Genomic DNA, 230686 nt, shown 5'->3' with positions numbered 1-230686 from the left:
GTGACCGCTCCGCCCTCGAAGAAGCGGTAGGTCTTCCGGGCGAAGGTCTCCCGCCGCTGCCGGTCGGTCTCCCGGCGCCCCGGCAGTGCCACCACCGGCCGGCCGGCCAGCTCGGCCGGGCCGCGCAGCCCCGGGTTGGACAGCTGGGCCCGGACCTGGAGCTTGCTCGCCTTCGACCGGTGGTGGCCGCCGTGGTTGCCCTGGTCCATCAGGGCGGCCTCCTTCGGGTTCAGTTCCACGCAGGCCACCAGGTTGCGGTGGCCCGTCCGCGGGTCGTCGGTGACCACCGCGGCGGCCCGGCGCACCCAGGGGTGCTCCTCGACGGCGAGCGCGATCTCGTCCAGCTCGACCCGGTAGCCGCGCAGCTTGATCTGGTTGTCCACCCGGCCGGCGCACTGCAGGGTGCCGTCGGGGTTCCACCCGGCGAGGTCGCCGGTGCGGTAGAGCCGCTCGCCCGGCAGGTACGGGGAGGCGACGAAGCGCTCCGCCGTCAGATCCGGCCGGTTGAGGTAGCCGCGGGCCAGCTGGACGCCGCCGATGTACAGCTCTCCGATCGCGCCGACCTCCACCGGCGCCAGCTCCTCGTCCAGGACGAAGCAGCGGGTGCGGTCCACCGGCACACCGATCGGCACCGAACCGGCGCCGTCGCCGAGGGTCTCCGGGTCGATCCGGTGGGCGGTCGCGTTGATGGTGCACTCGGTCGGGCCGTACAGATTCACCAGCGCCGCGCCCGGCAGCGCCGCCGTCAGCGCCCGGGCCAGCCGGACCGAGAGCACCTCGCCGCCGGAGTAGAGCCCGCGCAGACCGGTGCAGTCGGTCAGCCGCTCGGTGTCGAGCAGGGCCTGGAGCAGGGTCGGTACGCACTGGAGGGTGGTCACGCCGTGCGCGAGGACGGTGTCGATCAGGGCCTCCGGGTCCCGGTGGACCCCGGGCGCGCCCATCACCACCCGCGCGCCGGTGGCGGGCGCGAGGATCTCCCACTGCGCCGCGTCGAAGCTCATCGGCGTCTTCTGCAGCACGGTGGCGTCCGGGCCCAGATGGCCGGCGTCGGCCAGCCAGCGCAGCTGCGACACGATGCTGTGGTGCTCGATCATCACACCCTTGGGGTGGCCGGTACTGCCGGAGGTGTGGATGACGTAGGCCAGCGACTCGGGGCCGGGCCCGGCCGGGGCGTGGGCCTGGTGCGGGATGGGGTGGGCGCCCGCGGCCGGCTGCGGCGGCGCGTCCGGGGCCGCCACCGGGGCCGCCACGTCGGCGGCGGTGACGATCCGGATGCCGGGCGGAACCAGCTCGGCCAGCCGGGACCGCAGGTGCTCCTGGGCGACGACCACCCTGGTCCCGCTGGACCCGATCATCCGGCGGAGCCGCTCCTCCGGGTACTCGGGGGAGAGCGGCAGGTAGGCGGCGCCCGCGTGCAGGATGCCCCAGGCGCCGGTCATCAGCGCCAGGGACGGCTCGGTGTACAGGCCGACGCAGTCGTCGGTGGCCACGTCCAGCCGGTGCAGGTGCGCGGCGAGCGCGTCGGCGGCGGCGGCGAGCTCGCGGAAGCTCAGCCGGGCGTCGGTGCCGGTGGCGGTACCGGTGCCGGTGCCGCGCTCCGCCGGGGCGGTGACCGCCGTGGCGTCGGGGCGGGCGGCCGCCTGGGCGCGGAGCAGGTCGGGCAGGCAGACGGAGCGGCGGGCGTCGAGGAGGGTGGCGAACAGGACGGACTGTGCGGTCATGACGGGGTTCCCTGGGCTCGGGCCGATGGGGCCGCCCGGTGCGCGGACCGGGCGTGACTCCCAAGGTCGGCCGCCCGCTGTCCCGAACACCCGGGGCGGTGGCCGCCTCCCGGCCCCGCTTCGGGCCCGGGCCGGGTCCCGCCCGCGTCCCGGGCCGGTCCGGGCGGTCCCGGGCGGTCCCGGGCGCGGTCCCGGTTCGGTCAGAACGGTTGCGGTTCGAGGTCCCGGTCGACCTGCTGCCACGCGCGGACGGCCCGGAGGTGGGGGTGGGTTTCCCCCAGAAGCCGGGCGATCGCGCTCTCCGCGCCCGCCCACAGCTCGGCGGCCTCGGGGTGCCGGCCCCGGTGGCGCAGGGTGACGGCCAGATTGGCCCGGCCGAGCACGGTGTCCGGGTGCTGGTCGCCGTAGCGCTCCGACAGCCCGCCGAGGGCGGCCCGCCCCTCCTCCTCCGCCCGCTCGTGGTCCCCGGCCACCGCGTACGAGTTGGCCAGGGTGAGCCGGGCGGTCAGGGCGGACGGGTGGTCCGGCCCGACGGTGTCGGCCAGTCCGCGTGTTGCGGCGTCCCCCAGTCGGACGGCCTGGTCGGACTCGCCGCACCGGCGCCGGTACAGCGCGAGGTTGGCGGCGCAGGCGAAGGTGAAGGGGTGCTGTCGCCCGAAGAGTGCCCGATGCTTCTCGTGGGTGTCGCCCGCGAGGTCCACGGCCTCCGTGTGCTCGCCGCAGGCGCCGAGGGCCGCGGCCAGGTTGAGCGCCGAGGCCAGCGCGCCGGGAGTGTCGGGGCCGTGGCGCTCCAGGCGGAGCCGGTACGTGGTCTCGCTGAGCTGCCGGGCCTCGGCGGTCCGGCCGCTCAGGCGCAGGCCGACGGCGAGCGAGTCGGCGACGTCCAGGCATTCCGGCGCGTCCTCGTCGAGGATCCCGCGCAACTCGGCGAGGGTCTCCCCCAGGACGTCCAGCGAGGACCGGTGGTGCCCGAGGTCGCGCAGGCCGCGGGCCCAGTTGGCCCGGCTGACGAGGGTCGCGGGGTGGCGCGTGCCGAGGGCCGTCGCCCGGCGCTCGAAGGTGTCCCGGTCGAGGTCGTGGGCGATCGCGAAGTCACCGGTCAGGCGGTGGTCGAGGGCCAGGTCGTTGGCCATCGCCAGGGTGAGGGCGTTGTTCGCGCCGAACTCCTCGCGGAGCTGTTCCAGGGTCTCCCGGTCGAGCTCCAGGGCGGCGTCGAAGCGGCCGGTGGCCCGCCGGTCGGCGGCGAGCGACCCGGCGGTCAGCAGGGTGTACGGGTGGTGCTCGCCGAAGCCGCGTCGTTGGCGTTCCAGCACGGCCTCGTCCAGGGCCAGGGCGTCGGCGTAGTCGCCCCGGGAGCGCAGGACGCCGGCCAGGTGGAAGCGGAGGAGCAGCGTCTGCCGGTCGTCCTCGCCCAGCTTGGCGGTCCAGTGCGCGTCCAGCGTCCGGCCGAGCTGGAGCGCCGCGTCGAGGTCCCCGCGAGTGCGGAGGTACCTGATCCGGTCGATGAGCAGCAGCCTGGTGCCGGGGTCGTCGCAGTCGTGGGCCCCGGACGGCATCAGGTGCGGCCAGATCGTCTCGTAGGCCGGCCAGTTGGCCGGATCCTCGGTGTCTCCGACCGCGGGTCGCGCGCCCGCGAGGACCAGGTGCGCCGCGTGCCGGGTGGTCCGCTGCTCCTCCTCGTCCAGGGTCGCCCGGACGGCCGCCCGGACCAGGCGGTGGATCTGCAGGCCGTGGCCGCCCGGTTCGACCTTGGCCAGGGCGAGCCGGCTGATGGCCTGGAGCACCGAACCCAGCAGCATCGGATCGCCGAGGTCGGCGTCGTACGGGACGAGCGCGCGGACCATCTCGTCGCCGTGGACGAGGCGCATCGCGATCGGTTCGGCGGCCAGGAACGCGCAGAGCTGGAGCAGTCGGGCCGCCGCCGGGGAGCGGTCGCGCAGCCGGGCGAGGGAGATGTTCCAGGTGGCGCCGGCCGGGGCCGGGTAGTCGACGGGGGTGTTCAGGGCCAGCATCCGGGCGGACGCGTCCCGCAGTTGGGCCACGTAGTCGTCGACGGGCGTGGCGGTCTCCGCCAGCCAGGCGGCGGCGACCTCGACGGCCAGCGGCAGGTCGGCCACCGCCTCGGCGACGCGCTCGGCATCGGCGGGGGAGACACCGGGTATCCGGGCCGTCAGGTGCTCGACGCTCTCGGCCCGCCCGAAGACGTCCACCTCGACCTCCTCGGCCCATGTCGGCCATTCCGCGTGGCGGGAGGTGATCAGGACGTGGCCGGGGCCGTCGGGCAGGTGCCGGGCGATCTCGGCGGCGGTGTCGACGTTGTCGAGGACCAGCAGCCAGCGCGAGGTCGGTTCACCGCGCCGCAGTGCGTCGCGGGCGGCCTCCGTGGCCGCGCCGAGCGACTCGCCGGTACGCAGGCCGAGGCGGTGTGCCAGTTCGGCGAGGGAGTCGGTGACCAGGTCGGACTGTTCGGCGTCGATCCACCACACCAGGTCGTAGTCGGCCAGGAAGCGGTGCGTGTACTCCACGGCGATCTGGGTCTTGCCGATGCCACCGAGCCCCACCAGTACCTGGACACTCGCGGGGGTCTTCCCGTCCCCGCCCCCGAAGCGCTCGCGCATTCGGTCGAGGATCGTCGAGCGTCCGATGAAGTGCCGGTTGCGGTGCGGGGCGTTCCACAGGATCGGCCGGCGCGCGGGGAAGCGCGGGGCGTCGTCGTCCGGCGCCGGCGGTGGGGCGTCACCCAGCCCGAGACCGGCCAGCAGGGCCCGAACGGCCTCCGGTTCGTCGCGGCCGACGAGGTCGACCGGTTCCCGCCGGTCGGTCGCCGCGCCGAGCCGGATGTCGCCCACCCGGACCGGGACGAGCAGCTGCCGTCCGCTTGGGTCGGACCCCGGCGGTTCCCACGACTCCCACGACTCCCGGAGCCACCGCGCCCTCTCGGAGGAATCGGACAGGACCGCGACGGTCCTGACGCCGCCCCCGGCTCCGGACCCGGCGGGAAGGGTGGGCCGGCCCTGTGCCGCGGCCGGGCGAGGGCCGTCGGGCCGGACCAGCAAGCCCGCCCGGGTGAGGACCGACCGGATCCACTCCGCCCAGGTCTGGTCCGCGTCGACGTAGGAGAGCGCGATGTCCTCGGGAACGGCCGGGCGGCGGTGGGTGAAGGCCGCCAGGTAGCGGAGCCGAAGCTCCTCGTCCACCGGCGGCAGGGCGCTGACCCGGCCGTCGGTGAGGACGGCGACGAGCCGCTCGAAGGAGGCCAGCATCGTGCTGTTGAGACCCGGTTCGTCGCCGAAGGACGCGAGAACCGACTCGAAGGCGTAGAACGGCCGGTACGGGAGCTCCACCGAGCCCCAGTAGCGGCTGAGCTCCTCCTGCGTCAGGCCGGCCGGCAGGCCGTCGAAGCGCTGCCGCGCGTGGGCCCGGCCGGCCTCGGCCTTCGCAGCCTCGCCCTGGTCGACGCGGGTGGGCACGGGCAGGACCCGGACGCCCTCGTCCCGGTCGCGCTGATGGACCGTCCGGGCCACCCGGGCGGCCTCGTCGACGGACCGGCGGCCGAGGGTGAAGCAGAGCACCAGGTCGTCCGGCAGCCGGACGGTGCAGAGGTCGGCGGTGTCGGACAGGCCGCTCGGGGCGTCGATCAGGATGTAGTCGTAGTGGTGGCGGAGGTCCTGGCCCACTGCCTCGACGACGTCCTCCGTCACGGCCCGGGCGAGGAGGGCGTCCGTCCCGTCGGCGAGGACGTCCCCGGCCGGGAGCAGGTCGAGCCGCCCGTCCCCGGGGAACCCCGGCCAGCGGAGCGGGCGGACGTGGTCGAGGACGCAGGCCGGGTGGGCCGTCCCGTCCTCGGGCGTGTCCAGTGAGCGGCGGAGCAGGCCGACGAGGTTCCGGCCGCCGGTGGCGGCGTTCTCGGCTTCGGTGTCCTCGGGTTCGAGGAACGGGTGGAAGTAGTGGTGCAGGCCCGGTGCGGCGAGGTTCCAGTCGACCGCGAGCACCCGGAGGCCGTTGGCGGCCAGGATCCAGGCGCAGTTCGCCGTGACCGTCGTGCGACCGGAGCCGCCCTTGTAGGAGTAGAAGGTGAGGACCCGGCCGTTGGCGCTCGGGCCGGTGTGGGCGGGAGCAGGTTCGAGGGGTGCGGGCGTTCGGGCGTCCCAGGCGTCGGCGAGCCGCCTGACCGTGCGGTCGCCCTCCTCGTTGATGGCGCCCAGCCGCTCCAGCGCCCGGTCGATGTCCTCGCCGAGCGGATCCCCGGTGCTCTCGGCGGGCGCGAGCGGAAGGTCCGTCCGGTGGCCGCCGGGCTGCCCGCCGTCCGTGTCCTGGAGCAGCGCGACCCGTTCGGTCAGCCGGCCCATCTGGTCGAGCACCTGGGAGAGCAGCCCCTCGACCTCGGTGCGCCGGGTCTCGGCCCGGAGCAGTTCGTCCATCGCCCGCCGTTCGCGGTCGTGGGCGTCGACCAGCTGCTGCTGGGTGGAGAGGAGACGGGCGAGTTCCTGGCGGTGCCCCAGCAGCCGGTTGCGTTCCTCGGTCAGCTCGCCGACGCGGTGCTGCAGCGTGGCCAGCATGATCAGGAGGACGGTGACGATCTTCTCGGTGTTCACCAGGGCCAGTTGGAGTTCGTCGCGCTGCTCCTTGGCCTGGCCGAGTTGGTTGTAGAGGGTCTCCAGATAGCCGTGCTGCTCCTCGACGCTCCCGCCGGGAAGGCCGCCGCCGGGAAGGCCGCCGGGGCGGACGTGGGGCGGAGCGGGGTTGCGGGCGGCCCGCAGGAGGTTCAGGGCCCGGCGGAGGTCGCGCGGGTCGCGGGTGGTGGCCGCCACGAGGGCGCGGACGAACTGTTCGGTGGGTACACGGCCGGAGAGGTTGCCGCTCACGGTGCCGGGTGCCCGCCCGACGGTCCGGGCGACGTCCGCCACCGTCCGCCCGGCGGTGGCCACGAGGTGGCGGAGGAAGTCGGCGAGTTCCTCCGCCTCCGGGCTCTCCGCCCGGACCGGGCCGAACGGGCGGCCGCCCTGGTTCGCCTGCGCCACTCGTCCCCCCCCGGACCCCGCCCGACCGACACCTCGTTGTTCGGCATTATCACCGAACAACCACCGGTTGTTCGGTCCGTTGCCAGGGGTGTCCCGGTGAACAACGGCGATGAACTCGCCTTCCTGTCAGCGTCGTTCCCGAAGACCTGGGCCGGGAGGGCTGTCCCGGCGGGAACGGAGGAACCGACATGACCGTGCTGACCCTCACTCCGCGTACGCTCGGCCCGCTGCAGCGGGTGCTGCTGGTGGCCCTGCTCGCCCCCGTCCTGGTGCTGGTCGTGGTGGCGACCGTGCCCGCGCTGCTGGTGCTGCCCTTCCTCCGGGACGGGGACCGGCGGGTCGTCAGTCTGCTGCGGGCCCACACGGCGGCCCTGTCCGCCCTGCTGACCGGGAGCCGGCCGGACCCCGCCGGACCCCCGGCGGGGCCGCTGCGGCGGGGCCGGGCGTGAGCCCGGGCCGGGACAGGGGCCGCGGCCGGAATCGGGGTTGTAGCCGGAACCGGAGCCGGGGGTCCGTCCGCCTCGGGGGAGGACGGGCGCCCCGGCCGCTGCCGTCAGCCGGCCCAGTGGGTGACGGTGAAACCGGAGCCCTCGCGCCGCACCTCGGCGGCGCCGGTCCCGGCGAAGTGCGCCGGGACGACCAACTCACGCTTGTCGGCGGCCCGTTCGAGGACGCTCCGGCGGGTGGTCGCGGCCTGGACCGGGTCCTCGCAGAAGCAACTGTTGCACTCGGGCCGGGCCAACTGGAGCGGGCTGTGCAGCAGGTCGCCGACGAACACCGCCCGCTCGCCGCGCGAATCGAGCCGCAGCACCGAGGAACCGGGGCTGTGGCCGGGCGCGGGCTCCAGGGTGAGGGCCTCGTCGAGCCGGACGCCGTCCGTCCAGAGCACCGCCCGGCCGGAGCGGACCACCGGCTCGATGCTGTCCGCGTAGAGCAGTCGCCGCTCCTCCTGGCGGGACGCCGGACCGGCGCGCCCGGGCCCGTCCGGGGCGAAGGAGGCGTGGTCGGCGGCCGGCAGGTAGTAGACGGCGTTGGGGAAGGCGGGCACCCATTCGCCGTCCCGCTCGACGGTGTTCCAGCCGACGTGGTCGGCGTGCAGATGGGTGTTGACCACCACGTCGACGTCCTCGGGCCGTACGCCGACGGCCGCGAGCCGGTCGAGGAAGTCGCTGTCCCGCTCGTGGAAGAGCCGGTTGTGCGGGCGCTGCCGGCGGTGTCCGACGCCGGTGTCGACCAGGACGGTGCGGCCCCCGTGGCGGATCACCCAGCTCTGGAGGGCGCCGAGATGGGTGTCCTCGGCGCGGTCCCAGTGGTCCGGTGCGAGCAGGTCCGCGTTCCGTTCCCAGTCCTCCGGGGTGGCCCCGGGCACGATGTCGGCGGCGGGCATGAACGCCCCCTCCCACTCCCTGACCCTCAGCACCTCGGCCTCGCCGAGCACGATCCCCGTCATGGTTCCTCCCCTGGTACGCGATGTCGCTTCCGTCGACGCTTCCGATCCTAGGAGCGGGTTACTGAGTGGTTCAATGCTTCATCAGCTCGATCAGATACGTGATCGGCTCACTGATGTGCCACTGCCTACAGCTGTTCGAAGTGGAACGAACGGATGAAGCAGTCCCGGGGCTGGCGGATCGCGAACAGGACGCAGTCGAGCACGGACCGGGCGCCCAATGGCTCCCCGGCCGTCCGGTCGGCGGTGTCCCACGCGGGGTCGAGCGGGTCGCCGTCCGTGAAGTCCGGCGGATAGAGGGAGATGACCCGGATGCCCTCGGGGCGGAGGCGATGGGAGAGGATGTCGGCGAAGCCGGCCTGGGCGGCCTTGGCCGCGTAGAAGGCGGGATGCGCCTCGGAGCGGTGGTTCCCGGCCTCGGCGGCCGAGGAGACCAGGTTGACCACGTCCGCGTCCCCGGCCGCGCGCAGCAGCGGCAGGAAGTGCTTGACCGTCAGCAGGGTGCCGGTGGCCCCGGAGGCGACCGTGTCGGTGATCGCGTCGTCCTCGGCGTCCCACAGGTCGGGCCCCGGCAGGTAGCGGGCGCCGTTGTTGACCAGCACGTCCACCCGGTCGGTGTGCTCGGCCACCCCCGCCGCGAAGGCCCGTACGGTGGCCGGGTCGGCCAGATCGCAGGCGAACGCCTCCGCCCGCGCGCCGCTGTCCGCCGCGATCTCCTCGGCCACCTCGGCGGCGGCGGCCCGGGTGCGGGCCGAGAGGAACACCCGCGCGCCCGACCGGCCCGCCGTCAGCGCCAACGCCCGCCCGAACCCGCGTCCGGCCCCCGTGACGACCACCGTCTTTCCGGCGAGATCCACGCCGCACCCCCTTCGATCCTGGTCATCACCTTGATGATCACTGCGAGCGTAGCCGCGTGGCCGGGGTCGGCCCGCCGGGTCCGTCGCTCCGCCGCCGTCATTGCGGCAGGCACCGGACCGGTGGCAGGCGGCAGCCGGGAGGTTGCAGGTTGCAGGCGGCAGGTTGCAGGCGGCAGGCGGCAGGCGGCAGGCGGCTCGGTGGTCGGTGGCCCGGTGCGGCCCGAACCCGGTGGCCTCGGCTTGATCCGGGGTCTCGGCGACCCGGGGGCCGGTGCCTCCGCCCGGCCCCGCCGTTCCGCCCGGCTGCCGCGCGACCGTCGACCGTGCCGCCGGGCCGGTCGGAGCCGGCCCGGCGGGGTGGCACGGACGCGGCCCTAGTCTGTGGGCATGGACGTGGTGAGCGACGCGATCGCGGCGGTGCGGATCGGACGGCCCTCCTCCAATCGGCTGCGGGTCGGCGGAGCCTGGTCGGCCCGGATCCCCGCCTACGAGGGCGCCGGCTTCCACGTCGTACTGGAGGGCGGCTGCTGGCTGTTGCCGGACGGGGGCGATCCGGTCCGGCTCGGGGCGGGTGACGCCGTGCTGCTGCCGCACGGGACGGGGCACGTGCTCGCGGCCGCGCCGTTGGACCGGGACGGGGTGGCGCGGGCGGTGCCGATCGAGCGGCTGCTCGCGGCGGCCCGGTCAGCGGCTCCGTCCGCCTCCGGACCGCCGCCGGTGCCCGGCGCCGATGGCGGGCCGATCGCCGAACTGCTCTGCGGGAAGTACCGCTTGGAGCACAGCCGGACCCACCCGCTGATGCTGGAGCTGCCGGACGTGGTGCACCTGCCGAACCGGGTCGGAGCGCACCCCCAACTCCGGGCGGCGGTGGATCTGTTGGGTGGTGAACTGGCCGCCGACGGGGAGGGCGGGGCGCTCGCCGTGCCGAGCCTGATCGATCTGCTGCTGGTGTACATGCTGCGGGCTTGGCTGGCCTCGCCCCGGCCCGCCACCGGGGCGGGGGCGGCGGCCGGCCCGGGGTCGGGGTCGGCGGGGTCGGGGGAGGGGCTCGGCGCGGGCGGCCGCTGGCCCGCCGCGCTCGGGGACCGGGTGGTGGCCGGCGCGCTGCGCGCCCTGCACGAGGATCCGGCGCGGGGGTGGAGCGTCGAGGAGCTGGCCGCGAGCGCGGGGGTCTCCCGGGCGACGCTGACCCGCCGGTTCACGGCCCTGGTCGGCCGGGCGCCGATGGCCTACCTGGCCTGGTGGCGGATGACCCGGGCGGCCGCGCTGCTCCAGCAGACCGCGGATCCGCTGGACGTGATCGCCCGGCGGGTCGGTTATGCGACGCCGTACGCGCTCTCGCACGCCTTCAGTCGGCAGTTCGGGACGACTCCGGGCCGCTACCGGGACCGCATGGCGGCCCATTTCTCTGACGGATGATCAAACTCTTGAACGTTTGAGTACGCTCGCCTTGTCCCTGTCAAGAGCGCCTCAGGTCGCCGCCCGAGCGCCGGTATGTGCAGCGACCGATCGTTTGCCCTCTAGGTACGTACCAGGTCAGGGCTATTGGTCGTGGGCGATTCGTCCTTTTCTGTCATGTCCTGTCAGGTCTTGGGTCGGAGGATCCTCCAAGTTTCAATCCCTGCTTGGTGTTCATGAAGATAACGAAAGAGCAGGGATTTGCCGGAGCCTGAATTTACTTATTGACGACAAGGGACGGCGCCGGGTTAACTCCTGCCACCTCGCCGCGGAGTTGCGGCCCCTGTCTCGGAGGCATCCCCCCATGAACGCAACGATGCGTCGCGTCCTCGTCGGCACCGCCGCGGTCTCGATGGCCCTCTCGCTGGCCGCCTGCGGCAAGGCCGGCGCGGACAAGAAGGACGGTGCGAAGTCCGGGGACTCCAAGTCCATCGGCCTGCTGCTGCCGGAGAACGCCTCCTCGACCCGTTACGAGTCCTTCGACCGCCCGTTCATCGAGGCCAAGGTCACCGCGCTCTGCCCGGACTGCAAGGTCCGCTACAGCAACGCCGAGGGCAGCGCGGCCAAGCAGAAGCAGCAGTTCGACACCCTGATCGCCGAGGGCGTCAAGGTGATCGTCCTCGACGCCTTCGACGCCAAGTCCACCCAGTCCTGGGTCACCGAGGCGGCCGCGAAGGGCGTCAAGGTCGTCGCCTACGACCGCCTCGCCACCGGCCCGGTCTCCGCCTACGTCTCGTTCGACAACGAGAAGGTCGGCGAACTCCAGGGCCAGGCCCTGCTGGACGCGCTCGGCAGCAAGGCCGCGGACGCCAACATCGTGATGATCAACGGCGACGAGGCCGACCCGAACGCCGCGTTCTTCAAGTCCGGTGCCCACAAGGTGCTGGACGGCAAGATCAAGAAGGTGGTGTACGAGCAGTCCGGCGAGTGGAAGCCCACCGTCGCGGGCCAGAAGACCGGCGCCGCCATCACCCAGCTGGGCAAGGACGGCTTCCAGGCCGTCTACTCCGCCAACGACGGCATGGCCGGCGCGATCATCACCCAGCTCAAGGCGGCCGGCATGAACGTTCCGGTCGGCGGCCAGGACGCCGGCCTCGACGCGATCCAGCGGATCGTCGCCGGTGACCAGGCGTACACCATCTACAAGGCGTACAAGCCGCTCGCCGACAGCGCCGCCGAGATCGCCGTCAGCCTGCTCCAGGGCAAGGACGTCAAGACCGTCGCCTCCGCGACCGTCGACAGCGAGACCGACAAGGGCATCCCGGCCAAGCTGCTGGACCCCAAGATCGTCACCAAGGCCAACATCACCGCCACCGTGATCGCCGACGGGCTCTACAAGGCAGCCGACATCTGCACCGCCGACTACGCCGCCGCCTGCGCCGCCGCCGGCCTGAAGTGACCCCCGGTCACTGAGGCCCGACGAGCCGGGCCCGACCGGGGCCCGGCCCGCGAGCCGGCCGCCGCCCGTCCGGCGCCCTCGCGCGGCGCCGGACGGGCTGCCCGCCCGCCGTCGACCCCCCGCTTCCTCCCTCCCCTCCCCACCACGAACACCCCCGCAGGAGATGGTTCACGTGACAGGCGCACCCGTACTGGCGCTGCGCGAGGTCTCCAAGCGCTTCGGCGCTGTCCAGGCACTCACCGACGTCGACCTCGACGTCCACGCCGGCGAGGTCGTCGCCCTGGTCGGCGACAACGGTGCCGGAAAGTCCACGCTGGTCAAGACGATCGCCGGGGTCCACCCCATCGACGAGGGCACCATCACCTGGGACGGCCGCCCGGTGCGGATCGGCCGCCCCCAGGACGCCCAGGCCCTCGGCATCGCGACCGTCTACCAGGACCTCGCGCTCTGCGACAACCTCGACGTCGTCGCGAACCTCTTCCTCGGCCGCGAGCTGCGCCGCCGCGGCACCCTGGACGAGGTCGCCATGGAGCGGCGGGCCAAGGAACTCCTGGACACCCTGTCGATCCGCATCCCGAGCGTGCGGATCCCGATCGCCGCGCTCTCCGGCGGCCAGCGCCAGGTGGTCGCCATCGCCCGCGCCCTGGTCGGCGACCCCCGGATCGTCATCCTCGACGAACCGACCGCCGCGCTCGGCGTCGAGCAGACCGCACAGGTCCTGGACCTCGTCGAGCGGCTGCGCCAGCGCGGCCTCGGCGTCATCCTGATCAGCCACAACATGGCGGACGTCCGCGCGGTCGCCGACAGCGTCGCCGTGCTGCGGCTCGGCCGCAACAACGGCGTCTTCCCGGTCGCCGGGACCACGCCCGAGGAGATCATCTCCGCCATCACCGGCGCCACCGACAACGCCGTCACCCGGCGCCAGGCACGTATCGCGGAGGAAGCGAAGTGAGCACCAGCCAGACCACCCCGGCCGCCGACACCCCGGCCCCGGCCGTCGACCCCCGGCTGCTGGTCCGCCAGGGCGGCGTCGCCGGCTACGCCGAGGAGTTCCGCCGCAAGATCCGCAGCGGCGAACTCGGCGCCCTGCCGGTCGTCCTGGGCCTGATCCTGATCGCGATCATCTTCCAGAGCGTCACCGGACACTTCCTCCAGGCCGACAACCTGACCAACATCACCAAGTGGATCGCCGGCTACGGCCTCATCTCGGTCGGTGTCGTCTTCGTCCTGCTGCTCGGGGAGATCGACCTCTCGCTCGGCTCGGTGGCCGGCGCCTGTGCCGCCGTCACCTCCGTCCTCGCGGTGCGCCAGGGCCTGAACGAGTGGCTGGCGATCCTGCTCGCCCTGCTCACCGCCGGCGCGATGGGTGCCCTGCACGGCTTCTTCTTCGCCCGGATCGGCGTCCCCGCGTTCGTCGTCACCCTGGCCGGCATGCTCGCCTGGAGCGGCCTCCAGGACTACGTGCTCGGCAAGCTCGGCACCGTCAACAACATCAACGACGGCGTCGTCGCCCACCTGGACAACTACTTCCTCGGTGACGGCGACATCCTCTTCGCCTGGCTGCTCGCCGTCCTCGCCGTCGGCGGCTACCTCGCCGCCCAGGTGCTCACCGCCCGCCGCCGGACCGCCGCCGGCCTTCCGGCCAGGGCGCTCGGCGAGATCGCGCTGCGCACCGGCGCCCTGGCCGTGGTCGCCCTGGTCAGCGCCTGGACGCTCAACCAGGACAGCGGTCTGCCGCTGCCCCTGGTGGTCCTGGTCGGCGTGGTCGCGCTGACCGACTTCGTGCTCCGCCGCACCTCCTACGGCCGCCAGATCTTCGCGGTCGGCGGCGGCATCGAGGCGGCCCGGCGGGCCGGTATCAACGTGGCCCGGGTGCGGATCTCGGTGTTCATGATCTCCGCGATGCTGGCCGGCCTCGGCGGCCTGTTCATCGCCTCCCAGCAGGGTTCGGCGGACAAGCTGCTCGGTAGCGGCAACGTGCTGATGAGCGCCATCGCCGCCGCCGTCATCGGCGGGACCAGCCTCTTCGGCGGCCGGGGCAGCACCTGGTCGGCGCTGCTCGGCATGCTGGTGATCCAGTCGATCACCACCGGGCTGGACATGGTGCACGCGGCCCAGGCCATCCAGTACATGATCACCGGTGCGGTGCTGCTGGCCGCGGTGGTGCTCGACTCGGTCTCCCGGCGCACCCAGAAGTCCGCCGGCCGGGGCTGAACCCGGCGGCGCGCCCCGAACGACCCGGTCCCCACCCCCACGGGGACCGGGTCTCCGTCGTGCTCGGGCCGGGTCTCCGTCGTGCTTCCGCCGCCCCGGTGCCGTGCCGGTACCGGGGCGGCGGCGCGCGTGGACGTGTCCCGGTCGGGACGTTGGTCCCTGCCGCCGGGCCCGTCCCGCCCCGCACCCTGGACTGCGGGCCGCCGACCCACGAAGTCCGGCGGCCCCGACTGTTCCGGGACCCCGTGAGTGAGGACGTACCGCCGCCCATGCCCGCCGAGACGATCGTGCACCGTCTGGTCGACGCCTTCTTCACCCACTGCCACGAGTGCGGCGAACCGCGTGACAGCAACTGCCACCCCCGCGCCCACTGGCGCCTCTACCTCGACCTCGACGCGGAGACGCTGGCCCGGATCCGCCACTGGGCGCTCGACCCGGACAGCCCCGTCGGCACCGAGACCGAGCGCACCGTGCTGCTGCACTGGCTGGACGCCCAGGAGACCTGACCGGCGTCCGCACCGGGCGGGCGGGCGACGATGGGCGGCGGGCGGTGCTGTGCATCGGGGCGCGGGAGCGCGTCGATATCATCGCTCCATGATCATCTCAGCCGCTCGCACCACGGTCTTCGACATCGACGGCACTCTCTGCTTCGACGGACGGACGATCGACGACCGGATCCTTGCCGCCGTCGAGGACTGCGAGCGGGCCGGCCACCGGCTGGTCTTCGCCTCCGCCCGGCCGGTCCGCGACCTCCTGCCGGTCCTCGACGGGGCCTTCCCGAACGCCACCCTGATCGGTGGCAACGGCAGCCTCGTCTCCGTCGACGGCCGGGTCCGCGCGCGGGCCGTCTTCGGCCCCGGTGAACTCCGCGAGCTGCTGGTCGCGTGCGACCGCTTTCGGGCGGGTTACCTGGCCGACGGTCCCTGGGACTACGCCTGGACCGGACCGGCCGATCACCCCGTCCGGGGCCGGGTCGACCAGGGCGGCCTCGCCCGCCGGGTCGACCTCGCCGAGCTTCCGGCGGTGGTGAAGTTCCTGGTGGTCGACGCGACCGACATGGTCGCCCTCGCCGAGACCGGCCGGGCGCTCGGGATGACCGTCAACCACCACCTGGACGAGGCGATCATCGACTTCGCCCCGGGCAGCACGAACAAGTGGGAGGCCCTGACCTCGCTGGGCGTCGACCACTACAACGCCTTCGGCAACGACATCAACGACCTCGACCTGCTCCGCAACGCGCACCACGGAGTCCGGGTCGGCACCCACCCCGGCCTGGACGGCGTCGCCCGGGTCACCGTCGCCGCCGACCCGGCCGCCGTCGCTGCCGAGATCTCCGCACTGGTCGCGGTGACGCCCGCCGCCTGAGCGAGCCCCTCCTACCGGTCGTCGCCGTTCCGGGCGAGTTCCAGGGCCTCGCGGAGGTGGCCGCCGGCCGCGGCGAGCAGGCGGGCGGCGGCCGGGGCGTCCACCCCGGCGAGGACGACCAGGACGGCGGCCTTCGCCTCGCCGCCGGTGGCCGCCAGCGCGCGCCGTGCCGTCTCCTCGTCCGCGCCGGTGATGTCGACCACGATCCGCCGCGCCCGCTCGCGGAGCTTGGCGTTGCCGGCCCGGACGTCGACCATCAGGTTCCCGTACGTCCGGCCGAGCCGGACCATCACCGCCGTGGAGAGCAGATTCAGCACCAGCTTCTGCGCCGTTCCCGCCTTGAGCCTGGTGGACCCGGCCAGCACCTCCGGCCCGGTCTCCACCACGATCCCCAGCTCGGCGGCCGCGACCAGGGGCGACCCGGCCGCGCCCGCCAACCCCACACCGAGGGCCCCGGCCCGGCGGGCCACGCGGACGGCCGCCACCGTGTACGGGGTGCGCCCCGAGGCGGAGACGCCGACCACCGTGTCCTCGGGCGTCAGCGCGAGCGCGGCCAGGTCGGCCGCCGCCAGTTCCGGACGGTCCTCCGCCCCCTCCACCGCGCGCACCAGCGCCGCCGGGCCGCCCGCGATCACACCGACCACCCGGCCGGGGTCGGTGCCGAAGGTCGGCGGGCACTCGCTCGCGTCCAGCACCCCCAGCCGCCCGGCCGTCCCGGCACCGGCGTAGACCAGCCGCCCGCCCCGCGCCATCCGGGCGACGACGGCGTCCACCACGACCGCGATCCGCGGCAGCTCCCGCGCCACCGCCCCGGCCACCGTGCCGTCCTCGGCGTTCAGCAGCCGCAGCAGCTCTGGCGTGCCCAGCCGGTCGATCCCGGCCCACTCCGGCCGCACCGCCTCGCTGACCGGCCGCTCGGTGTTCTCCATACGCCGCCCCTCCCCGCCCGCACCCGCTCCCAACCGGGCGCACCGCCGACGGGGGGACGGGACGGAGGACCGCGACGGGACAGGAGGACAGGCCGCCACGCTGCTGGAGCGCTTCGGTCGGCGCACGCCGACAGGGCGGGCACCCGGCCGCGCGGCACGTTGCCGTCGCTGTTCCAGCAGGTGCCGGCGCGGTGGCCTCCGCTGTCGGCCTGCGGACACCGGAGGCGAGGGCCGCCCCCGACCGGAGGGGCGGGGCCGACGTCCTGGGCCGTGTCCGCCGTGTCCACCGCAAGCGGCGCAGCGCGACCGTGCTTTGCCGGGGCGCTGTACTGCCGGACCGACGACTGCGCGACGAGGGCGGGGCGGGGCGGGGCGGCGAGCCTGTGTGCCGCCACTCCGGCATTCTCGCCGGGCCGGCCCGACCCGCCCTCGGTCGGCGCGGGGACCCGCAGGCGGGAGGTGCCGAGGCGATCCGGCTCGCCCGAGGGCCGTTCTTCCACGGTCGGGCCGCCGGGAGGTGGTGCGAGCCGGCGGCCCGCCGCCGGACGGAGTGTCAGCCGAAGAGCTTCAGGACCAGCGCGGCGATCCCGGTGCCGGCCAGTGCGAGGCCGCCGGCCGTCAGCAGGGCGCCGCGCTTGACGTTGGCGTCCTTGAACCCGCCGTAGGTGCTGAAGTAGAGCACCAGACCGTCCGCGCAGATCAGCGCGCCGGTGATGAGCAGGACGAACCCGACGCTGATGTAGTCCCAGTCGTCGTGGAAGACCTGCTGGAAGTGCCCCGGGTTGCGGGAGGAGAGCAGACTGCCGGCGATGGTCAGCGCGGCGGCTCCGGCGGTCGCCAGGCCGAACTGCTTGGCGATGCGTTCCAACATCAGTACTGCCCTGCCTCTACTGGGAATCGGGAAAGCCGCTGCCGGATGTTCCGGAGGTGTCCCGGCGACCACTGCTCCCGGACGGACACCCGCACGAAGGTCTCCCGGAGCCGGTCGACCTCGCGGAGCACCGCCCGTTCCTCGACCTGGATCCGGGACCGGAGCGGAGCGACGGACACACGGCCGAGTACGGCGGCCGCCGCCAGGAGCGCGACGGCCGCCACCGCGCCGAGGACCGGCCAGAGCGGTCCCGCCCCGGCCGCCGCCATGCCGAGGACGAGGGCCGCCGCGCTGCTGGCGCCGACGACGGCCCGCAGGGCCAGCAGGTACCGAAGTCTGGCCCGCTCCGATTCGAGGGCCGTGAACCGCTTCTCCGCCTTCACCAGGTCGTCGTCGAAGCCGCCGCGCCGTTCGCGGTGGTCGCCGCGCTCACCGGCGACCACGGTCGGCCCCGTTCTGCTCCGGCAGGAGCAGTTCCTGGACGGTGCGTCCGAGGTTGCGGCGCAGCGGGCCCAACTGCGGGTCGTCCAGCAGCGACCGCTGCGCGCCGAGACCCGGGAGCGGCTTGTACCGGATCAGCCGGGAGCTCATCGGGATCACGGCGATGCGCAGTCGGGTCTCCTTCTCCAGGTCGCGCATCAGCCTGCAGAACCGCGACTCCGCGCCGGGCCCGCCCGCTCCGCCGGGGATGTAGTAGTCGCGGGCCTCGTCCAGCCGGTCCCAGTAGAGATCCGCCTTCGAGACGACGACGGCGAGCCACTCCAGCCGCGTCGCGACTTCCTTGTCGATGATCCGGTAGACGAGCTCCCGGAAGTCGGCGCGCTCCTTCTCCAGGTGCCACTCGCGCAGGTCCTCGGCCGTGACGGCGCCGTACTCGTGCTCCAGGGCCTCCTGGACCTCCTGCTGGACACCGCGGTGCCAGATCCGGTTGTGGCCCCAGCACGTCACATAGATGATGCCGCGCGGCGAGGCGTCGCCCAGCACCGTCTCCCGCATGGCCTGCTCCCGCTCGTGCGATGCCTGGCCCGGTACCACCACTACGGACAGGCGCAGCTGCTTGGTGCCGCCGATCTGCAGCAGGCTCTGGTGCTTCTCCGGGCGGGGACTGATGGTGCTGTCGCTCGCGCCGCCCCGGTACGCCAGGGAGAGCGACCGGTACAGCACCGTCTTTCCGGCGCCGGGTTCACCGAGGACCGCGATCGGGTTCACCGAGGCCCCGAGGCCGGTGGGTGTCAGCCGGACGTCCTCGTCGTCCTCGTCGTCGCCGTTCTCCACGGCCTCGTACGCGTCCTGCCAGCGACGGCGCAGGTCGTCCCACACATCGGTCATCGTCCCCACCCGGGCGTCAGCGTCTACGGCCCCTCAGGCTAGCGGTCGGACGTCCGCCGGGCGTCGCGATTCCGTACCCGCCCGGACACGGAAGCGTTTCATGTCGGGGCGTTCGGTCGAACGGTCAATCGCCTTGTTTGTCAGAACAATTGATCATTCATCAGCTCGGGCTCACCGGTGCTGAACGGGTGTTCGTGGTGCACGGAACGCCGCCCCTCGCCCTTCGGGGAGGGAGGGGCGGCGTTCCGCGGTGTGGGGGGTGGGGGTCGGTGGGGCCGGGCCGTCAGGCCATCCAGAAGAAGACCGCCGTCATCCGCCGCTCCTCCAGGGTCAGGCCGTGGTAGGAAGTGGCGCTGTGGATCAGGTTGGCGTGGTAGACGAGCAGGCGGTTGTAGCGGTTGGGGACCCGGACGTCCTCGGTGAAGGCGTCGGCCGGGACGCGGCGGGTGCCGAGGGCCTCGACCAGGTTGTTGTGCGGGGCGGTGACCAGGTTGCCGCCGAGCCGGCCGCCGGGGAACTGCTGGCGGTAGAAGCCGGTGCCGGCGTCCTTCGGCGCACCGGGGCTGAGGTAGAGCACGGCCGCGAAGCGGCACAGCGCCCGGGAGTCGGTGTGCGGACGCGACTCCGACTCCGCGGTGCCCACCAGCTGGATGCAGTTGTGGTTCAGGGTGCCGCCGCCCGGGGTGCTCTGCACCCACAGCCGGGACGCCCCCGTGGCCTTGCGGACGAGTGCCTCGACCCGGGCCAGTTCCTCGGGTTCCAGGCCGGGCATGGTGCGCAGGCCGGGCCAGCTCTCCGGCCGGTAGGGGTAACCCTCGGTCCAGTCGTTGCGGTCGAGGCAGCGTCGGCGGACCGCGTCCGGGTCGGGCAGGACGTCGTCGAACACCCAGTAGTCGCGGCCGGGCGTGGGCTTGCGGTAGGGCAGTACCGGTAGCGTGGCGGTCCGTCCGGGGCCGGGGGGCAGTGGAGGCATGGGCCGACCATAGGAGCGAGGCCCCCCAACATTCTGCCGTGAGCAGGTCAACCTTTCGTCAAAGTGTCGGTGGGCCGTGAGCGGCGGACGGTGAGTGGTGGAGGGCGGTCGGCGGGGACGGTCGCGGGGCCGGGCCGGGGAGCCGGTCATCAACTGCCGTCGGCGAGTACGTAGAAGCCGGGGCCGGTTCGGCGCAGGCTGTGCACGGTGAAGGTGTTCCACAGTCCCATCGCCTGGCCGGATCCGAGCGCGTGCACCAGGCCGCCGCTCACCGTCGCCCGCCCGGCCGCCACCTGGTGGTAGTTGTCGGTGGTGTAGCACGGTGCCGGGCCGCCCGGGGTGGTGACCGTGACGGTGGTGGAGCGGGCGCCCGGCGTGCCGTCGGCGCCGACCGCGGCCACCGTGTAGCCGTAGGCGGTGCCGGCGTTCAGACCGCTGTCGGTCCAGCCGGTGCCGGTCGGGTCCGCGACCGGGGCGCCGTTCCGGAAGACCCGGTAGGAGACGGCCCCGGTGACGGGTTGCCAGCCGAGCGCGACGGTGTCGCCCGCGGTGGCGGTGGCGGTCAGACCGCTGGGCGCGGGCAGCCCGGGGACCGTCGGCCCGCCGCTGTCCAGGCCCCAGAAGATCACGGTGTGGTAGCCGGAGCAGATCGCGTCCAGGAAGTACGTGCCGGTGGCCCCGCAGTTGTCGGCTCCCGAGCCGGGGGCGACGGCCAGTCCGTGCCCCATGCCCGCGATCGAGTAGAGCGCGACGGCGGGCCGGCCCGCGGTGTCGTCGTAGCGGGTCTCGGTGGTGCCGCCGGGCAGGCTCCGGGTGCCGGAGGGGCTCTGGCCCATGCCCCACACCGCCGTCCACTGGTCGCGCAGTTCGGTGCCGTTGACCGGGCGGACGGTGGTGTCCGCCGAGCCCTGCCAGATCGCGACCCGGGGCCACGGCCCGGGGTGGCCGGGGTCGGCGCCCCGGACCCGTTCCGCCCACTGGGCGGGGCCGAGTCGCTGGTCGTCGTTCTGGCAGGACGAGGCCGCGGCCAGGGTGGCGGCGCAGTGCGCGGGCGGACCGGCGTCGACGGCCCCGCCGGCGAACACGTCCGGATAGTCGGCCAGCAGGTCGGCGGCCATACCGCCCCCGGCGGACAGACCGGTGACGAACACCCGGCTCCGGTCCGTGCCGAACAGGGTGCCGGCCCTGGTGGTCATCTGCAGTACGGAGGCCGCCTCGCCGACGCCGCGGGCGTTCTGCGCGGCGTCGAACCAGCGGAAGCAGGAGAGCGGGTTGTTGGCGGCGCCGGTCTGGGGGAAGACCACGGCGAAGCCGTAGCGGTCGGCGAGTTCGGGCCAGCCGGAGTGCCGGTAGTAGTCGGCGGCGGTCTGGGTGCAGCCGTGCAGGGCGATCACCAGGGGCGCCCCGCCGGGCAGCCCGGCCGGGGCGTAGGTGTACATCGCGAGGTTGCCTGGGTTGCTGCCGAATCCGGTGACCTGCTGGAACGTGCCGCTGGTGGCTCCGGTGGCTCCGGTGGCGGTGGGAGCGGCCGGCGCGGGCAGGCGTGTGGTCGCGGCCGTCGAGGTGGCGCTGGGGAGGAGCAGCGCAGCCGCGGTCAGTAGGGCGGCGAGGCCGGTACGGCCCGCACGGCCGACGCGGCGGGCGGGCGGTGGAGCGGTGGGGGACACGGCCATCGGGGGCTCCGGGGTGGGGGAGGAGTACGGGACCTTGCCGTGCAGGGTGCCGCGCCCGCCCCGGGGCCGCCATGTGACGGGCGGCCGTCCCCCGGGGCCCGGTCATGGGTGGTGCCGCCATGGCGGCACCACCGGCCCGGGCGCCCGGTCAGGAGCCGGGGCTCAGCGCCGCGGCCACGAGTCCGCACACGGCCACGAAGCCGCAGATCCCGAAGTTGACCAGTTTGTGGGAGAGGAAGACGGCGGCGAACTCGCGGATCGTCGCGCTCGGCCAGTAGTAGCGGGCGGTGGGGGAGCCGCAGACCTGGCCGTTGACCCCGGTGGTGCGGGCCGTCAGGGCGGCCCGGAAGGCGTGGAAGTTGTTGGTGACGACAACACAGCGGTAGTCGGGCTTCTCCCGCTCCATGATCTCCTTGCTGAAGAGCAGGTTCTCCTCGGTGGTCCGGGAACGGTCCTCGCGCTCCAGGCGCTCGGCGGGGAAGCCACGCTCGATCAGGTAGTCCGCCATCGCGTGCGACTCGGGCAGCTTCTCGTCCGGACCCTGGCCGCCCGAGGTGATCAGTACCGGTGGGTTGCCCCGCGCCGACTGCAGCTCGTAGAGCGCGCGGCCGAGGTCGAGCCGGCTGGCGAGCAGCGGCGGCACCCGGTCGCCGCCGATCAGCCCCGAGCCCAGCACCACCACGAAGTCCACCTCCTTGCGCGGCAGGTGGCGCTGGTAGAGGAAGGCGTAGCCGACGAAGCAGACGAAGAGGAAGGAGACGTAGCCGACCACCAGCAGCGCGGTGGCGGCGAGGACGCCGAGCCGAGGGGAGTCGGTGAGGACGGCCGCCCCGAGCAGACCGATCAGCCCGAGGATGCCGAGGCCGGCGAGCAGCGAGAGCAGGTTCGCCGGCCGCCGGCCCTCCTTGCGGACCATCGTCACGCCGTTGGAGAGCAGGAACCAGACCAGGGCCACCGTGCCGACCGTCGGCAGCAGGGCGATGACGGCCACCGTCAGCTCGGCCACCAGGGTCGGCGCCCGGCGCACCTCCGCGATCAACGCCAGGGTCAGCAGCGAGACCCCGATGCCGAGCAGCACGGCGTTGCTGAACTTGCGTCGGTCGCGCAGGACTCCGATTCCGCAGAGGAGGAAGAAGAAGGCCGCTGGGGCATAGGCGATCATCCCCGTATCGTAGGGTCCCGCCGAGCCGCCGGGACCGTGGCCTCCTGAGCTGTGGAAGGCGCCTCGGTGGCACGGGGATCGGTCGGCCCCGGGCTCTTGTCGACGAGGACCCGAGCGCCCGTCAGGTCGCCCCGCGCGGTGCCCGTGAGCCGCTCGCGCGTCGTGCCGGTCGGGCCGTCCGGGTCCGCCGGCCGCCCGACCCGGCGGACGCCCGGGACGAAGGCCGCCCCGCCACAGGCCAGCGCGACCAGGGCGGCCGTCACCAGCAGCGGCCCGGCGCTCCCCCAGGCGTCGGCGGCCAGTGGTGCGAGCGTGTACCCGAGCGGGGCTGCGGCGAGCGACAGCAGCCAGTCGTAGGAGGTGACCCGGGCCAGTACCTGCGGCGGGAACTCCTGCTGCACCACGGTCTGCCACACCGGGTTGAGGAAGCCGAGCCCCGTCATCGCCAGGGCGTACGAGGCGACCGTGACCGGTGCGGGCGCCGTCACCGCCAGGGCGACCAGTGGCAGCGAGTAGAGGGCGAGGCCGAGGGTGGCGACCAGCAGCGGGCGCCGGGGCCGGAACCGGCCGGCGAGCAGCGAGCCGGCCAGCACACCGAAGGCGGCGGCCTGGGTCATTGCGATCCACACGCCCTCCCCGCCCATCCGCCGGGCGGTGATCAGCGGCCCGAGGGTGAGCAGGACGGCGGCGGCGCCGTTCCACACGGCGTGGCCGATCAGGCTGGTCCAGTACCAGTCGCGCGAGCGCACCTCGCTCCAGCCCCGGAGCAGGTCGGTGCGCAGCGACCTGCGCTCGGCGGGGGTGCGGCGCACCTTCAGCCGCGTCAGCAGGGCCGCGCTGACCAGGAAGGAGGCGCCGTCGAGCAGGAACGCCCAGCCCGGCCCCGCGGTCAGCACGAGGACGCCGGCCAGGGCGGGGCCGCCGAGCCGGGCGCCGTTGACGGCCGAGGCCAGCAGGGCGTTGGCGCGCATCCGCTGCGGCCCGTCCACCGCGGCCGCGACCAGCGGACTGGCGGTGGGCATGGCGAACGCCGAGGCGATGCCGCCCACCGCCTCGGCGGCCGCGACGGCGGCCAGCCGGGGCTGGGCGCCGAGGAGTTCGAGGCCGACGGCGATCTGGGCGGCGGCCCGGACCAGATCGGTGACGAGGGCGACCAGCCGGGGGTCGACCCGGTCCCCGACAACGCCGCCCAGGGGGAGCAGCAGCAGACGCGGGACCATCGCACAGCCCAGGACCAGGGCCAGCGCGGAGGAGGAGCCGGTGGCCCGGGTGACGGCGATGGCGAGGGCGGCGGGGACGACGGCGTCCCCCAGGGTGGAGATCGTCCGGCCGAGGAAGAGCAGCCGGAAGGCGGGCAGGCGCAGCGGGTGCGGGTGGTGGGTCGAGGTCACGGGAGCACTGTATTTCGGTGTCGAAATTTCGTCAACGAAATATCAGGCACCGAAAAACCCCTGGTCCGGGGCGGCCTAGACTCGGGGGCATGACACCCGCGACGCACCGGACGGCGGCCGACCGGCCCCGCGACTGGACCGACGGCCACGTCGAACGCTGGCGGCCGGTGCTGCCGCACCTGGACCCGGACGTCGAGGGCGCCGTCACCCGGATGAGCAAACTCACCCGGCACCTGGTCCGGGTCCGCGAGCAGGGCGTGGCCGACTACGGACTGCAGAAGCACGAGTTCGACACCCTGCACGGGCTGGCCGGCCGCGGCGGCCGGGCCACCCCGTCCGAGCTGCGCGGCGACCTCGGCCTGGCGCCCGCCTCGGTGACCGGGCGTCTGGAAGCACTGGAGCGGCGCGGATTCATCGTCCGCACGCCCTCCAGCGACGACCGCCGCCGGGTCGACGTCGAACTGACCGAGGAGGGCCGGCTGGCCTGGGCGCGGGCGCTGGACGTGGTCGGCCGGGAGGAGCACCGACTGCTCGGCGTGCTCTCCCCGGCCGAGCGGCACCAGCTCGCGGACCTGCTGCGCCGGGTGCTGCTGGTCGCCGAGGGGCCGCCGCCGGAGCCCGGACCGCGCACCGGCCCGCAGCCCGGCGCCGACCCCCGGCTGGGCGTCGACCCCCGACTCGGCCCGGCGGCAGCGGCCTGGACCGACTCCGGCGCCGAACCCAGGACGGACCCCCCGACGGCCGAGTGGCACGGTTAGGGCCGGGCCCGAGCGGCCCGGGCGGGGCCGGGCGGGGCCCGGTGCCGGAGTGACGGCCGGGGCCCGGTCGGCCCGGGGCTCAGCTCCAGGGGCCGACCGTGAGCCGGATCCGGGCGTCGGGGCCGAGGATCGGGCCGGTGGTGGCCGGCAGGGGGATGTGGGCGAGCCAGGCGTCGGCCCGCGGGTCCTCGTCCGGCAGCGGTGGGCCGGTCGGGCGGAGGTCCCGGATCGGGCCGTCCACCTCGGAGTTCCAGTGCGCCCAGGCCGCCGGGCGCGGGGAGTCGGTGTCCACGTCGACGATCAGGGTGTCCGCGAAGTCGGCGGTCTGCTCCAGGTGGTCGCCGAAGCCGAAGAAGCCGTTGTGCTCCTTGAGTCCCAACACCCGCAGGTCGAGCGCGAACCGCACCGGTTCGCTCGTCCCGGGCGGCCCGCCGTGCTCGGCGTCCGCCGTCGCGCGCTCCGCGTCCGAACGGTGCGGGAGCAGCCTGCTGGAGAGGAAGGTGGTCGCCAGCTGGACGGCGCCGTCCCGGGCGGTCCGGGTCCGGAGGGTGGCCGGGGTGGGGTCGGAGAGCTGGATCGGGCACCAGTGCGGGGCGGTGCGTTCGTGCAGCAGCACCGGCAGTCCGCGGACCTGGAGCCGAACCTCGGCCTGCCAGGTGACGTCGGGGTCGTGGTCCGAGAGCTCCAGGTCGACCAGGTCGGCGCGGACCCGGAGGTCGCCGAACAGGAAGCGGCGCAGGTTCTGGTATCCCTCCTCGGAGTTGACCAGTCCGTACCGGCCGCTGTGACTGCGGTGCGTGAACGCCCGGTTGGCGCCGGTGACCTGGGCGTTCTCGATCTGCACCAGGCCGTCGCTGCGCGGGCCGACGGCGGAGGCGGAGGCGCCGTGGGCGACGTCGTAGTCGTCGGAGTCGGTGCCGATCATGCAGAAGATCCGGTCGAGCGGGAACCCGCCCGCGGCGTCCTCCGCCGTCCCGCTGCCGTCGTCGTGCGGCACGTCGACGGCTCGCCAGCCCTCCGGCGGACCGTCCGGATCCGGGTCCGGCGTCAGGTACCGGTACATCCGGTCGGGCCCGAAGACGTCGGCACCGTTGAAGTCGAAGGTGTCGCGCAGCGCTTCGGGGATGCCGAAGCCGACGGCGAAGGTGATGCCGCCGTGTGGCGTTCCGTAGGTGAACAGCTTCGACACGTAGTCGGTGGCGCGCTTCCCCTTCCGCTGCTCGGGGATGACCTTCTGGAGCAGGCAGCGGCAGATCAGGCCGCCCATCGAGTGGGCGACCAGGTGGACCTGCGGGGCGCCGCGCGCCTGCAGTTCCTCGATCAGCCGGAGGAGGTCCTCGGCGGCGCGCTCCAGGCTGAACGCCTGGGGTTCGCCGCCCCAGGTGCCTGAGCAGCGGTCGTAGAAGCGGTGGATCCAGACGCTTTCGCAGTCGACCTTGTCCGGGTGGTTCGCCAGATATGCGTCCTGGCCGCCCTCGACGAGGACGTGGTAGCCCTCGTCGGTGAGCAGGCGCAGTAACGGGCTTTCGAACTGGTAGAAGACGGGGGAGTCCTGGCGCCCGACGCGGATGTGCGTCGAGCCTTCGTTGAATCCGTAGAACGGATCCGTCACGGCCTTCTCGATCCCGGGGGTGCCACCGGCGTATCCCCGGACGTAGACGATCGGGAGCCTGGAGGACGGCGCGCTCATGGCCGGCCTGCCTCTCCGCGGCCGGCACCGGCCGGTACCGGCCGACCCGTTGACGTGGGAGTTTCCTCCTCCCAGTGTCTGCCGCCGGGGTCGCCCTGTCACCCCCCGGGTGCGGACCGTTGATGGGTCGTCACTGTTCGTGCCGGGTGGGGAAGGCCGGTGCGGCCGGTCGGCGGCGGATCGGTCGGCGGCGGACCGGTCGGTGGCGGCGGGGTCGGCGGCGGTCCGGTCGGTGCCGGGTCGGCCCGGTGCCGGTCGGGTCAGCGGCGGTCGGGCGGCAGCAGTGCGGCGAGTCCGTCGAGGATGCGGTCGAGGCCGAAGTCGAACCGGGCGTCCAGGTCCGGGCCGGTGAGGTCGTCGGCCATCGCGACGAGGTGGGGGAACTCCGCCGCGGGCAGCGAGCGGAAGCGCTCGGCGGCGGCGTCGGCGACCTCGCGCCGCCCGGCGCCGGCGGTCTCGGCGGCCGCCATCGGGGACTGCTCCTGGAGGACGAAGCCCTGGACGTACGCGCCGAGCAGGTAGGAGATCATCGCGCTGTCGGCGGGGGAGAAGCCGGCCTCCCGCAGCCGGTCGAGCTGTTCCTCCATCAGTCGCATCAGGTGGGGGCCCGGGGCGAGCCGCCCCGCCATCACCTTGGCCGCGTCCCGCCGGCCGAGCAGGTGGGCACGGTGGCGCCGACAGTAGCCGCGCAGCTGGGTGCGCCAGTCGCCGGTGCGCGGCGGGGCCTCGGCGTCGGCCATCAGCGCGTCGTTGAGCAGGTCGAGCAGTTCCTCCTTGTTGCGGACGTGCCAGTACAGCGAGGCGGCCTTGACCCCGACTTCGGCGGCGACCTTGCGCATCGACAGGCCGGCCAGGCCCTCGCGCTCCAGGACCCGCAGGGCGGCCCGGGCGAGGGCGTCGCGGGTGAGTCCGGGCTGGGTGGCGTCGTCCTCGGTGGCCGGCATGAGGTCCTCGCTGTTCGTCGGCGCTGTTCGTCGGCGCTGTTGGTGGGGGCTGTTGGCGGGGGCTGTTCGTCGGGCGGGACGGGCGGAGGGCCCGCTTTTCCATTTGCAATCTAACACCGTTAGGTGCACGCTTTCCCCGTCGAAACCGTCCCTAACGCCGTTAGGGATCTCAGGGCAATCGAGAGGAACGCCCGATGGGGGAGAGCGGGGCGCCGGACGTCCGGCGCCGCCAGCGGCTCGCGCTCGCGACGCTGTGCACCACCATGTTCATGTCCATGCTGGACAACGTCATCGTCAACAACGCCCTGCCGCGCGTCGGAGAGGACCTCGACGCGGGCATCACCGGTCTCCAGTGGGTCGCCGAGGGCTACAGCCTGGTCTTCGCCGCGCTGCTGCTCACCGGCGGCGCGCTCGGCGACCGGTTCGGCCGCACCGCCGTCTTCCGGCTCGGGCTGGCGCTGTTCACGCTGGGATCGGCCGCCGCGGCCCTGGCCGGAACGGTCGGGGCCCTGGTCGCCGCACGGATGCTCCAGGGCGTCGGCGCGGCCCTGCTCACCCCCGGCAGCCTCGCCATCCTGCGGCACGTGTTCACCGACGAACGGGAACGCACCCGCGCCATCGGCCGGTGGTCCGGCGTCTCCGCGCTCGGTCTCTCGGTCGGCCCGGTGGTCGGCGGCCCGATGGTCGAGGCGTTCGGCTGGGCGAGCGTCTTCTGGATCAACGTCCCGATCGGCGTCGCCGCACTCGTCCTGTCGGCCCGGGTGCTCCCGGTCGTCCCGGGCCGGGCCCGGCGGATCGACCTCGGCGGCCTCGTGCTCTCGGCGCTCGGCCTCGGCGCTGCCGTCCACACCCTGCTCGAAGGGCCGGACCGCGGCTGGACGGACGGCCGGGTGCTCACCACCGCGGCGCTCGCGGTGCTGCTGCTGACGGCGTTCCTGCTGCTCGAACTGCGGCTCGCCGAACCGATGCTCGACCTCCGGCTGTTCCGCGACGGCGTGCTCGGCGGCGCGCTGCTGGGCGGATTCGCGGTGAGCTTCGGCATGTTCGGCGCGCTGTTCTTCCTGCCGCTGCTGATGCAGGGCGTCCTGGACTGGTCCCCGACGGCCGCCGGCCTGGCCGGGCTGCCGATGACGGCCATGATCGTCGTCGCCGGTCCGCTCTCGGCTCGGCTGACCGGCCGGTACGGGCCGCGGATCCCGCTGGTACTGGGCATCGCCCTGTGCGCGTTCGGCCTCGCCGGCCTGTCCCTGTACGGAGAGAACGCCCGCTACCTGGACTACCTGTGGACGCTGTTCGTCCTCGGCCTGGGCCTGGGGACGACCTTCACCCCGGTCTCGATCGCGGTACTGCAACGGGTCGCCCCGGAGCGGATCGGCACCGCCTCGGCGACCGTCAACACCCTGCGCGAACTCGGCGGCGTGCTCGGCATCGCCGTCCTCGGCGCCGTCCTGACCCACCGCCTGACCGACTCCCTGTCCGGCCTCGGCCTCCCGTCGGACGCCCTGGCCGCCGCCACCACGCCGGGCGCGGGCACCGCTCCGCTGCCCGGACCGGTCAGGTCGGCGGTCGAGGCCGCCTTCACCGACGGCATCCAGCTCGCCCTGCGCTGCGGCTCCGCCGCCCTGGCCCTGGCCGCCGTCCTGGTCGCCCTGCTGCTGCGCCCTGCCGCGCCGCGCCCGCAGGGGCCGCCCGCCGACCGGTCCCGTCCGGAGGCACCGGTGGGCGCCCGCCGGGCGTGAGCGCCGACCCGGGGGCGGCAACCCTTCGGCGCCGACCCGTGAGGGTTCGGCTGTGCGTGCTCGGCCGTGAGCGCCGAAGGGAACCGGGCGCCGCCCGGTCAGCGGAAGAGCGCGATCGCGTGCACCTCCAGCGTCGCCTTCGCCGCGTCCCAGCCGTGGACCGTCCCGAGGCAGTACCCCGCGCGGGTCTGCGCACCGGCCTCGGAGTCGCTCAGCCCCGGGCGGGTGCAGGTGACCCGCACCCGCCCGCTCCGGGAGAGGTCGTCGGGACGTCCGTAGCGGGCCAGGAAGACGGTGCCGCCCTCGGCGGCGGCCGGCCCGGGACCGACCGCCTGGAACTTCCCCCGGAGCAGCACGTAGGCATCCGCCCGGGAGAGCGGGACTCCGGGGGGACGCGGACCGGATTCCTCGACCGCGTCCAGGGAGCGGGCCAGGGCCCGGTTCTTCCGGACGGTGCCGGTCAACAGATCGGCGTGGATGATGCCGTCCCGGTCGTCGAGCGCCTTGATGATGACGCCGATCACGTCGATCGGGGCGTCGCTCCGCACGTACCGGCTGATCCGTTCCTCCGCCGCCTCGGTGCCGATGCCGACCGTCGTGCCCGGCACCTCGCCGCCGAAGTGCAGGTTGCGGGTGATCCGCTGCTCGACCTCCTGGGTCAGGGCGGCGGTGTACCGGCCCATGCGGTAGATGTCCATGACGGCCTTGTCGTCCAGGTGGACGCAGGCTTTGGTGGTGACGTCCACGCCGGCGGGCGCCCGTTTGCGGCGCAGTTCCAGGCCGCCGACGGCGAGCAGCGCGACCAGGCTGCCGAAGGCCACCAGCCAGGTGGCGAGTTCGAACCCGAGGACGCCCCACGAGGATTCGTCGAAAATGGTCACGGGTCTCCGATCAGGAGGGCGGTGCGGGTGTCGGGGGCCGGGACGGGCCCCGGCCCGTCGCCGGGGTGTCGGCCCGGTACTGGGCCAGGAGGCGCCGGACGACCTCCGGCCGGTCGGGGAAGTAGAGGGCGTTGCCGATCGGGTGCTCCAGCCGGGGGTCCCGGTCGACCGCCGGGTCGATCGGGCGGCGCAGGGTGAGCGTCATGATCTTCTTCTGCGTGGCGGGCGCCAGCAGCCACGCCAGTACCCGGTCGTAGGTGGCCCGCTTCGTCGGGTCGAGCAGCAGCAGCGGGTAGTCGGACAGCACGATGCCGTCCTGCGGGTAGACCAGGTCCAGCGGTTCGCGCAGGCGCCGCTCCCCGCCGAGGGCGAGCAGGTCCGACTCGTAGGCGATCACCGCGTCGGCCTCGTCCTGGTGGTCGAGGTAGGCGTCGACCAGGGCGTGGGTGGACGCCGCGGCGAGGGTCCGGCCGCTCAGGAAGCCGCGGACCCGGTCCTCCGTGACGTCCTCCGGCCGGAGCGCCTCGCCGGTCCCGGCCGCGGCGGTCGCCACGGCGACGAGGGCGGCGAGGCCGCTGTGGGCCACGTTCGGGTCGGTCATGGCGTACCGCAGCTCCCCGCGTTCCGCCGCGGCGGCGATGTCGGCCCAGGACGGCTGCCGGGCGCCCGCGCCGGGCCACAGACGGTGCGCGGTGCTCCGCCTCACCCCGAGGACGAGCGGCGACATCATGGTGCGGGTGGAGAGCGGGGTGCCGGTCCCGCCCGCGGCCTTGACGTTCAGCCGCAGCCAGCGGTCGGAGGAGAGCCAGGCCAGGTGGTGCCGGTCCGGGGTGCCGGAGCCGAGGAGGTCGCTCGCGCTGACGGTGCCGCCGAGATCCAGCTCCAGGGTGATCCCGGTGGCGCGGCGCAGGTCGTCCAGGACCGGCCGGAGATCGGTCAGTTCGGCGCTGGCCAGCACGGACAGCGTGGTGCCGGTGGGTCCGCCCGGACCGCAGGCTGCCATCGGGGCGGTGGAGCAGACCAGCAGGACCAGGGCCGGCAGCACCCGGGCGAGCACCCGGGACACCGGGCCGGAGCCGGTGCGGGCGTGACCGGGGCGTCCCCGGCGCCGGGCGGGTCGGTTCACGGTGCCGCTCCCGGGGCGGGGGCACCGGGGTCGGACGGGCAGTCGCCGACCTTGCGCACCATCCGGTTCAGGATCTCCTGGGCCGGCATGACGGTCCTGGTGTCGTCGGTGCGGGTGTCCGGGGCCGGGATGCCGCGCTCGCCGAGGTAGGTCCTGAGTTCTCCGGAGTCCGCGTCGTCGCCGATGGTGCGGAAGCCGAGGGCCACGGCGCGCTCGCGCAGCCGGCGGTCGTGGGTGAGCAGTTCGCCCAGCCGGTCGGCCTCGGGCCGGAGCGAGATGAACTGCGGCTGCGTGATGAACCGCGAGGTCGGGTACAGCAGGACGCGCTCGGTGTCGATCCGGTGCCGGGTGTCGTGGAAGCGCGTCTGGTAGGCGAGGTACTGGTGTTCGTAGACGACCACCACGGGGGCGATCCCGCGGCCCTCGGGGCTGGCGTACGGCTCGAAGACGTCCACGCCGGGCATGCCCTGCGCCGAGAGCAGGGGCTTGATCCGGTCGGCGAGTTCCTCGGCGCCCGGGTCCTCGGGGACGCGGCCCCCGTTCACGGTGAACGCGACCTGGGCCAGGAAGGTCTCGGCCGAGTTCGACTGGCAGATGTGCGAGGTCTGGGCCACCACGACGTTCCCGTTGGTCGTGCCGTGGCGCTGGATCCGCAGATCGTTCCACGTCCGGTGGGCGGCCCCCTGACTCAGGAAGGCGGCGAGGTCGAGGCTGTAGTAGAGCGGTTCCTCGCCGCGTCCGACCGGGAGCTGCGGGGTGGCGATCCCGCTGTCCTCCAGCGTTCGGGCGTAGTCCCGGTAGGTGGCGAGCACCAGCGGGCTGACGAACGGGTTGTACGCCTTCGAATAGGCGTTCTCCCGCTTCAGCCGGGCCAGGATGTCGTTGGCCGGCGGGCGGCCCGAGGGGAAGAGGAAGGAGAGCCGGGAGTAGTCGCCGCCGACCAGCTCCTGCGAGCCGGAGGCGGTGACGTGGACCCGGATGCCGTGGCCCAGGAGAAGCCGCCGGACCTCCGGGTCCTCGAAGAACACCGCCTTGGAGCCGGTGCGGCCCTCCAGCAGGAGGACCTTGTCGAAGGGGAGCAGCAGATGACCGGAGAGCGCCAGCGAGGTGGTGCCGGCGAGGAACAGCGCCAGCAGCCCGGCCACGGCGGCGGTGAACCGCGGGCGTCTGTGCGCGATCGAGCGCTGCCGTTTGACGGTCAGCCTCGGCTCTTCAACTATTGGTCCCTCAGGCATGATTGACACTGTGTCAGGGATGGCGCCGGGCGGGCGGCCGAAGAACGGAGTTCACCGGACGGTTGCCCCGCGGTCCGTCGGCCGCCGCCGCCGGGGCTCAGCCGGTCCCCTCCACCGAGGACTGGGCGGTGCGGGCGAGTTCCTTCCGGGCCGCCCAGCGGCGGGCCGGATCGGCCGTCGGGGCCGGGACCGTCGGGCGGAAGGTCAGTTCGGCCACCAGGCCGCGGACGGCGACCACCCGGGCCAGCGAGGTGACCAGGTCGTCCTCGCCGACGAAGGCGGGGACGCTGGTGGCGCGCCCGTCGGTCAACCGGTAGCGGATCGAGACGGGCTGGACGTCGGCGCCGGACCGGACGGCGGCCTCGAAGAACGCCGGGCGGAACCGCCCGCTCTCCCGTCCGCACCAGGTGGACCCCTCCGGGAACACGATCACCGGGTGGCCGGCCCGCAGCCGGTCGGTCACCTCGGCGACGGCCGCCGGCAGGGCGCGCAGCCGGTCGCGGTCGAGGAACACCGCCCCGCCCCGGGCGACCAGCCACCCCAGCACCGGCCAGTCCCGGATCTCGGTCTTGGCGACCGACCGGCCCGGCCGGACGGCGGCGACCAGCGGGATGTCCAGCCAGGAGACGTGGTTGGCCACCAGCAGGACCCCGCCCCGGCCGGCCGGGGCCTCGGCCGGGGTCGGGGCGGGCACGATCCGGACCGCGACGCCCAGCGCGCCGAGCATCCCGCGGGCCCAGAACCGGGTCAGCAGGCCGCGCGGACCGCGCGGCAGCAGCCGCACCGGCGGAATCAGTGCCAGCCCCGCGACCAGCAGGACCAGGAAGCCCGCCATCCGCAGCACCCGGCGGGGGAGGGCGACGGTCGGCGCCGGGTCGGTCAGGCACGCCTCGGGGGTGCAGGAGGCCGTCGGCAGCCAGACGCTCATGAGGCCGGTCCCGCGTCCGCCGCGGCCGCCGTGCCCACGCCGCCGACACCGGACAGGAAGTGCCGCAGGTAGCGCGGGTCGGTGCGCTCCAGCGACAGCAGGACGTACAGGTCGGCGCAGTCGAAGTCCGGGTCGTACGCGGGCGCGCCGCAGACCCAGGCGCCCAGCCGGAGGTAGCCGCGGAGCAGGGCCGGCAGCGGCCCGCGGTCGGCCCGCGCGACGCCGGTGGCGTCCCAGGGGCGGTGCGGGGAGACCCGGTACCGCTCGGGCGCGAGGTGCTTGGCGGCGACGGTGTCCCAGACCCGGGCGGCGGTGGCGCCGCCGTCCTCCAGCGGGATCGAGCAGCAGCCGCCCACCCAGGTGTTGCCGGTGTCGGCGAGGTAGCGGGCGATACCGCCCCACATCAGGTTGATGACGGCCCCGTTGCCGCGGTGCTCGGCGGCGATGCAGGAGCGGCCGAGCTCGACCAGGCCCTCGCGCAGCGGTGCGAGGTTGCCGAGGTCGAACTCGCCGTCCGAGTAGAGCCGGCCGGCCCGGCGGGCGGCCTCGGGGCGCAGCAGCCGGTAGGTGCCGACGACGGCGCCGTCCTCGCCCTCGCGGACGAGCAGGTGGTCGCAGAAGTCGTCGAACGGGTCGACGTCCAGGCCCGGGACGGTGCTCCGGAGGGCGGCGCCGAGCTCGTCGGCGAAGACCTGGTGGCGCAGTCGCTGGGCGGCGCGGACGTCGGCCTCGTCGCGGGCCAGCGAGACGGTGTAGACGGCGGAGGCGGAGCCGGACGCGGCGGCGGGGCGCGCGACGGGCACCGGGGTGGCCCGGGTGGGGGTGACTGCGGTCGGAGTGTACGTGGGGACGGTGGTCATGGCGGACCCTCCAGGGCAGCACGGACGACGGCGGCCACGGCGTTCCGTGGCAGCGGCCCGGCTCGGACCCGTACAGTCGGATCCGCGAACCGGCACCCGTATGTCTCTCCAAGTCCGCTGGCATCCACGTTGCCGTTCGGGGGAGCGCAGATGTGCACCTGCTGAATGCGACCACCCGACGTGTGCGGGACATCTGTTGGGCACCGCGGCGCCGCCCTATCCTCCGCTGCATGGGGTGGAATCCGGGGGCGGGACTCTGGCGGACCTTCGCCAGTGACATGACAGACGTATTGGTGTGCCAGACGGCGGCGACGGGCGGACTCGCCGTCGTGTACGCGCTGGCGCGGGCGGTGGGGCTGGCGCCCTCGCCGTGGTGGTGCCTGGTGGTGGCGATGGCCGTCGCCCTGCACCTGGTCGGCGAGCGCTGCTGGGAGGACGACCGGCGGCCGAGGGCGGCGCTGGTGGCGCTGGCCGTGGCGCTGGCGGTCGCGATGGCGCCGTACCTGGTGCTGGGGGCGGCCGCCGGGTGGGCGGAGGCGCAGGCGGCGGACACCTACGCCTCCGGCGCGATGGCGGGCGGGCTGCTGCTCGCCGGGTACGTGGCGCGCGCCGTGCACGCGCTGCGCAGCGGCGCGTACCCGCCGCGTCCCGCCGCCGCGCCGGGAACGGGCGGGCGAGGTTGGACGAGCGGACCGGCCCCGGCGCGCCGCACCGGGGCCGGGCCTTGACGTCAGGGGGTCAGTACGCCTGCCACCCCTGCGGGTCGACTCCGCCCGGGACGACCTCGGCGGGGCCGTACGGCTCTCGGGTGAAGACGAAGGAGCCGATGTCCAGGTGGCTCACCGAGCCGTCGGCGGCGCGCACCACGCGCAGGGTCTCGCCCGTGTAGTAGTCGTTCAGCCCGGTCCAGGTGCCGTCCGTCTCGGCCCGGAAGCGGCCCGCGCGGCCGGCCCGGCCGAGTACCGACAGCTCCAGTCCGCGGTCCGCCGTGAGCCGCAGCGCGTGCGGCGCGGCGCCCCAGTACCAGGGGCCGGTGAGGGCCAGCAGCTCCTCGTCGAACTCGGCCAGCGGGCGCCAGGGCGCGGGGATCCGCGGCTCGTGCTCGGCGGTGAGCGCGATCAGCTCGGCGGCGACCGCGGCGGTGCGCACCCCGTTGGTGGAGTTGGCGAAGGCGATCGCGGCCAGGCCGTCCGCCTCGCTCACCCACAGTCCGGCGGTGAAGCCGGGCATCGAGCCGGAGTGCCCGTGCAGGATCCGGTCGCCGTGCCGCACCAGCTGGAGCCCCAGGCCGTAGGTGTCGCTCCAGTCGTCCGGGTCGGGCCCGACGGCGGGGCGGCGCATCTCGGCCACGGTGTCGGCGGAGAGCACCATCTCGTGGCCGGTGGTCAGGAACGCGGCCCACGTGGCGAGGTCGTCGACGGTGGACCAGAGCTGGCCCGCCGGGGCCATCCGGCCGGTGTCCGTGAGCGGCTCGGGCAGCATCACGTCGGCCCACGGGTGGACGGCGAAGCCGCCCGCGTGCGGGTGCTCGGGGAGCGGACCGGTGCGGTTCATGCCGAGCGGCCGCAGGACCTCGCGGCGGAGGACCTCGCCCCAGGGCTCGCCGCGCAGCCGCTCGACCAGTGCGCCGAGGAGCGCGTAGGTCGGGTTGGAGTAGTGGTGGACCCGCCCGGCCGGATGCCGCAGCGGCCGCTCGGCCTCCAGGAGGTCGTCGAGCCCGGGGCGCAGCCCGCCGTCGGTCCGCTCCCACCAGGGGCCCGGGGTCTCGGAGGCGAGGCCGGCCGAGTGGGAGAGCAACTGGGCGACGGTGGCGCGGTCGGCGGGCGTGCCGGGCAGGTGGCGCCCCAGCGGGTCGGCGAGATCGAGCAGGCCCTCGTCCCGCAGCCGCAGCACGAGCACGGCGACGAAGGTCTTGGTGATCGAGCCGATCCGGTACTGGACGTCGTTGGTCGGGGCGTGACCGTCGACCATGCTGCGGGCGCCGCTCCACACGAGCCGCCCGTCCCGGAGGACTCCGGCGACCATCGAGGGGGTGCGCCCCTCGGACTGGGCGACAGCCAGACGGTGCAGCAGCGCGCGGCGGGTGGTGGGGAGCAGGTCGTCGGACAGCTCGGTCATCTGGTCCTCTGTGGCAGGTCGGGAGGCGGCGAGTCGGTGCGGTACGGCCGGGCAAGGAGGTAAGGCGGCAAGGCGGCAAGGCGGTTCGGGAAGCTTCGGCGAGCGAGCCACCCCGCGCCCAACCTAGTTCGTGTCCGTCCGCCCCTTCCACCCATTTTCGTCCCGGCCCACCGCCCGTCCGGCAGCGGGTCGGCTCGTGGCCCGACTCCGGCCCGGCTCCGGGGCGTACGGGCGGGTGACCCGGGCGGCGTGGCGCCGCGCCCCGTCCGCGCCCGACTCCTAGGGTCCGTCTGACCGCCGACCACCCTACGGAGCGTCATGCCCTCCCACCCCGAGCCGACCCTGCCCGAGCCGCGCCGGCCCCAACCGCCCACCGGCGTCAAGGCCCGCCGGGTGCTCCGCAACCCCCGGATCTGGGTGGTCCCCGGCGTCCTGGTCGGGCTGCTCAGCCTGCTGATGTCGCTGCTCTACCTGGGCGGCATCCTCGACCCCCGCGGCGACCTGCACCACCTGCCGATCGCCCTGGTGAACACCGACCGCGGCGCCGCCGTCGCCGGGCAGCAGCAGAACCTCGGCGAACAGGTCGTCACCGGGATCGCCACCGCCCCCGGTCAGGGCGACGCCGTTGCCTGGCGGCAGCTGGACGAGGCGACGGCGAAGGAGCAGCTGGCGTCCGGCAAGATCTACGGGGCACTCCAGGTGCCGCCCGGGTTCACCGCCGACGTCGCCGCCCTCGGGGGCGCCAGCGAGAAGCCCGCGCGCCCCACTGTGCTCCAGTACACCAACCCGGGCGTCGGCAGTCTCGGTTCCTCACTGGCGGCCCAGATCGGTCAGCAGGCCGTCCACCAGGCGTCGCTGGCCCTCGGCGCGAAACTCGCCGTGCTGCCGCAGGCCCGGGACGCGGGCGACGCGGCCCGGCTGCTGATCGCCGATCCGATCGGCCTCAGCACCACGGTCGGCCACCCGATCGGCAACCGCAGCGGACTCGGGCTCTCCGCCTTCTACTACACCCTGCTGCTGGTGCTGGCGGGCTTCTTCGGCGCCAACATCATCGGCAACGGTGTCGACGTCGCGCTCGGCTACGCCGACAACGAGGTCGGCCCCTGGCGCGCCCGCCACCCGGTGGTGCCGATCAGCCGCACCAGCACCCTCGCCGTCAAGTGCGCGATGTCGGTGGGCCTGTCGCTGCTGACGTCCTCGCTGATCATGCTGGCGGCGGCGGTGATCCTCGACATGGACGCCGACCACCTGCCGCTGCTGTGGATCTTCTCGGTCTGCGCCAGCAGCGCGGTCGGCCTCGGCGTCCAGGCGATCAACGCGGCCTTCGGCGGCCTCGGCCTGCTGATCAGCATGTTCGTCTTCATCGTGCTGGGCCTGCCGTCCTCCGGCGCGACGATCCCGCTGGACGCCCTGCCGTCGTTCTACCGCTTCCTCTCGCTGTTCGAGCCGATGCGCCAGCTCACCGACGGCGTGCGGGCGATCCTGTTCTTCGACGCGCAGGCGGACGCGGGACTGACCCGGGCCTGGATCTGGATCGGCATCGGCACCGTCGCGGCCCTGCTCTTCGGCTTCGCGATGACCCGCTACTACGACCGCAAGGGACTGCACCGCACCGTCCCCGAGCTGGCCTGAGACCGGCCCCGGGTCCGGGTCCCGCGCCCGAACCCGGGGCCGGGACCCGGACGGGCGTCAGCCGGCCGGCAGCGGCGGCAGCTCGGGCCGCCGGAGCCAGGCGTCGAACAGGCCCTCCAGCGGCGTCCGCGCGTACCGGGCGGCGTGCGCGGTGAAGTCCGCCGTGGTGACCACCCCGTGCCGGTGGAACGCCGCCCAGTCCTTGAGCATCCGGAAGAACGCGGCGTCCCCGAGGGTCAGCCGCAGCGCGTGCACCACCAGACCGCCGCGCTGGTACAGCCGGTCGTCGAACATCAGCTTGCGGCCCGGATCGGCCAGCCGGAGGTCCTGCGGCAGCCCGGCCAGCAGCCGGTGCGCGTACAGGGCCCGCGCGGCCGCCGTCGGTCCGCCCGAACGCTCCGACCAGAGCCATTCGGCGTACTTGGCCAGCCCCTCGTTCAGCCAGATGTGGCTCCAGTCCCCGATCGACACGCTGTTGCCGAACCACTGGTGCGCCAGCTCGTGCGCGATCAGCCGCTCCCGCTCCCAGCCGCCGCCCAGGTGGTTGGTGCCGAAGGTCGCCACCCCCTGCGCCTCCACCGGCACGTCCAGCTCCTCGTCGGCGACGACCACCGTGTACTCGCCGAACGGGTACGGACCGAACACCTCGCCGAAGTACGCCATCATCCGCGGCTGCCGCCCGAAGTCCGCCGCGAACGCCCCGGCCAGCCGCTCCGGCACGTACCCGGTCTGCGGCACCTCCGGGTGCTCGGCCAGCTGCACCGGCCGGTACGGGCCGATCGAGACCGTCACCAGGTAGGTCGAGGTCGGCGCGGACTGCTCGTACACCCAGGTGGTGCTGGACGAGCGGGTGGTGCGGGTCAGCAGCCGGCCGCCCACCACCACGGTGTACGGGGACGGCGTGGTGACCGCTATCTGGTACGTCGCCTTGTCCGCCGGCCGGTCGTTGCACGGGAACCAGGACGGCGCCCCGACCGGCTGGCTGGCCACCAGCGCGCCGTCGGTCAGCTCCTCCCAGCCCAGGCCGCCCCACGGGCTGCGGACCGGCCGCGGATTGCCGGTGTAGTGCACCTCCACGGTGAAGGCCGCACCGGCCGACAGGGCCTTCGCCGGGCGCACCCGCAGCTTGCCCGCCCGGTGGGTGTAGCGGGCCGGTCGGCCGTCCACCAGCACCCGGCCGATCCGGAAGTCCGCCAGGTCCAGCGCGAACTCGGCCAGCGCCGTCGCCGCGACGGCGCTCAGCCGGGCCGTGCCACCCAGCCGGTTGGGGCCGGGCCGGTAGTCCAGCGCCAGCTCGTACCGGTGGACCCGGTAGCGGGGATCCCCACTGCCGGGGAAGTACGGGTCCGGCGGGGCGACGGGCTGCGGGGGCTGTGAGGGCTGCGGGGACTGCGCCGGGCTGTGGTTCACCGGGTCGTACGCTCCTGGAACAGGGGGTGGACGGGGGCGGGGGACGGACGGGGGACGGCGGCGGGCGCCGACCGGACGCCCGGGGGGCCGGACGGGGCGAACCCCGGCCGGCCCCCCGGGACGGCGGTCAGGACGTCGCCTGCCACACCTCGATCGGGTTGCCGAGCCACCTGGAGTCGGCGGGCACCGACTCGGCACGCATCACCAGCGAGGCCGGACCCAGCGTGCTGCGCGCGCCCACCGTACTGCCGGGCAGCACGATGCCGCCGGGCCCCAGGGTGGCGCCCTCGCGCAGGACGACAGTATCCATCCGCATGATCCGGTCGTGGAAGAGGTGGGTCTGCACCACGCAGCCCCGGTTGACCGTCACCCCGTCGCCGAGGGTGACCAGGTCCGCCTCCGGCAGCCAGTAGCTCTCGCACCACACGCCGCGCCCGACGTGCGCGCCGAGCGCCCGCAGCCACAGGTTCAGCACCGGGGTGCCCGGTACCGCGCCCACCAGCCACGGCACCGCCAGCACCTCGACGAAGGTGTCGGCCAGCTCGTTGCGCCACACGAAACCGCTCCACAGCGGGTGTTCCACCGCCCGGAACCGGCCGATCAGCAGCCACTTCGCCGCCACCGCGACCGCGCACGCCACCGTGCCCGACGCCAGCAGCACCGGCCCGGACAGCAGCGCCGCCGCGAGCGGCGACCACGCCACGGCCAGCCAGGACAGCGCGGCCAGCGTCAGCGCGCCCAGCGCGCCCGAGACCAGCACCGGCAGCAGCCGGCACACCTCGACCAGTCCGCGCGCCCACAGCAGCCGGGCCGGCGGCTCGTAGGTCAGGCTCTGGTCCGCCCGGTCGGCCGAACGCGGCAGCCGCACCGGCGGCATGCCCAGGTACGAGCCGCCCTTCTTCGCCTTCGCCGGCGTCGCCGACAGCACGCCGACCAGACCGCGCTTGGGCACCGAACGGCCCGGCGCGGTCATCCCCGAGTTGCCGAGGAACGCCCGGTCGCCGACCTTCGCCTCACCGAGCCGCACCCAGCCGCCGCCCAGCTCGTACGGCGCCATCAGGGTGTCGTCGGCCAGGAACGCGCCGTCGCCGACCGTGGTCAGGCTCGGCAGCGCCAGCACCGTGGAGATCTCCGCGTGCCGTCCGACCCGCATCCCCAGCGCCCGCAGCCACAGCGGCGTGACCAGGCCCGCGTACAGCGGGAACAGCACCTCCCGGGCCTGGTCCATCAGCTGGGTGACCGTCCACGCCTGCCAGCCGACCCGGCCGTGCAGCGGGTGCACACCCGGCGTCAGGCCGATCGACAGCAGCCGCACCGCGGCGACCAGCTGCACCGCGTACACCACGCCGAACGCCAGCACGGCCGGCAGCAGACCGAGCAGGGCGCCGCCGAGCGCGCCGCCCAGACCGTCCGCCGGGTCGACGAACGGGGCCAGCACCGCCAGCCCGGCCACCGCCGGGAGCAGCGGCAGCAGGCTCAGCGCGGAACCGCTCAGGCCGAACAGCGCGGACCAGCGGGCCCGGCGCACCGGGCGCTCCTTGGGCCAGGTGCGCTCGGCCCGGCCCAGCTTGACGGCGGGCGCGCCGCCCCAGCGCTGGCCGGTCGGGACATGACCGGTGACGCTGGAGCCGGCCACCACCTGCGCCCGCTTGCCGATCCGGGCACCCGGCAGCAGGGTCGACCGGGTACCGACCACGGCCCCCGAACCCACCTTGAGCTGGCCGACCTCCAGTCGGTCACCGTCGACCCAGTAGCCGTTGAGGTCCACCTCGGCCTCCACCGCGCAGCCCCGGCCCAGCTTGAGCATGCCGGTGACCGGCGGCAGCGCGTGCAGGTCGACCTCCTCGCCGACCTTGGCACCGAGCGCCCGCGCGTAGCGGACCAGCCAGGCGCCGGAGAGCGAGGTCGCGCCGCTCACCTCGGCCAGCCGCTCGGCCGTCCACAGCCGCAGGTGGACGTTGCCGCCGCGCGGGTAGCTGCCGGGCCGCAGACCGCGCAGCAGCAGCCGGGCGCCGCCCGCCCCGATCGCCAGCCGGCCCGCCGGGGTGAACATCACCGCCGCGAGCGGGACGACCGCCCACCACGAGGCGGTCGGCGCCCAGGCGAAGCCGTCCAGGTGCGAGAGCAGGTTGCCGAGCGCCAGCAGCGCCGCCGTCCAGCGCAGGCCGACCACGGTGAACAGCGGGACCAGCAGGAGCAGCTGGAGCAGCTTGGCGCGGGTCGGCACCGGGGCGACGGTCCGGGCCTCGTGGGTACCGACCGAGCCGCGCTCCAGGTGCCGGGCGAGCTTGCGCAGGGTCGGGTTCTGGTAGATGTCCAGGACCGCCGCGTTCGGGTAGCGGGTCCGCAGCAGGGTGGTCAGCCGGGCGGCGGCCAGGCTGCCGCCGCCGATCGCGAAGAAGTCCTCCCGGGAACCGCTCACCGGCACCCCGAGGATCTCCGTCCACTGCTCGGCCAGCCACGCCTCGGTGCCGTACAGCTGCTCGGTCGGCCCGGAGGTCTCCAGGTCGGGCAGCGGCCAGGGCAGCGCGTTGCGGTCCACCTTGCCGGAGGTGCGGGTGGGCAGGGTGTCGACCGGGGCCAGCAGCGGGACGAGCGCGGCCGGCAGCTCGGCGCGCAGCCGCCGCACCGCCTGCTCCCGGTCCCAGCCCTCGGTGATCACCAGGTAGCCGACCAGCAGCTGGTTGCCACCGCGCGCGGTGCGCACGGCCGCGGCCGCCCCGGCCACGCCCGGCAGCGCCTGGAGCGCCGCGTCGACCTCGCCGAGCTCGATCCGGCGGCCGCCGAGCTTGATCTGCTCGTCGGCGCGGCCCAGGAACAGCAGGCCCTGCGGGTCGGCCTGGACCAGGTCACCGCTGCGGTAGGCGCGCTCCCAGCCCATCGAGGGCAGCGGCGCGTACTTCTCGGCGTCCTTCTCCGGGTCCAGGTAGCGGGCCAGGCCGACGCCGCCGATCACCAGCTGGCCGGTCCCGCCGGGCGCGACCGGCTCGCCGGCCTCGTCGACCACGACCAGGTCCCAGCCGTCCAGCGGCAGGCCGATCCGCACCGGGCCCTCGCCCGTCAGCAGCGCCCCGCAGGCGACCACGGTGGCCTCGGTCGGGCCGTAGGTGTTCCACACCTCGCGGCCCTCGGTGACCACCCGCTGCACCAGCTCGGGCGGGCACGCCTCACCGCCGAAGATCAGCAGCCGGACCTCGTTCAGCGCCTCGGCCGGCCACAGCGCGGCCAGCGTCGGCACGGTGGAGACCACGGTGATCTCCTGCTCGGCCAGCCAGGGGCCGAGGTCGGCACCGCTGCGCACCTGGGAGCGGGGGACGGGCACCAGGCAGGCGCCGTGGCGCCAGGCCAGCCACATCTCCTCGCAGGAGGCGTCGAAGGCGACCGACAGGCCGGCCATCACCCGGTCGCCGGGGCCGATCGGCTCCTCCTGGAGGAAGAGCGCGGCCTCGGCGTCGACGAAGGCGGCGGCGTTGCGGTGGGTGACGGCGACGCCCTTGGGGCGGCCGGTCGAGCCCGAGGTGAAGATGATCCAGGCGTCGTCGTCGGTGGTGGGGCGGTGCCCGCCGGGGGTCCGGTCGGCCAGCGGCTCGCGGGCCGGGCCGGTGAGGGCGAGCGCGCGCTCGGCGCCGAGCACGGCCGCGACGGCGGCCTCCTCGAAGACCAGCTGGGCGCGCTCGTCCGGGTCCTCGGCGTCGACCGGGACGTAGGCGGCACCGGCGGCGAGCACGGCGAGCACGGAGACGTAGAGGTCGTTGGTGCCGGAGGGGACCCGGATGCCGACCCGGTCGCCGCGGCCGATGCCGGCGGCGGCGAGGCGGCGGCGCAGCTGCTCGACCTCGGCGGCCAGGGCGCGGTAGCCGAGCACGGTGCGGCCGTCGTCGAGGGCGGGCTCGGCGGGGTACTGCCGGGCGGTCGCGTCGAGGATGTCGATCAGGGTCCGCGGGGCGGGGGCCGGTCGGCCGGGGTAGCGGGCCTGCTTCTCGGTTTCCTCCGGCGTCGCCTCGGCCGCCGGTGCCGCGTCTGTGGCCGGTGCCGCGTCGGCGGCCCGCTGCTCACGGTCCTGCTGCTCGGCGGCCTGCGCCTGCGGCTCGGAGATCGTGGCGGGGGCGGGCGTGCTGGAGAGGGTCGGCACGGCGGTCGCGACGGGCGCGGCGGCGGTGTCCGGGTCGGTCGCGCCGCCGTCGGCGGTCGCGTCCGGGCCCGGTTCCCGGCTGGGTTCGGCTGTCATCAGTGCCGTGTGCTCCTAGGTCTCGCCCCGTCCCGATGGATCTTCCGGCCCTTGGGGGCGGTGGGAGCACTCGCCTGATCCGGGTGACCCCACTCCGGGGCCGGAGCGGACAACCCAACCGATGGTAGCCCGGTCCGGTGAACCGCACACTGGCCGACACTCCGCCCAACTGGCCCTTGAGTGGCTGAATCTGACGGAACGTCAGGTCGCAACTGAGGCTCCTTCGATCGCATGTGACGGACTGTCAGTCGTTCTGACGGTCCGTCAGGTCGATTTCGCGACCGTGACCCATGCCACATCCGGAGCCGCTCCCCGGGGGTGACGGGCCCGCCGCGAGGGGTGCGGCGGGCCCGTCGGAGCCCGGTCCGGGGAGCGGTGGAACCGCGCGGACGGGTCAGTGGAACCGGTCGAGGTGCTCCCCGAGGAATGCTTCCAGGGTACGGGGGGCGCGCCCGATCAGCCGGGTGGCGGCGTCGTCGGGGCTCTCCGGGCGCTCCACGGCGAGCCGCTGGATCTCGACCACGTGGGCGGCCAGCCAGTCCGGCATCCCGGACCGGGCGACCAGGTGGGCGTGCAGTTCGGCGGGCGAGAGGTTCACGGCCCGTACCGGCCGGCCACGCAGCGTGCCCAGCAGCTCGGCCAGCTCCGGGTGGCTGTACGCCCGGCCGCCGGTCAGCGGGATGTCGCCGCCGGCCGTGTCGGGGCGGGTCAGCACCGCGGCGGCGACATCCCCGATGTCACGGCAGTCGACGTAGTTGCACCGGACGCCGTCCAGCGCGCCGAAGATCGCCCCGGCCGCCGCGACCGCGGGGGCGAGCAGCAGCAGCTTCTGCATGAACGCGTACGGGCGGAGCACGGTCGTGGTGAGGTCGTAGGCCCGCAGCCGCTGCTCGATCAGGTGGTGGCCGCGGGAGACGGCGACCGGGGAGTCGGGCTCGGCGGCCGGTGCGGAGACCTTGACGACGTGCTCCACGCCGAGGAACACGGCCAGGTCCACGGTGCGCAGCTCGTGCTCGACCTGCTGCGGACTGTTCGCCATGGTCAGGAAGAGCTGCGTCGTGCCCTTGAGGGCGGCGCGCATCGAGGCGGGGTCGCCGGCGTCGGCGGCCGCCACCTCGACCAGTCCGCGGGTGTGCGGGTCGAGTCCGGCCAGCAGCCGGTCGGGGTCCCGGCTCAGGGCGCGGACCGGGACGTCCAGGGCGGTGAGGCTGCGCAGGGTGGCGCCGCCGGTGGCGCCGGACGCGCCCATGATGGTGATCATGCGGGTGTTGCTCCTTCGGTACGGGTGGAGGTGCCGGTGGACGTGCGGGAGGAGCCGCGGAACGGGTCAGCGGGCGCGCCGGCGACGCGGGAGCGAGACCCGCCAGCGCCAGGTGGTCATGGTCGCCGCGATCGCGGCGGACACCGGGAGGTCGATCCGCAGCCGGCCCGGCCAGGGGCTGTCGGCCAGTGCCGGTATCCGGGGCAGCAGCTCGGCGGCCGCCAGGCCGACGCCGAGGGCGAGGGCGGCGCAGCCGAGGCCGAAGGCGAAGGCGCGCACCGGGATCGGCCCGCGGGCGGCCCAGGAGTCGGCGGACCGGCGCCGGTGGCGGAGGCCGACCAGGGTGGCGACCAGGGCCGAGGTGCCGGCGATGGTGGTGAGGGCCGCGATCCTGAGCTCCGACTGGCCGGTCGCGATGCCGCCGGCGGTGGCCATGACGGCGGGGGCCGCGTACGCGATCAGGACCTCGCGCCAGAGCACGAAGCGCGGCCGGGCGGTGGTGTCGGTGGTGTCGGGGGCGGCCCCGGGCGTGCTGTCGGTGTCGACGGGTCGCTGCTGGGTTCTGCCGGGCATGGTCCGTCCAAGTGATTAGGAGGCTAATTATAGGTGTTCGGTCGGCCAACAATGGGGTGCCGAAAAGGGTTCGTGCGGGAGGCCGGCCGACCGGCCTCCGGCCGTCCGTCGGGCTCGGGTCGGTCGTGCGCCGGTCGCACGCGCGCCGTCGGCCGGTCGGCCGACGGTGGGGTCGGTCGGCCGTCAGTCGTCCGTCAGTGCGGACATTCCCTCGACCAGTCGGGCCAGTAGGTCGAGGAAGACCGTGCGCTCCTCGACGGAGAGTCCGGCGACCATCGCCTGCATCCGGTCGAAGTGCTCCGGTGCCATGTCGCGCAGTCGCTGGGCGCCCCGCGCGGTCAGTATCACCACGTTGCCCCGCCCGTCCTCGGCGGACGGGCGCCGGGTGACCAGGCCGTCCCGCTCCAGCCCGTCGACCAGGCCGGTCACGGTCGCGCGGGAGACCCCGAGCGCGGCCGCGAGCTGCGAGGGCGATTTCTCGCCGCCGTGGTCCTCCAGCTCGGCCAGGAGTCGGTAGCGCCCGGTGGACAGGCCGAAGCGGGCGAAGTGGGCCTCGCCGGCCTGGCCGAGCCTGGCTCCGGCGGCCATCAGTCGCGCCGCGACCAGGACCGCCTGCGGGTCGGCGCCGAGGCCGTACCGGGAGAGCTGTCGGCGGGCCTGGTCGAGCGAGGGTGCGCCGTTTCCGGCCGGGTGCTGCTGAGCCATGAAAGTAATATGGCGCCTAACCTGATCTCCCGTCAAGCGGCTCGCCCGACGACGGGAAACCCCGCCCCCGCTCCGGGGTGCGGAGCGGGGGCGGGGTTTCCGGGGCGGGTCGCCTTTCGGTCCCCGCGCACGCGGCTAGCGCAGTCGGGCGCCGGCCCGGTAGTGGGAGTGGTAGAGGTCGAGCGTGCTGACGGCCAGCGTCACGACGCCGACGGCGGCGGCGATCGTCTCCTTGTGGTGCGTCAGGAAGGCTTCGATGTTGTCGAACGCGCTGTGGTGGTACTCGGTTTCGAGGTGGACGTCGCCGTGCGGGGTGACGACCGTGTACTGGTGGGCCATGACTGCCTGCCTCCCGGTTGGTTCCGCTGCCGTGGTCGATCCCCGGCCAAGGGTGGCGAAAACCGGCCTCCGGTCGGGTGCAGCCGGATTCACCGGTTCCGGGTGGTCGGATCGGACCGGTCCGGCTACGCACGGGAACCCCGGTCGCGCCACCGCCGTTGGGTAATTGTCCCGCGTGGCCAGAATTCGTCTACATACGGTCACATTTATTTGTGGGCAATGGATGATCCCTGCATTTCTTGCTAGCGTTCGCCCGTCCATCTTTCGGAGTCGGGAAGACGGTCCCAGGAATGCGCAATGAATTATCCCGCCGCGGTTTCCTCGGCAGCACCGGAATGGCCGCCGCCGGAGCCTCGGCCGCCTCGCTCGGCCTGGTGGGCGGCGCCGCGGGCCCGGCCGCCGCCCAGCCCGTCGAACAGCCCGAGGGCCGGACGGTGTTCCCCTCGGACTCCCGCTACGAGACACTCGCCCAGGGCTTCAACCAGCGGTGGAGCAGCCGACCCGCCTACATCCGGCTGGTCGGCAACGAGGCCGACGCGGTGGCGGAGCTGCGGTCGGCGCTCGACCGCGGGCTCCGGCCGACGGTGCGCGGCGGCGGCCACTGCTACGAGGGTTTCGTCGACAACGACAAGGGCGTCGTCCTCGACCTCAGCACCCTGCGAGGGGTCGGGGCCGGGACCGACAAGTACGGCGGTGCCACGTATGCCGTCGAGGGCGGCGCCACCAACTGGGACGTGTACACCACGCTCTTCCGCGAGTACGGGGTGACGGTTCCGGCGGGGTCCTGCTATTCGGTCGGCGTCGGTGGCCACATCTGCGGCGGCGGGTACGGGCTGCTCTCCCGGCGGCACGGGCTGACCGTCGACCACCTGGTCCAGGTCGACGTGGTGACGGTCCGGGGTGATGCGGTCGAGGTGACCCGGGCGCACCGCGGCGACCCCCCGGGCTCGCCCGAGCACGAGTTGTTCTGGGCCCACACCGGGGGCGGCGGCGGGAACTTCGGCGTGGTGCTGCGCTACCACTTCGCCCACGCGCTGCCGGCGCCGCCGCCCCGGGTCTGGCTCAGCAGTGTCGCCTGGAAGTGGGCGGACCTGCTCAAGCACCCGGAGGACTTCCGCACCCTGCTGGACAACTTCGGCGCCTTCTTCGCCGAGCACAGCGGCCCCGCCGAGAAGGTGTACCGCGGACTCTTCTCCATCCTTCACCTCACCCACCACTCGAACGGGAACGTCGTCCTGCTCAGCCAGTGGGACGAGGAGGACCCGGCGCCGCTGGACGCGTTCCTCGCCCGGTTGGAGCGCGGGATGCGCGCCAGGTCGACCTCGCAGACCAACGGCGTCGGCGGCCTCTGTCTGCCCTGCCCGGACAAGCGCCGCCGGCTGCCCTGGCTCCAGGCGACCATGACGCTCAACGGCTCCGGCCCCAACCAGCGCGGCAAGTACAAGTCCGCCTACCACCGCCGGGCCTTCACGCCCGCCCAGATCGACGCGTGGTGGACCTGGCTCACCAAGGACGCCGGGAGCCTCGACCTCACCCGGACGCTGGTCCAGATCGACTCCTACGGCTGCCGGGTGAACGCGCGCGGCGCCGCCGAGACCGCCGTCCCGCAACGCGACTCGGTGATGAAGCTCCAGTACCAGACCTACTGGACCGACCCGGCCGACGACGCCGCGCACCTGGCCTACCTGAGCGGCCTCTACCGGGACACCTACCGGGCGACCGGCGGCGTCCCGGAGATCGACACCGACACCGACGGCGCCTATGTCAACTACCCCGACGTCGACCTGGGTACCACCGCCGACAGGCAGCCGGCCTACCAACGCCTCTACTACAAGGGGAACTACCGTCGGCTGCAGCAGGCCAAGGAGATCTGGGACCACGGGAACGTCTTCCACCACGCCCAGTCGGTGACCCTGCCGTCCTGACCGCACGGGCTCCGGGGCGCAGGGCCGCGGTGGCGCGCAGGGCGTCGACCTCGGTCGCGGTCGGCCGTGTCGGCTCCGACCGCGCCGGGCCCCCGGCCCCCCGGCCCGTCGGTCCGGTCGGTCCGGTCGGGGCCGGGAGCGCGCCGTTCGCGGGGACTCAGCTCCGCTGGAAGAACTCCAGCTCGGCCAGGGCGAGATGGCGGTCGCCGTCCAGGCCGGCGGGGTCGTCGAGGGTCAGGCGGACGGTGGTGGCGTCGCTGATGCCGGTGGCGAAGGTCTGCGGGCCGGGCTTGTCGGTCAGGGTCAGCCGCTCGACCGACTTCCGGCCGTTCGAGGCCGTCACCTCCAGGTCGATCCGCAGTGCCCGACCCTCGCGGGCGTAGTCCTCCGGTGAGGTCGAGGCGCCGTTGGTGACGATCACGGCCACCAGACGGAAGGGTTCGGCGAAGGTGAGGGTGATCGAGGCGCCAGGGCCCGGCGCGCCCCAGTAGCGGTTGCTGAGGCCGTCCGTGGCGTTGCCGGCCGGCTGGCCGGGAACCTCGGCACTCGCCTCCACGCGGACCGGGGTCACCGGCTTGCTCCGGCCCAGTTTGTCCCGGGTGTCCTCGATCAGGTTCCGGCCGGCCGGCAGCAGCAGGAAGCCGCCCGCGCACAGGGCCAGTACCACGGTCAGGATCACCAGGAAGCGCGTTGTCCGGCCCGATCCGGCCCGGGCGCGGCGGCGCAGCGGCCAGATCCTCCGCCACCAGGGGAGCGCCGGTGCGGCGGTACCGGGTGTGAGCGGGGTCGCGCAGCGGCGGCAGAAGCGGCGGTCGGGCGGGTTGGGCGTGCCGCAGGAGGGGCAGGGCGTCCCGGCGGCGTTGTCGTCCACCGGGACCGGCCGGACGACGGGGCGTGGGGCGACGGCCTTGGCCGGCCGCACGGGCTGCGGTGAGTCGGGGGGAGGAGGGACGGCGGCGCGCGGGGGCCCGGCGGTCGGCGCGGGGTCGGTCGGCCCGGGGTCGGCGGGCCGGGGGACGGGGGGAGGTGAGGGGTCGGCGGGCCGGGGTGAGGCGGTTCCGGCCGGACGGTCGGCAGCCGGAGCAGCCGGAGCAGCCGGAGCAGCCGGAGCAGCCGGGGCAGCCGGGGCAGCCGGGGTGTCCGACCAGCCCAGGTACGAGCCGCAGTTGCCGCAGAAACCGTCCGTCGGGCCGTTGGAAGCCCCGCACGCGGGACACTCGCGCGTCACTGTCGCCCCTCCTCGTTCGCGGGCGGTCCCGGCAGGACCTCGACCCGGCAGACCGTGTGGACCGGGCACAGGCTCCGGACCAGCGCCCGGACCCGGTCCGCGTCCACCTCCCGCGCCGCGTCCACCGAGTTCTCGGCGTCAGCCGTCCGGCCGTGCCGCGGCCATACCCGGACGAGCACCTCTTCGGCCGGGGCGGGCGGCAGCGCGCCTCCGGCCGTGCTCGACCAGGCGGCCCCGCCGTCCCCGGTGATCTCGGCGGACACGTCCAGTACCAGACGCAGGGCCTCGACCAGGCCGCGCCGGGTGCCGCTCCAGCGGTGCAGTTCCACCGCGCCGGCCACCGCCTCGCGGCGCAGCGCCAGCGGCCAGCGCGGGTCGTCGGTGCCGCCCACCCAGGTGGCCAGCCAGGCCAGGAAGTCGGCCGGGGCCAGTCGCGGATCGAAGTACGAGGGCAGGTTGTCGAGGGTGGTGAACACCGGGGCCAGTACCGTGTCCAGCCCCGCTGTGAACCGTTGCGCGAAGTCGTCGTCGGCGTACAGTGCGGGCAGCTGCTCGCCGATCGGGTACCGGCTGGGCAGGCTCGGGACGGCGGCCCGGCTCATCCGCGCACCTCCGGCTCCCGCGCGGTCACGACCACCTGGTGCTGGTAGGAGAAGGCCAGCGCGCCCGGCCCGACGTCGACCCGGTCGACCGGGGCGCCGCGCCGGCCGGTGACCGGGTCGGCGGCGAAGAGCCGGATCTCCTCCACCACCACCTCCCCGACGGCGCGTTGCAGCACGCCGAACACCTCCCCGTACTGAACGGGCCGCCCGAACGGCCGGCCCGTCCCGTCGGGCCCGCCGCGCAAGGGGTCGAGGTGCCGGTGGAGCGCGTCGAGCGCCGCGTCGCGCACCCGGTCGGCGGCCGCGGCCGGTGCCGAGAGCCGGGCGACGACGGTGACGCCCTGGTAGAACGGCGGCTCGACGAGGAGCCGGGTGCCGATCAGGCGCCGCTCGTCGAGGGCCGCGGTGATCCCGGCGAGGACCTGGTCGGACGGGATCAGCTGCTCGAAGCGCAGCCGGCCGCCCTCGTCGACCACCGCGTCCGGCACCACCAGGACCCGTACCGCGCCCGGGCCCGCGTCCCGGTCGGGCAGGCAGCGGACCCGGCGCACGGAGGGCGCCGCCTGCCGGGCGATGGTCTCGTAGTCCTGGGCGGTCACCGCGCGCTCCTGCATGCGGAGCGTCTCCGGTGCCCGCAGCTTGGCGTTGTCGATGGTCTCCCCGGCGACACCGCCGCGCGCCGCCTCCCGGTTGACGACCCGGGCGACGTACGGGACGGAGCTGCGCAGGACCGAGACCGCGCCGCGGGAGACGTTGCCCGCCGGGCCGCCGCCGGTGCGGTAGCGGGCCACCCGGATCCGGGCACCCTTGGCCGGTACGGCCCCGCACGGACGCAGGGTGCCGTCGGCCTCGCGCAGCACCGGCGGGAACGTGAACTCGCCGGTGGTGGCGTCCACCCGGACGTGCCGGTCGGCCGGTCCCGAGCGCCCGAAGTGCTCCACCACCTCCCAGCGCTGCCACCCGTCCGGCGAGGACACCTCCACCACCGGGGGTTCCCCGTCGAGCAGCACGGGCGGGCGGCCGAGCCGGAAGGACTGCCCCGCCACCCCCTCCGACACGCCGAGCGGCACGTCGGTCACCCGTTCGGCGTGCTCCACGGCCGTCGTGCCGCCGACGGTGAAGACGGAAGCCTCGCGCACCGTCGGCGACTCCGAGTAGAACGGCTGTCCCGGCTCCGCCTCGGTGACCCGGCAGCGCAGCCACCCCGCCCTGGTCCCGCTGACCAGCGACGCCGTGTGCCCGGCCGGAACGTACACGATGACCTCACCGGGCCGGTTCAGCCCGCCGGTGCTGTCGGAACCGGTCTCGCAGCGCTGCCACCGGCCGCCGTCCCACGCCTCCCAGACCAGCGGGGGCTGGCGCGGGTCGACGCCGACGCCCTCGACGCGGCTGTCCAGGCGGACCGCGACCACGCAGCGCGGCACCGCCGTCGGCAGGCCGAACAGCAGCGCGTCGCCGGGCTCGGGCGCGGCCTGGAAGCACGGGATGTCCCGGCCCTCGGCCAGTGCGCCCGTCCGGTCGGTCTGCTCACCGGTGCGGGGCGCGGTGACCAGGCGGGTCAGCTCGCTCGGCACGATGCGCAGGTCGTCAGTGGTGGCGAAGACGACGGCCGCCTCGGTCTCGCCGGCCGCCGTCGTCACCTCGGTGCCGGCGGGCAGCGTCACCGTGTCCGGTTGGGGGGCCGACAGCCAGAAGTCGACCTCGGCCACGGCGGCCGACGGCGGGTAGAGCCGGATGCCCAACAGGTCCAGGAAGGCCAGGTAGTTCTTGTCCGGAACCCGGTTCAGCCGGTAGAGCAGCTGGTCCACGAGGTAGGCGAACGTCTCGATCAGGGTGACGCCCGGGTCGGAGACGTTGTGGTCGGTCCACTCCGGGGCGCGTTGCTGCACGTACCGCTTCGCCTCGTCGACGAGCTGCTGGAACCGTCGGTCGTCCAGGTTGGGGGAGGGCAGGGCCATCAGTCCGCGACCGTTTCCTCGGTCCCCTCCTCGGAGGGGATCGTGTAGAAGGGAAAGACCAGGTTGCGCCGGTCGTTGGTGGTGCGCACCGTGTAGCGCACATCGATGTAGAGGGTGGCCGTCTCCACCGCGTCGAAGGCCACGACGACCTCGTCCACCGCGATCCGCGGCTCCCAGCGCTCCAGCGCCTCGCGCACCTGCTGGGCGATCCGCCCGGCGGTGACGCCGTCGCCGGGGGCGAAGACGTACTCGTGGATGCCGCAGCCGAAGTCGGGCCGCATCGGTCGCTCGCCGGGCGCGGTGCCCAGCACCAGGCGGATGGCCTCCTCCAGCTCCCGCTCCCGCTCGACCATGGCGATGCCGCCGGTCGGTCCGACCCGCAGCGGGAACGCCCAGCCGCGCCCGATGAACCGATCGCCCATCACAGCCCTCCGATCAGCACGTCGGACGCACCGGTCAGGACCGTCGCGCCGCACGCCGCCCGGTCGCGGGCCCGCGCGGCGGGCAGTCCGCCGATCAGCACCGCACCCCCGGTGATCGCCGCCGGATTCGGGACCAGCACGTTCCCCGGCCCCAGGGCCGCGTGCGGCGGTACCGGGCAGACGTGCAGGCTGCCCACCACGGCGGCGGGCCGTCCGCCGATCAGCACCGTCGCCACCCGCGCGGCGGTACCGGGCGGCGGGGTCGCGACCCGGCCACCGTGGTCGGTGGGGTCACCGGTACGGGCTGCGGCTGGCATCGGGGGCTCCTCGGGGAGAAGGGGGAGGGGAGGACGGTCGGGGGGGGAGAGGGTGGACGCACGCGGGGTCAGTTGATCCGGACGAGACGGGCCTTGAGCACGGCGAGCAGGCCGCCGTCGACGGAGACGTCCGCCGTCCCGGACACCTGGACCGACCGGCCGCCGATGCTGACCCCGGCCGTGCCGTCGATGTCCACCTGGCGGCCGGTCACCTTCACGGTGCCCTGCCGGGCGTCGAGCGTGATGCCGTCCCGGTCCAGCAGGACGGAGGTCAGCGGACGGTTCCGTCCCGCGTACACGGTGAGCTCGATCCGGTCCCGGCGGTCGTCCAGCCGGACCTCCAGCCGTTCGTCCCCGGTCACCAGCCGCAGCCCGGAGGGGCCCGGCGCCGGCGCGTCCAGCAGCTCCACGCGGTGACCCGAACGCGAGGCCACCGAACGGCGGTTGACCTTGCCGCTGGTGGCGTCGACCAGTGGCACCTCGTGCGGCGAGGGCCGGTCCACCCCGTTGTAGAGCCCGCCGATCACATACGGACTGTCCAGCAGGCCCTGCTCGAACCCGACCAGTACCTCGTCGTTGACCTCGGGACTCACCACCCCGCCACCGCCCTTGCCGCCCCACTGGACGGTGCGCACCCAGTCGGTGACGTACGTGTCGTCCAGCCAGGGGAACGTCAGCCGCACCGCGCCGCGTTCGGAGCCGTTCGGCTCGCGCACGTCCGTCACCACGCCGATCGCCAGACCGGGGATGCGCGGACCGCGCCCGGGAGCGTCGGCGCCCGCCGTCGGAGCGGGCAGGGAGCGGTCCGGTCCGGAGTCGACCCACACGGTGGTGCGGTAGCCGCCGTGCGGCTCCAGCACGTGCCGCACGGCCGTCGCCGTGTACCGGCCGGAGAACGCCGGCCCCACGTTGCCCAGCGCCACCGGTTTGCCCGCCCGCAGCAGCGGATTGCCCTCGGCCACCGCCTCCAGGTCGCCGAAGCCGGCGCTCACCCGGGCCGCCGCCGCGCGGGCGACCGCCGCCGTCTCCGCCTGGGTCCGGTAGGGGGTGTCGGTGACGGCCACGACCGACCTCCCGAACCGGGCGGCCGTCCCGGGAGCGAGCCCCGGCACCACGGTGTCGCTGACCACGGACGGCTGCTCGGCGACCAACGGCCGCTTCGTGACGACGTCCCAGCCGCGCACCTGCACCGTCGAGGCGCCGTCGGCGGCCGACAGCGCGGCCCGCAGCGCCAGCAGGTTGCGCCCGTACTCCAGGACCATCGGGTCGAGCACGGCCGACGTCGAGGGCGAGGGCGCCCCGGACGCCTTCGCGGGCCTGGTGAACTGCAGCAGCCCCTTGTCGTCGACACGCACCCGCGCACCGCTCTCGCCCGCGAGGAACTGGAGGAAGTCCCAGTCGGAGACGTTCGCCTGGGACAGCTGCCGGTACGTCACCGGCGCGGCCTCCACCCTTCCGACGGCCAGGCCGGCGCCCGCGGCGACCTTGCGGACGATGTCCGCGGCCGTCATGTTCCGGTACGCGACGACCTTGCGGCCGCGCTGGAGCCGGTGGGCCCTGGAGTAGGCGCGGACGACGGTGAACGAGCCGGTGCCGTCCCGGTCGATCTCCAGGGCCGTGACCTCCCCGTCGAACAGCCGCTCCCGCGCCTGCCCCTTCGCCGTCGTCACCGAGACGCGCAGCGGGGAGCCGATGGTGATGCCGGTGGCGCGCAGGAACTCGTGGTCGGGGTCGCGGTAGGTGAGCACGGCGGCGTCCGGCAGACTCACGTTCTCGTCGACCACGCAGCTGACCAGCTGCGCCGCCCAGATCTGCGGAAGCTCGCCGGGGGCCTCCACGATCGGGTCGGCCGCGAAGGACCTGCCCCCGGAATCGAACCCGCTCACCGTTCCCCCTCGCCGCTGCCGTTGCCGAACTGGTTGCCGCTGCCGCGTGCGCTGTCGAGACCGTCGTCGACACCGCTGTCCGGCCCGCTGTCGGGTCCGTGGTCGAAGGCGTGCCCGTCGCCGGTCGTGCGGACGCGGTCGTCGTCCCGCAGGGCCGGCACCACCAACTCGGTCCCCGGGGTGAGCGCCATCGGGTCGTCGATGCCGTTCGCGTCCGCGATGACCCGCCAGGCCGTCGCGTCGCCGTACTCGCGCCAGGCCAGCATCGCCAGGCTGTCGCCCGCCACCAGGATGTGCGTGCTGCGCGCGGTGCGAGCGCCCGACGTCGGGTTCTGGCCGGGCGGTTCGACGCTCGCCTCCTCGATGGACAGCGAGCAGGTCGCCCGCAACGGCGTGCCGTCCACGTCGAAGAGCGTGTACGAGACCGACAGGTTCGACAGCACCCCGTCGAACGAGGTGGTGCGCGCGCTGCCCCACTCGAAGCGCACCCAGGGGCTCGCCGGCTTCTTGCGGCCGAGACTGGCCGGGGTCGGCACGCACGCCTTCATCAGCTTCTCCACCGCCCGCTCCACCGAGTCGTCATGGGTGGCGGTGGCGTCCAGGAAGACCTCCAGGCTCAGGGTGCGCGGGCCGCTGCCCACGAACTCGGGCAACGCCGACTGCCCCGCCATCCGGGAGGGGGAGCGTCGCCACTCGGTGGTCTTGCCCAGCTGCAGGGTCGAGGGGTTGAACTGGAGGTCGAGCCGGGCGATCGTCCCGCCGGGCTTGGCCCCGACCGAGGCCGGGGGCTCTTTCAGGGTGAGCTGGGCCCTGGCGCGGCTGGTGCGTGCCGAGAAGGCCATGGCGTGGCTTCCTTCCGGAGCGGGAGTGCGGCGGTCGTCGGACGGGGTTCGCGGGACGGGGCGGTGGTGGACGGTCAGGCGGGGAGCAGGCCCGCGTGGGCGATCTCCAGGGTCTCCACCGCGGCCGCGGAGTTGGCGGGGTCGAAGGACGGGCCCTGCCAGCGGACCGGGACGATCCCGAAGACCTGCCAGCTGATGATCCGGCTCAGATCGGGCCGCAGGGCGACGATCTCGCCGTCCTTCGGTTCGACCCGCCGCAGCGTCTCGTCCAGCCAGCGGCCGATCTTCGCCGTGTCGGCGGTGACCGGCCGGGTGAGGGTGATGTTGGACCAGGTCACGCGACCCGGGAGCTGCCAGGTGAAGCCGTTGTTGCCGCCCTCGGCGTAGGTCTCCATCTCGACCTCGGCGCCCATGCCGGAGCAGGTGTGGAAGGCGCCCAGGTCGTTGCCGCCGATGGCCAGTCGGAAGAACACGCTGGTCGCGAAGATGTTGTCCGTCATCGGTCGGTCGTCCGTTTCTCGTTCGTGCGGGTGCTCAGCGGCGGCCGTCGAAGGTCCTGCCCGCGCGGTCCCGGCCGCGCCGCAGCTCGGCGCGCAGCAGGCGGGAGACCGGGTCGAGCAGGCGGCGGGCCAGGTCTTCCAGGTCGAGGTCGCCGCCCTGCGTTCCGGCGTCGCGCGGACTTCCGCCGGTTCGGTCGGAGGCGGTGACCCGCTGGTCCGCTGGGGTGCTGCGCGGGGCGGTGACCCGCTGGTCCGCGGGGGTGGTACCGGGGGCGGTGCTGCGCGGGGTGGCGGCGGTGGTGGCCGGGACGGTGCCCCGGACACCGCCGGCGCCGCGCTGCACGGGGAGCGGAGGCGGGGACGGGGTCGGAGGCGGTGCCGGGGGGTCTCCCGAGGCGCCGACGGGGTCCGGTGTCCTGGACCGCACCAGCGGCACCACGGGCAAGGGCCGCGCGGAGGATGTGGCCGGGGAAGGCTGGACCACCAACGGCGGCGCGTGCGGGGCGGTCACGGGCAGCGGGCCGGACGAGCGCCCGGGGCCGGAGGGACGGAGGGGTTCGGGGCCACGAAGGGTTTCGGCCGGGCGAAGGGGGCCGGACGCGGAGACCTCGTGCGGGCCGGTGGAGCCGGGTGCCCGCTGGACGTGCTGCGGCGCGGCGGTGGAGGGCGGGGCGGCCCAGCGTGCCGCGACCACGGGTCGGCCCACCGCGCGGGCGGAAGTGACGGGGGCCGTCGCGCTCCCCATGTCCCGGCCGCTGCCGAGGGTCAGGGGCCGGGCCGCGAGCAGCCGGACGCTGCGGTGCGGAGCGGCCGCCGCCCCGTCCGGTGCCCCGGACCGACCGGCGAGGACGAGTGGGACGGGCCCGTTCGTTCGGGTCCCCGCGGGCGGCGCGGGAACTCCGGCGCGACCGCCGTGCCGGGACGCGGTGGTCGGGGAAGCAGCGGTCTGTGGTGCGGCAGCCGGTGACGCGGCCGGGGATCCGGGGTGCTGTCCAACTCCTGGTACGGGCACGGGCACGGGCACGCGCTGGACGGTGGACGGGGCCGCCGGACGGTTGGCGGTCGGTGGCATCGCGGGCAGCGGGGCCCCCAACCCGGCGCGCGGACGTCGCCCGGTCCGCCCCTGGCCGCCCCCGGCAGCCGGAACCTCCGGCTGCCGCTGCACGACCGGCAGGGTCGGCGCCGAAGGCGCGGTCGCGGAAGGGGAACGGTCGGCCCCCGCCCGGACGGGCGCGCTGGTGGCCAAGGGTGCCGCGGTGGTCGGGAGTCCGGCCAGCGGCGGGCCGAGGGTCGGCCGACCGGCGGCGCGTTGTACGGGCGTGCCGGTTGTGGTCTCCGTCGAGCGCCGGACGATCGGCACGGGTGCTGCGGGGGCGGCGGGATCCGGCCCCGGGGGTGCTGCGGTGGCGGTGGGTTCGGCCGCCGGTGCGCCGAGGGTGGGGTGGTCGGTCGCGCGTTGTACGGGCGAGTCGGCCGCGCTGTCCGTCGGGCGTCGGACGATCGGCAGGGCTGGTGTGGGAGGGGTGGGATCCGCTCCCGGGGGTGCTGCGGTGGCGGTGGGTTCGGCCGCCGGTGTGCCGAGGGTGGGGTGGTCGGTCGCGCGTTGTACGGGCAAGTCGGCCACCGTCTCCGCCTGGTGCCGGGGCGTGGGAGCGACCGGCGCGGGGATGGCAGTCTCCTGCGCCAAGGACTTCGTGGTGGAGGGGAGTTCGGATGCCGGAGCGCCCGGGGCGGGACGGTCGGCCGTACGCTGAACGGGCGCCGCGTCCGCGCCCCGCGCGGGTGCGCCGGGCCGGTCGAGGACGGTCTCCGCCTGCCGCTGGACGACAGGCATGGCCGGTGCCGGAACGGGGCCGGGTCGGCGGTCGGTCGTGTCCGAGGAGGTGGCGGGTGTCGGGACTCCGGTCGCCGGGGTGCCCGGGCGGCTGCCGAGCGGAGGCGCGTGGTCGGCCGCCCGCTGTACGGGTGCGGCGGGGGAAGGTCCGCCGATGTGCACCGGGGGGACGGCGGGGAGTACGGCGGCCACTCGTCGCCTGGGCGTGGCGGGCACCCGGGCGACGGTCGGCGACGGGCCGACAGGGCGCGTCCGCACCACGGCCGGGGTCGCTCCGACGCGGTCCGCCGGAGCTTTCTCGCCCGGAGGCCCGGGACGCGCGTCGGCGACCGGTGCCTCCCGACCCGGTCGGCGGCCGGTGGTGGCGGGGACGGGCCCGGCTCCGGCGGTGCTCCGCTGCGAGGACCGGCCGGCGGGGGCCGCCCCGGGGACACCCTCGCCGGAGGTGCCGGGGACCACCGCGATGCGGCGGACCAGCGGGAGTCGTGCGGGCGTCGGCGTTCGGTCGGCCCCGGCCGGGGCCGCGGTCGGAGTTGCGGCGGTCGCTCCGGCCCGCTGGACGACGGGATCGGCGTCCGGGCGGAGCGCGTCCGCGCCGAGCACCGTCGCGGACCGCGCGGGCGGGCGGCCACGGGTGACGGGTGTACCGGCCGCCGCCCCGGCCTCCGAAGGGGCCTCCGGCCCCCCGCCGGACCGACCTGGCCGCTCGCCGGCCTCGCCGGCCCGCGAGTCGCCGGTGCCGGCCGCGGGCGCCGCCTGTGCGGACAGCGGAGCGCCCTTCGCCGAAGCACGCGCGCCCGACAGGCGCGCACCCGACGGACGCCCGCCCGACGGACGCCCGCCCGACGGACGCCCGCCCGACCCACCGGGCCGCGCCCGCCCGGTGTCCTGCGCACCCGGCGCGGGAGACGTCCCCGGTTGCGGAGCCCCCGCCCCCGCCCGTGGCGCGCCGTCCGGAGCGGCGTCCGCGTCGGACGGGCGCAGCGCCCTGAGCAGCAGCGGGCCGCCTCCGCTGTGGGTGGGGTGCGCGACGGCGGGGCGGGCGATGCCGCGGACGAGGCCGGTCGGGGCGGTCGGCAGCAGGGCGTGGGCGAGGCCCCTGTCGAAGGACGGATCGCGCCAGGCGGCGAGCCCGTCCCGGAAGGCGAGTCCGTCACTGACGCTCATGGGCGCCCGGGACACGGTCAGGGGGGTCGGCGCGGTGCGGCGCCACCCGCCGTCCCAGTCGGCGGGCACGCCCGGGCCCCGGCCGGCGGCGGCCTCCCGGCGCGCGTCCGTCGTGCCCGGCCCCGCACCCGTCGCGCCCGCACCCGCCGCTCCCGCACCCGGGGCGTCCGGCGCGACGCCGCGCCGGCGCACCCTGTCCCGCCATGCCATCTGCTCAACCTCCTTCGTTCATGCGGGAGTTGATCTGTGCTATCTCGGTGACCCACTGCCGGCGTTCGGCATGGGTCAGGTCGAGGATCTCGTCGCGTTGCCAGTGGAAGTGGTAGGCGATGTACGCGATCTCCTCCCTGAGCCGGGGGAGCGCGTACGTCACGATTCCCCCAGGCGCCCACCGGAGAGGTCGACCTCGAAGCCGCCCTCGCAGTGCGGGCAGGTGACCGCCGCGCGGGTGTGGCCCTCGCTGTTGACGCGCCGGTAGAAGTCCTGGAGGAACGCGACGTCGGTCGCGTACATCCGCTCCACGACCCCGGCGTGCACGTCGGTGACGGTGCCGAGCCGGGTGATGACCTGGCTGAGCAGCACCACGCTCAGGTAGGCCGGGTTCTCCTTGACCCGAAGGTCGATCTGGGGCCGCAGCTCGTCGCGCGCGGTGGCCAGGCGCATCGAGCCGTGCCGGTGCAGGGTTCCCGCCTCGTCCACGTACCCGCGCGGCAGTTCGAACTCGAACTCGGTGCGCAGCGCGTGCTCCTCGCGCCGCGCCGGAGCGCCGGCGGAGGGCCCCGTCGGCGCTGCCGGGGCCGGGGCGGGCTCCGTGGCCTGGAGGATCTCCTCCAGGCTGCCCGCCGTCACCGTACGTCGCCTCATCGGGGACCTCCGTGGATACCCCCGGCTTTGGCCGGGGGAGGAAACGGACCGCCTGCGGAGCAGGTCAGGGAGCGGCGTTTCGCCGTCGGGGCGGACCGCCGTGCGAGTGGTCGCAGGCAATTGTCAGTGCCTGTCGGTAGGTTGATCTCGTGCATCTCAGGTACTCGTATCGCTTGTATTCGACGATGAGTCAGCGACATTCGCCGGGCACGGCCCGTTGAAACAGGAACCCACCGGAACGCCGGCCGCACCGGGCGCAAGCCCCGTGTCGCAGGCGCGGCCGGAATCCCCGTGCTTCAGCGCGGGGAGGATGTCACTCGACGATGATCTCCTCGAACACGATGGTCACGGTCTCGGTGGCCGCGGCGGACTCGCCGGCCTTGAGGGAGGGGCCTTCCCATTTGGAGGCCCAGCCGTTCATCAGCTGGATGCGCCGGACGGTCTCGCCCGTGGAGTCCTTGATCTCGATGGTGAGGTTCTGCCGAGCGGTGTCGACGGCCCCGTTGTTCAGGGTCTCCGTGATCCACTTGGTGAACTCGCTGCTCTTGTCGAGTCCCCGGGTGATCGTGACCTCGCCGGCCTGGCGGGCGCCGGGCTGCTTGCGGATGATCTGCTTGCCGTCCTTGCTGACCTGCCGGACCACGACCACCTCCTCCTCGACGGTCAGGCCGCTGATCTCCTGGATCGACTCGACCAGGTAGCCACCGAGCTGGACGCCGAAGATATGGGTGGAAAGAGCATCGCCCTCTGCCATGACTGTCTGTCACCTTTCCTTGCTGCTCGTCCCGGCCGTTCCGGGACCGCCGGACCTGCGGGTCACTCGTCGATGAGACTGGTGCTGTCGGAGAACTGCGCCAGCCGGAACACCACGAACTCGGCCGGCTTGACCGGTGCCACGCCGATCTCGCAGATCACGCGGCCCTGGTCGATCGATTCCTGCGGGTTGTTGTCCCGGTCGCACTTGACGTAGAACGCCTCCGCGGCCGTCCGCCCGAACAGCGCGCCGCGCCGCCACTCCTCGGTGAGGAACGCGGTGGCGTTGCGCCGGATGCTCGACCAGAGCCGGTCGTCGTTCGGTTCGAAGACCACCCACTGGGTGCCCAGGAGGATGGACTCCTCCAGGTAGTTGAAGAGGCGGCGCACGTTCAGGTAGCGCCAGGCCGGGTCGGAGGAGAGGGTGCGGGCGCCCCAGATCCGGATGCCCCGGCCGGGGAAGGCCCGGACGCAGTTCACCCCGATCGGGTTGAGCAGGTCCTGCTCGCCCTTGCTCAGGCGCAGTTCCAGGTCGACCGCGCCGCGGATCACCTCGTTGGCGGGTGCCTTGTGCACCCCCCGCTCGGCGTCGCTGCGCGCCCACACGCCGGCGATGTGGCCACTCGGCGGGACGGTGGTGTTGCGCCCGGCGGCCGGGTCGAAGACCCGGATCCACGGGTAGTAGAGGGTGGCGTAGCGGGAGTCGTAGCCCGCCTCGTCGTTGCGCCAGGTCCGCACCTGCTGCGCGGAGAGACCGGGCGGGGCGTCGAGGACGGCGACCCGGTCGCCCATCTGCTCGCAGTGCGAGATCACGGCGAGCTGGACGGTGCGCACCCCCTCGGCGTCGATGTCCCCGCGCTGGTGGCAGCCCATCAGGTCGGGCACCGCGACCATGGTGATCTCGTCGATGGTCTCCAGGCCGCCGAGCCCGGTGCGGTCGGCCGCGTCGCCGACGAACTCGGCCGGGTCGAGCCGGGGCACCGCGCCCTGGCCGACGGCCGGGGCGGGTACGGCGGCGGGGGCGTCGGGCAGGGCCGCGGTCCGGTTCGCGGGCCGGCCCTGGGCGGTGCCGCGCTGCTCGGTGACCTCGATCAGCGCCGAGCCGCGGGCCTGGGTGACGAGGTAGCCCTTGACGTTGCGGCGGGCCGACACCTCGAAGGTCTCGGCCACCGCGCCGTCGCGGTGGACCAGCAGCCTGAACCGGTCCTCGGGCGGGCTCTCGCCGTCCGCGTCGGCGATCTCCACCGAGACGCCGGTGACCCCCGGCCGGGCGGCGAACAGGAACCCGTCGAGCGCGACGGGTTCCGCCGCGCGCTGCTCGGGGGCCGTGGCGGCGGGCGCGGAGGTGTCCCGGTCGGAGCCGCCGACCCGGACCACGTACGCGGCGCCGCCGCCGTTGGCGAAGTACCCGTGGACCGCGTGGGGCAGGTAGGCGCCCTCGGTGAACCCGCCGAAGCGCTGGGAGTACTGGTCCCAGCTGGTGACGAGCGTCGGCTCGTGGAACGGGCCGGTCGGGGCGAACCCGACGAACGCGGCGACGGCGGTGCCGACCCCTTCGATCGGGCGGGCACCGGACTGCACCTCCTCCACGTAGACGCCCGGGGTGAGGTACGTCGGCATGCTCGCTCCTTCGTGTCACCGGTGTTCGGTGGACGGTCTTCGGTGGATCTCCGGCCGGGTGGTTCGGCGGACGGCGGAGGGCGGGCGGTGGACGGCCGAACGCCGTCGACGGACCCGGTCGCGCGCCGTCGCGCCCCGTCCCCAGCCTTTCCGGCGGGCCGTCGTCGGGGGAGGGACCGGGGGACCTGCCCGGGGGCAAGGGCGCTGCCCTCCCCGGCCCTCCCTCCCCGGCCCCCGGCCTTCCCCCGACGACGGCCCGCCGCGACGGTCTACCGCGCCGGCCTGCCGGGACGGCCTACCGGGGCGGGCTCGCCGGCCGTCCCGGCTCAGACCCGCGTGACCTGGGCCACGTACGGTCCGAACTCGCCCTCCAGCACCAGCCGGCCGAGCTTGCGGTACTCCTGCGCGACCGCCGTCACCGTCTGGGCCATCGTCAGCGGTCCACCCGACTCGGCGGCGAGGTACGCGGCGGTCACGGCGCAGGCCCGGATGGAACCTCCGGCCAGGTCGAACCGGTCCGCGCAGAAGCGGAGGTCGAGGTCGTCACCCCTGGGCACCCGGCCGCCCAGGCAGCGGTCCCACAGGGCGAGGCGCTGGGCGGCGTCGGGCACCGGGAAGTCCGCGATCACGTCCAGGCGGCGGGTGAACGCCTCGTCCAGGTTGGCGCGCAGGTTGGTGGTCAGGACGGCGATGCCGTCGAAGGACTCCATCCGCTGGAGCAGGTACGCCGACTCCATGTTGGCGTGCCGGTCGTGGGCGTCCTTGACCTCCGAACGCTTGCCGAAGATCGCGTCCGCCTCGTCGAACAGCAGCACCGCGTTGACGGCGGACGCCTCGGTGAAGATCCGCTCCAGGTTCTTCTCGGTCTCACCGACGTACTTGTCGACCACCGTGGAGAGGTCCACCACGTACAGGTCCATGCCCAGGTCGGCCGCCACCACCTCGGCCGACATCGTCTTGCCGGTACCGGACGAACCGGCGAACAGCGCGATCACCCCGCGCCCCCGCCCGCCGCCGGGCCGCATGCCCCACTGCCCGAGCACCTGTTCGCGGTGGCGGGCGCGCACCGCGAGTTCCCGCAGACTGCGGTGGGTGGGGGCGGGGAGCACCAGGTCGTCCCAGCCCACCGCGGGTTCGACCCGCCGGGCGAGGCGGGCGAGCCCCGCGCCGTTCTGGGCCCGGACGGCCGTGCGGAGGTCGTCGGTGGAGACCGGGCGGCCGTCGAGCGCGGCCGAGCGCACCGCGGTGCCGGCGGCCCTCCGCAACTGCCCGGCGTCCAGGCGGTGCGCGGCGACGGACCGGGCGAGCGACTCGGCCCCGTCCTCGCCGACGGCCTCGCCGCCCCTCGCGCCGTGCCGCTCGCCGGCCCCCTCCAGCGCGTGCCGCCAGCGCGCGACCTGCCGCTCGGGGGCGGGAGCCGCCACCGTCAGGGTGACGGGAGTGTCGGCCGCCCAGGCGGGTTCCCAGCCGCCGGTCCCGTGGGTGAGGAAGGGGAGGCCGCGCAGGGCGTCGCACAGCGTGCGCAGGACCCCGGCCCGCTCGGCGGGCCGGTCGGGCAGCTCCTCCAGCGGCCCCAGCAGGACGCCCGCGCCCAGCAGCCGGGCCTCGCGCGCCACGGCCCGGGCGACGCCCGGCACGCCCCGGGGGTCACGGGCCAGCGCCGCCGGGTCCAGGGCCAGCGGCGGCATCCCGCCCGCCCGCAGCGCGGCGACGGCCAGTCCCTCGGCATCGCCGCCCCGGCTGCGCAGGTGGACATGGCCGGTGCCGGTCCCGGCCGCGGCGGCGGCCCGGCGCAGCTCGGCCGGGTCGACGGCCGGATCACCGGCCGGACGGCCGAGCACACCGGTCAGCAGCGGGTCGGGCGCGGTGTCGCCCAGCAGGTGCGCGGTGACCCGGTCCGGGACGGTCAGCGCCCGGGACAGGGGCGGCCGCTCGGGTTCGGTGATCTCCAGCAGACCGCCCGCGACGAGCGGCGCGGAGGGCGCCAGCCGGAACCGGGCCGCCGCCGCCCCGCGCTGCCCGCACAGTTCGAGGGCGAGCCCGACGGTGGGCCGGCGGCGCGTCAGGTCGTCGTTCAGGTAGCCGTAGAGCCGCTCGAAGCGGGTGTCGAGGTCCGGGGCCAGGGCCACCAGCAGCAGGTCCAGGTCCAGCGGCGCCAGGGCGAAGCGGGTGGCGAGCACGGCCAGCGGCGAGCCGGGCGGCGGCGCGTCCGGACCGGGCAGGGCGGGCGGAGCGGGCCGGTCCCCCTCGTCCAGGACCCGGGCGACCGCCTCGGGGGTGAGGAACTGGCCCCGGTACGGATCGTCCGGATCGGGATCGAGCGCGCGCCGGATCGCGACGGCCTCGCGCACCCGCTCCTCGACGACCCGCAGCCGCGTCCACAAATACGGGGCCGGGGCGGCCGTCGCGGCGGCGGGTTCCAGGGTCCGGGTCACGGCTGCCGCTCCCCGCGTCGGCGGCGGGCGGGGGCCGGCCCCCGCTCCCGGGGGCCGCCGAAGCCTTCCGGACCGGGCTCGGCCGTCTCCGTGTAGCGCAGGCGCCGGGCGGCCCCCGGCTCCTCCGGTGCGGTCCGGCCGGCGGCGCGGACCACGAGCCCCTCGGTGACCGGTGGCGCGACGGCGGTGGTGGCCCCGGCCAGCGGTGCCCTCACCCGCAGCCCCAGCGACGGCTTCAGCTCGCCGCCCAGCGCCGACCACACGTCGGAGGCGGCGGGCGCGTCGAGCCCGGTGCCGCCGCCGTCCAGGCCCACGATGAGGCCGAGTTCGGCCAGCGAACCGGTGAGCAGACGCGGTGGCAGCGCGTCGGTGGACACCAGGCACCGCAGCGCCTGGGAGAGCAGCCGGTGTTCGTCCTGCGGCCGGCTCGCCCACGCGGTGACGAGGTACGTCAGCTCGAACCAGCGGGCCGGGGCGCGGCGCGCGGCGAGGAAGCCGTCCGCGTCGTACACCTCGCCCGCGCCGCTGGCGCGCCGGGTGTGGTCCTCGCGGACGTCGTACAGGAACACGCACACCGTCGGGGCGCTGCGGCGGGCCGCCCAGTCGCGGGTCGGCGCGTCGAACACCACGTCGACGCCCGACGCCTCCAGACCGGACTCCGCGAGCAGCCGGCGCAGCCCCTCGTCGACCTCGTGGATCATCGGCGGATCATCTCGTTGGGCGGCTGGACCGTGCCGCTGACCACCAGGAAGTCGGTCCGCACCGGGGAGAAGCCGGGGCCGCTCGCGGTGATGACCCGGGGGCCGGTCGCGTCCTTGGCGAGGATCAGCAACTGGCCGGTGAACCGGCCGTCCGGACCGGGGACGGTCGGCGCCGCCGCGGCCGTGATGCCCGGCTGCCAGGTGAACCGCACCGGCGCGCCGGGCGGGAAGTCCTCGCCGCGGACCGAGGTGACGAAGCCGGGCTTGCCGATCGAGGGGACGGCGAGGATGCGCGGCTGGAGGATCCGCAGCTGCTGACGGGCCTCGTTGTCCCCGGGGTCGGCGTCCGTGCCGGTGGTGGTCAGGGAACCGGTCACCAGGCCGGTCACGGCCCGGTCGGGGCTGAGGACGACCTGGACGACGGTCCGGGCGCCCGGGGCGAGGTCGGGCAGCGCGCACACCCAGGCGCTGTCGCAGCCGGGCGGCGGCGCGTCGTGGGGCACGCCCCCGGGCAGGCCCACGCGGAGCCGCAGACCGGTGGCCAGCCCTTCGCGGCCGTTGCGGACGGTGTACGTGAGGACCACACGACCGCCCACGTAGCCGGGGTTCGGCTGCGCCGTGAGGCTCAGCCCGGGGCCGGCCGGCGGCGCGGGTGGTGCGGGCGGCAGCGGCCGGGGCGTGCCGACCGGCGACGGGGCCGGCGGAGCGGGCGCGGGCGCGGGGGCCGGCGGCGGTGCCGGGGCCGGCGGAGCGGGGGCGGGCACCGGGGTCGTCGGCGGATCTGCCGTCGGTGTCGGCGTCGGGGCCGGCGTCGGTGACGGGGTCGCGGTGGGGGTCGCCGTGGGGGTCGGGGTCGGCGCCGGGCGTACCGGCACCACGGTCCGGCCGGTGTTGTCACTGGGACGGGGGTCGAGGACGGCACCGGTGACCGACCAGTCCAGGGGCTGGTCGCCGGGCTCGACCCCGGTGACGGTGACCGTGACCGGCACGGTGCCGCCCGGGCGCACCACGCCGAGGGCGCAGACCAGCGCCGCCGCGTCACAGGTGGCGCCGGGCGCCGCGAGCCCGGTGACGGTCACCCCGAGCGGGGGCGAGACGGTCAGCCTCGTCCCGGGCGAGGCCGCCGGGCCGTGGTTGACGACGTCCACCCGGACGGTCCCGGAGTCACCCGCGGTGAGTGGCGCGGCCGTGCCGGGTGCCTGGACCGCGAGGTCCACGGACTGCTGGACGCCCGGCTCCTTCTGACGGCCCGGCAGACCGGCGGTGAGCGGGGTGCGGGCCCCGGAGACCGCGTCCACCAGGGACAGCTTCTCCGGGCTGTTGGCGGCCAGGGCGGCCCGGGAGCTGATCACCAGTGTCCTGCCGTCGGAGCTCCAGGCGGCGTCGCGGGGCTGGAAGGGCCCGGTGGCGGTGGTGTCGGGCAGCTCGCGGCCGCAGGCCCCCGGCCGGTCGCGGGCCGCGTCGGGCAGCAGCACCCGGCAGGCGCCGCCCGCCGCGGCGGCCAGCAGGATCCCGTTGCGCTCGTCGACCCGGCCGGCGCCGTTCTTGCGGTTGAAGGCGATGGTGGCGCCGTCCGGTGAGAACGCCGGGCTGTCGTCGACGACCTGGCAGGCGCCGGGGCAGTGGGCGGCGCTCAGGTCGCGCTGCCGGTCCAGACGGTCCACGGGCACGGTCCACACGTGCTTGTTGCCCCCGGTGCCGTTGATCACCTGGTTGCGGGTGAACGCCAGTGTCGTGCCGTCGGAGGACCAGGTGGGCTGGGCGTCGCCGCCCTGGAGCTGCCCCTCGGGCGGGACGATCACGCCCCGGAGCGCGCCGGTGGCGGCGTCCGCGATCAGGATCCGTCCGGGCCCGGCGGCGTCGCCGACCCCGCCGGGCGAGGTCCGGGTGAAGGCCAGGAACCGGCCGTCCGGGGAGAACGTCGGATCGGTGTCCCAGTCCCTGGGGCCGCGGCCCGCCAGCGGGAGCGCCGTCGGGCCGGAGCCGTCGGCGTCCGCGATCCAGATCCGTTCGATCCGCCCGGCCGGCAGGTTCGGCCCGGCCGGCGCGTCCTCGAAGCGGGTCACCACGATCCGGCGCCCGTCGGGCGTGTAGGTCTGCCGCTCGGTCCACGGGTCGTACCCGGCGGCGGGCCGGAACAGCGGGTCCTTCGCCGGATCCGTCTCGGTGTCGGCCGCCGGGTCCTCCTTGAGGACCGCGCGGTTGAGGTCACGGGGGTCGGAGCCGTCCGGCCGGACGTCCTGCAGGGTCACCACGTGCGGCCCGTCCGCCGAGACGCGTTCGACCACGGCGCCACCGCCCTGGAGCGGGCCGAGCCAGGTGGCCGGTCCGACCTCGCGGTCCTCGCTCAGCACCACCGCCGGTTCGTCCTCCGAGAGCGCCTTCACCCGGAAGACGTGGTCCCAGTCGCCCTCGCAGGTACAGGTCCGGTCCGGGCTGAGGAAGAGCAGGCCGTCCCCGTCGGGCAGCCAGCTTGCCCCGTGGGTGCGCCACTGTGCCCGCGCACCCGCCAGCAGTGGCCCGCCGGTGCGCCCGTCGGTCCACCGCAGCCGGGGCCCCTCCGGTCCGGTGGCGGTGTACGCGATCCGGTCCCGGGTCGCCGACCCGTCCACCGGGTTCCACACCGGCTCGGTGCCCGCGCCGTCGGCGGGGTCGGAGACCCGGGTGGCGGTCCCGCCCCGGAGCGGCCGGACGTAGACCTGCCGGCCGGCGGTCCGATCGGTGTCCGAGGAGTACGCCAGCCGCGTGCCGTCGGGCGAGACCGTGGGGTGCTCCTCGTTCGCGGGGGTGTCGGTCAGCCGGGTGAGGCCGGTGCCGTCGGTGCGCACCAGCCACAGGTCGCGCTGGGTTCCGCCAGGCCCGGCGGGCCGGGCCGCGTCGAAGACGACCGACCGGCCGTCCGGCGTCAGCCGCGGGTTCGCCGCGTCCAGGCCGCTGGTCAGACGGTGCACCGAGCCGTCGGCGGAGCGCAGGTAGACCTGCGGGGCCTGCTCGTCGCGGCGGCTCGCGAACACCAGCCGGTCGCCCAGGGCGGCGGGCTGGACGTCGAAGTGCGCCGGGCCCTCGCCGAACAGCGGTGGGCTCGTCGTGTCCGTCGCCACCCGGCCGAGGCTCCGGTGGCGGGTACCGGCGTACGCGATCCGGCTCTCCCCGGCGTCGGCCGCCGCGGTCCGGCTCGCGGCGCCGGCCTCGGAGGGCCGGTCCCCTGCGCTGCCCGGGCCGGCGGCGGTCGTCATCGCCAGCAGCGGCGCCAGCAGCAGCAGCGCCGTACCGGCCCTGCCCCAGCGGTGTCGCCGACGGCCGGAGCCACCCGTGCCCATCACGGTCCACCTCACAGTCCGGTCCAGCATTCTTGTCCGACGCTGCCACCCTGCCGGTCCGCGGCGGCGGACCGGCAGGGCCCCGGGGCCGCGCCCGGGGGAAGCACCGACTGCGCTTTCGGGCAGCCGCGACCGTAGCCGTAGCCGTAGCCGTAGCCGCGCCGGTCCGGTCAGATCAGCCCGTTGCGCAGCGCGTAGCCGACGGCGTGCGAGCGGTTGCGCAACTGCAGCCGGGTGATGACCTCGTGCAGGACGTTCTTGACGGTCCGTTCGGAGTACGAGGTGTTGCGCGCTATCTCCGCGGTGTCCAGGCCCTCCGACACCAGGCGCAGCATGTCCGCCTCGCGCGGGGTCAGCGTGGACAGGGACGCGGCGTGCGGGTCGAGGGCCGACCGCTGGAGGCTGCCGACATGGTCGAGGAGCTTCGCGAGCAGGTCGCCGGGCAGGACGCCCTCACCGTTCGCCATCGCCAGGACCAGCCGCAGCAGCCGGTCCTGGTCGGCCTCGGCGCGCCGCAGCACCGCGGTGACCCCGCACTCGATCGCGCGCTGCAAGGCGTCACCCGAGTCGAAGGTGCCGACCACGAGCCCGGTGCGGGTGGCGGAGTTGTGGCGCAGCCGGTACAGCAGGGCGGTCGTCTCGTCGTCCACGCTGTCCACGGCGACGAGCGAGATCCGTGCCTCGTGCGCGTGGGCGTCGTCGACCAGTTCCACCTCGGGCCGCTGGCGCAGCTGTTGCACGATCCCGACGTGCAGGACCGGGTCCGAGGCGTACACGGCCACGGTGACCCGTCCGCCGGGCTCGCCGGTCGCCGCGTCGTGCGCGGCCCGGGCGTGGGCCGGGCCGTGGGCCGCCGGGCCGCGGGCCGGGGCGCGGCCCTGGACCGGGACGCTCGGCCGCGCGGTGCCGGTGCCGGACGGGTGGACGGTGCCGATGAGGTCGGTGTGGAGCATGGGCGTACCTGTTCCGTGAAGCGTATGAGGGGTGTAGTGCGGGCCCCAGAGGTCGTCGGACCACCCCTGGGGGCAACAAAGCTTCTGGGTAGAGGAGTTGGGACGGGCTCTTCGGGGCATCGCGGCTGCCCGGGCCTTGCCCCCGCGCCCGTGGAGACGGGCTGGGCGGCGGCGTAGCGTCGCGGCGTGACGACTCCAGCAGCCCCTCCCAGCTCCGGCGCGCCCGGCCTCGACATCCCGTCGGTGACGGTGACGCCGGGCGGTACCGCGACCACCAGCCTGACCGTCCGCAACGACGGCGACATCGTCGAGGCGTACCGTCTGGAAGTCGTCGGTGACTGCGCTGCCTGGACGACGGTCGAGCCCGACCGCGTCTCCCTCTACCCCGGTACCTCGGAAACGGTGACCATCCGCCTGGCGCCCCCGCGTTCGTCCCGGGTGCGGGCGGGTGAGGTGCCGCTGGCCGTACGGGTCCTGCCCACCGAGCACCCCGAGGCGGTCAAGGTCCCCGAGACCACCGTGCGGGTCGAGGGATTCCGGCAGCTTCGGGCCGAGAGCCTTCCCAGGCGCCGCCGGGGCTGGCTGCGCGGACGCTTCCGCGTCGCCGTCCACAACGAGGGCAATCGCCCCGTCCAGGTGGGATTCACCCCGGCCCAGCCCGGTGAGGAGCTGAAGTTCGACATCCGCCCCGCGGCTCCGAAGCTGGAGCCGGGAGAGTCGGCGGAGGTGGCGCTGCGGGTCCGCGCCGGAAAGCCGGTGTGGTTCGGGAAGCCGGTCACCTGGCCGTTCGGCGTCACCGTGGCGGAAACCGCGACGGAGCCCGTGGCGAAGGCCGGGACGAAGGCCGTGGCCGAGGCCGGGGCACGGGCCGACGACGCCGGTGCGGACGCGGGTGAGGACCACCGCGAACGGCCGCGGCCGGAGGCCGAGTTCGTCCAGATACCGATCTTCCCGACCTGGCTGCTGGCGGCCTTGGCGGCGCTTCTCGCGCTGCTGCTGGCCTGGTTCCTGCTGGTGCGTCCCGCCGTGCGCAGCACCGCGAGGGAGGCCGCCGACCAGGCGGTCCAGCAGCAGCCGACCCCCGCCGAGACGCCGGCCGGCGGCCGGACGCCGACGGTGGCGGGCTCCGGGCAGCCGGGCTCCGGGGGCGGGAGCACCGTGCCCGGGGCGGGCGCGGGCGGCACCGGAACGGGAACGGGAGTGGGGGTGGGACCGGGTGGCGGCGTCGGGACCGGATCGGGCGGCGGACAGCAGAGTTCGGCCACCATCGACCAGGCGACGGCCGGCGGGGAGACCAAGGTCGGCACCTACACCGTGCCCGTGGGCAAGGCGTTCGGGATCACGGACATCGTCGTCGCCAACTTCCAGGGCGACGAAGGCGTCGTGACGATCGGTTTCGGCGACCGCAAGATCACGACGATCGCGCTGGAGACGTTCCGTAACCAGGACTACCACTGGGTCACCCCCATCAGGATCACTGAGAACCAGACCGTGACGGTCCAGGTGACCTGTGCGAAGCCGGGCACTCCGGCCACTGGCGTGCAGGCCCAGGAGTGCCACGAGGTCGTCAACGTGAGCGGCGTGTTGAGCGACCTCAGGTGAACAGATGCATACGCATCGTCTGTCAGGTTCTTCCGTGAGAAAAGGTGAGCCCGAGTCATTCCGGCTGAAAACCGACGGTTCGGACGCAGGGAAGACCCCTCGCGGGTGACCGTACATCCTCATTTCGGCGGCCCCGGGCGGCTCCGGCCGGGCGTTCGAATGTGAACCTGACGGACATTCAAATAAGGCTGGATCCGATCCCTCCCGGCGCCCGACCGATCGTTCGGGTGCCGACGGGGCGGGACGGCGGCCGTTCCAGGAGCGTCGGCGAGTACCGAGGGCCGGCCCGTGACACGGGCCGGCCCTCGTCGGATGCCGCTACGCGTCACGAACCGGCACGCCTGCGGGCCGAGTCGCCGGCCAGCGACCGGTCGTGCCGGTACGCCTCCTCCGCCCAGTTCGCGAGGTCCCGCAGCTCGGCCTTGAGCTCGTCCCAGGTCTTCATCAGGGAGCCCATGGTCCGGATCTCGACGGGGACCATCATGGCGCCCTCCTCCTCGTGCGGGGCGATCTGGTTCATACCGCCGAACACGCTCTGCTGCGGGATCCGGGGGACACCCTTCAGCGTCGACTCGGCGAAGGAGAGGAGGGACACCGGGAGGCCGTCGATCTCCCGGATGGCCTCGTCGCGGAACTCCAGGTTCGCGCCGCCGTCGCCCGGATCCTCCTGGAACTGTGAGAGCAGGTCGACGATCGCCTCGCTGTCGGCCGACAGGAAGTCCTGGAACCCGGGGTCGAGGAGCGCGCGGACGTCCGTGAGCTGCGAGCGGGACAGCACGACCGTCAGGTTCTTGATCTGGCCCCGGTCCTCGTCCTGCGCGAGGTAGTCGGCCATGGCCGCGACCTGCATGAAGAACAGCTGGCTGTAGCCGTCCAGGGAGTCCGTCTCCAGCCGCTTGCGCTTGCGCGCCGACTCCTGGCCCTGCTCGTACCGGGACACGACCTGCGCGGCGAACGTCTTCGACTGCGAGAGCCGGAACCGGGCGCGGGGGAGCGGCGCCCCCGGGGCCTGGGGAGCGGCCTCCCTGAGATGGTCGAAGAACAGCGGCATACCGGCGAGCGGCACACCGACCGAGTAGTGGACGAACAGCCCGTCGCCCATGCCCGGGGCGCCGGCGTAGTTCGGGAAGTCGAGGTCCGGGGCGATCCGGGCGTCCTGCCCCGCCGGCAGGATCTCCAGTTGCAGGCCCATGCCCGCCAGTGGGGTCTTCCCGGTCTGCTGGTAGAACGCCTCGCGCACCGTCCTGATCTCGTCGACCAGCCGTTCGAGGGTGGCCGGCCCGGACTCGCTGCCGGTGCCGACGACCGCGACCGCCCCGGTCACGAACTCCAGGTTGGAGTATTCGGTCCGGTTGCGCAGCGACCGTTTGTCGGAGACCAGCTTGAAGTCGGCCGCGGTGCTCTCGGCCAGGTCGGTGTCGCCCTCGTACGGTGTGCCGCGGGACGTCTCGACGGGCATGTCGATCTCCGTCTCGAACCCCAGCTTCCGCTGCACGGCGGGCTCGGCGGCCCCCGCGGCGTGGCCCGGCTCCGCCCGCTGGACCGCCTCCGGTCCGCCGGCCGGCCGTGCCATCACCCGTCGCGCGTTGGCCTCGGCCTCGCGCTCGAAGGAGTCGGACGGATCGCTGACCCGCAGCCCGTCGCCCCGGTCGGTACCGGCGACGGCCCCCTGCCGCTGCTGGATCACATGGGTCAGCTCGTGCGCGAGGGTATGGCGGTCGTCGCCCCCGCGCCCGATGACCACGTCCCTGCCGGACGTGTAGGCCCGCGCGCCGATCTCGGCGGCGGACCGCTGTGCGGCCGCGCCGGTGTGCAGCCGCACATCGGAGAAGTCCGCGCCCAGCCGCCTCTCCATCTCCGCGCGCACCGGCCCCTGGAGCGGGCGCCCGGCGCCCCGCAGCACCTCGTGCACACTGGACCGCTGGACGGGGTCCGCGCCCGGTTCTCCCCGCCCGCCCCGCGCCATCCGGGCCACGACCGAGTTGCCGATGCTCCGTTGCAGCTCGCGGGCCTGCTCCGGGGACATCGCCGCCGCCACGGGCCCGCTCACCCGCGTCTCCCGGGCCCCGCGGTCACCTCCACCGGCCCGTTCGCCGCCGTTCCCCCTGCGATTGTCCGCCCTCGCGCGCACTGACCCTCCCGGTCGCCTACCGCTGCCTTGCCCCTTCTCCCTACACCGGCGGCACCGACCGCTCCCATCCCCGAAAGTGCACCCCTGGGGCCGTGCCCCTGCCCGACCGGGTGGTCCCGGGGCCACGGGTCGCCAGGGGCCGGCCTCGCGCCGCTACGGTCGGGCGCTGTGACCGCCTCCGCCGGCACGGAGTACCAGGCCGGTGACCCTGCCGTCCTGGTCATGGGCGCCGAGCCTCCGTCGTCCGGCCGCTCCGGCTGCTCCGGCCGCTCGGGCAGGTCGGGCCGCTCCCTCGGTCCGCCGGTGCGCCCGGCCGCCGACGGTCACCGCCCGGCCCGGGCGGCGGGGTGCCCGAAAGCCTCGGTGGCGCTCCAGGCGGCCTCGACCATCCGGAAGACCTCGTCGAGGGCGCCGTCCGGGTCGGCGGCCTCGCCGGCCAGTGCGTAGGCGTCGATCACGAACCGCGCGAGTGCGCGGCAGGTCAGGGCGCTGCGCCCCAGGCCCGGGTCGTCGGTGAGGGCGGCCGCCAGCGACCGGGCGTGCCGCAGCCGCATCGTCTCCTCGTACTGGAGCAGGGCGGGTGAGGCGGTGATCATCCGCCGGACCGGTTCGGCGGCCTCGCCCGTGCAGTGGTGCACCAGTGCACGGACCTCCCGGTGCAGCGCCGGGAGGAGGGGCTCGTCCGGGGCGCGATCGGTGACCGCGCGCACGAGGCGCTGCTCGAAGTCCTGGTCCTGCTCGAAGACCAGGGCCTCCTTCGAGGCGAAGTGCGCGAAGACCGTGGTGACGGCGACGTCGGCCCCGGCGGCCACGTCGCGGATGCCCACGGTGTCGTAGTCGCGTTCGAGGAAGAGCCGCAGGGCGGTGTCGGCGATCTTCCGGCGGGTGGCGGCCTTCTTGCGTTCGCGGCGGCCGGTCGGCTCGTTCATGCGCTTACACTACCAGCTCCATTATCGCAACTGTTCCAAAAAGCTAACCGTTAGGGTTAGTGTGATTCGCATGAAGAAGGTGATCTTCGCCGAGTTCGGCGACCCCGACGTCCTGCACCTCATCGACGCCGACGAGCCCCACGCGGGGCCCGGACGGATACGCATCGCCGTGCGCGCGGCGGGCGTGAATCCTGCCGACTGGAGGATCCGCGAGGGCCAGGTCCTCGGGGCCCACCCGGTCGAGCTGCCCTCCGGTCTCGGACTGGACGCCGCCGGAGTGGTGGACGAAGTGGGCGAGGGCGTCCACGGGGTCGCGGTCGGCGACCGCGTCTTCGGCGAGGGGGCGAACACCTACGCCGAGTTCGCGGTGCTGTCGGCCTGGGCCGCCATGCCGGACGGACTGACCTTCGAGGAGGCGGCCGGGTACCCGTCCGTGATGGAGACCGCGCTGCGGATCCTCCACGAGGTGGGAGTCCGGTCCGGGCAGAGGCTGCTGGTCAGCGGCGCCGCGGGGGGTGTCGGATCGGCCGTGCTGCAGGTCGCCCGGGACCGGGGCATCGCGGTCGTCGGCACCGCGGGCGCCGCGAACCAGGACTACCTGCGCGGCCTGGGCGCCACCGCCACGACGTACGGCGAGGGCTGGGTCGAGCGGGTGCGCCGGCTCGGTCGCGTCGACGCGGCCCTCGACCTGGCCGGCGCCGGCGTGATCCGCGACCTGGTCGAACTGACCGGCGATCCCGCCCGGGTGGTCTCCATCGCCGACCTGGACGCTCCCGCGCACGGCGTCCGCTTCTCGGGTGTGGCCGGGAGCGTGCCGCGGGCGCTCGCGACGACCGTCGACCTGATCGCCCGGGGGCGGCTCCACATCCCCGTCGCACGGTCGTATCCGCTCGCCGGTGCCGCGGCGGCGCACATCGACAGCCGCGCCGGCCACACCCGCGGCCGCCGGGTACTGCTCGTAGGGTGACCGCCACTCCCGGGTCCACGGCTCGGCGTGGCGCGGCGTCCGGGCCGTCCGGGCCGGAGGGGCCGGTTCGCCGCACGAGGATGCATGAACCCGGATCGACAGGGCAGGCGGGCCCTTGTCAAAGATCACGGAGTTGACGACGGAGGTTGCTGACGATGGTTCCGATCCTGCTGGTTCTCCTGCTCGCCCTGATCCTCTTCGGTGCGGGATTCGCCCTGAAGGCGCTGTGGTGGCTGGCGATCTTCGTGCTGGTGGTCTGGCTGCTCGGCTTCGTCGCCCGGGGGACCAGCAGCACCGGCAGTCGCGGTCGCTGGTACCGCTGGTAGCGGTGCGGCCGCCCGCCCGGGACCGTCCGCCCGGGACGGCACGGCCGGCACTGCGCGGCCGGCGCGGCCGGCGCGGAGAGTGGCGGACGCTCGCGTGAACGGTGGACGGGTGGCGGGGGACGAACCCCGCCACCCGTCCTGTTCGTGCGAGGAACGGGGACCGGCGAGCCGACCCGGCGGCCCGCCGAACCGTTGGCCGGTCCCGCCGGTCCCGCCGGACTCCCTGGTCGGTGAGTCGGTGAGTCGGGGAGTCGCGGCTCGCCCGCGCCCACGAGTACGCGCTGCTGGACGGGCACCGCCTCGGTCACGAGGCCGAGTCGGCCACCCTGTCGAGCAGGGCTTCGAGGTCGGTCTCTCCTTCACGGGTCTGCGCTCCGGCTTCGAGGCCGCGCCGGGCTCGGTCGACGATCTCGGGCGGAGACGGGTAGACGCGGGCGTGTGCCCGGGACTCCTCGGCCAGGACCGGTACAGGGCCGCTCGCCTCGGCGGCGTCGATGGCGGCGAGGGCGGCGGAGGCGACGCCCTCGGGCAGGTCGGCGATGCGCCGGGCGAGGGTGTCCACGTAGGCGTCGAGCTCCTCGGAGGGCAGCGCACGGTTGATCCAGCCGTACAGTTCGGCGATGTCCGTGCCGTACAGGTCGGCGCCGAGGACGATCTCGACGCTGCGGGCGCGCCCGACCAGACGGTTGAGGTACTGAGTACCGCCCCCTCCGGGGAAGATGCCCATCCTGGTCTCCGGCTGGCCGAGCCAGGTCTCCCCCTTCGCGGCGAATCGCATGTCGGCCGCCATCGCCAGTTCGACGCCGCCGGCGCGAAGCCGTCCGCGCAGCTTGGCGATGGTGACCTGGGGCAGCGCGCGGAAGCGCTCGTGGAGCTGCTGGAGGGGGTTGAGCGCGGGATCGGCCGCAGGGTCGGCCAGGTCGAACAGTTCGCCCGGGTCGAGCATCCAGTTCAGGTCCGCGTGGGCGGCGAAGAACTCGGGATCGGCGCTTTCCAGCACGACGACCTTGATCGACGTGTCCTTCTCGGCCTCCTCGACGAACTGCTTGAGGTCGCGCACCATCGCGAGGTCCAGGGTGTTGACGGGGGGACGGTCGAGGACGATCCGGGCGACGCCTCCGCTGCGGGCGATGCGTAGCGCTGTGTGGCTGCCGTTGTTCATGCTGAGCTCCGTTCGGTGAGATCGTTCCTCCACGCTATGGAGCGACGAGTAGGCGCTTCAATGCTCGGATCGACCACTTTCTTGTCCGATCGACTCATCGTCGGTGGCATGCGGAGCGGTTCGAATACGCTCGCCGATGTGGACCTTCTTGCTGACTGGCTTGCCGTGGCCGGCGTGCGCGGCACCGTCGGAGCGCGTATTCAGGCGTCCGGCGACTGGGGCATTCGCTGGAACGAGGACGGCGACGCGGTCCTGTACGCCGTCACGAGCGGGGTGGTCTGGATCGAGGTCGAGGGCATGCGGCCCGTGCTCGCGGGGGCCGGGGACGTCTTCCTGGTGACGGCGGGCGCCCCGCACGCGCTTGCCAGCGCCCCCGCCGGGATGCCGCCCGTCTGCGAGTCGACGGAACCGTCGGACCGGCCGATCGTCCTGGGCACCGGAGGGCCGGCCACCCGCGTGCTGGCCGCCCGCTACCGGTACGACGCCGGAGCGCGCACCCAAGTGCTCGCCCACGTCCCGACGGTTGTGCATGTGCGGTCCGGGCTCGCCGGCGACGGCCTGGCCGACACCGTGCGCCTGCTCGGCCGCGAACTCGCCGAAGCCCGGCCGGCCACTTCCCTCGTGCTCGACCGGCTGGTCGACATCATCCTGGTCCAACTGCTGCGGTCCCGGCTGTCGGAGGAGGACGCCCGCAACGCCCCGCCGCTCCTGCGAGCACTCGCCGACCCGGTCGTCCATCGCGCGCTCCTGCTGATGCACGAAACCCCGTCCCGGCCGTGGACGGCCGAGAGCCTGGCCAGGGCCGCGCTGGTCTCGCGCGCGACCCTCGCGCGCCGCTTCGACGCGGTCCTCGCCACGAGTCCGTCCGGCTACCTGACGCACTGGCGCATGGACCTCGCGGCCCAACGGCTCAGGGACACGTCCGACTCGATCGAGTCGATCGCGCACGACGTGGGCTACTCCTCCCTCCCGGCGTTCAGCCGGGCGTTCGCCCGACTGCGGGACGAGCCACCCGGGCGCTATCGGGAATCCGCGAGGCGCGATGCCGCAACACCCTCACCCGGGAGACGATCACGCTGAACACGGGAGGCGCGTGTCCGGAGGAAGCTCCGCCCGCCCCTCAGGGGCTCGGCCGTCGGGGAACCGACCACGGCCGGCAGGCCGAGGAGGCCGAGGAGGCCGACCGGGAGGCCGGCCACGGCCGTGCCTCCCGCGACGGGTCGGCCCGGTCCGCGGGGTGCGGGCCGGGCCGGGCCGGTGGGGGGCGGGGCTACGGGTAGGAGACCAGGGTGGCGACGTTGGTGGTGGAGTCCGACGGGCCGCCGGTCGAGTTGATGATGTGCCTGATGGTGCCCGTGCCGCCCAGGGAGACGGTCACCAGGTCGTGGAAGCGGACGCCGGGGCGGTCGGGGGCCTCGAAGGAGTGCTCCTCGACGACGGCCGGGTCGACGTTGAAGTAGGCGTAGGAGCCGAGGCCCCACGCCTCGTGGGAGGTGACGCCGGAGGCGACCTGGTAGGCGGGGTAGCCGCGGGTGGAGCCGTTCGTCCAGGCGGCCTGGTTCGGCGGGTCGTAGGGGAGCTCGTTCTGGAAGAAGTAGGTGCGGCCGCCCGCGCCGTTCCAGATCACCTGGGTCTGCTGGTAGTGCTCCACGAACAGGCCGTACATGGTGACCCCGGCGCCGTTGACGACGAGTCCGTTGGCGGCGGTGTTGCTGTTCCAGCCGACGCCGCTGCCGTGGTCGGCGCGCCACAGCCACAGGTGGTCGCCGAGGACGTGGTTCGAGTTGACGACCAGGGATTGGGTGGCCCGGCCGACGCCCGCGCCGCCGACGCGGAAGAACACGTCGTGCAGGGAGGTGGGATCGGCGCTGTGGTCGACGGTGGTGGGGCCGTCGGCGCCGATCCGCATCAGCACCGGGCTGTTGACGGTACCGGCGTCGATCAGCAGCCCGGCCAGCTTCACGCCGTCCACGTCGGCGACGTCGACGGCGGTGATGCCGTTGTCGGGCACCAGGGTGGCCAGGCCCAGGCCGAGCACGACGGTGTCGGGCCGGGTGACCCGCAGGGTCTGGTTCAGGTGGTACACGCCCGGTGTGACCAGCAGGTTCTTGCCCTGGGCGAGGGCGGCGTTCATGTCCGCGGCGGTGGCGCCGGGCTTGACGACGAAGAACCGGTCGATCGGCAGCGAGTCGCCCGCCTGCGCGCCGCCGGCCCAGGTGGTGCCGGTGGTGTCGGTCCGCAGCGCCGGGACGAAGACCTGGTAGGCGCCGGCCCGGTCCACGTAAAGGAAGGGCTTCTCGCGCACCACCGGGGTCCGCGCCACGGTGGTGTACGGCGGGTTCGGGAAGCTGTTGGCGGGGGCGTTGACGTCGCCGACGAAGACCATGTTCCAGTTGGAGCCGGCCCAGCCGCCCCACTGGGAGTTGCGGGAGAGCCACTGCTGCTGGGAGCCGGAGTCGATCCGGCCGTCGATCCTGGAGTCGGCGATGAAGCCGCCGGAGGACCAGCCGCCGTCGTCGAGCTGGAGGTTGCCGCGCACGTGCATGCGCCGGTAGGGGGCGGCCTGGGAGACGGCCCAGCGGTCGGTGCCGCCGGTGGGGTTCACGGAGAGGTTCTCGGCGGAGCGCCAGAAGTTCTGGGTGGCGTTGCCCTGGAACCAGTCGGCCTCGGCGTGCACGGCGCCGTTGACGGTGACGTCGTCGGGGGAGAGGCCGAGGCCGGCCACCTGGGTGTAGAAGCCGACGTTGGCGTTCACGTTGTAGCTGCCGGGCTTGAACAGCAGGGCCTGGCGCTGGGCGCCGAACTGGTTGGTCTCCTGCTGGGCGAAGACCTGGTCGAGCTTGGCCTGGATGGCGGCGGTCGGCGTCGAGGGATCGAACACCGCCACGTTGGGGCCCAGGTCGGGGGTGCCGGGCGGGTTGGTCCCGGTGGTGCCGAAGGTGAAGGACTGGGCGGCGGTGCCGTTGCAGGTGTACTGCTGCAGGCGGACCGCGTCGGCGGTGGAGGCGCCGGGCACGTCCAGGCACTTGCCGCTGTTGCGGTTGACGAAGTGGTGGGCGCCGTCCGTCCCGGCGACCGCCCGCCACTGCTGGTTCGCTCCGCCGCCGTACGTCCAGAGCTGGACCTTGGCGCCGTCGGCGGTGGAGAGGTCGGTGACGTCGAGGGCCTGGGCGGAGTCGTTCTGCGCGTTGATCCGGACGTAGCCGTTGCCGAGGTCCTGCACCTGCCACTGCTGGGCGCCGGTGCCGTTGCAGGTGTACTGCTGCACGGCGGTGCCGTTCGCGGTGGACGCGGCGGCGGCGTCGACGCACTTGCCGGAGTTCTGCGACACGAGGGTGGTCGCGCCGGTGGGGACGGCGGCCAGGGCGGCCGGGGCCGGGGTCAGCAGCACCGCCGAGGAGGCCAGCAGGCCGGCCGCGGCCGTCAGCGGGAGAAGGGTCTTCCTGTGCAAGGGAGTTGCTCCTTTCTCGGGTCGGCGGGAAGTCAGGCGGGCAGGTTCCACTGCTGGTTCGCGGAGGCGTAGCAGTCCCAGATCTGCAGCCGGGTGCCGTTCGCGGAGGACGGGCCGGTGGCGTCCAGGCAGCGGCCGGAGGCGGGGTTCACCAGGGTCCGGTCGGCCCGGGCCTGCCACTGCTGGGCGCCGGTGCCGTTGCAGCCCCACAACTGGAGCGGAGTGCCGTTGGCGGTGCCGGCGGAGGTGACGTCCAGGCACTTGCCGAGCGCCCGGATGGTGCCGTCGGTGCCGACGGTCCAGGACTGGGCGGCCGTGCCGTTGCAGTCCCAGAGCTGGATCGCGGTGCCGTCGGCGGTGCCGGCGGAGGCGACGTCGACGCACTTGCCGCCGTAGCCGGTGATCCGGCCGGTGCGGCCGGTGGGCGGGGTGGTGCCGCCGGTGACGCTGTCGAAGGTCCGGGAGAACTCGTAGGCGGACTGCGGGGTGCCGCTGCAGGTGGAGGACAGGGTGCCGTTGGTGGCGCAGGCCCGGTCGCGGCCGACGGCCCAGAAGGCGAGGAGCTGGATGCCGCGGGAGCGGGCGAAGTCGGTGAGGGTCCGGGCGTTCGCGGTGGTGAAGACCTCGGCCTGGGCGTCGTTGACCCCGATCATCGGGGTGTTGCCCTCCATCGCCCACAACTGCTCGGAGGTCTTGGTCGTCCAGATCCGGCCGAGCTGGGTGTGCAGGCCGTTGGCGGCGTCGATCGCGGCCTGGCCCATGTCCATGGCCGGGCCGTAGTCCATCGTCATGATGTTCACGGCGTTGACGTTCAGACCGCGGCTCTTGGCGTTGTTCAGCAGACTCAGGGAGTCGGGCAGCAGGCCGGTGGGGGCGACCGGCAGGGTGTAGTTGACGTCCAGCCGCTTCCCGGCGGCGGCCTGGGCCTGCTGGAGCTGGGCGAGGGCCTGGTTGCGGCGGTCGTTGGCGGCGGTGTCGGCCAGCGCCCCACCCTCGATGTCCAGGTCGATGCGGGTCAGGCCGAGCGCGTCGACCACCCGCTTGTACTGGGCCTGGAGCGCGGCGACCCCGGTGCAGGCCCGGCCGAGTTCGGTGCCGGAGGCCCCGCCGAAGCTGGCGATCACATCGCCCCCGGCCGCCCGGTGCGCGTTGATCGCGGCGGTCCAGCCCGCGTCCGTGATCGGCGTGTCGCCGTTGAAGGTGGCGTTGCAGCCGCCGTCGCTGATCACGAAGGCGAGGGTGACGTACTTCAGCCCGGCGCCGTTGCGGGCGTCGGCGAGGGTGGACGGGTTGTTCCAGGTCTCCAGGTACGGCGCCGCGTACTGGGCGGGGAATCCCGGGCCGGGGTCGGCGGCGGCCGAGGCCCGACCGGCGGCGCCGGAGAGGAGGGCGGCGACCGTGGCGGAGAGGGCCGCGGCGGCCACCGCGGTGCGGGCGAGGTTGCGAAGCAAGACGGCTCCTTGTGGGGGGAAGTCGGTCGTTCACTCGCATGCTCGTTCAGGAAGTGAACGAGGTGTCAGATTCGAGAGCCGCGGGGCGGGACGGGGGCCGCGGGGGTCGCACCTCGGACCTGACGGGGTCCGGACATTTTTCAAGACGTGAAGTTAGGGGTTGGCCTAGACCACGTCAAGCCTCCGCGCAGGAAGGGGCGGCGGGGCGTGCACGCACGGGTGGACGCGGGATGCCGTGCGAGGCGTCGACCGGCGCCGACCTTCTGTTCATGAACTGAAGACTCGGGGATGGCCGCATCTGGTTCAGACCTTTTAGGTTCGCGGCGCGACGGTGACGACCGTGACGACGGCCCCGCCGCGACGGGGAGGCCGGTCCTCGACCGATCCCGACCTCAAGGCCCCGGTATCGGTCGACCGTCCGGCTCCCGGCTCGGCAGCGGCCCGAACCGGACCTGGTACGGCGGTGACCACCCGATCGGCCGGACCGGCACCCGGTGCCGCGTGCGGTACGCCGACTTCGGCCGCAACGCCATGAATCGCGCAGCCAACACGCGGACTTCCGCGATCTTCGCGTCGGTCACCCGGAACCGGGGCTCCGGATCCGCGCCCGACCGGGCCCGCGGTCGGACCGGCGGGAGCGGCCCGGTCGTCCGGGTGCGGGCGGAGGGGTCCGCGCCGCGCTGACGGCGGCCGGAATGCGGGTGTCGTCGCCGGGGAATTCGGGGCGCCGCCCGAGGGCGGAGGCCAGGGCGAATTCGTCGACCGGCCGACGGCCGTTCGTCGTCACTTCGCGCGCCGTCGCTTCGCGCGTCCGGTCTTTCGCGGCCGTACGGAGGGTCCGCGTCCGGTTGTCGCGGACGGCGCGCCCGGTGCTGTCGTGTCGACAGCGGGCCCGGTCGACGGCCGACGGCCCGGACCGCGGACGGCTTCGGGCCGGGGTCGGCGCCGGTTGCGCACCGGTGCCGACCGGGTGGTGGCCGGGTGGTGGCCGGTGTTCCTTCGGCGCGCGCCGCTGCCCGGCGATGCGGACGGGCCGTGCGGACGGGCGGTCGGCGGCCGCGTCCCGGCCCCGCTCTCCGGGGGGGTGTCCGATTCCCCAGGGAGTCCGGGCGGCCTTCGGGGCATTTCCCCGAGGAATTCCCGAGGAATTCCCTGGCGCATTCCCCCGAAGGCATTCCCCGGCGCGCACCGGCCGGATTCCCGGGAATCCTCCGGTGGGCTCCGTGAAGCGCCCGGAAGCGACGCCGACGGGGATGCGGTGGTTCGAGTGGACCGTGGGAGGGCTGCCGGGAGCGGGTCGGTCCGCCGCCCGGCCGCCCCGGGGGCCCGCGCGTCGGGTCAGGCGACGGGGGCGGGCTCGTCGACGACGCGACCGTCGCGGAGCTCGACCACGCGGTCGGCGAGTTCCATCAGGTTGGGGTCGTGGGTCGCGACCAGGACGGTGACGCCTTCACTGCGGACCACCGCGCGCAGCAGCTCCATGATCGAGCGTCCGGTCTCGGAGTCCAGCTGGCCGGTCGGCTCGTCCGCGATGATGAGATCGGGCTCGTTGGCGAGCGCGCGGGCGATGGCGACGCGCTGCTGCTGGCCACCGGAGAGCTCCCCGGGGCGCTGGTTGGCGTGGTCGGCGAGCCCGACCAGGGCGAGCAGGGTGCGGGCGCGTTCCTCGCGCTGCGCGGCGGGCACCTTGCGCAGCCGCATCGGGATGCCGACGTTCTCGGCGGCGGTGAGCACCGGCAGCAGGCCGAAGGACTGGAACACGAAGCCCAGCCGGTCGCGGCGCAGCGCGAGCCGTCCGTCCTCGTCCAGGCTGCCGAGGTCGGTGCCGTCGAGGGTGATGCTGCCGCCGGTCGGGGCGTCCAGGCCGCCGACCAGGTTGAGCAGGGTGGTCTTGCCGGAGCCGGACCGGCCCTTGAGGGCGGTGAGTTCGCCCCGGCCGATGGTGAAGGAGACGCCGCGCAGGGCGTGCACGGCGCGCTCGCCGGTGCCGAAGCTGCGGTGGACCTCGGTGACGGCCACCATGGGAGTGGTGACGGTGGTGGCCGGTTGCTGAGTCATGCGGCGTCCCCCTGGGAGTTCCCCGGCGGTTCCTGCCGACGGTCGGCCGGGGTGTTCTTCGCGGTGTTCTTCGGGCGTCGTACTTGAGGTGTCCATGGCTTCGCGGGAATCGCGGGCCGACGCATCGTCGGCCGTCATGGTGCGGCGCTCGGATGCGATGCGCAGCATTTGTTCATTACTTACATCCTTCGCGCAAGTCCCTTCCCTTCTATGACCGGATCTGAAAGCATCGTCCGCTATCCGGTGATCAAGCGCCGGTGATCACCATGGCGAAAGCGCCCCGGGGGCCCGTCCGCGCACCGCGCGACACCTGCCCGGACCGGACGCGGCGCCGCCACCACTGACGACCGGGGGAGGATCGGGATGCTCGGTTTTGTCATGCGCCGTTTGCGCGGGCGACTGCCCCTGGCCACAGCCGCCCTGCTCACCGTACTGATCACGACGGCGGTGCTCACGGCGCTGGTCGCCTTCCAGCGCACCGTCGGCGAGATCGGACAGCGGCAGGCGCTGCAGGGCGGGGGCCACCCGCGGACCACGGTGCTGGTCAACTCCGAGCACGGGACGGACCGGAGGGCCAAGGACGACGCGGCCGTCGCCGACTACGCCCGGCTGCTCTACGGCGACCTGCCGGTCGAGACCCGGGCGCTGTCCCGCAGCCGCTCCTACGGCCTGCCGACCGGACCGGCGGACGGCGCGCAGGCTGCCCCGACGGGCAGCCGGACGGGCACTCCGGCCGCCCCGGCGGGCGCCGCCCCCGCCCCGGCGCCCGCGGCCACCCCGACGGCCGGCGCCGCACAGCCCGGCGGCACCAAGGCCGACGACCTCACCCTCCTCGCCGCCCTCGACCGCCGCTACGTCCAACTCCTCGCCGGGGACTGGCCCGCGGCCGCCGCGCCCGGCGCCCCCGGCCCCGTCCAGGTCGCCGTCCCCAGGTCCGTGCTCACCCGCCTCGGCCTCACCCCCGAGGCCCTGCCCGCCGAAGTCCGGCTCACCGACCGCTACGGCGGCGCCCCGCTCGCGGTCCGGGTCACCGGCGCCTACCGCGCCAACGACCCCGCCGACCTCTACTGGCGACTGGACCCGGTGCAGGGCCGCGAGATCCTCTCCGGCGGCTTCACCACCTACGGCCCGCTGCTCGTCGACGAGACCGCCTTCACCGCCGCCGGTATCCCCCAGAACGGCCGCAGCTGGCTGATCGACGCCGACTTCACCGGCGTCGCCGCCGCCGCCGTGGACGGCGTCCGCGACCGGGTCGCCCCGGCCGGCGACGCGCTCAACCGGAACGCCGGAATCCTCGCCCGCACCGAACTCCCCGACCTGCTGCGGGAACTGGACTCCGGCGCGATGGTCGCCCGGTCCACCCTGCTGATCGGCGCGCTCCAACTCGTCGTGCTGGCCTCGGCCGCCCTGCTGCTCGTCGTCCATCTCATCGCCACCCGCCAGCAGTCCGAGAACGCCCTGCTCGCCGCCCGCGGCGCCTCCGGCACCCGGCTCGGCGGCTACACCGCCGTCGAGGCCCTGCTGCTGGCCCTGCCCGCCGCCCTGCTGGCCCCCCTGCTCACCCCGCCACTGCTGCGCGTCCTCGGCGGATTCGGCCCGCTGCGCCACGTGCCGCTGGACACCTCGCTGCACTGGACGCTGTGGCCGGTCTCGGTCGCCTGCGCCCTCGGCTGCGTGCTGCTCGCCGCCGTCCCCGCCCTGCTGCGCGGCGCCGGCACCGCCGTACTGCGCCGGGCCGGCCGCCGCCAGGCCCTGGCCGCCGGCGCCGCCCGCTCCGGCGCCGACCTCGCCCTGCTCGGCCTGGCCGTTCTCGCCTACCAGCAACTCTCCCAGTACAGCGGCGGGTTGTCCCCGGACTCGGACGGCCGGCTCGGACTGGACCCGGTCCTGGTCGCCACCCCCACACTCGCCCTGGGCGCCGGCACCCTGCTCGTGCTGCGGCTGCTGCCGTTCGTCGCCCGACTCGGCTCCCGGCTCGCCGCCCGGGGCCGCGGCCTCGGCCCCGCCCTGGTCGGCTGGCAGCTCGCCCGCCGCCCCGGCCAGGCCGGCGGACCGGTCCTGCTCCTGGTGCTCGGTGTCTCCACCGGCGTCCTGGCGCTCGGTCAGCACGACACCTGGAACGCCTCCCAGCAGGACCAGGCGTCCTTCGCCACCGCCGGCGGCCTGCGGATCCACGGCGCCCACACCGCCGCGATCGGTCAGGGCAGCCGCTTCGCCGCCCTGCCCGGCGGCGACCGGATCATCCCGGTCGCCCGCCAGGAGCAGTCGCTGCCCGACGGCACCCACGGCCAGGTCCTGGCCCTGGACGCCGCCGCCTTCGCCGCCCGCGTCCCGGTCCGCTCCGACCTGATCGACGGGCAGGACCCGAAGAGCCTGTTCGCCCCGCTCGTCGACGCCCCCGCCGGCGGTGCCCCGACCGGGGTCACGCTGCCCGGACACCCGCAGCGGATCGACGTCGATGTCACCTTCACCCCCGCTCCGCGCCCCGCGGCGGCCGGCGGCGACAGCTTCGACATGGCACCGCCCCCCAAGGCCCCGGAGGTGTGGCTGCTGCTCCGCGACAGCCACGACCTCTCCTTCGTCGCCCCGGTCACCGGCATCCCCGGGACCGGCGACGGCCGCGCCACCGTCGACCTCGCCACGCTCACCGACGGCGGCCTCAGCTCGGTGTCCGCACCGCTCTCCGTGGTCGGACTGACCCTCGCCCTCGGCCCCAAGGACAGCGGTGAACTGACGATCCGCCGGCTCGCCGCCGCCGACCGCGCCACCGACCCCGGCGTGCCGGCCGCCGTCCCCGCCGGCCTCGACTGGAGCACCAGCGGCGACTCCGCCGAGCGCCCGGTCGGCGTGGACGTCGTCCCCGGCGCCTCCGACGACCGGCGGGTGCTGAGCGTGCGCTACGGCGTCGGCGCCGACGCCCTCAACAACCGGCGCGCCGTCATCACCCCGGCCGGCTCCAAGCCCCCGGCCGCGATCGCCGGCGTCGCCACCCGCGGCTACCTCGCCGCCACCGGCTCCGCCGTCGGCACGACCGTCCGGGTGCCGTTCGGCCTCACCACGGTGCCGGTACGGATCACCGGTGAGGTCGCCTCCCTGCCCGTCGTCGGCGACAACGCGGTACTCGTCGACCTCGGCACGGTCGGCCGGGCCCTCGCGGCCGGCGGCCGGGAGACACCCGCCCCCGCCGAATGGTGGCTGCCCGCCACCGGACCGGACGACCGCGCCCCCGCCCAGGCCGCCGCCGCACTGCGCGCCGCCCCCGGCGCCCCCGGGCTCCAGCTCCGCGACGAGGTGGCCGCCGACCTCCTGGGCGACCCGCTCAGCGCGGCCCCGCAGAACGCCCTCGCCGCCATCGCCGTCGTCACCACCGTGCTCGCCGCGATCGGCTTCGGTGCCGCCGGTGCCGCCGCCGCCGGCCAGCGCTCCCGCGACTCCGCGCTGCTGCTCGCCCTCGGCGCCCCCAGGCGCCGCCTGGTCCGCACCGCCGCCGCCGAACAGGCCGTCCTGGTGGGCCTCGGCAGCGTCGTCGGACTCGCCCTCGGCGCCCTGATCGTCCATCTGATCGTGCCCCTCGTCGTCCTCACCCCGGCGGCCCGCCGCCCCGTTCCGGAGGCCCTGGTGGCCCTGCCGCTCGGCACCGCCGCGCTGCTGGCCGTCGCGATCTCCGCCGTCCCCCTGCTCTCGGCCCTGCTCGGCGGCCGCCGCCGCCGTGACGTCGCCCAGCGCCTGCGGCACCTGGAGGAGATGTGACCGGCCCGGCCGCCACCACCGCCCCGCGCCCCACCGGTACCGGCACCGGGCCCGGGGCGGCCCACCGCCCGGCCCCGTGGGTCCGCACCCGCCTTCGCGCGACCCCGTTGGCCGCCCTGCTCACCGCCGTCCTCGCGCTCGGCACGGTCTTCCTGGCCACCGCCTTCCCGCGGGTCCTCGACCGGGCCGCCGACCACGGCCTGCGCGACTTCCTCCGCGACCGCGGCACCGTCGCGACCAGCGTCTACGCCTCCGCCACGCGCTCCGGCGGCGCCAAGTCCCTGGACGACGCCGCCGCCCTGCTCGCCGCCCACGTCGGCCCCACCCTCGCCGTCGCCCCGGGCGGACTCGTCTACGGCGCCCGCAGCGGCAGGACGCGGTCCCTGACCAACCCCGGTCTGGCCCGCCCCGAACGCGTCGACCCCGAGATGGGCCTGCTCTACGTCCAGGGCCTGCGCGAGCACACCACGCTCGCCGAGGGCCGCTGGCCGGACGCGCCGAGGAGCGGCGGCCCGGTCCCGATCGTGCTCGTCCGCGAGGCCGCCACCACCCTCGGGATCCACCTCGGCGACGTGCTGACCACCCCCGACGTCCTCCAGGAGGACCGGGCGCCGAAGGCCGAGGTGGTCGGCATCCTGGACGCCGCCGACCGCGCCGACCCGTACTGGGCCGAACTGTCCTGCCCCCTCCAGGCATGCCTCGACTTCACCAAGGGCAAGCAGCCCGAAGCCTTCTGGCGCTTCACCGGACTCGTCGACGGCAGCGCCCTCGACGCGATCCAGACCTGGCAGACCGGCGCCCAGGACTTCTGGCGGATCCCCGTCGACGTCGACCGGCTGCGCGCCGACCAGCTCTCCCGCACCGACCGGGAACTCGCCTCCTACCTCACCGGGCACACCGCCAACGAACTGGTGAAGGCCACCGACCGGGTCGGCCTGCAGATCACCTCCCCGCTGCCGGGCGTACTGGAGAAGGCCACCGCGCGCCAGCAGGCCACCGCGCCGCTCGCCGCCATCGGCCCGGCCGGCCTGGCCGGCGTCGGCCTGGTCGTCCTCGGCCTGGCCGCCGCCCTCTCCGGCGACCGGCGGGCCGCCGAACTGCGCCTGCTCCAGGCCCGCGGCGGGTCGCGGGGCGGCGTCGTCGGGCGACTGCTCGGTGAGGGCGTCGTCACCGTCCTGCTGCCCGCCGCCCTGGCCGGACTGCTCGCACTGTGGCTGCTGCCCAGCCCGCGCTGGGGCGGAGCCGTCCTGGCCGGCGCCGCCGTCGCCCTGTTCTCCCTGCTCGCCCTCCCGCTGCGCGCCGCCCGGCTCTGGTCCCGGTCCCGGGCCGGCAGCGGCCGGCGGCGCCTGGCCGGCGAACTCGCCGTCCTGGCCGTGACGGTCGCCGCCGTCGCCGAGGTCCGCCGACGCGGCGTCGCCCCGGCCGGGGCGGACATCGACCCGCTGCTGGTCGCCGCGCCGCTGCTGCTCGCCCTCACCGGCGGACTGCTGCTCGCCCGTCTCCAGCCGCTGCTGCTCGGCGTCTTCGCCCGGATCGCCACCGGGCGCCCCGGCGCCATCGGCTTCCTCGGCCTGGCCCGCGCCGCCCGGGGCGGCGCCGAAGGGGCCCGGCCCTCCGTCCTGCCCCTGATCGCCCTGCTGCTCGCCGTCACCACCGCGGGCTTCGGCTCCACCGTGCTCGGGGCCGTCGACACCGAACGCGCCCACGCCGCCCGGCTGACCGTCGGCGGCGACGCCTCGGTGGTCGTCCCGATCGGTGTTCCGGTGTCGGAGGCATTCGGCGAGGCGGCGGCCGAGCTGCCCGGGGTCCGCGCCTCCGCCCGGGTCTGGGCCGACACCGAGGTGTTCGTCCTCGACGGCAACGGCTCCACCCGGATCTTCGCCGTGGTCGCCGACCCGGTCGCCTACGCGGAGATCTCCCGCTCGCTCGGGCGGGGCGCCTTCGACGCGGCCGCGCTGTCCGGGGGCACGGGTGGGGCGGACGCCCCGGTGCCCGCCCTGGTCTCCACCGCGCTCGCCCGCAAGCTCGGCCCGGGCGACACCCGCCGCCTCCGGCTGCCGAACGGCGGGGAACTGCTCACCCGCACCGCCGGCGTCGTCGACGGCACCCCCGCGCTCCAGGGCGACGACCGGCTGTTCGTCGTCCTGCCGGCCGGCCCGGCCGTCGCCCTCGCGCCCGAACTCGGCCGCGCCAACCTCTGGCTGGCCACCGGTCCGGTCGACCAGGACCGGCTGCGGAGCCTGGTGCGCGAGCGGATCGCCTCCGTCGAGCGGGCCACCACCTATCCCGTCGCGGCGGGCGAGGGGAACGACGGCCTGCCGCTCGGCTACAGCGTGCGCACCAGCTCGGCCCTGCGCGCCGAGCTCGCCGCCGACCCGCTCCAGTCCGCCGCCGCCCGGCTCTTCTGGACCGCCGTGCTCGGGGCCGGCGCGCTCGCGCTGCTGGCCGTCCTGCTCACCCTGGTCCGGGCCGCGCCCGAGCGCACCGCGCTGCTGGCCCGGTTGCGCACCATGGGTCTGCGGCCGCGGCAGGGCCTGATCCTGATCCTGATCGAGACACTGCCGCAGACGCTGGTCGCGGCCGTCGGCGGCGGCCTGGTCGCGGTTGCGGCGGTGGCCCTGCTCGGGCCCGCCTTCGATCTGTCGATTCTGGTCGGCGCCGACATCGCGCCCGGGCTGCGGATCGACCTCCCGCCGGTGCTGCTGCCGACGGTCGGCCTCGCCGTCCTGGTCTCCGCGGGTGTCGTCGCCGAGGCGCTGATCGCCGGCCGCCGGCAGATCGCCACCGAACTCCGGGCGGGGGACCAGCGATGACCCTCCCGCCCCGCCCCGGGGACCCGCCCGATTCCGGCCGGGCCGTTCCCGGAGCGCCGAGCACACCGACGCCGAGCGCATCCACGACCAGCACATCCACGACCAGCACATCCACGACGACGAGGCCCCACGCCGACGAGAGGAGCACGCGGTGAACGGCAGCGCCCAGGACCAGAAGACCGCCCCGGCCCCCACCTTCCAGGAACTCCAGGAGCGTGCCCGCGCCGCCGCGGCCGGCCCCGCGGCGCACAGCGCGGACGCGGCCATCGTCTGCGACCGGCTGGTCCGCATCTTCAGCGCCCAGGGCGTCGAGGTGCAGGCCCTCCAGGGCCTCGAACTGACGATCCGTCAGGGCGATCTGGTCGCCCTGGTCGGCGCCTCCGGCAGCGGCAAGTCCACCCTGCTGACCATCCTGGCCGGGCTCGACGTGCCGACCGCCGGCACCGCCACCGTGGCCGGCAGCGACCTGCTGGAGATGTCCCCCCGCGAGCGGCTGCGCTACCGCCGCGAGGTGGTCGGGTTCATCTGGCAGCAGACCGCCCGCAACCTGCTGCCGTTCCTCACCGCCGCCGAGAACATCGCCCTGCCGATGCAGCTGCGCGGCGGCCGCTCCTCGCGCGCCGGCTCCCGGCAGCAGGCGGCCCGGGTCGCCGAGCTGATGGAGGCACTGGACATCGGCGAACTCGCCCGCCGTCGCCCGACCGAGATGTCCGGTGGCCAGCAGCAGCGCGTCGCCATCGCCGTCGCCATGGCCAACAACCCGCCGGTGCTGCTCGCCGACGAGCCCACCGGCGAGCTCGACTCGGAGACCGGGGCGAGTATCTTCGAGGCGTTCCGCACCGTCAACCGCGAACTCGGCGCCACCGTGGTGATCGTCACCCACGACCCGATGGTGGCCGGGGAGGTCCGCCGCACGGTCGCCATCCGCGACGGCCGCACCAGCAGCGAGGTGCTCCGCCGCACCCTCACCGACGAGCACGGCGAGGAGTCGGTCAACGAGACCGAGTACGTGATGCTGGACCGCACCGGCCGGGTCCAGCTGCCGGCCAAGTTCCTGGAGGCGCTGGGCATGGAGCACCGGGTCGCGGTCGAGCTGGGGGCCGACCACATCGCCGTCCGCCCGGACGACCTGGAGGGGCACTGACGGTCCCGCCGTTCCTGACGGTCCTGCCGTTCCTGCCGTTCCTGCGGCTCCCGTGACTGCAGGGTTCGCCGGACCGCCGTGGCCGCAGGGTCAGCGGCGGGCCCGGCGGGCCTCCCGGCGGAACCGGAGGTACTCCCGGGCGAGCAGGCGCAGCGCGGCGGGCCTGGCCGGGCTCGCCGAGCGGCGCAGCAGCGCGCCGAGGTCGGCGCGCGCCGCCGCCCCGGTGAGCTCCTCCACGCCGACGATGCAGCGGACCATCGGCCGGTGGACGGCCGGGACCAGACCGATCACGGTCCGGGACCCGGCCAGGGCGCGCTCCGCCTCGTCCAGCAGGCCGCCGAGCAGCTCCCGGACCGCCGGCAGGTCGCGGCCCCGCTCCAGGTCGTCGCGGGTGACCCCGTGCCGCTCCAGCCGGTCCCGGGGGACGGTCAACCGTCCCTCCGCGAGGTCCTCGGCGAGGTCGTTGACGAAGTCGAGCCGTTGGCTGCCGTCGATGAAGGTGCGGCACGCGGCCCGGTAGGCGGACTGGTCGCCGGCCGGGCCGAGCAGCGCGGCGACGACCATGAAGCCGGGCAGCGAGTACCCGTCCACGTAGCGCTGGTAGTCCGCCTCGGTGTCGAAGCCGGTGAAGTCGAGGTCCGCCTCCGCTGCGGCGAGGTGGTCGAGCACCCGGTCTCGCAGCTCGGGGTGGGCGGCCGCGCTGTGCAGCAGTGGCCGCAGTTCGGGGTCGTCCGTCCGGCCCTCGGCGAGGCTCCGGGTCACCTCCCGCTGCCAGCGGGCGGCGGCCGCCCGCCGTTCCGCGAGCGGCCCGCTGTCGAGCAGCGTGTCGGTCCGGTGCATGAACGCGGCCGCCGCGATCACGTGCGGCACGGTCCGCTCCGGCAGCAGCAGCCCGGCCGCCACCGCGACCTCGCGCCGGTAGCGGGTCACCTGCCGCCGCTGCCGCTCGTAGTCGGCCCGCAGACCGGCCTCCCGCACCCCGGCCGCGTCCAGCGCCCGATCCCACCTGCCCACTCGGCTCACCCGTCCCTGTGCCCGCTGCTCGCTGCCCTCTGCCCGGAAGGACCGAGCCTAGACAGTGGATCACCGGGGGAGCCATTCGGGCCCCGGGACCGGCCCCGGCCCGTCGGGAGGCCGAACGGGGGTGGGATACTGGACCGGTCCGTTCCGGGCGGCAGTGGTGAGGGGTGGCGCGCATGAGCAGCCGGGTGCGGGTGCTGAGGAAGCAGAACCGGCTCAGCCTGGAGGCGCTGGCGGAGCGGGTCGGGGTGACCAAGAGCTATCTCTCCAAGGTGGAACGCGGCCTCAGCGACCCGTCGATCTCCACCGCGCTCAAACTCGCGCACGCGCTGAACGTCGATGTCGGCCGGCTGTTCTCGGACGAGGTGGAGCCCGAACTGATCACCGTGGTCCGGGCCGACGAGCGGACCCCGATGGGTGCCGGGACGGGCCCGGGCGCCACGCGCTACGAGGGCATCGCGACCGGTCTGACCGACAAGCGGATGGTGCCGTTCATGATGCACCCGCCGACGGATCCCGCCGACGCGCCGTTCAAGTCCCACGCCGGGGAGGAGTACCTCTTCGTCCACGAGGGCGCCGCCGAGCTGGAGTTCCCGGAGCGGACCGTGGTCCTGGGGACGGGCGACAGCGTGTACTTCAACTCCGCCCTGCCGCACCGCTGCCGCTCCACCGGCGACCGGCCCGCCGCGGTCCTGGTGGTGATCCACGACGAGCCGTCCGGCCCGGCGGACCGCGTCCCGACCCTGCCCTGAGGTGCCGGTCCTGCGCCGAGGTGCCGGCCGCGCCCCGGCGCACCGGCCCCGGTGCCGTCGGGGCCGGTGCGGTCGCGGCGGATCAGCCCGCGGCGGCCAGCAGCTCGGCGAGTCGGGCGGTCCCGGCCGGGTCCAGGGCCAGCAGCGGTTCGCGCGGGCCGCCGACCTCCAGACCGAGCAGGGCCAGGCCGGCCTTCACGGTGGTGGGCAGGCCGCCGCCCAGGATGAACTCCAGGACCGGCAGTTGGCGCTGGAAGACCTCGCGGGCGAGGTCCCACTCGCCGGACCGGACCGCCCGGTGCAGCTCCAGGACCGGGCCGGGGATGAGGCACGGCGCGGCGGTGCACCAGCCGGTCGCCCCGGCGGCGAAGGCCGCCAGCGCGAGCGGATTGCTGCCGTTGTAGAACGGCAGGGCGCCGTCGGTGAGTTGGGCGAGCCGGTGCAGCCGGCGCACGTCGCCGCTGCTCTCCTTCACCATGGTGATGTTCTCCACCCGCTCGACCAGTGAGACCAGCAGCTCGGGCGGGACGTCGACCCCGCTGGTGGCGGGGTTGTTGTACAGCATCACCGGGAGGCCGACCGCGTCCGCCACGGCGGTGAAGTGGCCCACGACCTCGCGCTCGTCGAGCTTCCAGTACGCCTGCGGCAGCACCATGACGGCGTCCGCGCCCGCCTGTTCGGCGAACCGGGCGCGCCGGACGGCATTGCGGGTGGTGAGGTCGGAGACGCCGACGACGGTGGGCACCCGGCGGTCGACGGCCCCGATCGCGGCCTCGGCGGCGGTGCACCACTCGCGGTCGTCCAGGTAGGCGCTCTCACCGGTGGAACCGAGCGGGGCGACGGCGTGGCAGCCGGCGTCGATCAGCCGGTCGACCAGTGCGGCGAGGGCGTCGACGTCCACGCCGCCCTCCTCGCCGGGGGTGAACGGGGTCACCGGGTAGGCGATGATCCCCTCCAGTACGGGATCGGTCATCTCAGGCACCACCCTCGGCGTTCGTGCCGCCGACGGCGCCGAGCGCGTCGCCGTGCCCGGCCCGCAGGGCGCGACGGGCGTAGTAGGCGAAGTTGGCCTGGCTGCGCTTGGCGGTGGAGGTCCAGTCGTGCGCCTCGCGGGCGAGCGGCGCGGGTATCTCCCGGATCACCCCGGCGGCGGAGGCCAGCAGTTGGAGCCGGGCGGCCCGCTCGAAGAGCACGGCGAGCGTGCAGGACTCCTCCACGCCGCCGGTGGCGACCAGCATGCCGTGGTGGGCGAGCAGCAGCGCCCGCTTGTCGCCGAGGGCGGCGGTGATGATCTCGCCCTCCTCGTTCCCGACCGGGATGCCGGGCCAGGTCTCCAGGAAGGCGCAGTCCTCGTACAGCGGGGTGAGGTCCATGTGCGAGACGACCAGGGGCGTCTCCAGCATCGACAGGGCCGAGAGGTGGAGCGGGTGGGTGTGGATGATGCAGGTGACGTCGGGGCGGGCCCGGTAGACCCAACTGTGGAAGCGGTTGGCGGGGTTGGCCATGCCCTCGCCCTCCAGGACCTCCAGGTCCTCGTCGACGAGGAGGAGGTTGTCCTCGGTGATCTCGTCGAAGCCGAGGCCGAGCCGCTGGGTGTAGTAGGTGCCGGGCTGTTCGGCGCGGGCGGTGATCTGGCCGGCCAGGCCGGAGTCGTGGCCGGCCTCGAAGAGGATCCGGCAGGTGAGGGCGAGCTTCTGGCGGGTGGTCCAGTCGTTGTCGGGGATCGCGGTGCGCATCCTGCGCTGTGCGAGGTCGACCAGGTCCGCCTTGGCGGTGGTCAGGGTCTCGGCCATGGCCGGGGTGCTCCTTCGTTCGGGGGCGTGCCGCAGCGGCGCGCGGAAGCCTGGTGTCACGAGTCGGCCGCGATGGCCGCCAGGACACTGTGTTCACCATAGGACACATCGTGTCCTTGCGTCGACGGTGAAGCTGCGCGAACCCCGTCCGGGACCGGTTCCGGGTCGTCAGCTGCCGCCGCCCATGCGGCGGATCAGTCCGGAGCGTTCGGCGTCCGAGCGCAGATCGTCGGCCGGGGCGCCCCGGTCGGTGCGGTCGCCCCGGCCGGCGGCCGTGCAGAGGGCGAAGACGAGCAGGGCGCTCGCCGCCACGGCGAGGATGCCGAGAGCGGTGAGGACGCGGAGCCAGGTCACGGGAGATGCCTCCAGGGGACGGCGCGAGGGAGTGCCGCCGGGGATATCGGCAGACCGGCCGACGAGGTCGAGTGTCCACGGGCGGTTCCACCTGTCGACCGCCGCGCGCGGGGTCGTGCGAGCGGGCGGTCGAAGCACGGACGGCGCGCGCTAGGCCGGGTCGTGCGCCCCTGTTGCCCGGGTGGCCGCCGGCACCGGTGCCGGGGGTGCGTTGGGTGCCGGGGGTGCCGCGAGTGCCTTGGGCGCCGTGGGGTCGGCCGGGTCCGGCACCAGGGCCCGGAGTGCCCCCAGGTCCGGCTTGCCGGTCCCGGACAGCGGGATGTCCGGGAGCACCACGACCGTCGCCGGTTCGCACAGCGGGCCGCCGCGCTCCCGCACCCACCGGCGCAGTTCCGCCGCCGTCACCCCGCTGCCCGCGGTCACCGTCACGGCGGCGTGCGCGTGCTGGAGCCGGTCCCGGTCGGTGGTGGTGAACATGACCGCCTCGCGCACCGCCGGATGTCTCAGCAGCGGGCTCTCGACCTCCCGGGGGAAGACGTTGTGGGAGTCGACGATCGCCACCGGATCGCGCCGCCCGGCCACGGTCAGGTACCCCGCCCCGTCCAGCGAGCCCAGATCGCCGGTGTCCAGCCAGCCGTCCCGGAGCACCGTCGCGGTCAGCCAGGGGTCCCGCCAGTAACCCTGCATCGCGGTCGGTGTGCGCACCCGGATCCGTCCGACGCCGCCCGTCGGCAGCGGGCGGCCCCGCTCGTCCAGGATCCGTACTTCGGTGTCCGGGAACGGCCGTCCGGCCGTGGTCAGCAGCCGGGGGTCGAGGTGCTCGTCCGGGGTGAGCCGGGTGACCGGGCCGCACTCGGTGAGGCTGTAGGTCTGGTGCAGCACCCGGCCCAGCCGGCGGGTGGCCTCGGCCAGCCGCTCCGGCGCCGCCGGACAGCCGGTGTAGGTGACGCGGCGCAGACTGCCGGTGTCGGTGCGGGCCAGCCCGGGGTGGTCGAGCACCCGGTACAGCAAGTGCGGCGGCAGGTAGACCCGGGACACCCGGTACCGTTCGATCGCCGCCAGGACCTCCGCCGCCGAGAACCCGTCCTGGAGCACCACCGTGCCGCCCGCCGCGAGGGCCAGGTCGGCCGTCGCCCCGCCGCCGTGGCAGAGCGGAGTGCAGAGCAGGAACACCGACCCGGCGACCAGTTCCGGTCGCGGCGGCCGGGCGAAGCGGCGCGGCACCCCCTTCGGCCGCCCGGTCGAGCCGCCGGTGAACCGGATCGCCATCACGTCCTGCGGCCGGAACCGGGGCGCCAACGGCGTGGGTGGGAGCGGTTCGGCCAGTGCCGTCAGGTCCGTGCCGAGCTTTCCCGGCTGTCCGGGGCCCGGCTTTCCGGTGCCGAGCTGTCCGGGGCCCGGCTTTCCGGTGCCGAGCGACAGGGGCCGGGCCGACGGCAGTGCGGCCGCGATCCCGGCCGCCGCCGCGCCGCACCCCTCCGGATCGAACACGAACGCGTCCGTCCCGGCGGACCCGGCCAGCGCGATCAGCTCCGCGAGCGGCCGGTCGGTGGGGAGCAGGGCCACCCGGCAGCCGATCAGATTCGCGGCGAGCCGCACCAGCAGGGCCTCCGGCCGGTTCCCGGTCAGCAGGGTGACGCCGTCACCGCGCCCCAGCCCGGTGGAGCGCAGCGCCCGGGCGAGCCGGTACACGTCCGCGAGGCACTCGGCGGCCGTCACCGACCGCTCCCCGTACCGCAGCGCGACCCGCCCCGGATCCCGCGCCAGCCCCGCCAGTACCAGCCCGGTGTGCGTCGCCCCCGCCGCTCCGGACCGCGCCGTCCCCGTCACCCGAAACCCTTCACCCGCCCCCGAGTGCCGCGAGTCTGACGGCACATCATGAACGGCGACCACCATAGGGCCTGGGGGCGCGCCCCGCCCGCCGGGGGCCCGCGGCCGGGCGTGCCGCCCCGCCGGCCGGCAGCCGCTCGGCCCTGTGCGGCCCGCCCTGCGCCGGATCCGCCGTCGATCCCGGCCGCCCGCCGGGCGGACCGTCCGGATCCGCTCCCGACCGGCCGATGCCCCGGGACGGCCGTCGGCCGTCGGGGCCGGTGGGTAGGTTGCGCTCATGGTTCGTTGCGGGGAGCCGGGAGCGGTCGCGTGGCTGGAGTCCCCGGGGGCCGTTCGTCGTGGTTCCGGAGCTCGTGCCGGAGGAGTGGTCGGGACCGGCCGGGAACGGCGACGCCGTTGACGACGACTACGACCGGGCCTGTGCCGTCGAGGGCTTCGTCGGCCTGCTCCGGATCGGCTCGGCGGAGGGCCTGGCCCTCGGGGACGAACCCGCGTCGACCGCGTACCCGCCGGGGCGGGGTGTGTTCGTGCGCTGGTCGGCGGCGGAGTCCGAGGAGGCCCTGCTCGGCCGGGTGAACGCCGCGACGCGGGCCGCTTCGCGGGAACCGGAGCGGACCTGGCGGGTGCCGGGGCCGGTGGTGCTGTTCGACGCGGCCCGGACGGGGGAGGGGTCCCGTCGCAGGAGCGCCTGAGCATCGATCTGGAGGCCGGGTCGTACGGCGTCCGTGCCGCCCACGTCGAGCCCGATCCGCGGACCGCCTGCACGCTGATCGCGGTGCGCCGTCTCCCCGGGTGACGCGTCCGGACCGGAGCGGGCGACGGAGGGCCGTCCCGCGCCCGGGGGCGAACCGTCGGTCGGCAGGGCCGCGACCCGTCCGGTCGCCCGTACGCCCGTACGCCGCGGTGCCTGCGCGTGGGCGGCCCTTCCGCCGCCGGCGTCGCGTACCGGCCGGGGCCACGGGTGGCCCCGGTTCGGGAACCGTGGGAGGCCGGGCGGCGTGGATTGTTATCGTTCCAGGTCGGGCACGGACGGGACGGGTGAGCGGTATGGACGGGTCGGCCATCGTGGGTGGAGCGAGGGCGGTCGCGCCGGGCGCGGGTGGGGCGGCGCAGGCGGGGATGGAAGCGCGGGGAGCGGTGGACCTGCGCGGCGAGGCCGGCGAGCCGTTCGTCGTGCGCTACCCGGCCGACGCGGTCGTGGTGGTCTCCGGGCTGCCCGGCAGCGGCAAGAGCACCCTGCTGCGGCGCTGGTCCGCCCACGCGCCGCAGGCGGCGACCGTCGACCCGCGCGCCGTGCACGAGTCCTGCGCCGCCGTCATGCCGGACCGCCTGCCGTACGCGGTCTACCGTCCCTGGGCCCGGCTGGAGCACTTCCGGCTGCTGCGCCGCTCGGTGCGCCGGGGCGGGCCGCTGCTGGTGCACGACTGCGGCAGCCGGGCGTGGATGCGCCGCTGGCTGGCCCGCGAGGCCGCCCGGCAGGGCCGGGAGCTGCACCTCGTGCTGCTCGACGTCGGGGCGGCGACCGCCCTGGCCGGCCAGCGGGCCCGGGGCCGCTGGGCCTCGAACCGGGTCTTCGCGCGGCACCGGCGGGGTCTGGACCAGTTGCTCGCGGCGCTCACCGCGCACACCCGGGGCGCCGCCGCGACGCCGGTGCCGGAGGCGGCGTCGGTGCTGCTGCTGGACGGGCGGTCCCGCGCGCGGGCGGCCGCGGCGAGGTTCGGCCGCGACACGGCGGCCGACGAGGGCTGACCGGGACCGGCATGGCCCGGGCCGGGGCGGATCGGGGCGAGCTGGGCCGGGACCGGCGCGGGCCGGGCCGGGGCGGGCCTGTACCGGGGTGGGCCGAGGCGCGGCCGACCGGCCGTGGCCGGACGGTCCCGTCCGGTGGGCGGTTGACGTGGGTGCGGGTCGGCCGGGGAGACTGTGCGGGTAGACCGTCCTGCCGATCAGTCAGTCGCGAGGGAGCGCACCCTATGCCCGGCCCCACCGCCGTCACCGACAGCCTCTGGTTCCGCCGTTTCCATCCGTTCGACGCGGCGCCCGTCCGGGTCGTGATGTTCCCGCACGCCGGTGGTTCGGCGGGCTTCTTCCGGGACTGGTCGGCCGAGCTGTCCCCGTACGCGGACGTGCTCGCCGCCCAGTACCCCGGCCGGCTGGACCGGATCGACGAGCGGGCGCTCGACTCGCTGCCCGAACTGGCCGACCGGGTCTACGCCGCGCTGCGGCCCTGGGCGGACCGTCCGCTGGTCCTGTTCGGGCACAGCATGGGGGCGGCGATCGCCTTCGAGGTCGCCCGCCGGTTCGAGCGCGACAAGGTGACCGGTCCGGTGCGGCTGTTCGTCTCGGGCAGCCGGGCGCCGTCCGAACCGCGCGACTCCGCCGTGCACCTGCTGCCCGACGAGGGACTGCTGGCGGAGCTGGCCAGGCTGGGCGGCACCGACGAACGCCTGCTGGCCGACCCGGAGCTGAGGGAGATGATCCTGCCCTCGCTGCGCGGCGACTACACCGCGATCGAGACCTATGTGGCCGCGCCGGAGGACACGGTCCGGGTGCCGGTGATCTCCCTGACCGGTGACCACGACCCGCGGGTGAGCCTGGATCAGGCGGGCGACTGGGCCGCGCACACCACGGGCGACTTCGACCTGAAGGTCTTCCCGGGCGGTCACTTCTACCTGACCCACGAGCGGGCCGCCGTGCTGGACGTGGTGAAGACCCACCTGCGCGCGGTCTGAGCCGTCGGCCGTCGGCCGTCGTCGGGTGCGGGCGGGGTCACCGCCCCGGCGACGGCCGGGCCGTGCCTTTGTGGGCCCGACCCCGCCCGGCCCCGGTCCGACCTGAGCTGACGCCGGTCAGACCTGAGCTGACCCGGTCTGAGCTGGCCCGGCCCGGCCCGGCCCGGACCGGGTTCAGGGTCGGGCGAGGGCCTGTTCGAGCAGCCCCTGGAGCGCGAGCCGCTGCTCCGGGCCGAGTCCGGCCAAGGGCGAGTCGGTGGCGAGCAGGGCCAGCAGCCGCTCGCGCAGCCCGGCGCCCGCCGGGGTCAGGACGAGGTGCCGCGCACGCCGGTCGCTGGGGTGCGGCCGCCGTTCGACCAGCCCCTGCCGCTCCAGCCGGTCGACGACGAAGGTGGTGTTGGAGGGCTCGCAGTTCATCCGCCCGGCGAGTTCGCGCATCGTCAGCGGGCCGGTCAGCTCCCGCAGCGCGGTGGCCTGCGCCGCGGTGAGGCCGAGCCCGGCGGCGTGCTCGCGCAGATGGTCGCCGATCCGCTGGGCGAGTCCGTTCACCAGGCCGCAGAGGGCCCGTTCGGCCCGGAGCCGTTCGGACCTGACCTGCTCGGCCCTGAACCGTTGGGACCGGTCCCGTTCGTCGGACGCATCCGGGGGCGGTGTCATGCGGTCATGCTACCCAGGGAAAAGCGTCAAGCCGGAACAGTGAAAGCTTGAAGCTTTCGGCCCGCGAGCCCGGCTGTGTCGCACAGGTGATGCCGTGGTGGGGACGACCGGAATGACCGGGGCAATCGGGGAGACACCAAACGTTGACACGTTTGTGACAACAGGTCACGCGTAAAGCCTTCCCCAAATGCACACTGTTCTGGCATGTTGCGTTCAATCCCCGTGTGATCCCCTCACGCACGGGCCCCGATCGGAGGACGCACGTGTCACCCCTGATATCCCGCCGGGTCGGCCGCCCCACCGCCGCGCTCGCCCTGCTGGCCGCCGCGGCGCTGGCCACCCCCGCGACCCTGGCCGTCGCGGCTCCCGCCGCCCCCGCCTCCGCCCCCGTCGTGCCGGCTCCCGCCGCACCGGCCGCCGCGGCCGCGCCGCAGGCCCCGGCCGCCGCCACCGCCTGGGCCGCCGGGACCCGTGCCTACCTGGTGATCAGCGCCGCCGCCGATGTCGCCGCCGCCAAGTCCGCGGTGACCGCCAACGGCGGCACCGTCTTCGCGAGCTACGACGCGATCGGCGTCGTCGTCGCCCACTCGACCAGCAGCGCCTTCGCCGCCACCCTGCGCGGAGTGGCCGGCATCCAGCAGGTCGGCGCGACCCGCACCTCCGATGTCCCGGCCGACGCCTACAACCCGGCGCTGCCCGCGAACCCCGCCCAGTCGGCCACCACCCTCACCGAGTCCAACCGCTGGGACATGACCCAGATCAAGGCGGACCAGGCGTGGGCCGTCTCCACCGGCTCGTCCACCGTCAAGGTCGGCGTGCTGGACACCGGCGTCGACGACCAGCACCAGGACCTCGCGCCCAACTTCGACGCCGCCGACTCCGCCTCCTGCGCGTACGGCAAGGCCGACACCCGCACCGGCGCCTGGCGCGACGTCGACACCCACGGCACCCACGTCGCCGGCACCATCGCCGCCGCCAAGAACGGCAAGGGCGTCATCGGCGTGGCCCCGGGCGTCAAGATCGCCTCGGTCCGGATCGCCGAGCCGACCAGCACCCTGTTCTTCGCCGAGAACACCGTCTGCGGCTTCATGTGGGCCGGTGACCACGGCTTCAAGGTGACCAACAACAGCTACTACACCGACCCGTGGCAGTTCAACTGCCCGGACAACCTGGACCAGGCGGCCATCATCGAGGGCGTCCGCCGGGCCCAGAACTACGCCGAGGGCAAGGGCTCGCTCCAGGTCGCCGCGGCCGGCAACTCCAACTACGACCTGGCCAACAAGACCACCGACAGCGACAGCCCCAACGACTCCACCAAGGTCACCCGGACCATCACCAACGCCTGCATCGACATCCCGACCGAGCTGCCCGGCGTGGTGACCGTCGCGGCCATGGCCAGCGGCACCGGCAAGGCGTCCTACTCGAACTTCGGCCGGGGCGTCATCGACGTCGCCGCGCCCGGCGGCGACGGGGCCACCGGCGTGTACTCCACGCTCCCCGGCGGCAAGTACGGCACCAAGAGCGGCACCTCGATGGCCTCCCCGCACGTCACCGGTGTCGCGGCGCTGATCGCGAGCGCCAACCCGACGTTCACCCCGGCCGACATCCGGGCCCGCCTCGCCACCCAGGCCAACGACGTGGCCTGCCCGTCCGACAGCCGTTGCACCGGCACCACCGCCAACAACGCCTTCTTCGGCGAGGGCCAGGTCGACGCGCTCAAGGCCGTCGGTGGCGGCACCCCGCCGGCCGGCAAGTACTTCGAGACCCTGACCGACGTCGCGATCACCGACAACGCGACGGTGGACAGCCCGCTGGCCGTGACCGGGGTCGGCGGCAACGCCCCCACCGCCCTCAAGGTCGGCGTGGACATCAAGCACACCTACCGCGGCGACCTCGTCCTCTCCCTGGTCGCGCCGAACGGCACGGTCTACCTGCTGGAGGACTTCACCGACAGCGACAGCGCCGACAACGTCGCCAAGACCTACACCGTCAACGCCTCCGCGAGCCCGGCCGACGGGACGTGGAAGCTGCGGGTGAAGGACGGCGCCTCCGGCGACGTCGGCACCGTGGACGCCTGGAACCTGACCTTCTGACCTTCCTGACCCTCTGACGGTCGCCCCGTCCGGTGGGAAGTGCGGACGGGGCCGGGACGGGGCCAGGGCGGCGGGGGAGTCCCCGCCGCCCTGGCCTTCTCGCTCCCGCCTTCGCCCGCGCCGTCCGCTCCCCCCGCTCCTCCGGTCCCCACCGGTCCCGTCAGTGGGACAGCGGTCCCGGCAGCAGGGGGCCGGGCAGCAGGGGGCCGGTGACGTTCTTGACCTCGTTGTCGTCGTCGGTCACGCTCGCCGTGACCGAACTGGTCACCCCGGAGGCCAGGCCGAGCACCAGGAAGAGCACCAGCAGCCCCCGGCCCGCGCTGCCCATGACCAGCGGTCGGGTCGCCGACACCGTCCCCTCCGGGCCCAGGCCGGGCTCGTCGCCGAAGAGCCGCTTCGGATAGGCGGAGGTGAGCATCAGCAGGTAGGCGAGGTAGCGCATCCGGTAGCGCAGGACCGCCGCGCTCGCCTCGAACAGTGGCTGCGGCATCCGCCCGAGGACCAGCACCACCAGCCAGCTGACCCAGCCGACCACCCACCAGCCCGCGTAGAGCAGCCCCTGCACCACGGCGGCCGGGACGACCAGCACGATCCGGAACAGCACCGCGAGCCGGTTCAGCTCCCCGGGCCTGAGACCGACCTGCACCGGGTGCTCGGGGACGCGGAAGGCGAACGGCGGATAGCTGCCCGTCGTCATCATCAGATAGGCGTCCACCCGGGTCTCGTACGCCACGTACCCGGAGAGGTAGTCGGCGGCGAAGACCGGGAGCCGGCCGAGGACGAGGGCGCCGAACCAGCCGATGACCGTGACCAGGAACGCCACCACCGACAGCACCCAGAGCACGATGAACTGAGGAATCAGCAGCAGGAGCCGGAACAGTACGGTCAGCCGGTTCTGCGGCGCGGGGTCGGGCACGTCGAGCGCGGGCAGCCATTCGTCGGGGTACGGGGCGGCGGCGGGGGGAGCCTGCCACATCGGGGCCTCCAGGGCTCGCGACCGGGGGGCGCGGCGGACCCGCGCGTGCTCCGAAGATCGCAGCCGCCCGGGAAACCCGCGCGCTGCGCTGCGCCACCCGGGCGAGCGGTGCTCGACCGGTCGACGCCGGTCATTCAGGCGGTCGATCCGATAAGCAAACGATCGGGATATGGCGATGAAGCCTTGGTGAAGCGGTCGTGATCGATCGATTGTGGTCGAAGGTTCTCCGGACGGGCGGCGACGGGGCAACATCGGTTCCGGGACGATCGGGAGCTCGCCCGGTCGGCCGTCGGACGCGGACCGTCCTCCCGGCTGTCATGTCCGTGACGTGACAGGGCGGGACGTGAAGCGACGTGAAGCGGTCCGACGCCTGTGACGTGCTCACCATGGGGGTGCCGGCTTGCCAGGGTTCGACGACCACCACCACCGCCTCTCCGGCCCGGTCGCCGAGGGGCTCGACCCGACGCCGGGGGAGATCCTCGGGCCCGGTCCCCACCTCGGCGCCGGCGCGGGAGCCGAGACCGGGGCCGACGAGCCGGACCGGTCGGCCTACGGCTTCCCCACGTCGGGAGACCTCCTGGAGCTGACCGACTTCGACGACTTCCTGCGCTTCTCCGCCGAGCTCACCGGCTTCGACGAGACCGAACTGCGCGACACCGGCATGGCCCACGAGCACCACCGCACCCTGCTCGCCCACCGGGTCCGCGACGAGCACGCCCTCGTCCACCTCTGGTACGTCGGGGCCTGGCCGGACGAGCCGCCCGCCTCGCCCCGGGCCCACGACCGGGGCCTGATGTGGCGCACCTTCCACGCCGCCGCCCCCGGCAGCACCGCCCCCGGCCACGGCAGCTGGGCCGAGGCTCCGCAGGACGGGACCGGCCGATGACCCGGGACACCGACCGGCGCCGGGACGGGTCCGCGCGGGACGGCGACCGGCGTTGGGACGTGATCGTGGTCGGCGCGGGCTTCGCCGGCTCGCTGGTGGCCCACCGCCTCGGCGGCCACGGCCACCGTGTGCTCGTCCTGGAAGCGGGCCATCACGTCCCCGACGCCGCCACGACCGCCACCGCGTACCTGGCGGTCGGCGGCGGCACCCCCACCTCGCCCTACCCCCGGAGCACCGACGCCCCGTCCCCGGACGTCGACGACCTGACCGGCCTGCCCGGGGGCGGGTTCGCGGCGGCCGGACACCTCGTCCAGCACGGCCCGCTGCCCTACGCGAGCGGCTACCTGCGGGCCAACGGCGGCACCGGTCTGCTCTGGACCGGCCTCACCCCCCGGATGCACCCCGAGGACTTCCGCACCGCCGACCTCGGCCACGGCCGCAACTGGCCCATCGGCTACCAGGACCTCGAACCGTACTACCGGCAGGCCGAACACGAACTCGGCGTCGCCGCCGACGCCGACCAGCAGCGCCGCGCCGTCGGACTGCCCATCCCCGCCGACTACGCCTTCCCGATGCGCGCGATCCCCGCCACCCACCTGGACCGGACGCTCGCCCGCGCCCTCGACGGCCGGACCGTCCGCGACCCGGCCGCCGACGAGGACGCCCGCCTCGCCGTCAGCACCACCCCGCACGCCCGCAACGGCCGGCCCACCCGACCGCAGTCGGCCGGTGGTCGGACCGGTGGTCGGGCCGGTGTCGGTGCCGGCACCTCCGCCGGAGCCGGTCCCAGCACCGGACCGGAGCACCCGGTGGGGCCGCTCTGCCAGGGCGCGGCCTCCTGCGTCCCGGCCTGCCCCAGCGGCGCCAAGTACACCCCGCTGCGGACCCAGGCCCGTTGGGCGCCGGGCGTCCGGCTGCGCACCGGTGCCGTGGCGAGCCGGGTGCTGGTCGACGGCACCGGTCGAGCCACCGGCGTCGAGTACCACGCGGACGGCGCCACCCACCGTGTCCACGCCGACCTGGTGGTGCTCGCCGCGCACGCGATCGAGAACGCCCGGCTGCTGCTCCTCTCCGGACTCGCCAACCGCAGCGACCAGGTCGGCCGCAATCTGATGGACCACCCGGCGCTGCTCACCTGGGGCCTGCTGCCGGAGCGGACCGGGCCCTACCGGGGGCCGGGCTCCACCAGCGGACTGGAAGCCTTCCGCTTCGGCCGGGCCCGGGCGCGACGGGCGCCGTTCCGGATCGAGATCGGCAACTGGGGCTGGTCCTGGGCCGGTCGCCCGCCCCAGGTCGAGACCGGGGCCCTGCTGCGCACGGGGGCGCGCGGCAAGGACCTGCGCCAGCGGCTCGGCGACCGGCTCGGCCGTCAGTTCTCGCTCCAGTTCGAACTGGAGCAACCGGCCGACCCGGCCAACCGGGTCACCCTCGACCACGGCCGACCGGACCGGCTCGGCCTGCCGCGCCCGGCCCTCCACTACGACCTCTCCGGCTACGTCCGCCAGGGCATGGCCTCCGCCCGGGCCGTCTCCGACCAGCTGTTCGCCCTGCTCGGTGCCGAGGACCACACCCGCTACGAGGCCGGCCCCGACTGGCCCGGGCGGATCGAACACGACGGCCGCCCGTACGGCTACCGGGGCGCCGGCCACGGCGGCGGCACCCACATCATGGGCGACTCGCCGGACACCTCCGTGGTCGACCAGTGGCAGCGCTGCTGGGACCACCCCAACCTCTACGCCGTCGGCTGCGGGTCGATGCCCTCGCTCGGGACCTCCAACCCCTCGCTCACCATGGCCGCCCTCGCCCTGCGCAGCGCCGACCGCGCCCACCACGACCTGACGGTCCTGCGCGGCCCGGCGGCGCTCACCGGTCCGCGCCCGTCCGCGCCCATGCCCTCCACCGGCCCCTCGGCCGAGCGTTCGACCGTCCCCTCCACTGTGCCCGCGCGTTCATCGACCCCGTCAAGGGAGCCTTCATGACCGGTCTGCCACTGCCGCCCGTGCCGGAGCCGTACTACCTCCCCTTCCACTACGGGGCCCTGCACAACATCGGCGTGGACTATCTGGTCGAGCCCGGGCCGGTCCACGAACTGCTCGCCGAACGCCACCCCGCCCTGTCCGCCGCCGACTTCGGCGGCCGGGCCTGCGTCTCGCTCAACTACCAGCTGTACTTCGCCCAGTACCCGACCGGCGGCGGGATCACCGAGGAGGTGGAGATCAACGTCATCGCCCACCCCCGGTCCGCCGCCGACCGCCTGCCGGCCGTCGACTACGGTCAGTACGCCCGGGGCCACGACCAAAGCAGGCTGCTCGGCATCGCCCGCCTCCATGTGCTCTGCGACAACCCGCTCGCCATCGACGCCGGCACCCGGCTCTACGCCGAGCCCAAGCACCCGGGCTGGTTCACCGCCGTCCTGCCCTCCCTCAACGCCGCCGCCGTGCACGACCGTTGGTCGGTCGCCTGCCACCGGGCCACGCTCGGTCCGGACGGGCTGCGTCGGCATGAGGAGGAGTTGTTCACCGTCGAGGCGGACCTGGCCGGCCTGGACGGCGAACCGGTCGTCAACACCCCTGTCACCGGCTACGGCACCGACGAAGAGGGCCGCCTGCTGGCCGGCCCGCTCACCGTCCACCAGCCCTACCGCTTCCACCCGCTGGACGCCCGCACGGCCGACCGGGTCCGGCTCACCCTCGGCGAGCGCGGCCCGGCCGAAGGCGCCACGGACGGGCCGACCCGGGAAGCCGTCGCCGACCTCGCCCGCCTGGTCGGCGACACCCCCGCCGCCGGCGCCTGGACCTACCAGTCCGCACCGGTGGCCGCCCACCACCGCCCCTACTACATCCCCTGAGCTTGCTGTTCGACCTCGGGCCCCTGGATACCGGCGTCGTCGGGGTGGCGACGGTGGACGGGGGACTTCGTGGTGACCGAGTCCGTCGGTCCACCCGCCGCAGTGCGCCGCCTGTGGCGCGGAGATGGAGGGCAACGGCGTTCAGGCGCTGATCGGGCAGAGCCTTGAGCGGGACATGGGCGACGATGTCCGAGCCGACTCGTCTCGCCCGTCGGTTGCGCGCCGCCGGCGTCGAGGCGATGACAGAACGCCCTGCGGTGATCTGCCGAGAGCCGACAGAACCAGGCCCCAGCAGGTCATGTCTCGAACGCGGCCCGACCCGCATGCCCTCGCCCCGGTATCGGACGGTCACCCCGAACGAGCCTTCCGGTGGTCAGCCGGAGCACATGGCCGTCCTCGACGATGTTCTGGTCCACATATCGATTGGCGCGGGTGTGATAAAAGCCGAATCCGGTCTCCACGAATCGGACGTGGTCGACATAGGATTCGACTTCTGCCTTTCGCGGGCCGCCGGCCCGGGCGAGGCCGACCGCCAGCGCGTCGAAGTCGTCAACGTACTCGTCGTGCAGTGAGACGATCGCCCGACATGCTTCGGCCAGCGGCCTGTACAGCTGCCTGTGCCCGCTCCGGCGTCTGCTGAGTCCGGGCTACCGCGCCCGGGGTGCCGGACGGTGTTCGGGGGAGGTGTGGGCGGGTGGGGAGGGGTTTGCGGGGGTCGTGTCGGCAGGGGGTGAGGTGTTGCTCGTCGTGCCGCCCGGGAGGCGGTGGTCCGCGGCTCGGGACCAGCGCCCGGCCAGGAGTGCTCCGGCCACCAGCTGCAACTGGTGGTACATCATCAGCGGCAGTACCAGTGGACCCGCCTGGGGGCCGAAGAGGACGGTGGCCATCGGCAGGCCGGCGGCCAGGCTCTTCTGCGAGCCGCAGAGCACCGCCGCGATGCCGGAGGCGCGATCCAGGCCGAGCAGGTGGGTGCCGAGCCGGGCGGTGGCGAGCGTGGCCGCCAGCAGGAACAGCAGCACCGCCAGCAGTCCGAGCAGCGCGACCGGTGTGACGGTGGCCCACACACCCTGCTCGACCGCGCCGCTGAACGCGGTGTACACGACCAGCAGGATCGACCCCCGGTCGACCGGGGCGAGCACCCGGCGGTGGCGCCCCAGGAAGTCGCCGATGCAGGGGCGCAGCAACTGTCCCGCCACGAAGGGCGCGAGCAACTGGGCGCAGATCCGCAGCAGCCCGTCGGCCGAGAGGGCCGCGCCCGATCCCAGGAGCCAGGCCGCGAGGAGCGGCGTCAGCAGCAGGCCGGCCAGGCTGGAGTAGGTGCCCGCACAGATCGCGGCCGGGACGTTCCCCCGGGCGATGCCGGTCAGCGCCACCGAGGACTGGACGGTGGACGGTACCAGGCAGAGGAACAGCACACCGGTCCGCAGCGGTTCGCCGACGGCGGCGGGGGCCACCGCGGTCACGGCGAGGCCGAGGGCGGGGAACAGGACGAAGGTGCAGGCCAGGACCAGGCCGTGCAGCCGCAGATGTCGCAGCCCGACGACCGTCTCGCGGGTGGAGAGCCGCGCCCCGTACAGGAAGAAGAGCAGCCCCACCGCGAACTCGCAGACGAGTTCGGCCCAGCGCGCCGCCCGTCCGGAGGCGGGGAGCAGAGCGGCCAGGGCCACCGCCCCGGCCAGCGCGGCCACGTAGGGGTCGAGTACCCGCCACCACGCCCGTCGCCGGTCGCCGCTGCCCGGCGGGGGGCGTGGGACCTCCGGTGGGGGCGGTGGCCGGTGCTGGCCGACGGCGGTCATTCCTCGTTCTCCTCCGCTGCCGGAGGTGCGACGGTGCTCCCGGTCAGTCCCAGCAGGCCGGTGAGGCCGGGAGCCACCGTGGTCGGGCCGTCGTGGTCGCTGCCGGCGGACCCGTGGCCGAACAGGAGGTCGGCCGTCCGGTCGATCTCGACGATCGAGTCCGCCCCGGAGTTGTCGATCACGGTGACGAGGCTGCCGGCCCCGACGGCCACTCCCGGGACGGCGCAGCCGAGCAGAGCCCAGGCCGCCAGGGCCAGCCCGACGGCCAGCACCCGGTGGCGGCCCCGGCGCGGCACCCCCACCACGGCGGCGGGTACGGCGGGACCGGGCACACGGAGTGTCATACGCCAACCTCCTCGCGGGGCCGGAACCGGGCGATGTTCCGCTCCAGCAGCTCGGTCGACTCGCGGACACCGATCGGCTGTCGGCCCCCGGCCTCGGCCGGCAGCCGACCGTCCGCGACCTTGAGGCCGGTCAGGGCCTCGTCGATCGCCCGGTGGGCGGCGAACAGGCACGGGGTGCTGTAGATGGCCACGTCCACCCCGAGCGTGCCCAGCTCGGAGAGCGACAGCCGGGGCGACTTGCCGCCGGCGATCTGGTTGAAGAGCAGCGGCTTGTCGCCGACCACCCGGCGGATCCTCCGGATCCACTCCTCGCTGCGCACACCGTCGACCAGCACCACGTCCGCCTCGGTGGCGGCGAGGGCTTCGGCGCGGCGCAGGATGTCGGCCTCCTCGGTGGCGTCCGTGCGCGCCACCACGACCAGATCGGTGCGGGCCGCGAGGACCTGGTCCAGCTTCTCCAGGTACTCGTCGAGGGGGAGGACCTGCTTGCCGTCGGCGTGGCCGCAGCGGCGCGGCCGCTTCTGGTCCTCCAGGATGACGCCCGAGGCGCCGATCCGCTCCAGTCGCCGCACCACGTGGCAGGCGACCTCGGGGTCGACGTAGCCGTCGTCGATGTCGACCAGCAGGTGGTGCCGGGGGAAGGCGCCGCGAAGCCGCTCGACGAAGGCGACCATGTCCGGCCAGGCGATGAAGCCGATGTCGGGCAGCCCGTAGTAGGAGGCCGCGAAGCCGAAGCCGGAGACGAACATGCCGTCGTAGTGCTCGGCCGCGATGGAGGCGGAGTACATGTCGTGGACGCCGATGAGCGGGGTCGTCCCCGGGGTGGCGATCCGCTCGCGCAGCCGCTGCCCGTAGCCGTCGTGAAGGTCTTCGTGACGCAACGCCATCTCCTCGCCTGCCGGGGATCCGTGCGCGACACGCACGGGACTTTGCCATAAGTTGGCCATTCTTAGGGCCAACTGAGGCTCCATCACTATGCGCTCTTTAATGTTCCGTGGGCAAATCTTTAATGCATGTTCCCTCGTTCGAGTGAGTCCGATCTGATTTATCGGAATTGTTGTTCCGGCCGACGTCGATTCACCGGTCCCGCGACGGTCCGGCGGCGGGGGCGGCGGACGACCCGGCGGGCCCGAGCGGCAACCACCCGCCCCGTACGTACCAGTGGCCGCCCGCGAGCAGGTGGTCGACCAGGGCGCGCTGGACGGCGGTGTCGCGGGGGAGGGACTCCAACGGCCGCCCGACGTCGCCGAAGACGAACTTCAGCGGATTGGTGTCCTCGGGCACCGACGGCCGGTCCGGCCGCTCCAGCGGGGCGAACCGCCGCTGGAACCGGATGATGTTCGATTCGGCCGGCAGATGGTCCGCGAGCTGGGGATCGAGCAGCCAGGAGAAGATGTGGCAGCCCCGGTAGGGCTCCCCGGGGAAGTGCCGGGGGAAGAACTCCCGGGCCCGGTCCAGCGCGCGGTCGCAGGCCGCGGGGGAGAGCGGCCCGCAGTGGTCCGGGACGTGCAGCTGCAGGCTCCACTCGTCGACACCCGCGGCCCGGGCGGCCTCGGCGTCCGCGGCCAGGACCGCCGAGGCGTCCGGCGTCCGAGCCGTCCTGGCGTCCGGACCGCTGTGCCGGGTGCGCTGGAACTGGAGCCGGCCGAGCTGGAACAGCTCGCCCCGGAAGTGCAGCGTCGGCCAGCGCGCGTTGCCCAGGCCGGAGCGGCCGCGCCACCGGCTGACCGCGAGCTGTCGGCCGAGGTCGGCGAGCGTCGCCCGGGTCACCCCCGCCGGGACGCCGAGCGCCCGGTGGTGCGCCCGGGCGAGCGGGGCCAGCGCGACGAACAGCAGGGCGGCGAGGCCCTCGCCGCCGGCCGTTCCGGCGGCCCAGTCGCGGTCCAGTCCGGCCGGTTGCCCGAGTGTGCCGACGGCCGCGGCCTGTGTGCGCAGCATCTCCTCGAAGAACGTCCGCAGTCCCCGGTCCCGGTCCAGCCGGGTCCGGGCCGCGAGCAGGCCGTTCACGTCCTCGAACGGCACCGCGAGCGCGAGCAGTTCCTCGACCAGTTCCTCGTCCGACGGGAGCCGCTGGAGCTGCTGGAGCGGGGGGCGCGGCGGATCCGCGGCGGACTCGGAGGTGTTCGGTGGGTACGGCAGATCGGGCGTACGCGACGGCACTTCGGGGCCCTCCACGGGTGCGGCGTCCGGCCCGCCCGGCCGGCGGACCCGACCGGGCGACCCTATCGGCCGTCCGGGCCCACCCGCCGAGCCCTCCGCGGATCCGCTGTGCCCCCGGCCGCCGCCGCGGATCCGCTACGCCCCCGGCCGCCGCCGCGTCCGCAGCGCGCCCAGCCCCCGCCGGACCGACCGGGTGGCGACCGGCGGCAGCAGGTCGAGCAGCAGTCGCCGCACGCCCGACCGCCGCGGCGCCGGCCGGACCGCGTTGTTGAGCCGCAGCACCGACGCGCCGGCGATGGCGTCCTGGTCCACCGTGAACCCCTCCGCCCGCCAGTCGCGCGCCAGCAGCGCCCGCCGCAGCGGTTCCGGATCGCCCCACGTCCCGTAGAACTTCATCGGGGTCAGCAGCACCGGCCGCAGCCCGCCGGTGAACACGGCCTGCCAGACGGCCGCCGACACGCCGGGCGTGTGCTCCGAGCGGTAGTCGTCCAGCACCACCAGGCCGTCGTCGGCCAGCGCCCGCCGCGCCACCTCGATGTCCCCCGCGACGTGCTCGTACAGGTGGGAGGCGTCGATGTGGACGAAGCGGCAGCTGCCGGCCGCGATCCGGCCGTCGGCCAGGACCGAGGTCGGCGCCTGCACGATGGTCGGCAGCTCCGGATGGAACGCGAGGTAGTTCGCCTCGAAGCCGATCCTGGTGAGCGAGGCCCGGTACGACATGGTCATCTCGGCGGCGTTGTCGGCGTCGCCCGCCTCCGAGTCGAACAGGTCGCAGACCGTCAGGTGCTCGCCCGGCCGCAGGTGGTCGCCGAGCAGGACGGCGCTGCGCCCCAGGTAACTGCCGAGTTCGAGGATGTCGCCGGTGGTGCCGGCCGCGCTCTGGGCCGTGAGCAGGTGCCCGAAGGTCTCCTGGTCCAGCCGGAAGAACCAGCCGGGGATGTCCTCCCGCCGTGCGGTGGACCGGGGCGTGCCCGGGGCGGGGCCGGTCGAGGACCGCTCGGCGTCGGCGGTCTCCGCGGCGTCGGCGATGTCGGCACTGGGCACGGCGTTCTCCCTCGGGTGCGGACGGCGCGGGTCGGGGACCGGCCCGTGGCCTGGCCACTCGCGGCGGCGCCGGGGTGCCGGACGGACCGGCCGCGGGGGTGGCGGTCATCATAGCCACGCGCCGCGTCGGCGGGAGCCCCCCCGGCGGGGAATCGGCCCCGGGAGGGAGAAACGTGTCCGGAGGTCCGGTCAGGCGTCCGGAATGTCGCGCTCCAGTTCGACGATCGTCTCGGCCGGCCGGGCGCGTTCCGCCGCGCCGGAGGCCCGGGCGACCAGCAGGATGCCGGGCCGGAACGGATTTGGCTCCCGCTCCGCGGTGACCGGGAGCCCGTCGGCGTCGTAGAAGAAGCAGCCGGTGCCGACCGGAGGGGACCGGTCAGCGAGCGCGAGGCATGGTCCTGGACACTCGACGGGCCCTCACGGTACGAGCGGCGTCGGGAGGAGCGGGAAGCGCCGGCCGTGACCGAGGGGCGAACACTCGCCTCCGTGTCCCACCGCGTGTCGGCGGTGGTGATCGGGGCCGGCTCCGAGCCGCCCACCGTGTTCACGCGGTCTGTGGGGTGCAGGTGAAGAAGTCGATGACGTCCTGGAGCGCGGGGTTGTCGGCGGTCCCGCCCTCGGTGGTCGGGCCGTGGGTGGCCGAGCGGAGGAACATGGCACGTTCGTGGGTGGCGATCGCCGTGTCCGGGTCGTCGGGGTGCGCGGCGAGGGCTTCGGCGAGTTCGGCCCCGTCGAGCATGGCGAGGTTCGCGCCCTCGCCGTCGGGCGGGGAGAGGTGGGCGGCGTCGCCGATCAGGGTGGCGCCGGACACGGGCTCCCAGCGGTGGGGGATCGGCAGGCTGTGGACGGGGCGGAAGAACGGCGGGGTGTCGCTCGCGGTGATCAGCGCGGTGAGGTCCGGGGCCCAGCCGTCGAACTCGGTCAGGATGCCGGCGATGGCCCGGGCGGGGTCGGCGAAGTCGATGCTGTCGAACCATTCGCGCGGCTTGCGCAGCGCGACGTAGGTGTGCAGGGTGGAGCCCTGCTCGCGGTGCGCGCCGAGCTGCCTCACGCCGGGGTCGATGGCGAACATCCCTCCGCCGCCGACCAGTTCGGCCGCCGCGGGGTGACGGCTGTCCGCGTCGTAGAGGTAGGTCTCGACGAAGGACATGCCGCTGTACCGGGGCGTGGCGGGGGAGAGCAGCGGCCGGACCCGGGACCAGGCGCCGTCCGCGCCGACGAGCACGGTGGTGGTGACGGCCGGGTGGTCGGTGAAGCTCACCTCGTGGCGGCCCGCGCCCAGGGAGCGGACGCCGCTGACCTTGTGGCCCCAGCGGACGGTGCCCTGCGGCAGCGAGTCGAGGAGCATCCGGCGCAGGTCGCCGCGCTGGACCTCGGGGCGTCCGCCGGTGCCGTCGTCGTCCTGCTCGTAGCGCACGTTCGCGTGCCGGTCCAGGATGCGCATGGCCTGGCGGCCGTGGAGGACGAGGCTGCGGAACTCGTCGTCGAGGCCGGCGGCGCGCAGGGCGATCCGGCCGTTGTGGTCGTGGATGTCGAGGAGGCCGCCCTGCGGGCGCGCGGTCGGGGAGGCGTCGGCCTCGTAGACGGTGGAGGTGATGCCGTGGACGTGCAGGACCCGGGCGAGGGTGAGGCCGCCGATTCCGGCGCCGATGATCGTGACGGCAGTGGTCATGAGGGCTCCTGGGCTGGTCGCGGCCTGCCGGAGGGCTTCCCGGCGGGCTCTGCCACCAAGGTTCCGGGGCCGAGCCGACACCTCACCGGCAGCGTGCTCACAGCCCCGGCGGCCGGCTGACACCCTGCCGTCACCCGGCTGCCCCCTGACAGGCACGGGGGTCGGACCGCACGCGGGTCTCAGCGCTCGGCGTCCCGAAGCGCGGGTTCGGGTGCGGAGGGTGCGGAGGGCGTGGACGGCCCGGGGGGTCGGTGGGTGGCCGGCAGACGGGTGGCGAGGAGCGCGCCGGTGGCGGCCACGGCCGCCAGGACGACGAGGGCGGGGGTGAGGGCTCCGGCCGGTGCGCGGCCGGCGGCGAGGGTGGTCGCGGCGGCCACGCCGAGGGCGGGGCCGATGTTCATCGCGGTCTGCTGGAGCCCGCCCGCGACCCCGGCGGCCCCGAGCGGCGCGGCGCGGACGACCGCCGTCGTCGCGGTGGCCATCACCGCCCCGAACCCGGCGCCCAGCAGCACGAACGCCGCGCTGGTCGTGAGCACCGGGGTGTCCGTCCGGAACCCCGAGGCCAGGACGGTGCCCAGGGTGAGCGAGGACATCCCCGCCACCACCGCCCGGCGCGGACCGTGACGCCGGCTCAGGGTGGCGGAGGCGGGTGCGGCCAGCACCATCGCGAGCGCGAGCGGCAGTGCCCGGAGCGCACAGCCGAGCGGGTCGAGGGCGAGCACGTCCTGGAGGAAGTAGGTGACGAGGAAGAGGGTGCCGAAGAGGGCGGCCGAGGCGGTGAGCAGGACGCCCAGCGCGGGGGCCACGGTCGGGGCGCGGAGGACTGCCGGTGGCAGCAACGGGTGTCGGGTCCGCCGTTCGTGGCGGTGGAAGGCGGTGCCGAGTGCCGTCGCGACGGCCAGTCCGAGCCAGACGGCCGGGGACGGGCCGTACTCGGGCAGCTCGGCCAGGGTGAAGACCAGCGCGGCCAGGGCGCCGCCCAGCAGTCCGGCGCCCGGCAGGTCCAGCCCGGCACCCGGCGCCGGCGCGCCGGCGGCCCCGTGGAAGACCGTCCCCTCGGCGGCGGCCCCCTCGGCGGCGGCCCCCTCGGCGGACGGGGGCAGCCGGACCAGCAGCGCCGCGATCCCGGCGACGGCGGCGGGGACGACCGTCAGGAAGAAGACCGACCGCCAGCCCAGTTGGGCGGTCAGGGCGCCGCCGACCAGGGGGCCGGCGGCGGCCGAGAGCCCGATCGCGCCGGTGCGCCAGGCGATCGGGCGGGCGAGCAGGTCGGCCGGGTAGACGGCGCGCAGCAGCCCGAGCGTGGCGGGTTGGAGCAGTGCGCCCGTCACGCCCTGGAGGACGCGCAGGCCGATCACCCAGCCGATCCCGGGGGCGAGGCCGATGCCCGCCGAGGTGGCGCCGAAGCCGATCGCGCCGATCGCGAAGACCCGGCGGTGGCCGAACCGGTCGCCGAGCCGGCCGGCGAACACGAGCAGGGCGGCCACGGTGACCAGATAGGCGGTGCTGGTCCACTGGACCGCGGCCAGGGAGGTGTCCAGGTCGCGGCGGAGACTGGGTTGGGCGACCGTGAGCACCGTGCCGTCGAGGGCGACCACGGCGGCGCCGAGGACACTGCCGACGAGGGTGAGGCGCCGGGTGCGGGCGGCCGTCATCCGGCGTCCCGGCCGAGGTGGGCGTCGAGGGTGGCGCGGAGGAGGGGTTCGACGCTGTCGCCTCCGGTGGCGAGGCGGAGGCTGCCCCAGCTGCGGAGCTGGGCGAGGCCGTGCAGATTGGCCCAGAGCGCCGCCGCCACCACGGTCGGCGGCGGTGCGTCCCCGTCGCCTTCCCCGTCGTCATCGCCGTCCCCGCCCCCGGCGGGCGGTCGGATCGCGGCGACCAGGCGGGTGACGGCCTCGAAGAGGGGGAGCGAGGTGCGGCGCAGGTCCGCGCCGCTGCCCTCCAGTACGTCGTGGCGGAACATCAGCTCGAACATGCCGGGCTGCTCGGCCGCGTAGGCGAGGTAGCCGCGGGCGAGTTCGTCGAGCCGGGCCCGGGCCGCCGCGGCCGGGATGCGAGCGGGGGGCGGTGCGTCGAGGCCCAGTGCGGTGGCCAGTTCGCCGAAGCCGTGTCCGGCGATGGCGGCGAGCAGTTCGGCGTGGGTGGCGAAGTACCGGCGGGGGGCGCCGTGCGAGACCCCGGCCTGGCGGGCGATCTCGCGCAGGGTGAGGGCGTGTACGCCTTCGATCGCGAGCAGTTCGACCCCGGCCGCGACCAGGCGGGCCCGGAGGCCGACGGACTTGTCCTCTTCGGTCATGGGGGATGTCTATCAAGATCTAGTAGACACTGTCTACTCGCGCTCCCGATCGAACCGGGGGCACAATCGCGGCATGGACGAGGGCGGTGAGTCGGCCTGCTGGCTGGACCGGGTGTGCGAGGACTGCGGGCGGATGCGCGAGCGGTCGGGCCCCGGCCGGTGCGAGCACTGCGGCGGCGGCGTGGACGGTACGGACACGACGGACACGACGGACACGACGGGCACGACGGACGGTACGAAGCGGCAGGACAACGAGAACCCCCGGGCGGATCACCGAAGGTGAGCCGCCCGGGGGCGGGGGAGTCAGGCGCGTCCCGGGGTCAGCGCGACAGTCCGTCCAGAGCCTGACCGGGGCCGGGACCGGGGTCCAGCGCGTCCTCGGACGCCGGCGAGTCCTCCACCGGCTCGACCTCCGCACCCTGCGCGGGCAGCATCGCCGCCGCGGCCGTCCCGGTCGCGGTCACGCCGCCCACGGGCCCGCCCGCGCGCGCCTCCGGCGCCCAGGTGCCCCGTCGTCGCGCGACCACCGCGCCCAGCCGCTCCACGGCGGGCTGGGTGTACCGCGCGGCCAGCGGCCCGGTGACCACCAGGATCAGCACGTACGCGGTGGCCAGCGGCCCGAGCCCGGGCTCGATGCCGGCCGTCACGGCCAGCCCGGCGATGACGATCGAGAACTCGCCCCGGGAGACCAGCGCCCCGCCGGCCCGCCACCGTCCGCGGGTGGCGATCCCCGCCCGCCGGGCGGCCCAGTAGCCGGTCGCGACCTTGGTGACGGCGGTGACGGCGGCCAGCAGCAGGGCCGGCAGCAGCACCGGCGGAATGCTGGTCGGATCGGTGCTGAGGCCGAAGAACACGAAGAACACCGCCGCGAACAGATCGCGCAGCGGACTCAGCAGGGTGTGCGCGCCCTCGGCGGCCTCCCCGGAGAGCGCGATGCCGACCAGGAACGCGCCGACCGCCGCCGACACCTGGAGCTGCTGCGCGATACCGGCGACCAGCAGCGTCAGCCCAAGTACCACCAGCAGCAGCTTCTCCGGGTCGTCGTGCGAGACGAAACGGGAGATCACCCGGCCGTAGCGGAGCGCGACGAACAGGACCGCTCCCGCCGTGGCGAGCGCGATGGCGAGGGTGACCGACCCGGCGACCAGGCCGGCCCCGGCCAGCAGGGCGGTGAGGATCGGCAGGTAGACCGCCATCGCGAGGTCCTCCAGCACCAGGATGCTGAGGATCACCGGGGTCTCCCGGTTGCCCAGTCGTCCGAGGTCGCCGAGCACCTTGGCGATGACCCCGGAGGACGAGATCCAGGTGACGCCGGCCAGCACCACGGCCGCGACCGGGCCCCAGCCGAGCAGCAGCGCGGCGATCGCGCCGGGTATCGCGTTGAGCAGGAAGTCGACGGCGCCGGCCGGGTACTGGGCCTTCAGATTGGTGACCAGGTCGGCGGCGGTGTACTCCAGACCCAGCATCAGCAGCAGCAGGACGACGCCGATCTCGGCGCCGGTCGCCACGAACTCCTCGCTGGCGCTCAGCGGCAGCAGCCCGCCGGTGCCGAAGGCGAGGCCGCCGAGCAGGTAGAGCGGGATCGGAGAGAAGCCGTAGCGGCCGGCGATCCGGCCGAGCAGTCCGAGGACGAGGATGACCGAGCCGAGCTCGATGAAGACGGTGGCGGTGTGCACCCCCCGATCACTCCCTCTCCAGGATGGCCGCCGCCGCGTCCACACCCTCGCGGGTGCCGATCACGATCAGCGTGTCTCCGCCGGCCAGCCGGAAGTCCGGCGCGGGGGAGGGGACGGCGCCGGTGCGGCGCAGCACGGCGACGATCGAGGCACCGGTCTCGGTGCGCATCCGGGTCTCGCCGAGCAGCCGCCCGTTCCAGTACGAGGTGCCGTCGACCGGGAGCCGCTCGGCGACCAGGCCGAGGTCGGTGGTGTGCAGCATGCCCGGGCTGTGGTGGGCCGGCGTCAGGGCGTCGACCAGTGCGGCGGACTCCTCGGCGGTGAGCCGGAACGCCTGCGAGCAGGCGTCGGGGTCGTCCGAGCGGTAGACGTTGAGGCTGCGTGAGCCGTCGCGGTGGGCGATCACCGACAGGTGCCGCTGTTCTCGGGTGGTGAGGTCGTACTGGACGCCGACACCGGGCAGCGGAGTGGTTCGGACACGGGCGATCGACACGGCGGCTGTCCTCTCGTCAGGGGGGTTCCCTCAGTGGTGCGCGTGAGCGCGTGGCGCTGATGCGGGCGCGCCGAGGCACACGGGAACACCGGCGCCTGACCGCGTACGGGACGCGAACGCGCAACCGGATCAATAGTAATGAGTATGTAAAGTCCGAAAATGTGTCCGGGCCCGTGCGGGCGCCCGGAGGCGCGCGCACGGGCCCGGCGCGGACCAGGTGACTGCGTGACGGTCCGCGGGTCTGGAGCTCGGGGGGTCGGACGCGGAGGGCCTACTGCGGCGGCCGGTCGTCCCGCAGCTGGTCCTTGATCTTGTCCTGCGCCGTGTCGACGTGGCCGCTGTACTTGCCCTGCGTCCGCTCGTCGACCATGTCGCCGGCCTTGTCCACGCCCCTCTCGGCCTGGTCCTCATGGCCCTTGAGCAGGCCCTTGAGCTTATCCAACATGGACATCTGGTCACACTCCCGGAAGAGACGGCCCCACCTCCTCCAGCATCGCCGCAGACGAGGGTGTCCGCATCCGGTCAGCTTTCGCGCCGGGGTTGGCAAGAGGTCCCCGAGCATGTCAAATCGGGGGACCCACAGACCGTCGGAAGGACTCACGTTGAACGCTCGGACCGGTCGGCCCGCCACCGCATCCCGCCCCCAGGCCGCCACCACCCGCAGGGCCGCGGGCGCCGCGCTGGCGGTCGCGGCACTGGTGACCCCGCTGCTGCTGGTCGGCACCGGCAGCGCCGCCGCCGACACGGACCCGGCCCGCAACGGCGCGAAGCTGGCCGCCCGGCTGATCGCGGGCAGCGACGCCGACGACGCCTTCGGGACCCTGGAGGCGTTCCAGCGGTTCGCCGACCGCAACGGCGGCACCCGGGTGGCCGGTGCCCGGGGCCACGAGCAGTCGGCCCAGTACGTCTACGACCAGGCCCGCCGGGCCGGGCTGAAGGTCTCCAAGCAGGAGTTCGAGTACACCTTCTTCCAGGCCCTCTCGGAGAAGTTCGCCGTCGTCTCCCCGCAGGCCGAGACGGTGCCGCTGAAGGCCATGACGTACTCCCTCAGCGGCCCGGCGGGGGGCATCACCGCCCAGCTCGCGGTCGTCCCGGTGGACGACACCACCGGCTGCGAGGCGTCCGACTACGCGGCCGGCGCCTTCACCGGCAAGGTCGCGCTGATCAAGCGCGGCGGCTGCAGCTTCGCGATCAAGCAGGCGGCCGCGGCCGCCGCCGGCGCGGCCGCCGCCGTCGTGTACAACAACACCGACGCCGAGCTCAGCGGCACGCTGGTGGAGCCGGACGCGGGGCGGCTCCCGGTCGGCAGCACGAGCCAGGCGGCCGGCGAGGCGCTCGCCGCCAAGGCCGCCGCCGGGCCGGTCACCGTCAGCCTGGACCTGCGCACCTTCATGGAGAAGCGCAAGACCTGGAACGTGCTGGCCGAGACCCCCGGCGGGGACCCGAACAACACCGTCGTGGTCGGCTCCCACCTCGACTCGGTGGTCGACGGCCCCGGCATCAACGACAACGGTTCGGGTTCGGCCGGAATCCTGGAGGTCGCCAAGAACCTCGGCACCCGTCCGGTCAAGAACAAGGTGCGGTTCGCCTGGTGGTCCGCCGAGGAGTTCGGCCTCAAGGGTTCCGAGGCGTACGTGAACGCGCTCTCCGAGGCCGACAAGAAGAAGATCCGGCTCTATCTCAACTTCGACATGATCGCCTCGCCCAACTCGGCCCAGTTCGTCTACGACGGCGACGACTCCGACCACGTCGGTTCGGGCGCGGGCCCGGCGGGCTCCGCCCAGATCGAGCGCATGATCACGGACTTCCTCGACGACTGGAGCGTCCCGCACGAGGGCACCGACTTCACCGGCCGCTCCGACTACGGGCCGTTCATCGAGGCGGGCATCCCGGCCGGCGGCACCGACACCGGCGCCGAGGTGATCAAGAGCGCCGCCCAGGCGGCCCGTTACGGCGGCACCGCCGGGGTCGCCTTCGACAAGTGCTACCACAAGGCGTGCGACAACCTGGAGAACCTGGACCTCGCCGCCTTCGACCTCAACATCGACGCCATCGCCAACTCCGTCGGCCGTTACGCCTGGGACCTCTCCTCGCTGACCGCGCCGGTCGCTCCGCAGCACACCGACGGCCAGGCGGGCAGCGGCGGCGGCCTCCAGGAGAGCCACGCCCACGAGGTCGCGGCCTGATCCGGTTCGACCCGGCCCCCTGGGCCCCGATCGCCGAGCCCCGGCCCCGCCCCGAGCAGTACGGGGGCGGGGCCGGGGCCGTTCGTGTCCTGCCCCCGGCCTGGTTCCGACCGGTTTCCGCCGGGGATCCCGACGGATTTCCGCCGCGATCCCCGCCCGGGCCGGCGGAACGGGGGTCCGCCGGGTGCGCGGAGCGGTGGCCTGACACCATGGGCAGGGAGAGCACGACACCGTGACACCCTCGGAGGATCAGCACCATGAGCAGCAGTACGCACTACGACGTCGTCGTTCTCGGGGCCGGTCCCGGTGGGTACACCGCGGCCGTCCGCTCCGCCCAGCTCGGCCTGAAGGTCGCCGTCGTGGAGTCGAAGTACTGGGGCGGGGTCTGCCTGAACGTCGGCTGCATCCCCTCCAAGGCCCTGCTGCGCAACGCGGAGCTCGCGCACATCTTCACCAAGGAGGCCAAGACCTTCGGCATCAAGGTCGAGGGGAAGGTCACCTTCGACTACAGCGAGGCGTTCAAGCGCAGCCGCACCGTCGCCGACGGCCGGGTCAAGGGCGTCCACTACCTGATGAAGAAGAACGGCATCACGGAGTACGACGGCCGCGGCACCTTCGTCGACGACCGCACCCTCCAGGTCGCCCTGAACGGCGGCGGCTTCGAGGTCGTCACCTTCGACCACTGCGTCATCGCCGCCGGTGCCAGCACCCGGCTGCTGCCCGGCACCAGCCTGAGCGACCGCGTGGTGACCTACGAGGAGCAGATCCTCGCCGAGGACCTGCCGGGCAGCATCGTCATCGCGGGCGCCGGCGCGATCGGCGTCGAGTTCGCCTATGTGCTGCACAACTACGGTGTGCAGGTCACCATCGTGGAGTTCCTCGACCGGATGGTGCCGCTGGAGGACGCTGACGTCTCCGCCGAGCTGGCCAAGCAGTACCGCAAGCTCGGGATCCAGGTGCTCACCTCGACCCGGGTGGACTCGATCGACGACAAGGACCCGGCCGCCAAGGTCAAGGTCACCGTCACCGCGAAGGACGGGCAGCAGCAGGTCCTGGAGGCGGACAAGGTCCTCCAGGCGATCGGCTTCGCGCCGCGCGTCCACGGCTACGGCCTGGAGAACACCGGGGTGAAGCTCACCGAGCGGGGCGCGATCGCGGTCGACGGCCGGGGCCGGACCAACGTCCCGCACATCTTCGCGATCGGCGACGTCACCGCCAAGCTGATGCTGGCGCACGCCGCCGAGGCGATGGCCGTGATCGCCGCCGAGACGATCGGCGACGCGGAGACCATGGAGGTGGACTTCGCGATGATCCCGCGCGCGACCTACTGCCAGCCGCAGATCGCGAGCTTCGGCTACACGGAGGCGCAGGCCCGCGAGCTGGGCCACGACGTCAAGGTCTCCAAGTTCCCGTTCACCGCGAACGGCAAGGCCCACGGCCTCGGGCACCCGGTCGGCTTCGTCAAGGTCATCAGCGACGGCACCCACGGCGAGCTGCTCGGTGCCCACCTGATCGGCCCCGAGGTCACCGAGCTGCTGCCGGAGCTGACGCTGGCCCAGCAGTGGGACCTGACCGTGCACGAGGTCGCCCGCAACGTGCACGCGCACCCGACGCTGGGCGAGGCGGTCAAGGAGGCGATCCACGGGCTGGCCGGTCACATGATCAACATGTGATCAGCCCGTAGCGCGACCGGGTCCGTCCGGCGGGGATCCCCCGCCGGACGGACCCGTCGTGTTTTCCGGACCTGTCGCGCTTCCGGGCCCGTCGTGTTTTCCGGACCTGTCGCGCTTCCCCGACCCGTCGCGCTTCCGGTCCCGCCCTGCCTCCCGGGGCGGTCAGAGTGCCGGTGACGGCGGCCGCTCGAAGAAGGACTCCAGCACCACCGTGGCCTGGGTCCCGTTCACGCCCTCGATCGCGTAGAGGCGGCGCAGCACGTCCTGGAGCCGCTCGGTCGTCGGTGTCCGCACCTTGACCAGCACCGACGCGGCTCCGGCGATGACATGGGCCTCCTCGATCTCGGGGATCGCGGCGAACGCCTCGGCCGAATCGCCCATCCATGCGGACGAGTCGACCATCACGAAGGCCAGTACCCCGAGGCCGAGGCTCCTCGGGTCGACCTCCACCGTCGTGCGGCGGACGACGCCGCGCTCGCGCAGCTTGCGCACCCGCTCGTGGGCGGCGGCGGTGGAGAGTCCCACCGCGCGGCCGAGCGCCGCGTAGGGCTGGCCCGCGTCCTGCTGGAGCAGTGCCACCAGGGCCCGGTCGGTGTCGTCCAGATTTTCGATCGCCATGGCAGAACCATACCTGGTTCTGCCATACTCATGATCATCAGAACCACGTTCGGCCTCTTGCGATAGGACATGAATGATGTCTGGTCAGATTGAGTTCGGGTTGTACGAGATCCTGGACGACCGCTTCCGTCCCTGCACCTACGGGGACACCCGGCTCGAACAGCTCCACGGGGACTGCCGCTGGGCCGAGGGCCCGCTCTACGTGCCCGCCTGGCGGCAGCTGATCTGGAGCGACATCCCCAACGACCGGATCCTGCGCTGGGACGAGGCCACCGGAGCGGTCAGCACCCTCCGTTCGGTCGCCGGGCACAGCAACGGCAACACCCTCGACCGCGAGGGCCGTCTGATCACCTGTGAGCAGGGCAACCGGCGCGTCACCCGGACCGAGCACGACGGGACCGTCACCGTCCTCGCCGGCCACTACCGGGGCAAGCGGCTCAACTCGCCCAACGACGCGGTGGTCCGCTCGGACGGCGCGATCTGGTTCTCCGACCCGGACTTCGGCATCACCAGCGACTACGAGGGCCATGTCGCCGAGAGCGAGATCGGCGCCTGCAACCTCTACCGGATCGACCCGGACAGCGGCGAGGTCCAGCTCGCCGCCGACGGCTTCCGCGGCCCCAACGGCGTCCTGCTCTCCCACGACGAGCAGCGCCTCTACGTCTCCGACAGCCGCGCCGGGCACATCCGCGCCTTCGACATCCGTGAGGACGGCACCCTGGGCGGGGGCGGCGTCCACATCGAGGGCAGGGGCAGCCGCTTCGACAACATCCGCTTCGACCGCGACGGCCGGCTCTGGGCGGCGGCGTTCGAGAACGGCATCCACTGCTACGCGGAGGACGGCACCCTCATCGGCCGCGTCCTCGTCCCCGAACCCGTCTCCAACCTCACCTTCGGCGGCCCCAAGCACAACCGCCTCTTCATCACCGCCACCACCTCGCTGTACTCGCTGGTGACCTCGATGAGCGGCACCCACCGGGTCCCCCGGCGCGGCTGACGCGGCCCCGGTACGACGGCCCTCGGTGCGACGTGCCGCGTCGCACCGTGCCGCCGGACTGCTCGGGTCCCCGCCCCCGTCAAGGTGCCGTCAAGGCGGGGCCGGTTCGCGTACGCCCTGCGTCAAGAACCGGTGCGGACCCCCGCCCGTGGGGGTGGACTGGATCTGCGAGCGGGACCGACCGAGGCCCCCGCCGCTACCGGAAGGACGACGACCCGTCATGACCGAGTTCCAGGTGATCTCCGAGGACCCCCGCAACCGCCGGCTGTCCGGCGCCGCCGAGGAGGCCCTGCTGCGCCGACTGCTGCACGGCACCGTCTTCGACCCCCGGGCCGGCGCGGCCGCCGCGACGACGGAGAGCCACGAGCCGGAGGAGCGCCGGGCGGTCTCCGCGCACTGCCGCCACGCGATGTACTACGGGGACTGACCACCCGTCGGCCGGCCCACCGCGCCGCCTACCCTCCGTCCTCCCCCTTCCGCCCTGTTCCGCCCAGGAGCACCGTGTGACGACCACCCTGCGCACCCCTGAGTCCGCCCCGTCCGCCCACGCCTCGCAGCCCGCCCACTCCTCCCCGCCGCCCGCCGCTCCGCTCGGCAGCCCGTGGCCCGCCTCCGCCCGTCCCGGTCCGAACGGCGACCTGCTGGTCGGCGGTGTCGGGCTGGCGGAGGCCGCCGACCGCTTCGGCACCCCGCTCTACGTCCTCGACGAGCAGGAGTTCCGCGACCGCGCCCGGGCCTTCCGCCGCGCCCTGCCGATGGCCGAGGTCCACTACGCCGCCAAAGCCTTCCTGTGCAGCGCGGTGGCGGACTGGGCCGCCGAGGAAGGACTCGGCCTCGACGTCTGCTCGGCGGGCGAACTGCGCCTCGCCGCGGCCGCCGGCTTCCCGCCCGAGCGCGTCCTGCTGCACGGCAACGCCAAGACCCCCGAGGAACTGCGCCTCGCCCGCCGCCTGCGGGTCGGCCGGATCGTCGTCGACGGCGCGGCCGAGATCCCCCGGCTGGCCGCCCTGGCCGTCGCGGACGCCCCGCAGCGGGTACTGGTGCGGGTCCTGCCGGGGGTGGCCGCCGGGCACCACCGCGCGGTGCGGACCGGGGTCGACGGACAGAAGTTCGGCTTCCGGATCGACGGCGGGGACGCCGCCGACGCGGTCGCCCGGATCCTCGGGCAGCCCGGCCTGCGACTCACCGGCCTGCACTGCCACCTGGGCTCCCAGATCGGCGAGCCCGGACCCTACCTCGCCGCCGTCGACCGGCTGGTCGGACTCCTCGCCGGGATCCGCGACCGGCACGGCGTCGAACTGCCCGAACTCGACCTCGGCGGCGGGTACGGCGTCCGCTACCTCGCCGGGGACGCGGAACTCGACCCGGACCGCTTCGCCGCCGACGTCACCGAGCGGCTCGCCGCCCGCTGCGCCGAACACGGCCTCGCCGTTCCCCGGCTGCTGGTCGAGCCCGGCCGGGCGATCGCGGCTCCGGCCGGGGTGGCGCTCTACCGCGTCCTGTCGGTCAAACGCGGCACGGACGGGCGGGCCTTCGCCGCCGTGGACGGCGGCATGAGCGACAACCCGCGCCCCGCGCTCTACGGGTCCGCCTACGAGGTCCGGGCCGTCGGGCGGCCCGCCGACGGCCCGACCGCGGCCTTCGACGTGGTCGGCCGGCACTGCGAGGCCGGTGACGTCCTGGTTCGTGACGCCGCGTTGCCGGCCGACCTGCGCCCGGGCGACCTCCTGGCCGTGCCGGCCGCCGGGGCCTACCAGCTCTCGATGGCCTCCGGCTACAACCTGGTCGGCCGACCCCCGGTCGCCGCCGTCCGGGAGGGACGGCTGCGGCTGCTGATCCGGCGGGAGACCGTCGAGGACCTCCGCGCCCGCGAGGTCGGCCGCTGACGCGTCGGCAGCCGGCGAGTCCGACAGCCCGACCCGGCGACAGCCGGAGAGTCCGACCGCCCGCCCTGCCGACGGCCGACAGGCGTCCCGCGCGCCGGGCCCGGGAGTGGATCCACCTCCCGGGCCCGGAAATCCAGGTGCGCCCCGGCCGGCTCCCACCGCACACTGGCCCGGTCACGCACCGTCGCCGCGAAGGAGCCCCGTGCAGGGAGCAGTCAGCGTCTCGCCCGCCCAGATCCCCGACCTGCTGCTCGGCCTGGCCACCGTCCGCCCGGTGTTCCTCTGGGGCGCCCCGGGCATCGGGAAGTCCTCCCTGGTCCGGGAGTTCGCCGAGTCCCTCGGTCTGGAGTGCGTGAGCCTGGTCGGCACCCAGCTCGCCCCGGAGGACCTGATCGGCGTCCCGCAGCTCACCCCGGAGGGCCGCTCCCGGTTCTGCCCGCCCGAGCAGATCGCCCGCGACGAGCCCTACTGCCTGTTCCTGGACGAGCTCAACGCCGCTTCGCCGGACGTCCAGAAGGCGTTCTACTCGCTGATCCTGGACCGCCGGATCGGTTCCTACGAGCTGCCGCCCGGCTCGATCGTGATCGGCGCCGGAAACCGTGCCACCGACGGCGCGCTCGCCCGCCCGATGGCTTCCGCCCTGGTCAACCGCATGGTCCACGTCCACCTCCGGGCCAGTGCCGAGGACTGGCTGCGCTGGGCGGGCGGCGCCGGCATCCACCCCTGGATCGTCGACCACCTCACCGACCGGCCCGACCATCTGTGGTCCGCGCCGCCCAGGACCGAGGAGCCCTTCTCCACCCCGCGCGCCTGGCACATGCTCTCGGACGCGCTGCACTCCTTCGGCCCCACCCTGGACGAGGGGACGCTCAAGGTCGTCGCCCACGGGCTGCTCAGCGCGCAGCACGCGATCGCCTTCGGCGGCTACGCGAAGATCGTCCGCAACTCCTACGGCCTGGAGGCGATCCTGAAGGGCGACGCGCGCTGGCCGCACCGGGTGGAGGACCGCGACCTGCTCTACTACCTGGCCGACGCGTTCCGCGGCCGACTGGTCAAGGAACTGCCCGCCCAGAAGGAGCACGCTTCCGGGGCGCAGCGGCAGACCGCGTTCCGGGCCAAGTCGCTGCTGGTGCAGCTGGCCGAGATCTCGGTGGAGGTGGCCCGGACGGTGATCGCCGACGGTTCGGACGGCAACCCGGTGCTGCCGCCCTGGTTCCTGATCGAGGCCGCCCGGGACATGCCCCGGCTGGTCGAGGCCCGTCGGTGAAGCGGGTCCCGGGGAAGCGGGCCCGGGCCGAGCGGAAGGAGCCGGACCCGGGCGCCGAGTCCTTCGCGGAGGGTATCGGGCTGCTCCGCCGCAATCCGGCCCTCGCCGCCCTGCGCGCCGACATCTGCCGCACCGAGGGGTGCGACACCGCTCCGGCGGACGGCTGGGTGGTGGCCGACTCCAACGGCACCCTGCATGTGAACCCGCGTCGCCGGGCCGAACCCGAGGAGTGGGCCTGGGCGCTCGCGCACGGTCTGCTGCACCTGGGCCTCGGCCACCTCCCGGGCGCCCGCGGCGCCCGGACCGCGCCCGACGCCTTCGGGGCCGCCGCCCGTTGCGCCGTGGTCAACCGCTTCCTCGCCACCTTCCCGGTCGGCCGCGCCCCGGTCGCCCTCCCGCAGGAGTACCCGGGCGGCGGGGAGGAGGAGCTGGCCGCCCGCTGGCGCCGCGACGGCCTGCCCGCGCCGGCGGCCGCCGGGACGGCGGGGACGGCGGGCACGTCCGACTGCGACCAGCTGCTGCTGGAGTGGCGCGGCCACGGCCCGCCCGAGGACTGGTCGGTGGGCTTCGCGGCCGCGCTCACCCGCACCATGTCCGCCGCCATGGACCGGGCCGGCGGCCGGATCGACGCCGAGACCGGCGAACGCCTCCCCGAGCGGCCCTGGAGCAGGGCGCTCAACTGGTTCGTCTCCTCGTACCCGCTGCTCGGCGTGGTCGCGGCCGGCCTCACCGTGGTGGCCGACGCCGAACTGGCCCGGGCCCACGACATCGCCGTCGCCGCGGTCGACACCGAGGCCGGGGAGATCTACGTCAACCCGCTGCGCCGGTACTCCGACGAGGAGTGGCGGTTCATCCTCGGTCACGAGATCCTGCACGCCGCCCTGCGGCACGGCGAGCGTCGAGGCGGCCGGGACCCGTTCCTGTTCAACGTCGCCGCCGACTACGTCATCAACGGCTGGCTGCTGGAGATGGGCGTCGGCGAGATGCCGGACGGACTGCTGCACGACCCGCAGCTGAAGGGGCTGTCGGCCGAGGAGGTGTACGACCGGATCGTCCGGGACCGGCGCCGGATCCGACGCCTCGCGACCCTGGCGGGCAAGAACCGCCCGGACGTGCTCGGCGAACGACTGGGCCCGCCCCGGGACTTCGTGGACCTCGACGACTTCTACCGGCGCGGCCTCCAGCAGGGTTTCGAGCTGCACGGGCGCGAACGCGGCCTGCTTCCCGCCGGATTGGTGGAGGAGATCCGCGCGCTCGCCCACCCGCCGCTCCCGTGGGACGCGCTACTGGCGCGCTGGTTCGACGAGTTCGTGCCCCGGCCGGAGCCGGTGCGCAGCTACGCCCGCCCCGCCCGCCGCCAGTCCGCCACCCCGGACATTCCCCGGGCGGGCCGGCACCACCCGGAGGAGGAGGTGCCGCGCTGCACCTTCGGGGTCGTCCTGGACACCTCCGGGTCGATGGACCGGACGCTGCTCGGCAAGGCGCTCGGCGCGATCGCCTCCTACGCCGCCGCCCGGGACGTGCCGGCGGCGCGGGTGGTGCACTGCGACGCCGCCGCGCACGACGCCGGGTACCTGCCGGTGGAGGAGATCGCCGGACGGCTCCGGGTGCACGGGCGCGGCGGCACCGTCCTCCAGCCGGGCATCGACCTGCTGGAGCGGGCCGAGGACTTCCCGCCCGGGGCACCCGTCCTGGTGATCACCGACGGAGAGTGCGACGTCCTGCGGCTGCGCCGCGAGCACGCCTTCCTCGTCCCGCGCGGTGCCGCGCTGCCGTTCACCGCGCGCGGCCCGGTGTTCCGGATGAGCTAGGGCGTGTTCGCACATTCCCGCCGGGTCCGCGACGACGCGAATGTGCGAACACGCCCTGGGGCTGCCTCCTGGATTCCCGCCGGGGCCGTCGGATTCCAGGAGGCAGGCCGTGCGAACGGGGGTCAGCCGACCGGCCAGCCGTCCACGGTGGTGGCGGTGCGGTGGTAGGGGCCGTCCGGGCCGGTACTGCGGTAGTCCTCGGTGGCGGTGCCGGTGCGGACGGTGGTGTCGCCGTCGTGGCGGTGGGCGGTCGGGCGCAGGGTGTGGTCGACGGTGGCGCGTTCGGTCACCCGGGCTCCGGTGGTGCTGGTCGTCTCGCGGTGCTGCCCGAGGTCCATCGCGGTGCTCTGGTCGGTGTTGCCGGCCGCGTCCTGGGTGTACCGGTAGGTGACGTCGAGCGGCTGGCTCTCGTGGACCGTGCTGGTGCGCCGGGGGCCGGAGCCCCAACTGGCGGTGGTCCGGGTGAGGTCGGTGCGGTTGCGCAGGGTCAGGTCGTTGCCGTTCGCGCGGAAGCGCTGGGTGGAGCCGAACACGAGGTCGTCGCGGACCTCGGTGGTGACCCGGCCGTGCGAGGTCTGCAGCCAGCCCCGGGCGAGGTCGTGCCGGGCGGCGGTGGCCGTCCAGTCACCGCTGCCGCCGCCGTGGTCGGCGAGGGCGGTGGCGGTCGTGGCCTCCGGGGCGACCCGGTACTCGGTCAGCTGCCCGGTGGTGCGGGCGGCGCCGTGGTCGACCTCGGCGAAGAGGTTGACCTGGCCGGTCCAGAGGTCGTTGCTGCGGGCCTCGGCGGCGTTGACGGCGATGGCGACCCGGTGCGGGCGGCCGTCCACCAGCAGCCCGGCGTACGGGGTGAGGTCGAGCCGGTAGGCGGGCAGGTCGAAGGCGAAGACCCCGGGGGTGGGCCGCCACAGCAGCGGGTCCCAGCCGCCGGTGTAGATCACGGGGTAGGGCCAGACCGCGCCGACCACCCGTCCGTCGACGCTGAGCCGCAGTTCGCGGAAGGGGCCCTGGCCGCAGACGCCGGTCCCGGTGTTGGCGCGGGCGAACTCCTCGGGTGCGGAGGCGTAGGCGAACTCCTCGCAGGCGCCGCCGCCGCGGGCGTACACCTCGGCGGTCAGGCGTTCCAGGTTGGGCGGGAAGGTGAGGTCGGCGCCGGCGCTCGGCGTCGCCCGGTCCAGCCCGAACGGCCCGGTGGTGAGCAGCCGGTCGGCGGTCCTGGCGGCGGGGTGGCGGGCCGAGGTGGTGTAGAAGGTCAGGCGCGCGGAGATCCGGAACACGCCGGTGTAGGTGTCGTCGGTGACGTTGGCGAGGTCGAGCGCGAAGGGCTGCGGTCCGGTGGTGAACAGCGGCGCGTAGCGGGTGACATCGCGTTCGAGCGCCCACTCGATGCCGTCCTTGGACGGTTCGGGGGTGGAGGAGAGCAGGACCTGCACGCCGCCGATCCGGACGGTGAACAGCCGGTCGAACTGCCGCCCGGCGACCTGGCCGTGCAGGTCCAGCACGACCGCGGACCAGGGGCCGGCGCAGTCGGCGGGCGGGGTGACGGTGGTGGTGTACGGGGTGTCCGGCGGGTTCCCGTAGCCGTTGCGGAACGGCTGGTCGCGCATCAGCTCGACGGTGCAGGCGCGGGTGTCCGGCCGGGTGAGCGGCTTCGCGACGCTGAACGGGTCGTGGTAGTCGGTGCCGAAGTCGGCGTGCGCCGGTCCGGCGGCCGTCAGCGCCCCGGTGAGGGCGAGGAGGACGGTGACGGTGAGTCGGCCGGCCCGTCGGAGCAGTGGGCGGAGCAGCGGCCGGACCGGTGGACGGCTCCGTGGACGGGTCGGTCGACGGACCGGTGGACGGCTCCGTGGACGGGTCGGTCGACGGACCGGTGGGCGGAGCAGCGGTCGGATCAGCGGATGGACGGCCAAGGGGGGCCCTCTCCCGGCCGACCGGAGGGTGGGGCGAGGACGGTCGGCGCGTAGCTCGTCGGACGGTTCCGGCATCCTCCCGACCATGACATGCTACCGTCAAGCATGGCGTGCCGGGAGGAGCGGCGCGCCCCGGTGGTACCGGGCGGCAGGATGAGCGGGTGACCGACATCATCCTCAACCTCTGGCGGCAGCACCTCGGCACCGTGCCCGAGGAGGTCTGGGACCGTTCCGATCTGACCGTCCTCGTTCTCGCGGACACCGGCCTCACCGAACTGCCGCCCCGGATCGGGCGGTTGGACCGGCTGCGGACCCTCGACCTCGGGCACAACCGGATCCCCGCCGTCCCCGAGGAGATCGGCGATCTGGCCGGCCTCACCGACTTCCTCTACCTGCACGACAACGCGCTCACCCGGCTCCCGGCGGCCCTCGGCCGGCTCACCGCGCTCCGCCACCTCAACATCGGCGAGAACCGGATCACCGAACTCCCGCCCGGGATCGGCGCGATGACCGGTCTGGTCGAGCTGCGCGCCCAGCACAAACCTGCTCACCGCGCTGCCGGACTCGCTCGGCGGCCTGCGGGCGCTGCGCGAACTCTGGCTGCGGGGCAACGCGTTGACCGGCCTGCCGGACTCCTTCGCCGGGCTCGCCGAACTGCGCGAACTCGAACTCCGGGAGAACGCGCTCACCGAGGTACCGCCGGCCCTGGCGGCCCTGCCCCGACTGCGCCGGCTCGACCTGCGCGGCAACCGGATCACCGCGCTGCCGGACTGGCTCGCGGACGGGGCGGCGGGGCTGCCCGCGCTGGAGAAGCTGGACCTGCGCTGGAACCCGGTCGAACCGCCGCCGCCGCTGCTCGCCGCCCTGGCGGCACGCGGCTGCGAGGTCCTGCGCTGAGACCGGGCCGGCCGTTCCGCCCGCGGGCGGAAATCCCTTCGCCCGTCGAGACGTCCGGCTGCTAGCGTGGATGTCATGAAGCGCGCTGCAGCCGTCCTCACGACGACGCCGGAGAGAGTCCCGGCGCGCTGACCGCTGAGCTGGTCCGAAGCCCCGGGGCGAGTGCCCCGGGGCTTCGCCGTACCCGTCCACTCGCCCGCACCGCAGAGTGGAGACCCCCATGAACAACCACCCGATCGCCCCCGACGCCCTTGGATCCGATGGCGTACCCGGCCCCGATGGCGCACCCGGCCCCGAGCACGACCACCGCCGACTGGGCCGCGCGCTCGGACTCTTCGACACCGATCCGCTGATCGGCTCCGGCCTCCCGTACTGGCTGCCCGACGGCGCCGAGATCCGGCACACCCTGGAGGAGTACGTCCGCGACCGCGAACGCCGCGCCGGGTACCGCCACGTGTACTCGCCCGTCCTCGGCAAACGCGAGCTGTACGAGATCTCCGGCCACTGGCAGCACTACCGGGACGACATGTTCCCGCCGATGGACCTCGGCGCGGAACAGGTCGTGCTGCGCCCCAGCCTCTGCCCGCACCACGCCCTGATCTACCGCTCCCGGCCCCGCAGTCACCGGGACCTGCCACTGCGGATCGCCGAGATCGGAGGTATGTACCGCTCCGAACTCTCCGGCGTGCTCGGCGGGCTGACCAGGGTGCGGGCGATCCAGCTGAACGACGCGCACGTCTTCTGCACCCCCGAGCAGGCCGCGGGCGAGGCGGTGGCCGCGCTGGGGCTGATCGCCGAGGCACACCGCGCGCTCGGCATCCGGCCGGTCCGCCACCGGCTCTCGTTGCCCGGCGAGGGCGGCAAGTACGTGGCGGACCCGGCGCTCTGGGAACGGGCCACCGCGCTGCTGACCGAGGTGCTGTCGCGCTCCGGGGTGCCGTTCGAGGCGGTGGCGGGCGAGGCCGCGTTCTACGGCCCGAAGATCGATGTCCAGATCGCCGACGCGGCCGGGCGCGAGTCCACCCTCTCCACCGTGCAGATCGACTTCCACCAGCCGGAGCGGTTCGGCCTCCACTACATCGGACCGGACGGGGCGAAGCACCGCCCGGTGATGGTGCACCGCAGCGTCATCGGCAGCGTGGAACGGGTGGTCGCCCACCTGATCGAGCTGCACGGCGGGGCCTTCCCGGCCTGGCTGGCACCGACCCAGCTGGTGCTGCTGCCGCTGACCGAGGGCGAGCGGGCGCGGGCCGAGCGGCTGCGCGAGCGCTGTCTGGACCTCGGACTGCGGGCCGAGATCACCGGGCCGGAGCGCGGCAGCCTGGGCGCGCGGATCCGGGAGGCCCGACTGGTCCCGTACCAGGCGGTCCTGGGTCCGCGCGAGGCGGCGGACGACCTGCTCGCCCTGCGGCTGCGGGGCGGCCGACGGCTCCGGGCCCTGCCCGCGCCGGAGGCACTGTCCCGGATCCGCGCCCTCGTCGGCGCGTGCGCCCAGGAGCTGTGGGACGAGCCGGAGCACGCGTCGGAGGAGTGCGAGGGCTGACCCTCCGGTTCGGGCCGGAGGAGTGCGAGGGCCGGCCCTCCGGTTCGGGCCGGGCGCAGTCGTACACATACGACTAGCGGCGCGCGCGGTGTGTCGGCCGGGCCGCCCGGCGCGCCCGCCGTTCGAATGGGGGCGGTGGCCGCCGTCCCCGGCCGCCGCCGTCCCCCGTCCACGCTCTTCCGGAGGTATCCCATGCGCCTCGCCCGCCGAATCCTCGTCGCCGCCCTGACGGCCGGGCTGGCCCTCGGCGGGGTGGCGGTCGCCGCCCCCGCCACCGGCGTCACGCTGCGCCCGTTGCCGGTCCCGGACTCCCGGTACTGCACGGCGGCGGTCGGCCACGCCCCGGTCGCCGCCCGCCAGGTCCTCCCGCTGCACGGCCGGACCTGCTCCGCGCTCTACCACCTGGACGCCCCGCGCTAGGGCGTGTTTGCAAATTCGCGTCGGACCCGGCGGGAATTTGCAAACACGCCCTAGCGAAGCCCTCGGACCACGCCGGGCGGTCGCCGACCGTCCGCGGGCCTTCACCCGGCCGGCGGCACCCGGGACGACCGCGGCCCGTCCGCCCCGGTGCGGGGCGGACGGGCCGCGGTGACGGAGCCTGACCGGGGTCAGCTCAGCCGGGTCGGGACGGGGCGCTTGCCGTCGAGGGAGGCGACGCCGATGGCGGTGAGCGCCTCGGGGTAGAGCTGGACGTCGGCGATCCGGCCGGCGGCGTACTCCCCGTAGGCCCCCTTGTAGAGGCGGCGGCCGAGCTGCAGCGGGCCGGTCGCGTTCCACACGGTGCCCGCGTAGTCGGCGGTGGCCGCGGCCTCGCCGTTGACGTAGAGGCGCAGGTCCGCCGAGTCCGCGTCGTAGACGCCGACCAGGTGGTACCAGGTGTCGGTCTTCGGTGCCAGCGCCCCGGTGGTGGGCCCGTAGGCGCTGGTGAAGGCGCCGGCGGCGTCGTCCACGTGGGCGTGCCCGAAGGCGAACGCGTGGGCCCCGCTGGAGTAGTACAGCTGGAGCGCGTTGGCGTTGGTGCCGGACTGCGAGACGAAGGTGGAGTTGTCGGTCAGGCTGGTGAGCTTCACCCAGGCCGACACCGTGTAGCTGCGACCGGTGTCCACCGCCGGACCGGTGGTCGCGGCGTACCCGGTGGAGCCGTTGAGGGTCAGGACCCCGCCGCGCGCCGGATCGGTGCCGAGGGCCGCGCCGCCGGTGAGGGTGAGGCCACCGCTCGGGCGGACGCTGTCCGCGGTGGTGTCGAGCTTCCACCAGGCGGAGGGCTGACGGACGTTGCCGATGCCGACCGGGGCCCCGAAGGCGGCGAGGCCACCGACCGGCGCCGCGCCCGGGTACTCGGTCAGCCGGCCGGAGCGGGAGCCGGTGTAGAGCGCGGGGAACCCGGTGCCCCGGACGTCGCCCGGGGAGGCGACGGTCGGGTGGTCCCGGTCGCCGACGCCGAGCGGCAGCACCTTCTGCGCGGCGGGCAGCACGTTGCCGGTCGTGGCGGCCCACTTCTGGTCGGCGATGTTCATGCAGTCCCAGATGACCGTCTGGGTGCGCGGGTTGCGGTTGCTCGCCGGGTCGGCCAGGCAGCGGCCGGACTGGACGTTCTTCAGGGTGCCCGGGTACGGCCCGGGGGCCCACTGCTGCGCGCCGGAGCCGTTGCACTGGTAGAGCTGGACCGGTGTGCCGTTGCCGGTGTCGCCGCCCTTCACGTCCAGGCACTTGCCGAGGGCGTGGACGCTGCCGTCGGCGCCGAGCGCGAACTGCTGCGCGTCGGTGCCGTTGCAGGTGTACATCCAGGCCGCGGTGCCGTTGACGGTCCTGCCGCCGGCGATGTCCAGGCAGAGGTTCTTGTTGGCGGTGTCGAGCACGCCGGAGACCAGCGGTGCGTGGGTCGGCGCGGTGATCCTCGTGGTCGGCAGGCCGCCGGCGAAGGTCAGCGGGAAGCTGCTGACCGCGCCGGTGGCGTCGTCCCGGGCCCACAGGGTCGGCACGCCGCCGACCAGGCCGGGGGCGACCAGGGTGCTGCGGGACCAGTCGCCGGTGCCGATCCGCACACCGGCCCCGAGGTTGCAGCCGGCCTGGAACGTCCCGGGGAAGTACCAGAGTTCGCCCTTGTCGACGGTGATCAGGTCGGGAGCGTCGGCGAACTGGGCGAGCTTGCCGGGGGCGAGGATCTGGGTGACGTTGTTCCAGGTGCCGTCCGAGCCCTTGGCCGGGCAGGAGTCCGAGTTCCGGATCGGCACCACGTTCTGGGTGAGCGTGAAGCGGCCCGTCGTACCGCCGGGCGTCACGGCGTCGTTCTGGTAGAGGTACAGCTCGTGGCTGGCCTTGGAGTAGGCGAACAGGTCGTCGACATTGGTGCCGGTGGCGGTGCCGCGGTGGGCGACCAGGTAGTTGTCCCACCCGGTGCCGTCCGGGCTCCGGTCCTTGGTGGAGGCGCTGACGGGCGGACCGGCCGGGTCGGCGTTGCCGCGGACCAGGACGAGGTCGCCGTCGGTGGTCGGGGCGACCAGGTCGGGCACCGCGTCGCCGTCGAGGTCCCCGGCGGTCACCTTTGCGGCCGGGTTCCAGGGGGCGAAGAAGCTGTACTGGCCGACGGTGCCCTGGGTGTTGCCGGCGTTGTCCACGGCCCGGACGAACAGCGTGTGCGCGCCCCACTGGGCGGCGCTCAGCACGATCGGGACCTCGGCGCCGGCGTTGCCGCCGGTGGTGGCCACGGCGTTGACCGAAGCGGCGCCGTTGGCCGGGATGCCGGTGTCCAGCGCGTACTCGAAACGGTCGACGCCGCTGCTGACGCAGACGCCCCGGGTGCAGCCGGTGGGTGTCGGGTCGTTGGCCGTCACCGCGATCCTCACGCCGGTGTCACCGGCGTGGCCGGTGGGCGCCCGGTCGCCGCCGAGCGGAGGGAAGACCGCCGAGTCGGTGAAGGAGGGGATGCCCGGCGCGCTCAGGTCGACCTTGAAGTAGCAGTTGGCGGACCAGCCGCTGGCCAGGGTGCCGTCCTCGGCCTTCACGTGCCAGCCGTACTGGTGGCCGTCGGCGACCTTGAAGCCGATGTTGACCCGGGTGGTGCCGCCGTCGCTGACCCAGCCGCTGACCGGGGCGCCCCGGTCGGTGGAACCGCCGTCGGCGGCCGCGGTCTTGGTGTCCCAGATCTCGTACCGGGAGCGGAGGTTGACCCCGGTCATCTCGGTGTTGAGGTGTGCGTCGAGGGTGATGTCGGAGGCGTCCCCGGCCAGGCCGGACTGGCCGATCCAGCCGTCCGCGGCGCCGCCGCAGCCGTTGCTCGCGGGCGCGCGGGTGGCCGGGGTGGTGCCCAGGCCGTCCGGGACCTCGGGGGCGATGTCGAACACCGTGGTCAGGTACGGGTTGTTGGCGAAGCGGACGAAGTCGTTGTTGCTGCTCGACTTGGACTCGTTGCCCCAGAGGCCGAAGGTCCAGCTGTCCTTGACGCCCGAGAGCTTCCTGATCTGCCCGGTGACGTCGAAGGCGAGGGCGTGGTTGCCGCACTTCTGGCCGATGTTGGAGCTCTTGACCTTCTGGGTGCCGCCGATGTAGCCGTCACCGGTGACGGACGGCTGGTGGGTCCAGCTGGTGGACCCGCTGATCGCGGTGACCGTGGCGAGCCGGATGTCGCTCTCGTTGTCGCAGTCGAACGAGGCGCCGTAGGTCGAGGTCAGGTGGACGACCGACTTGGATATCACCATCTTCTTGTCGAGGTTGGCGATGTTCAGCTCGAAGTAGGCCCGGTTGAGCCCGAGGCAGTCCTGCCAGCGCTGGTAGCCGACGCCCTCGCCGTTGTCCTGGGCGTCGTCGTAGGGGCTCTGGCTCGCGCAGCCCTCCTTGACGGTGACGAAGTGGCTCTTCTTGCTGGTCACGGGGCTGGTGTACGGGTCGATGTACAGCGGCCAGACGGTGTCGGCGCCGCCCAGCAGGGCGGCGTCCGGCACCAGGGTCAGGGTGTCGGCCCGCTGGGTCACCGCGATCCGCTTGACCTGGGCGGAGCTGCCCGGCTGCTCGGGGGTGGAGGCCGTGGCGGGTTCGGTGCCGACCGGTCCGGGGTCGGTGGGGAGGACGCCCGCGGGGGCGTCGGCGCGCGGAGCCGCCCGCGGTCCGGCGAGCGGCCCGGACGCGGGCGCGGCGGATGCGGCGGGCGCGGAGGCCGCGGCCTCCGCATCGGCCGGTCCGGGCGTCGTGGCGGAGTCCCACATCAGCGGGGTCGGCGAGCGGAAGACCGCGCTGCCGTCGGCGGTGGTGACCGCCACCCGGCCGTCCTGGTCGGTCGTCAGCGACAGGCCCCCGCTGACCCGGGTGGTCAACGTGAGCGCGGCGAGCGCCGGATCGGCGGCCGCCGCGGCGTCGTGGACGATCAGCACCTCGTGGAAGCCGCCCTGATCGGTGCTGGTGACCTTGAGGTCGACGCCCGGCAGGACGCCGTTGTACCGCGCGGTGCTGCCGGTCACCACCGGGGCCGGGAGCGGGAAGGGCAGGGTGTAGGAGAGCCTGCGCCCCTCGGGGTCGGTGAGGGTGGCCAGCGGCCCGGCGCCGCCGCCGGAGAGGGTCAGCCCGGACGGGGTGGCCGCGGGGGAGAGGGTGCCGTCGCCGTTCCTGGTGAGGGCGGCGTCGACGTCCTGCCAGTGACCGTCCTTGCGCACCCGGGCGGGCTGCAGGTGGGTGGTGACGCTGAAGGTGCCGTCGGCGTTGGCGACGGTCCGCGAGGTCTCGGTGGTCAGACCGTCGACGGTGACCGGCGCGCCGGTCCGGGCGGCCTCGGCCCTGGCGGCAGCCAGCGGTGAGTCCGCCGGAGTGGTCGCCCCGGCCGGGCTCGCGGCGCCGGCCGCCGGGTCGTCCGCCGAGGCGGGTCCGGCACTGCCGAGCAGCAGGCCGGTGACCGCGGCCGACAGCGCCAGACGGCGTGTCAGTGTGCGCACCGGATTTCTCCGGGCGCGGAGGTGCTCCCCCATGGATCGCCCTTTCAGGGACCGGAGGCGGGCGGTCCCGGGCGCCGCTGTGACTCTCCTCACACCGCGGTCGCCCCGTGGCCCCCCGCCACGTGTCGGAATTGCGGTCTTTGCTCGCCCTGGTGCCACTTGTGAAGGCTTCTTGGGGCTCGTGTGGCGAAAGAGGTCGGAGTGACCGCTGGGGAAGGCTATTGCCTTGGCTTGACCATGGCAATACGGTTCCGAACGGCCGAATGAGCCGTCAGCTGGTGGTCCGTCAGGCACCGGCTGTTTTTTGTTCTCTGGGGGATTGCACATGCGCGCAGGAACGCGCGGAGTCAGCGGTGTCCGGAAACGGGCCTGGATGAAACGGGGGACCGTCGCGGTGGCGACGGCCGCGGTCTTCTCCCTGGTCTCACCGCTCGCCGTGGCCGACTCCATCGTCGGCGGATATCAGTACACGGACAAGGTCTGGGAGGCGGACCCGCTCCCGGACCTGCCCAAGGTCCCCGGAGCCCCGGCCGACAGCCGGCCCGGCGGCGCGGCTGCCCCGGCGATCCCGGCGGGTGCCCGCGAGCTCGTCCCGCACGTGGTGAAGCCCGTGCGGTGGCCGGCCGCCGCGACCGCCACCGTCGACCTGGGGAAGGTCCCGGCGGTGCGCGGCCTGTCGGCACCGGCCGGTGGGGCGAGGGCCGGTGACCTGCCGGTCTCGGTCTCGCCCGCCGCGCCGACCGCGCTCGGTGCCCGGGCCGGGGCGCTCGCGCCGTCGGTCGCCCCGGTCAGCCCGGTCTCCTCGGTCCGGGTGAAGCTCGCCGACCGGGGCCAGGCCAAGCAGGCCGGCGTGGACGGCCTGCTGGTCGGGCTGGACCGTGCCGACGCCCGGACGGAGACCGGCAGTGTCGCGGTCTCGCTGGACTACAGCGCCATCGAGCAGGCGTACGGCGGCGGTTGGGCCTCCCGGCTGCGACTGGTGGCGATGCCCGCGTGCGCGCTCACCACGCCGCAGCTCGCCGCCTGCCGCACCCGCACCCCCGTCGAGGCGGTCAACGACCCGGTCAACCGGAAGCTGAGCGGCACGGTCGCGCTCGTCGCCGCCGCCGGTGCCGGGGCCGCGAAGGCGGGCAGCGTCTTCGCGGCCCCGGCCGCCGCGTCCGCCGCCCAGTCCGCCGCGGGCGTCGCGGTGGCCGCGGTGTCCGGCAGCAGCGGGTCCCAGGGCGACTTCGGCGCGACCTCGCTGTCCGCCTCGGGCGCCTGGTCCGCCTCCGCCTCGGGCGCCTTCACCTACCACTACCCGATGACCGTGCCGCCCTCGCTGGGCGGCGAGGCGCCGGCGGTCAGCCTGTCCTACGATTCGCAGTCGGTGGACGGGGAGACCTCGGCGCGAAACTCCCAGTCCTCCTGGATCGGTGACGGCTGGTCCTACAGTCCCGGCTTCATCGAGCGCTCCTACAAGAGCTGCAAGGACCAGGGAATCAAGGACTCCGGCGACTCCTGCTGGGCCGGCTGGAACGCCACCCTCTCGCTCGGCAGCCACAGCGGCCAGCTGGTGAAGGACTCCGACGGCCTCTACCACCTCGTCTCCGACGACGGCAGCAGGATCGAGCGGCTGACCGGCGCGACCAACGGCCTCTGGCAGGGCGAGTACTTCAAGGTCACCACGACCGACGGCACCGCGTACTACCTCGGCCTCAACCACGCTCCCGGCGGCACCGCGGACGACGCCACCGACAGCGCCTGGGGCATCCCGGTCTACCACCCCAAGTCGGGCGACCCCTGCCACAGTTCGGACAAGGGCGACGACTCGCAGTGCGACCGGCCGGTCGGCTACCGGTTCAACCTGGACTTCGTGGTCGACCCGCACGGCAACGTGCAGCGCTACGACTGGGCGACCGAGTCCAACTACTACAACATGGGCTTCGGCCAGGTCCCGGACGAGGACAAGGACGAGAAGGGCGGCACCCTCACCAAGTACACCCGGGGCGGCCACCTCACCCAGGTCTCGTACGGCTACCAGTTGGCGGACGCCCGGGCGGGCCGCGAACCGGCCGCCAAGGTCGTCTTCCGCACGGCGCAGCGGTGCACCACCTCGGACGCGGTCTGCAAGGAGGGCAACCTCTCCTCGGACACCGCCAAGGACTGGCCGGACACCCCGTACGACCTGAACTGCCCCTCCGACTGGAAGACCAGGATCGGGGAGGAGGGCGACACCGAGGGCGTCTGCCTGACGAGCGGCCCGACCTTCTGGCAGACCCACCGGCTGAAGGGCGTCGACACCAGGGTCCGGACGCTCTCCGGCTGGCAGGACGTCGACACCTACGAGTTGAAGCAGGTCTTCTCGGACGCGGGCGGCACCTACGACCCGGTCACCGGCAAGACCCAGGACCCGAAGAGCACCGGCTCGCTGCAGTCGGTGATGTGGCTGTCGGAGATCGTCCACACCGGCAAGGACACCTCCGCCGGCGGTGACGGACCGATCACCCTCGACCCGGTCAAGTTCGTCGGCGTCGAGATGGACAACCGCGTCGACGGCCTCACCCCGGCCGCCCCGCCGCTGTACCACCCGCGGATCTCCAGCGTGCAGACCGAGACCGGTGAGTCGGTCGCGGTCACCTACCGGGCCCCCGAGTGCTCGCGCGAGAAGAAGACCATGCCGGCCTCGGCCGACTCCAACACCATGGCCTGCTACCCGGTGTTCTGGAACACCCCGGGCGGTGTCGAGCCGATCGAGGACTGGTTCCACAAGACCCTGGTCTCGCAGGTCACCTCCAGCGACCGGACCAAGGCCGGCTCGCCCGCCAAGGTGACCGGCTACACCTACACGGACGGCGCCGCCTGGCACCGGGACGACTCCGAGCTGACCGACGACAAGCACCGGACGTGGAACGACTTCCGCGGCTACCGGACCGTCACCACCACCACCGGCGCGGCCCCGGACCCGATCACCCAGAGCACCGTCTCCTACCTCCAGGGCATGGACGGCGACTACAAGGCCGACGGGTCCAAGCGCGCCGTCAAGGTGAAGAACGTCCTGGACGAGGAGATCACCGACAGCGCCTGGATGGCGGGTACGCCGTACCAGACCCTGGGCCACGCCCAGGCCGGCGGTGCCGTCGTCACCCGCACGCTGACCTCCCCGCCCGGCTCCGCGGTCACCGCCGGCGCGTCCCGCAAGGCGTGGACCTCCGAGGACCCGGCGCCGGACAAGCTCTCCACGCTGCCCGACATGACCGCACGCCGGATCACCTCCACCTCGTCCCGGACGATGGGGCTGCTGTCGGACGGCAAGTGGCGGACCACCAGGACCGGCACCACCTTCGACGCCTTCGGCCGGATCTGGAAGGCCGACGAGGAGGGCGACCTCTCCGCGCCCGACCAGCGGACCTGCACCGTCACCACGTACGCGGACGCTCCGGCGGACAACCCGATGATGCTGGTCTACCCCAAGGAGACGATCAGCCTCGCCGGTCCGTGCACCATGGCGCCCGGCACCACCACCACGCTGTCGCACAAGCGGGTCTACTACGACGGCGACGGCTCGGTCGAGCGGCCCGGCACGCTCGGGGTCCTCGGACAGAACGGCCGCACCCTCGGCAACGTCACCGCGACCGAGGCCGTCACCTCCTACGACGCCGCCGGCAAGCCGCGCTTCCAGGTTCTCGGCGCGATGACCTTCGACCGGTACGGCCGGGTCACCGCCAGCGCGGACGCGGCGGGACGCACCACCACCAGCAGCTACGACCCGCCGTCCGGCGTCCTGCCGACCAAGCTCGGCACCGTCAACCCGCTGAAGTGGGCTGCCGGCAGTACGGTCTCCCCGGGCCGCGGGTCGGTGACCCACGCGGTCGACGTCAACAACCTGGTCACCGACGCGACGTACGACGCGCTCGGCCGCCGCGAGAAGGTCTGGTCCCCCGGCCGCGACAAGGCCACCCAGACCCCCGACCGGACCTACGCCTACGACGTGCACGGGGTGGGCGACAACCCCACGCCGTCCTCGGTGACCACCAAGGGCCTGCGTGAGGACGGCTCCTACAGCACCTCCGTCACCATCTACGACGGCACCCTGCAGCCCCGGCAGACCCAGTCCACCCCGGCGGACAACTCGGCCGGCCGGCTGATCACCTCCACCTACTACGACTCGCACGGCTGGAAGATCTCCAGCATCGGCACCTACTCCGACGCGGCCAACGCGCCGTCCGCCACCATGTGGGCGGAGACCAACCGGACCGGCCCGTCGGTGACCCGGACCGCCTTCGACGGCCAGGGCCGTCCGGTGACCACCACGCTGGTGTCCTTCGCCAGCACGCTGTGGAAGTCCACCTCGACCTACCGGGGCGTCGAGCGGGTCGACACCACGCCGGCGCAGGGCGGCAGGGCGAAGAGCACCTTCACCGACGCGCTGGGCCGGACCACCGCCACCACCGTCCGCGACACCACGCCGGACCGTAGGCTCGACGGCGGCAGCCGGCTCTCCTCGGGCACCTCGGTGCTCTCGGCGGGCGTCCGCCTCGCCATGGAGGGCGACGGCAACCTGGTGCTGACCGCGCTGGTGGACAACCGGACCCTCTGGTCCGCCAACACCGGCGGCCACCCGGGCGCCTACGCGCTGATGCAGGCGGACGGCAACCTCGCCGTCCTGGACGCCACCGGGAAGACCACCCTGTGGTCCAGCGGGACGGCCGGCCACACCGGCGGGTACCTCAAGGTGCAGGCGGACGACGAGGTCGCGGTCTACGACGCCGCGAACGTCCGGCTCTGGTCGACCGGGACGGCGAACACCACCCCGGCCGCCGACCTGACCACCCGCTACACCTACACGCCGCGCGGCCAGGTCTCCACGGTCAAGGACACGGTGGGCAACACCTGGACCTACGGCTACGACCTCCAGGGCCGGCCGACCACCCAGAGCGACCCGTCCACCGGCGACTCCAGCACCGGGTACGACGCGCTCGGCCAGGTGGTCCGTACCACCGACGCCCGCAAGCAGAGCCTCTCGTTCAGCTACGACGAACTGGGCCGCCGGACCGCCGAGTACACGGGCGACACCGCCGGCGACCCGACCAGGCTGCTGGCCGAGTGGACGTACGACACCCTGGGCAAGGGCCGTCCGGTCTCCTCCACCCGCTACGTCGGGGGCAGGGCCGGCAGCGCCTACGTCCAGAAGTTCGACGGCTACAACCCGATCGGCCAGCCGACCGGGACCACCACGGTGATCCCGTCGAGCGAGGGCGCGCTGGCGGGCACCTACACCGCCAAGGCCGCGTACACCAGCACCGTCGGTCTGCTGGCGTCGAGCACCTACGGCGCCGACGGCGGGCTCCCGGCCGAGACCGTCGGCTACGGCTACAACCTGGAGGGCGGCCTGGTCAGCATGGGCTCGCCCAGCCGGCCGTACGTCGCCACGGCGCAGTACAGCCCGCTCGGCCAGGTGGTCCAGACCACCCTCGGCACGCCGGCCAAGCAGCTGCGCACCACGCAGACCTACGACCAGGCGACCGGCCGTCCGGCCACCAACCGGGTCACCCTGCAGAACAACACCGCCAACCCGATCTCCGACACGGCCTACCGCTACGACCAGGCCGGCAACGTCACCGCGGTCTCCGAGGTCCGCTCCAGCGGTGGCACCGACCGGGCCGTCGACACCCAGTGCTTCGGCTACGACGCCCAGCACCGGCTGGTCACCGCCTGGACCGACACCAAGGGGCTGACCGCCGCCACGGCGGGCCAGCTCGGCCAGTGCAACACCGCGCGCCCCACGCCGTCGACCGTCGGCGGACCGGAGCCGTACTGGCTGGACTGGCAGTTCAACCGGCTCGGGGACCGCACCCAGCAGGTGAGCCACGACGTCACCGGCAACGCGGCGAAGGACACCACGCAGACCCTGGCCTACCCCGGCGGTGGCAACACCCCCGTCAAGCGGCCGACCGCGGTCACCGGTGTCACCACCCGCAACCCCACCACCGGGACCAGCGTGCTGACCCCCGGTTACGACGCCTCCGGCAACGTGGAGACCCGGACCACCACCGGTGTCCGACCGTCCACCCAGTCCTTCGGCTACGACGCCGAGGGGCGGACCGCGTCGGTCACCACCGACGGCAAGCAGACCGGTTACCTGTACGACGCGGACGGCGGCCTGCTGCTCCAGCGCGGACCGGCCGGCACCACGCTCTACCTGTTCTCCGGTACCGAGCAGCTCACCCTGGACGGTGTCACCAGAACCGTGAGCGGCCTGCGGTACTACCGCGCGCCCGACGGCACCGTGACGGTCCGCTCCAGCAAGGGGACGATCAGCTACCAGCCGACCACCCCCCAGGGCACCGCCCAGCTCCAGGTCGACGGAACCAGTCTGGCCGTCACCCGGCGCTCGTTCGACCCCTACGGCAACCCGCGCGGGACCGCGCCGGGCGGCTGGGCGGACAACCGGGGCTACCTGGGCCGGCCGACCGACACCACCTCGGGCCTCGACCTGCTCGGCGCCCGGCACTACGACCCGCTGCTGGGCCGGTTCCTCCAGGTGGACCCGGTCTTCGAGAGCGGCGATCCCAACCAGATGGGCGGCTACGGCTACGGGGCCGGCAACCCCACGTCCGGCAGCGACCCCGACGGTCTCTGGTGGAGCTGGGGCGACGTCGGCAGCTTCTTCACCGGCGTCGGTGACTCGATCGTCGGCGACCCGTGGCAGTGGAGCGTCAACTGGCTCTCCGACGGCTGGAACTCGTTCGCCGACATCGCCAACGGCGACAACGACGTGTTCAACGACATGACGGGGTACTCCAACGACTCCCCGTTCCGGCTGGGCCACACCGGCTACGTCGACGACAGCCCGCTGGCCAACCTGTTCGGCGTCGACACCAGCTCCACCTCGTACGTCGCCGGACAGTGGACCGGCGTGGTCGGCTCGCTGCTGATCGACGGTTACGGCGCGGTCAAGATGATCAGCGCCGGCGTCAAGGCGGTCAAGGCCGTCAAGATCGCGGTGGAGAACGGCGACGACGTGGTCGGCGCCGTCAAGAAGTTGCTCTCCGGCGACCTGCCGACCACCACCAAGGCCGATCCGGAGCCCACCACGCCCAAGGGCGGGGACGCCCCGTCCACCCCGAAGTCGGGGACCGGCAAGGGCGGGACCGAGCCGGGCGGCAGCGGCAAGAGCGGTGCGAAGAGCGCCGACGAGCCCGGGGCCACCCCGGACGCCGGCAACGCGGGCACCAAGGACGGCAACGTCTACCGCAGCAAGCCCGACAAGAAGCCCAACGAGTACGCGGACGGCCCGGTCGTCAGCCTGGGACGGCTCAAGCAGTACCTGTCCCGGGCCGGCTACCGCTCCGAGTGGGACAAGTACGACGTCGTGCACAAGGACCAGATCATCGACCTCGGCAACGGCCAGCTCAACATGGGCAACAGCCCGCACACGTACCGGACCACCTACCCGTACCCGGCGAAGCCGAAGACCGGCCGCAACGGCCTGCCGATCATCGAGGTCTCCAACAAGGGGCTCCGGAACATGCGGGAGGCCGTGATCACGTTCTTCCACGAGACCCATCACCAGAACCGGATGCGCAACTACGGTGACACCGGTACCGAGAAGGACGCCGAGGACTTCGGCATCATGATGTGGCGGAGGATCTCGGGACAGGACTGACCCACGACCGGGCCGTGCCCACGGCTCACCGGCAGGGCCGGCCGCGGCGGGACACCCCGCCGCGGCCGGCCCTCGCCGCCTCCGGCAGCCGCACTGCGGGCACTGCCCGCACTGCCTGCACTATCCGTACTGCCCGCACTGCCCGCACTACCGAGAGGACGACCGTTCGATGGCCCGGCCGTACGACGAGAACCACCGCGAGGCGCTCCGCGACCAGCTCGCCCTGCCGGTGGCCGAGCGCACCTGCCCGATCTGCGCCCACACCGGCCTGCGCTCCTACCACCACGAGGAGTTCGGCCGGAGCAGCCCCTCGATGATCAACTACCTCTGGTGCCCCGACTGCCACGGCTACTACTCCTCCTTCACCGCCGCCGACCGTCACACGGTCGACCGCGACCCCCTCGCCGAGGCCCACGGCGACCGGATCGCCGAGGTGATGCGGGACCCGGAGGGTCTGCTGCGCCTCCTCGACGGTTACTGGGCCGGAGGCAGTCTGCCGCAGCGAATGCTGCGCCGTTCGCGCGGCTGACGGGTCAGTACGACTGGAGTTCGATCAGCCTGCCCTCCGGGTCGCGCAGATGCGCGGTGCGCAGCCCCGGCCCCCACGCGGGGCGGTCGGTCGGGCCGGCGACGGGACTGCCGCCGTGCCGCAGGCAGAGGTCGAGGGCGGGCCCGACGTCCTCGACCCGGAACACCAGCATGCTGCCGTCCTGGGCGGCGGTCGTTCCGGCGGCCGGTTCGGAGGGCAGCGCGGCGGTGCCGACGGCGCTGGCCAGCAGGCTCCGGTCGAACAGCGACAGCACGGCCTGCCCGTCGAGGTCCCAGGTGGCGTAGGGGCCGTCGGGCGTCCCCTTGACCGGGGCGGCGCCGGTCAGCGGGGGCAGGACGGCCCGGTAGAAGTCGTAGCAGGCGGGGAAGTCGGCGACGAGCAGGCGGTGGTACAGGGCGTCCATGGTCGGGGTTCCTCGCCTCGGGGGGTGTGGTCGTTCGGGCTCGGTCGTTCATGTTCGGTCGTTCAGGTCGATAAATCATGGGTCGGCTCCCACTATAGGTTCGCACCCTAGACTTCTCCCATGGCCCCAGAGGAATCCGGCTCCGCCCCTTCCGCCCCCGCTCCCGCTCCTGTGCCCGACGGTCCGTCACCCGCCCGGGCGACCCCGCCGACCCTGCTGGACCTCAGCACCTACCTGCTCTCCCGGACCGGGAAGGCGGCCCGCTCCCGGCTCGCCGAACGCCTCGCCCGGCGGGGCCTGCGGCTGTGGGACATGGCGGTGCTCGCCGCGCTGGTCGACTTCGGCCCCCACGCGCAGCGGGATCTGGTGCGGCGGCTGGGGGTCGACGCCAGCGACATGGCCAAGGTCGCCGACCACCTGGCCCTCGCCGGGTACGTCGAACGGGTCCGGGACGCCGCCGACCGCCGTCGGCTGTCGGTGACCGTCACCGACGCGGGCCGCGCGCTGCTCGCCGAACTGCGGGCCGAGGCGCTGGCCGTGCAGGACGAGGTGCTGGCCCCGCTGAGCGGGTCGGAACGACGCGCCCTGCACGAGCTGCTCTCCCGGATCCACGCGGAGCTGCCGGGCGCGCCGTGACCCGCCCGGCCACCGGTCGGCGGTCCGGTGTCAGTGGTCAGTGGTCAGTGGTCAGTGGTCGGTGGTCGGTGGTCGAGCGGCAGCGGGCGGCGGGCGCCGGCGAACTCGGCGGCCCAACGGGGCAGGTCGAGAACGCCCTCGACCCGGGCCACCAGGGTGCCGGTGCGTTCGGCGTGGATCATCGCGCCGTCGCCGGTCCAGATGCCCACGTGGTGCAGGGGCGCGTCCGGGCGGGAGAAGAACAGCAGGTCGCCGGGCAGCAGGCCGCCCCGGTCGACCGGGGCGGAGCGGTGGAACTGGGCGACCGTGTAGTGGCCGAGCTCGACCGCCCCGCCGCTCGCCCGGTACCAGCAGTGCAGCGACAGTCCGCTGCAGTCGAAGCCGATCGTGCTCTCGCCCAGGCACCGGCCGTCCAGGTAGCCGTTCTCCTCGTCGCAGAAGCCGAGGCTGGGCCCGAGCCGGTCGCCGCCGCCCCAGGCGTACGGGACGCCGAGCTGCGCGGCCGCCACGGCGGCGACCTCGAGGCCGAGCGGGAGCCCCGGGTCCTCCCCGCGGGGGCGGGCCGCGGCGGAACCGGCCCCCAGCGCGGGGGCCAGGCCGACCCCCAGGGCGGCCCCCAGCAGTCGGCGGCGGGCCCAGCCCCCGGTGGTGTGCGGAAACGGCACGGCAGCCCCCTCGGTCGTCGGCGAACCACCAGGATCCCGCCTCGGGCTCCCGGGTCGCCATCACCCGCGGAGGTGAATTCCCGAGCGACGGGGCCCGGGGTGCCCGGCGCGGCGCGGTAAATCGATTGACGGTATCGGCGGCGGCTTCGAACGATGGGTCCGACAGAACCGAACGACCGTCCGGGAGGCACCCATGAGCAGCGCCGTCAGGCTGATCCGCAACCACCGCCTCACCAAGGCCGTCGACTACGCCTACGCGGCGGCCGTCGACGTACCGGTCCGCTCGCTCTGGCTGGCCGGGGCCTGCCCGCTGGACGCCGAGGGGCGCACGGTGGCCGTGGGCGACTACGCGGGCCAGGCCCACCAGGCGATGCGGAACCTGGTCACCGTGCTGGAGGACGAGGGCGCCGCGCTCACGGACGTGGTGCGCACCACGGTCTACGTGGCCTCCTCCCGGCAGAGCGACCTGGTCGCCGTCTGGGACGTCCACCGCGAGTACTTCGGCGAGCACGACGTGCCGAGCACCCTGCTGGGGGTGTCCGTGCTCGGGTACCACGACCAGTTGGTGGAGGTCGAGGCCGTCGCGGTCCTGCCCCGGGTGGAGGCGGGATGAGGGGAGCGGGGCGGAAGGGGTGAACTCCCGGGCCGCTCCGGCCTCCCCGGCCCTTCGCCGCCCGGCGGTCCGCCCGCGAGCGCAACCGGTGACGCACCCGGAGCGGGTCCGGAGCACGCCCCCGCTCCGGGCGGGGGCCGGGCCGACCCCCGGGGTGTCCGTCCGGGGCTGAGCGCGCGGTCGGTAGTCTCTGACAGCCCGTGTGCGGGTGCCCCCGCCGGGACGGCATTCGGGGCGCCCCCGGGCCCCGGGTAAGATACGGGCTGTTTGGTTTTGTTTCGGTGCGGGTGTGGTGGGGGTGGTCGGGGTGGTGCGACAGGAACGGGCGCTGCGGACGCGGCGGCTGATTCTGGAGGCCGCGGCCTCGGTGTTCGACGACTTCGGTTACGAGCGGGCGACCATCGGGGAGGTCGTGGCCCGGGCCGGCGTGACGCGCGGCGCCGTCTACTTCCACTTCGCCTCGAAGCGGGAGCTCGCCCAAGGGGTGATCGAGGGGCAGTTCGAGGCCGAGGCCGTGCCGGAGCGCTCGTGCAAGCTCCAGGAGTTCGTGGACACCGGGATGGTGGTCACGCACCTGGTGCCGATCGATCCGCTGGTCAGTGCCGCCGTGCGGCTCTCGGTGGACCAGGGCGCGGACAAGCAGATGGGCATCGACGCCGCCCCCGGCTGGATCTCCCGGCTGGAGCGGCTGCTGGTCGACGCGGGCGAGCGCGGCGAACTGCTGCCGCACGTGGTGCCGGCCGAGACGGCGGGGCTGATGACGGCCTCCTGGGTCGGTGTGCAGCTCCAGTCGCAGCGTTTCACCGGCCGCGCCGACCTCACCGTCCGGGTCTCGACGCTGTACCGGCACCTGATGCCGAGCGTGGCCGTCCCGGGTGTGCTCGCCTGTCTGGACCTGGCTCCGGACCGGGGCGCTCGGGTCTACGCCGAGATGACGGCGCTGCGTGAGGCGGCGGCCGCCCCCGGCCCGGAGGGCGCCGAGCCCGACGCGGGCTGAGGCACTGTCACGCTCCTTCGCCCGTCGCACGCGTGACGCGGCGTACGGTACGGCCGCGGTGGCGAACCGTACGGCGCGTCCGGTTTTCCGTTCGGGCGGCCCTTCCGGGCCGACTGCGGAGCGTAGCCGTCCCGGCCGCGTCAGCGCTGGGCCGGGCGGCCGTCCAGGGCGCGCAGCGCGTCGAGGACGTCCAGGCCGAGGTCCGGGTCGGCGTCCTCGGGCAGGCTGACCGAGACCCTGGTGGCCAGGCCCGCGTAGCGGCGGTGGATCTCCCGGGCGGTCTCCTCGACGGTGCCCGCCACGGCGAAGGTGTCGAAGACCCGGTCGTCGATCAGCGCGGCCATCTCCGGCCACCGCCCGCGCAGCGACAGCCGGTGCAGTTCCTCGTGCAGGTCCTCCCACCCGTGCTGGGCCAGCACCGGGCGGTAGGCGGGCGTGGAGGCGTAGAAGGCGAGCCGTTCCCGGACGGACGCGCGGTGGGCGCGCAGTTCCTCCTCGGTGCGTCCGGTCGCCGTGAGCACGCTCCCGACGATCTCGAACGGCCGCCCGGTCCAGGCCGCGCCCGCCGCCTCGGCCGCGCCGCGTTCCTCGGCCAGCGCGGGCAGTACCTGCCGGGTCAGGTAGTCGACCGAGGTGAACGGGTGGCTGAGGAAGCCGTCGGCGACCGCCCCGGCGGCGCGCACCATCAGCGGGCCGACCCCGGCCAGCAGGAGTCGCGGCACTCCGGCTGGGACGGGGTCGGGGGCGAAGACGGGCGTCATCACCGTGTGGGTGTAGAAGTCGCCCCGGAAGCGCAGCCGGTCGCCGGTCTGCCAGCTGTGCCAGATCGCCCGGACGGCGTGCACGTACTCGCGCATCCGCGCGGCGGGCCGGTCCCAGGGCATGCCGAAGCGTTTCTCGATGTGCGGCTTGACCTGGGAGCCGAGGCCGATCACGGCCCGGCCGCCGGAGGCCGCGTGCAGGCCCCAGGACTGGTAGGCGAGCCCCATCGGGGTGCGGGCGAGGGCGACCGCCACGCCGGTGGCCAGCTCGATGGAGCTGGTGCGGTCGGCCGCCCGGGCCAGTTGCAGGAACGGGTCGTAGGCGGTCTCGGAGACCACCAGCCGGTCCGCGCCCCGCCGTTCGGCCCGTTCGGCGGCGTCGAGGATGCCGGCCGGATGCGCGGGGGCGAGGGCGTCGAGCAGGAGGGCGGGGGTCTGTGGACGGTCCATGCGGTCGGGGCTCCTGGTGCGGGCGGGGGCCGCCGGGGCCGTGGCGCCCGGCGACGGCGGGTCAGGGGCGGGGCCAGGGCCGGCCGTCGAGGCGTTCGACGCCGGTGTTGAAGCGCCGGAGGAAGGCGGCGAAGGTCCGGACGTCCTCGGCGGGCCAGTCGGCCATCACCTGGTCGAGGGCGTTGGCGTGCGCGGCGCGGTCCTCGTCGAGGCGGCGGTCGCCCTCCTCGGTGGTGCGGAACTTGCGGGCCATCCCGCCCTCCGGGTCGGGGATCCGCTCGACCAGTCCGGCCCGGGTCATCGCGGCGGTCTGCCGGTTCAGGGTGGAGGCGTCCAGCCCGAAGGCGTCGCTGAGTTCGCCGATCGACATCGGGCCCTGCGCCCGGATCCGGCTGAGCAGGATGTAGGCGCTGCGGTCGAGCCGACTGCCCTCCGGCTGGGCGCCGGCCGGGCTCAGGTAGTGGTGCCGGCTGAGCACCATGTACTCGAACGCCACCTCGTCCGTGGGCCCGCTCATGATGCCGTCCTTCCCGCCCTGGTGCCGGGGCGCTGACCTGCGGTGTTTGCGCACAGTATGGCAGGCGGCGGCCCAGGGTAGCGATGTGCACGATACATATCATGTGTATTCTGCATATGAATGGGCATGGTCGCGGCACCCGGCTGTCGTACCCGGCCGCGGACGACCGCGAACGGCCGTCCGCGACCGCGCACTCCGCACCGCGCGTCACCCGGCCCTGCCCGCCGACCGGAACCGAGGAGCCCCCGCTCATGGCCGCCCCACAGACCACCGCCCCCGACCGGACCCGGGGAGTCGTCGCCACCCTCGCCCTCACCGGCACGGTGGCGGCGATCATGCAGACCCTGGTCACCCCGCTGATCGGCGAACTGCCGAGGATCCTGGACACCTCCCCCTCCAACGCCTCCTGGGTGATCACCGCCACCCTGCTCTCCGCCGCCGTGTTCGTGCCGATCAGCGGCCGCCTCGGCGACCTGTTCGGCAAGCGGCGGATGCTGCTGGCCTGCTGCGCCCCGCTGCTGCTCGGCTCGGTGATCTGCGCGCTGACCTCCTCGGTGCTGCCGATGATCGCCGGGCGCGGTCTCCAGGGCATGGGCATGGGCGTGGTGCCGCTCGGCATCAGCCTGCTGCGCGACGTGCTGCCGCCCGAGCGGCTGGGCTCCGCGATCGCCCTGGTGAGCGCCTCGATGGGCATCGGCGGTGGCCTCGGCCTGCCGATCTCGGCGGCCGTCGCCCAGTACGCCAGCTGGCGGGCGCTGTTCTGGGGCGCGGCCGTCCTCACCGTGGCGGTCGCTGCGCTGATCCGTTTCCTGGTCCCCGCGCCCACCACCCGACCGACCGGTGGGCACTTCGACGCGGTCGGGGCGCTCGGCCTCGGCGCCGGGCTGGTCTGCCTGCTGCTGCCGGTCTCCAAGGGCGCCGACTGGGGCTGGACCGACGGGACGACGCTCGGCCTGTTCGCGGCCGCGCTGGTGCTGCTGCTGGCCTGGGGCGTGTGGGAACTGCGCCTCGCCGAGCCGCTGGTCGACCTGAGGGTGACCGCCAGGCCGAGGGTGCTGCTGACCAACGCGGCGTCCGTCCTGGTCGGCTTCGGGATGTACGCGCAGGCGCTGATCGTTCCGCAGCTGCTCCAGCTGCCGGCGGCCACCGGGTACGGCCTGGGCCAGTCGATGCTCGCGATGGGGCTGTGGATGGCGCCGTCCGGTCTGATGATGATGGTCGTCTCGCCCCTCGGTGGCCGGCTCTCGGCGGCGCGCGGCCCCAAGTTCACCCTGGTCGCCGGCGCGCTGGCGATCTCGGCCGGGTACGGGCTGTCGATGCTGCTGATCGGGTCCACCTGGGGCGTGCTGGTGGTCACGCTGATCTGCAACGCCGGTGTGGGCCTCGCCTACGGCGCGATGCCGGCGCTGATCATGAGCGCGGTGCCGCTCTCCGAGACGGCCTCGGCGAACAGTTTCAACAGCCTGATGCGCTCGCTCGGCACCTCCGTCTCGGCGGCCGTGGTGGGCGTCGTGCTCGCCCAGCTGACCACCACCGTCGGCGGGCACGTGCTGCCCTCCGAGACCGGGTTCCGGGTGGGCCTGCTGATCGGCTGCGGGGTGGCGCTGGCCGCGGCGGCGGTGGCCGCCACCGTCCCGGCGCCGCCGCTCCCCGCGGTGCGGGAGTCCGTCGGGGCCCAGGAGCCCGCCGGGGCCGCCCCGGTACAGGACGGCACCCACGCCTGATCGGCTGCGGGCCCGGGCAGCCGCGGACCCGATCGGGTGAGTGTCCGGCGCGTGCGCCGGACCTCCCCGATCCGGGCGGGTGAGCATACCGGGGGACAAGTCACCCCCCGAGAAAGGGATTTCACCATGGGTCGGGCTCTGATCGTGGTCGACGTGCAGAAGGACTTCTGCGAGGGCGGCAGCGTCCCGGTGAAGGGCGGCGCCGGCCGGGCCGGTGCCATCGCCGACCTGGTCCGCGCCGCGGACGGCGCGTACAGCTGCGTCGTCGCCACCCGGGACCACCACATCGACCCGGGCCCGCACTTCTCCGACCACCCGGACTTCCGGGACTCGTTCCCGGTGCACTGCGTGGTCGGCGGCGAGGGCGGCGAGTTCCATCCCGACTTCGCCCCCGCCGTCGCCGAAGGGGCGGTCGACGAGGTGTTCTTCAAGGGCGCCCGGTCCGCGTCGAAGAGCGGGTTCGAGGGCTTCGCCGCGGACGGCACCCCGCTGGCCGACTGGCTGCGCGCCCGCGGTGTCGACGGTGTCGACGTCGTCGGCATCGCCACCGACCACTGCGTCCGGGCCACCGCGCTCGACGGGGCGAAGGCGGGTTTCGCCGTCCGCGTCCTGCTCGACTGCACGGCGGGGGTGGCCGCCGACACCACCGCCACGGCGCTGGACGAACTCCGGGGCGCCGGTGTCGCTCTGACGGGCACCCCGGTGGTCCTGGCCTGACCCGGGCCGCTCCCCGTCCTCTCCTCGCCCGGCCCGTCCCGGCCCCGGCGCGACCCCCGCCAGGTCGTCGGGGCGGACCGGCGGAAGCGGGTGACGGGGGGTGGTGGTCTGCGTAGACTCGGTCGCCCTGTGCCCGGACGAGTCCTGGAGCCGTTGCGATGACCCCGCCCCCTCCCGAGCCTGTTGCCTCCCCTCGCCCCGCTCCCAGCATCAGCGCCGGCAGCACCTCGGTGCCCCTGCTGGAGCACACCATCGGCGTCGCCCTCGACCGCGCGGTGGCCGCGTTCCCCGACCGGGAGGCGCTGGTCGACCTGCCGAGCGGGCGCCGCTGGACCTACCGGGAGCTGGCGGCGGAGGTGGACCGGATCGCGCTCGGCCTGCTGGGCCTCGGCGTCGGGGTCGGTGACCGGGTCGGCATCTGGGCGCCGAACTGCCCCGAGTGGGTGTTCACCCAGTACGCCACCGCGCGGATCGGCGCCGTCCTGGTGACGGTCAACCCGGGCTACCGGGCGCACGAGGTCGAGTACGTGCTGAGGCAGGCGGGGATCCGCACGGTGGTCGCCGCGCCGAGCTTCCGGACCTCCGACTACGCGGCCATGCTCGCCGAGGCGGGCCCGCGCTGCCCCGGCCTGCGGGACGTGCTGCTGATCGGCTCGCCCGAGTGGCGTGGCCTGACGGCGGCGGGGGAGCGCGGCGACCGGGCGCTGCTGGCGGCGGTCGGCGCGGGACTCGGAGCCCACGATCCGATCAACATCCAGTACACCTCGGGCACCACCGGATTCCCCAAGGGCGCCACCCTCTCGCACCACAACATCCTCAACAACGGCTACTTCGTCGGGGAGCTGTGCGGCTACACGGAGGCGGACCGGATCTGCGTGCCGGTGCCGTTCTACCACTGCTTCGGCATGGTGATGGGCAATCTGGCGGCGCTCTCGCACGGCGCCTGCGTGGTGGTCCCGGCCCCGGTCTTCGACGCGGCGGCGACCCTGCGCGCGGTGGCGGCCGAACGCTGCACCTCGCTCTACGGCGTGCCGACCATGTTCATCGCCGAGCTGAACGACCCGGGTTTCGCCGGGTACGACCTGTCCGGTCTGCGGACCGGGATCATGGCCGGCTCGCCGTGTCCGACCGAGGTGATGAAGCAGGTCGTCGACCGGATGGGGATGCGGGACGTCTCCATCTGCTACGGCATGACCGAGACCTCCCCGGTCTCCACCCAGACCCGGGCCGGGGACCCGCTGGAGCGGCGGGTCTCCACCGTCGGGCGGGTCGGCTCGCACCTGGAGGTCGCGGTGGCGGACCCGGAGACCGGCCTGATCGTGCCGCGCGGCACCCCCGGCGAACTCCGCACCCGGGGCTACTCGGTGATGCTCGGCTACTGGGACCAGCCGGACCGCACCGCGGAGGCGGTCGACGCCGAGGGCTGGATGCACACCGGCGACCTCGCGGTGATGGACGAGGAGGGCTACCTCACCATCACCGGCCGGCTCAAGGACATGGTGATCAGGGGCGGCGAGAACATCTACCCGCGCGAGGTCGAGGAGTTCCTGCACACCCACCCGGACGTCCTGGACGTCCAGGTCGTCGGCGTCCCCGACGACAAGTACGGCGAGGAGCTGATGGCCTGGATCCGGCTGCGGCCCGGCGCGCCCGAGCTGACCGCGGAGGCGCTGCGCGCGTACTGCGCGGGCCGGATCGCGCACTACAAGGTGCCGCGCTACGTGCACCTGGTGGAGGAGTTCCCGATGACGGTCACCGGGAAGGTCCGCAAGGTGGAGATGCGGGAGCGGGCCGCGGAACTGCTCGGCGGGGCCGGGGCGACGGACGCCGCGCACGCCTGACGGCCCGCGCGGCCGGTGAGGCCCGCCAGGCGCGCGGGGCCCGCCGGAGGCGCGTGGCCCGCGAGCCCCGTCAGACCCGCCAGGCCCGTGAACCGGGCCCGCCGCGGGGCGTCGGGTGCTCCCGACGCCCCGCGGCGGCGTCGACCGGTCGCGCCGGTCGGTCGTGTCCGGGCGGCGTCGCGCCCGTCAGAGCGCGGCGACCTCGGCCCGCAGGGCGGGCAGGGCGGCGTACATGACGCCGCCGGGGCAGTCGGTGGCCAGCCAGTCGCGGTGACCGCTGATCATGTCGACCGGCTTGGTGACGCCGTTGACCGGGTTGACGAAGGTGACCTTCGCCTGCGGGTCGAGCCCGTGGGTGCGGGCGGCCAGCGCGAGCACCAGGGCGAGCGAGTGGCGGGCCTTGGCGGTGGGCTCCTGGTTGACCAGGGTGCCGAGCAGGGCGATGCCGAGGTTGCCCGAGTTGAAGCCGGCGGTGTGGAAGGCGGTCACCGCGTTGCCGTTGGCGTCGAACCCGGGGATGCCGTCGTCACCGGACCAGCGGCCCTCGTAGATCCGGCCGGCCTCGTCGATGAGGAAGTGGTAGCCGATGTCGCCCCAGTCGTTGGTGATCGCGTGGTACTCGTAGATCGCCCGCACGGTGGCGGCCGGGTCCGGGTCCGCGTTCGGGGTGTCGGTGTGGTGCACCGTCAGGGTCTGCAGCGGGTAGTACTTGGCGGGGGAGTTCTCCACGCCGTTCTTGAACCGCTTGGACTCGTCGGCGCCCCAGGCGGCGCGGCTGAGGTACTCGACGCCGCAGAAGGTGACCGGGGCGGTCGGCGAGAGCGTGGTGGTGCGGGCCGGGCCCGTGGTGGTGTCCAGCGCGGTGGAGCGCAGGTTGGTGGCGCCGTCGGGCAGTCGCAGGTCGTAACCGACCGCGCCGTCGGCCGGGACCAGCGCGGCCGAGACCGGGGCGGCCTTCGCGGCGGTGCCCGCGACGTCGGGGCCGCCCGCGCAGCCGGTGGCGATCGGCTGCCAGGCGCCCGGGCCGGTCTCCTCGTGGTGGAGCCGGATGGAGCCGCCGCGGCGGGGACCGTCCCAGCTCACGCCGACGTACTGGATCGGGAAGTCGGTCCGCACCCCGGCGGCGGCGCGACCGGCGGCGGAGCGGGCCCGGGTGGCGGGGACGGTCACGGTCCGGGCGGCCTGGGTGCCGGGCGCGGCCGGGGCCGGGGTGGCCGGCGTGGCCGGGGCGCTCGGCGCGGCGGCGTGCGCGGCCGGGGCGGTGGCGATCGCGGCGGCGGTGGCGCCGATCGCGGTCACCAGCGTGCGGCGGCTCACGGCGGAGCTGGGGTTCGGCATCGGGATCCTGTTCTCGGGGTGGCGCGGACGTGCAGGTCGACCGGCCGCGGCCGGTCATGCGTCGATCATGAATCTACCCAAATGATCGTTTCTGGTGGCAACCCCTAAAGTTCGCCTGCCCGAACGGGCAGTCCGTCGGGCCGCCCCGCCCGCCCCGCCCGGGCCCGCCGCCGCTACCCGAGTATCCGCAGCGCCGCCTCCGCCCGAGCTCCCACCGGTGCCCCGGCGCACGCGAGTTCACCGAGATAGAGGCAGACATCGGCCCGCGCCGCCCCGGCCCCGGGCACCGCGAGGAAGGCCCGCGCCAGCTCCGCCGGATCAGCACCTCCGGCGACCAGACCGTGCAGCAGCTTGCGCAGCGCCGGCTCGAACGGGTCCCGCGGATCGTCGTACGGGCACTCCAGGAAGGCGTCCCAGGCGTCCGCCGAACCGGCCACCCCCTCCGTCAGCAGCCGCAGCACCGCCACCTCCACCAGTACCGTCGCCGACCCCGAAGCCTCCGGAGCCACCTCCGCCAGCAGCGTCCGGGCCTCCTCGAACCGGCCGTCGTGCCGGTACGCCGCCGCCAGCGCGCACCGCACCGGCGTGTCAGCCGGATCACGCGCCAGCACCGCCGACAGGTCGGCCACCGCCTCCGCCGGACGCCCGGCCTGCCGGTGCGCCTGACCACGCTCGGCCAGGGCCCAGGTGTAGTCCGGATTGTGGGTGATCGCGGCCGTCAGATCGGCGATCGCCTCCTCCACCAGACCCGCCTGCCGCCGCGCCTGGCCCCGCGACCCGAGCGCCCACGGGTCGTCCGGTTCCAGCGCCAGCGCGGCGCTCAGATCGGTGACCGCCTCCTCCAGATCGCCCGCCAACCGGTGCGCCTCCCCGCGCAGCGCCAGCGCCCAGGCGTAGTCCGGATCGATCACCAGGACGGCCGTCAGGTCCGCGATCGCGTCGTCCAGCCGGCCCGCCTGCCGGTACGCCTGCCCGCGCGCCCGCAGTGCCCACACGTCCGAGGGGTCCAGGCCCAGCGCCGAGGTCAGGTCCGCGATCGCGTCGTCCAGGCGGCCCGCCTGGCGGTGCGCCTCGCCCCGCTCGGCCAGCGCCCACGCGTACTCCGGGTCCAGCGCGAGCGCCGCCGTGAAGTCCGCGACCGCCTCGTCCAGGCGGCCCGCCTGGCGGTGCGCCTCGCCCCGCTCGCCGACCGCCCACGCGTACTCCGGGTTGAGGGCCAGTGCGGCGGTGAAGTCCGCGACCGCCTCGTCCAGGCGGCCCGCCTGGCGGTGCGCCTGGGCCCGGGACCCCAGCGCCCAGGCGTGCTCAGGATTGAGCGCCACCGCCGCCGTGAAGTCCGCCACCGCCTCCTCGGGCCGGCCCGCCTGGCGGTGCGCCTCGCCCCGCTCGGCCAGCGCCCACGCGTTCTCCGGGCCGAGCGCCAGCGCGGCGGTCAGATCGGTGATCGCGTCGTCCAGCCGCCCGGCCTGCCGCAGCGCCTGGCCCCGGGAACTCAGCGACCAGGCGTCAGCGGGGTCCAGTGCCAGCGCGGCGGTGAAGTCCGCCACCGCCTCGGCCAGCCGCCCGGCGGTCCGGAACGCCTCGCCGCGCTGGGTGAACGCCCACGCGTACTCGGGGTCGAGCAGGATGGCGGCGGTCAGATCGGCGACCGCCTCGTCCAGCCGCCCGGCCAGCCGGTGCGCCTGGCCGCGCGAGCCCAGCGCCCAGGCGTCGTCCGGGTCGAGCGTCAGCGCCGCCGTGAAGTCCGCCATCGCCTCCTCGGTCAGCCCGGCCAACTGCCGTGCCTCGCCGCGCCGGGACAGCGCCCAGGCGTACTCCGGGTCGAGCGCCAGCGCGGCGGTGAAGTCCGCCAGCGCCCGCTCGTGGTGGCCGTGCCAGTTCAGCACCCGTCCCCGGTAGGCGAGTGCCTGCGGCAGGTCGGCGGCGATCGCGACGGCCTGGTCCAGATCGGCGAGGGCGTCGTCGTCCCGGTCCTCGACGAAGTACTGGTAACCACGATGGGTGAGTGCCCAGGCCCGCACCCGGACCGGCAGACCGGGGCCGGCGAGCACGTCCAGGACGGCGAGCACCGGCCGCTCACCGGCCGCCGCCGCGTGGACCCGGCGGGCCCAGCGGGTCAGTTCCGCGTCGTCGCTGTCGTGCGCGGCCCGGCCGAGCATCTCCGCCCACGGCGCCAGCGCGTCCGGCGCGTCCCCGGCGGTGCGGGCGGTGTGCTCCAGGGCGCGCGGCAGCCGGGCCAGCGGATCGGCGCACAACAGGTGGTAGGTCTCGTTCAGCAGGTGCCGCCGCCACCTCGGGTCGGCGCCGCGCCGGGCCGCCGGCAGGTACTGCTCGACCGCCGCCCGGGTCGCGGCGTGGTGTTCGGCGAGGCGGGTGTGCGCGGCCGTCCACTCCCGCGGGGTGTGGATCCGGCGCCGACGCACCATGCTGCTGCGCACCACGGCGTGGTACTGCAGGAAGTCCCCGCGCCCGGTCACGAACGGCTGCACCGACAGCCAGTCCCAGACGGCCGGTTCGGCGTCCGGGACGGCGCAGGCGAAGAGGTCCCGGTTCAGCTGCAGCGGGAGTGCGGCGGCCAGTACGGTGTCCCGGCGCTCCTGCTCGGGGATCCACTGCAGGAAGCGCACCACCGCCTGGTCGACCATGTCGGCGCCGACGTCGGCGACCTCCTCCACCGCGCCGGGATCGGCCGCCGCCAGCAGCGCGACCAGCAGTGGCAGTCGCATCGACATCCGCAGCACCGCGTCCACCACCTGCGGATCGGTGACCCGGTGCGCCGCCAGCAGGTCGCGCGCCTCCTGCTCGGTGAACACCTCCAGCGGCACGTCCACCAGGACGGGTCGCCACGGGGCCCACTCGCGCTCGGCCAGTTCGTCCCGGCCGGCCAGCACGAACACCACCTCCAGCGGCAGCGGGCCGAACGCGTCGTCGAGCATCTCCCGCAGCCACCCGTCGAGATAGCGGCCGGTCAGTTCCCAGGTGTCGAGGAACAGCACGATCCACGGCCGGCGGCCGCGGTCACGATCCCGGTCGCGGTCGCAGAGTCGGCCCAGCTCGGCGACGAAGGCGCGGCAGAGCGCCGCTTCCTCGACGTCGCCCCCGCGTCGGCGCTGGCGCACCCCGGCGATGAGGCGCTCGGCGCCCTGGGCCACCGCGTCCGGGTTCGCCATCGCCGCGACCACGCCCGCGCCCGGCAGCACCGAGGCCGCCCCGAAGGCCGCCTGGGTGACCAGCCGGGCGGGCAGCGACGCGCCCTCCCCGCCGGGCGGCTGCTCCGGCTCGCGGTCCGCGGCGGACTGCAGCGAACGCCGGTACTGCTCCAGTGCCTTGTCGAACTCCCGCAGCGGACCGGCCTGTTCGGCGAGCTGTCGGGCGAGCGCGGTGAGCGCCGTGGCGACACCGTGCACATCGGTCTCGTCGACCAGCGCGGTGAGCGCGCCGGCCCGCCGGGCCGCCTCGCGCCACTGGGCGAGCAGGGTGGACTTGCCGACCCCGCCGACCCCGCGCACATGGAACAGGAAGTCCGCCGGGTCCGGTCCGGAGTCCGGATCCGGGTCGCGGGCGAGGTTGTCCACGAACAGCGCCAACTGCACTCTGCGGCCGATGAATTGCGCACCGGTGCGCTGACGCACCGCCTCCGCACGCGACAGACGCCTCCGTGCCTGTGCCATGCCACCCCCTGCCGTACCGCCCGGCGGGCCGCGCCGACCACGAGTCCGGTGCCGCCGGTGCCGCTGTCGTGAGGACGACCGTAGTGAATCGGCCCCGGCGTTGTCCTGCTTTCGGCCATCTGTGGTGTGCAGGGCGGGTGTTGACAGCTGGGCGGGCGGACGCCCCGGAGCGGTGCCTGGTGCTGCGGGGCGGTGGGGGTAGTGGGGGGCGGGTCAGAGGATGGTGATCCTGAAGGTGCGGCTGTTGTTGTCCGGCGTCGGGTCGTCCGGGAGATCGGCCTCGACCTCGCCGTCCAGCACCTCGGGGTCCATGCCGGAGGCGACCGAGATCCGCACCTCGGCGGCGACCGAGGCACCCGGCGCCAGGCCGGCCGGGACGGTGCAGGCCACGGTGTGGCCGTGGGGCAGCGTGGTACAGGTCGCGCCGGAGGACTTCCCGGTCCCCACCACCCCCGGCGGCAGGTGCACGTACAGCGTGAACGGTTCGGCGGTGGCGGTGCCCCCGGCGTTGGTCACCAGCGGGTGCAGCAGGGTGGAGCCGCCGTCGGCCACCGGGGCGGGGTCGGCGGCGGAGACCACGAGGTCCGGGCCGGCCGCGCACGCGTCGGCGGCCGCCGGTCCGGCGCCCAGCAGCACCGCCGCGCACGCGGCCCGCAGGGACCTGGAAAGCAGGAGTCGGGACATCGCACTCACCCATTTCGTTCGGTACGCCGGACCGCCGCTCGGGGCCGGCGGCGGGCCCGAGCGGGCCGTGCCAGTGCCAGCATCGGTGCCCCGCCGCGTCGCCCGGTGGGGGACACGGCGGGGCACCGCCCGTACGGGTGATCCGGTGGGCCGCCCGGTTCAGGAGCCGCGCCCGGTTCCGGAACCGTCAGGCCGTGGCCTCCCCGGCGCCGGGCCGCTGGTTCTTCGCGTCGACGACCGCCCGGGTGACGATGGTCGTACGCTCCACGACGGTGCCGGGCTTGACGCCGTTGAACTCCCGGACCTGCACCCCGCGGCTGCCGAGGTACTGGTGGCTCGTCCGGTCGAAGATCCACTCCGACCGCTCGCCGGTCCAGGGGTCGAGCCGCGCCAACGCGATCCCGTCCCGGCCGGAGACGTCCTGCGCGTGCTCGACCACCACGACGCCCGGGATCCTGCCGGCGGCCTGGTAGAGCGCGGCGGCGAGGCCGGCCGGCACGAGCTGCTCGCGGATGAGCGAGCCGATCTCGTTGAACGCCTGCTGGTCGTGGTCCCGGTCGCCGCTCACCGTCGCGTAGACGGACTTCAACAGGGCTTCGGGGTCGGCCGGTTGGGCCGAGAGCCACTGGTAGGTGTTCTGCTTGCGGGGCTCCTTGTTGTCCAGGGTGATGCCGCCCTTGTCCTGGTAGCCCGGCTCGTCCAGCCAGCCCTTGGTGCCGTCGGGCGACTTCCACACCTCGCGGTCGTGCAGCGGCTGGACCCAGGTCGCGTCCTCCCCGGTGTCGGCGTTGTGGCTGCTGGCCATGAACGAGACCTGGCTCTTGATGTAGATGAACTGGCCCGGTCCCGGCTGGGGCAGGGGGTGCGCGGTCGCGGCGGCCGCGATCTCCTGGACCGTCGAGGCGAGCCGCACGGTGCTGCCCTCCTCGATCTGCACGACGGGTGCCTTGACCAGCCGCGGGGCGGCCACGGTGCTGGTGCCGGGCGAGCCGCCCAGGGTCACCACCACGGCCAGGGCCGCCGCGGCGGCGGCGACGGGGGTGGCGAAGAGCACGGCGCGGCGCAGCGGCCTTCTTGCCGGGGTGGCCGCGGGGGCGGCGTCGGGCTGCTGGATCTCGCTCATCAAGTACTCCTCGAGCAGGTCCTGGCGGTCGGCCGCCAGGCGGGGATCGGCCGGCGCCGGGAGCAGACGGGCCAGTTCCGCGTGGTCGAGCGGTTCGGTACTCCGCTTGCGGATCATCGGTGCGTCTCCTTGTGCGGCCGGGCCGCGATGCCGCGGCTGCCCTGTACTTGTCCGGGGGTCGGGAGCGGTTCCGTGTTCTTCCTGGCGGCGCGCAGTTCGTCGTCCGCGAGTCTGCGCAGCCGGGTGCGGGCCCGGGAGAGGCGCGAGCGCACGGTGCCGACGGGCACCCCGAGGGTTGCCGCAGCCTCCGCGTAGCCGAGCCCGGACCAGACGCAGAGGGCGAAGACCTCGCGCTCCGAGCGCCGCAGCCGCCCCAGTGCCTTCCGGGCGGCCGTGAGCTGCTCGGAGTCGGCCATCCGCCCGACGAGTTCGTCGGCGAAGTCGGGCACCGGGTCGGCCACGGGCATCCGGGCCAGCGCCAGGTTGTGGCGGCGCGCGGCCCGGGTCGTATTGCGCAGCACGTTGACGGCGATGCCCATCAGCCAGGGCCGCGGACCGTCGCCCTCGTCGCGCAGTTTCCCGCGCAGGCGCCAGGCTTCCAGAAAGGTCAGCGAGACCACGTCCTCGGCGAGCGCCCAGTTCCCGGTCACACGCACGGCATGGCGGTACACCAGGGAGGAGTGCTCCCGGAAGAGCTCGCGAAATGCTTCGGGGTTCCCGGCCCGGAGCCGGGAGTGCGGATGGTTCACATGATGCCTTGTCCGGGCGGACCGACCGGTTCCTGTGACGCGCGTCACCGATCGGACGTGCCGCCGAGGCCGATCCCTCGGCCCGGTTCGACCCGTTGAGCTCCTCGACGCGGTTACGGGATGGGCACGGCCGGTCCGGTGGTCGGCTTCGGGAAGGGGGTGGGCACGGCCGGTCCGGTGGTCGGCTTCGGGAAGGGGGTGGTGACGCCCAGGACCGTCAGAGGGTGTGCCAGAGGTGGTCGTCGGTACCGCCGCCGGGGACGATGCAGTCGTAGAGCCAGGTCGTGCGGTTGCCCGTGTCGGTGCCGTCGGCGGCCACGCCGTCGATGTCGAGGCATTTCCCGGTTCGGTAGTTGACGAGCAGCTTGTCGCCCGAATCCTTGGTCGGCCACGGGAGCCAGTACCACTCCTGGTTGTCGTGGGCGGTGATGCAGCCGTGGAGCCGGATCTCGGTCCCGTTGGGCAGATCGCCGCCGGTGCCCGGGACGTCGAGGCAGAGGTAGGTGCTCAGGCTGCTCTGGACGACGAACCTGTCCAACTGCGTCACGGCGCCGTTCGGGTAGGTGTAGTCGAACGATCCCGTGCCGATGAGGTCCCAGATCTGGTTGTCCCCCGGGGTGCACTGGAAGACCCCGACCCGGTCGCCGGGCCACGGCGCGCTGTCGCCCGGCACGTCCAGGCACCTGGCTGTCGTGGTGGATGTTGCGTCGTTGATGATCCACACCCGGTACTTGAGGACGTACGCGTTCGCGGGCGGTGCGGCGACGACGAGTGCGAGCAGCGCGGCGCCGACCAGGGCGAGCAGGCGGGCGGGTATCGACAGGCTTCGTTTCACGGCGCTCCTCGGATCTGTGACGGACGGGAACGGGCCGGGGGCTCGCTCCGCGCACGACCGGGCGCGGCTCCCCCGGGCCGGATCGGATCCTATGGCCGGCAGGTCCCTTCGCGGGGGCCGTGATCCGGTCAACAGTGGTGTTCGCCCGGGTGCGGCGGGCCGGGTCGGCGGCGTACGGCCGGACGGGCCTGCAGGGGTCACTCCAGGGGCGTAAGTTCTCACCCGTTCGGCCCGTCCGGGTTGCGGTGGTATCCGGTTTTTCCACGTTCGTGTGCAAACGTGTGTCGCGTCCGGCCGTCCTCGGAGGCGGCCGGCCAAGGCTATTGACCATCCATCAAGGAGACCCTGAGATGTCGGTTCGTGGAAAGCTCCGCCAGTTCGCCGTGATCGCCACCGTCGCCGCCGCGGCGGCCGTGATCGCGCCGACCGCCGCGGTGGCTCACGGCGGGGGCGCGCAGCCGTCCGCCTCGTCGGGCCTGCAGGCCGGCAACGCCGCGGTCGGCCTCGTCGGCCCGCGCGGCAGCTGGGTGCAGTACTTCGACCGTTCCAACGGCTGATCCCACGCTCCTCGAACGCCCCGGGGCTTCGGCCCCGGGGCGTTCGCGCGCGTCCGGCGGGGCGGTGCGCCGGGCGGTGCGCTGCTTCCACCGGAGGACGCTGCGGAGTGTTGCGCCGGATTGCGTCGGTCCGGGCCCGGAGTGTCCGCCCATAGTGCGGTCATGACCTTCTCCCGTACCAGGGTGCTCGCCGCCGCCGTCCTCACGGTCGCGACCCTGACCTCCGTCGCCCTGCCGGCCGGACCGCCGGCCGCCGCCCGCGCCCTCGCCAAGGCCCCCTCGCCCGGGCACCCCTGCGTCCGCTCGGATCCCGACGCCGACCCCCGGGCCCGTGAGGTGCTCGACATCGCCCGACAGGTCCAGCGGGAGCTGGATCTGAAGTCGGTGATCCTGCGGGTCACCGTCGACGGGCACGAGCTCGTCACCGGGGCCCTCGGTGAGTCGATGACGGGGGTTCCGGCCGAACCCGCGATGCACTTCCGGGCCGGATCGGTGGTCTTCCCGTTCTTCGGCGTCATCCTGCTGCAACTCGCCGAGGAGGGCCGGATCGGCCTGGACGACCCGATCGCCAAATGGCTGCCGGACGTTCCGAAGGCGGACCGGATCACCCTGCGGATGCTCGGCGACACCACCTCCGGTCTCGCCGACTACGTCACCGACCAGGGCTTCCTGGACGAGCTCGCCGCCGAGCCGTTCCGCCACTGGACCCCGGAGGAACTGGTCGGCATCTCCACCTCGAAGAACTTCTGGTACGAGCCCGGGACCAACTGGAGCTACTCGCACGCGAACTTCGTCCTGCTCGGCGAGGCACTGGAGCGGATCACCGGTACCCGGCTGGACCACCTGCTGGAGCAGCGGATCTTCGGGCCGCTCGGTATGCGCCGGACGGCGAACAGCTTCACCCCCGACCTCCCCACCCCCGTGCAGCACGCCTTCACCGCCTCGCGCGGCCGGTACGAGGAGTCGACGTTCTGGAACCCGTCCTGGACCACCGCCCCGGGCGCGGTGCTGGTCAGTGACATCTGCGACCTGACCCGCTCGGTGGAGGCCGTCGGTACCGGCGAACTGCTCTCCGAGGCATCCTTCCGGACCCAGCTGAACCCCGGCACCGTCGGCCTGCCCGGTCCGGTGCACGGCTGCCCGCAGGACGTCTGCCTGCCGCAGACCGAGGCCCAGCACTTCGGCCTGGGAGTCATCGTCGACCGGGGCTGGATCCTGTCCAATCCCTCCTTCTCCGGCTACGCGGCGATCGAGGCGTACCAGCCGGACGAGCGCCTGGCGATCGCCGTCAGCACGACGCGGAACTGCGACGCGCCGGACCGCAACACCGCGCAGGACGTGGCCCGCCGGATCGCCGAGCGGCTCTCGCCGGACCACCCGCTCAAGGTCGGCTGACCCGCTGTCGACGGTCGTGAGCCCCGCCGGGTGCTCGGCCCGGTGGAGTTCACGGCGTGCCGCGCCGCTGTCGCGGGGCGAGCGCGGGCTCGGGGTCGCTGGCGAGCCGGGCGTGAAGGTGCTCGTCGTGGTACGTCCCGTCGCCGAAGCGGTGCGAGGCCCGCAGAGTGCCCTCGGGGAGATAGCCGCAGTTCAGGGCCAGTCGGCAGGAGGCTTCGTTGCCGACCGCGTGGGCGATCTCGATCCGGCGGGCGTCGGCCGTGCGGAAGCCCCAGGCGGTGACCGCCCTGGTGGCCCGGCCGATCACGCCCCGGCCGCGCCCGGCCGGCGGCGCCCAGTAGCCGATCATCGCCAGGCCGTCCGAGCGGTCGACCCAGCGCAGGTTTACGCAGCCCAGCAGGGCGCCGTCGGCGGCGTCCAGGACCGCGAACGGGGCGGCCACGCCCCGGTCCCAGGTGTCCTCGCGGGCCTCCAGCCAGGTCAGGGCGGCGGCGGGGTCGTGGGTCGCGAGCGGGTTCCAGAGGGCGATCAGCGGATCGGCCGCGGCGGCGACGAGGCTGTCCAGCACCGGACCCGGCTCCGCGTCCGCCCGCGCCCACGGCCGGAGCACCGTGTCGCCCAGGTCGAGCGTGGTGCGGCGGAAGGTGCGCGGCTCGGCGCTGTCCGGGCGGGCGGGGGCGGGTATGGAGACGGGAGTACTCATGGACGTCTTCCTACCGGGTCGTCAGGCGTCTCGCCAGCCGTTTTTCCCCCGGAGGCCGCGTCCGGGGCGGGTGCGACCGGTCCGGAGGGGCGGTGGACGCCGGTCGAGGCCGGTGGTGGCCGGTCGGGCCCGGCGGGTCAGTGGAAGTCGAAGTCGGGTGCCGCGCCGGCGGAGCGGGCGGCGAGGTGGACCGGCCAGGCCAGGGCGAGGTCCTGCCAGGGGAGGCCGATCGGCGCGAACACGGTGGGCCGGTCGTCCGCCCGGGCCGGGACGGTGCCGCGCAGGACGTCGGCCAGCTCGACGGCGAGGTCCGGATCGGGGCCGGGGCCGTGGAGAACCCCGGAGGAGGCGGCGAGGGCGCGGTCGTCCACCACGACTCGGCTCGCCCGCAGCAGGGCGGGCGAGAGCTCGGTCTTGCCGCGCTCGTCGAAGCCGAGCGTGGTCAGGTGCAGACCGGGCCTCAGCACGTCGGCGTCCAGCAGCGGTTCGCGCGACCAGGTGGCGGTGATGACGATGTCCGCGGCCTCGACGGCGGCCCGGGCGGTGGGCACGGGGCGGCCGATCGCCGCGGCCCGGTCCGGGTCGAGGTCGTAGGCGTACACCTCGTCGACCGGACGCAGGGTGCGCAGCGCCCGGAGCGTGGTCCGGCTCTGCGCGCCGGCGCCGATCACGGCGACCGTCCGCGCGTGTTCCGGCGCGAGCGCGTGGGTGGCCAGCGCGGCGGCCAGGCCGGTGCGCCAGGCGGTGACGGAGGCGGAGTCGAGCAGCGCCAGCAGTTCGCCGTCGGCGAGCGAGTGCAGACAGACGATCCCGCGGAGCGCGGGTGCCGCGCCGGGGAACTTGGCGTTGACCTTCACGGTGTAGGCGGGCACGTCGGGGAGCAGGCCGGGGAGCAGGCACATCGCCGTGCCGGGGCCGGGGAGCGCGCTGCCGACGCGGTGGGCGGGGGCGGAGCGGTCGGCGGCGCGGAAGCCCGCGTCGAGGGCGGCCAGCGCGGTGGGGAGGTCGAGCGCGGCCTCGACGTCGGTACGGGAGAGGAGCAGGGTCATGGGGGAGAGTCTCTCCCGGCCACCGGAGGGGGAGGCGGGGGAGACGGCACCGCTGCTCCGATCGCCGTGCGGGGATCAGGGGTCGAAACCGCACTCGAAACGGTGGACGGTTCGCCCTGGTGTGGTGTGTGACATTGCGCCAGGGGGGTGATTCGTACGGTCTCCGGTGCTACGGTCGGATCATGTCCAAGGCCGAAATCGACCAGCTGACCGCCGAGTTCTTCGGGGCGTTCGACAACCGGGACGGCCGGGGGGCCGATGTGGCCCGGCTGCGGCGACTGATGCTCCCGCAGGGGGTGATCGTCAGCACCGCGCCGGCCTTCACGGTCTACTCCGTCGAGGAGTTCGTCGAGCCGCGCGAACGGCTGCTGGCGCCGGAGGGCCGACTGGTCGGCTTCTCGGAGTGGGAGACCTCCGAGCGGACCGGGATCGAGGGTGACGTCGCGTCGCGCATCGGCGAGTACCGCAAGTCCGGCCTCCTCGACGGCAAGCCCTACGAGGGTGGCGGGACGAAGACGATCCAGTTCGTGCGGACCCCGGAGGGCTGGCGGATCACGGCCTTCTCCTGGCACGACCGGACCTGACGTCCCGGCACGAACCCGGACCCGACGTCCGGTACGACCGGACGGACTCGCGGTGCCGGCCGGTCGGGCGGACGGCCCGGGGTCGGCGGTCGGGCGACGGCATGGCAGCATCCCCGGTGTGGTGATCTACGACGAACGACTCTCCGTCCCGCTGCGCTGGTGGCTGGCCGCGCTGGTGGCCGGCGCCGCGCTCACGGCGGCGCTGCTGCCGCTCTCCCCGGTGGTCGCCCTCGCGGTCGGCACCGTGCTGCTGCTGGTGCTCGCGCAGGCGTTCGGCCGGTACGGCGGGGTGCGGATCCGGGTCTGCGACGGTGTTCTGGTGGCCGGTCCGATCGTGCTGCGGGGCGAGCACGCGGGTGCGGTCGAGGTCCTCGACGAGGCCGCCGCCTTCGCCTGGCGCACCCGGCTGGCGAGCCCGCGGGCGCGGCTCCTGATCCGGAGCTATCTGCCCCGCGCGGTTCGGGTGGAGGTGGCCGAGCCCTCGCTGCTCTGCCCCTACGTCTACCTCTCCACCCGTCGCCCGGCCGCCCTGGCCGCGGCCGTCGCCGAGGCGCGCGACCACTGCGCCACCCCGGCCCGCTGACGGCTCCGGTCCGGCCCGCAGGCGGCCTTCCGCCGCGCCTCCGCCCGGCGCCCACGCCGGTGGGCGGAGCCGGTCCGCGGCGCCCCGGGCGGCGGGCGCGCCGGAGCGTACTCCTGGGCGCCCTGGGGGGTGGGCGCTGTGGAGGCGGAGCGGTGGGAATGGCCCTGTCCGTGAGTGACGGATGGGACTGGTGGTGCTGGTGCGAGTTCAGGTGCTGGTGGGATTCGGAGTGTTCGGTGTGTTCTGGGGTGCCTGGGGTGCGTTGATCCCGGAGATCCAGGGGCGGGCCGGGGTGGACAACGGCGAACTGGGCGTCGCCGTGCTGATGATCGGACTCGGCGCCCTCGCCTCGATCCGTCCGGCGGGATCGGCGGTGGACCGCTTCGGCCCTTCCGCCGTCGCCGTGATCCTCCTGCTGATGGCGGGCGCCGCCGTCCTGCCGGGGCGCGCCCACGGGGTGGGGGCGCTGATGGCGGCGCTGGCCGTGCTGGGCGGGGCGTCCGGGGCGGTCGACGTCGGGGTCAACTCGCTCGCCAGCGAGGAGGAGGGCCGCTCGGGCCGGCTGATGAACGCCGCCCACGCCTGCTTCTCCGCCTGCGTGGTGCTCGGCGCCCTCGGTTCCGGACTCGCCCTGGAGCACGGCCTGGCGGCGGACCGGGTGCTGCTGCTGACGAGCGTGCTGCTGATCGGCGCGGCGGTGGTGATCGGTTACCCCGGCCTGGCGGCGGGGCCGCCGGCCGTGCCGCGCCGCGCCCGGCGGCGGCCCGCCGTCACGGACCGGCCGCTGCTGGCCCTGGGGGCGCTGTGCGCGCTCGCGTACCTGGTCGAGAACGCCTGGCAGAGCTGGAGCGCGGTGATGCTGCGCTCCGTCTTCCACACCGGATCCGGCGCGGCCGCCGCCGGGCCGGTGGTGTTCGCCGCCGCCGCCGCGGTCGGCCGCCTGGCCGGGCACGGGCTCACCGTCCGGCTGCCGCAGCGGCACCTGCTGGCCGTGGGCGCGGCGGTCTCGGCGGTCGGCACCGTGGGCGCCGCGCTGGCGCCGGGCGTGCGGTCGATGCTGACGGGGCTCGTCGTCGCGGGCCTGGGCATCTCGGTGTGCGTGCCCACCATCCTCTCGCTGGCCGGGGAGCAGGCCCGCCCCGAGGTCCGCTCGTCCGCCGTGGCGGTGGTCGCCTCGATCGGCTACGGCGGCTGCCTGCTCGGCCCGGCCGCGGTCGGCCTCACCGCCTCCTCGACCGGCCTCCGGGTCGCCCTGTGCGGCGTCGCGGCGGTGGCGGCCGCCCTGGCCCTCGCCGCCCCGCTGTCCGCGCCGCGCTCCCGAGCCGCGTCCCGGCCCCGGCCGCTGGAGGCCGAGGGGTGAGCCGTCCCGGGCCCCGCCCCGGCGAGGGCGGGGACGGGACGGCGGGCGGGGACGCGGCCGCGTCCGGGACCGACGGCGCGCCGGGCCCGATCCGGTTCACGCTTCCGGCGCCGCTTCGGCGCGGGCGGGGCGGGGAAGTGCGCCGGTGTTCATCCCGTCCGTCTGTTCGGTTGGGGCAGGGGGGCCCACAGCTGTGGTGTGATGGACGGATGATCGACGAAGGTTTCGTTGCCGAGTGCCTGGGCCCCGTGGGGGAGGCGGTCCGGCGGGCGGCTGCTGCCGAGATCATGCCGCGCTTCCGCTCGCTCACCGCCGACCAGGTGGCCGAGAAGAACGGCCCGCACGACCTGGTCACGGTCGCCGACCGGGGCGCCGAGGCACACCTGACGGCCGCGCTCACGGAGCTTCTTCCCGGTTCGGTCGTGGTGGGGGAGGAAGCGGTCGACGCGGATCCGGGGCTCTACGCGGAACTGGGCGGTGACCGGCCGGTCTGGATCGTGGACCCGATCGACGGGACCCGTACCTTCGTGCACGGCGGCGAGGGCTTCTGCACCCTGGTCGCGCTCGCGCACCGCGGCGAGCTGCTGGCCTCCTGGACGTACGCGCCGGTCCGCGACGAGATGGCGACGGCCCTGCGGGGCGGCGGTGCCCACCTGGACGGGGTGCCGCTGTGGGCCGGCCCGCCCGCACCCGGTGGTCCGCTGGAGATCGCCGCCTCGCACCCCCGCTTCACCACGCCCGACCGCAAGCGCGCGCTGCTGGGCCTGCGCGCCGACGGCGTGCGCACCCGGCCGTGCGCGGGTTCGGCGGGGCTGGAGTACCTGGAGATCGCCCGGGGTGCCGTCGACGCCACGGTGTTCGCCTGGGAGAACGCCTGGGACCACGCGGCCGGACTGCTCCTCGTCGCCGAGGCGGGCGGCGCCCACGCCACCCTCACCGGCGCGCCGTTCCGTCTCGCCGGGGGCAACGCCCTCCCCTTCACCACGGCCCGCGACGCCGCGACCCTGACCCGGATCCGGGGCCTGCTGCTGGGGGAGGCCCCGGCGGAGTGACCCGGGGGGCCGGCGTCCCCCGGAGGCCGCCGTCCCCAGGGCGACGTGCCCCGGGGTGAGGCGCCCCCGGGGTGAGGCTCCCCGGTCGGGGTCAGTCGGCGACCCGGTCCCGGACGGCGTCCGGGAGACGGCGGCCGGTGACCGAGCGCCAGGCGCGTTCGACGGCGCGGGGGCCGAGGTCGACGGTGAGGCGGCGCAGTCCGACCACGCTCGGCCAGGTCGCCGGATGCGGGAACTCCTCGAAGCAGGAGATGCTGCGGACCAGCCACTCCATCGCCTCCCGGGGCCGCCCCTGCTCCGCGGCGAACAGTCCGAACTGCCCGAAGGTACGGGCCAGCCCGAGGGTGTCACCGACCTGGTGCGAGACGTCCAGCGCCTTGCGGTAGCGGGCCTCGGCGTCCGCCGCCCGGCCGCCCGCCTGGGCGGTCAGTCCGAGCTGGTGGTGGCCGGCCGAGACCCCGGTCCGGTCGCCCAGCTCCTCCCGCAGCGCCAGCGCCCGGGTGTAGCGGCGCTCCGCCTCGGCGAGGTCCCCGCGCCGCGCCGCCACCAGGCCCAGCTGGTGCTCGCAGGCCGCCGTTCCGGCCAGGTCGCCGAGGTCCTGCCGGATCTCCAGCGCCTTGCGGTACCGGGCCTCGGCCTCCGCGAACCGTTCCCGCGCCGCGGCCAGCACCCCGAGCCGGTGGTGGGCGTCGGCGGCGCCGGGACGATGGCCGGACGCCTCGGCGAGGTCCAGCGCCCGTTCGCACCAGCCCTCCGCCTCGTCGAGCCGGCCGAGCTCGGCGGCGACGGCGGCGAGCCGGTGGTGCAGCTCCGCCGTGACGGACGGGTCGGTCCCGGTGCCGGCGGCGGTCGCCCGGACGGCCGCCAGCGCCCGTCCGAAACACCCGTGGGCGTCCTCGAAGCGGCCCCGCTCCTCGGCCAGGACACCGAGCCGGTGGTGGCAGGCGGCCGCCCGGACGGTCTCGCCCAGGCGCTCGAAGAGGTCGAGGGCCTGCCGGGTCCGCCGTTCGGCGTCGTCCGGCCGGCCGAGCCGGTGGGCGATCACCCCCAGCTGGTGGTGGCCGAGCGCGAGGCCGTCCACGTCGCCGAGCCGCTCCAGCAGGGTCTGCGCCCGCAGGTACCACTCCTCGGCCTCGCCGAAGTCGCCCCGGTCGACGGCGATCCGGCCGAGCCGCTGGTGGCAGTCGGCGAGTTCGTCGAGCTGCTCGGGACCTGGCGGGTGCTGTTCGCCGGCCCGATGGATCTCCCGGAAGGCGCGCTCGGCCCCGTCCACCCGGCCCAGTCGGAGCAGCCGCCGACCGTCGGCGCCGACCACGTACAGCCACAGCGACCCGGCCGCGCTGTCGAGGACGGGCGGGGCGCCGTCGGCCTCCTCCACGGCCGTCCGCACCCGGTCGATCCAGTGACGGGCCTCCTGGTCGGTGCGCCGGGCGTTCCAGTGGTCGTGCAGCGGTCGGACGAGTGCCAGCGCCTGCAGCCACAGGCCCCGGTCCAGGGCCCGGGCGAGCATCCGGCCGACCGTCGGCCGTTGGAGGTCCAGCGCGGACAGGGCGAAGTCGGCGCTGCCGTTGTGCAGCTCACGGCTGAGCAGCAGACAGAAGTTGACCTGGGCGCCGAGCAGGGCCTGGAGCGCGGCCTCGTGCTGTTCGGCGAAGCCGGGACCGGCCGCGCTCCATTCGGCGGCGAGGTGGGCGGCGACCGTGGGGTGGACCAGGTAGGCGGTGCGGCCGCAGGGTGCCAGCAGACCGAGGTCCGCCGCCCGCCGCAGCAACCGCTGCCAGTCCTCGGTGCCGAGGCCCCGGAAGCGTTCGGGTGCGAGCGGATGCCGGGAGAGCAGGGTGAGTACGGTGGCGTCGGCGACGCCGGACACGAGCGAGACGGCCGTCAGCGCCCGGCGGTCGGCCGCGCCGAGGCGGGCCAGCGCGTAGGCGGTGCTCACCGCGAGCGCCGTCGGAACGGCCTCGGGGGCGGGCAGCGGATTCGCGTCGACCGGGGTGTCCGGCAGCACGGCCGCGCCACGCACCAGGGTGTCCAGGGTCTGCCACGGCTCGTGCGCGTCCAGCGAGGACAGCGCGAGCCGGACGGCCAGGGGGTGCCCGTCCAGCCACTCCAGCAGTTCGCCGAACACCCGCAGACCGCGCCTGCGCACGATGTCGGAAGAGCCGGGAGAGCCGGGAGAGCGGGGAAAGCCGGGAGAGTCGGCGGATCCGGGGGAGTCGGCGGCGGGACCGAGCAGTCGCTCGGCGTACTCGACGGTCTCGCCCGGGTCGAGGCCCGGTACTTCGATCCGCAGGGCCCCGGGGCCGAGCCAGTCCTCGTGGGCGCGGCTGGTGAGCAGGACGGTGCTGCTCCCCTGCCGGGTGACCAGGTCGAGCAGGGCCCGCAGCGCGGCGCGCTCCTCGTCCGGGGTGTCGCGGTCGGCGGTGAGGGAGTCGGGACCGGCGGCCAGGGCGTCGACGTGGTCCCAGATCAGCAGCAGACGGCGGGTTGCCAGCGCCTGTTCGACGGCCGCCCGGCGTTCGGCGGTCGGGAGCGGGTCGAACTCCTCGGGGGTGAACAGCCGACGGCCGATCCGCTCGACCACCCCGGTGGAGGCCGGTCCGGCCGCGCCCGGTTCGAAGGGGTGCAGCACCACCGCGTCCGGCCCGTCCACCGCGCCGGACTCCCGGCACCAGCGGCCGAAGGCTTTCGCCAGCTCGGTCTTCCCGAGGCCGGCGGCGCCGTGGAGCAGAACCACCCGGTGCGACCGGGTCGCGGCGTCGAGGCCGAGCAGCAGTCCGTCCCGGCCGACGAACTCGCCGACGGGTGCGAGGTCCCCCCAGCGGTCCGGGGGCTCCGCGGCCCCGGAGGCCCCCGTCGTCCGGTGGGCGTCGGCCGGCTGCACGGCCCGCGTGGTGTCCGGTCCGCGCCGTGCGGTCTCGGGCCGGTTGTAGAGGACCGGGACCGACCAGTCGGCCAGGGGCAGCGCGCCGCGGGGGGAGGGGCGCCGGTCCTGCGCGGCGAGCCGGCGGCGTCCGGCCGCCACGGCCTCGGTCACCCGCTCGCCGGCGTGAAGCCCTTGGTAGCAGGCGGTCAGGAACCCGGCGGCCGCTGGCGCGTCGACGTGATAGGGCAGCGCGAGCACGGCGTGGGCGCCCCCTTCCCGGAGCAGCCGGGTCGCGACGACGGCCTCCGGCAGTCCGGCCTCGGGGGCGGAACGGGCGGTGGTCAGCACCACCAGCGGGACCCGGGCCGAGGCCGGCACGTCGGTCGGACCGGGCCCGTCGACGTGGACGACATGGAACGGCCGGCCCTCCTCCCGCGCCTCGCGCAGCACCTCGGCGAGCCGGTCCGGCGTCGGCGGGCGGAGGAGGGCGAGTTCCACCGTGCCGCGCTCCGGCCGCAGTTGCCGCACCAGGGCCGGGGCGAGGCTCCGGTGGCCGGGGCGGGCCGGGTCGTCGGGAGCGACGGCCACCAGCAGCACCCGCAGCGGGGAAATGCTGCCCTCCAGGGCGCCGAAGCCGAAGCCGGAGCCGGAGCCGGAGCCGGAGCCGGAGCCGGAGCCGAGGTCGTGGCTGTCGCCGCCGTCCTCGGTGTCAGGTGTCCGGCGGCTCAGCACCACACCGTCCAGCACCAACGGCACCGGTCGGTCCGGATCCGCCATCAACTCCCAGGGGAGGGCGAGCAGCTGGGCGGATTCCGAGCGCAGCACGATCTCCAGCCCGTCGCCGCCGCGGGCACGGGCCCGGAGGTAGGCGTCCCGCCCCGCTCCGGTGCCGAACAGCGCGGAGAACACCCGCGCGCCCCACCCCGGCAGTTGCCGGGCGATCTGCGGGCCCCGTTCGCCGTACGGGCCGAGCGGGGTCCGCAGGTAGTCCTCCAGGTACCAGCGCAGGTCCTCCATCGGCGCGTCGGCCAGCGGCCGGCGCAGCCATCCGCTCTCCACGGCCGGTGCCGGGGCAGCCTCCCCGGTCGGCCACTCCGCCACCAGCAAACGGCCGTCGGCGTGGAGGTCCACCACCAGACGTTCGACCACAATCGCCCCCAGCGAGGGCGGAACGGCCGGGCTGCCGTTCCGCTGCGGAGCACAGGGTAGCGGCGCCGTCGCTGTACCCGCGCGTTCGGGAGCGAAGGGCCGGTAACGATCGGTCGAAGAGCGTCGCTCGGTGGGGCCGGACGGTCAGTGGTCCTGTGGACCGGATTTGCGTCGACGGACTTCCAGGCGCCAGGGGTCGGACGGTTTGTTGGTCTCCAACTGGAGCACTCCGGGTCTCGGCAACTGCAGGGTGCGCAGTGCCTCGCCGGTGGACCAGGCACCCAGGGTCGGGCTCCGTGGCAGTCCGGGCGGTACCGGGCACCCGCAATTCTCGAAGACGTCGGAGGTCCGTCCGCAGGCGCAGAGGAACACGGCGGACCAGTAGGAGGACTTCACGTGGGCGACGCAGTCGGCCGGCGTGTCCGGGCCGACGGCCAGGACGGTGGAGCCGTAGCCCTCCATGACGCCGGCCAGCTCGTCGATCTCGTCCGGGCTGTACAGCCGGACGGACCACTCGCCGGGGCCGCTGGAGTCCACGCAGAGGTGGGTGAAGTCACGGGTCAGGAGAGTGCGCACGCCCGTCCGCTTGTCGGAGGAGCTCAGGGAGATGAGGGAGGAGTGCATTTCGATGCGGTCGCGCGTCCTGGTCACGGGTTTGATGCTGAGGTAGCCCGCCGTCGCGACCTCGATCTGGGCCACGGCGGCGGCGCTCTCCGGCCACTCGATGGGGAACTCGTACTCGCTGTCCTGGCCCTCGCAGCGTCCGGAGAAGTGGAACCGCTCGCCCTCCTGGCACTGGGGCACCGGTCCCCGGTCGTCGCTGGGCCCGGTGGCGGGGCGCAGCCGGGGGAGGTCCGCCTCGGCGGTTACCGGTGCAGCTGGACGCACGGGTTTGGGCTTGGGCTTCGGCTTGGGTTTGGGCTTCGGCGTCGCTCCGGTGGTGCGGGCCGGGCGGGCCGGGCCGGCGGTCGCGGCCGGCTTCGTCGGAGCCGGCTTCGTCGGGACGGTCTTCGTCAGGGCGGGCTTCGTCGGGGCGGGCTCCGCGACGGCCGACGCGGCTGAGACCGAGGCGTCGGCGGGGTCGGTAGTGGTAGTGGTGGTGGCGGCCAGGAGGGCGGCGGTACTGCGGGCGGCGGCCTCGGCCCTGGCGGCCGAACGGGCGGCCTGCCGGGCGGCCGACAAGGTCGAGCGCCACAGGGATGCGGACAACACCAGGCAGCCCAATGCGAAGAGTAGTCCCACCGTCACAGTCGTCGCCCCCCTGGCTCCGAAGTCCCGCCCCGCGACCGAGAGTACGCGCGCGGGCGCGCCCCAACCATGGTCCGGACGAAGGGAATGGGGACGGGTCGTTCGTCGGTCTCCGGTCATCCGGTCCTGCGGTGGCCCGAGCCGTTCGGCCCGCTGTCGCCGCCCGAGTGCCACGCCCGGGCAGCCGCGATGCCCCATGGGGCAGACCGAACGTTCCGTAGGGCCATCCCGCCCCCGACCGGACCCCCTGTCGGAATGCCCCGTTCATCCGGCCGTCACCGGGTGGGGGTGGCCCTGACCAGCACTGTCGCGCTCGCGTCAATAGTGGCGCGGGTCGCTGCCGGGGCGTCAAACCGCCCGGGCGGGGCCCTCTTCGAGTGATCTGCGTCACACTTGACCGTGAATTGCCACTGGGATTCACTCGTTTCGGCGGGGGGTGAACGGAACCCGAAATTCTCCGGAGTTTCTTGCCGGGAGCCGCTCGTCGAAAAGTTGTTCGTCATCGTTTTCTGAGTCATGGAGGTGCTGTCATGAAGCTCGTTCACTTCGTGAAGAAGGTCATGCCGGAGAAGAGCCTGAAGGCGTACGCCTGGTACGGCTGGATCTAATTCCGGCTGTCCGATGCCGGACACGTGCCCGGCGGGTCCACCGCGGACCCGCCGGGCACGGCCCGCCCGCCGTGGGCGGGCCGTTCACCTGGAGCGGGTCGTTCATCGAGGGCGGGGCTCCTGTCACCACCGCCGTTCACCCCTGGAGTCACGGATGGCCATGTCCAGCACCGGGCGGAGTGCCCGCGTCACCGTCTTCGCGCCGAGGATCGACGAACTCCTCACCAAATACCGAGGTCAGGATCTCTTCCGGCTGGAGGCCGACACCGTCGGCGTGTCCGGCGTCGACCTCATGGACGGTCTGCTGAGCAGCAGGCCGGCCAACGCCGAGGAGCGGCCGACCTTCAAGCCCGTGCGCGGGCGGCTCGTCACCAAGCCCGACGCGGCGGCGCTCATGCAGGCCGTGTCGGCCGACGTCCGGGCGGCGCTGAAGAAGCCGCTGGGCGAGCGGACCGATCTCGCCGGGAAATGGCCGCACACACCGCACATCTATCTGCGGGACCTGGTTTTCGGGGAGGAGAGCTTCCGCTTCCGGGTCCTGGTCGACCGCCGCCTCGAACTCACTCCGAAATTGACCTGGATGGCGGTCACGGCCGGTACCGCGATGCTCGGGAAGCCGGGCACCGGGATTCCGCTTTCGAATCTGGCGGCCCGGGTGCTGGACGCCGAGACCTATGCCGACCGTCGCTACGCGATGTACCTCTACCGGCGGGTGGCCGGGCCGATCTGCTTCACCGTGGCCGCGCTCGTCACCAACGCGGTCTGGCTCGGCGCGCCGTTCGACGACGAGGTGTCGAACCGGGACGTCCTGCTGGAGGCGCTGCGGCTGCTGCCGCCCTCCTGGAACATCCTGCGGGTCGCCTCCCCGGAGTTCGGTGCCGTGGACGGGCGGATCGGGCCCAAGGACGACCTGCTGCTGCTTCCGCTGCTGAGCCACCGCGACCCCCGGCTGTGGGACGCTCCGGAGGAGTTCCGCCCGGAGCGCTGGAAGGGCCTCGACCCCGACAACCAGCCCGGCTACCTGCCGTTCGGGCACGCCAGCGAGCGTTGCTGGGGCCGCCACATGGTGCTGCCGCTGGCCGAGCGGATCCTCGACCTCGTGCGCCGGGACGGGCTGGTGCCCAGTCCGGACCAGCGGGTCGGCAAGGTCGAGCTGGACGGTCTGCTGGAGGTCGCGGGCGTCCGCATGGTCCGCCGCTGACCCGACCGCCGGCGGGTCGGCGGCATCAGCGGTCGGCGGCCGGGGCGGTCGGCCGCTCGCTCGCGGCGGCCGCCGGTCGGGCGGGCGACGGGGGCACCGGAGCGTACGCCCGCCCCCCGCCCGGCCGCCGTCGAACACGAGTGCGGCGGGCCGGTCCGTCCGTCCGCCGCTCGTCCATCGGTACGGTCCCGCCCCGAGGGCGGCCGTGCCCGTGGCCCCGGCCCCTACGCTGCATCGTCATGCGCCTGACATCCTGGAAGCGCGCCGTGCGCGCGATGCTGCCCCTTCTCCTCGCCGGTCCGCTGCTCGCGGCCGTACCCGCCCAGGCCGCGTCCGCGCCGACCGGGCCGGCCCATCGCGCCGTTGCCCGGTCGGCCGGCCTGCCGTTCCCGATCACGACGGTGAGCGACCGTGCCACGACGCCGCCCGGCGGCTCGTTCACCGTGACAGTGACCCTCACCAACCCGTACGACACCTCGATCGACTTCGTCTACCAGACCGTCCAGCAGACCTACGACACCTTTACCGACGTGTCGTACGGGGGGCTGAAGTACGAGATCACCGCGTGCAACGGCGTGCCGTGGCCGACGGCCTGCGGGAACCCGCAGGCCGGCGCCATGGGGGCCCTGTTCGCGCTCCCGCTGGCCCCGGGCGCCAGCACCAGCTACACCCTCACCTACGCGGTCGCGCCCGACTCGACCTGCGGCGACGCGATGAACGTCGACTTCTACACGTACGTGTACTACGAGTACCAGGGCGGCGCCGCGGTCGATGGCGGCGTCTTCGGCATCAAGGGCACCGACGTGCGCTGCGCCTGACCCCGGGACCCGTCCTGCCGCCCGCGTCGCGCCGGTCCACCGCGCGACGGTCAGCCGGGCACCGGCGCGTTCCGGGTGAGCCCGGCCCGGACGGCGACGTCCAGCGCCGGTTCGAAGCGCAGCACCTCGCGGTCGTCGTCCCCGACACCGGCGGCCGCGAGCAACTCCGCCACCGCGGCCGCGTCGACGGTGCGCGCCTCGGCACGGCGCAGGAAGCGCGTCACGGCCGCGGCGAAGGCCGGTGCGTCCGCGCGCAGCACCCACGCCAGCTCCGCCGCTTCGCCGAGGAACACCTGCTCCGAGCCGAGCCACGGCGCGGCCGCGGCGAGGCCGTCCTCGATCAGGGCGTCCGGGTAGGGGATCCGGTGCCAGCAGTCGTCCTGCCACCAGTAGAGGAAGCCGAACAGGTTCCCCTGGGCGTCCTCGCGCAGCTGCTCCCAGGGCAGCCAGTCCGGGCCGCCGGCCAGGAAGTCGATCTGGCGGCCGTCGACATGGGTGTGGCTGCCGTCGGAGTCCTGGCCGCAGAACACCGCGTGGCCGTCGTCGACCAGGGTGAGGCGCCACCAGAAGGAGCCGCCGCCGTTCTCGCTCCACACGCCCTGCTCGTCCAGCCAGTGCTCGCGGTTCCCCTGGGCGGCGTCCAGCAGGGCGAGCACCACGGCGCGCGCCCACACCCGCCCGGCGTCGTCGAGGTCCTCGGGCCGACTCGGCCTGTGCATGATCGTCGTCCCCTCCGTCGGATGGCGGACAGCCTGCCACAGCCCTGCGACACCCCGGGCGGAACCCCCGCGACAGCCCGGGCGACGCCTCGCACGACACCCCGGAGGGACCCCGCCCGCGGCGGGCGGACCGGCGACGAGGACAATGGCGCGGTGAACGACACGATCGACACGCCCCGCGCACCCGGCTCGCAGCAGCCGCAGGACCCGGGCGTGGACTACCAGGAGCTGGTCCGGGACGCCATGGCGGCGGCCGTGCGCTCGCCGCTGCGCGGCCGGGTCGCCGACTACATCCCGGCCCTGGCCGAGGCCGACCCGGCGGCGTTCGGGATGGCGATCGCCACCGTGGACGGCCGGGTCTTCGGCGCGGGGGACTGGCAGCGGCCGTTCTCCGTCCAGTCCGTGTCCAAGCTGTTCACGCTCGCGCTCGCGCTGGCCGAGGGCGGCGACGGCCTGTGGACCGGAGTGGGCCGCGAACCCTCCGGCAACCCGTTCAACTCGCTGGTCCAGCTGGAGACCGAGCACGGCATCCCCCGCAACCCCTTCATCAACGCGGGCGCCCTCGTGGTCACCGACCGGCTGCTGGAGCTCACCGGCGACGCGGTCGGCACCGTCCTGGACTTCCTGCGCGCGGAGTCCGGCGACCCGGCCGTCGCGGTGGACCGCGCGGTCGCCGCCTCCGAGGCCGAGCACGGCCACCGCAGTGCCGCCATGGCGCACTTCATGGCCGGCTACAGCAACCTCCGCAATCCGGTCGAGGACGTCCTCGCGCACTACTACGCGCACTGCGCGATCGGGGCGAGCTGCCGGGACCTGGCGCTGGCCGGCCTGTTCCTCGCCCGGCACGGCGTGCGCGCCGACGGGTCGCGACTGCTGTCGCGCAGCGAGGCCAAGCGGATCAACGCCGTGCTGCTCACCTGCGGCACGTACGACGCGGCCGGCGAGTTCGCCTACCGGGTGGGCCTGCCGGGCAAGAGCGGGGTCGGTGGCGGCGTGCTCGCGGTGCTGCCCGGGCGGGGCACGGTCTGCACCTGGAGCCCCGGCCTGGACGCGGCCGGGAACTCGGTGCTGGGCGTGGCCGCGCTGGACGCCCTGACGACGGCGACCGGCTGGTCGATCTTCTGATGACCGCGTGGTCCGCACTTCCCGTACCGTCCGCACGGCCCGCCCTTCCCCCGCCGTCCGCCTTACCCGCGCCCGCGACCGCGTCAAAGCCCGCGCCGGTGTCCGCGACCGCGTCAAAGCCCGCGCCCGTCTCCGCGCCGGCGCGCGCGTCCGTCCCCGCGCCCCGGAACCCGCCCGCGACGCCCGGCCGGCCCGCCGTCGCAGCGCGCGGTGACGGAACGGCAGCTGACGGTCACGCACTTGTTGTGTCCCCTTCACCGGTCCGACGGCCGGCCCCGTCATGCTCTGCACCGGCGGAAGCCACCGCCGAAGGCGCGCCGGCCCTCAGGCGCACTGACAAGGGGACCCCCATCGTGACCGTCCGCCGCACCCTCCTCGGCACCCTCGCCGTCGGCCTGCTCGCCGCGGCCGCCGCGCTCGTGCCGATCGGTTCCGCCGCCGAGGCCGCCGAGCGCACCCCCGGCGAGCTCCCGTTCGGCTCCGCCACCACCGTCGGCCTGCACAACACCTACGACCCGGCCGCCTTCGGTTACCTCGCCCAGGGCCTCGACACCGGCACCGGCATGATCGAGCTGGACGCCTGGCCGAACGCCATCACCAAGGAGTGGAAGGTCAGCCACTCCAACCCGCTCGGCAACGGCAACAACTGTGTCAGCGCCACCGCGGCCTCCCAGCTGTACTCCGGCAGCGGCAACAAGAACCTGGAGACCTGCCTGGACGACGTCCGGGTCTGGCTCGCCGCCCACCCCGCGGCGGGACCGCTGGTGATCAAGCTGGAGCTCAAGCCGGGCTTCTCCGGGAACCTCGGCATGGGCCCGGCCCAGCTGGACGCGCTGATCGCCGCCCATCTCGGCTCCGCCGCGCTGCGCCCCGCCGACCTGCTCGCCAAGCCGGGCGGCGGCAGCTACCCGACCCTCGACGACGCGGCCCGCGCCGGCAACTGGCCGACCAGGGCGGCGCTGGCGGGGCGGGCGATGGTGTACGTGATCCCCGGCACGGTCGAGCTGGACAACCCGTTCGACACCCTGCACACCGACGTCGAGTACGGGCGCTACCTGCGCGACCTGGCGGCGGCGGGCCGGATCGGCGAGGCCCGGATGTTCCCGACCGCGCTCGGCGCGGCGGCCGGAGACCCGCGCACCCGGTACGGCGAGACGTCGATCCGCCCGTGGTTCGTGGTCTTCGACGGGGACGCCGCCGCCTACGTCAACGGCATCGACACCTCCTGGTACGACACCAACCACTACCTGCTGACGATGACCGACGCCCACAACGTCGCCCCGGCGATCAGCGGCACCGACCCCACCGCCGACCAGGCCCGCACCCGCGCCGAACAGCTCGCCCGTGCCCACGCCAGCATCGTCTCCAGCGACTGGCGCAAGCTCCCCGCCGTGCAGGCGCTGGTCCTGCCGCGCGGCTGACCCGTCCCGGTGTCACGCCTGACCGACACCTGACCGACACCTGAGCCACGCCTGAACACCCTCGGCCCCGGGGACGAGGCCGCCGCCTCCGTGCCACCCCGCGCGCGGAGGCGGCGGGCACCGGTGAACGGCCCGCCGCGCGTCGTCCGGGACAAGGGGCCGCGGTGTGGTGCAGGGTCGGATGCCATGACGACCAGCACGGGCCACCCGGCCCCGACCCGGGGGATGGCGCGGATCCCCGGCGGTTCCTTCCTGATGGGCTCGGCGGACTTCTACCCGGAGGAACGGCCCGTGCGCGAGCGGTCGGTGGGTGATTTCTGGATGGACGAGCACCCGGTGACCGTCGCCGCCTTCCGTCGCTTCGTGAAGGCGACCGGCTACCTCACGGTCGCGGAACGCCCCCTCGACCCGGCGGACCACCCGGGCGCCGACCCGGCCGACCTGCTGCCCGGGGCCCTGGTCTTCCACGGGACCGCCGGCCCGGTCGGCCTGGACGACTGGCGGCAGTGGTGGAGCTGGACCCCCGGCGCCTGCTGGCACCGTCCGTCCGGTCCGGGCAGCACCCTGCACGGGCGGGAACGCCACCCGGTCACCCAGGTCGCCTGGGAGGACGCCCGGGCGTACGCGCACTGGGCGGGCAAGGAACTGCCCACCGAGGCGGAGTGGGAGTACGCCGCGCGGGGCGGCCTCGCCGGGGCGGTCTTCCCGTGGGGCGACGAGTTCACGCCGAAGGGCCGCCGGATGGCCAACACCTGGCACGGCCGCTTCCCCTGGGAGTACCTGGCGTCCGGCCCGGGGGACCGGGGCCCCGGCACCACCCCCGTCCGGTCCTACCCGCCCAACGGCCACGGCCTCTACGACACGGCGGGCAACGTCTGGGAGTGGACCGCCGATCCCTACGCCACGGCCCGTGACGGCGGACCCGCCGCCACGCCCGCGTCCTCCGCTTGCTGCGCGCCCGGTGACTCCGCACCACAGAAGCAGTTCGACGGAGCGTCGAAATCTGTCGGACCGTCGGTCGAGAAGTACCCGTTCCGGGTGGTCAAGGGCGGCTCCCACCTGTGCGCCCCGGACTACTGCCTGCGCTACCGCCCGGCCGCCCGGCAGGGCCAGAGCGAGGACACCGCCACCTGCCACCTGGGCTTCCGCTGCGTCCTGCGCTGAAACGCCCGCGGTCCGGTTCGCGAGGTGTCCGGGCGAGTCGGCGTCGTCCCTCGCGCCCCTCCGCCGCCCCCTCGCCGCCGGTCCGACGGGGCCGGGGCACCGCCGTCACCCGGTCGGCCCCGCCGCTCCGCGCGCCGGTCGGCGTGGCCCCGCGATCCGGCCGAGCATGGCCGGAGGAGCCCGCGCCGCCCGGTGGCGCGGGCGCACGCGTGAAGGGCGGGACCGGTGGCTTCGACATTTCGCGGAGTGGTGAACCTCGATGTACGGGACTCGGTGCCGGACTGGTCGGCGTACGAGCAGCCGAAGGCCCCCGAGGGCGCGCCCAACGTGGTGTACGTCGTGCTCGACGACGTCGGGTTCGGCGCGATGAGCTGCTACGGCGGACCGATCGAGACCCCGAACATCGACCGCCTCGCCGAGCAGGGCCTGCGCTACTCGCAGTGGCACACGACCGCGCTCTGCTCGCCGACCCGCTCCGCGCTGCTGACCGGGCGCAACCACACCACCAACGGCATGGCCTGCATCAGCGAGGCCGCGATCGGCTTCCCCAACGCCAACAGCCACATTCCGCCGGAGTGCGCGACCCTCGCCGAGGTCCTGGTCGAGCGCGGCTACTCCACCGCGATCACCGGGAAATGGCACCTGTGCCCGGAGGACGAGATGAACCTCGCCTCCACCCGGCGCAGTTGGCCGCTCGGCCGGGGCTTCGAGCGCTTCTACGGCTTCCTCGGCGCCGAGACCAGCCAGTGGTACCCGGACCTCGTCCACGACAACCACCCGGTCGAGCAGCCGACCACCCCGGAGGACGGCTACCACTTCGGCACCGACATCACCGACAAGGCCATCCAGTACTTCGACGACGTGAAGGCGATCGCCCCCGAACGGCCGGTCTTCCTCTACTACGCACCGGGCTGCGCGCACGCCCCGCACCAGGCGCCCGAGGAGTGGATCGGGCGCTACCGGGGCCGCTTCGACGCGGGCTACGAGGCGATGCGCGAGGAGATCCTCGCCCGCCAGAAGGAGCTCGGTCTCGTCCCGGCCGACACCGAACTGCCGCCGCTGAACCCGATCGGCACGCCGGGGACCCGTACCGGCCCGCAGGGCGAGCCCTTCCCCGCCCTGGACTTCACCCGGCCGTGGGCCGAGCTCGGCGCGGACGAGCGGCGACTCTTCGCCAGGATGGCCGAGGCGTACGCCGGGTTCCTGTCCCACTGCGACGACCAGATCGGCCGGCTGACGGCCTATCTGGCGGACATCGGGCAGCTGGACAACACCGTCTTCGTGGTGGTCTCGGACAACGGCGCCTCCGGCGAGGGCGGCCCGAACGGCTCGGTCAACGAGAACAAGTTCTTCAACAACGTCGCCGACGACATCGACGACAACCTGGCGATGATCGACAAGATCGGTGGCACCGAGACCTACGGCCACTACCCCAACGGCTGGGCGATGGCCTTCAACACGCCCTTCAAGATGTGGAAGCGCTACTCCTTCAACGGCGGCACCTGCGACCCGTGCGTCATCTCCTGGCCGGCGGGCATCGCCTCCCGGGGCGAGATCCGCGGTCAGTACCACCACGCCGTGGACATCGTGCCCACCGTCCTCGACTGCGTCGGCCTCGACCTGCCCGAAAGCGTGGGCGGACATGTCCAGAAGCCCCTCCAGGGCGTCAGCATGAGGTACTCCTTCGACGCGCCCGCCGTGCCGTCCACCCGCTCGACCCAGTTCTACTCCATGCTCGGCACCCGCGGCATCTGGCACCGGGGGTGGAAGGCCGTCACCACCCATCCCGCGATCAGCGGTTGGGGCGAGTACGCGCAGGACACCTGGGAGCTGTACCACACCGAGGTGGACCGCTCCGAGCTGCACGATCTCGCCGCCCAGGAGCCGCGACGCCTCTCCGAACTGATCGGCCTGTGGTTCTACGAGGCCGGCGTCAACCAGGCCCTGCCGCTGGACGACCGCTCGGCCCTGGAGATCCTCTCCACCCCCCGTCCCCAGCTCACCCCGCCCCGCGACCGCTACACCTACCGGCCCGGCGGTTCCGAAGTCCCCGAGGCGGTGGCGGTCAACGTCCGCAACCGGTCCTACTCCATCGGCGCCCTGGTCGACATCGAGGGGCCCGGTGCCCACGGCGTGCTGTTCGCCCACGGCGGCAGATTCGGCGGGCACGCCCTGTTCGTCCGCGACGAACGCCTGCACTACGTCTACAACTTCCTCGGCACCGACCACCAACTCGTCACCGCCGGCGAGGACCTGCCGACCGGCAGCGGGCTGATCCTGGCCGCGTCCTTCGACAAGGACGGCGAGGTGGCGCCGGGCGTCGCCACCGGCATCCTCAGCCTCTACCACGACGACCACAAGGTCGGCGAGGCACGCATCAGGACCCAGCCCGGCCGCTTCACCCTGGCCGGCGAGGGCCTCAACATCGGCCGCGACGGCGGCGAGGCGGTCACCGACCTCTACCCCGGTTACGCCCCGTGGGCCTTCACCGGCGCCACCCTGCACCGGGTCGCGGTGGACGTCAGCGGCGAACCGTACATCGACCTCGAAACCGAGGCCCAGGCGATGCTCGCCCGCGAGTAGCCCGGGGAGGGGCGGTCCGGCGGCGCGGGCGAGCGTGCGGGGAGAGGGTGCGGGGCGGTCCGGGGGCGGCAGCGGACCGCCACGCCCCCTGGGGCCGGGTCCACTGGCTCAGCCCCTGCTGAGAAGCACCGTGGAGCGGGGCCGCCGGTCGTTCGAGTGCGGACGACCGGCGGCCCGTGGTTCTCGGGACCGGCTACGGCTTCCCGGTCCAGTCCTCGGCCAGCAGACCGAGCACGACCTCGTCGAGGAACTCGCCGTACACCCAGGCGGACCGGCGGGTCCGGCCCTCGACCGCGAAGCCCGAAGCCTCGGCGGCCCGGATCATCGGCTGGTTGTCGGCCAGGGTGTCGACCTGGAGCCGGTGCAGGCCGCGCACCGTGAACCCGTAGTGGCACAGCAGTCGCACCGCCTCGCCCGCCAGGCCGCGCCCGCGGAAGGCGGGCCGCAGGGCGAGGCCGAGGTGGGCGAGGCGGTTGTGGGTGTCGATGCCCCACAACAGCGCTTCACCGGCCAGTTCGCCGGAGGCGAGGTCCACCACCGAGAAGAGGGCCGCGTCGTCCGCGGGCGGCGTCACGGCGTACGGGGACTCCGCCGCGCCCGGGGAGATCGGCCGCCACGGCCGGGAGTCGGCCCGGGAGCGGGTGGGGACGTCGTCGTGGAGCTCGCGCTGGAGCACCGCGACGTCGCTGTCGTGGCGCGCACGGAGGGCGATCCGGGAGTTCTGTAGCATGTCACATTGCTACTGGTTGCGGCGTGGCCCGGCAATCGGTTTTCCGCCGCCCCGCCTCGCCTCACCCGGCCCCGCCCCGCCTCGCCTCACCCGGCCCCGCCCCGCCCCGCCTCACCCGGCCCCGCCCGGCCGTCGGACGGGGAATGTCGGTGCCGGGAGTGGCTGTTGCCACGGAGGTGACCGCCTCACCCGCCTCGCCCGCCCTCCGCCTCTCCGTACTGGACCGCTCCCGGACCCGCCGGGGGGAGGAGCCCGCCCGGGCGCTGCGCGACACCGTGGCCTTCGCGGTGGAGGCCGAGCGGCTCGGCTACCACCGGTTCTGGGTCTCCGAGCACCACGGGGTGCCGGGCGTGGCCGGTTCGGCGCCGACGGTGCTGGCCGCGGCGGTGGCCGCGGCGACGTCGCGGATCCGGGTCGGCACCGGCGGGGTGATGCTCCCCAACCACCGGTCCCTGGTCGTGGCCGAGCAGTTCGGTGTGCTCGCGGCGCTTTTCCCCGACCGGATCGACATGGGCCTCGGCCGGTCGGTGGGCTTCACCGACGGCGTCCGCCGCGCGCTGGGCCGGGAGAAGGACGCCGCCGACGAGTTCCCGGAGCAACTCGCCGAACTCCTCTCCTGGTTCGACCCCGCGGCGCGCGGCCCCGGCGGCGTGCACGCCCGCCCCGCCGAGGGGCTGGACGTCCCCGCGTTCGTGCTGGCCACCGGTGCGGGCGCGGACGTCGCCGCCGACGCCGGTCTGCCGCTGGTGATCGCGGCCGTGCGGGGCGAGGAGGCGATGCGGGCCGCGATCGACCGCTACCGGCAGCGCTTCCGGCCCTCCGCCCGCGCCGGGCGGCCCTACGTGGTGGTGTCGGGGACGGTCGCGGTCGCCGGGACGGAGGACCGGGCCCGGGAACTGCTCGTCCCGGAGGCGTGGTCGAGCGCCCACAGCCGCACCCACGGCGAGTTCTCGCCGCTCGAACCCGCCGAGGAGATCCTGGCCAGGCCGATGGCCCCGCGCGAGCGCACCGCCTTCGAACAGGCCCTCGGCGGCCACATCGCGGGCACCCCGGAGCAGGCCCTCGACGCGCTGACGGGCCTGCTGGAGCGCACCGGCGCGGACGAGTTCCTGGTCACCACCAGCACCTACGACCGGGCCGAACTGTTCACCTCCTACCGGCTGTTGGCCGAGGCCGCCGGGCTGGCGGGGTCGGTCGGGCTGGCGGGGTCGGTCGGGTAGGCGGGCCGGGCGAGGTCGGCCGGGTCGGCGAGGCCGGTGAACGGGCCGTTCAGGGAAGCGAGTTCGGCGGCGTCGAGGACGAGGCCGGCGGCCGCCGCGCTGTCGCGGACGCTGGCGGGGCGGCGGGCGCCGGGGATCGGGACGACGGCGGGGGAGAGGGCCAGCAGCCACGCCAGACCGACCTGCTGCGGTGAGACCCCGCGCGCCTCGGCGATCCGGTGGAAGGCGGTGCGGGCCGGGACGCCGTCCGCCGGATCGTCCAGCACGCTCCGGGCGAGGCCGCCGAGCGGGCTCCAGGGCAGGAACGCCAGGCCCAGTCGTTCGGCGAGCCGCAGCTGCGGCAGCGAGGTGCGGTCGGCCGGGGAGAACCGGTTCTGCACCGAGACCAGCCCCGGGCCGAGGATCTCCCGCGCCGTCAGGATCTCCCGCTCGTCGACGTTGGAGATGCCCGCAGCGCGGATCTTCCCCGCGTCCAGCAGTTCGCGCAGGGCTCCCACCGACTCCGCCCAGGGCACCCGGGGATCGGGCTTGTGCAGCTGGTAGAGGTCGATCGCGGCCACGCCGAGGCGGCGCAACGACCCCTCGCAGGCCCGCCGGAGGTGCTCGGGCCGGCCGTCGACCGTCCACGAGCCGTCCCCCGGGCGCCCGCGCCCGCCCTTGGTGGCGACCAGCACGGCCGCCCGGTCGGCGGCGGAGCGGGCGGCCAGCGCGCGGGCGATCAGACGCTCGTTGTGGCCGATCTCGTCGACGTGCCAGTGGTAGGAGTCCGCGGTGTCGAGCAGGGTGACGCCCGCGTCGATCGCGGCGTGCAGGGTGGTGAGGGCGGCTCCGGGGTCGGGGCGCCCCTCCACCGAGAGCGGCATCGCGCCGAGCCCGATCGCGCCGGTGCTCCGCTCGCCGATGGTGCGCTGTCGCACGGTCACACGTCCTTTCCGGTAGTGGCTTCGAGGGTGGCGCCGGCTTCGGCCACGGCGGCCGGCAGCCAGGAACCGAGCGGTGAGAAGGACAGGCCGAGCGATCCGGCCCGCCGGGTGTCCATCGGGTACCAGCGGTCGAAGGAGAACGGCGCGTGGTCCGCGCCCTCGGCGGGCCGGTACCGGGCGGTCGTGCCGAGCTGTCCGGCGATCAGCTCGCACAGACCGACCGCGTCCAGTGGCTCCGCCGAGGCTGCGTTGACCGCGCCGACCGCGGGCGAGGCGGCTACCGCGGCCAGGGCGGCGGCGATCTCCTCGTGCCGGACGAACGAGGTCGGCTGCGGCCGCTCGTGGACCGCGACCGGCCGCGCCGCGGCGATCGCCCCGGTGAAGTGCGCGAGCCGCCCGGTGAAGTCCATGGCCCCGCCGCCCAGGACGTGGGCGCTGCGTACGCTCGCCCAGCCGAACGGCGGCCGCCCGGCGGCGAGTACGGCCTCGGCCTGGCGCTTGCCCTCGGCGTACGCGGTCGCGGGGTCGAAGTGCCGGGCGAGGGCCGCCGCGTCGTGCCACGGCAGGTCGAGGTCCACCGGCCAGTTCGTCGGGTCGACGGCGTCCTCGGTGACCGCCACCCCCGGGGTGGTGCGGACCAGTGGCGAGGTGGCGGGGTCGTAGACCTCCATGGTCGAGGTCATCACATAGCGGTCGGTGCGCCCGGCGAAGACCCGGCGGGCGACCTCGGCCTGGAGCGGGGTGTACAGCACCTGGTCGATCACGGCATCGAAGCCGCGGTCGCCGAGCGCGGCCGTGAGCGCGTCCTCGTCGTCGCGGTCGGCCCGGACGTGGTCCACACCGGGCGGCGGTGGTGCGGATCCCCGGTTGATCAGGGTGACCTCGGTGCCGGCGGCGCGCAGCAGGGTGACCAGGTGGCGGCCGAAGTACCTGGTCCCGCCGATCACGGCGACCCGGCGCGGAGGGCGGTTCGGGGTGGTGCCGGTGCTGGTGTCGGTCGTCCTCGCGGGGGTGGATCGCGTTGCGGAGTGGTTCATGGTGATCACTCTGCCGCCGGACGGCCATCAGCAGAACTACCGATCTGCTGAACACGTCATCAGCTGGACTGGTGACCGGAGTGCCGGGCCGGAGCGGGAGCCGGAGCAGGACCAGCGGGTCGGTGCGGAAACGGCGGACGGGCCGGGCGGGGGTGCCGCCCGGCCCGTCCGGACCGTTCCGTCCGCTCCCCGCCGTCCGCGGCGGTCAGGCCAGCAGGTCGGACTGGAGGGTGACCACCTGTCGGAACGCGGTGGTGGGCACACCCTTGGGGTTGGTCATGGTGACCACGCCCGTGACACTTCCGGCCGAGAGGAACGCGATCCGGGTCGCGGCCGGGGAGCCGGGCACCTCGCGAGTGGCGAGGTCGACGCCGTACACCGTGTCCCAGCCCTGGGTCTCACCGGCCCGCAGATCCGGTGTGTCCTTCGGTACGCCCGTGCTCCGCAGCTTGTCGAACACCGGCCAGGCTTCGGCCTGGGAGCCGAACGCCAGCAGCCGGATCTGCGTGCGGGTGCCGTCGGCGGCGGTCCACTCGCGGACGGCCGCGTCGCGGCAGGCGTTCTGCAGCAGCAGTGCCTGGAGCGTGCCCGAGTCCTTCCACTCGGCGGTGATCGCCTCGCACGGGACCCGGCCGACCGGGGCCGGGCCGGGAGCGGGCGAGCCGGACGCGGTCGCACCGGACGCGGGCGAGGACACCGGTGCCGAGCCCGAAGCGGAGGGGGACGCGGACGTCGGGCCGCTTCCGGTCGGTGCCGGGACGGCCGGGGCGGCGGTCGGCACGAGTGAGCCGCCCGCCTCGGCGGGCACCGGCAGGAGGAGGGCGCGCAGTTCGGCCGCGTGCCGTCCCTTGTTCTCCCGCGGCGCCGGCTGACCGGAGGGCAGCTGCGGGAGCACCAGGGCCGGGAAGGTGTACCGGCCGTCCTTCGTGGTCGCCAACCCGGGCAGGTCGGTGCGGTCCGGCGCCGTCACGGCCAGCGCCGTCCCCGTGCCGGCCAGGGCGCAGACCACGACGGCCGCGCTCCACCGCACGGCCGCCCCGCGCCGCCGGGTACGGAGGGCCGTCCGCTCGCCGTCCTCCGGGCCGGCGGCGGTCGTCCCCGCGACGGTGGGGCCCTGGACCTCCTCGGGCGGGACGGGAGCCTCCGCCGGGGCGGTGGCGTCCTGCTGCGTGGCGCTGTCGGTCATACGGACGCTCCCGGGACGGCGAGGCGGTCGAGCTGCTGGGCGAGGAGGGCGACGATCCGGTCCTTGGGCAGGGGGGCCACGCCCTCGACCGCCATGACGACCAAGAGGTCGCCCTCCGCGGCCGAGCACTCCAGGCGGTCGATCGGCGCGGACGGCGGAGCCGGCAGCAGGTAGCAGTGCGCCTCGGCATGGCCGGGCACGGCGGGGCCGGTGCGGAAGATGCCGGTCTCACCGGTGAAGATCGCGGTGTACTCGTTCAGCTTCTGCACCTCCTGCTGGTTGAACTGGTGCAGCCTCATGGTGACGGTCAGCTCGCCCGCCTGCGTCGTGTAGGTGCGCACTCCGGCGGCCTTCACATGCAGGTCGTTCCAGTACTTGCGGACCTTGTCCTGCTGCTCCTTGGGTATCGGCAGCACGTCGTCGCCCAGTTGGGCGGCGAGCAGCTGCTCGCCCGTCAGCTCGACGTCGTTGCCGAAGCCGCCGTCGTCCGGGCCGGGCCCGTAGCCCGCCGGGACGGGCAGCAGCAGGTCGCGCAGCGAACCGAAGTGGTTGCCGTTGGACTTCGCGCCGAACGGGGTGGCGGTGGCCCCGGGCGTGGGCGCGGAGGCCGGCGCCGGGGCGGCGGCCGCGGGTGCCGGGTCGTCGTAGCGGACCTCGATGATGCCGATCCCGATCACCACGCCGACCAGGGCCGCGGCCACGGTCGCGCCGCCCGCGCGCAGCAGTCGGCGCGGGGGCCGGGGCGCGGACGGCGCCTCGGGGGCGGAGCCTTCGGGGAGTCCGTACGTCGGCACGGGCGTCGGTACGGCCGGGGCCCCGGGCGTCGGTACGGCCGGAACCTCGGGCGTCGGCAGGGCAGGGGCCTCGGGCGTCGGCACGGTCGGGGCCGCGGACGAGGGGGCAGCCGGCACTGCCGGCACCGGCGCGGCCGGGGTGCCGGGGACGATCAGGTCGCTGTCGCTCATGCCAGCCGCTCCCACTGCCGCTTGGCGAGGTCCTTGACGACCTCGGGGGACACCGGTCGGGTGCCGAACACCTCGACCTCCATCACGACGGTTCCGCGCTGCGCGACCGCGTCGGCACGGTAGAAGGTCTCGGTGGTCTCGGCCCAGTACGAGGCCCTGGAGTCCACCTGGTAGCCACCGTTTGCCTCGGGTGCGAAAGGTTCGAGGGACCGGCCCAGGATGCGGGCGGTGGCCTCGGATGCCCGGTCGGCCGTGTACTGGACCAGCGAGATCCGGACCTGGAGATCGCCGTGCTTCCAGTCGATCTCCACGGCGCGCCGGAAGCCGTGGGTGTTCAGCTGCTTGAACACGGCCTCGGTCCTGCCCTCGTGCTCGGCCAGCTCGCCGGCCGAGATCCAGCTCGGGGTGTCCGGGTTGTCGTCCCACGGCTTGCTGCCGCTCGGGGCGGTGAGCAGCAGTTTGCGCAGGTCGCCGTCGATGGCGAGCGGCGAGGGCGCGGCGGCGGCCGCCGCGGCCGGGTCCAGTGCCCCGGCCGGGTAGGACGGCAGCGCGACCTGGATCGGCGGCAGCGGCGTCGGCGGCCGGTTCGCCTGGACCGCGTAGCCGGCGCCGCCGCCGGCCAGAGTGCCGAGCACGAGCCCGGAGGCCAGCAGCAGGACCGGGCGCGGACGGCGCGGACGGCGGGCGGGCGGCTCGCCGGGGCTCTCCGGGAAGGGCGCGGTCTCGGTCGGCGCGGCCTCCGGGAAGGGTGCGGCCGCGACCGCGGCGGACAGCAGGTCCGGAGCCCCGACGGGCGGAGCGGGCGGCGGCGCGTCGGCGGGCGGAGTGGGCGGTGGCGCGTCGGCGGGCGACGGCGCCACGGGTTCGGTGGTCATGCGAGGGCTCCAGGAAAGGTGAAGGGGCGGGCCGGCGGGGGCTCAGCGACCGGAGGTCAGCCAGTCGCGCTGGCGCTTCATCAGCTCGCTCAGCAGCGCCTTGTCCGGGTTGCCCTTCATGTCGACGTCGATGACGTACTGCACGTCGCCCTGGCTGGAGATGCCGCTCATCGAGCCGGTGTACGCCTGCTGCCGGGGCTTGTCGATGTATCCGTGGGCGGTCGGGTCGCCGATGATCTCGACCGGTTCGAGGTCCATGGTGTAGTCGCGGGCGAACTCCGTGGCCCGGGCGGTGCTGGAGAAGCGCAGCAGGGTCACGGTGACCTCGGCCTTGCCGTCCGCCGTGCGGTAGGTGCGGGTGGCGGAGTCCTTGTAGCCGAGGGTCCGGAGCGTCTTCAGGATGTCCGCGCCGCCGCCGAGCTGCTCGCCCATGTCCTTGTCCGTCAGCAGCGTGCCGTCGGCGGGGCCGTAGGACTCGCCGCCCTCGGGGATCGGGAGCAGGAAGTACTGCAGGTCGCCGTCGTGCCGGCCGCCGTTGCCGACGGTGCCCTTGAGGGTGCTCGTCGGGGCGGGGGCGGGCGCCGGTGCGGCCGGGAGAGCGGTCGTCGGCGTGGCGGAGGCGGCGGCAGCGGCCGACGGCGGGGCGCTCGGGCTGCCGCTCGCCGTCGCGGCGGCCGTCGCGGGCGCCGTCACGGCGGTGGCCGGACGGTCGTCCGGCTTGCCGACGGCCACCGTCACGGTCGCGCTGACCGTCGTCACGGCGAGCAGGCCGGCGGTCGCCAGGGCGACGCTCAGGGCCCGCGGCCGCTTCCGGCCGGGGACGGCCTGGGGCACCGCGGACGGAACCGCCTCAGGAAGCGCGGTGGGCGATCGGGTCGATTCTTCCGACGGTGCGCCGGGGCCGGATACGGCGGACGGGTCCGGTGCGGGCGCCCGCGCCGCGTCGGCGGCAGGCGGCACGTGATCGTGCGCGGACAAAGGGATTCCCCCAGGAAAGCAGCGAAAGGTTTCGCGCGCGGCCGCTCACGGGCATCTCGGCGGTCGTCAGGGCCGCACAACACGCGTCTGACTGGAATTATGAGAGCCTCTCCGTCACGGTGCCAACAAGATCAATCACCGCACTCCGGCCGAATTCCCGATCAAAGCGACGCGCCGTGATCGAACCGAAATCGATGGCCGCCTCCCGCTTGCGCGGGCCCGGTCGTTCGCACAGGTGACGGGGTGATCCGTTGCCCCGGCGTCAGAGCCAGCCGCGCCGTGCCGCCTGCACCCCGGCCTGGAAGCGGGTGGTGGCGCCCAGGCGGGCCAGCAGGGTGGCGACCCGCCGGACGACGGTGCGCCGCCCCAGGCCGAGGCGCCGGGCGATGGCGTCGTCGGTGGCGCCGCTGGCCATCAGGACGAGGATGCGGCGGTCCCGGTCGTCGATCTGGAGGCCGGCGCCGGCGGTCGAGGCGGGCACGGCGAGGCGCCAGAACGTCTCGAAGACGGCGGCCAGGGCGTTCAGCAGGCTGGACGGGCGGACGAGCAGCGAGACGACGCCCGCGCGGTCGTCGGCGGACAGGGTGACGATGGCGAGGTCGTCGTCGCCGAGGGCGAGTTTGAGCGGTGGTTCGTCGAGTGTCCTGGCCTGTTCGCCGGCCTCGATCATCCGTGCCATGTTGGGGCCCGCCACGGGGTCGTCGAAGGCGCAGCCGCCGTAGATCGAGCGGTAGACGACCCCGGCGGCCATCCGCTGACGCTGCAGCACCTCCTGGTCCAGGTAGTGCGCGGAGTCCCCGGAGTACGGCGGGACGTCGATCACCCGCACCTCGCGGCGGGCGGCGAGCTGCAGGTGCCGGCCGGCCGCGAGCACCTCTGCGTGGTTCTCGACCACCTCCAGCGCGGCGTAGCCGCCGGCGCCGCGGCGGGCCCGGCGGTAGATCCGGTCGAGTTCGGCCGCGGCCCGGCGGGCGTCGGCGCGGCGGGCGGAGTCGCGCTGGAGCGCGGCCTCGACCACCTGGCCGGGCGGCAACGCCTCCCAGGTGAGCCGGCGGCGGTCGCATGCCGTCACGATGCCCTCGGCGGCGAGTTCGCCGAGCAGGGCGAGCAGGGCGTCCTCGTCGATCCCGGCCGCCGCCGCGAGGTCCGGCAGGCGCGCCTGCGGTCGGCCGATCAGCCAGTGGTAGACCCGGCCGCGCTCGGAGTCCGGATCGAGCACGTCGTGCAGCACGACACCCCCTAGTTCGTCATGTCCATGGCGACAGGATCGTGGGCGAAGCCTACCCGCCCCCGTGGCGCACATGCGCCGGTGGCCCAACCGGGCCGCCGGACGCTCTGGCGCACGGCGGGCTCGCCTCGCGAGAGTTGCTCGGTGTCCGCACAGTTCGCCGCGCGCCCCAACCGGGTGCCCGGCGCACGGCCGCGCCCTCACGCCCAAGGACGATCCATGACAGCTGTTCCACCCGCCGCCCGGTCGGCGTCGTTCCCCCGCTCCGCGCGCTCCGCCCGGACCGGCGGCTTCGCCCGTGCGAGAACGGCCGCCGCCGCCCTCGTCGGCGCGCTCGTGCTGCTCCTCCTGCCGGGCGTGTCGGCCGCGCGGGCCGAGACGCCCGGCGGCCCGCCGCCGATGCGGGACGGCTTCGGCCTGACCCAGGTCGGGACCGCCACCGGCAGCGCCACGAACTTCGTCCTCACCGTGACCACCCCGGAGGTCGCCGGCGAGCACACGATCCGGATCCTGCTGCCCGCCGACTACGCGACCCACCCGGCCGAGCGCTATCCGGTCCTGTACTTCCTGCACGGCGCCTCGGACAACCCCGCCAACCCGGGCCTGGCCTACCCCGCGCTGACCGCGGCGACGTCGATGATCACCGTGATCCCCGACGGCGGCCTCCGGGGCTGGTACACCGACTGGATCGACCGGACCACCGCGGCCGGGGCCCAGAACTGGCAGACCTTCCACCTCAACCAGGTGCTCCCCTTCGTCGAGGCCAACCTCCGCACCCTGACCGACCGGAAGCACCGCGCGGTCGGCGGCCTTTCGATGGGCGGTTTCGGCGCGCTGCACTACGCCCAGACCCGGCCGGAGCTCTTCGGCCACGTCCTCACCATGTCCGGCGCCGACGACCTGTCGGCGGACGAGATGGTCGTCCGCGGCGCCGTCGTCGGCACCCTGACCAACGCGGGCACCGTGCTCTGCGGCCCGAACGGCGGCCGGCCGTGCGGCCTGGACTTCGGTCCCACGGTCTCCAGCGACGCGATCTTCGGCACCCCGTACCCGGTGTTCAACGCCGACTGGCGCTGGAACGCCGCCGACCCGGTGGCCCACGCCGCGACACTTGCCGCCACCGACATCGCCGTCTACACCGGCAACGGCAACGGCAACCCCGCCGGCATGGAGTTCTGGGCCGAGGGCACCGCGAAGCGCTTCACCGACCGGCTGGACGCCCTCGGCATCCCGCACCGCTACGTGAACTACGGCAACGGCGCGGGCTGGGGCCCCGCCTGCGACGGCGGCCACAGCTCCGGCTGCTGGGCCCAGGACCTCGTGGACTACGTGCCGCGCCTGGAAGCCGCCTTCGCCTCCTGACCCCGGCCCGGCCCCGTGGACCGGCCCCACTCACTCCGCCGCTCCCGTCCCCTGGCGTGCCCGTCCCCACGCGGGCCGCCACCGAACCACGGCTGCCCTTCCCGACGAAAGGACCCGACCCGTGCCGTCCACCTCCGCCCCGCCCGCGGCCCCGTGCCGCCCCGCGTCCTGGCTGCGCCTGCTCGCGGCCGTCCTGGTCACCTGCTGCGCCGCGCTGGGCCTCACCGCCGCGCCCGCCACGGCGGCGCCGCGCGCCGGAACGGCCGCCGCCGGAGCGCCCGCCGCGGCCTGTGCCACCCCGCAGCAGTGCCTGACCATCACCTCGCTCAGCAACGGTCGCCGACTCGACGTCCAGAACGGCTCGACCGGCGACGGCGCGTACATCGTCACCAACTCGTCGCCCGGCTACCACCAGTCCTGGCGGCTGAACGTCGACCCGGCGGACTCCTCGTTCACCATCGTCAACAACACCACCGGCAAGTGCGTGGACCTGGCCTGGTTCACCCCCGCCCTGCGGCAGCAGACCTGCGCCGGACAGGCCAGTCAGAAGTGGTTCCTCCAGCCGGTCGCCGGGGCCGAGGACTCGTTCATGATCCGCCACCAGGGCGACAACACCTGTCTCGACCTGCTGCTCGGCGGCAACTACGACGACGCCTGGACCGACCAGTACGCCTGCAACGGGACGGTGAACCAGCGCTGGTCCACCGGCTTCCCGGTGGCCGCCCGCAACCTCGCCGTCGACCACGCCGCCAAGCAGTGCCAGAAGGACATCTCCAGCTGCTCCTGGGCGCTGACGAGCGAGGCCCCGGCGGCGCCGCTGCCGAAGATCTGCGTCTCCTCGGTGTGGTTCAACAACACCTCGGGCTCCGTCCAGCAGGCATTCTCGGTCACCAACATGAGCGGCTGGTCCAACAGCATCGGGGGTGACATGGGGACCCAGATCTCCGGCGGCGTGCCCGGCGGGGCGCTCACCACCGTGATCAGCACCGCGCTGCACTACAACAACGTCTGGCAGGGCTCGACCACCGTCAACAACAGCGTCGCGGTCAACGTCCCGCCCCAGCAGTACGGCTGGGTGACGCTCGCCGAACTGGCCCGCAAGGTCACCGGCACCTGGACCTTCGACGCCCACGGCCTCCCCTGGACGGCCGAGGACACCATCACCGTCCCGCTCACCTCCGACCCGCAGGCCGGCGCGACGCTCTACATCGCCAACACCAGCCCCACCTTCACCAACTGCGCCTGACCTCCCGGTCACGGGGGCCACGGAGGTCACGGGGGACGGGGACGGGGGACACGGGGGTACGGCGGACGGACCGGGCGGCGCGACCGCCCGGTCCGTCCGTGTGCGGCCGGGGCGCGGTCCGCGTCCGGTACGGTGCGGGCGCGGAGACCCGGGCGGCGGCCGGCCGCCGGGACCGTGCGAGGGAAGGGACGGCCGGCATGTGGCCCCGCGTCAACGGCATGCGTTCGATGGAGCTCGGCACCCCGGACGGCGTCCGCGCCGCGCTGAACTCCCTGGTCCTGGAAGGCCGGAAGACCGCCACCACCGGCCTGCTCGCGGAGTACGCCAAGGAGTCGGAGGAACTGGAGCTCCCCGGTGAACGGCTGGCGCTGGTGGACGACGACGGGGGATTCGTCGCCACGATCGAGATCACCGCCGTCGAGGTGACCACCTTCGGCGCGGTCACCTGGGAGCACGCACGGGCGGAGGGCGAGGGGGACGCCTCGCTCGCGGAGTGGCGCGACGGCCACCGCGGCTACTGGGACCGGATCGGGACCCCGGTCGAGGAGGCGACCGCCGTGGTCTGCCTCGCCTTCCGCCTCCTCGGGGACCAGTGACCGAAAAAATACCCCCCCAGGTATCCTGAAGTGGAAGGAAGACCTTCCCCACCGGATACGAGGAGTCCCGAGATGTGTCGACGTACCACGTGCCGCACCTGCGGCAAGGCCGGCTACGCGGGGTGCGGTATGCACGTCGAGCAGGTACTGGCCGGCGTTCCCGAGGCCGCCCGCTGCACCTGCGACCGGAACGCCGCCGGCGGGTCCGGCCTCGGCGGCCTCCTGGCGAGGATCCTGGGCCGCCGCTGAGGGCGATCGAGGCTGTTGTGGCAGATCCCCGGGCCGCGCCCGCGCCCGCGCCTCGGGGAGGCCGAGGCGCGGGCGCTCGCCCCCCAGGTGGCCCAGTGGCTGGATCGCGGGGCGACCCGGGCGGACCTCGCCGCGGCACTGCTGGCGGGCCTTCCGCTCCGGATCGACTCGGCGGTGGCGGCGCTCCGCCACCGCCTGGAACGCAGGTTGCCGCCCGCGCAGGCCCCTGCGCGGGCGGCCTGCCTAACCGAGGGTGGCCAGGGCCGCGCGCAGCCGGGTGGCCGCCTCGTCGGCGACGGCGGCCAGTTCGGGCTTTCCGGTGACCTGGACCAGGAGTTGCGGGTCCATGGCCTCGACCATGGTGCCTTCGTCGACCGTGCGGACCACGACGTTGCAGGGCAGCAGCAGCCCGATGTGCCGGTCCGCCTCCAACGCGCGGTGGGCGAGGGGCGGGTTGCAGGCGCCGAGGATCAGGTAGTCCTCGATGTCCTCGTCCAGTTTGGCCTTGAGGGTGGCCCGGACGTCGATCTCGGTGAGGACGCCGAAGCCCTGGTCGGCGAGTGCGGCCCGGACCCGTTCGACGGTCTCGGGGAAGGACAGGCCGAGGGTGACGGCGATCCCGTGGTCCATGTGGTGCTCCGTTCCTGGTGCGGCGTGGCCCCCCGTCCGGGCCGCCCGTGCGTCGTGCTGGCCCCTCCACTGTACCCCCGGGGGTATTTTTCCGGAGTCGCGCCGAGGTCCGGACCGGAGGCGTGTCGACGGTCGGTCGACGCACGGCCGTTTGGCGGCAAGGGAGTTCGAGGGCGGGTTCGCACGGGAGTTCGGCACGCTGCAGGTATTGTCAGGAAACTTTACTTACCACTAGGCTCCCCGACGGCGGCTTGGCGCGGTGCCCGCTCTGCCGGGGTGTGACGCGCTCAGTGAGAGCTCTGACCCGGCCGCCGCGGCGGTGCGGGCCGTCGCTCTGCCGGCGGGGCTCACGCACGGGCTGCGCCGGAGTCCAGCTCTCGCCGTCATTCAAGGTCAGGGAGTCCAGGGATGCGTCCCGAAGTCTCGGTAAGGCCCATACACATCGGAGTGTTCGCCGCCGTGCTCGTGCTGGTGGGCGGACTGTTGCTCGGCTGGTCCGAGCGGGCGGGAGCGGCGGCCGATCCGCTGCTCTCGCGGGGCAAGGCCGCCACGGCCTCGTCCACGGAGAGCTCGTCGTACGCGGCGGGCAAGGCGTTCGACGGGAACACCGGCACCCGGTGGGCGAGCGTCGAGGGGAAGGACCCGCAGTGGCTGCGGGTCGACCTCGGGGCGAGCGCCACCGTCTCGCGGATCAAGCTGAGCTGGGAGGCCGCGTACGCGAAGGCGTACCGCCTGGAGGTGTCCGCGGACGGGACGACCTGGACCTCGGTCGCCGACGAGAAGGCGGGCAACGGCGGGACGGACGACTGGACCGGCCTGAGCGGGAAGGGCCGCTACGTCCGGCTGTACGGGACGGCGCGCGGCACGGCCTACGGCTACTCGCTGTTCGAGATGGAGGTCTACGGGACCACCGGTGGGACGCCCTCGCCCACCCTCCCGTCGCCGACCGGGACGACCGCGCCCGGCGGGGCGTTCACCGTGGTCGCGGCGGGTGACATCGCCGCCCAGTGCACCGCCTCGGACAGCGCCTGCGCGCACCCGAAGACCGCCGCCCTCGCCCAGCGGATCGACCCGAAGTTCTACCTGACCATGGGTGACAACCAGTACGACGACGCCCGGTTGGCCGACTTCCGCGACTACTACGACAAGACCTGGGGCGCCTTCAAGGCGAAGACCCACCCCGTCCCCGGCAACCACGAGACCTACGACCCGGCCGGCTCGCTCGTCGGGTACAAGTCCTACTTCGGCAGCATCGCCTATCCGCAGGGCAAGAGCTGGTACAGCTTCGACGAGGGCAACTGGCACTTCGTCGCCCTGGACTCCAACGCCTTCGACCAGGCCGCCCAGATCGACTGGCTGAAGGCCGACCTCGCGGCGAACGGCAAGAAGTGTCTCGCCGCCTACTGGCACCACCCGCTGTACTCCTCCGGCGGGCACGGCAACGACCCGGTCTCGCGGCCGGTGTGGCGGATCCTCTACGACGCCAAGGCCGACCTGGTGCTCAACGGGCACGACCACCACTACGAGCGGTTCGCCCCGCAGGACCCGGACGGCAAGGCCACCGCGGACGGGATCGTCGAGATCGTCGGCGGGATGGGCGGCGCCGAGCCCTACCCGATCGAGCAGGTCCAGCCGAACAGCCAGAAGCGGATCAGCGGCGAGTACGGCGTGCTGAAGCTCGACTTCACCGACTCCGGCTACGGCTGGAGCTACATCGGCACGGACGGCAAGGCCAAGGACACCAGCCCGAACTACAGCTGCCACTGATGATGTACCTGGCCACCACCGGCCGCCGTGCGGACGCGCCGCCCCGCCCCGAGGGGGTGGGGCGGCGCGTCCCCGGTACGGTCGTCGCGCTCGGCGCGGTCAGCCTGGTCACCGATGTCTCCTCGGAGATGGTCACCGCCGTGCTGCCGCTCTACCTGGTGCTGGGCCTCGGCCTGTCACCCCTCCAGTTCGGCTTCTTCGACGGGCTGTTCAACGGCGCCACGGCGCTGGTCCGGCTGCTCGGCGGACGGCTCGCCGACCGCGGCGGCGGCCGGCACCGGACCGTCGCCGGGGCGGGCTACCTGCTCTCGGCCCTCTCCCGGCTCGGCCTGCTGCTGGCGGGCGGGGCGGCCGGCGGGATCGCGGCCGCGATGGCCGCCGACCGGCTCGGCAAGGGCGTGCGAACGGCCCCCCGGGACGCGATGATCACGCTCAGCGCGCGGCCGGAGGACCTCGGCCGGGCGTTCGGCGTGCACCGGGCGATGGACACCACCGGGGCGCTGCTCGGTCCGCTGGTCGCGTTCGTCGTCCTGTGGGCGACGGCGGACGCCTACGACGCGGTGTTCGTGGTCAGCTTCGCCACCGGGCTGCTCGGTGTGGTGGTGATGGGGCTGTTCGTCCCCGCCGACCCGGGGGCGCCGGGCCGGACGCCGACCGCCCTTGCCAGGCCGACCCCTCCTGCCGCGCCGGCCCGCGCCGCGAAGCCCGCCCGGACCGTGCCCCGGGTGCTCGCCGACCCCGCCTTCCGGCGGGTGGTCGCCGCCGCCTCCCTGCTCGGCGCCGCCACCATCGGCGACTCCTTCCTCTACCTGCTGCTCCAGCGCGGCCTGGACCTCCCGGCCGCGCTCTTCCCCCTGCTGCCGCTCGGCTCGGCGGCCTGTTACCTGGTGCTCGCCGTTCCGGCCGGGCGGCTCGCGGACCGGAGCGGGCGGCGGGTCCCGTTCCTCCTCGGCCACAGTGCCCTGCTCGCCGCCTACCTCACCCTGCTGGCCCCGGCCGGCCCGGCGGTCGCCGTGCTCGTGCTCGTCCTGCTCGGTGTCTTCTACGCCGCCACCGACGGCGTGCTGATGGCCCTGGCCGCGCCCGCGCTCCCGGTCCGGGGCCGGGCGAGCGGCCTGGCCGTTCTGCAGACCGGCCAGGCCCTGGCCCGCCTGGTCGGCGCCGCCGGCTTCGGCGCGGCCTGGACGTGGTGGGGGCCGCGCCCCGCCCTCGTCGCGGCCGCCCTCGCCCTGGCCGCCGCCCTCGCCGCCGCCTGGCGGATCCTGCCCGGAGGGAAGGTCCGATGACGACACACCCGATCACAGCGCACCGGACGGAGCCGGACCGGCCCGAGCAGCACGAGCCGGGCCCGGCCGCGCGCCGTTCGATCACGTCGCGCCCGCTGCTGCTGCTCCTCGCCCTCCTCGTCCTCGTGGGCGGCTCGGCCGGATACGTCCTGCACGCCCGGCAGCGCGACGACGGGCCGAAGCTCGTCGGAGCCGAGGCCACGTTCACCCTGGACCGGCCCGGCCTCTACTACCGCGACACCGCCACCGGCCGCGTCGCCCGCAGCCCGGACGGCACGCCGGACGGCCCGTCCTGCGCCCGGTTCTACGCGGCGGGGGACCGGGCCCTGTGCCTGCGCGCCCTGCCCGGCACCCCGGCCCGCACCGAGGCGGTGGTCTACGACCGGCACTTCGCCGAGATCCGCCGGGTGACGGTGCCCGGCATCCCGAACCGGGCCCGGGTGTCGCCCTCCGGTCAGGTGCTGTCCTGGACCACCTTCGCCGTCGGCGACTCCTACGCCGCCGGCCGGTTCTCCACCCGGACCTCCGTCCTGGACCTGCGCACCGGATATCTGATCAAGTCCGTGGAGGACATCCCGTTGACGATCGGGGACACCCGCTACCACGCCGCCGACATCAACTACTGGGGCGTCAACTTCGCCGCCGACGACAACCGCTTCTACGCCACCGTGTCGACCGGCGGCCGCACCCACCTGGTCGAGGGCGACCTCAAGGCATGGTCGGCCCGCACCCTGCGGGAGAACGTCGAGTGCCCCTCGCTCTCCCCGGACGGGACCCGGATCGCCTTCAAGAAGAAGGTCTCCGCCGACCCGGTCGCCCCCTGGCGCCTCTACGTCCTCGATCTGGCGGACCTCCGTGAGCACCCGCTCGCCGAGACCCGCAGCGTCGACGACCAGGCCGCCTGGCTCGACGACAGCACCCTCGCCTACGCCCTCCCGGCCCACGGGGGCGGGAGCAAGGCCACCGACGTCTGGTCCACCCCCGCCGACGGCAGCGGGGCGCCGAGCCTCGTCCTCCCCGGCGCCTCCTCCCCGGTCACCGTGCCGCCGGCGTCGTCCGCGCCGCACTGACACCTGCCCCGTCGCCGTCCGTCCAGCACCGCCCCGGTGCGAGGACGCCGCCGCGCCCGCCACCGCCCGTCCGCCGACGGGCCGGTCCGGGCGCGGCGGCGTCTTGGCAACGGGGCGCCCGTCGTGGCACTGTGCGGAGGCGGTCGGCCGGTGGGACGGTCGGGCGGGTCCGCGGGGTCGGGCGCCTGCGGCGGGTCCGGCGGGCGGTGCGGCGCGGCCCCGGGTTCACCGGGGCGGGGCGCCGGCCGTGCGGCGGGGTTTACGCACGGCGTCCGGGTTCGTGATCTCGTGTTAACGCCGTCTTCCTACGGTGCCGGTGGTGGGTCTCCCCACCGTCGGACGGCACGGACCAGCAGGACCGGGGCCGCAGATCGCGACCTGAGAGGGAGCCGCAGTGACGGTACCGGGCCCGGACCTCGTCCGGAGCGTGCGCAGCGTCTGTTCCTACTGCGGTGTCGGCTGCGGCCTGCTGCTCGACGTCGCGGTGGACGGGACCACGGGCCGCCGTACGGTGGTCCGGGCGACCGGCGACCGGAACCACCCCGCCAACGGCGGACGCCTGTGCACCAAGGGCGCCACCACCGCCGAGATGCTCGCCGCTCCCGGACGGTTGGGCACCGCGCTGGTCCGGGCCGAACGCGGCGCCGAGGCCCGCCCGGAGGACGTTGACGCCGCCATCTCCGACACCGCGCGCCGACTGCGGGCGGTGCTCGACGAGCACGGGCCGGACGCGCTGTCCTTCTACGTCTCCGGCCAGCTGACGCTGGAGGCCCAGTACCTGGTGAACAAGCTCGCCAAGGGCTTCGTCCGCACCAACCAGATCGAGTCCAACTCCCGGCTGTGCATGGCGAGCGCGGGCAGCGGCTACAAGCTGTCGCTGGGCGCGGACGGGCCGCCCGGCTCCTACGGGGACCTCGACCACGCGGACGTCTTCCTGGTGATCGGCTCCAACATGGCCGACTGCCACCCGATCCTGTTCCTGCGGATGATGGACCGGGTCAAGAAGGCGGGCGCCAAGCTGATCGTGGTCGACCCCCGGCGCACCGCGACCGCCGCCAAGGCCGACCTGTTCCTCCAGATCCGGCCCGGCACCGACCTGGCGCTGCTCAACGGACTGCTGCACCTGCTGGTCGAGAACGGCGACACCGACCCGGCCTTCATCGAGGAGTTCACCGAGGGCTGGGAGCAGATGCCCGGCTTCCTGGCGGACTACCCGCCCGCCGAGGTCGCCCGGACCACCGGACTCGCGGAGGAGGACATCCGCGCCGCCGCCCGGCTGATCGGCTCGGCGGGGGAGTGGACGAGCTGCTGGACCATGGGGCTCAACCAGTCCACCCACGGCACCTGGAACACCAACGCCCTGGTCAACCTGCACCTGGCCACCGGCGCGATCTGCCGCCCCGGCAGCGGCCCGTTCTCCCTCACCGGCCAGCCCAACGCGATGGGCGGCCGGGAGATGGGCTACATGGGTCCCGGTCTGCCCGGGCAGCGCTCGGTGCTGGACCCGGCGGAACGGGCCTTCACGGAGGAGCTCTGGGGCCTGCCGCCCGGCACGCTGCGCACCGAGGTCGGCCGGGGCACCGTCGAGCTGTTCTCGCGGATGGCCGAGGGCGGGATCAAGGCGTGCTGGATCATCTGCACCAATCCGGTCGCCTCGGTCGGCAACCGGAAGACCGTTATCGCCGGTCTGGAGGCCGCCGAACTCGTCATCACCCAGGACGTGTTCGCCGACACCGAGACCAACGCCTACGCCGACGTGGTGCTGCCCGCCGCCCTCTGGACCGAGACCGAGGGGGTGCTGGTCAACTCCGAGCGCGGCCTCACCCTGGCCCGCCCGGCCGCCGACCCGGTCGGCGGGGCGCTGCCGGACTGGCGCATCATCGCCCGGGTGGCCTGCGAGATGGGCTTCGCCGAGGGCTTCGACTACGGGAGCGCGGAGGAGGTCTTCGAGGAGTTGAAGCGGGCCTGGAACCCGAAGACCGGCTGGGACCTGCGCGGCGTGACCTACGACCGGTTGCGGGACACGCCCGTGCAGTGGCCGGCCGCCGATCCCGACGGGCCGGAGCGCAACCCGGTCCGCTACCTCAACGACGGGGTCAGCCAGACGCTGCTGGAGCGGCCGGACGGGAGCCGGCCGAGGCTGGCCTTCCCGACCCCGTCCGGCCGGGCGGTGTTCTTCGCCCGGCCGCACCTGCCGCCCGCCGAACTGCCGGACCAGGACTACCCGTTCTGCCTCAACACCGGCCGGCTGCAGCACCATTGGCACACCCTCACCAAGACCGGCCGGGTCCCCGCGCTCAACCGGCTCGCCCCCGGACCGTTCGTCGAGATCCACCCGCAGGACGCGGAGGAGCTCGGTGTGGTGGACGGCGACCGGCTGGAGGTGGCGTCGCGGCGCGGGCGGGCGGTGCTGCCGGCGGTGGTCACCGACCGGGTGCGGCCGGGGGACTGCTTCGCGCCGTTCCACTGGAACGACCTGTTCGGCGAGTACCTCAGCATCAACGCCGTCACCAGCGACGCGGTCGACCCGGTGTCGTTCCAGCCGGAGCTGAAGGTCTGCGCGGTCGCGCTGCGGCCGGTCGCGGCGCCGGTCCCGCAGGAGGCGGGCGGGCCGGCGGCGGAGCCCGTGGTGTCCGCGTCGCCGGTGCCGGGGGTTGGGCCGGTGCCGTCGGCGGAGCAGCGGCCAAGTCCGGCCGGGGGCTCGCAACTCGCCGCGCTGGCCGGGCTGCTGGGTGTCGACTCGGTGGAGGCACCGCGGCTGACGGCTGCCGAGCGCACCTATCTGGCGGGGTTCCTGGCCGGCGTCCCGTCCGCGTCGGCCGGGGCCGCCGGGGTCCCGGTGCTGCCGCCGCAGGCGCCGGTCGACCCCGAGCGGGCGCGGTGGGTGAACGGGGTGCTGGCCGGGGCGTACTCCCGTCTCGCGGTGGGCACGGTGGGCACGGCGAACGCGGTGGGCACGGCGAACGCGCGGGAAGCCGCCGGAGCCGCCGGAGCCGCCGCGGGTCACGGGGTCGTTCCGGCGGCGGCCGCGGCGCCCGGGCGAGCCGTGACCGTGCTGTGGGCCTCGCAGACCGGCACCGCCGAGCGGATCGCCACGGCGGTCGCCGAACGCCTGGCGGCCGAGGGCTGGCAGCCGCTGCTGCTCGCCATGGACCAGGCCGGACCGGCCACCCTGGCGGCCGGGGCCCCGGTGCTCCTGATCACCAGCACCTTCGGCGACGGCGAGGCCCCCGACAACGGCGCCGGGTTCTGGGAAAGGATGCTCGCCGACAACGCGCCGGACGCGGACGGGCCGCGCTCCGCCGACGGCCTGCGTTACGCCGTCCTCGCGCTCGGTGATTCGAGCTACAGCGACTTCTGCGGCCACGGGCGGCGCCTCGACCAGCGGCTCGGAGAGCTCGGCGCGACCAGGATCGCCCCGCGCGCGGACTGCGAGCCCGACTACCAGGACGCGGCCGACCGGTGGCTGGAGCAGGTGGTGGCCGCCCTGGCCGCCCCGGCCGCCCCCACCGCGCCGGTCCCCCCGACGCCTCCGCCGTCGCCCGCGGCGGCCCTCCCCGCACCCCGGACCGGGTATGCGAAGGAGTCGCCCTTCGGCGCCCGGCTCACCGGCAACCGCCTGCTCAGCCTGCCCGGCTCCGGCAAGGAGGTCCGGCAGTTCGCCTTCGACACCCGGGGCGGCAGTGGCAGAGGCAGCCGCAGCGACGGCGGAGGCGACGGCGACCACGGCGGTCTCGCCTACCGGGCGGGCGACGTGCTGGGCGTCCGCGCGCGGAACTGCCCCGAGCTGGTGGCCGAGTGGCTGGCCGTCACCGGTCTCGACCCGGACGCCCTCGTCACGGTCCCCGGCGCCGGGGAACTCCCCTTCGCCGAAGCCCTGGGCGATCACCTGGAGATCGCCCGGATCACCCCGGAACTGCTCCGGTTCGTCGGGGAGCGGTCGGGCGACCGTGCCCTCAAGCGGCTGCTGCGGCCGGACAACACCGGTGAACTGGCCAAGTGGAGCTGGGGCCGGCAGGCCGTCGACGTGGCCGCCGCGCCGGGCGTCCGGGCCGGGGCCGCCGAGTGGGCCGCCGTACTGAAGCCGCTCCAGCCCCGGCTGTACTCGATATCCTCCAGTCCGCTCGTCCACCCGGACGAGATCCGGGTGACCGTCTCGGTGGTCCGACACCCCAACCCAGCCGGCCGGATGCGCTTGGGCGTCTGCTCCAGCTACCTCGCCGACCGCGCGGCCGACGGCGAGGTGCCGGTCTTCGTCAGGCCCACCAGGCACTTCCGGCCCCCGGCGGACCCGGCCACTCCGATGATCATGATCGGTCCCGGCACCGGCGTCGCTCCCTTCATCGGGTTCCTGGAGGACCGCCGGGCCCGTGGCCACACCGGCCCCAACTGGCTGTTCTTCGGCGAGCAGCGGCAGTCGACGGACTTCTACTACCGCGAGGAACTGGCCGACTTCCGGGCCTCGGGCCACCTCGACCGCCTCGACCTCGCCTTCTCCCGGGACCAGCGCAACAAGGTCTACGTCCAGGACCGGATGCGCGAGCACGGCCTCGGACTCTGGGACTGGCTCCAGAACGGCGCCCACCTCTACGTCTGCGGCGACGCGGCCCGGATGGCCCGGGACGTGGACCGCGCGCTCCGCGAGATCGCCCGCACCCACGGCGGCCTCACCGAGGAGGAGGCCGCCGTGCACCTCAAGCAACTGGCAGCCGACAAGCGGTACGTGCGCGACGTCTACTGACCCCGTCCGGGGCGGCTGCCCGCCGACCCGTCGGCCGCCCCGTCCCGTCGGCCGTCCCGTCCCGCCCCGTTCCGTCGCCGGCCCGACGTAAATGGTCTTGCAAAACCGTGCAAGCCGTTTGCGTTCCTGCTCTAGACTCCCCGTCATGACGCGAAGACTTGCCGAGGTGGCCAAGAAGGTCGGTGTGAGCGAGGCGACGGTCAGCCGCGTGCTCAACGACAAGCCCGGCGTCTCCGAGGCGACCAGGGCGGCGGTGCTGACCGCGCTGGACGTACTCGGCTACGAGCGGCCCACCCAGCTCCGCGGGGAGCGGGCCAGGCTGGTGGGCCTGGTGCTGCCCGAGCTGCAGAACCCGATCTTCCCGGCCTTCGCCGAGGCCGTCGGCGGCGCCCTGTCCGGCCACGGCTTCACCCCGGTGCTCTGCACCCAGACCGCGGGCGGGGTGTCCGAGGCGGACTACGTCGACCTGCTGCTCGCCCAGCAGGTGTCCGGCGTGGTTTTCTTCGGCGGCCTCTACGCGCAGGGCGACGCCCCGCACGACCACTACGCCCGGCTGGCCGAACGCAGCCTGCCGACGGTGCTGCTGAACGCGGCCATCGACGACCTCGGCTTCCCCCGGGTCTCCTGCGACGACGCGGTCGCCGTCGAACAGGCCCTCGGCCATCTGCGGCAGTTGGGCCACCGGCGGGTGGGCCTCGTGCTCGGCCCGGCCGACCACGTGCCGTCCCGGCGCAAGCTGGCCGCGGCCGGGGCCGCCGCCGAGCGGCTCGGCCTGGAGCTGCCGGACGACTGCGTCGAGCGGGCGTTGTTCTCCCTGGAGGGCGGGCAGGCCGCTACCACCCGGCTGCTGCGGCGCGGCGTCACCGGTGTGGTGTGCGCGAGCGACCCGCTCGCCCTCGGCGCGATCCGGGCGGTCCGGCGCGCGGGGCTCACGGTGCCGCACGACGTCTCGGTGATCGGCTACGACGACTCCTCCTTCATGACCTGCACCGATCCGCCGCTGACCACTGTCCGGCAGCCGATCGACGCGATGGGCCGGGCCGTGGTGGAGCTGCTGGTCAAGGAGATCGGCGGCGTCCGGGTCACCCACGACGAGCTGCTCTTCGAGCCGGAGCTGGTGGTACGGGGGTCGACCGCGCCGGCGCGCGGGCGCGACTGACACGAGGGCCCGGCCGGGAGCCGGGCGTCGAGCGGGACAGCGGCGGGCACCTTCGGGTGCCCGCCGCATTTTCGTGTACCCACCGTGACCCGGTCCGTTGACATGCCCTTGGCCTCGCTGTAACTGTTGGATGCCACACCGCAAAACTGCGACAGAACCTTGTCGTTTTTCTGATCGCGCCCGTCGAGCTCTTCGACGCGGCCAGCTCCGTACAGCCCCCGGGCCGCCGCCGAGGACGCCGTCGGCCCGCCCTGCCGGCCGGCCCACGCCCGGCCGGTCCACCGGTACCGGTATCGATCAGAGACAGAGGGACTCATGCACCTGACCCGTATCCTCCGACGGCTGACGGCAGCGTCGGTCGCGGTGGGGATGCTCCTGCTCGGGGGGCCGGTCGCACCGGTCGCCCACGCGGCGGGCGGCCCCGACCTCGCGGCCGGCCGCACGGTCACCGCCAGCAGTACCAACGGCCAGTACGTCGCCCGGAACGTCAACGACGGTGACCGGTCCAGCTATTGGGAGAGCGCCGGCAACGCGCTGCCGCAGTGGATCCAGGTCGACCTGGGCGGCGCGCTCAGTGTCGACCAGGTCGTGCTCAGGCTCCCGGCCGGCTGGGAGAGCCGCAACGAGACGCTGACCCTGCTCGGCTCCACCGACGGCACCGGGTTCGCCACCGTGGTCGGCCCCGCCGCGCGGACCTTCGACCAGGCCGGCGGCAACGCCGTCCGCCTCGACTTCGGGGCCACCACCGCCCGCTACCTGCGGGTGCAGGTGACGGCCAACGACGTCTGGCCGGCCGCCCAGATCTCCGAGTTCGAGGTCTACGGCACCGCCACCGCCTCCACCGACCTGCTCCGGGGCCGCCCGCTGACCGCCAGCAGCGCCACCGCGGCCTACCTGGCGGCCAACGCGGGCGACGGCGACCGGTCGAGCTACTGGGAGAGCGCCAACAACGCCTTCCCGCAGTGGATCCAGGGCGACCTGGGAGCGGCCGTCCCGGTGAGCCGGCTGGTGCTGGGCCTGCCCGCCGGCTGGGAGCGCCGCACCCAGACGCTGAAGGTCCAGGGCTCCACCGACGGCAGTGCCTTCACCGACCTGATGCCTTCGGCGTCCTACACCTTCGACCCCCAGGGCGGGAACACCGCCACCGTCGACCTGCCGACCGTGACCACCCGGTTCCTGCGCCTGCTGGTCACCGCCAACTCGGCCTGGCCGGCGGCGCAGTTGGCCTCCTTCGAGGTCTACGGCCCGAAGGCCGGCGACACCCGGGCGCCGAGCGCGCCGACCGGGCTGGCGTACAGCCAGGCGGCGCCGGGGCAGATCCGGCTGAGCTGGCAGGCGTCCACCGACGACGTCGGCGTGACCGCCTACGAGGTCTACGCGGACGGGCAGTTGCTGACTTCCGTGGACGGTTCGGTGCTGTCGTACACCGACAGCCGCCCCGACAGCGCCACGGTCTCCTACTACGTCCGGGCCAAGGACGCCGCGGGAAACCAGTCGCCGAACAGCAACACCGTCACCCGCGCCGGCCAGGGCGGTGACACCCGGGCGCCGAGCGCGCCGACCGGGCTGGCGTACACCCGGCCGGGTTCGGGGCAGATCCGGCTGAGCTGGCAGGCGTCCACCGACGACGTCGGCGTGACCGCCTACGAGGTCTACGCGGACGGGCAGTTGCTGACTTCCGTGGACGGTTCGGTGCTGTCGTACACCGACAGCCGCCCGGACAGCGTCACCGTCTCCTACTACGTGAAGGCCAAGGACGCGGCCGGCAACCGCTCCGCGAGCAGCAACACCGTCACCCGGGCCGGCAGCGCCGGTGGCACCGACCTGGCGGCGGGCCGCCCGATCACCGCCTCCTCCACCGTCCACACCTTCGTCGCCTCCAACGCCAACGACAACGACGTCCACACCTACTGGGAGGGCGCGGGCGGAAGCTACCCGAGCGTGCTCACGGTGGCGCTGGGCGCGAACGCCGACACCGAGGCGGTCGTGCTGAAGCTCGACCCGGCGGCGGCCTGGTCCACCCGGACCCAGACCGTCGAGGTGCTGGGCCGGGAGCAGAGCGCTACGGCGTTCACCTCCCTGGCGGCGCCGAAGTCCTACACCTTCGACCAGCCGAGCGGGAACACCGTCACCGTCCCCGTGAGCGCCCGGGTGGCCGACGTCCAGCTGCGGATCACCGCCAACTCCGGTGCCCCGGCCGGACAGGTCGCCGAGTTCCAGGTGATCGGACGGCCCGCGCCCAACCCGGACCTGGTGGTCACCGGTCTCACCGCGGCCCCGGCCGAACCCTTGGAGAGCGACCCGGTCACGCTGTCCGCGACCGTGCGCAACACCGGGCCGCTCCCCGCCGGGCCGAGCGCCGTCACCCTCTACCTGGGCACCGCCAAGGTCGGTACCGCCCAGGTCGGCGCGCTGGCCGCCGGTGCCTCCGCCACCGTCTCGGCGCAGGCCGGGCCCCAGGCCGCCGGGAGCTACCCGCTCACCGCGAAGGCCGACGAGGCCAACGCCGTTATCGAGCAGGACGAGTCCAACAACAGCTGGACGGCTCCCGCTCCGCTCACCGTCCGGCCCGTCCCGGGTTCGGACCTGGTGGCCGCCCCGGTCGCCTGGTCGCCGGCCAACCCGGCCGCGGGCAACCCGGTGGACTTCACCGTGGCGCTCCGCAACCAGGGCAGCAGCGCCTCGGCCGGCGGAGCCCACGGCCTCACCCTGACCGTCGTCGACGCCGCCACCGGCGCCGTGGTGAGGACCCTGACCGGCGCGTACACCGGGGTGATCGCCCCGGGCGCCACCACCGCCCCGGTGCGGCTGGGCAGTTGGACGGCGGGCAACGGCCGTTGGACCGTGCGGACGGTGATCGCGCCGGACGCCAACGAGCCGGCCGTCAAGCAGGGCAACAACGCCAGCACCCAGCAGCTCTACGTCGGCCGCGGCGCCAACCTGCCGTTCGACACCTACGAGGCCGAGGACGGCGTGCTGGCCGGCGGCGCGGCGGTGGTCGGGCCCAACCGCACCATCGGCGACCTCGCCGGCGAGGCGTCCGGGCGCCTCGCCGTGACGCTGGACCGCACCGGGTCCTCGGTGGAGTTCACCGCCAAGGCGCCGACCAACACCCTGGTCACCCGCTTCTCCATCCCCGACTCGCCCTCCGGCGGCGGCACCGACGCGACCCTGGACGTGTACGTCGACGGCACCTTCCTCAAGGCCGTCGACCTCACCTCCCGGTACGCCTGGCTGTACGGGAGCGAGGCTTCGCCCGGCAACTCGCCCGCCGCGGGCAGCCCCCGGCACATCTACGACGAGGCGAACGTGCTGCTCGGGACGACCGTCCCGGCCGGGGCGAAGATCCGGCTGCAGAAGGACGCCGCCAACACCAGCGCCTACGCGATCGACTTCGTCGGCCTGGAGCAGGCGGTGCAGCAGCCGAACCCGGACCCGGCGAAGTACGCGGTGCCGGCCGGCTTCGGCCACCAGGACGTCCAGGACGCGCTGGACCGGGTGCGGATGGACACCACCGGGACCCTGGTCGGCGTCTACCTGCCCGCGGGCGACTACCGGACCGCCGCCAAGTTCCAGGTGTACGGCAAGCCGGTCAAGGTGATCGGCGCCGGTCCGTGGTTCACCCGCTTCCGCGCCCCGGCCGACCAGGCCAACACCGACATCGGCTTCCGCGCCGAGGCCAGTGCCAACGGCTCGACCTTCGCCGGCTTCGCCTACTTCGGCAACTACACCTCGCGGATCGACGGGCCGGGCAAGGTCTTCGACTTCTCCAACGTCTCCGGGATCACCATCGACAACATCTGGACCGAGCACATGGTCTGCATGTACTGGGGCGCCAACACGGACTCGATGCGGATCACCAACTCCAGGATCCGCGACACCTTCGCCGACGGCGTCAACATGACCAACGGCTCGACCGACAACCTGGTCTCCAACAACGAGGCCAGGGCCACCGGCGACGACTCCTTCGCGCTGTTCTCGGCGATCGACGCCGGCGGCGCGGACGAGAAGAACAACGTCTACGAGAACCTCACCAGCATCCTCACCTGGCGCGCGGCCGGCATCGCGGTGTACGGCGGCTACGCCAACACCTTCCGCAACATCCACATCGCCGACACCCTCTGCTACGCCGGGGTGACCATCTCCTCGCTGGACTTCGGGTACCCGATGAACGGCTTCGGCACCGATCCGACCAACCTCCAGAACATCTCCGTCGTCCGCGCCGGCGGCCACTTCTGGGGTGGGCAGACCTTCCCCGGGATCTGGGTCTTCTCGGCCTCCAAGAAGCTGCAGGGCATCCGGGTCAGCGATGTGGACATTGTCGATCCCACCTACAGCGGCATCATGTTCCAGACCAACTACAGCGGGGGACAGCCGCAGAACCCGGTCACCGACACGGTGTTCACCGACATCGCGATCAGCGGGGCCCGGCGCAGCGGTGACGCCTTCGACGCGAAGTCCGGATTCGGCGTCTGGGCCAATGAGCTGCCCGAACCCGGACAGGGCCCGGCAGTCGGCGAGGTGACGTTCAACCACCTCACGATGAACGGCAACGCGGTCGACCTCCGCAACACGACCTCCACCTTCCGGATCATCGTCAACCCGTAGGACCCGTCAACCCGGAGGACCTGTCGGACCCGTAGGGCCCGCAGGACCCGCGGTCCTCTCGCGGTCCTCGGAGGGTCCCGTCGTCCACGGTCCGGTGAGGGCGGGCGCACCGGCGCGCCCGCCCTCACCGGGCTGCCCGCGTGCGGCTCCCGCTGGTCCTCCGCCCAAGTCCCGGCCTCCGCAAGTGCTCTGTCAAAAGTTTGCGAGTTTGCGTCGCAATATTGCGAACCCGGCTTGCGGGCTGCTTAAGTGAGGCCACCGCCCGGCGATGCCCCTTCCGCCGAGGCACCCCCACCCGGAACCGCGGGGCCCGGCGCGTCCTGCTCCGCCCCGCCGCTCGAAAGGGCCCAGCACCCATGACCGGAAACCCGCGCGTCCGCAGATCCCTCGCCGTGCTCGCCGCCGCCGGCCTCGCCCTCGGCGCCGCGGCCTGCGGCAGCGCTTCCGACGGCGGTTCCGCCCCCGGAACCCCCGCCGCCGACGCCGCCGCGCCCCTGGACCCGGCCGCCCGGGTCACCATCTCGATCGACTGCCAACCCCCGGTCAACAAGCCCGCCGAGCGCAAGCAGTGGGCCGAGGACGTCGAGGCGTTCCGACAGCTCCACCCCAACGTCACCGTCGTCCCGAAGGACGGCTTCCCCTGCGAGGAGCCCGCCGCCTTCACCGCCCAGCTCAAGGGCCGGACCCAGACCGACCTCTTCTACAGCTACCTCACCGACCTCGACCAGGCCGTCGACGCCGACGCCGTCGAGGACATCTCCGCCTACGTGAACGAGACCTCCGTCCCCGCGCTCAAGGACATCGATCCCTCCGTCCTCGCCACCCTCGAAGCGGACGGGAAGCTCTACGGCCTGCCCTTCTCCAACTACCGGATGGGCCTGATCTACAACCGCAAGCTCTTCCAGCAGGCCGGACTCGACCCCGACAAGCCGCCGACGACCTGGGACGGCATCCGCGAGGCCGCCCGGAGGATCGCCGCCCTCGGCAACGGCGTCAACGGCTACGGCGACTACAGCGCCACCAACCAGGGCGGCTGGCACTACACCGCCGAGCTGTACGGCCTCGGCGGCAGCATGACCACCCCGGACGGCAGGAAGGCCGCCTTCCGTACCCCCGAGGGGCGCCAGGTCCTGCAGAACCTGCACGACCTGCGCTGGACCGACAACGCCATGGGCGCCACCCAGGGCCTCAAGTGGCCGGACCTGATGACCCAGATGTCCACCGACAAGCTGGGCATGTACGTCGGCGCTCCGGACGACATCACCTACATGGTCCAGACCCTCAAGGGGAACTACGCCGACTACGGCATGGGCCCGATGCCCGGTGGCAGGGCGGCGCTGCTCGGCGGCAACGACTACCTGTTCAAGAAGGGGCTCACCCCCGACCAGATCAAGGCCGGGATCGCCTGGATCGACTTCAAGTTCCTGACCGTCGGCAAGGGCCAGTTCGACTACGCCCGCACCAAGAACGACGGCCTGCCGGTCGGACTGCCCCAGCCCTCCTTCTTCACCGGCGCCAGCCTGGCCGCCGACAACGCGGCCAAGGCGGCCTCGGCGACCGTCCCGGTGGCCAACTACGCGCCCTACCTGGCCACCCCGGTGCCCGGCCGGACCGAGCCCGCCAACGCCCAGCAGATCTACAAGATCCTCGACACCGCCGTCTCGGCCGTGCTCACGGACCGGGACGCCGACCTCGACAAGCTGCTGGCGACGGCCGCGAGCCAGGTCGACCAGGTACTGGCCAACCTCTGACGGCCGTCCGCACCGAGGCTCTCCGACCGACCCGAAGCACCGGGAACGCCGGGAACGCCGGGAACGCCCGAGCCGCCCGACCGACCCGAAGTACCCGAAGCACCGGGAACGCCCGAGGCGCCCGGCCGACTCCCGAAGCCCGCCGTCAGGAGCCCACCCCTTGGCAGCCACCGCCCACCACCCCCGCCCCGGCCGGCTGCGGCAGCGCGTCCGGCACCACCTCACCGCCCACGGGTTCCTGCTCGGCGCCCTGCTCTGCTTCGCGTACTTCTCCTGGTACCCGATGCTCCGCGAAGTGGTGATGAGCTTCCAGCGGACCCGGCGCGGCCGCACCACCTGGGTCGGCCTGCAGAACCTCGACCGCGTCGTCCACGACCCGGCGTTCTGGCAGGCATGGCGCAACACCCTGCTGTTCACCGTGCTCGCCCTGCTGCTCGGCTTCGCGCTGCCGTTCGTGGTCGCCCTGCTGCTCAACGAACTGCGCGGCGCCCGGACGTACCTGCGGGTCCTGGTCTACCTGCCGGTGATGATGCCGCCGGTCGCCTCCGTGCTGCTCTTCAAGTACTTCTACGACCCCGGCCACGGCCTGTTCAACCGGATCCTCGAACTCCTCCACCTGCCCACCTCGGCCTGGCTGAACTCCGCCGACACCGCCATGGTCTCGGTGGTGCTCGCCGCCACCTGGATGAACATGGGCAGCGCCACCCTGGTCTACCTGGCCGCCCTGCAGAACATCCCCGGCGAGCTCTACGAGGCCGCCGAACTCGACGGCGCCGGCCTGTTCCGCCGGATCCGGCACGTCACGATCCCGCAGACCCGGCTGATCCTCTCCCTGCTCCTGCTGCTCCAGATCGTCGCCACCATGCAGGTCTTCGTGGAGCCCTACCTGCTCACCGGCGGCAACGGCCCCGAGGGCTCCACCACCACCGTGGTCCACCTCATCTACCAGTACGCCTTCAACTTCAACAACTACGGCGGCGCCTCGGCGCTCGGCCTGGTCATGCTGGTCGTCCTGGCCGGCTTCTCCGCCCTCTACGCACGGCTCGCCCGTCGCACCGACCAGGACTGAGGCCACCCATGCGCACCCTGATCTCCGACGTCCAGCTCAACCGGCCGCGCGGCCGGCTGGTCCACCGGATCGTCCTCGTCGTGACCGTGGCAGGCTTCACCCTGGTCTTCCTCGGCCCGCTCTACTGGCTGGTCACCGGCGGCCTCAAATCGGCCCACGAGGTCGTCCAGAGCCCGCCCACCCTCGTTCCGCGCGAACTGCACCCCGGCACCTACGCCGAGGCGTGGCGCCAACTGCGGCTCGGGCGGCTGCTCTCGAACACCTTGGTCTACGCCCTCGGGGCGCTCGCCTTCCAACTGGTCTTCGACGTCGCCGCCGCGTACGCGCTCTCCAAGCTCCGCCCCCTCCTCGGCCGGCTCGTCCTCGGCATGATGCTGGCCACCCTGATGGTCCCGGCCGCGGTGCTGGTCGTCCCGCAGTACCTGACCGTGCTCGACCTGCCGCTGCTCCACGTCGACCTGGTCGGCACCCCGTGGGCGATCTGGCTGCCGACGGTCGCCAACGCCTTCGGCATCTTCCTGCTCAAGCGGTTCTTCGACTCGATCCCCGACGAGCTGCTCGCCGCCGCCGCGATCGACGGCGCCGGGCCGGTGCGGACCCTGTGGTCGGTCGTGCTGCCGATGTCCCGGCCGATCCTCGGCGTGGTCTCGATCTTCGCCGTGGTCAACGTCTGGAAGGACTTCCTCTGGCCGCTGCTGGTCCTGCCCGACCCGCGCGACCAGCCGCTCAACACCGGCATCAACTCCCTCTCCCTGGGCGTCCCGCAGAACGTCCTGATCGCCGCCCTGGCCATCGCCTCGGCGCCCACGATCGTGTTCTTCCTGATCTTCCAGCGGAACATCATGGCCGGCCTCACCACCGGCAGCCTCAAGGGCTGACCCACCCCCGACCCCGAAGGAGGGCCCCGTGGCCCAGCAGCCCGAGTCCCCGCCGTGGTGGCGCGACGCCGCCGTCTACCAGGTCTACCCGCGCAGCTTCGCCGACGGCGACGGCGACGGCGTCGGCGACCTCGCCGGCATCCGCGCCCGGCTGCCGCACCTCGCCCGGCTCGGCGTGGACGCCGTCTGGTTCAACCCCTGGTACCCGTCCCCGCAGAAGGACGGCGGGTACGACATCACCGACTACCGCGCCGTCGACCCCGTGCTCGGCACCCTCGACGAGGCCGAGAAGCTCATCGCCGAAGCCGCCGGCCTCGGCCTGCACACCGTCGTCGACATCGTCCCCAACCACGTCTCCGACCGGCACCCGTGGTTCCGCGCCGCCCTCGCCGCCCCGCCCGGCAGCCCCGAACGCGAGCGCTTCCACTTCCGCGACGGCCGGGGCGAGAACGGCCGGCTCCCGCCCAACAACTGGCGGTCGGAGTTCGGCGGCCGCCCCTGGACCAGGACCGCCGACGGCCAGTGGTACCTGCACCTGTTCGCCGCCGAGCAGCCCGACCTCAACTGGGACCACCCCGAGGTGCGGGCCGAGCACGAGGCCGTCCTGCGGTTCTGGTTCGACCGCGGCGCCGCCGGGGTGCGGATCGACTCCGCCGGACTGCTGGTCAAGGACCCGGGCCTGCCCGACCTCACCCCCGGGGGCCCGCACCCCTACGTCGACCGGGACGACCTGCACCGGGTCTACCGCTCCTGGCGCGCCGTCGCCGACTCCTACCACCCGCCGCGGGCCCTGATCGGCGAGGTGTGGGTCCCCGACGCCGAGCGCTTCGCCCGCTACCTCCGCCCCGACGAACTCCACACCGCCTTCAACTTCGACTTCCTCGCCCGCCCCTGGGACGCGGCCGAGCTGCGCGCCTCGATCGACAGCACGCTCGCCGCGCACGAACCGGTCGCGGCCCCCGCCACCTGGGTGCTCGCCAATCACGACGTCACCCGGACGGCCACCCGCTACGGGCGCGCCGACACCCGCTTCGACTTCGCCGCGAAGGCGTTCGGCATCCCCACCGACCTCGCCCTCGGCCGCCGCCGGGCCCGCGCCGCAGCGCTGCTCACCCTCGCCCTGCCCGGCTCGGTCTACCTCTACCAGGGTGAGGAACTCGGCCTGCCGGAGGTCGAGGACCTGCCCCCGGACCGGCTCCGCGACCCGATGCACCACCGCTCCGGCGGCACCGACCCCGGCCGCGACGGCTGCCGGGTTCCGCTGCCCTGGTCCGGGGACCGCCCCCCGTACGGCTTCTCCACCGCGCCCGGCGCCGCCGAACCCTGGCTGCCGCAGCCCGCCGACTGGGCGTCGCTCACCGTCGAGGCCCAGACCGGCGACCCGGGCTCGACGCTGGAGCTCTACCGCACCGCCCTGCGGCTGCGCCGGACCGCGATCACCGGCGGCCTCCGGTGGCGGCCGGCCCCCGAGGGCGTGCTCGCCTTCGACCGCGGCACCGGCTTCACCTGCCTGGTCAACCTCTCCCCGCGCCCGGTCCCGATCGACGACCCCGGTGAAATCCTGCTCTCCAGCGGTGCCCTGACGGCGCAGGTGCTGCCTCCGGACACCGCGCTGTGGCTGGGGCGGGCCTGAGGCCGCGTCCGGGAGCCCGCACACGGGCATGGTGACGGCCCGTGGCGGGTGTCCCGTCGGGCTCCGGGGCGGCGGCCCGCCACCGGAGGATCGGATTCCGGTCAAGCTTGCCGGTTCACGTCTCCTGCACGGGACACGCACATGATCTCTGCGTAGGGTGATCGCGTTCGACCCCCCGGGCCCGCCCCGCGCGGGCCGCACCACCTCCATCCTCACCAGCATTGGAGCGAAACACCCATGGCCGTTCGCCAGTTGTGGAAGCGCCTGATATCCGCCGCGGCCCGCAGGGGGCTCGCCGCCACCGTCGGCGCGTTCGCGCTGATCGCCGCCCTCGTGGTGGGCGGCACCGCGGCGGGAACCTCCACCGCCTCGGCCGCGACCTCGGGCTGGGGCGGACCGGGGACCTGGGCCTGCGGCGGCGCGCCGATCCAGTCCGGCTGGGTCCTCACCCTCTACGACCGCAACGGGTGCAGTGGCCGGGGCTCCTGGTACCAGGAGCCGGTCAAGGACGGCATCTGGACCTGCTCCGGCTCGCCCGTCGTCCCCGGGTACGTCATCACCGACCACACCACCACCGGGTGTTCGGGCATCGGCTCGTGGCGCCACAACCTGCCGAAGGACGGCATCTGGACCTGCAGCGGCTCGCCGGTGGTGAACGGGTACGTCCTCACCGACCGCCTCGTCAACGGCTGCGGCGGCGCCGGATCCTGGCGCCACAACCTCGCCCGCGTCGGCCTCTGGACCTGCCCCTACTCGCCGATCCCGGCCGGGTTCCGCGCCGCGACCTACAACGCCGGCGGGTGCAGCGGCCTGGGCGCCTGGGTGCTCGTCAAGGCTTGACCGGACCACCCGTCCGGACACCCCCGGCCGGGCCGGGGGTGTCCGGACGGCCGGCGCCTACCCGAGGACCCGCGCCAGGTCCTCCGCCTCGCGCAACTGCGCGACGCCCAGGCGCCGCAGGCCCACCAGCAGGCGGGCGGTGTCGGTCACCTCGGCCGGCGGCACGGGCGGCCGACCGGACAGCGGCACGCCCAGCAGCGCCGCGAGCTCCGGTGCCGGCCACGCCAGCACCGTCGCGAAGTCGACCAGCAGGTCGGGCGTCACCGGCTGCTCGCCGGTGGCGATCCGCCCGTAGGCGTCGGACATCCAGGAACGGCCGGTCAGCAGGCGGAAGACCTTCGCCGTGCCCGTCCAGCCGAGGTTGCGCACCGCGACCAGTCGCATCAGCAGGTTGCCCGGCTGCGCCGACCGCGGCAGCCGGGCCGGCAGCCCCTCGATCCGACCGCCCTGCGGCGACGGTGATGACGGCGGCAACGCGGCCACGAAGTCCAGGAGTTCGCCCCGCCGTTCGGCGGGCAGCGCCCGGCAGAGCCGCAGCACGCCGACGACCGAGGTGGTGACCATGCCCCCGACCGGCGCGAGGTCCGGCGGCAGCGGGACGTCCGCGATCTCGAACAGGTCCGCGGGATCCAGGCCGAGCGCCGGTGCGAGGTTCCGCAGCAGCGGTCCGTCCGGCGTCGCACCGGCCAGGACGGCGGCCGACGCCGGTCCGGCGGCACGCGCGGCGGATTCCGGTCCGCGGTGGTCCAGGAGCCGTTGCAGCAGGACGGTGAAGGAGGGGAGCTCGGACATGCCGCCAGCATAGGGCGGCCCGACCCACCCCGATGACCTGCGCCGGACGGGTCGGCCGTCACCGACCGTGACCGACCGGGGCGGACGTGCGGCCTGCTCGAAGCCGCCCGCCCGTCGCCCGCCGCCGACGGCTCCGCCGCCCCTGCTGCTTCAGAGCGTCGCGGCGTCGATGACGAAGCGGTAGCGGACGTCACCGGCGAGCAGCCGGTCGTATGCCTCGTTCACCTGCTCCGCGCGGATCGTCTCGATCTCGGCCGCCACCCCGTGCTCGGCGCAGAAGTCCAGCATCTCCTGGGTCTCCGCCATGCCGCCGATGCCCGAACTGCTCATGCTGCGGCGGCGCCCGCTGAGCGACTGGAGGTGCACCCGCACCGGCTCCTCGGGCAGACCGAGGTTGACCATCGCGCCGTCGGTGCGCAGCAGCCCGAAGTACGCGGCGTGGTCGATCGGGGCGGAGACGGTGTTGAGCACCAGGTCGAGGCTGCGCGCGAGCCGCTCGAAGGTCGCCGGGTCCGAGGTGGCCCGGTAGTCGTCGGCACCCAGGCGCAGGCCGTCCTCCCGCTTGCGCAGCGACTGGGAGAGCACGGTCACCTCGGCGCCGAGCGCGTGGGCGAGCTGCACGGCCATGTGCCCGAGCCCGCCGAGCCCGACCACGGCGACCCTGCGGCCCGGGCCGGTCCTCCAGTGGCGCAGCGGCGAGTAGGTGGTGATGCCGGCGCACAGCAGCGGCGCGGCCACGTCCAGCGCCAGGGCGTCCGGCACCCGCACCACGAAGTGCTCGTCGACGACGATCTCCTGCGAGTAGCCGCCGTAGGTGGGCTGCCCGTCCCTGCCGACGGCGTTGTACGTCCAGACCGGCACTTCGGCGCAGTACTGCTCCAGACCGGCCCGGCAGTCGTCGCAGACCCGGCAGGAGTCGACCATGCAGCCGACACCGACCCGGTCGCCGACCCGGTGGCGGGTGACCCCGGGGCCGACCTCGCGGACGACGCCGGTGATCTCGTGCCCGGGCACCATCGGGAAGATCTCCCCGCCCCAGCCGGCCCGGACCTGGTGCAGGTCGGAGTGGCAGATGCCGGCGTAGGCGACGGTGATCCGCACGTCGCGCTCGCGGACGGCGCGGCGCTCGACGGTCGTGCGCTCCAGCGGGGCCTTGGCGGCGGGGGCGGCGTAGGCGGTCACGGTGGTCGTGGTGCTCATGGCGTTCGTTCCCCTCGGTCGGCCGTCGGCCCTCCCATCCTCGCGGAGCGCACCGGAGCGAACCAGTCGGGTCACCCACCCGGCCCGCGTGCGCCCCGACCCGCGCGCCGGGGCGCACGCGGGCCGGGCCGCACCGGTCACGCCGGGGGGACCACCAGGGCCACGGTCAGGGGACGGTCCCCGGCGTTCGGTCCGGCCTCGACGGTGTGGACGCCCGGGTTGGTGCGCCAGGCACGGGCCGCGGTGTCCCAGCTCTGGACGGCCCGGAGGGGTACCGTGATCCGGGCGGTCGCGACGGCGCCGGGGGCGGCCTCGACCACCGCGAAGCCTGCCAGCGCGCGGTCCGGGCGGCTGCGGTCGGAGCCGTCCGTGGCCAGGTAGACCTGGACCACCTCCCGGCCGGTCCGCACTCCGGTGTTGCGCACCCGGACGGCGACCTCGGCCAGCACCTCCGGGGCCCCGGTCCCCGCGCCGGGGTCCGCGCCTTCCACCAGCCGGGCCTCCAGGCCCTCGTAGGACCAGTCGGTGTAGCCCCGGCCGGCGCCGAACCAGTAGGCGGGGGCGGCGCCGGCCCGGCGCTGCCAGGCCCGGTAACCGATGAACAGCCCCTCGGCGTACTCCAGCCGGCCGTCGGTGGGCACCACCTCCCAGACCGGACTGTCGGCCTCCTCGGCCGGCCAGGTGGTGGGCAGTCGGCCGCCCGGCTCGACCGCGCCGAGCAGCACGTCGGCCAGGGCCTCGCCGGCCTGCTGTCCGGGGAACCAGCAGAGCAGCACGGCGGCCACGGACTCGCGCCACGGCATCACCACCGGGGCGCCGGCGTTGACCACCACCACCGTGCGCGGGTTGGCCGCCGCGACCCGGGCGACCAGTTCGTCCTGGCGGCCCGGGAGCCGCAGGTCGGCCCGGTCCACGCCCTCGCTCTCCACCTCCTCGGTGGTGCCGACCACGACGATCGCGACCTCGGCCGCGCGGGCCGCCGCCACGGCGCGTTCGACCAGCTCGTCCGGGGAGGCGGTCGGCTCGGCGTGACCGAGGGCGAAGGACACCAGTCCGAAGCCGGCGAACTCGCCGGTCTCCGGCATGGTGCAGGTCAGCGCGACCGCCGCCCGCCCGCCCGCGGGGAGTTCCACCTCGAAGCGTCGCTCCGGAGGGTTGAGGAAGGCCGCGGCAGGGTCCTCGCCCTCGGGCAGCAGCACCCCGTCGAACAGGACCTCGCCGTCCGCCTCCAGGGTGAACCTGCCGACGCCGCGCACGGCCAGCAGGTGCCGTCCGCCGGTTCCGGCCGACAGGCCGCCGGTCAGCCGGACGGCGGCGAGATCGGCGAAGGAGACGCCGCCCGGGAGCGAGCCCAGCCAGCGGACGCTGCCGTCGGGGAGGGCGGCGGTCCCGAGCGGGGCCCCGTCGGCGCCGAGCAGTTCGGCGGTGCACGGGAAGGCCGCGGTGGGGACGAAGGTCCGCGGGTCGGCGCCGGTCTCGTGCACCAGCGCGGTGTCCGCTCCCAGTGCGGCGCGCAGGCCGTCCAGCGGGCCGACGACCCGGGTCGGGAGGACCTGCGCGCTGCCGCCGCCGCCGATCCGGGCCTCGGTCGCGGCCGCGCCGATCAGCGCCACCGAGCCGGGCGCCGGGTCCAGCGGCAGCACCCGGCCCTCGTTGCGCAGCAGGACGAAGGAGCGGGCCGCCAGCTCGCGCACCAGCGCCTCGCCGTCCACCGGAGCGGGCAGTTCTCCGGCCGGGACGGCGGCCGGCGTGCCGGCCAGCAGTCCGACCCGGGCGGCCAGCCGCAGCACGTCGCGGGCCAGCCCGTCCACGGCCGACTCGGGCACCAGGCCCTCCCGGACGGCCGTGACCAGGTGCTCGCCGTAGACGGTGGCCGGTCCCGGCATGGCGATGTCGAGCCCGCCGAGCGCCGAGCGGACGGTGTCGCGGGCGCCGGTCCAGTCGGAGACCAGTGCGCCGTCGAAGCCCCACTCCTCGCGCAGGAGGGTGAGGTTGAGCTCGGTGTGCTCGCTCATGCTCGTGCCGTTGACGGCGTTGTAGGCGGTCATCAGGCCCCAGGGGTGGGCCTTTCTGACGATGGTCTCGAACGGTGCCAGGTACAGCTCGCGCAGGGTGCGCTCGTCGGCCCGGACGTCGACGGTGTAGCGGTCGGTCTCCGAGTCGTTGGCGACGAAGTGCTTGGGTGTCGTCGCGACGCCGCCGTCCTGGACACCTGACACCAGGGCCGCGCCGATCTCGCCGGTGAGCAGCGGGTCCTCCGAGTAGCACTCGAAGTGGCGGCCGCCGCGCGGCCCGCGGTGCAGGTTGACGGTGGGCGCGAGCACAACGTGGGCGCCCTTGCGCCGCGCCTCCTGGGCCAGCAGCCGGCCGGCCCGCCGGGCCAGGCCGACGTCCCAGGTGGCGGCGAGCGCGGTCGGCGACGGAAGGGCGATGGACGGGTCGTCCGCCGTCCAGTGTTCGCCGCGGACGCCGGCCGGGCCGTCGGACATCACCAGGCGGCCGAGGCCGATCTCCTCGTTGGCCGGCAGCGACCACATGTCGGCGCCGGCGAGCAGGGCGACCTTGGCGGGCAGGTCCAGCCGGGCGAGCGCGGTCTCGACGGCGGCCTCGCGGCGGGCGTCGGCGGGAGCGCGGTCGGTGTCGCCGGTCATGTCCTTCTTCTCCTCGGGGTCGTCGACGGCTCGGATCCACCCGTCCAGCGCGGCCAGGAAGCCCTCGTGGTCGTCCCGGTGGACGGTGTGCCCGGCCTCCGGCACGGTGCGGACCTCGAAGCCGCGCGCCCGCAGCAGTCCGGCGTCGGCCGGACCCACCAGCATGCTTCCGTCGGCCAGTACCACCAGCGAGGGCACGGCGGGCGCGTCCGGCAGGCCGGACCGCTGGTCGGCCAGGGCGAGGGCGGAGTCCTGGTCCCAGAGGGCGAGGGTGGCGAGCTCGACCTCGACGTCGGCCCGCTCCCAGCGCGGGTTGAGGGCGGTGATCTGCTCGGCGGTGGCGTGCCGGAACTCCGCGAACACCGCCGGGTCCAGGCCCTCGGCGAGGGCGAACTGCCAGGCGGGGTCGACGTACACGGCACGGGCCGGCCGCAGCCGTTCCACCGCGCGCAGCAGTGAGATGCCGCCGAGCGAGTGGCCGACGGCCAGTTCGATCCCGGTGGGGAGGGTGTCCACGAGGTCCTGCGCGTAGGCGTCGAGGTCGTAGCGCTCCCGGGGGGTCGCGCCGGTGCCGCGAGGGCTGAGCCCGTGGCCGCGCTGGTCCACGGCGATCACGCGGTAGCCGCGTTCGGCCAGCGCCGGTCCGACCCGGCGCCAGGTGCGGTGGTCGGACATGATGCCGTGCACCAGCACGGCCAGGCGGTCTCCGGTTCCCCATTCCTGGGTGTGCAACTTCACGGATCCACTGCCTTTCTGACGGTCTGTCATGTTCTGTCGAGAGTGTTGTGGGGGCTTGACGGTGTTCTCGGGGGTCGGGGGTGGGTCGGGGATCGCGGATGGCGCCGGGTCCCGGGCGGAGGGTCCCGGCGGGGGCTCAGCGGACGCCGCGGATCGGGCGGACCGCCAGCGCGCCGGCGACCGCGAGCACGGCGCCGAGCGAGAACAGGGGGGTGTAGCCGCCGAGGCCGACCACGGCGGAGGCGACGAAGGGCGCGACGATCTGCGGTCCGGCGTTGGCGATGTTGAGCACGCCCAGGTCGCGGGCGGCGTCCTCGGCGCTGGGCAGGACCATGGTGACCAGTGCGGTGTCGACGGCCATGAAGCAGCCGAAGGCGAGCCCGTTGACCGCCGAGAACACGATCATGCCGGGCCAGGTCGGGCTGAGCACCGGGATCAGCAGCGCGGCGGCGGAGAGCGCGGCGGACACGGCGACGAAGGGCTTGCGCCGGTCCAGGCGGTCGGAGAGCACGCCGCCGGCGACCGTGGACACGGCCATCGCGACGGCCGACACGGGGGTGAGGATCGCGATCGCGTCCTCGGGCCGCAGGCCGGAGGGCAGGTCGATGTGGTCCTGGAGGATGTAGAGCTGGTAGCCGACCACGGCGAAGTAGCCGAGGACCAGCAGGGCCCGGCCGATGAACGCCCAGCGGAAGTCGCGCTCGCGGAGCACGCCCAGGAAGGCGGCGGCCTGGTCGCGCAGTGGCACGGCCGTCCGGGCGGGCATCCGCCGCTCGCGGGCGAGGCCGCTGAACAGCGCGGCGGCCAGTGCCACCAGCAGTCCGAGGACCAGATAGCCGGTGCGGAGGTGGTCGGAGAAAGCGGAGGCGAGCAGGACGCCGAGGGTGGAGCCGAGCGGCAGGCCGAGGCCGACGGCCGCCGAGGCGGTTCCCCGGCGTGCGGCGGGGACGCGGTCGGGCACCACCGAGGTGATCGCGGCCTGGTAGAAGTTCATCGCCGCCTGGCCGAGGCACCAGGCGACGCAGACCAGTAGGACCGAGTTCACGCTGCCGAGCAGGGCCATCGTGGCGACCGCTGCGAGCCCACCGCCCAGGATCCACGGGTTGCGGCGGCCGGAGCGGTCGGACAGCGCGCCGGCGAAGGGGTTGAACACGGTGGCGAGGATCGCGGCCACGCCGCTGACCAGGCCGAGGTTGGCCACCTTGGCGGCGGGGTCGAGGTGCTCGATCTGCAGGGGCAGCAGCACGCTGCCGACGCCGATGTAGAGCGCGTACATCGCGGTGTTGCCGGTGAGGAGCAGGGGGAGCAGGCCGCGGGTGGGGGCCGCGGGGCTGTCGGTGGTGATCGCGGGGTGGTCGGCGGTGGTGGTGGTGTCAGTGGCGTCGCCGGTGGTGATCGCGGGGTGGTCGGCGGTGGTGGCTCTTCGGGTGTCCTGCGGTACGTCGCGGTCGGGGGAAAGGGCCACGGTGCCCTCCAGAAGACGTGCCCGGCTGGGGTGGGGGTGCCGAGCGGTGGACCGAAATGAGAGGTTACACGTGTAACGCTTACTCGTGTAACCAGATGTTTAGCAGGGCGTTCCCGCCCTGGGCCAGGCCCGGCCGTGAAAAGATTCGAACCGTTATGAACAGCGACCCCACCGATCCCGCCGCCCCGCCGCCGCCCGCCGCCCCTCCCACCAGCGCGGACGTCGCGCGGCTGGCCGGCGTCTCCCGGGCCACGGTCTCCTTCGTCCTCAACAACACGCCCGGCGGCCGGGTCGGCGAGCAGACCAGGGCCAGGGTGCTGGCCGCCGCCGACCGCCTCGGCTACGTGCCGCACGCCGGTGCCCGGTCCCTGCGGGCCGGCCGCACCGGCCTGATCCTGATGGCCGGTTCCACGGTGCCGATCGGCCCGTTGTTCAGCGGCTTCTACCGGGAGTTCCAGGACGCGCTGCTGCCGCGCGGCTACACCGGTGTGCTGCTCGGCACCACGCTGGGCAGCGGCGACGACGCGGCCCGCGCCTGGGCCGAGCTTCGGCCCACCGCGGTGGTCTGTCTCACGCCCGGGCTCACCGCCGACGGTGTGCGGATCCTGCTGCGCTCCGGCACCCGGGCGGTGTTCACCCTCGGTCCCGAGCCGGTGCCCGGCGCGCACGCGCTGATCATGGACCAGGTCGAGGTGGGCCTCTGTGCCGCCGCCCACCTGCTGGAGCGCGGCCGCCGCCGGATCGGCGTCGTCGTCCCCGCCGATCCCGCGCTGTCACCGTTCAGCGCCGCGCGCCTGGCCGGCGTCCGCGCCGCCGTCGAGGCGGCGGACGTCGGGGCCCGGGTCGAGCCGCTGCCGCTGGAGTACACCGAGGAGTCGGCCGCCGGCCTGGTCGCGCGCTGCCGCGAACTCGCCCTGGACGGCCTGTTCGGCTACAACGACGAGTACGCGATGCTCGCCCTGCGCGCACTCCAGGATGCCAGGCTCGACGTCCCCGGCGAGCTCGCCCTGGTCGGCGCGGACGACCTGCTGCTGGGCCGACTGCTGCGCCCGAGGCTGACCTCGGTGCGGATGCGGCTGCCGGGCGGCGGCCACCTCGCCGACCTGGTCGACCGTGCGCTGACCGATCCCGGGGCGGCCCTGGGCAGCCATGACCTGATGACCGTGGAGCTGGTGGCCCGCGACTCCTCCTGAGCGCGGCCGTCGGGCGGCCGTACGACGGCCCGACGGGCGGGCCGTGCCGGGCCGCCGGGGCCGGACGCCGGTGGTGGCCACGCCCCCGGTCGGGGCGTGCCCACCACGGGCCAGGCTGCCGACGGCTGCCGGTGGCGGCGGCCGGTCACACCCTCCGGATGGAGTAGGCGATGCCGGTGCCGGCGCAGGAGCCGCTGTTGAACGAGCCGCTGATCACCCAGCCCGCCGGGATGGGCGACTGGGAGCACACGGTGATCGAGGTCTGGGTGGTGATCTTCACCAGGGTGTAGGCGATCCCGGTGCCGGTGCAGCTGCTGTTGTTGTAGGCGCCGGTGATGACCCAGCCGCCGGGGAGGGGCGACTGCGAGCAGACGGTCAGGGAGGTCTGGTTGGCGGAGTCCACCAGGGTGTAGCCGACGCCGGTGCCGACGCAGCTGCCGTTGTTGTACGCGCCGGTGATGACCCAGCCCGGGGGGATGGGCGACTGCGAGCAGACCGTGATCGAGCTCTGGGTGGTGATCTTGACCAGGGTGTAGCTGACGCCCGTGCCGACGCAGCCGCTGTTGTTGTACGCGCCGGTGATGACCCAGCCCGCCGGAATCGGTGACTGGGAGCAGGCGGTGACGGAGCTCAGGTTGGCGACACTGTTGAGGGTGTAGCCGACGCCGGTGCCACCGCAGCCGCTGTTGTTGTAGGCGTTGACGATCACCCAGCCCGGGGGGATCGGGGACTGGGAGCAGACGGTGATCGAGCTCTGGGTGGTGATCTTGACCAGGGTGTAGCTGACGCCGGTGCCGATGCAGCCGCCGTTGTTGTAGGCACCGGTGATGACCCAGCCGCCGGGGATCGGCGACTGCGAGCACACGGCGGAGAGGCTGGTCAGGTTGCTGGTGTCGGTGATGGTGTAGGCGACGCCGGTGCCGGTACAGCTGCTGCTGTTGTACGCGCCGGTGATGACCCAGCCGGCCGGGACGGGGGAGTTGGAGCAGATGGTCGCGCTGCCGGTCAGCCGCTGCGGGGTGGCGTGGGCCTGGGCGGACGCGGCCGTCACCATTCCCAGCATCAGCAGGACGACTGTCATCAGGTGGGAGAAATGATTCCGTAGGGTCTTCACAGTGGGCCTCGGATTCCTCTGGGTGCTCACTACGGGCATGGCAGGGCCGAGACGGGCCAGTGGTCTATACCGGTGGCCGTCTCGGCTGAGATGCTGTCAGAGTCGTTCCGGCGGCACCAGAGTGCCCCCTGGCGGCCTCCTCCCTTCGCGGGAGCCGGTGCACGGGCGCTGCAAGGGGCGGTGTGCGGGCGCTCCGCGGGGCCCGCCCACGAGGGCCCGATCCGCATCCGGACGAGTGATCATCAGATCAACCGTCGGAGTGGGTGTTTGATGATCAGCTCATGCTGTGACTTTCTGTGACTGCCGCCGCCAGCCCACAGGAGTCGTGTCGTGAGGCCACTCGCCACTTTCGGTCCGTCCGTCGAGCGCAGGCTCGCCCAGTTGCTCGCACTGCTGCTCGTCCTGCCCTCGCTGGTGCTCTCCGGAGCGGGGCCCGCCTACGCCCAGACCTGGACGGTGGAGGGCCAGAACATCCCCTCCGCCTTCGACTGCGACCACCTGTACTACAGCAACTACCGCTCCGGCATGGAGTTCGCCAACGACGCCGCCGGCGCCGCGACCGTCCGCAACACGGTGATCAGCAAGCGGGTCGGCAGCGGCCTGCCGGACTACTGGTCCACGAACATGGCGATGGGCACCGACCCCGACACCGGCCGGGTCGCCGCCTTCTACTCCAGCTACACCACCTCGAACCTCAAGCTCTACAAGCACGTCTCCGGCACCGACACGGTCACCGACCAGATCGCCGGCGGCGCCACCCGCAACCTGCCGGGCGGCGTCAACTGGGGCGGGCTGGGTGCGAACCCGCGCACCGGCATGCTCTACGGCGCGCAGAACGGCGGCGCCCCCGTGCTGTTCGAGATGAACCTGGCGACCGGCGCCACCCGCACCTGGTCGCGCGGCAGCACCCTCACCTCCGTCC

173 protein-coding genes and 3 pseudogenes (2 of these 176 cut by a window edge) are annotated in these 230686 nt (G+C 74.3%); 77 read left to right on the top strand and 99 right to left on the bottom strand.

Annotation, left to right across the window (positions count from 1 at the left end):
* Window positions 1–1721 carry the start of an amino acid adenylation domain-containing protein gene (locus tag ACIQ9P_RS09730; RefSeq protein WP_402352468.1) on the bottom strand. It extends 2332 nt beyond the left edge of the window, so the window shows 1721 of its 4053 coding nt (coding positions 1–1721); its start codon is at window positions 1719–1721; its stop codon lies beyond the left edge, outside the window.
* A gap of 200 nt (window positions 1722–1921) precedes the next feature.
* Window positions 1922–6742, bottom strand: a complete 4821-nt coding sequence (gene fxsT / locus ACIQ9P_RS09725; RefSeq protein ID WP_402352465.1) for an FxSxx-COOH system tetratricopeptide repeat protein — start codon at window positions 6740–6742, stop codon at window positions 1922–1924.
* A 188-nt stretch (window positions 6743–6930) separates the two neighbouring features.
* Here fxsT and ACIQ9P_RS09720 point away from each other — a divergent pair, with 188 nt between their 5' ends.
* Window positions 6931–7191 carry a dTMP kinase gene (locus tag ACIQ9P_RS09720; protein ID WP_402352462.1) on the top strand — a complete coding sequence of 87 codons (261 nt, stop codon included), beginning with the start codon at window positions 6931–6933 and terminating at the stop codon, window positions 7189–7191.
* Window positions 7192–7295: 104 nt separating this feature from the next.
* Here the strand turns inward: ACIQ9P_RS09720 and ACIQ9P_RS09715 are convergent, their stop codons facing one another.
* Together ACIQ9P_RS09715 and ACIQ9P_RS09710 are read right to left on the bottom strand one after the other, a co-directional pair.
* A complete protein-coding gene (locus tag ACIQ9P_RS09715) occupies window positions 7296–8192 on the bottom strand; it encodes an MBL fold metallo-hydrolase (RefSeq protein WP_402352459.1) in 897 nt (298 codons plus the stop codon).
* Between the two features lie 125 nt (window positions 8193–8317).
* Window positions 8318–9046, bottom strand: a complete 729-nt coding sequence (locus tag ACIQ9P_RS09710) for an SDR family oxidoreductase (RefSeq protein ID WP_402352456.1) — start codon at window positions 9044–9046, stop codon at window positions 8318–8320.
* Between the two features lie 387 nt (window positions 9047–9433).
* On the opposite strand from ACIQ9P_RS09710, the gene ACIQ9P_RS09705 reads away from it, so the two are divergent.
* From ACIQ9P_RS09705 to ACIQ9P_RS09680, 6 genes are all read left to right on the top strand, one after another.
* Window positions 9434–10465 carry an AraC family transcriptional regulator gene (locus tag ACIQ9P_RS09705; protein ID WP_402352453.1) on the top strand — a complete coding sequence of 344 codons (1032 nt, stop codon included), beginning with the start codon at window positions 9434–9436 and terminating at the stop codon, window positions 10463–10465.
* 343 nt (window positions 10466–10808) lie between these two features.
* Window positions 10809–11903 (top strand): sugar ABC transporter substrate-binding protein, encoded by a 1095-nt coding sequence (locus tag ACIQ9P_RS09700; protein ID WP_402352450.1) that lies wholly within the window; start codon window positions 10809–10811, stop codon window positions 11901–11903.
* Between the two features lie 163 nt (window positions 11904–12066).
* Window positions 12067–12855, top strand: a complete 789-nt coding sequence (locus ACIQ9P_RS09695; RefSeq protein WP_402352448.1) for an ATP-binding cassette domain-containing protein — start codon at window positions 12067–12069, stop codon at window positions 12853–12855.
* A complete protein-coding gene (locus ACIQ9P_RS09690; protein WP_402352445.1) occupies window positions 12852–14117 on the top strand; it encodes a sugar ABC transporter permease in 1266 nt (421 codons plus the stop codon). Before ACIQ9P_RS09695 ends, ACIQ9P_RS09690 begins: the two co-directional genes overlap by 4 nt.
* 269 nt (window positions 14118–14386) lie before the next feature.
* On the top strand, window positions 14387–14623 hold the full coding sequence (locus ACIQ9P_RS09685; RefSeq protein WP_402352443.1) for a hypothetical protein: 237 nt from the start codon (window positions 14387–14389) through the stop codon (window positions 14621–14623).
* Between the two features lie 88 nt (window positions 14624–14711).
* Complete coding sequence (locus ACIQ9P_RS09680; protein WP_402352440.1) at window positions 14712–15482, top strand: HAD hydrolase family protein; 771 nt, start codon at window positions 14712–14714, stop codon at window positions 15480–15482.
* Between the two features lie 11 nt (window positions 15483–15493).
* On the opposite strand, the gene murQ is transcribed toward ACIQ9P_RS09680, so the two are convergent.
* The 8 genes from murQ to ACIQ9P_RS09640 all read right to left on the bottom strand — a co-directional run bounded on the left by murQ (window position 15494) and on the right by ACIQ9P_RS09640 (window position 23810).
* Entirely contained in the window at window positions 15494–16411 is a 918-nt protein-coding gene (gene murQ, locus ACIQ9P_RS09675; RefSeq protein WP_402352437.1) for an N-acetylmuramic acid 6-phosphate etherase, read from the bottom strand.
* Between the two features lie 553 nt (window positions 16412–16964).
* Entirely contained in the window at window positions 16965–17282 is a 318-nt protein-coding gene (locus tag ACIQ9P_RS09670) for a hypothetical protein (protein WP_402352434.1), read from the bottom strand.
* Window positions 17282–17725 (bottom strand): hypothetical protein, encoded by a 444-nt coding sequence (locus ACIQ9P_RS09665; RefSeq protein WP_402352431.1) that lies wholly within the window; start codon window positions 17723–17725, stop codon window positions 17282–17284. The genes ACIQ9P_RS09670 and ACIQ9P_RS09665 overlap by 1 nt, the downstream gene beginning before the upstream one ends.
* Window positions 17712–18611, bottom strand: coding sequence for a hypothetical protein (locus ACIQ9P_RS09660; RefSeq protein ID WP_402352428.1), 900 nt, complete (start codon window positions 18609–18611; stop codon window positions 17712–17714). Before ACIQ9P_RS09660 ends, ACIQ9P_RS09665 begins: the two co-directional genes overlap by 14 nt.
* A 283-nt stretch (window positions 18612–18894) precedes the next feature.
* On the bottom strand, window positions 18895–19584 hold the full coding sequence (locus ACIQ9P_RS09655) for a DUF6445 family protein (protein WP_375925073.1): 690 nt from the start codon (window positions 19582–19584) through the stop codon (window positions 18895–18897).
* A 149-nt stretch (window positions 19585–19733) separates the two neighbouring features.
* The gene (locus tag ACIQ9P_RS09650; protein ID WP_402352425.1) at window positions 19734–21257 is read right to left on the bottom strand and encodes a PHB depolymerase family esterase; all 1524 of its coding nucleotides are present in this window, start codon (window positions 21255–21257) and stop codon (window positions 19734–19736) included.
* 148 nt (window positions 21258–21405) lie between these two features.
* Window positions 21406–22419, bottom strand: coding sequence for a YdcF family protein (locus ACIQ9P_RS09645; protein WP_402352422.1), 1014 nt, complete (start codon window positions 22417–22419; stop codon window positions 21406–21408).
* Window positions 22416–23810, bottom strand: a complete 1395-nt coding sequence (locus tag ACIQ9P_RS09640) for an MFS transporter (protein ID WP_402352419.1) — start codon at window positions 23808–23810, stop codon at window positions 22416–22418. The genes ACIQ9P_RS09645 and ACIQ9P_RS09640 overlap by 4 nt, the downstream gene beginning before the upstream one ends.
* Window positions 23811–23899: 89 nt before the next feature.
* Here ACIQ9P_RS09640 and ACIQ9P_RS09635 point away from each other — a divergent pair.
* Window positions 23900–24412: pseudogene (locus ACIQ9P_RS09635) on the top strand (MarR family winged helix-turn-helix transcriptional regulator); the annotation flags it as partial.
* Between the two features lie 235 nt (window positions 24413–24647).
* Here the strand turns inward: ACIQ9P_RS09635 and ACIQ9P_RS09630 are convergent.
* The gene (locus tag ACIQ9P_RS09630; RefSeq protein ID WP_402352415.1) at window positions 24648–26258 is read right to left on the bottom strand and encodes an esterase/lipase family protein; all 1611 of its coding nucleotides are present in this window, start codon (window positions 26256–26258) and stop codon (window positions 24648–24650) included.
* 260 nt (window positions 26259–26518) lie between these two features.
* A complete protein-coding gene (locus ACIQ9P_RS09625) occupies window positions 26519–27202 on the bottom strand; it encodes a TetR/AcrR family transcriptional regulator (RefSeq protein WP_402352412.1) in 684 nt (227 codons plus the stop codon).
* Between the two features lie 194 nt (window positions 27203–27396).
* Here ACIQ9P_RS09625 and ACIQ9P_RS09620 point away from each other — a divergent pair, with 194 nt between their 5' ends.
* On the top strand, window positions 27397–28941 hold the full coding sequence (locus ACIQ9P_RS09620; protein WP_402352409.1) for an MFS transporter: 1545 nt from the start codon (window positions 27397–27399) through the stop codon (window positions 28939–28941).
* A 98-nt stretch (window positions 28942–29039) separates the two neighbouring features.
* Here the strand turns inward: ACIQ9P_RS09620 and ACIQ9P_RS09615 are convergent, their stop codons facing one another.
* The 5 genes from ACIQ9P_RS09615 to ACIQ9P_RS09595 form a co-directional block, all read right to left on the bottom strand.
* Window positions 29040–29822, bottom strand: coding sequence for a hypothetical protein (locus ACIQ9P_RS09615; protein ID WP_402352407.1), 783 nt, complete (start codon window positions 29820–29822; stop codon window positions 29040–29042).
* Window positions 29823–29832: 10 nt separating this feature from the next.
* Entirely contained in the window at window positions 29833–30948 is a 1116-nt protein-coding gene (locus ACIQ9P_RS09610) for a substrate-binding domain-containing protein (protein ID WP_402352404.1), read from the bottom strand.
* The gene (locus ACIQ9P_RS09605; RefSeq protein WP_402352401.1) at window positions 30945–32183 is read right to left on the bottom strand and encodes a hypothetical protein; all 1239 of its coding nucleotides are present in this window, start codon (window positions 32181–32183) and stop codon (window positions 30945–30947) included. The genes ACIQ9P_RS09610 and ACIQ9P_RS09605 overlap by 4 nt, the downstream gene beginning before the upstream one ends.
* 97 nt (window positions 32184–32280) lie before the next feature.
* Window positions 32281–33111: a lysophospholipid acyltransferase family protein gene (locus tag ACIQ9P_RS09600; RefSeq protein WP_402352398.1), complete on the bottom strand. Its 831-nt coding sequence runs from the start codon at window positions 33109–33111 to the stop codon at window positions 32281–32283.
* Entirely contained in the window at window positions 33108–33971 is an 864-nt protein-coding gene (locus ACIQ9P_RS09595) for a GNAT family N-acetyltransferase (RefSeq protein WP_402352395.1), read from the bottom strand. The genes ACIQ9P_RS09600 and ACIQ9P_RS09595 overlap by 4 nt, the downstream gene beginning before the upstream one ends.
* Window positions 33972–34249: 278 nt before the next feature.
* Between ACIQ9P_RS09595 and ACIQ9P_RS09590 the strand changes: the two genes are divergently transcribed.
* Window positions 34250–34699, top strand: a complete 450-nt coding sequence (locus tag ACIQ9P_RS09590) for a hypothetical protein (RefSeq protein WP_402352393.1) — start codon at window positions 34250–34252, stop codon at window positions 34697–34699.
* A 10-nt stretch (window positions 34700–34709) separates the two neighbouring features.
* On the opposite strand, the gene ACIQ9P_RS09585 is transcribed toward ACIQ9P_RS09590, so the two are convergent.
* Complete coding sequence (locus ACIQ9P_RS09585; RefSeq protein ID WP_402352390.1) at window positions 34710–36089, bottom strand: serine hydrolase domain-containing protein; 1380 nt, start codon at window positions 36087–36089, stop codon at window positions 34710–34712.
* Between the two features lie 318 nt (window positions 36090–36407).
* On the opposite strand from ACIQ9P_RS09585, the gene ACIQ9P_RS09580 reads away from it, so the two are divergent.
* Window positions 36408–37721: a YhgE/Pip domain-containing protein gene (locus ACIQ9P_RS09580; protein WP_402352387.1), complete on the top strand. Its 1314-nt coding sequence runs from the start codon at window positions 36408–36410 to the stop codon at window positions 37719–37721.
* A gap of 57 nt (window positions 37722–37778) precedes the next feature.
* Here ACIQ9P_RS09580 and ACIQ9P_RS09575 read toward each other — a convergent pair whose 3' ends face one another.
* The 6 genes from ACIQ9P_RS09575 to ACIQ9P_RS09550 form a co-directional block, all read right to left on the bottom strand.
* Window positions 37779–39131 carry a M1 family metallopeptidase gene (locus ACIQ9P_RS09575; protein ID WP_402352384.1) on the bottom strand — a complete coding sequence of 451 codons (1353 nt, stop codon included), beginning with the start codon at window positions 39129–39131 and terminating at the stop codon, window positions 37779–37781.
* Between the two features lie 127 nt (window positions 39132–39258).
* Complete coding sequence (locus ACIQ9P_RS09570; RefSeq protein WP_402352382.1) at window positions 39259–43359, bottom strand: Pls/PosA family non-ribosomal peptide synthetase; 4101 nt, start codon at window positions 43357–43359, stop codon at window positions 39259–39261.
* 394 nt (window positions 43360–43753) lie between these two features.
* Window positions 43754–44620: an NmrA family NAD(P)-binding protein gene (locus ACIQ9P_RS09565; RefSeq protein ID WP_402352379.1), complete on the bottom strand. Its 867-nt coding sequence runs from the start codon at window positions 44618–44620 to the stop codon at window positions 43754–43756.
* Window positions 44621–44686: 66 nt separating this feature from the next.
* Window positions 44687–45193, bottom strand: coding sequence for a hypothetical protein (locus tag ACIQ9P_RS09560; protein ID WP_402352376.1), 507 nt, complete (start codon window positions 45191–45193; stop codon window positions 44687–44689).
* A 183-nt stretch (window positions 45194–45376) separates the two neighbouring features.
* Window positions 45377–45898: a MarR family winged helix-turn-helix transcriptional regulator gene (locus ACIQ9P_RS09555; RefSeq protein ID WP_402352373.1), complete on the bottom strand. Its 522-nt coding sequence runs from the start codon at window positions 45896–45898 to the stop codon at window positions 45377–45379.
* Between the two features lie 135 nt (window positions 45899–46033).
* Complete coding sequence (locus ACIQ9P_RS09550) at window positions 46034–46237, bottom strand: hypothetical protein (protein ID WP_402352370.1); 204 nt, start codon at window positions 46235–46237, stop codon at window positions 46034–46036.
* A 290-nt stretch (window positions 46238–46527) separates the two neighbouring features.
* Between ACIQ9P_RS09550 and ACIQ9P_RS09545 the strand changes: the two genes are divergently transcribed.
* Window positions 46528–48162 carry an FAD-binding oxidoreductase gene (locus ACIQ9P_RS09545; protein ID WP_402352367.1) on the top strand — a complete coding sequence of 545 codons (1635 nt, stop codon included), beginning with the start codon at window positions 46528–46530 and terminating at the stop codon, window positions 48160–48162.
* Window positions 48163–48319: 157 nt separating this feature from the next.
* Here the strand turns inward: ACIQ9P_RS09545 and ACIQ9P_RS09540 are convergent, their stop codons facing one another.
* The 17 genes and pseudogenes from ACIQ9P_RS09540 to ACIQ9P_RS09460 form a co-directional block, all read right to left on the bottom strand.
* Window positions 48320–49084 (bottom strand): zinc ribbon domain-containing protein, encoded by a 765-nt coding sequence (locus ACIQ9P_RS09540; protein WP_402352364.1) that lies wholly within the window; start codon window positions 49082–49084, stop codon window positions 48320–48322.
* A 302-nt stretch (window positions 49085–49386) separates the two neighbouring features.
* A complete protein-coding gene (locus ACIQ9P_RS09535; protein ID WP_402352361.1) occupies window positions 49387–49992 on the bottom strand; it encodes a phage tail protein in 606 nt (201 codons plus the stop codon).
* Window positions 49989–51950, bottom strand: a complete 1962-nt coding sequence (locus ACIQ9P_RS09530; RefSeq protein ID WP_402352358.1) for a putative baseplate assembly protein — start codon at window positions 51948–51950, stop codon at window positions 49989–49991. Before ACIQ9P_RS09530 ends, ACIQ9P_RS09535 begins: the two co-directional genes overlap by 4 nt.
* The gene (locus ACIQ9P_RS09525; RefSeq protein ID WP_030307173.1) at window positions 51950–52372 is read right to left on the bottom strand and encodes a GPW/gp25 family protein; all 423 of its coding nucleotides are present in this window, start codon (window positions 52370–52372) and stop codon (window positions 51950–51952) included. The genes ACIQ9P_RS09530 and ACIQ9P_RS09525 overlap by 1 nt, the downstream gene beginning before the upstream one ends.
* Complete coding sequence (locus tag ACIQ9P_RS09520) at window positions 52372–52689, bottom strand: PAAR domain-containing protein (RefSeq protein ID WP_402352355.1); 318 nt, start codon at window positions 52687–52689, stop codon at window positions 52372–52374. The genes ACIQ9P_RS09525 and ACIQ9P_RS09520 overlap by 1 nt, the downstream gene beginning before the upstream one ends.
* Window positions 52690–52757: 68 nt before the next feature.
* Window positions 52758–54575, bottom strand: a complete 1818-nt coding sequence (locus ACIQ9P_RS09515) for a VgrG-related protein (RefSeq protein WP_402352352.1) — start codon at window positions 54573–54575, stop codon at window positions 52758–52760.
* A gap of 143 nt (window positions 54576–54718) precedes the next feature.
* Window positions 54719–55417: pseudogene (locus ACIQ9P_RS09510) on the bottom strand (peptidase M23); the annotation flags it as partial.
* A gap of 74 nt (window positions 55418–55491) precedes the next feature.
* Entirely contained in the window at window positions 55492–55917 is a 426-nt protein-coding gene (locus ACIQ9P_RS09505) for a phage tail protein (RefSeq protein WP_402352349.1), read from the bottom strand.
* Between the two features lie 34 nt (window positions 55918–55951).
* Complete coding sequence (locus tag ACIQ9P_RS09500) at window positions 55952–56260, bottom strand: hypothetical protein (RefSeq protein ID WP_402352346.1); 309 nt, start codon at window positions 56258–56260, stop codon at window positions 55952–55954.
* Between the two features lie 2872 nt (window positions 56261–59132).
* A complete protein-coding gene (locus ACIQ9P_RS09495; RefSeq protein ID WP_167349762.1) occupies window positions 59133–59291 on the bottom strand; it encodes a DUF6760 family protein in 159 nt (52 codons plus the stop codon).
* Entirely contained in the window at window positions 59288–59782 is a 495-nt protein-coding gene (locus ACIQ9P_RS09490; RefSeq protein ID WP_402352344.1) for a hypothetical protein, read from the bottom strand. Before ACIQ9P_RS09490 ends, ACIQ9P_RS09495 begins: the two co-directional genes overlap by 4 nt.
* Window positions 59783–60095: 313 nt before the next feature.
* Window positions 60096–60536: a phage tail protein gene (locus ACIQ9P_RS09485; protein WP_402352341.1), complete on the bottom strand. Its 441-nt coding sequence runs from the start codon at window positions 60534–60536 to the stop codon at window positions 60096–60098.
* A 62-nt stretch (window positions 60537–60598) separates the two neighbouring features.
* Window positions 60599–62155: a phage tail sheath family protein gene (locus ACIQ9P_RS09480; RefSeq protein ID WP_402352339.1), complete on the bottom strand. Its 1557-nt coding sequence runs from the start codon at window positions 62153–62155 to the stop codon at window positions 60599–60601.
* Between the two features lie 326 nt (window positions 62156–62481).
* Window positions 62482–64590: an AAA family ATPase gene (locus ACIQ9P_RS09475; RefSeq protein WP_402352336.1), complete on the bottom strand. Its 2109-nt coding sequence runs from the start codon at window positions 64588–64590 to the stop codon at window positions 62482–62484.
* Window positions 64587–65291 carry a DUF4255 domain-containing protein gene (locus tag ACIQ9P_RS09470; protein WP_402352333.1) on the bottom strand — a complete coding sequence of 235 codons (705 nt, stop codon included), beginning with the start codon at window positions 65289–65291 and terminating at the stop codon, window positions 64587–64589. Before ACIQ9P_RS09470 ends, ACIQ9P_RS09475 begins: the two co-directional genes overlap by 4 nt.
* Window positions 65288–68611: a hypothetical protein gene (locus ACIQ9P_RS09465; protein WP_402352726.1), complete on the bottom strand. Its 3324-nt coding sequence runs from the start codon at window positions 68609–68611 to the stop codon at window positions 65288–65290. The genes ACIQ9P_RS09470 and ACIQ9P_RS09465 overlap by 4 nt, the downstream gene beginning before the upstream one ends.
* 170 nt (window positions 68612–68781) lie before the next feature.
* Window positions 68782–69564, bottom strand: coding sequence for a LuxR C-terminal-related transcriptional regulator (locus ACIQ9P_RS09460; RefSeq protein ID WP_402352330.1), 783 nt, complete (start codon window positions 69562–69564; stop codon window positions 68782–68784).
* 186 nt (window positions 69565–69750) lie between these two features.
* On the opposite strand from ACIQ9P_RS09460, the gene ACIQ9P_RS09455 reads away from it, so the two are divergent.
* On the top strand, window positions 69751–71166 hold the full coding sequence (locus ACIQ9P_RS09455) for a hydrolytic protein (protein ID WP_402352327.1): 1416 nt from the start codon (window positions 69751–69753) through the stop codon (window positions 71164–71166).
* 325 nt (window positions 71167–71491) lie between these two features.
* On the opposite strand, the gene ACIQ9P_RS09450 is transcribed toward ACIQ9P_RS09455, so the two are convergent.
* Window positions 71492–73216, bottom strand: a complete 1725-nt coding sequence (locus ACIQ9P_RS09450) for a DUF4157 domain-containing protein (protein WP_402352324.1) — start codon at window positions 73214–73216, stop codon at window positions 71492–71494.
* Between the two features lie 404 nt (window positions 73217–73620).
* Complete coding sequence (locus ACIQ9P_RS09445) at window positions 73621–74226, bottom strand: TetR/AcrR family transcriptional regulator (RefSeq protein WP_402352321.1); 606 nt, start codon at window positions 74224–74226, stop codon at window positions 73621–73623.
* Window positions 74227–74296: 70 nt separating this feature from the next.
* Between ACIQ9P_RS09445 and ACIQ9P_RS09440 the strand changes: the two genes are divergently transcribed.
* Complete coding sequence (locus ACIQ9P_RS09440; protein WP_402352319.1) at window positions 74297–75193, top strand: NADP-dependent oxidoreductase; 897 nt, start codon at window positions 74297–74299, stop codon at window positions 75191–75193.
* Window positions 75194–75348: 155 nt separating this feature from the next.
* Window positions 75349–75519: a hydrophobic protein gene (locus ACIQ9P_RS09435; protein WP_402352316.1), complete on the top strand. Its 171-nt coding sequence runs from the start codon at window positions 75349–75351 to the stop codon at window positions 75517–75519.
* Between the two features lie 304 nt (window positions 75520–75823).
* Here the strand turns inward: ACIQ9P_RS09435 and ACIQ9P_RS09430 are convergent, their stop codons facing one another.
* Window positions 75824–76681, bottom strand: a complete 858-nt coding sequence (locus tag ACIQ9P_RS09430; protein ID WP_402352313.1) for an enoyl-CoA hydratase/isomerase family protein — start codon at window positions 76679–76681, stop codon at window positions 75824–75826.
* Window positions 76682–76819: 138 nt separating this feature from the next.
* On the opposite strand from ACIQ9P_RS09430, the gene ACIQ9P_RS09425 reads away from it, so the two are divergent.
* A complete protein-coding gene (locus tag ACIQ9P_RS09425; protein WP_402352310.1) occupies window positions 76820–77761 on the top strand; it encodes an AraC family transcriptional regulator in 942 nt (313 codons plus the stop codon).
* Window positions 77762–77951: 190 nt separating this feature from the next.
* Here the strand turns inward: ACIQ9P_RS09425 and ACIQ9P_RS09420 are convergent, their stop codons facing one another.
* From ACIQ9P_RS09420 to ACIQ9P_RS09410, 3 genes are all read right to left on the bottom strand, one after another.
* Window positions 77952–80132, bottom strand: coding sequence for an RICIN domain-containing protein (locus ACIQ9P_RS09420; protein WP_402352307.1), 2181 nt, complete (start codon window positions 80130–80132; stop codon window positions 77952–77954).
* A gap of 32 nt (window positions 80133–80164) precedes the next feature.
* Window positions 80165–81583, bottom strand: coding sequence for a ricin-type beta-trefoil lectin domain protein (locus ACIQ9P_RS09415; RefSeq protein WP_402352305.1), 1419 nt, complete (start codon window positions 81581–81583; stop codon window positions 80165–80167).
* 1338 nt (window positions 81584–82921) lie between these two features.
* Window positions 82922–83641 carry an ABC transporter ATP-binding protein gene (locus tag ACIQ9P_RS09410; protein ID WP_402352302.1) on the bottom strand — a complete coding sequence of 240 codons (720 nt, stop codon included), beginning with the start codon at window positions 83639–83641 and terminating at the stop codon, window positions 82922–82924.
* Window positions 83642–84004: 363 nt separating this feature from the next.
* On the opposite strand from ACIQ9P_RS09410, the gene ACIQ9P_RS09405 reads away from it, so the two are divergent.
* From ACIQ9P_RS09405 to ACIQ9P_RS09395, 3 genes are all read left to right on the top strand, one after another.
* Window positions 84005–87391, top strand: a complete 3387-nt coding sequence (locus ACIQ9P_RS09405) for an FtsX-like permease family protein (protein WP_402352299.1) — start codon at window positions 84005–84007, stop codon at window positions 87389–87391.
* The gene (locus ACIQ9P_RS09400) at window positions 87388–90204 is read left to right on the top strand and encodes an FtsX-like permease family protein (RefSeq protein ID WP_402352296.1); all 2817 of its coding nucleotides are present in this window, start codon (window positions 87388–87390) and stop codon (window positions 90202–90204) included. Before ACIQ9P_RS09405 ends, ACIQ9P_RS09400 begins: the two co-directional genes overlap by 4 nt.
* Window positions 90205–90355: 151 nt before the next feature.
* A complete protein-coding gene (locus ACIQ9P_RS09395) occupies window positions 90356–91348 on the top strand; it encodes an ABC transporter ATP-binding protein (protein WP_402352293.1) in 993 nt (330 codons plus the stop codon).
* A gap of 90 nt (window positions 91349–91438) precedes the next feature.
* Here the strand turns inward: ACIQ9P_RS09395 and ACIQ9P_RS09390 are convergent, their stop codons facing one another.
* Complete coding sequence (locus ACIQ9P_RS09390) at window positions 91439–92362, bottom strand: phytoene/squalene synthase family protein (protein WP_402352290.1); 924 nt, start codon at window positions 92360–92362, stop codon at window positions 91439–91441.
* 182 nt (window positions 92363–92544) lie between these two features.
* On the opposite strand from ACIQ9P_RS09390, the gene ACIQ9P_RS09385 reads away from it, so the two are divergent.
* A complete protein-coding gene (locus ACIQ9P_RS09385; RefSeq protein ID WP_402352288.1) occupies window positions 92545–93120 on the top strand; it encodes a helix-turn-helix domain-containing protein in 576 nt (191 codons plus the stop codon).
* Between the two features lie 82 nt (window positions 93121–93202).
* On the opposite strand, the gene ACIQ9P_RS09380 is transcribed toward ACIQ9P_RS09385, so the two are convergent.
* The 4 genes from ACIQ9P_RS09380 to ACIQ9P_RS09365 all read right to left on the bottom strand — a co-directional run bounded on the left by ACIQ9P_RS09380 (window position 93203) and on the right by ACIQ9P_RS09365 (window position 97097).
* The gene (locus ACIQ9P_RS09380; RefSeq protein ID WP_402352286.1) at window positions 93203–94093 is read right to left on the bottom strand and encodes a dihydrodipicolinate synthase family protein; all 891 of its coding nucleotides are present in this window, start codon (window positions 94091–94093) and stop codon (window positions 93203–93205) included.
* Between the two features lies 1 nt (window position 94094).
* Window positions 94095–94913, bottom strand: a complete 819-nt coding sequence (locus tag ACIQ9P_RS09375) for an aldolase (RefSeq protein ID WP_402352283.1) — start codon at window positions 94911–94913, stop codon at window positions 94095–94097.
* Window positions 94914–95081: 168 nt separating this feature from the next.
* Window positions 95082–95267 (bottom strand): hypothetical protein, encoded by a 186-nt coding sequence (locus ACIQ9P_RS09370; RefSeq protein ID WP_402352280.1) that lies wholly within the window; start codon window positions 95265–95267, stop codon window positions 95082–95084.
* 150 nt (window positions 95268–95417) lie between these two features.
* Window positions 95418–97097, bottom strand: coding sequence for an AMP-binding protein (locus ACIQ9P_RS09365; RefSeq protein ID WP_402352277.1), 1680 nt, complete (start codon window positions 97095–97097; stop codon window positions 95418–95420).
* Window positions 97098–97435: 338 nt separating this feature from the next.
* Between ACIQ9P_RS09365 and ACIQ9P_RS09360 the strand changes: the two genes are divergently transcribed.
* The 3 genes from ACIQ9P_RS09360 to ACIQ9P_RS09350 all read left to right on the top strand — a co-directional run bounded on the left by ACIQ9P_RS09360 (window position 97436) and on the right by ACIQ9P_RS09350 (window position 99829).
* On the top strand, window positions 97436–97789 hold the full coding sequence (locus tag ACIQ9P_RS09360) for an Imm21 family immunity protein (RefSeq protein WP_402352274.1): 354 nt from the start codon (window positions 97436–97438) through the stop codon (window positions 97787–97789).
* A 427-nt stretch (window positions 97790–98216) separates the two neighbouring features.
* A complete protein-coding gene (locus ACIQ9P_RS09355; protein ID WP_402352271.1) occupies window positions 98217–98846 on the top strand; it encodes an AAA family ATPase in 630 nt (209 codons plus the stop codon).
* Between the two features lie 224 nt (window positions 98847–99070).
* Window positions 99071–99829, top strand: a complete 759-nt coding sequence (locus ACIQ9P_RS09350) for a thioesterase II family protein (protein WP_402352268.1) — start codon at window positions 99071–99073, stop codon at window positions 99827–99829.
* Window positions 99830–100003: 174 nt separating this feature from the next.
* On the opposite strand, the gene ACIQ9P_RS09345 is transcribed toward ACIQ9P_RS09350, so the two are convergent.
* The gene (locus ACIQ9P_RS09345) at window positions 100004–100486 is read right to left on the bottom strand and encodes a MarR family winged helix-turn-helix transcriptional regulator (protein WP_402352265.1); all 483 of its coding nucleotides are present in this window, start codon (window positions 100484–100486) and stop codon (window positions 100004–100006) included.
* A gap of 263 nt (window positions 100487–100749) precedes the next feature.
* On the opposite strand from ACIQ9P_RS09345, the gene ACIQ9P_RS09340 reads away from it, so the two are divergent.
* Window positions 100750–102579: a S8 family peptidase gene (locus ACIQ9P_RS09340; RefSeq protein ID WP_402352263.1), complete on the top strand. Its 1830-nt coding sequence runs from the start codon at window positions 100750–100752 to the stop codon at window positions 102577–102579.
* Between the two features lie 160 nt (window positions 102580–102739).
* On the opposite strand, the gene ACIQ9P_RS09335 is transcribed toward ACIQ9P_RS09340, so the two are convergent.
* Window positions 102740–103555, bottom strand: coding sequence for a DUF4389 domain-containing protein (locus tag ACIQ9P_RS09335; RefSeq protein WP_402352260.1), 816 nt, complete (start codon window positions 103553–103555; stop codon window positions 102740–102742).
* A 400-nt stretch (window positions 103556–103955) separates the two neighbouring features.
* On the opposite strand from ACIQ9P_RS09335, the gene ACIQ9P_RS09330 reads away from it, so the two are divergent.
* The 4 genes from ACIQ9P_RS09330 to ACIQ9P_RS09315 all read left to right on the top strand — a co-directional run bounded on the left by ACIQ9P_RS09330 (window position 103956) and on the right by ACIQ9P_RS09315 (window position 107861).
* Window positions 103956–104441, top strand: a complete 486-nt coding sequence (locus ACIQ9P_RS09330; RefSeq protein ID WP_402352257.1) for a hypothetical protein — start codon at window positions 103956–103958, stop codon at window positions 104439–104441.
* A complete protein-coding gene (locus ACIQ9P_RS09325) occupies window positions 104438–106420 on the top strand; it encodes a GMC family oxidoreductase (protein ID WP_402352254.1) in 1983 nt (660 codons plus the stop codon). Before ACIQ9P_RS09330 ends, ACIQ9P_RS09325 begins: the two co-directional genes overlap by 4 nt.
* Window positions 106417–107289, top strand: coding sequence for a hypothetical protein (locus tag ACIQ9P_RS09320; protein ID WP_402352251.1), 873 nt, complete (start codon window positions 106417–106419; stop codon window positions 107287–107289). The genes ACIQ9P_RS09325 and ACIQ9P_RS09320 overlap by 4 nt, the downstream gene beginning before the upstream one ends.
* A 386-nt stretch (window positions 107290–107675) precedes the next feature.
* Window positions 107676–107861, top strand: a complete 186-nt coding sequence (locus ACIQ9P_RS09315; RefSeq protein WP_402352248.1) for a hypothetical protein — start codon at window positions 107676–107678, stop codon at window positions 107859–107861.
* Window positions 107862–107936: 75 nt separating this feature from the next.
* Here the strand turns inward: ACIQ9P_RS09315 and ACIQ9P_RS09310 are convergent, their stop codons facing one another.
* The 11 genes from ACIQ9P_RS09310 to ACIQ9P_RS09260 all read right to left on the bottom strand — a co-directional run bounded on the left by ACIQ9P_RS09310 (window position 107937) and on the right by ACIQ9P_RS09260 (window position 119221).
* Entirely contained in the window at window positions 107937–109085 is a 1149-nt protein-coding gene (locus ACIQ9P_RS09310; protein ID WP_402352246.1) for a bile acid:sodium symporter family protein, read from the bottom strand.
* On the bottom strand, window positions 109082–109429 hold the full coding sequence (locus ACIQ9P_RS09305; RefSeq protein ID WP_402352243.1) for a hypothetical protein: 348 nt from the start codon (window positions 109427–109429) through the stop codon (window positions 109082–109084). The genes ACIQ9P_RS09310 and ACIQ9P_RS09305 overlap by 4 nt, the downstream gene beginning before the upstream one ends.
* Entirely contained in the window at window positions 109426–110310 is an 885-nt protein-coding gene (locus ACIQ9P_RS09300) for an oxaloacetate decarboxylase (protein ID WP_402352240.1), read from the bottom strand. The genes ACIQ9P_RS09305 and ACIQ9P_RS09300 overlap by 4 nt, the downstream gene beginning before the upstream one ends.
* 196 nt (window positions 110311–110506) lie before the next feature.
* Window positions 110507–111589 (bottom strand): acyltransferase domain-containing protein, encoded by a 1083-nt coding sequence (locus tag ACIQ9P_RS09295; RefSeq protein ID WP_402352237.1) that lies wholly within the window; start codon window positions 111587–111589, stop codon window positions 110507–110509.
* Window positions 111590–111724: 135 nt separating this feature from the next.
* Window positions 111725–112633 (bottom strand): class I SAM-dependent methyltransferase, encoded by a 909-nt coding sequence (locus ACIQ9P_RS09290; protein ID WP_402352235.1) that lies wholly within the window; start codon window positions 112631–112633, stop codon window positions 111725–111727.
* A 544-nt stretch (window positions 112634–113177) separates the two neighbouring features.
* Entirely contained in the window at window positions 113178–114305 is a 1128-nt protein-coding gene (locus ACIQ9P_RS09285) for an FAD-dependent oxidoreductase (RefSeq protein ID WP_402352232.1), read from the bottom strand.
* A 179-nt stretch (window positions 114306–114484) separates the two neighbouring features.
* A complete protein-coding gene (locus tag ACIQ9P_RS09280; protein WP_402352229.1) occupies window positions 114485–115960 on the bottom strand; it encodes an MFS transporter in 1476 nt (491 codons plus the stop codon).
* The gene (locus tag ACIQ9P_RS09275) at window positions 115957–116601 is read right to left on the bottom strand and encodes a TetR/AcrR family transcriptional regulator (protein WP_402352227.1); all 645 of its coding nucleotides are present in this window, start codon (window positions 116599–116601) and stop codon (window positions 115957–115959) included. The genes ACIQ9P_RS09280 and ACIQ9P_RS09275 overlap by 4 nt, the downstream gene beginning before the upstream one ends.
* Before the next feature lie 320 nt (window positions 116602–116921).
* A complete protein-coding gene (locus tag ACIQ9P_RS09270; protein ID WP_402352224.1) occupies window positions 116922–118277 on the bottom strand; it encodes a cation:proton antiporter in 1356 nt (451 codons plus the stop codon).
* A 7-nt stretch (window positions 118278–118284) separates the two neighbouring features.
* Entirely contained in the window at window positions 118285–118770 is a 486-nt protein-coding gene (locus tag ACIQ9P_RS09265) for a cation:proton antiporter regulatory subunit (RefSeq protein WP_402352221.1), read from the bottom strand.
* A 271-nt stretch (window positions 118771–119041) separates the two neighbouring features.
* Window positions 119042–119221, bottom strand: coding sequence for an antitoxin (locus ACIQ9P_RS09260; protein ID WP_402352218.1), 180 nt, complete (start codon window positions 119219–119221; stop codon window positions 119042–119044).
* A gap of 229 nt (window positions 119222–119450) precedes the next feature.
* On the opposite strand from ACIQ9P_RS09260, the gene ACIQ9P_RS09255 reads away from it, so the two are divergent.
* Both ACIQ9P_RS09255 and lpdA read left to right on the top strand, forming a co-directional pair.
* Window positions 119451–120956 carry a M28 family metallopeptidase gene (locus ACIQ9P_RS09255; RefSeq protein ID WP_402352723.1) on the top strand — a complete coding sequence of 502 codons (1506 nt, stop codon included), beginning with the start codon at window positions 119451–119453 and terminating at the stop codon, window positions 120954–120956.
* A 257-nt stretch (window positions 120957–121213) separates the two neighbouring features.
* Window positions 121214–122629, top strand: coding sequence for a dihydrolipoyl dehydrogenase (gene lpdA / locus ACIQ9P_RS09250; RefSeq protein ID WP_402352215.1), 1416 nt, complete (start codon window positions 121214–121216; stop codon window positions 122627–122629).
* 162 nt (window positions 122630–122791) lie between these two features.
* Here lpdA and ACIQ9P_RS09245 read toward each other — a convergent pair whose 3' ends face one another.
* Complete coding sequence (locus tag ACIQ9P_RS09245; protein WP_402352720.1) at window positions 122792–123232, bottom strand: Lrp/AsnC family transcriptional regulator; 441 nt, start codon at window positions 123230–123232, stop codon at window positions 122792–122794.
* A 91-nt stretch (window positions 123233–123323) separates the two neighbouring features.
* Here ACIQ9P_RS09245 and ACIQ9P_RS09240 point away from each other — a divergent pair, with 91 nt between their 5' ends.
* The 5 genes from ACIQ9P_RS09240 to ACIQ9P_RS09220 all read left to right on the top strand — a co-directional run bounded on the left by ACIQ9P_RS09240 (window position 123324) and on the right by ACIQ9P_RS09220 (window position 129208).
* The gene (locus tag ACIQ9P_RS09240; protein WP_402352212.1) at window positions 123324–124244 is read left to right on the top strand and encodes an SMP-30/gluconolactonase/LRE family protein; all 921 of its coding nucleotides are present in this window, start codon (window positions 123324–123326) and stop codon (window positions 124242–124244) included.
* 220 nt (window positions 124245–124464) lie between these two features.
* The gene (locus ACIQ9P_RS09235) at window positions 124465–124671 is read left to right on the top strand and encodes a hypothetical protein (protein WP_402352209.1); all 207 of its coding nucleotides are present in this window, start codon (window positions 124465–124467) and stop codon (window positions 124669–124671) included.
* Window positions 124672–124747: 76 nt separating this feature from the next.
* Window positions 124748–126130, top strand: a complete 1383-nt coding sequence (lysA, locus tag ACIQ9P_RS09230) for a diaminopimelate decarboxylase (RefSeq protein ID WP_402352206.1) — start codon at window positions 124748–124750, stop codon at window positions 126128–126130.
* Between the two features lie 202 nt (window positions 126131–126332).
* Window positions 126333–127397 (top strand): ATP-binding protein, encoded by a 1065-nt coding sequence (locus ACIQ9P_RS09225; protein WP_402352204.1) that lies wholly within the window; start codon window positions 126333–126335, stop codon window positions 127395–127397.
* Window positions 127394–129208, top strand: a complete 1815-nt coding sequence (locus ACIQ9P_RS09220) for a hypothetical protein (RefSeq protein ID WP_402352201.1) — start codon at window positions 127394–127396, stop codon at window positions 129206–129208. Before ACIQ9P_RS09225 ends, ACIQ9P_RS09220 begins: the two co-directional genes overlap by 4 nt.
* A 122-nt stretch (window positions 129209–129330) precedes the next feature.
* On the opposite strand, the gene ACIQ9P_RS09215 is transcribed toward ACIQ9P_RS09220, so the two are convergent.
* Window positions 129331–131115: a peptide-N4-asparagine amidase gene (locus tag ACIQ9P_RS09215; RefSeq protein ID WP_402352198.1), complete on the bottom strand. Its 1785-nt coding sequence runs from the start codon at window positions 131113–131115 to the stop codon at window positions 129331–129333.
* Between the two features lie 161 nt (window positions 131116–131276).
* Here ACIQ9P_RS09215 and ACIQ9P_RS09210 point away from each other — a divergent pair.
* The 3 genes and pseudogenes from ACIQ9P_RS09210 to ACIQ9P_RS09200 all read left to right on the top strand — a co-directional run bounded on the left by ACIQ9P_RS09210 (window position 131277) and on the right by ACIQ9P_RS09200 (window position 133975).
* Window positions 131277–132012, top strand: a pseudogene (locus tag ACIQ9P_RS09210) (leucine-rich repeat domain-containing protein).
* 220 nt (window positions 132013–132232) lie between these two features.
* On the top strand, window positions 132233–133555 hold the full coding sequence (thrS, locus tag ACIQ9P_RS09205; RefSeq protein ID WP_402352195.1) for a threonine--tRNA ligase: 1323 nt from the start codon (window positions 132233–132235) through the stop codon (window positions 133553–133555).
* A 192-nt stretch (window positions 133556–133747) separates the two neighbouring features.
* Window positions 133748–133975 carry a hypothetical protein gene (locus ACIQ9P_RS09200; protein ID WP_402352192.1) on the top strand — a complete coding sequence of 76 codons (228 nt, stop codon included), beginning with the start codon at window positions 133748–133750 and terminating at the stop codon, window positions 133973–133975.
* Between the two features lie 188 nt (window positions 133976–134163).
* On the opposite strand, the gene ACIQ9P_RS09195 is transcribed toward ACIQ9P_RS09200, so the two are convergent.
* The gene (locus ACIQ9P_RS09195; RefSeq protein WP_402352189.1) at window positions 134164–138477 is read right to left on the bottom strand and encodes a LamG-like jellyroll fold domain-containing protein; all 4314 of its coding nucleotides are present in this window, start codon (window positions 138475–138477) and stop codon (window positions 134164–134166) included.
* 373 nt (window positions 138478–138850) lie between these two features.
* On the opposite strand from ACIQ9P_RS09195, the gene ACIQ9P_RS09190 reads away from it, so the two are divergent.
* Together ACIQ9P_RS09190 and ACIQ9P_RS09185 are read left to right on the top strand one after the other, a co-directional pair.
* Window positions 138851–146125, top strand: coding sequence for an RHS repeat domain-containing protein (locus ACIQ9P_RS09190; protein ID WP_402352186.1), 7275 nt, complete (start codon window positions 138851–138853; stop codon window positions 146123–146125).
* 169 nt (window positions 146126–146294) lie between these two features.
* A complete protein-coding gene (locus tag ACIQ9P_RS09185) occupies window positions 146295–146654 on the top strand; it encodes a hypothetical protein (RefSeq protein WP_402352183.1) in 360 nt (119 codons plus the stop codon).
* A gap of 4 nt (window positions 146655–146658) precedes the next feature.
* On the opposite strand, the gene ACIQ9P_RS09180 is transcribed toward ACIQ9P_RS09185, so the two are convergent.
* Window positions 146659–147078, bottom strand: a complete 420-nt coding sequence (locus ACIQ9P_RS09180) for a VOC family protein (protein WP_402352180.1) — start codon at window positions 147076–147078, stop codon at window positions 146659–146661.
* A 120-nt stretch (window positions 147079–147198) separates the two neighbouring features.
* Here ACIQ9P_RS09180 and ACIQ9P_RS09175 point away from each other — a divergent pair, with 120 nt between their 5' ends.
* Window positions 147199–147714 (top strand): MarR family winged helix-turn-helix transcriptional regulator, encoded by a 516-nt coding sequence (locus ACIQ9P_RS09175; protein ID WP_402352177.1) that lies wholly within the window; start codon window positions 147199–147201, stop codon window positions 147712–147714.
* A 44-nt stretch (window positions 147715–147758) separates the two neighbouring features.
* Here ACIQ9P_RS09175 and ACIQ9P_RS09170 read toward each other — a convergent pair whose 3' ends face one another.
* Complete coding sequence (locus ACIQ9P_RS09170) at window positions 147759–148379, bottom strand: C40 family peptidase (RefSeq protein ID WP_402352175.1); 621 nt, start codon at window positions 148377–148379, stop codon at window positions 147759–147761.
* 193 nt (window positions 148380–148572) lie between these two features.
* On the opposite strand from ACIQ9P_RS09170, the gene ACIQ9P_RS09165 reads away from it, so the two are divergent.
* Both ACIQ9P_RS09165 and ACIQ9P_RS09160 read left to right on the top strand, forming a co-directional pair.
* Window positions 148573–148992 carry a RidA family protein gene (locus ACIQ9P_RS09165; RefSeq protein ID WP_402352172.1) on the top strand — a complete coding sequence of 140 codons (420 nt, stop codon included), beginning with the start codon at window positions 148573–148575 and terminating at the stop codon, window positions 148990–148992.
* 307 nt (window positions 148993–149299) lie between these two features.
* Window positions 149300–149989: a ScbR family autoregulator-binding transcription factor gene (locus ACIQ9P_RS09160; protein WP_402352169.1), complete on the top strand. Its 690-nt coding sequence runs from the start codon at window positions 149300–149302 to the stop codon at window positions 149987–149989.
* 140 nt (window positions 149990–150129) lie between these two features.
* On the opposite strand, the gene ACIQ9P_RS09155 is transcribed toward ACIQ9P_RS09160, so the two are convergent.
* Window positions 150130–151200, bottom strand: a complete 1071-nt coding sequence (locus ACIQ9P_RS09155; protein WP_402352166.1) for a TIGR03617 family F420-dependent LLM class oxidoreductase — start codon at window positions 151198–151200, stop codon at window positions 150130–150132.
* 61 nt (window positions 151201–151261) lie between these two features.
* A complete protein-coding gene (locus tag ACIQ9P_RS09150) occupies window positions 151262–151717 on the bottom strand; it encodes a MarR family winged helix-turn-helix transcriptional regulator (protein WP_402352163.1) in 456 nt (151 codons plus the stop codon).
* Between the two features lie 251 nt (window positions 151718–151968).
* On the opposite strand from ACIQ9P_RS09150, the gene ACIQ9P_RS09145 reads away from it, so the two are divergent.
* From ACIQ9P_RS09145 to ACIQ9P_RS09135, 3 genes are all read left to right on the top strand, one after another.
* A complete protein-coding gene (locus tag ACIQ9P_RS09145) occupies window positions 151969–153441 on the top strand; it encodes an MFS transporter (protein WP_402352160.1) in 1473 nt (490 codons plus the stop codon).
* A 126-nt stretch (window positions 153442–153567) separates the two neighbouring features.
* On the top strand, window positions 153568–154158 hold the full coding sequence (locus ACIQ9P_RS09140; RefSeq protein ID WP_402352157.1) for an isochorismatase family protein: 591 nt from the start codon (window positions 153568–153570) through the stop codon (window positions 154156–154158).
* A 158-nt stretch (window positions 154159–154316) separates the two neighbouring features.
* A complete protein-coding gene (locus ACIQ9P_RS09135; RefSeq protein ID WP_402352154.1) occupies window positions 154317–155999 on the top strand; it encodes an AMP-binding protein in 1683 nt (560 codons plus the stop codon).
* Window positions 156000–156185: 186 nt separating this feature from the next.
* Here the strand turns inward: ACIQ9P_RS09135 and ACIQ9P_RS09130 are convergent, their stop codons facing one another.
* From ACIQ9P_RS09130 to ACIQ9P_RS09105, 6 genes are all read right to left on the bottom strand, one after another.
* A complete protein-coding gene (locus ACIQ9P_RS09130) occupies window positions 156186–157337 on the bottom strand; it encodes an N-acetylmuramoyl-L-alanine amidase (protein ID WP_402352151.1) in 1152 nt (383 codons plus the stop codon).
* 173 nt (window positions 157338–157510) lie between these two features.
* Entirely contained in the window at window positions 157511–160924 is a 3414-nt protein-coding gene (locus ACIQ9P_RS09125) for a tetratricopeptide repeat protein (RefSeq protein ID WP_402352148.1), read from the bottom strand.
* 297 nt (window positions 160925–161221) lie between these two features.
* Entirely contained in the window at window positions 161222–161692 is a 471-nt protein-coding gene (locus ACIQ9P_RS09120) for a hypothetical protein (protein WP_402352146.1), read from the bottom strand.
* 187 nt (window positions 161693–161879) lie between these two features.
* A complete protein-coding gene (locus tag ACIQ9P_RS09115) occupies window positions 161880–162932 on the bottom strand; it encodes a CU044_5270 family protein (RefSeq protein WP_402352143.1) in 1053 nt (350 codons plus the stop codon).
* The gene (locus ACIQ9P_RS09110; RefSeq protein ID WP_402352140.1) at window positions 162929–163564 is read right to left on the bottom strand and encodes an RNA polymerase sigma factor; all 636 of its coding nucleotides are present in this window, start codon (window positions 163562–163564) and stop codon (window positions 162929–162931) included. The genes ACIQ9P_RS09115 and ACIQ9P_RS09110 overlap by 4 nt, the downstream gene beginning before the upstream one ends.
* A 217-nt stretch (window positions 163565–163781) precedes the next feature.
* Window positions 163782–164399 (bottom strand): RICIN domain-containing protein, encoded by a 618-nt coding sequence (locus ACIQ9P_RS09105; protein WP_402352138.1) that lies wholly within the window; start codon window positions 164397–164399, stop codon window positions 163782–163784.
* Window positions 164400–164749: 350 nt separating this feature from the next.
* On the opposite strand from ACIQ9P_RS09105, the gene ACIQ9P_RS09100 reads away from it, so the two are divergent.
* Window positions 164750–164956 carry a hypothetical protein gene (locus tag ACIQ9P_RS09100; protein ID WP_402352135.1) on the top strand — a complete coding sequence of 69 codons (207 nt, stop codon included), beginning with the start codon at window positions 164750–164752 and terminating at the stop codon, window positions 164954–164956.
* Window positions 164957–165118: 162 nt separating this feature from the next.
* Complete coding sequence (locus ACIQ9P_RS09095; protein ID WP_402352132.1) at window positions 165119–166351, top strand: serine hydrolase domain-containing protein; 1233 nt, start codon at window positions 165119–165121, stop codon at window positions 166349–166351.
* A gap of 49 nt (window positions 166352–166400) precedes the next feature.
* Here ACIQ9P_RS09095 and ACIQ9P_RS09090 read toward each other — a convergent pair whose 3' ends face one another.
* Both ACIQ9P_RS09090 and ACIQ9P_RS09085 read right to left on the bottom strand, forming a co-directional pair.
* A complete protein-coding gene (locus ACIQ9P_RS09090) occupies window positions 166401–167054 on the bottom strand; it encodes a GNAT family N-acetyltransferase (protein ID WP_402352129.1) in 654 nt (217 codons plus the stop codon).
* 137 nt (window positions 167055–167191) lie between these two features.
* A complete protein-coding gene (locus tag ACIQ9P_RS09085; RefSeq protein ID WP_402352126.1) occupies window positions 167192–168103 on the bottom strand; it encodes an ornithine cyclodeaminase family protein in 912 nt (303 codons plus the stop codon).
* A gap of 182 nt (window positions 168104–168285) precedes the next feature.
* On the opposite strand from ACIQ9P_RS09085, the gene ACIQ9P_RS09080 reads away from it, so the two are divergent.
* The 4 genes from ACIQ9P_RS09080 to ACIQ9P_RS09065 all read left to right on the top strand — a co-directional run bounded on the left by ACIQ9P_RS09080 (window position 168286) and on the right by ACIQ9P_RS09065 (window position 171682).
* The gene (locus ACIQ9P_RS09080; RefSeq protein WP_402352123.1) at window positions 168286–168687 is read left to right on the top strand and encodes a DUF4440 domain-containing protein; all 402 of its coding nucleotides are present in this window, start codon (window positions 168286–168288) and stop codon (window positions 168685–168687) included.
* A gap of 118 nt (window positions 168688–168805) precedes the next feature.
* Window positions 168806–169270, top strand: a complete 465-nt coding sequence (locus ACIQ9P_RS09075; protein ID WP_402352120.1) for a DUF3093 family protein — start codon at window positions 168806–168808, stop codon at window positions 169268–169270.
* Between the two features lie 181 nt (window positions 169271–169451).
* The gene (locus ACIQ9P_RS09070; protein ID WP_402352117.1) at window positions 169452–170630 is read left to right on the top strand and encodes an MFS transporter; all 1179 of its coding nucleotides are present in this window, start codon (window positions 169452–169454) and stop codon (window positions 170628–170630) included.
* A 209-nt stretch (window positions 170631–170839) separates the two neighbouring features.
* Window positions 170840–171682: an inositol monophosphatase family protein gene (locus ACIQ9P_RS09065; protein ID WP_402352114.1), complete on the top strand. Its 843-nt coding sequence runs from the start codon at window positions 170840–170842 to the stop codon at window positions 171680–171682.
* A gap of 91 nt (window positions 171683–171773) precedes the next feature.
* Here the strand turns inward: ACIQ9P_RS09065 and ACIQ9P_RS09060 are convergent, their stop codons facing one another.
* Window positions 171774–175697, bottom strand: coding sequence for a tetratricopeptide repeat protein (locus tag ACIQ9P_RS09060; protein ID WP_402352111.1), 3924 nt, complete (start codon window positions 175695–175697; stop codon window positions 171774–171776).
* Window positions 175698–175841: 144 nt separating this feature from the next.
* On the bottom strand, window positions 175842–176906 hold the full coding sequence (locus ACIQ9P_RS09055) for a hypothetical protein (RefSeq protein WP_402352109.1): 1065 nt from the start codon (window positions 176904–176906) through the stop codon (window positions 175842–175844).
* Between the two features lie 569 nt (window positions 176907–177475).
* Between ACIQ9P_RS09055 and ACIQ9P_RS09050 the strand changes: the two genes are divergently transcribed.
* The 3 genes from ACIQ9P_RS09050 to ACIQ9P_RS09040 all read left to right on the top strand — a co-directional run bounded on the left by ACIQ9P_RS09050 (window position 177476) and on the right by ACIQ9P_RS09040 (window position 179572).
* Window positions 177476–177553 (top strand): tryptorubin family RiPP precursor, encoded by a 78-nt coding sequence (locus ACIQ9P_RS09050; protein WP_350540985.1) that lies wholly within the window; start codon window positions 177476–177478, stop codon window positions 177551–177553.
* Window positions 177554–177707: 154 nt separating this feature from the next.
* Window positions 177708–178754, top strand: a complete 1047-nt coding sequence (locus ACIQ9P_RS09045) for a cytochrome P450 (protein WP_402352106.1) — start codon at window positions 177708–177710, stop codon at window positions 178752–178754.
* A 239-nt stretch (window positions 178755–178993) separates the two neighbouring features.
* Complete coding sequence (locus ACIQ9P_RS09040) at window positions 178994–179572, top strand: hypothetical protein (RefSeq protein WP_402352104.1); 579 nt, start codon at window positions 178994–178996, stop codon at window positions 179570–179572.
* Between the two features lie 50 nt (window positions 179573–179622).
* On the opposite strand, the gene ACIQ9P_RS09035 is transcribed toward ACIQ9P_RS09040, so the two are convergent.
* Window positions 179623–180291, bottom strand: coding sequence for a hypothetical protein (locus ACIQ9P_RS09035; protein ID WP_402352101.1), 669 nt, complete (start codon window positions 180289–180291; stop codon window positions 179623–179625).
* Between the two features lie 213 nt (window positions 180292–180504).
* Between ACIQ9P_RS09035 and ACIQ9P_RS09030 the strand changes: the two genes are divergently transcribed.
* The 4 genes from ACIQ9P_RS09030 to ACIQ9P_RS09015 all read left to right on the top strand — a co-directional run bounded on the left by ACIQ9P_RS09030 (window position 180505) and on the right by ACIQ9P_RS09015 (window position 186584).
* Entirely contained in the window at window positions 180505–181416 is a 912-nt protein-coding gene (locus ACIQ9P_RS09030) for a glutaminase (RefSeq protein ID WP_402352717.1), read from the top strand.
* 353 nt (window positions 181417–181769) lie between these two features.
* The gene (locus ACIQ9P_RS09025; RefSeq protein WP_402352099.1) at window positions 181770–182837 is read left to right on the top strand and encodes a phosphatidylinositol-specific phospholipase C domain-containing protein; all 1068 of its coding nucleotides are present in this window, start codon (window positions 181770–181772) and stop codon (window positions 182835–182837) included.
* A gap of 186 nt (window positions 182838–183023) precedes the next feature.
* Entirely contained in the window at window positions 183024–184001 is a 978-nt protein-coding gene (locus ACIQ9P_RS09020; RefSeq protein WP_402352096.1) for a formylglycine-generating enzyme family protein, read from the top strand.
* 246 nt (window positions 184002–184247) lie between these two features.
* Window positions 184248–186584 (top strand): arylsulfatase, encoded by a 2337-nt coding sequence (locus ACIQ9P_RS09015; RefSeq protein ID WP_402352093.1) that lies wholly within the window; start codon window positions 184248–184250, stop codon window positions 186582–186584.
* Between the two features lie 193 nt (window positions 186585–186777).
* Here ACIQ9P_RS09015 and ACIQ9P_RS09010 read toward each other — a convergent pair whose 3' ends face one another.
* A complete protein-coding gene (locus tag ACIQ9P_RS09010) occupies window positions 186778–187314 on the bottom strand; it encodes a GNAT family N-acetyltransferase (protein WP_402352090.1) in 537 nt (178 codons plus the stop codon).
* Window positions 187315–187457: 143 nt separating this feature from the next.
* Here ACIQ9P_RS09010 and ACIQ9P_RS09005 point away from each other — a divergent pair, with 143 nt between their 5' ends.
* Complete coding sequence (locus tag ACIQ9P_RS09005; protein ID WP_402352087.1) at window positions 187458–188534, top strand: MsnO8 family LLM class oxidoreductase; 1077 nt, start codon at window positions 187458–187460, stop codon at window positions 188532–188534.
* Here ACIQ9P_RS09005 and ACIQ9P_RS09000 read toward each other — a convergent pair.
* From ACIQ9P_RS09000 to ACIQ9P_RS08970, 7 genes are all read right to left on the bottom strand, one after another.
* Window positions 188468–189451 carry an aldo/keto reductase gene (locus tag ACIQ9P_RS09000; RefSeq protein ID WP_402352084.1) on the bottom strand — a complete coding sequence of 328 codons (984 nt, stop codon included), beginning with the start codon at window positions 189449–189451 and terminating at the stop codon, window positions 188468–188470. The two genes, ACIQ9P_RS09005 and ACIQ9P_RS09000, sit on opposite strands and share 67 nt — an antisense overlap.
* Before the next feature lie 2 nt (window positions 189452–189453).
* A complete protein-coding gene (locus ACIQ9P_RS08995; RefSeq protein ID WP_402352081.1) occupies window positions 189454–190494 on the bottom strand; it encodes an NAD-dependent epimerase/dehydratase family protein in 1041 nt (346 codons plus the stop codon).
* 205 nt (window positions 190495–190699) lie between these two features.
* Window positions 190700–191680, bottom strand: a complete 981-nt coding sequence (locus ACIQ9P_RS08990) for a hypothetical protein (RefSeq protein ID WP_402352078.1) — start codon at window positions 191678–191680, stop codon at window positions 190700–190702.
* Window positions 191677–192645 (bottom strand): hypothetical protein, encoded by a 969-nt coding sequence (locus ACIQ9P_RS08985; protein WP_402352075.1) that lies wholly within the window; start codon window positions 192643–192645, stop codon window positions 191677–191679. The genes ACIQ9P_RS08990 and ACIQ9P_RS08985 overlap by 4 nt, the downstream gene beginning before the upstream one ends.
* Window positions 192642–193520 (bottom strand): hypothetical protein, encoded by an 879-nt coding sequence (locus ACIQ9P_RS08980; RefSeq protein WP_402352073.1) that lies wholly within the window; start codon window positions 193518–193520, stop codon window positions 192642–192644. Before ACIQ9P_RS08980 ends, ACIQ9P_RS08985 begins: the two co-directional genes overlap by 4 nt.
* A 42-nt stretch (window positions 193521–193562) precedes the next feature.
* On the bottom strand, window positions 193563–194354 hold the full coding sequence (locus ACIQ9P_RS08975; protein ID WP_402352070.1) for a hypothetical protein: 792 nt from the start codon (window positions 194352–194354) through the stop codon (window positions 193563–193565).
* Window positions 194355–194760: 406 nt separating this feature from the next.
* On the bottom strand, window positions 194761–195729 hold the full coding sequence (locus tag ACIQ9P_RS08970; RefSeq protein WP_402352067.1) for a LuxR family transcriptional regulator: 969 nt from the start codon (window positions 195727–195729) through the stop codon (window positions 194761–194763).
* 216 nt (window positions 195730–195945) lie between these two features.
* Between ACIQ9P_RS08970 and ACIQ9P_RS08965 the strand changes: the two genes are divergently transcribed.
* The 4 genes from ACIQ9P_RS08965 (at window position 195946) to ACIQ9P_RS08950 (ending at window position 199179) form a co-directional block, all read left to right on the top strand.
* On the top strand, window positions 195946–197088 hold the full coding sequence (locus ACIQ9P_RS08965) for an alpha/beta hydrolase (RefSeq protein WP_402352064.1): 1143 nt from the start codon (window positions 195946–195948) through the stop codon (window positions 197086–197088).
* A gap of 121 nt (window positions 197089–197209) precedes the next feature.
* Window positions 197210–198334 (top strand): RICIN domain-containing protein, encoded by a 1125-nt coding sequence (locus tag ACIQ9P_RS08960; protein WP_402352061.1) that lies wholly within the window; start codon window positions 197210–197212, stop codon window positions 198332–198334.
* A 197-nt stretch (window positions 198335–198531) separates the two neighbouring features.
* Window positions 198532–198930 carry an ASCH domain-containing protein gene (locus ACIQ9P_RS08955; RefSeq protein WP_402352059.1) on the top strand — a complete coding sequence of 133 codons (399 nt, stop codon included), beginning with the start codon at window positions 198532–198534 and terminating at the stop codon, window positions 198928–198930.
* A gap of 72 nt (window positions 198931–199002) precedes the next feature.
* Window positions 199003–199179, top strand: coding sequence for a hypothetical protein (locus ACIQ9P_RS08950; RefSeq protein ID WP_402352056.1), 177 nt, complete (start codon window positions 199003–199005; stop codon window positions 199177–199179).
* 243 nt (window positions 199180–199422) lie between these two features.
* Here the strand turns inward: ACIQ9P_RS08950 and ACIQ9P_RS08945 are convergent, their stop codons facing one another.
* A complete protein-coding gene (locus ACIQ9P_RS08945) occupies window positions 199423–199809 on the bottom strand; it encodes a DUF302 domain-containing protein (RefSeq protein ID WP_402352053.1) in 387 nt (128 codons plus the stop codon).
* 447 nt (window positions 199810–200256) lie between these two features.
* Here ACIQ9P_RS08945 and ACIQ9P_RS08940 point away from each other — a divergent pair, with 447 nt between their 5' ends.
* From ACIQ9P_RS08940 to ACIQ9P_RS08890, 11 genes are all read left to right on the top strand, one after another.
* Entirely contained in the window at window positions 200257–201576 is a 1320-nt protein-coding gene (locus ACIQ9P_RS08940) for a discoidin domain-containing protein (RefSeq protein ID WP_402352050.1), read from the top strand.
* A 2-nt stretch (window positions 201577–201578) separates the two neighbouring features.
* Window positions 201579–202862 (top strand): MFS transporter, encoded by a 1284-nt coding sequence (locus ACIQ9P_RS08935; protein ID WP_402352714.1) that lies wholly within the window; start codon window positions 201579–201581, stop codon window positions 202860–202862.
* Entirely contained in the window at window positions 202859–203932 is a 1074-nt protein-coding gene (locus ACIQ9P_RS08930) for a hypothetical protein (RefSeq protein WP_402352047.1), read from the top strand. Before ACIQ9P_RS08935 ends, ACIQ9P_RS08930 begins: the two co-directional genes overlap by 4 nt.
* A 394-nt stretch (window positions 203933–204326) precedes the next feature.
* The gene (locus ACIQ9P_RS08925) at window positions 204327–208673 is read left to right on the top strand and encodes a molybdopterin-dependent oxidoreductase (protein ID WP_402352045.1); all 4347 of its coding nucleotides are present in this window, start codon (window positions 204327–204329) and stop codon (window positions 208671–208673) included.
* 145 nt (window positions 208674–208818) lie between these two features.
* On the top strand, window positions 208819–209832 hold the full coding sequence (locus ACIQ9P_RS08920) for a LacI family DNA-binding transcriptional regulator (RefSeq protein ID WP_402352043.1): 1014 nt from the start codon (window positions 208819–208821) through the stop codon (window positions 209830–209832).
* A 315-nt stretch (window positions 209833–210147) separates the two neighbouring features.
* Window positions 210148–214440, top strand: a complete 4293-nt coding sequence (locus ACIQ9P_RS08915) for a discoidin domain-containing protein (protein ID WP_402352040.1) — start codon at window positions 210148–210150, stop codon at window positions 214438–214440.
* 356 nt (window positions 214441–214796) lie between these two features.
* Complete coding sequence (locus ACIQ9P_RS08910; RefSeq protein ID WP_402352037.1) at window positions 214797–216191, top strand: extracellular solute-binding protein; 1395 nt, start codon at window positions 214797–214799, stop codon at window positions 216189–216191.
* Between the two features lie 160 nt (window positions 216192–216351).
* The gene (locus ACIQ9P_RS08905) at window positions 216352–217260 is read left to right on the top strand and encodes a carbohydrate ABC transporter permease (protein ID WP_402352034.1); all 909 of its coding nucleotides are present in this window, start codon (window positions 216352–216354) and stop codon (window positions 217258–217260) included.
* Between the two features lie 8 nt (window positions 217261–217268).
* The gene (locus ACIQ9P_RS08900; protein WP_402352031.1) at window positions 217269–218138 is read left to right on the top strand and encodes a carbohydrate ABC transporter permease; all 870 of its coding nucleotides are present in this window, start codon (window positions 217269–217271) and stop codon (window positions 218136–218138) included.
* A 28-nt stretch (window positions 218139–218166) separates the two neighbouring features.
* Window positions 218167–219771 (top strand): glycoside hydrolase family 13 protein, encoded by a 1605-nt coding sequence (locus ACIQ9P_RS08895; RefSeq protein ID WP_402352028.1) that lies wholly within the window; start codon window positions 218167–218169, stop codon window positions 219769–219771.
* Between the two features lie 237 nt (window positions 219772–220008).
* Entirely contained in the window at window positions 220009–220611 is a 603-nt protein-coding gene (locus ACIQ9P_RS08890; RefSeq protein ID WP_402352025.1) for a hypothetical protein, read from the top strand.
* 57 nt (window positions 220612–220668) lie between these two features.
* On the opposite strand, the gene ACIQ9P_RS08885 is transcribed toward ACIQ9P_RS08890, so the two are convergent.
* From ACIQ9P_RS08885 to ACIQ9P_RS08870, 4 genes are all read right to left on the bottom strand, one after another.
* Entirely contained in the window at window positions 220669–221403 is a 735-nt protein-coding gene (locus ACIQ9P_RS08885; protein ID WP_402352023.1) for a hypothetical protein, read from the bottom strand.
* Window positions 221404–221553: 150 nt separating this feature from the next.
* On the bottom strand, window positions 221554–222603 hold the full coding sequence (locus ACIQ9P_RS08880; protein ID WP_402352020.1) for an NAD(P)-dependent alcohol dehydrogenase: 1050 nt from the start codon (window positions 222601–222603) through the stop codon (window positions 221554–221556).
* A gap of 137 nt (window positions 222604–222740) precedes the next feature.
* Window positions 222741–225992, bottom strand: coding sequence for an alpha/beta fold hydrolase (locus ACIQ9P_RS08875; RefSeq protein ID WP_402352017.1), 3252 nt, complete (start codon window positions 225990–225992; stop codon window positions 222741–222743).
* Window positions 225993–226128: 136 nt separating this feature from the next.
* Window positions 226129–227457, bottom strand: coding sequence for an MFS transporter (locus ACIQ9P_RS08870; RefSeq protein WP_402352014.1), 1329 nt, complete (start codon window positions 227455–227457; stop codon window positions 226129–226131).
* Between the two features lie 155 nt (window positions 227458–227612).
* Between ACIQ9P_RS08870 and ACIQ9P_RS08865 the strand changes: the two genes are divergently transcribed.
* Window positions 227613–228650: a LacI family DNA-binding transcriptional regulator gene (locus ACIQ9P_RS08865; RefSeq protein ID WP_402352011.1), complete on the top strand. Its 1038-nt coding sequence runs from the start codon at window positions 227613–227615 to the stop codon at window positions 228648–228650.
* A gap of 145 nt (window positions 228651–228795) precedes the next feature.
* On the opposite strand, the gene ACIQ9P_RS08860 is transcribed toward ACIQ9P_RS08865, so the two are convergent.
* Window positions 228796–229731, bottom strand: coding sequence for a hypothetical protein (locus ACIQ9P_RS08860; RefSeq protein WP_402352008.1), 936 nt, complete (start codon window positions 229729–229731; stop codon window positions 228796–228798).
* 363 nt (window positions 229732–230094) lie between these two features.
* Between ACIQ9P_RS08860 and ACIQ9P_RS08855 the strand changes: the two genes are divergently transcribed.
* Window positions 230095–230686, top strand: partial view of an internalin gene (locus ACIQ9P_RS08855; RefSeq protein ID WP_402352005.1) — the beginning only. The gene runs 5255 nt beyond the window's last position; the window shows 592 of its 5847 coding nt (coding positions 1–592); its start codon is at window positions 230095–230097; its stop codon lies beyond the right edge, outside the window.

The sequence above is a fragment of the Kitasatospora sp. NPDC094019 genome, assembly GCF_044764505.1.
In the GTDB taxonomy this organism is placed as follows: Bacteria; Actinomycetota; Actinomycetes; order Streptomycetales; family Streptomycetaceae; genus Kitasatospora.
This window is presented reverse-complemented; position numbering and strand designations above follow the sequence as displayed.

Coding starts and splice junctions, on each gene's coding strand:
- ACIQ9P_RS09240 (WP_402352212.1), top strand. CDS start 123,324: ATGTCTGGTCAGATTGAGTTCGGGTTGTACGAGATCCTGGACGACCGC.
- ACIQ9P_RS09650 (WP_402352425.1), bottom strand. CDS start 21,257: ATGGCCGTGTCCCCCACCGCTCCACCGCCCGCCCGCCGCGTCGGCCGT.
- ACIQ9P_RS09345 (WP_402352265.1), bottom strand. CDS start 100,486: ATGACACCGCCCCCGGATGCGTCCGACGAACGGGACCGGTCCCAACGG.
- ACIQ9P_RS09115 (WP_402352143.1), bottom strand. CDS start 162,932: ATGATCCGCAAGCGGAGTACCGAACCGCTCGACCACGCGGAACTGGCC.
- ACIQ9P_RS08995 (WP_402352081.1), bottom strand. CDS start 190,494: ATGAACCACTCCGCAACGCGATCCACCCCCGCGAGGACGACCGACACC.
- ACIQ9P_RS09380 (WP_402352286.1), bottom strand. CDS start 94,093: ATGACCGATCCCGTACTGGAGGGGATCATCGCCTACCCGGTGACCCCG.
- ACIQ9P_RS09525 (WP_030307173.1), bottom strand. CDS start 52,372: ATGGGCGATCGGTTCATCGGGCGCGGCTGGGCGTTCCCGCTGCGGGTC.
- ACIQ9P_RS09490 (WP_402352344.1), bottom strand. CDS start 59,782: ATGAGGCGACGTACGGTGACGGCGGGCAGCCTGGAGGAGATCCTCCAG.
- ACIQ9P_RS09100 (WP_402352135.1), top strand. CDS start 164,750: ATGTCGGTTCGTGGAAAGCTCCGCCAGTTCGCCGTGATCGCCACCGTC.
- ACIQ9P_RS09460 (WP_402352330.1), bottom strand. CDS start 69,564: ATGCTCCACACCGACCTCATCGGCACCGTCCACCCGTCCGGCACCGGC.
- ACIQ9P_RS09010 (WP_402352090.1), bottom strand. CDS start 187,314: ATGCTACAGAACTCCCGGATCGCCCTCCGTGCGCGCCACGACAGCGAC.
- ACIQ9P_RS09020 (WP_402352096.1), top strand. CDS start 183,024: ATGACGACCAGCACGGGCCACCCGGCCCCGACCCGGGGGATGGCGCGG.
- ACIQ9P_RS09480 (WP_402352339.1), bottom strand. CDS start 62,155: ATGCCGACGTACCTCACCCCGGGCGTCTACGTGGAGGAGGTGCAGTCC.
- ACIQ9P_RS09545 (WP_402352367.1), top strand. CDS start 46,528: ATGCGCAATGAATTATCCCGCCGCGGTTTCCTCGGCAGCACCGGAATG.
- ACIQ9P_RS09465 (WP_402352726.1), bottom strand. CDS start 68,611: ATGGGCACGGGTGGCTCCGGCCGTCGGCGACACCGCTGGGGCAGGGCC.
- ACIQ9P_RS09630 (WP_402352415.1), bottom strand. CDS start 26,258: ATGAGCGCGCCGTCCTCCAGGCTCCCGATCGTCTACGTCCGGGGATAC.
- ACIQ9P_RS08965 (WP_402352064.1), top strand. CDS start 195,946: ATGACAGCTGTTCCACCCGCCGCCCGGTCGGCGTCGTTCCCCCGCTCC.
- ACIQ9P_RS09135 (WP_402352154.1), top strand. CDS start 154,317: ATGACCCCGCCCCCTCCCGAGCCTGTTGCCTCCCCTCGCCCCGCTCCC.
- ACIQ9P_RS08890 (WP_402352025.1), top strand. CDS start 220,009: ATGGCCGTTCGCCAGTTGTGGAAGCGCCTGATATCCGCCGCGGCCCGC.
- ACIQ9P_RS08865 (WP_402352011.1), top strand. CDS start 227,613: ATGAACAGCGACCCCACCGATCCCGCCGCCCCGCCGCCGCCCGCCGCC.
- ACIQ9P_RS09470 (WP_402352333.1), bottom strand. CDS start 65,291: ATGATCCACGAGGTCGACGAGGGGCTGCGCCGGCTGCTCGCGGAGTCC.
- ACIQ9P_RS09140 (WP_402352157.1), top strand. CDS start 153,568: ATGGGTCGGGCTCTGATCGTGGTCGACGTGCAGAAGGACTTCTGCGAG.
- ACIQ9P_RS09095 (WP_402352132.1), top strand. CDS start 165,119: ATGACCTTCTCCCGTACCAGGGTGCTCGCCGCCGCCGTCCTCACGGTC.
- ACIQ9P_RS09520 (WP_402352355.1), bottom strand. CDS start 52,689: ATGCCAGCCGCAGCCCGTACCGGTGACCCCACCGACCACGGTGGCCGG.
- ACIQ9P_RS09045 (WP_402352106.1), top strand. CDS start 177,708: ATGGCCATGTCCAGCACCGGGCGGAGTGCCCGCGTCACCGTCTTCGCG.
- ACIQ9P_RS09430 (WP_402352313.1), bottom strand. CDS start 76,681: ATGAACAACGGCAGCCACACAGCGCTACGCATCGCCCGCAGCGGAGGC.
- ACIQ9P_RS09150 (WP_402352163.1), bottom strand. CDS start 151,717: ATGAGCGGGCCCACGGACGAGGTGGCGTTCGAGTACATGGTGCTCAGC.
- ACIQ9P_RS09705 (WP_402352453.1), top strand. CDS start 9,434: ATGGACGTGGTGAGCGACGCGATCGCGGCGGTGCGGATCGGACGGCCC.
- ACIQ9P_RS08900 (WP_402352031.1), top strand. CDS start 217,269: ATGCGCACCCTGATCTCCGACGTCCAGCTCAACCGGCCGCGCGGCCGG.
- ACIQ9P_RS09445 (WP_402352321.1), bottom strand. CDS start 74,226: ATGAACGAGCCGACCGGCCGCCGCGAACGCAAGAAGGCCGCCACCCGC.
- ACIQ9P_RS09035 (WP_402352101.1), bottom strand. CDS start 180,291: ATGCACAGGCCGAGTCGGCCCGAGGACCTCGACGACGCCGGGCGGGTG.
- ACIQ9P_RS08980 (WP_402352073.1), bottom strand. CDS start 193,520: ATGACCACCGAACCCGTGGCGCCGTCGCCCGCCGACGCGCCACCGCCC.
- ACIQ9P_RS09570 (WP_402352382.1), bottom strand. CDS start 43,359: ATGACAGCCGAACCCAGCCGGGAACCGGGCCCGGACGCGACCGCCGAC.
- ACIQ9P_RS09235 (WP_402352209.1), top strand. CDS start 124,465: ATGACCGAGTTCCAGGTGATCTCCGAGGACCCCCGCAACCGCCGGCTG.
- ACIQ9P_RS09560 (WP_402352376.1), bottom strand. CDS start 45,193: ATGCCCGGCAGAACCCAGCAGCGACCCGTCGACACCGACAGCACGCCC.
- ACIQ9P_RS09180 (WP_402352180.1), bottom strand. CDS start 147,078: ATGGACGCCCTGTACCACCGCCTGCTCGTCGCCGACTTCCCCGCCTGC.
- ACIQ9P_RS08915 (WP_402352040.1), top strand. CDS start 210,148: ATGCACCTGACCCGTATCCTCCGACGGCTGACGGCAGCGTCGGTCGCG.
- ACIQ9P_RS09190 (WP_402352186.1), top strand. CDS start 138,851: ATGAAACGGGGGACCGTCGCGGTGGCGACGGCCGCGGTCTTCTCCCTG.
- ACIQ9P_RS09660 (WP_402352428.1), bottom strand. CDS start 18,611: ATGACCGATGTGTGGGACGACCTGCGCCGTCGCTGGCAGGACGCGTAC.
- ACIQ9P_RS09595 (WP_402352395.1), bottom strand. CDS start 33,971: ATGACCACCGTCCCCACGTACACTCCGACCGCAGTCACCCCCACCCGG.
- ACIQ9P_RS09325 (WP_402352254.1), top strand. CDS start 104,438: ATGACCCGGGACACCGACCGGCGCCGGGACGGGTCCGCGCGGGACGGC.
- ACIQ9P_RS09645 (WP_402352422.1), bottom strand. CDS start 22,419: ATGATCGCCTATGCCCCAGCGGCCTTCTTCTTCCTCCTCTGCGGAATC.
- ACIQ9P_RS09605 (WP_402352401.1), bottom strand. CDS start 32,183: ATGCCTGAGGGACCAATAGTTGAAGAGCCGAGGCTGACCGTCAAACGG.
- ACIQ9P_RS09280 (WP_402352229.1), bottom strand. CDS start 115,960: ATGACGGCCGCCCGCACCCGGCGCCTCACCCTCGTCGGCAGTGTCCTC.
- ACIQ9P_RS09435 (WP_402352316.1), top strand. CDS start 75,349: ATGGTTCCGATCCTGCTGGTTCTCCTGCTCGCCCTGATCCTCTTCGGT.
- ACIQ9P_RS09405 (WP_402352299.1), top strand. CDS start 84,005: ATGCTCGGTTTTGTCATGCGCCGTTTGCGCGGGCGACTGCCCCTGGCC.
- ACIQ9P_RS09285 (WP_402352232.1), bottom strand. CDS start 114,305: ATGACCACTGCCGTCACGATCATCGGCGCCGGAATCGGCGGCCTCACC.
- ACIQ9P_RS08985 (WP_402352075.1), bottom strand. CDS start 192,645: ATGAGCGACAGCGACCTGATCGTCCCCGGCACCCCGGCCGCGCCGGTG.
- ACIQ9P_RS09410 (WP_402352302.1), bottom strand. CDS start 83,641: ATGACTCAGCAACCGGCCACCACCGTCACCACTCCCATGGTGGCCGTC.
- ACIQ9P_RS09385 (WP_402352288.1), top strand. CDS start 92,545: ATGAGCAGCCGGGTGCGGGTGCTGAGGAAGCAGAACCGGCTCAGCCTG.
- ACIQ9P_RS09200 (WP_402352192.1), top strand. CDS start 133,748: ATGCGCCTCGCCCGCCGAATCCTCGTCGCCGCCCTGACGGCCGGGCTG.
- ACIQ9P_RS08950 (WP_402352056.1), top strand. CDS start 199,003: ATGTGTCGACGTACCACGTGCCGCACCTGCGGCAAGGCCGGCTACGCG.
- ACIQ9P_RS09550 (WP_402352370.1), bottom strand. CDS start 46,237: ATGGCCCACCAGTACACGGTCGTCACCCCGCACGGCGACGTCCACCTC.
- ACIQ9P_RS08930 (WP_402352047.1), top strand. CDS start 202,859: ATGACGACACACCCGATCACAGCGCACCGGACGGAGCCGGACCGGCCC.
- ACIQ9P_RS09185 (WP_402352183.1), top strand. CDS start 146,295: ATGGCCCGGCCGTACGACGAGAACCACCGCGAGGCGCTCCGCGACCAG.
- ACIQ9P_RS09375 (WP_402352283.1), bottom strand. CDS start 94,913: ATGGCCGAGACCCTGACCACCGCCAAGGCGGACCTGGTCGACCTCGCA.
- ACIQ9P_RS09600 (WP_402352398.1), bottom strand. CDS start 33,111: ATGAGCGTCTGGCTGCCGACGGCCTCCTGCACCCCCGAGGCGTGCCTG.
- lpdA (WP_402352215.1), top strand. CDS start 121,214: ATGAGCAGCAGTACGCACTACGACGTCGTCGTTCTCGGGGCCGGTCCC.
- ACIQ9P_RS09050 (WP_350540985.1), top strand. CDS start 177,476: ATGAAGCTCGTTCACTTCGTGAAGAAGGTCATGCCGGAGAAGAGCCTG.
- ACIQ9P_RS09080 (WP_402352123.1), top strand. CDS start 168,286: ATGTCCAAGGCCGAAATCGACCAGCTGACCGCCGAGTTCTTCGGGGCG.
- ACIQ9P_RS08885 (WP_402352023.1), bottom strand. CDS start 221,403: ATGTCCGAGCTCCCCTCCTTCACCGTCCTGCTGCAACGGCTCCTGGAC.
- ACIQ9P_RS09590 (WP_402352393.1), top strand. CDS start 34,250: ATGACAGACGTATTGGTGTGCCAGACGGCGGCGACGGGCGGACTCGCC.
- ACIQ9P_RS08920 (WP_402352043.1), top strand. CDS start 208,819: ATGACGCGAAGACTTGCCGAGGTGGCCAAGAAGGTCGGTGTGAGCGAG.
- ACIQ9P_RS08880 (WP_402352020.1), bottom strand. CDS start 222,603: ATGAGCACCACGACCACCGTGACCGCCTACGCCGCCCCCGCCGCCAAG.
- ACIQ9P_RS09535 (WP_402352361.1), bottom strand. CDS start 49,992: ATGAGCCGGGCCGCCGTCCCGAGCCTGCCCAGCCGGTACCCGATCGGC.
- ACIQ9P_RS08860 (WP_402352008.1), bottom strand. CDS start 229,731: ATGACAGTCGTCCTGCTGATGCTGGGAATGGTGACGGCCGCGTCCGCC.
- ACIQ9P_RS09175 (WP_402352177.1), top strand. CDS start 147,199: ATGGCCCCAGAGGAATCCGGCTCCGCCCCTTCCGCCCCCGCTCCCGCT.
- ACIQ9P_RS09145 (WP_402352160.1), top strand. CDS start 151,969: ATGGCCGCCCCACAGACCACCGCCCCCGACCGGACCCGGGGAGTCGTC.
- ACIQ9P_RS09695 (WP_402352448.1), top strand. CDS start 12,067: ATGGTTCACGTGACAGGCGCACCCGTACTGGCGCTGCGCGAGGTCTCC.
- ACIQ9P_RS09315 (WP_402352248.1), top strand. CDS start 107,676: ATGGCCGTCCTCGACGATGTTCTGGTCCACATATCGATTGGCGCGGGT.
- ACIQ9P_RS09565 (WP_402352379.1), bottom strand. CDS start 44,620: ATGATCACCATCATGGGCGCGTCCGGCGCCACCGGCGGCGCCACCCTG.
- murQ (WP_402352437.1), bottom strand. CDS start 16,411: ATGGAGAACACCGAGCGGCCGGTCAGCGAGGCGGTGCGGCCGGAGTGG.
- ACIQ9P_RS09350 (WP_402352268.1), top strand. CDS start 99,071: ATGCCCGGCCCCACCGCCGTCACCGACAGCCTCTGGTTCCGCCGTTTC.
- ACIQ9P_RS09085 (WP_402352126.1), bottom strand. CDS start 168,103: ATGACCCTGCTCCTCTCCCGTACCGACGTCGAGGCCGCGCTCGACCTC.
- ACIQ9P_RS09670 (WP_402352434.1), bottom strand. CDS start 17,282: ATGTTGGAACGCATCGCCAAGCAGTTCGGCCTGGCGACCGCCGGAGCC.
- ACIQ9P_RS08955 (WP_402352059.1), top strand. CDS start 198,532: ATGTGGCCCCGCGTCAACGGCATGCGTTCGATGGAGCTCGGCACCCCG.
- ACIQ9P_RS09620 (WP_402352409.1), top strand. CDS start 27,397: ATGGGGGAGAGCGGGGCGCCGGACGTCCGGCGCCGCCAGCGGCTCGCG.
- ACIQ9P_RS09555 (WP_402352373.1), bottom strand. CDS start 45,898: ATGGCTCAGCAGCACCCGGCCGGAAACGGCGCACCCTCGCTCGACCAG.
- ACIQ9P_RS09065 (WP_402352114.1), top strand. CDS start 170,840: ATGATCGACGAAGGTTTCGTTGCCGAGTGCCTGGGCCCCGTGGGGGAG.
- ACIQ9P_RS09580 (WP_402352387.1), top strand. CDS start 36,408: ATGCCCTCCCACCCCGAGCCGACCCTGCCCGAGCCGCGCCGGCCCCAA.
- ACIQ9P_RS09585 (WP_402352390.1), bottom strand. CDS start 36,089: ATGACCGAGCTGTCCGACGACCTGCTCCCCACCACCCGCCGCGCGCTG.
- ACIQ9P_RS09275 (WP_402352227.1), bottom strand. CDS start 116,601: ATGACCGAAGAGGACAAGTCCGTCGGCCTCCGGGCCCGCCTGGTCGCG.
- ACIQ9P_RS09655 (WP_375925073.1), bottom strand. CDS start 19,584: ATGCCTCCACTGCCCCCCGGCCCCGGACGGACCGCCACGCTACCGGTA.
- ACIQ9P_RS09505 (WP_402352349.1), bottom strand. CDS start 55,917: ATGACGGACAACATCTTCGCGACCAGCGTGTTCTTCCGACTGGCCATC.
- ACIQ9P_RS09680 (WP_402352440.1), top strand. CDS start 14,712: ATGATCATCTCAGCCGCTCGCACCACGGTCTTCGACATCGACGGCACT.
- ACIQ9P_RS09355 (WP_402352271.1), top strand. CDS start 98,217: ATGGAAGCGCGGGGAGCGGTGGACCTGCGCGGCGAGGCCGGCGAGCCG.
- ACIQ9P_RS09005 (WP_402352087.1), top strand. CDS start 187,458: ATGTCGGTGCCGGGAGTGGCTGTTGCCACGGAGGTGACCGCCTCACCC.
- ACIQ9P_RS09440 (WP_402352319.1), top strand. CDS start 74,297: ATGAAGAAGGTGATCTTCGCCGAGTTCGGCGACCCCGACGTCCTGCAC.
- ACIQ9P_RS09155 (WP_402352166.1), bottom strand. CDS start 151,200: ATGGACCGTCCACAGACCCCCGCCCTCCTGCTCGACGCCCTCGCCCCC.
- ACIQ9P_RS09700 (WP_402352450.1), top strand. CDS start 10,809: ATGAACGCAACGATGCGTCGCGTCCTCGTCGGCACCGCCGCGGTCTCG.
- ACIQ9P_RS08910 (WP_402352037.1), top strand. CDS start 214,797: ATGACCGGAAACCCGCGCGTCCGCAGATCCCTCGCCGTGCTCGCCGCC.
- ACIQ9P_RS09320 (WP_402352251.1), top strand. CDS start 106,417: ATGACCGGTCTGCCACTGCCGCCCGTGCCGGAGCCGTACTACCTCCCC.
- ACIQ9P_RS09335 (WP_402352260.1), bottom strand. CDS start 103,555: ATGTGGCAGGCTCCCCCCGCCGCCGCCCCGTACCCCGACGAATGGCTG.
- ACIQ9P_RS09685 (WP_402352443.1), top strand. CDS start 14,387: ATGCCCGCCGAGACGATCGTGCACCGTCTGGTCGACGCCTTCTTCACC.
- ACIQ9P_RS09070 (WP_402352117.1), top strand. CDS start 169,452: ATGGGACTGGTGGTGCTGGTGCGAGTTCAGGTGCTGGTGGGATTCGGA.
- ACIQ9P_RS08935 (WP_402352714.1), top strand. CDS start 201,579: ATGTACCTGGCCACCACCGGCCGCCGTGCGGACGCGCCGCCCCGCCCC.
- ACIQ9P_RS09305 (WP_402352243.1), bottom strand. CDS start 109,429: ATGACACTCCGTGTGCCCGGTCCCGCCGTACCCGCCGCCGTGGTGGGG.
- ACIQ9P_RS09260 (WP_402352218.1), bottom strand. CDS start 119,221: ATGTCCATGTTGGATAAGCTCAAGGGCCTGCTCAAGGGCCATGAGGAC.
- ACIQ9P_RS09485 (WP_402352341.1), bottom strand. CDS start 60,536: ATGGCAGAGGGCGATGCTCTTTCCACCCATATCTTCGGCGTCCAGCTC.
- ACIQ9P_RS09130 (WP_402352151.1), bottom strand. CDS start 157,337: ATGCCGAACCCCAGCTCCGCCGTGAGCCGCCGCACGCTGGTGACCGCG.
- ACIQ9P_RS09625 (WP_402352412.1), bottom strand. CDS start 27,202: ATGCCGGCCACCGAGGACGACGCCACCCAGCCCGGACTCACCCGCGAC.
- ACIQ9P_RS09040 (WP_402352104.1), top strand. CDS start 178,994: ATGCGCCTGACATCCTGGAAGCGCGCCGTGCGCGCGATGCTGCCCCTT.
- ACIQ9P_RS09120 (WP_402352146.1), bottom strand. CDS start 161,692: ATGTCCCGACTCCTGCTTTCCAGGTCCCTGCGGGCCGCGTGCGCGGCG.
- ACIQ9P_RS09090 (WP_402352129.1), bottom strand. CDS start 167,054: ATGAGTACTCCCGTCTCCATACCCGCCCCCGCCCGCCCGGACAGCGCC.
- ACIQ9P_RS08945 (WP_402352053.1), bottom strand. CDS start 199,809: ATGGACCACGGGATCGCCGTCACCCTCGGCCTGTCCTTCCCCGAGACC.
- ACIQ9P_RS09720 (WP_402352462.1), top strand. CDS start 6,931: ATGACCGTGCTGACCCTCACTCCGCGTACGCTCGGCCCGCTGCAGCGG.
- ACIQ9P_RS08990 (WP_402352078.1), bottom strand. CDS start 191,680: ATGACCGACAGCGCCACGCAGCAGGACGCCACCGCCCCGGCGGAGGCT.
- ACIQ9P_RS09530 (WP_402352358.1), bottom strand. CDS start 51,950: ATGGCCCTGCCCTCCCCCAACCTGGACGACCGACGGTTCCAGCAGCTC.
- thrS (WP_402352195.1), top strand. CDS start 132,233: ATGAACAACCACCCGATCGCCCCCGACGCCCTTGGATCCGATGGCGTA.
- ACIQ9P_RS09165 (WP_402352172.1), top strand. CDS start 148,573: ATGAGCAGCGCCGTCAGGCTGATCCGCAACCACCGCCTCACCAAGGCC.
- ACIQ9P_RS09310 (WP_402352246.1), bottom strand. CDS start 109,085: ATGACCGCCGTCGGCCAGCACCGGCCACCGCCCCCACCGGAGGTCCCA.
- ACIQ9P_RS09715 (WP_402352459.1), bottom strand. CDS start 8,192: ATGACGGGGATCGTGCTCGGCGAGGCCGAGGTGCTGAGGGTCAGGGAG.